We start from the raw sequence: 230,686 nt of genomic DNA, 5'->3' as shown, positions 1-230,686 counted from the left end.
GAGCGCGCCGTAGAATCGCCTCACCATGGCTTACCTCGACCACGCCGCGACCACCCCGATGCTCCCGGAGGCGGCAGAGGCACTGACCGCCGCCCTGAGCATCACCGGCAATGCCTCCTCCCTCCACGCATCCGGCCGCCAGGCCCGCCGCACGGTCGAGGAAGCACGCGAGACCCTCGCGGAAGCGCTCGGCGCCCGCCCCAGCGAGGTGGTCTTCACCTCCGGCGGCACCGAGGCCGACAACCTCGCCGTCAAGGGCCTGTACTGGTCCCGCCGCGACGCCGACCCCGCCCGCACCCGGGTCCTCGCCAGCCCCGTCGAGCACCACGCCGTCCTCGACGCCGTGCACTGGCTGGGCGAGCACGAGGGCGCGACCGTCGAGTACCTCCCCGTGGACGCGTACGGACGGGTCCACCCGGACGCGCTCCGCGAGGCGATCGCCCGTGACCCGGCCGACGTGGCCCTGGCCACGGTCATGTGGGCGAACAACGAGATCGGCACGGTCATGCCGGTCCGCGAACTCGCCGAGGCCGCCGCCGAGTTCGACGTCCCCCTGCACGCCGACGCCGTCCAGGCCTTCGGCCAGGTCCCCGTCGACTTCGCCGCCTCCGGCCTCGCCGCGATGACGGTCTCCGGCCACAAGATCGGCGGCCCCTACGGCATCGGCGCCCTCCTCCTGGGCCGCGAGTACACGCCCGTACCCGTCCTGCACGGCGGCGGTCAGGAGCGGCACGTCCGCTCCGGCACGCTCGACGTCCCCGCGATCGCCTCCTTCGCCGTCGCCGGACGCCTCGCCGCCGAGCGGCGCGAGCGGTTCGCCCAGGAGATCGGTGCCCTGCGCGACGCCCTGGTCACCGCGGTGCGCACGGCGGTCCCCGACGCGGTCCTGGGAGGCGACCCGGCACCGGGGGGCCGCCTCCCGGCCAACGCCCACTTCACCTTCCCGGGCTGCGAGGGCGACTCCCTGCTGCTGCTCCTGGACGCGCAGGGCATCGAGTGCTCCACCGGCTCCGCCTGCACCGCCGGCGTCGCCCAGCCCAGCCATGTCCTGCTCGCCACCGGCACCGATCCGGACCTGGCCCGCGGCACCCTGCGCTTCTCCCTCGGCCACACCTCCACCGAGGCCGACGTCCAGGCGGTCGCCCAGGCCATCGGCCCGGCGGTGGAACGGGCCCGCGCGGCGGGGCTGACCTGACCTGACCGTCCGGCCCCGCCCCGCTCAGGCGGCGGCCGTGTGCGCCTCCCGGACGAGCTTCAGGTAGCGGTCCCAGTCCCAGTGCTCGCCCGGGTCGGTGTGGTCCGTCCCCGGCACCTCGACGTGCCCGATGACGTGCTCACGGTCCACGGGTATGCCGTACCGCCGGCATATCCCGGCCGTCAGCCGCGCGGACGCCGTGTACATCGCGTCCGTGAAGTCCTGCGGCCGGTCCACGAAGCCCTCGTGCTCGATGCCGATGCTCCGCTCGTTGTACCCGCGGTTGCCCGCGTGGTACGCCACGTCCAGCTCGCGGATCATCTGGGTGACGCGCCCGTCCTTGCCGACGATGTAGTGGGCGGCCGCCTGGTGGTCCGGATCCTGGAAGACGTTCACCGCGCTGGCGAGATCGCCCTGCGTGACATGGATGACGACCATGTCGATCCCGTAGTCGTCCGGCCGGTCGGCCCAGCGGAAGTTCGCGTCGGAAGCCGCCACCCACCGCGCGCCCCGGTAGTCCACCGCGCCCTCCACGCGCGACTTCCGCACCCCCGGCAGCCGCCACCACAGGTTCGCCAGCTCGTCACGCGCCAGCACCGCCGACCCGACGGCCGCCGCCGCCCCGCCGACCAGCAGCGCACGCCGGCCGAGCCGCCGGTCCGCGTCCTTCTTCCGCACCCCCATGTGCCCGTCCTGCCCCTCGTCGTCCCTCATCCGCGCCCCTGTAGCCCGTCACACTCCGCCCTCGAGATCCACAACGGACACGCGCGAGCCGCGGTTCCCGGCGCCCCGTACCCTGAAAGGGTTATGACTGAGACCTCGCAGCGCTCCCGCCCCCTTCGCGTTCTCGCCGCCATGTCCGGCGGGGTCGACTCCGCCGTCGCCGCCGCCCGTGCCGCGGAAGCCGGCCATGACGTCACCGGCGTCCACCTCGCGCTCTCCGCGAACCCGCAGTCGTTCCGTACGGGCGCGCGGGGCTGTTGCACCATCGAGGACTCCCGCGACGCCCGTCGCGCCGCCGACGTCATCGGCATCCCCTTCTACGTCTGGGACCTCGCCGACCGCTTCCGTGAGGACGTCGTCGAGGACTTCGTCGCCGAGTACGAGGCCGGCCGCACCCCCAACCCCTGCCTGCGCTGCAACGAGAAGATCAAGTTCGCCGCCCTCCTCGACAAGGCGCTCGCGCTGGGCTTCGACGCCGTCTGCACCGGCCACTACGCGAAGGTGGTGCTCCGCGAGGACGGCAGCCGCGAGCTGCACCGCGCCTCCGACATGGCCAAGGACCAGTCGTACGTCCTCGGCGTCCTCGACGAGAGGCAGCTCGCCCACGCCCTCTTCCCCCTCGGCGACACGGTCACCACGAAGGACGAGATCCGCGCCGAGGCCGAGCGCAGGGGGCTCGCGGTCGCGAAGAAGCCCGACTCCCACGACATCTGCTTCATCGCCGACGGCGACACCCAGGGCTTCCTCGCGAAGCGGCTGGGCAAGGCCGAGGGCGACATCGTCGACGAGGCCGGCAACAAGCTCGGCACGCACGACGGCGCGTACGGCTTCACCATCGGCCAGCGCAAGGGCCTGCGCATCGGCACCCCGGCCGCGGACGGCAAGCCGCGCTACGTCCTCGACATCTCGCCGGTGGACAACACGGTCACGGTGGGCCCCGCCGCCGCCCTGGACGTGACCGGCCTGACCGCCGTCAAGCCCCGCTGGTGCGGAGCCGCCCCCACCGGCCCCGGCACCTACACCGCACAGCTCCGTGCCCACGGCGGCGAGACCGAGGTGACCGCCGAACTCGTCGACGGCCGCCTGGAGGTCACCTTCGCCGAGCCGGTCCGCGGCGTGGCCCCCGGCCAGGCGATCGTGCTCTACGACGGCACGCGCGTGGTGGGCTCGGCGACGATCGCCTCGACGGTGCGGGCGACGGCGGCGGTCTGACCGTCACCGGTGTCTCCCCGACGCCCGGCGACCCGGCCGGGCGGCAGCGGGCAGGTCTCTAGGGGCGGCCGGCCGTCCCGTCGAAGAACTCGGCCAGCACCGGCGCGAGCACGTTCGGGTCGACCATGTGGGTCTGTCCCTCGAGCGGCCGGTACGTCCCCTGCGGCGCCGCCTCCGCGACCGCCCGCGTGGCCTCCCGCAGCCACCGGGGACTGGCCTCGCCCGCCATGGCGAGCACCGGCACGCCGATCGACGCCAGCCGCTCCCGGGGGACGTGCCCGCCGCCCATGACGGCGTCGTCGTAGGCGAGGGTCGGGGCGATGGCCTCCATGCCGGCCCACATGGGCGACTGGCGGGCCCGCTGGATCATCTCCTCGGCCAGGCCCGTCAGCCGCAGGAACAGCTCCACGGCGTCCCCGCGACGCCCCTGACCCAGTGCCTCGGTGAGGTGCGCGGTGTACTCGGCGCGGCTCCGCGCCTCCTCCTCGTCGAGGGCGAACGGCGTCTCGTACACCGCCACCCGCCGCACCGGCAGCCCAGCGGCCGCCGCCTCCAGCGCCAGCGCGCCGCCCGACGAGATGCCGTACAGCGCCGCCTCGCCGCCGGCCGCGTCGATGAGCGCGGCCAGGTCCTCGACCTCGCGTTCCACCGCGTACGGCGCCGTGTCACCGCTCTCGCCGCGGCCCCGCCTGTCGTACCAGAGGACGGTGAAGCGGTTCGCGAGGAGCCTGCCCAGGGGCGCCACGGTGCCGCCCGTGGACATCGCCCCGCTCACCAGGATGACCGAGGGGCCCTGTCCGGCGCGTGCGTACGCGAGTTCGGTGCCGTCGCGCGAAATGGTCTTCTTGTCCATGCCTGAGCAGACTGCCCCACAGCGCGGCGGTCATCCGCCTACGACACCTCCACTTCGTAGAAGCACAGATGGTTCCTGATCGCGGCCACGTCCGGCTTCGGGTCCGGATACGCCCAGACCAGATCGGGCGCATCCGGCAGCGACCAGTAGGAGGCCGTGCCCTTGAACGGGCAGTGCGTGTGGGTGTCGGAAGGGGTGAGGAGGTCCAGGCGTACGTGCTCGGCGGGGATGTAGTACCGCACCGGACAGCCGGTCTCGCGCAGGACGAGGGGGCGGTCGGTCTCGGCCAGCACCTGGTCGCCGTGGACGACCCTGACGTGCTGGTCGCCCCGCTCGATGGTGATCGTGTGTCCTCGGGCCATACCGGGGAAGCGCTCGGGGGCCCCCGGTTCTTCCCGCGTACGGTGGCGCCATGCGTATCTGTGTCTTCCTCTCCGCCGCCGACCTCGACGACCGTTACACCCGCCCCGCCCGCGAGTTCGCCGAACTGCTCGGCAAGGGGGGCCACACGCTGGTGTGGGGAGGCTCCGACGTGGGGCTGATGAAGGTGGTCGCCGACGGCGTGCAGGAGGCCGGGGGCCGGCTGTGCGGGGTCTCCGTGGACTTCCTCGCGGCGAAGGCGCGGCCCGGTGCCGACGAGATGGTGATCGCGCGTGACCTCGCCGAGCGCAAGAGGCTGATGCTGGAGAGGGCCGACGCGGTGGTGATCATGGTCGGTGGGACGGGCACCCTCGACGAGGCGACCGAGATCCTCGAGCTGAAGAAGCACGGGCACACCGACAAGCCCGTCGTCCTGCTGAACACCGCCGGGTTCTACGACGGCCTGAAGGAGCAGTTCCGGCGGATGGAGGCCGAGGGGTTCCTGCCCCGGCCCCTGACCGACCTGGTGTTCTTCGCCGAGGAGCCGGTCGGGGCGCTGGCCTACCTCGAGGAGAGCCAGGGCATCGAGTGAGCGCCCGGTGATGCGAGCATGGCGGGCATGGCTACTCATGTGATCACCGGAGCGGGTTCCGGCATCGGCGCGGCCGTCGCCCGCCGCCTCCACGCGCGCGGGGACGACCTCGTGCTGCACGCGCGCGACGCGGGGCGTGCCAAGGAGCTGGCGGCGGAGTTCCCCGGGGCGAGGACCCTCGTCGGCGACCTGGCCGACCCCGACCGGCTGTCCTGGGCCTTCTCGCACCAGACGCTCCCCGACCGGGTGGACTCGCTGCTGCACATCGCCGGGGTGGTCGACCTCGGCCCGGTCGGCGACCTCACCCCCAAGACCTGGCGCCACCAGCTCGACGTCAACCTCGTCGCGCCCGCCGAGCTGACCCGGCACTTCCTGCCGCAGCTGCGCGCCACCCGGGGGCACGTGGTGTTCGTGAACTCGGGCGCCGGTCTGAACGCCCACGCGGACTGGTCGGCGTACGCGGCGTCCAAGCACGGCCTGAAGGCCCTGGCGGACTCCCTCCGTCACGAGGAGCACCGCAACGGGGTGCGCGTCACCTCCGTCTACCCCGGCCGCACGGCCAGCCCCATGCAGGCCAAGGTCCACCAGCAGGAGGGCAAGGAGTACGACCCCGCGCAGTGGATCGACCCCGAGTCGGTCGCCACGACCATCCTCATGGCGCTCGACCTGCCGAGGGACGCGGAGGTCAACGACCTGACGGTACGACCGGGGCGGTGAGGGGCGCGCCTCGGTCGCGCACCCGGTGCCGCGCCGCCCGGCCCGGCCGGTGCCCCCTCGGCGAGGGTCGGCCGGCCGGCCCGGTCGGCGTCCGAGGGCGGGGCCCGCCGTACTGGGCCGCATCGGGGTCCGGGGGCGGCGGCCCCGGGGAGGGGACAGCCGGGGCGGCGGGGGCCGGGGAAATCCGGGAACCGTACCCCCTCCGGCCCCGGGCCCGTGCCCGACCCCGAACCACCCTGGTGCTCCGGCCCGTACCCACCCCCGCCGCCCGGCGCCCACCCCGCCGAGACCTACGTAGGCTTCACCCGTGAACGACAACCTTCGCTTCGCCCCGGCCACAGGTATCGGCTCCCTGCCCGGCGGCGACGCCAGAGAGGCCGCCAAGACCGCCACCGGCTCCTTCGAGGACTTCCCGTTCCTCCCCGAGCTGCCCGCCCGCGGCCCCGGCGCGGACATGATCGGCCGGACGGCGGGGATGCTGGTCGAGCTGTACGCGCGCGTGGAGCCCAGCGGCTGGCGCATCGGGGACCGGCCGGGCCGGGACACCCGTCGGGCCCGGTCGTGGCTGGTGGAGGATCTCGACGCGCTGGAGGAGTTCACCCAGGGCTACGAGGGACAGCTGAAGGTCCAGGCGGTCGGCCCCTGGACGCTGGCCGCCGCGCTGGAGCTGCGGAACGGCGAGGCCGCCCTCTCCGACCCCGGCGCCTGCCGCGACCTGGCCGCCTCCCTCACGGAGGGCCTGCGCCTGCACCTCGCGGAGGTCCGGCGCCGCGTCCCGGGCGCCCAGCTCGTCCTCCAGCTCGACGAACCCTCCCTCACCGCCGTCCTGCGCGGCCAGGTGAGGACGGCCAGCGGCTACCGCACCCACCGCGCCGTCGACCGCCAGATCGTCGAGGCCACGCTCCGGGAGGTCGTCGGGGTGCACGACGCGGGCCCGGTCGTGGTCCACTCGTGCGCGCCCGACGTCCCGTTCGCCCTCCTGCGCCGCACCGGTGTGGCAGGCGTGTCGTTCGACTTCTCGCTTCTCACCGAGCGTGACGACGACGCGATCGGTGAGGCCGTGGAGGGGGGTACCCGGCTCTTCGCCGGTGTGGTGCCGGGGACGGACGGCCCGTTGTCGGACCCTGCCGGTAGCGTCATGGGTGTCAGGACGCTGTGGCGCAGGCTGGGGCTGCAACCGGGGCTTCTCGCGGAAGCGGTCACGATCACGCCGGCGTGCGGCCTCGCGGGGGCGTCCCCCGCGTACGCACGCCAGGCCCTCGCGCACTGCGTCCGGGCGGCGAGATCCCTCGCGGACAACCCAGAGTAACGGGAGGACAACACGGTGGCCGGCGACAAGCAAGCGGAGACGACGGTGCCCACCGAGGCACGGGAGCAGCACGCGCAGCTCGCTGAGCAGATCGAGGAGCACCGCTTCCGGTACTACGTGAAGGACGCTCCCGTCATCAGCGACGCGGAGTTCGACCGGCTCCTGCGCTCCCTGCAGGAGCTGGAGGAGCGGTACCCCGAGCTGCGCACGCCCGACTCGCCGACCCAGAAGGTCGCGGGCGCGTACGAGACGGACTTCACGGCGGTCCAGCACCGCGAGCGCATGCTCTCCCTGGACAACGCGTTCGACGACCTGGAGCTGGCCGCCTGGGCCGAGCGCGTCCACAAGGACGTGGGCGCCTCCGCCTACCACTTCCTGTGTGAGCTCAAGGTCGACGGCCTGGCCGTCAACCTCACCTATGAGAACGGCCGCCTCACCCGCGCGGCGACCCGTGGCGACGGCCGCACCGGCGAGGACATCACGCCCAACGTGCGCACGATCGCGGAGATCCCCGACCGGCTGTCCGGCGACGGCGTCCCCACGCTCGTGGAGATCCGCGGCGAGGTCTACTTCCCGATGGAGAAGTTCGAGGAGCTCAACGCCCGTCTGGTCGCCGCCGGCGACAAGCCCTTCGCCAACCCGCGCAACGCGGCGGCCGGTTCACTGCGGCAGAAGGACCCGCGGGTGACGGCCACCCGTCCCCTGCACATGGTCGTCCACGGCATCGGAGCCCTCGAGGGCTACGAGGGCCTCAACCGCCTCTCCGAGGCCTACGACCTTCTCAAGGCCTGGGGCCTGCCCACCTCCACGCACAACAGGGTCGTCGACGACCTCGACGGCGTACGGGAGTTCATCTCGTACTACGGCGAGCACCGGCACTCGGTGGAGCACGAGATCGACGGGGTGGTGGTCAAGCTCGACGAGATCCGGCTCCAGGGCCGGCTCGGCTCCACGGCCCGTGCCCCGCGCTGGGCGATCGCGTACAAGTACGCGCCGGAGGAGGTCAACACCAAGCTCATCGACATCAAGGTGGGCGTCGGCCGCACCGGCCGCGTCACTCCCTACGCCCAGGTGGAACCGGTCACGGTGGCCGGCTCCGAGGTCGAGTTCGCCACCCTGCACAACCAGGACGTCGTCAAGGCCAAGGGCGTCCTCATCGGCGACACCGTGGTGCTGCGCAAGGCCGGTGACGTCATCCCGGAGATCCTCGGCCCGGTGGCCGACCTGCGCGACGGCAGCGAGCGGGAGTTCGTGATGCCGGCCGAGTGCCCGGCGTGCGGTACCGCGCTCCGTCCGATGAAGGAGGGCGACGTGGACCTGCGTTGCCCCAACGCCCGGGCCTGCCCGGCCCAGTTGCGCGAGCGCCTCTTCTACCTGGCCGGCCGCAAGGCGCTGGACATCGAGCACTTCGGCTATGTCGCCGCGGCCGCCCTCACCAACCCGCTGGAGCCCGCCGACCCGCCGCTGCTGAACGAGGGCGACCTGTTCGACCTCACCATCGAGCAACTGCTGCCCATCAAGGCGTACGTCCTCGACCAGGACAGCGGTCTGCCCAAGCGTGACCCGAAGACCGGCGAGGAGAAGATCGTCACGGTCTTCGCCAACCAGCAGGGGGAACCGAAGAAGAACGCGGTCGCCATGCTGGAGAACATCGCGGCCGCCAAGGAGCGCCCGCTGGCCCGCGTCCTCACCGGTCTGTCGATCCGGCACGTCGGGCCGGTCGCGGCCGAGGCGCTCGCACGCGAGTTCCGCTCCATCGACCGCATCCAGCAGGCGAGCGAGGAGGAGCTCGCGGCCACCGACGGGGTGGGCTCGATCATCGCCGCCTCCCTGAAGGAGTGGTTCGCCGAGGAGTGGCACCAGGAGATCCTCCGCAAGTGGAAGGCCGCCGGCGTCCGGATGGAGGAGGAGGGGTCCGGCGAGGACGAGGGCCCGCGCCCCCTCGAAGGGCTGACGGTCGTCGTGACCGGCACGCTGGAACACTTCACCCGCGACGGCGCCAAGGACGCACTGCAGAGCCGCGGAGCGAAGGTGACCGGATCGGTGTCGAAGAAGACGTCATTCGTCGTTGTGGGTGACAGTCCGGGATCGAAATACGACAAGGCGATGCAGCTCAAGGTGCCGGTTCTGAACGAGGACGGCTTCAACGTCCTTCTCGAACAGGGGCCCGAGGCGGCGGCGGAGGCCGCGCTTCCGATGACGGAGTAGCGGGAAACGGCGGTTGAAGGCCACCCGATCGGCGCATATCAGATGCATACGGGTGGCCGGGGCGCATTCGGGCAACCGTCGACGACCGCTGCCCGTGGAAGCCTTCTGCGGCCTACTGTTGAGATGTGCGCCTGCCGTGCCCAGCTGCGGTCGGGGCATCCCCGTGCTCTTGATGAGCAGGGGGAAGAGTTTTCCAACGCGGCGCCGCCCGAAGGGTGTCGGGCAGTGGGCCGCGTGGCGTGGGCACCGCCGGCTGTGAGAGGGACGGGAATGGAACCGACCGAGAGCGCCGCCCCGGACTCGTGGCTGCGCCGGCGCCGGGGCACCGGCGTCCGGTGGGGGAGCCGGTGGGTGGCGTGGTCAGAGCGCGCCGAGGCGCGCGTCGGCACGTCGCACCCCTCCATGGACCCACGCGCCCCCGACCGGATCCCCGCCGGATCCGGCACGGCCGCGCTGCCCGGCAGTGAGGCCGAACGGCACCTGCCCTGGCCCGCGCTGCCCGCGGCGGTCGTCGCGGCGGCCGGGTTCGTCCTCGGCGCCGGCTTCTACCGCGCCTTCACCGGCCACCACGCGCTCTTCCCGGCCGGCACCGCCGGCTGGGCGCTGGCCGTGCTCACCGGCGTCATCGTCGGTCATCTGGTCCTGCTCGGCCGGGCCCGCTGGTGGGGCGGCACCGGCTCCGGCGCCGCCCTCACCCTCGCCGTCCTGCTGCTGTACGGCTGGGTGCCGGCCGGGCTGGTCAGCCTCACCGTCGTCGTCCTGGTCGGCATAGCCCGCCGCCACCGCTGGCGGCAGGGCGTCCTGCACGGCGCGGTGGACATCCTCGGCATCGGCGCCGGGGCGCTGCTGCTGGCGGCCTGCGGACCGGTGCCGTCCGTCGAGGAACCCTGGACCCCCGACACCTGGACGGTCTACACGGCCCCCCAGGTGGTGCTGGTCGCCGTCGCCTACCTGGCGGTCACCCGGGTCCTGCTCTGGTACCTGCACGCGCCCCGCACCGGCTCTCTGCCCACCGTCGCCCGCACCGCCCTGGTCAGACAGGGGCTGGTCGCGGTCGCCCTGCTCGGCATAGCCCCGCTGGTGTGCGTGGTGGCCGTGGCCAAGCCGATCCTGCTGCCCCTGTTCGCCATTCCGCTCATCGCCCTCGACTCCACGCTGTGGATAGCCCGCGCCCGGGCCGAGGAGCAGTTGCGCGACCCGCTGACCGGGCTGCCCAACCGCCAGTGGCTCGGAGAGCGCATCTGGACCGCCCTGGACGACGCCGAGCGCATCGGTGCCCGGGCCGCCCTCATGCTGATCGACCTCGACCGTTTCCGTTCGGTCAACGACACCCTCGGTCACCTCGCCGGTGACCGGCTCCTGCTCCAGATAGCCGACCGGCTCCGGCTCGCCCTCCCGCGCGGGGCCGAGGTCGCCCGGCTCGGCGGCGACGAGTTCGCCGTGTTACTGCCCGTCGCGGACTCCACCACCTCCGCGACCCGCGTCGCCCGCGGACTCGTCTCCGACCTCAGCTCGCCGCTCGACCTCGACGGGCTCACCCTCGTGCTGGAGGCCAGCGCCGGCGTCGCCGTCTTCCCCGACCACGCCCTCGACGCGGAGGGACTGCTGCGCCGCGCCGACGTGGCGATGTACCAGGCCAAACGGGACCGTACGGGCGTCGAGGTGTACGAGTCCAAGCGGGACTCCAACACCCCCGACCGGCTGGGCCTGCTGGGCGATCTGCGCCGCGCCCTCGACGCCCACGAGGTCCAGTTGCACTACCAGCCGAAGGTCCGCTTCGACGGACAGGTCGCCGGCCTGGAGGCGCTGGTCCGCTGGGTGCACCCCGAGCGGGGGAAGGTGCCGCCGGACGAGTTCATAGCGATCGCCGAGTCCTCCGGGCTGATGCCGCACCTCACCGAGTACGTGCTGGAGACGGCCCTCGGGCAGGTCGCCGCCTGGCGGGCGCAGGGCCTCTTCGTGCCGGTCGCGGTGAACGTCTCCCCGCGCGACGTCCACACCCCGGGCTTCGCCGGTTCCGTCGCGGCGCGCCTCGCCCGGCACGGTGTCCCCGCGGGAGCGCTGCAGCTCGAGATAACGGAACACGTCCTCCTGGAGGACCCGCAGCGCGCCGCCGACACCCTGAACGGGCTGACCGCCCACGGCGTGAAGATGTCCCTGGACGACTTCGGCACCGGCTACTCCTCGCTCGTCCATCTGCGCCGGCTGCCGGTGAGCGAGCTGAAGATCGACCGGTCCTTCGTGGCCCGGCTGGCGGTGGACACCGAGGACGCGGAGATCGTGCGCTGCACGGTCGACCTCGCGCACTCCCTCGGACTGCTCGTCGTCGCGGAGGGCGTCGAGGACGACGAGACCTGGGAGCGGCTGCGCGACCTCGGCTGCGACGCCGTACAGGGCTGGCTCGTCGCGGCGGCGATGCCCCCGGAGGAGACGACGGCGTGGCTCCGGGCACGGGGTTCACGGGGCTGGCAACGACCGGCGGCGGCACTCCCCGCGGCCGCGTCGGAGGAGTAGCCCCCACCTGCGCGCTCCCCCGCGGAAGGGTGTGCCCCCTTCCGTGGAACCCCCTGACGACACAGGCGATCAGCGGGCCCGTGTCTCCTCCGGCCCCGTGAGACCGTGCCGCCCGACGTCCGCCGGGGGCACTGAGGCGGCGGCGCGGGCGCTGTGGACGCCGGGCCGGGCCGAGGCCGCCGGGCCGACACCGCCCGGCCCCGGGCAGGCCGCAGCCCGGCCCCGGGCGGCGGCAGGCCTCTCCCCGGCCAGGCCGCCCCCGGACGGGGTCACGTCTCTCCCCGCGCCGCCGCGAAGTGCTCCGTCAGCAGTCGCAGGCGCTGGTCGTGGGCCTTCTCCGGCAGGCGGCGGCTTCGCATCAGGGTCACCAGGCCGTGCAGGCCCGCCCAGTAGGTCTCGGTGAGGAGGCCCGGATCGTCGTCGGCGGTCGCGATCGGGGTGACGGCCGCCACCAGCTCGCCGAAGGCCTCCCACAGGGCCGCCGGCGCCTCCGGTGTGGCGAACGGCAGGGGCACGGTGTGCGTGAACATGGCGTCGTAGAGCGCCGGCCGCCGCCGTGCGAAGGCGGTGTACGCCTCGCCGACCGCGGCCAGCGCCTCCCGGGCGCCCGCCACCGCCTCCCGCGCCTCCCGCATCTCCGTCGCCAGCTCGGCGAAGCCCTCGACCGCGACCGCCGCCATGATCGCGTCCTTGCCCTTGAAGTGGCTGTAGAGGACGGGCTGGCTGTACTCGATCTCGGCGGCCAGACGGCGGGTGGTGACCGCGTCCCAGCCTTCGCTCTCCGCCAGTTCCCTGGCCGCGGTGACGATCAGCCTCTCGCGCTCCACCCGTTCGCGCTCCCGGCGCGTCTGAATCGACATGACGGGATTCTAGCAGTGCTAGCCATTCTGTCGGCGCTCTGTTAGCTTCGCTCCAGAAGCTAGCGCTGCTAGCGCGGGGCGTCCGGACGTACGCCCGAAGCCAACTCGAGGGGATCCGTCATGACCGTCGCCGCCTATACCCTGGCCGTCGTCCTCGACCTCTTCATCCTGTTCATCGGCGCCCGCTTCCTGCTCCGGCCCCGCGCTTCCGCCGCCGGCTACGGCGTCCCCGCCGAGCCGAACGGGGACGCCGGCGCCTACCTCGCCGTCAAGGGCATGCGGGACGGCACCTTCGGGCTCCTCGGCCTCGCCCTGCTGGTCTTCGTGGGCGCCCGAGCCGAGGCCTGGTACATGCTCGTCGTCGCGATCGTGCCGCTCGTGGACACGCTGATCGTCCTGCGGCACGGCGGCAGCAAGGCCGTCGCCTTCGGAATCCACTTCGCCACCGCCGTCGTTGTCCTGATCAGTGCCGGACTGCTCTTCGCGGTCTGACCGCACTCACCACGAGCCAGGGGGAAGCCATGTCACTGTTCGTGCCGACGTTCGACGACTCCGTGATCGTCCGCGACGCCGACGCGGAGGTCGTCGGCGGCGATCCCGTCGCCGTCAAGCTGCTCGCCGACAGCAGCGCGTCCGGCGGCGCGCTCTCCACCGTGCGCGTCACGCTCGCGGAGGGTGCCGACGGCGCCCGCCCGCACCGGCACCACCACTCCGCCGAGATGTTCTTCCTGCTCGACGGGGAGGCCCAGGTCCTGTCCGGCGACGACATCGTCACCGCCGGGCGCGGTGACCTCGTCGTCGTCCCGCCGGGCAAGCCCCACGCCTTCGCCGCCGCCCCCGGCAGCACCGCCGACCTCCTGATCGTCATCACCCCGGGCGTCGAGCGCTTCGAGTACTTCCGTCACCTCCAGCGCATCCGGCTCGGGGAGGCCGGCCCGGAGAGCCTGCTCGAGGTGCAGGACCTCTACGACAACCACTTCCTGCGCAGTCAGACGTGGGACGGGCGCCGCTGACGCGCCCGGGCGTGCGCGGGCCGCGGCGAACCGTTTCACGGGCACGCACCCCCGCCCCCTAGGATTGGGCCCAAACCACACACACTCACCCCAGAGGAACGCTGCATGCCTGGCATCACGCGCGAGGAGGTCGCCCACCTCGCCCGGCTGGCGCGTCTGGAGCTGAAGCCCGAAGAGCTCGACCACTTCGCGGGACAGCTGGACGACATCATCGGCGCGGTCGCCCGCGTCAGTGAGGTCGCCGACCAAGACGTACCGCCGACCTCGCACCCGCTCCCGCTGACGAACGTCATGCGCGCGGACGAGGTCCGTCCGTCGCTCACCCCCGAGCAGGCGCTCTCCGGCGCCCCGGCCCAGGAGCAGCAGCGTTTCAAGGTGCCGCAGATCCTGGGGGAGGACTAACCGCCATGACGGACAACGTCAACATCATCAAGCTCACCGCCGCCGAGATCGCCGCGAAGATCGCCTCGGGCGAGCTCACGGCCGTCGAGGTCACCGAGGCCCACCTGGCCCGTATCGAGGCGGTCGACGAGAAGGTGCACGCCTTCCTGCACGTCGACCGTGAGGGCGCCCTGGCGCAGGCCCGGGCCGTCGACGAGAAGCGGGAGCGCGGCGAGAAGCTCGGTCCGCTGGCCGGCGTCCCCCTCGCGCTGAAGGACATCTTCACCACCGAGGGCATCCCGACGACCGTCGGTTCGAAGATCCTCGAGGGCTGGATCCCGCCGTACGACGCGACCCTCACCAAGAAGCTGAAGGCCGCCGACGTCGTCATCCTCGGCAAGACCAACATGGACGAGTTCGCCATGGGGTCGTCGACGGAGAACAGCGCCTTCGGCCCGACCGGCAACCCGTGGGACCTCACCCGCATCCCCGGCGGCTCCGGCGGCGGTTCCTCCGCCGCCCTCGCCTCCTTCGAGGCCCCGCTCGCCATCGGCACCGACACCGGCGGATCCATCCGCCAGCCGGCCGCCGTCACCGGCACGGTCGGCGTGAAGCCGACGTACGGCGCGGTCTCCCGCTACGGCATGGTCGCCTTCTCCTCCTCCCTCGACCAGGGCGGCCCCTGCGCCCGCACGGTCCTGGACGCGGCCCTGCTGCACGAGGTCATCGCCGGGCACGACCCGCTCGACTCGACCTCCATCGACGCCCCGGTCCCGCCGGTCGTCGAGGCCGCCCGCAACGGCAGCGTCGCCGGCATGCGCGTCGGCGTCGTCAAGCAGTTCCGCGGCGAGGGCTACCAGGCCGGCGTCATCCAGCGCTTCGACGAGTCCGTCGCGCTGCTGAAGGAACTGGGCGCCGAGATCGTCGAGCTGGACTGCCCGTCCTTCGACCTCGCGCTGTCGGCGTACTACCTGATCGCACCCTCCGAGTGTTCGTCCAACCTCGCCCGCTTCGACGGCCTGCGCTACGGCCTGCGGACCGGCGACGACGGCAACCACTCCGCCGAGGAGGTCACCTCCCTCACCCGTGAGGCGGGTTTCGGCCCCGAGGTGAAGCGCCGCATCATGCTCGGCACGTACGCCCTGTCCAGCGGCTACTACGACGCGTACTACGGCTCCGCGCAGAAGGTCCGCACCCTCATCACGCGCGACTTCGAGAAGGCCTTCGAGCAGGTCGACGTGATCGTCTCGCCGACCACGCCCACCACCGCCTTCCCGATCGGCGAGCGCGCCGACGACCCGATGGCGATGTACCTGGCCGACCTGTGCACCATCCCGACCAACCTGGCGGGCAACGCGGCCATGTCGCTCCCCTGCGGTCTGGCCCCCGAGGACAACCTCCCGGTCGGTCTGCAGATCATCGCCCCGGCACTGAAGGACGACAGGCTGTACAAGGTCGGCGCCGCCGTCGAGGCCGCCTTCGTGGAAAAGTGGGGGCACCCGCTGCTCGAGGAGGCTCCGTCGCTGTGAGTGCACTGACCAAGGCCAAGGGCTTCAAGAAGTCCAAGTCCGGTACGTACCTGTCCATCGCCGGTACCGCGTTCGGCGCGATCGGTGTCGCCAAGCGGCTCAAGAAGGCCCGCGCCGAGAAGGACACGCTGGTCCTGATCGACGCCACCGTGTCCGCCGTCGCCATCGTCACCGGCCTCGCCATCCTCTACCGCGAGCTGAAGCGGCTGGGCGACGACGACGTCCTGCTGGGCTGAGAGGGAAGTTTCACCGTGACCACCACGATCGACCTGGTGTCGTACGAGGACGCGCTGGCGTCGTACGACCCCGTCATGGGCCTTGAGGTCCATGTCGAACTCGGCACCAAGACGAAGATGTTCTGCGGCTGTTCGACCGCGCTCGGTGCCGAGCCGAACACCCAGACCTGCCCCACCTGCCTCGGCCTGCCCGGCTCGCTCCCGGTCGTCAACGCGACCGGCGTCGAGTCCGCCATCAAGATCGGTCTCGCGCTGAACTGCGAGATCGCCGAGTGGTGCCGCTTCGCCCGGAAGAACTACTTCTATCCGGACATGCCGAAGAACTTCCAGACCTCCCAGTACGACGAGCCGATCGCCTTCAACGGCTACCTCGACGTGCAGCTGGAGGACGGCGAGGTCTTCCGCGTGGAGATCGAGCGCGCCCACATGGAGGAGGACACCGGCAAGTCCACCCACGTGGGCGGCGCGACCGGCCGTATCCACGGCGCCTCGCACTCGCTGCTCGACTACAACCGCGCCGGCATCCCGCTCATCGAGATCGTCACCAAGCCGATCGTCGGCGCGGGCGAGCGGGCCCCCGAGGTGGCGCGGGCGTACGTGCGGGAACTGCGCGAGGTCATCCGGGCGCTCGGTGTCTCCGAGGCCCGCATGGAGATGGGCCAGATGCGCTGCGACGTGAACCTGTCGCTGATGCCGAAGGGCGCCGACAAGTTCGGCACCCGCTCCGAGACGAAGAACGTGAACTCGCTGCGGTCCGTGGAGCGCGCGGCCCGTTTCGAGATCCAGCGGCACGCCGCCGTGCTCAACAGCGGTGGCCTGATCGTCCAGGAGACCCGCCACTTCCACGAGGACACCGGGTCGACGACCTCGGGCCGGGTGAAGGAGGAGGCCGAGGACTACCGGTACTTCCCCGAGCCGGACCTGGTGCCGGTGGCCCCCACCCGCGAGTGGGTCGAGGAGATCCGCGCGGCTCTGCCCGAGCTGCCGCTGGTCCGCCGCAACCGGCTGCGCGAGGAGTGGGGGATCTCCGCCACCGACATGCAGGCGATCCTCAACGCCGGTGCCCTGGACCCGATCGTCGCCACGATCGACGCCGGTGCCGACGCGGCCTCCGCCCGCAAGTGGTGGATGGGTGAACTGGCCCGCAGCGCCAACGAGTCGGGCAAGGCGCTCGACGAGCTGGCGATCACGCCGGAGCAGGTCGCCCGCGTCACCGCGCTGGTGTCGTCCGGCGACCTGAACGACAAGCTGGCCCGCCAGGTCATCGAGGGCGTCCTCGCCGGCGAGGGCACCCCGGACGAGGTCGTCGAGAAGCGCGGCCTGAAGGTCGTCTCCGACGAGGGCGCGCTCACCGCCGCCGTCGAGGAGGCCATCGCCGGCAACCCGGCCATCGCGGACAAGATCCGCGGCGGCAAGGTGGCCGCGGCCGGCGCCCTGGTCGGCGCCGTCATGAAGGCCACCCGCGGCCAGGCGGACGCGGCCCGCGTCAAGGAGCTGATCCTGGAGAAGCTCGGCGTCGGCTGACCCCCGCGCACCCCCGAGGGGGACACGTCGGCACCGGCGCGTCCCCCTCGCCGTGTCATCCCGCGCTCCGCCCGCCCAGGGCGAGGCGCTACGCTCGCCCGCCATGAGTGGACGTACCGACTCCGACACCCAGGACGACATACGAGCCGACGTGATGGACGATCAGGAGACCGAGGGGCAAACGCCCCGGGACCCCATGACGGACGAACACCTCGAGACGGACGAGGAGCCGGAGACGGACGACGAGGACGGCATCGAGGACGCCCGGCGGGCCCGCTGGACGGCGACCGGCACCGGCGCCGTCCTCACCCTCGCCGGCCTCGCCGCGGCACTGCTGCGCCTCACCGGCTCCGCCCCGGCCCTCGTCCCGGCGGCCTACGCCCTCGGCGCCGCCGTCTGCGCCCTCGCCGCACTCCTCGGCTCCCGGGGCCGTACCCGGCGCGCGCTCTGGCTGCTGATCGGCGGGGTGATGATCATGGCGGTCGGTGACCAGGCCGACTGACCGCCCCCCTGAAGGCGCCGCGACGAACGTCGCCCCCGGCGCCGCTACCCTCCGCGTCCCGGCCCTGATGCCCCTGTTCGGCGGCGCCGACCGGTGGCTGCCGTGCCGGCTCGACAGACACCTGCCACGCATCGGCGTCGAACCGCCCGATCCCGTGCCGCCCGTGAGAGGCTCACCCACGTCGTGGAGGAACTCGAGAAGGAGCGGCGGCCGGATGTACGCGATATCGCTGGGTGACGACGGAGCCGAGCTGCGCCCGCTGGAACCCTGGCACGCCGAGGAGTTCCTCGCCCACCTGGACCGGGGCCGGGAGTTCATCGGGCAGTTCATCCCCTTCGGCACGAAGGAGACGGACGTGGCCTCCGCGCGGGCCCTGCTCCAGCGGTACGCCGACATGCGCGCCGCCGACACCGGCTCGCTGCACGGGCTGTGGCTCCAGGGCACCCTCGTGGGCGGGGTGCTCTTCCTCAACTTCGACGCCGAGCGGGGCAACTGCGAGGTCGGCTGCTGGCTGGAACCCGCCGCCACCGGACGCGGCCTGGTGACGCGGGCGATGCGCGTGCTCATCGACTTCGCCGTCGAGCAGCGCGGGATCCACCGCGTGGAGTGGGTCGCCGCCGCCGGGAACCGGCCCAGCCTGAACGTCGCCCGGCGGCTCGGCCTGACCCGGGATGGCGTCCGCCGGGAGGCGCACCCCTATGGTGGGGTGCGGCACGACCTGGAAGTGTGGTCCGTGCTGGCCCCCGAGTGGCGCTCCGCACGCGCGCGTGCCGCTCACGACGATCATTAAGAGACCTCTCAGAGAGCGTCCGTACGGTGCGAGGCATGGGAACCAAGACTGTTGACGAGGCCGGTGCCACGACGGGTGCCGAGGCCACCGAGGCGAAGCGCGACGAGGAGGCGGTCGACATCACCAAGGACGACGCGGCGGACGGCACCGACGAGGTGACGCGGTCCGCACACGAGACCGCCGGCACCGAGGACGGTGCCGAGTCCGCCGACGGGGGCGACGGCAAGGAGGACGGTCCCTCGGGCGTCGGCCAGGGCGCCGCCGCCGTGGTCTCCGCCGCGCTGGGAGCCGTCTCGCTGAGCGGCGGCTGGATCGGTACCGTCGCCTCCGCGCGCCAGTCGCTCGTCGGCCAGCTGGAGGCCTCGTCGAGCGGGTCGGGGAGCGTGGCCCAGCAGATCGAGGCGGTCTACGGCGACGCCTGGCAGGCCACCGCCCTGTGGGCCGGCCTCTTCGCGCTGGCCGCGCTGATCACCGGCGTCGCGGTGCTGGCCCGGCCCGCCTTCGGGGCGCCCGGCCGCCCCCAGGCGCCGTGGATCAAGTCGGTCGCCTGGGCGGGCGTCTCGCTCGGCGTCATCGGCCTGCTGCTGGCCGTCCTGAAGTACACCGACGTGCTGGTCGGACTGCCGTCCACCGGCTGAGTCACCGCAGGTCCCGAGGGGCCTCAGGGCGGACCGTAAGCACCCGGTCCGCCCTGAGGCCCCTCACGCGCGTCTGAGGCCCCGCCCGCCACCGATAAGGCCCCGCCCGCCGGCCGAAGATGCGGAACACTCCCGATGCGGCGCACCCCCCTCAAAGACGAAGGTCGAGGCATCGCCCCGAGCGATGCCGACCCGACCGAATCCTGCGAGGGACCCACCATGCACGCGTACGAGTTGCAACAGTTCCGTTCCGCCGAGCTGATCCGCCGCGCCGAGGACGAGCGGCTGGCCCGCGAGGTCGCCCGAGGCCGGCGCGCCGCCCGCCGCGAGGCCGCCGAACGCGCCCGTGAGGCCGCCGAAGGCGCCCGCGGCGCCGCCGGGAGCGATCCGCATACCCACCGCCACCGCCGGCCGCGGCCCGCCCGGACCACGTGAGCGCCGGGCCACCGCGGGGCGGCCGCACGGGGGGCGGCCGCCCCGCCGGAACCGGCGTCCCGCACGTGCGGGCCACCGCCCCGGCGAGGGGCCGGGCGGCGATAACGACTGGGGCGCGGCCGGACCCCTGTGCGATGCTCGCCCCCGTGGAGACCAGGTTCGTCAGCCCCGTCTTCGTCGGCCGCGCCGACGAGCTGGACACCCTGAACGCCGCGCTCTCCCGCGCCGCCGCGGGAGAGCCGCAGGCATTGCTGATCGGCGGCGAGGCCGGGGTCGGCAAGACCCGCCTCGTCGAGGAGTTCGCCACGGCCGCCTGCCGCCGGGGCACCGTCGTCGCGCTCGGTGGCTGCGTCGAGATCGGTGCCGACGGGCTGCCGTTCGCCCCGTTCTCCACCGCCCTGCGTGCCCTGCGCCGCGCGCTGCCGGACGAACTGGCCACCGCGGCCGCCGGCCAGGAGGAGGAGCTCGCCCGGCTGCTGCCCGAGCTGGGCGAGGCACGCGCGGGCCGGCACGACGAGGAGGGCATGGCCCGCCTGTTCGAACTCACCGCCCGCCTCCTGGAACGCGTCGCCGCCGACCGCACCGTCGTCGTCGCCCTGGAGGACCTCCACTGGGCCGACGCCTCCACCCGCCACCTCCTCTCCTACCTCGTGCGCACGCTGCGCACCGGCCGCCTCGTCGTCCTCGCCACCTACCGCTCCGACGACATCCACCGCCGCCACCCGCTGCGCCCCCTGCTCGCCGAACTCGACCGGCTGCGCACCGTCCACCGCCTCGAACTGGCCCGCTTCACCCGCGAGGAGGTCGGCCGTCAGATCGCCGGCATCCTCGCCCACGAACCCGACCCGGCGCAGGTCGACGCCATCTTCGAACGCTCCGACGGCAACGCCTTCTTCGTCGAGGAACTCGCCGTCGCCGCCCACGAGGGCTGCTGCACCGGCCTCACCGACTCCCTGCGCGACCTGCTGCTCGTCCGTGTCGAAGCGCTGCCGGAGAGCGCGCAGCAGGTCGCCCGGATCGTCGCCGAGGGCGGCTCCACCGTCGAGGACCGGCTGCTGGCCTCCGTCGCCCGGCTCACCGAGGACGACCTCATCGAGGCGCTGCGCGCCGCCGTCGGGGCCAACATCCTGCTCGCCGCACCCACCGGGGACGGCTACCGCTTCCGGCACTCCCTGGTCCGCGAGGCCGTGAGCGACGACCTGCTGCCCGGCGAACGCTCCCGCCTCAACCGCCGCTACGCCGAGGCTCTGGAGGCCGACCCGACGCTCGTCCCCGCCGACGAGCGCGTGATGCGCCTGGCCAGCTACTGGTACCACGCCCACGACGCCGCCAAGGCCCTCCCCGCCGTCCTGGACGCCTCCGTCACCGCCCGGTCCCGCCACGCCTACAGCGAACAACTGCGGCTTTTGGAGCGGGCGATGGAACTGTGGGAGGCCGCCCCCGACGACGTACGGGCCCGGCTGCGGCCCGTCGACTACACCGAGGTCTACCCTCCCCCGCAGCCCGAACGCCGTGCGGGGACCGCCGAAGGCCGCGACCCCGCCACCGCGCCCCTGCGCTACCTCGACCTCATGGCGGAGGCCGCGGTCGCCGGCCGGCTCTGCGGGGAACGCGAACGCGCTCTGAAGATCACCAAGCGGGCGCTGCGCCTCCTGGAGGAGGAGAACGACCCCCTGCGGACCGCCTGGTTCTGGGTGCAGCGCTCCCGGCTGACGCGTTCGCTCGGCCGGGGCAGCGGACGGGAGGAGCTGGCCACCGCGGAGAACCTGGTGCGCGGCCTGCCGCCCAGCGAGGTGCACGCCGAGGTGCTCACCCACGTCGCCAACTGGTTCATGGTCCACGCCCCCGGACCCGACGCCTACGCCGCCGCCGAACGCGCCGTGGACTACGCCCGCATGGTCGGCGCCCGCGAGACCGAGCTCAACGCCCGCCAGATCCTCGGTGTCCTCATGGTCGACTCCGGGCAGGTCGAGGCCGGCCTCACCGAGCTGCACGACGTCAAGGAACGGGCCCTCGCGGACAACATCTCCTCCGTCGCGCTGAACGCCTACGTCAATCTGCCCTCCGAACTCGAGGCGGTCGGCCGCTCCCGCGAGGCCCTGCCGATCCTGGAGGAGGGCACCGCCTTCGCCCGGCGGTACGGACTGCGCGAGACCGAGGCCTGGGTCCTGGGCAACCTGGCGGAATCCCTCCTGTCCCTGGGGCGCTGGGACGAGGCCGACCGCGTCTGCGCCGCCGCGGAACGGATCGGTCTGGGCGTGGCGATCAGGGGCGTGCACGCCGCCCTGCGCGCCGAGCTCGCCCTCGCCCGCGGTGACCTCACCGAGGCCGGCCGCCGGCTGACCGACGCGCAGGGTCACTTCGGGCCCCAGGGCCGCGCGCCCCAGCACGACCTCCCGCTGACCCGCCTCGCCGTCGGTGTCGCCGCGGGCGAGGGCCGCGTCCTGGACGCCCGGGCCCACCTGCAGCGCGCCCTCGACCGCGGTTTCCCGCCGGGAGCCCAGCGCTACGCGTGGCCCCTGCTGGTCGCCGCCGCCGCGGCCGAGGGCGATGCCCGCACCCTGCCCGTCGCCGAGCCGGGCCGGACCGGCGTCCTCGAACGCATCCGCGGGAGCGCCAAGGGGATCGCCGCGGTCGTCCCCGTCTGGCAGGCCCACGAACGCTGGCTGCGCGCCGAGCTCCTGCGCGCCGAGGGCCGTGACCACCCCGAGGACTGGTCCGAGGCGGTCACCGCCTTCGAGGCACTGGAGCGCCCCTACGACCTCGCCCGCACCCGCCACCGCCTGGCCGAGGCGCTGCTCACCGTCGGCGGCGACGACGAGCGGGACCGCGCCGCCGAGCTGCTCCGCCTCGCCCACGCCGTCGCCGCCCACCTCGGCGCCCGCCCGCTGGAGGGCGCGGTCGCCCGGCTCGCCCAGCGCGCCCGCCTGTCCCTCGGCCCCGCGTCCCGGCGGACGGCCACCGCCGCCGACCCCGCCGAGGCCCTCGGCCTCACCCACCGCGAACGCGACGTCCTCGGCCTGGTCTCCGCCGGCCGCACCAACCGCCAGATAGCCGAGGCACTGTTCATCTCCCCGAAGACGGCGAGCGTCCACGTCTCGAACATCCTGGGCAAGCTGGGCGTCTCGGGGCGGGGAGAGGCGGCGGCGGTGGCGCACCGGCTGGGACTGTTCCCGGCGGGGGCGGGGGACCGGCCGGGCACGGGATAATGACGGCAGGCGACCAGGGAGGAGCCGTGTTGTACCAGATCGAGTTCACCGAGCGTGCTGCGGCGCAGCGTGACGCTCTGTCAGAAGACCGACGCAAGCTCCTGGAGCGCGGCCTGCTGAAGCTGGCCGAGGATCCGTTCACCCCGGTGTCGCAGGCGGTCAGCGGCGAGGACATCCGGGTCGTCTCCGTGGCGCCCGGCCTGACCGTCGACTACATGATCCACCGAGCGTTCCTGATCCTCGTCTCCGTGGCGATCCTCGACCAGTCGCTCATAGAGGACGAGTAACCAGCGCCGTGACGCGGCCCGGAAAGGAAGAACCATGTTCAACGCCTTCGAGGAACTGTTCTCCCCGGGCCGCAAGCACACCCGCGACGAGCAGAAGCGACTGGAACTGACCCGGGAGGACGTCGGCGACGCGGACCGCGGGCGCGGTCCGATAGACCTCGCGTCGGGGAAGGTCGTCGTCCGCCCGCCCCGGCCGGCGACCGAGGAGGACGCCGGGGACGCCGGGAGCGCCGAGGACGCCGAGGACGCCGAAGAAGCGGTGAGTGGGGAACCCCGGCAGTGAGCGTGGGCCTCAGCTCACCTCCAGCTCCAGGATCCGGTCGTCCCCCTCCTTCGGCGCGCCCCGGCCGTCCGTGTTGCTGGTCGTCAGCCACAGCTTGTTGCCGCCCGCCGCGACCACCGTGCGCAGCCGGCCGTAGTCGCCCTCGAGGAACGCCTGCGGGTCCGCCGACGCCTCCGTGCCCTGGAGCGGGACGCGCCACAGGCGCTGCCCCCTCAGGCCGGCCATCCAGACCGAGCCCTCGGCGTAGGCGATGCCGCTCGGGGAGGCCTCGTCCGTGCCCCACTGGGCCAGCGGGTTGTGGTACCGGGCGTCGTCCGACCTGCCCTCGGCCTCCGGCCAGCCGTAGTTGTCACCCGGCTCGATCGCGTTCAGCTCGTCCCAGGTCTGCTGGCCGAACTCCGCGGCGAACAGCCGCTGCTTACCGTCCCAGGCCAGTCCCTGCACGTTGCGGTGGCCGTACGAGTACACCGGGGAGTCCGGGAACGGGTTGCCCGGAGCAGGTTCGCCCTCCGGGGTCAGGCGCAGGATCTTGCCGCCGAGGGACTCCTTGTCCTGGGACAGGCCCCGGTCACCGCTCTCGCCGGTGCCGACGTAGAGCATCCTGTCGGGGCCGAAGGCGATCCGGCCACCGTTGTGGATCATGCCCTTGGGGATGCCCTTGAAGACCGTGTCCGGGGCGCCCAACTGGTCGCCGGCGGGCCGCTCGGCGTCGTACAGCATGCGGACGACGCGGTTGTCCGAGGCCGAGGTGAAGTACGCGTAGACCATGTGGTCCGAGGCGTACTCGGGGGAGAGGGCGATCCCCAGCAGACCGCCCTCGCCGGCCGCCGAGACACCCGGCACCTCGCCGACCTCCGTCTTCTCTCCGGTCGTCTCGTCCACCCGGGTGATCGTCCCCTCGTCGCGGGAGGAGACCAGCAGACCGCCCTCGGGCAGCGGGGCGAGGCCCCACGGGCTGTTCAGGCCCTCGGCGACCGTGCGCACCACCTTGACCGTGCCCTTCGCGGGCGGGGTCTGCTCGGCCGCCTGCCCGGAGGGCGAGCCCTGCGCCGCGGTGGAGCCCGGGGACGGGCTCGCGGCCGAGCCCGGGGATCCTCCGTCGTCGGAGGAGCAGCCCGCCGCCAACAGGAGCGCACTCGCGGCCAGCGCGGCCGTCACTGCTCGACGTTGCACGATCTTGGTCCCTTCGACGCGGCGGTTCCGGCGGCGGATCTCCCGACGGGTCTCCGACGGCGGCCTCTCCTTGTCATACACCGCTCGCGGCCCAGGAGTTCCCGATCACCGCAACCCGATGCCCGCGCCGACCCGACGCCGTGCGGTCCCCACGGGCCTGTCCGGTCACCTCCGGTTCCCGCGACCCGATCCGCCGGACGGGTTCCTCAGTCCCACGACCCCTGCGCCGCGGGCAGCTCCGCCACCTCGAGCAGGTCCCGCTCCGTCAGCCGCAGCCCGGCCGCCCTGGCGTTCTCCGTCACCCACCGCTGCTGCTTGGTCCCCGGCACCGGCACCACGTGCCGCCCCTGCGCCAGCACCCACGCCAGCGCCACCTGCGCGGGCGTCACGTCCTCGCCGTGGCGGGCGGCCACCCGGCGCAGACCGGCGACGATCGGCTGGTTCGCGGCCATCATCTCGGCGGTGAACCGGGGGTGCCGGGCGCGCATGTCGTCCGGTTCGAAGCCCTCGCCCGGGGTGAGCGTGCCGGTCAGGAAGCCGTTGCCCAGCGGCATCGCCGCCAGGAGGCCGACGCCCCGCTGCTCGCACCACGGCAGCAGGGTCTCCAGCGCCTCCGGCGACCACACCGACAGCTCCGCCTCCACCGCGCTCACCGGGAAGACCTGCTGCACCCGCCGCAACTGCCGGATCGTCGCGTCGTACAGCCGCCCGCCCCCGCGCCGACCGCCCCGCGCGCCCACCGCGCACAGCCCCAGCGCCCTCACCTTGCCCGCCTGGACGAGCTCCGCCATCGCCCCCCAGGTCTCCTCGACCGGTACCTCGGGGTCGGCGCGGTGCAGCTGGTAGAGGTCGATGACGTCCGTCTGCAGGCGCCGGAGGGAGGCGTCGCAGGCCCGCTTCACGTACCCGGGACGGCCGTTGGCCACGATGTGCTGCTCACCCACCAGCAGGCCGACCTTCGTCGACACGAACGCGTCCTCGCGCCGCTCCTTCAACGCCCGCCCCACCAGCAGCTCGTTGGTGAACGGGCCGTACATGTCGGCCGTGTCCAGCAGGGACGTGCCCAGATCCAGCGCCCGGTGCAACGCCCTCAGCGACTCGTCGCCGCGCTGCCGCGACCCGCTGTACCCCCAGCTCATCGGCATGCACCCGAGTCCGACGGCCCCCACCGCGAGCGCCGCCGCGCCGATCGTCCTGCGCTCCACCTGCTCGTGACCCTCCCTTTTCCGGCCCCCCAACCTAACCTCTGCACGCGCGCGTGCCTGACATAGCCTCCGGACCATGACTGCTGCTGACCTGCCGAACGACGTATGGCTGCCCCTACCGCCCGACGGGATCGACGGTCTGCCCGAGGGGCCCCGCTACCTGTTCTGGGACGGCGGTGAGGACTTCCCCGCAGACCCGGCCCGCTGCGTGTTCTACGTGGTCCCCTACATGAAGCCCGTCGAGGTCGGCCTGCGGCCCCTGCCCCACCTCGGTTCCGTCCAGGTCGTGCAGACCCTCTCGGCCGGCGTCGACAACGTGCTGCCGGGCCTGGACGCGCTGCCCCCGGGGGTGCGGCTGTGCAACGCGCGCGGGGTGCACGAGGCCAGCACCGCCGAACTCACCCTCACCCTGATCCTCGCCTCGCTGCGCGGCGTCCCCGACTTCGTGCGCGCCCAGGACCGGGGGGAGTGGCTGGGCGGGTTCCGGCCCGCGCTGGCCGACAGGACCGTCCTCATCGTGGGGTACGGGTCGATCGGTTCGGCGATCGAGGACCGGCTCGTTCCGTTCGAGCTCGCGCGGGTGGCGCGCGTCGCGCGCTCCCAGCGCACCACGGCGCGCGGACCGGTGCACCCACTCTCCGAACTGCCCCACCTGCTCCCCGAGGCGGACGTGGTCGTCGTGGCCACGCCGCTCACCGAGACCACCCGCCACCTGGTGAACGCCGACTTCCTCGCCCGCATGAAGGACGGAGCGCTGCTGGTCAACATCGCCCGCGGCCAGGTCGTCGACACCAAGGCGCTCCTCGCCGAGCTGGGGAGCGGCCGCCTCACCGCCGCCCTGGACGTCACCGACCCCGAGCCCCTGCCCCCCGGCCACCCGCTGTGGCAGGCGCCGGGAGTGCTGATCAGCCCGCACGTCGGCGGCCCCACGTCCGCCTTCCTGCCGCGCGCCGAGCGGCTGCTGAGGGACCAGTTGCGGCGTTTCGTGAACCAGGAGCCCCTGCGCAACGTGATCCTTACGACGGGCGCCACAAGCGAGTCATGACGAGCAGGGCACGCGTGTCATCCGGTTCGGGCACACTCCGCAGTCCTCCGGACGCGGTCCGTACCACCGTCGCCGCTGGTCGTCACGGAGCGTAGAGGAACTATGTCCCTGAGTGACGAGACTGGTGTATCGTCCCGACAGGGGCTGCGCCGCGCACCGTTCGGCGCCGGGGATGGACATGCTGACTGTGAGGGGGGCGACGGGCGATGCACGGCCTATGGACGAACGATCCGACGCGGCGGAGCCGCCGCCGGCGACCCTGTTGCACGGCCACCACGAGCAGATGCGCCGGCCCCGGTCACCGCGGTCGGCCCAGCCGTCACCGGCGCGGGGCCGACGGTCGCGCAAGGCAGACCCCGTCGGCGCACCGGGACCGGCGGGGCTGGGGAGCGGCGCGGACCGGGGGGCCCCGGTGAGTTCGCCGTCGACCTCCACGACCCTCCTCGACGGAGCGCTGCGCACACAGCCTCCGACGGGGACGCCGCTGACCAAGCCGCCGTCCTGCGGCGGCCCGGGATCGAAGAACATGGTCCACCAACTGGTGCTGGCCGTGCTGTGCGCGGGCTACGCCGTCGGTTCCGCGTTCGGCTGGGGCTCCGGCGAACTCGCGCTCATCATGGGGGACTTCGGGCTCGCGGCAGCGGCGGGCGCCGCCGCCGTGTCCTGCTTCCTCTACGCGCGCGCCCGCCGGGTCCGCTTTCGGCCCGCCTGGCTGCTGTTCGCGCTCTCCTCGGCGATGGCGGCCATGGGCAACCTGGTCTGGGGGTGGTACGAGGTCGTCCTGGACCGCCCCGTTCCCAGCCCCAGCTACGCCGACCTGTTCTTCCTGTGCTTCGCGCCGCCCGCGATCGTGGGGCTGCTGGTGATCGCCGCCCGGCCCATGACCAAGGCCGGCTGGGTCTGCCTGGGGCTGGACGCCTGGCTGATCGCGGGTTCGCTGCTGACCCTGTCGTGGAGCCTCGCCCTCGCGCAGGCCGCGCAGCTCGACGGACCGAGCGTGGCCCACGCGGCGCTGACGCTGGCGTACCCGCTGCTCGACATCGCCCTGGTGAGCATGGTGCTCGTACTGCACTTCCGGCGCTCGTCGGTCAACCGCACCGCGGTCAACACCGCCGTCGGCGCCCTCGCGCTGACCGTGATGTGCGACGCCCTGTTCACCTCGCCGCTGGTGCACCACACCTACCGCTCGGGCCAGCTCCTCGACGCCGGCTGGTTCGCCGGCTCGCTGCTGCTCGCGTACGCCCCCTGGGCCGCCGGCCGGCACGGGCCGGGGGAGGACGGGCACACGCGCGTGGTCCACGAGCACCGGCCCGGACGGCGCCCCACCGGCCACCCGCACATGCGGCCACCCGCACCGGGCGGTGACCACGGCCGCTATCCGGTCACCCGGCCCATCACCGGCTCCCTCGCCGCCCTCACGCCCTACCTCGCCGCCGCCGTCTGCACCCTGGGGATCCTCTACAACGTCCTCAACGGCCGCAGCGTCGACCGCGTGGTCCTGCTGACCGGCGGCGCGGTCGTGCTCGCCCTCGTGGTGCGCCAGGGGATCATGCTGCTCGACAACATCACCCTCACCCAGGAACTGGCGCAGAAGGAGAACCACTTCCGTTCCCTGGTGCAGGGCTCCAGCGACGTCATCATGATCGCCGCCCCCACCGGCGTCCTGCGCTACGTCTCCCCGGCCGCCGCCGGTGTCTACGGACGGCCCGCGGAGGAGCTGGTGGGCACGGAGCTGGCCCAGCTGATCCACCCGGAGGACCTGGGCTGCGTGGTGCACGAGGTGCGCCGCTTCCTCGCCGCAAGCCCCCAGGAGGAACCGACCACGCGCATCGAGTGCCGGTTCCGCTCGGGCGACGGCGGCTGGCTCAACGTCGAGTCGACCGTCAACCGGCACCACGGCGGGCTCATCTTCAACAGCCGGGACGTGACCGAACGGGTCCGTCTGCAGGCGCAGCTCCAGCACAACGCCGAGCACGACCCGCTGACCGACCTGCCCAACCGCGCCCTGTTCACCCGGCGCGTCCAGCAGGCGCTGTCCGGTCGGCGCAGCTCCGACCGGGGCACCGCCCTGCGCAACACGGCCGTCCTCTTCATCGACCTCGACGGCTTCAAGGCCGTCAACGACACGATCGGCCACCAGGCCGGGGACGAACTGCTCGTCCAGGCCGCCCGCAGGCTCCAGGACGCGGTGCGGCAGGGGGACACCGCCTCCCGGCTGGGCGGTGACGAGTTCGCCGCGCTGATCGTCGGCGACACCACCCGCGACCGCAGCGCCCGGGAGCGGCACATCCTGGAGCTCGCCGACCGCCTCAGGGTCACGCTCTCCCAGCCCTACCTCATCGACGGCAACGAGGTGCGGGTCGCCGCCTCCATCGGCGTGGCCTTCGCCGAACCCGGCTTCGGGGCCGGAGAGCTGCTGCGCAACGCCGACCTCGCCATGTACCGCGCCAAGGCGGGCGGCAAGGGCCGGGTCGAGCTGTACAAGCCACAGATGCAGCAGGACGTCGTACGGAAGGCGGAGCTGGCCACGCGGCTGCGTGCCGCGCTGCACGACGGCGAGTTCGCGCTGCTGCACCAGCCCGTGGTGCGGCTGGAGGACGGCCGGATCTCGTCGGTCGCCGCCCATGCCCGCTGGCGGTCCTCCCAGGGAGTGCTCTTCACGCCCGCGGAGTTCCAGCGGGTGGCGGAGGACGGCGACCGGACGGCCGAACTGAGCCGCTGGACGCTGGAGAGAGCCGTCGAGCAGGCCGCCGACCGCGCCGTGAGCGGGCTGAACGTGCCGGTGGTGGTCCGGGTGGGCGCCCGGCGCCTGCTGGACCGTTCGATGCCGCTGGGGTCGATCGAGGCCCTGCTGACCCGGCACGGGCTGCCGTCCGGGTCGCTGGTCGTCGAGCTGTCGGACATAGAGCCGAACGTGTCGCTGGACGAACTGGAGCGTCGTCTGGGTGCCCTGCGCAGGCTGGGTGTCCGGATCGCCCTGGACGGCTTCGGCGGCGGTTGCGTGGCCATAACGGCACTGCGCCGGCTCCCCGTCGACGTACTGAAACTGGACCGCGGTCTGGTGGAGGGTGTCGTCGAGTCCGCGCGGCTGCACAAGATCACCAGTGGGCTGCTGCGGATCGCCGGCGACCTCGGGCTGCAGTCCGTGGCCGAGGGCGTGGACCTGCCCGAGCAGGTCGTCGCCCTGCGGGCGATGGGCTGCACGCACGGCCAGGGCATGGCGTTCTCGGGGCCGCTCGACGAGTACCGGCTGCGCCGGGCGCTCGGCCGGGGCCAGTACCCGGTGCCGCACGGGCCCGCCGAGCCCGCGTTCGCGGGCGGTGGCGCGGGGGTGTACACCGGTGGTGTCCCCGCGGTTCTGGGAGGCGGCACCCACGGTGGCGGCACGACCCTTCGCTCACATAATGAGACCCCTGTCCCACCCACTTGACACTGGGTGCGTGCCGGGGGGAGGGTCAGTGCCATGCGCACCCGAATTCTCGTACTTGGACAGCGCGTCGGCTGAGCTGGGACCCACCGGAGGACGATCCGGAAACCCCAGCGACCTCACCGGCGCGCTCCCCTCGCTTGCCTTTTGGCACGAGGGGTTTTTTGTTGCACAAGCACCTGCCGTACCGCAGCCGAACACCGCACGAACTTCGCAAAAACCCTCAGCATCGAGAAGAGAATGCCGATGACCGAGCAGGCCACCGGGGCCCATCACCCGCAGCCGCGGCCCCGATCCGGAGGACAGCACTCCGCGTCCGTCGAGCACGTCACGGGTGCGCAGTCCCTCATCCGCTCTCTCGAGGAGGTCGGCGCCGACACGGTATTCGGCATTCCCGGCGGTGCGATCCTTCCCGCCTACGACCCGCTGATGGACTCCACGCGGGTGCGCCACGTCCTCGTCCGCCACGAGCAGGGCGCGGGTCACGCGGCCGAGGGGTACGCCCAGGCCACCGGCAAGGTCGGCGTCTGCATGGCGACGTCCGGCCCCGGCGCGACCAACCTCGTCACGCCGATCGCCAACGCCCACATGGACTCCGTGCCGCTGGTCGCGATCACCGGCCAGGTCGCCTCCGCGTCGATCGGCACGGACGCCTTCCAGGAGGCGGACATCGTCGGCATCACGATGCCGATCACCAAGCACAACTTCCTGGTCACCAAGGCCGAGGACATCCCGCGGACCATCGCGCAGGCGTTCCACATCGCCTCCACCGGCCGCCCCGGCCCGGTCCTGGTCGACATCGCCAAGGACGCCCTCCAGGCGAGGACGACCTTCTCCTGGCCGCCCACCATGGACCTGCCCGGCTACCGCCCGGTGACCAAGCCGCACGCCAAGCAGATCCGCGAGGCGGCCAAGCTGATCACCGCCGCCAAGCGGCCGATCCTGTACGTGGGCGGCGGTGTCCTCAAGGCCGGCGCGACCGCGGAGCTGAAGGTCCTCGCCGAGCTGACCGGCGCCCCGGTCACCACCACCCTGATGGCGCTGGGCGCCTTCCCCGACAGCCACCCGCAGCACCTCGGCATGCCGGGCATGCACGGCTCGGTGGCCGCCGTCACCGGTCTGCAGAAGGCCGACCTGATCGTCGCCCTCGGCGCCCGCTTCGACGACCGCGTCACCGGCAAGCTGGACAGCTTCGCCCCGTACGCCAAGATCGTCCACGCGGACATCGACCCGGCGGAGATCGGCAAGAACCGTGCCGCCGACGTGCCGATCGTCGGGGACGCCCGCGAGGTCATCGCCGACCTGATCCAGGCCGTCCAGAAGGAGCACAGCGAGGGCAACCAGGGCGACTACAGCGCCTGGTGGAAGGACCTCGACCGCTGGCGCGAGACCTACCCGCTCGGCTACGACCAGCCCGAGGACGGCTCGCTCTCCCCCCAGCAGGTCATCGAGCGCATCGGACAGCTCGCCCCCGAGGGCTCGATCTTCGCGGCGGGCGTCGGCCAGCACCAGATGTGGGCCGCCCACTTCATCCAGTACGACAAGCCCGCCACCTGGCTGAACTCCGGCGGCGCCGGGACGATGGGCTACGCGGTCCCGGCCGCGATGGGCGCCAAGGCGGGAGCGCCGTCGAAGACGGTCTGGGCGATCGACGGCGACGGCTGCTTCCAGATGACCAACCAGGAACTCACCACCTGCGCCCTGAACAACATCCCGATCAAGGTCGCCATCATCAACAACGGCGCCCTCGGGATGGTCCGCCAGTGGCAGACCCTCTTCTACAACCAGCGCTACTCCAACACCGTGCTGCACAGCGGCCCCGAGGCCGACGGCAAGCAGAAGAGCGCCGGCACCCGCGTCCCCGACTTCGTGAAGCTGGCGGAGGCCATGGGCTGCTACGCCATCCGCTGCGAGGACCCGGCCGACCTCGACAAGGTCATCGAAGAGGCGAACTCGATCAACGACCGCCCGGTCGTCATCGACTTCATCGTCCACGAGGACGCCATGGTCTGGCCGATGGTCGCCGCCGGCACCTCCAACGACGAGATCATGGCCGCCCGGGACGTCCGCCCCGATTTCGGCGACAACGAAGACGACTGAGCGAGGAAGACCCAAGAGACATGTCCAAGCACACGCTCTCCGTCCTGGTGGAGAACACCCCGGGCATCCTCGCCCGGATCGCCGCCCTGTTCTCCCGCCGCGGCTTCAACATCGACTCGCTCGCGGTCGGCGTCACCGAGCACCCCGACATCTCCCGCATCACCATCGTCGTGGGGGTGGAGGACCTGCCGCTCGAGCAGGTCACCAAGCAGCTCAACAAGCTCGTCAACGTGCTGAAGATCGTCGAGCTGGAGCCGGCCCAGGCGGTCCAGCGCGAACTCGTTCTGGTGAAGGTGCGCGCCGACAACGAGACGCGCTCCCAGATCGTCGAAATCGTCCAGCTGTTCCGCGCCAAGACCGTCGACGTCTCCCCGGAGGCCGTCACCATCGAAGCCACCGGATCCAGCGAGAAGCTGTCCGCCATGCTCAAGATGCTGGAACCGTACGGCATCAAGGAGCTGGTCCAGTCCGGCACGATCGCGATCGGCCGCGGTGCCCGTTCGATCACGGACCGGTCGCTGCGCGCACTCGACCGGTCGGCGTAGGACGCGTACCGGACTCACCCGCGACCGGAAACGGGCGGTCGGCGCGCCGTCGGCCGCCCGCATTCCGAGACCCCCAGACTTCCCTTCCACCCGCCGTCATACGGTGGGACGCAACACCTGCACTCAAGGAGAGAACCCAAAGTGGCCGAGCTGTTCTACGACGCTGACGCCGACCTGTCCATCATCCAGGGCCGCAAGGTCGCGGTCATCGGCTACGGCAGCCAGGGCCACGCCCACGCCCTGTCGCTGCGTGACTCGGGTGTCGACGTGCGGGTCGGTCTGCACGAGGGCTCCAAGTCCAAGGCCAAGGCCGAGGAGCAGGGCCTGCGCGTGGTGACGCCGTCGGAGGCCGCCGCCGAGGCCGACGTCATCATGATCCTGGTGCCGGACCCGATCCAGGCCCAGGTCTACGAGGAGTCCATCAAGGACAACCTGAAGGACGGCGACGCGCTGTTCTTCGGTCACGGCCTGAACATCCGCTACGGCTTCATCAAGCCCCCGGCCGGCGTGGACGTCTGCATGGTCGCCCCGAAGGGCCCGGGCCACCTGGTCCGCCGCCAGTACGAGGAGGGTCGCGGCGTTCCGTGCATCGCCGCCGTCGAGCAGGACGCCTCCGGTGACGCCTTCGCGCTGGCCCTGTCGTACGCCAAGGGCATCGGCGGCACCCGCGCCGGTGTCATCAAGACCACCTTCACCGAGGAGACCGAGACCGACCTGTTCGGTGAGCAGGCCGTCCTGTGCGGTGGTACGGCCGCGCTGGTCAAGGCGGGCTTCGAGACCCTGACCGAGGCCGGCTACCAGCCGGAGATCGCCTACTTCGAGTGCCTGCACGAGCTGAAGCTGATCGTGGACCTCATGTACGAGGGCGGCCTGGAGAAGATGCGCTGGTCGATCTCCGAGACCGCCGAGTGGGGCGACTACGTCACCGGTCCGCGCATCATCACCGACGCCACCAAGGCCGAGATGAAGAAGGTCCTCGCGGAGATCCAGGACGGCACGTTCGCCAAGAACTGGATGGACGAGTACCACAGCGGTCTGAAGAAGTACAACGAGTACAAGTCGCAGGACTCCGAGCACCTGCTGGAGACCACCGGCAAGCAGCTGCGCAAGCTGATGAGCTGGGTCGACGAGGAGGCGTAAGCCTCGGGCCGGGGGCCGGAGCGTGCTGCTCCGGCCCCTTTGGCGAACTGCGGGTAACGTCGTAGGAAACGGTGTTGTCCACCCCGTCCAGCCCCGGACGGGTGATCCTTCCGCAGAGGCGCATGACGACCTTTGCCGCGGCACTAGACTGCTGCACTAATACGCGTCAGGCCCACAACGTCGTGCGTCTTCCACGCGGCTAGCCCCTCCTCCGCCTGCGGCCGTCGGGACGGCCGTCCGCACGCATTGGACCTGTGAGGACTCACGTGAGCTCGAAACCTGTCGTACTCATCGCTGAAGAGCTGTCGCCCGCGACCGTGGACGCGCTTGGCCCGGACTTCGAGATCCGGCACTGCAACGGAGCGGACCGAGCCGAACTGCTCCCGGCCATCGCCGACGTCGACGCGATCCTGATCCGCTCGGCCACCAAGGTCGACGCCGAGGCGATCGCGGCCGCGAACAAGCTGAAGGTCGTCGCACGAGCCGGCGTCGGCCTGGACAACGTCGACGTCTCCGCCGCCACCAAGGCCGGCGTGATGGTCGTGAACGCCCCCACCTCCAACATCGTGACCGCCGCCGAGCTGGCCTGTGGTCTGATCCTCGCCACCGCCCGCAACATCCCGCAGGCCAACGCCGCGCTGAAGAACGGCGAGTGGAAGCGGAGCAAGTACACGGGCGTGGAGCTCGCCGAGAAGACCCTCGGCGTCGTCGGCCTCGGCCGCATCGGCGCGCTCGTCGCCCAGCGCATGTCCGCCTTCGGCATGAAGGTCGTCGCCTACGACCCCTACGTGCAGCCGGCGCGGGCCGCGCAGATGGGCGTGAAGGTGCTGTCCCTGGACGAGCTGCTCGAGGTCTCCGACTTCATCACCGTCCACCTGCCCAAGACCCCCGAGACGGTCGGCCTCATCGGTGACGAGGCGCTGCGCAAGGTCAAGCCGAGCGTGCGGATCGTCAACGCGGCCCGGGGCGGCATCGTCGACGAGGAGGCGCTGTACTCGGCGCTGAAGGAGGGCCGGGTCGCCGGCGCCGGCCTCGACGTGTACGCCAAGGAGCCCTGCACCGACTCCCCGCTGTTCGAGTTCGACCAGGTGGTCGCCACCCCGCACCTCGGTGCCTCCACGGACGAGGCGCAGGAGAAGGCGGGCATCGCGGTCGCGAAGTCGGTGCGCCTCGCCCTCGCCGGTGAGCTCGTGCCGGACGCGGTGAACGTCCAGGGCGGTGTCATCGCCGAGGACGTCAAGCCGGGTCTGCCGCTCGCCGAGCGCCTCGGCCGTATCTTCACCGCGCTCGCCGGTGAGGTCGCGGTCCGCCTCGACGTCGAGGTCTACGGCGAGATCACCCAGCACGACGTGAAGGTGCTGGAGCTGTCCGCCCTCAAGGGCGTCTTCGAGGACGTCGTCGACGAGACGGTGTCCTACGTCAACGCGCCGCTGTTCGCCCAGGAGCGCGGTGTCGAGGTGCGGCTGACCACCAGCTCGGAGTCGGCCGACCACCGCAACGTCGTCACCGTGCGCGGCACGCTCGGCAGCGGCGAGGAGGTGTCGGTCTCCGGCACCCTGGCCGGTCCGAAGCACCTGCAGAAGATCGTCGCGGTCGGCGACTACGACGTCGACCTCGCGCTCGCCGACCACATGGTCGTGCTGCGTTACGAGGACCGTCCGGGCGTCGTCGGCACCGTGGGCCGCATCCTCGGCGAGGCCGGGATCAACATCGCCGGTATGCAGGTCGCCCGTGCGGCGGTGGGCGGTGAGGCGCTGGCCGTACTCACGGTCGACGACACGGTGTCCGCCGGGGTGCTGGCGGAGGTCGCCGAGGAGATCGGTGCCACGTCGGCCCGTGCGGTGAACCTGGTCTGATCACCCGGCCCCTGTCGACCGAAGAGAGTGCCGGACGGACTCGCGAGTCCGTCCGGCACTGTCTTTTGGAGCAAAAGGGGAGTCCGATCAGCTCGCGGCGTCCGGTGCGTGCGATCGCAAGGCGCCGGAAGGTCCTTTTAGCCGTGCTACCAGGGCCTTTTGGCAACGCGGCCCGCGTGCGTGCCAGGTGTCGCGAGCCGGGCGCCCCTTTTGTTCGGAGCTCTTGGTGCCCGGTCCCGCCCTCAGGCCGGCAGGAGCCGCCCCTCCCGCATCTCCACCACCCGGTCGGCGAAGTGCCGTACGACGGCCCGGTCGTGGCAGATGAACAGGTAGCCGAGGCCCAGCTCGTCCTGGAGGCCGGCGAGCAGGTTGAGCACGCCGGCCCGCACGGACGGGTCCAGCGCCGACACCGGCTCGTCGAGGACCAGCAGACGCGGCTCGGAGGCGAGTGCGCGGGCGATGCCGGCCCGCTGGCACTGACCGCCGGACAGCTCGTACGGGCGGCGGTCGCCGTACGCGGGGTCCAGGCCGACGCGGTCGAGGAGCCCGGCCACACGGGCGGGGCCGTCGGCGTCGGTCCAGCGGCCCTGCACCTTCAGGGGTTCCGCCACCGCGTCGCGGATGCGGTGGCGGGGGTTGAGCGAGCCGTACGGGTCCTGGAAGACCGGCTGCATACGGGGGCGGAGGGGGCGCAGCTCGCGTTCGCCGAGGGAGGTCAACTCCCGGCCCTCGAAACGGACTTCACCCGCGTCCGGGCGGCGCAGTTGCAGGACGGCGAGGGCCGTGGAGGACTTGCCGCAGCCGGACGGGCCGTCGAGGGCGAGGGTCTCGCCCGGCGCCAGTGTGAAGGAGACGCCGTCGACGGCGGCGACGCTCCCGTAGCGGACCACGAGGTCGCGTACGTCCAGCAGGTGCGTCATACCGCTCGCTCCTCGTCGAACAGGGCGGCCGCGTCGTCGGGGACCCGGTCCGTGTGGTGGCAGGCGACCAGGCGCCCGTCGGCCTCCCGGGGCTCCGGTTCCTCGGTACGGCACCGGTGTGTCGTCAGCGGGCAGCGCGGGGCGAAGGCGCAGCCCGGCGGGAGGGCGCCGGGGGCCGGGGGAGAGCCGGGGAGGGTGGGCAGGCGGCGGCGCCGGGGGCCGTCCTGGGGGAGGCAGGCGAGGAGACCGGCGGTGTAGGGAGCGCGCGGGCGGCTCAGCACGGTCCGCGCCGGGCCCAGTTCGCTCGTGCGGCCGGCGTACAGGACGAGCACCCGGTCCGCGTGGTCGCGGACGACGTCCAGGTCGTGGGTGACGAGGAGCAGCGCGGCGCCGACCGCCTCACGCTGCTCGCGGAGCACCCGCAGCACCTGCTCGCGGCGCTCGGCGTCCAGCGCGGTGGTGGGCTCGTCGGCGACGACCAGGTCGGGTTCGTTGACCGTGGCCATCGCGATGACCGCCCGCTGGCGCATCCCGCCGGAGTACTCGTGCGGGTGGGCCCGGGCCCGGCGGGCGGCGTCCGGGATGCCCACCCGCTCCAGCGCGGCGACGGCACGGGCGCGGGCCTCCCGGCGGGAGACGCGGTGCACCGACCGGACGGCGGCGGCGAGCTGGTCGCCGACCGGGTGCACGGGGGAGAGGGCGGACAGGGCGTCCTGGGGGACGAGCGCGATGCGGCGGCCGCGGAGGGCGGCGAGGTCCGCCGAGCCGTCCAGGCGGATCTCGCCGCTCACCGTGGCCCCCGGCGGGGCCATGCCGAGCAGGGCCCGCGCGGTGAGCGACTTGCCGGCGCCCGACTCGCCGACCAGGGCGAGGACCTCGCGGGGACGGACGTCGAAGGACACGCCGCGTACGGCCTCGGTGCCGTCGAAGGAAACGCGCAGGTCGCGCACGGACAGCAGGACGTCAGACACCAACGGGGGTCTCCTTCTTCACCGTGGGGGTGGCTCTGCGGCCCCGTGCGTACGCCGCTCCCGCCACCGCGAGCCCGGCCAGCAGGGCCAGGGCGACGGCCGGGGCCAGGGCCGCCCACGGGGCGCGTTCCACGTAGGCGCGGGACTCGTCGAGGAGCAGGCCCCACTCGGGCGCCGGTGGCCGGGCGCCCAGGCCGAGGAAGCCGAGGGAGGCGAGGGCGAGGGCGATGCCGGGGAGGCGGAGCAGGGCGTGGCGGGCGACGGGGGCGGCGACCGAGGGCAGGACGTGCCGGGTGAGGATCCAGGACGGCGGTGCGCCGATGGCCCGCTGGGCGGTCAGGAACGCCGACGCCCGCACCTCCTGGACCAGTGCCGCCGCGTGGGCGGCCAGCGGCGGCCAGGAGATCAGGGCGACCGCGAGGGCCGCGCCGCCGGTGCCGGGCCCGGCGGCCGCGGCGACGAGGATGCCGACGATCACCGGGGGCAGCGCGTTGGCGATGTCCGCCGCCCCGGCCGCGATCCGGGGCAGGAAGCCGAGCGCCAGTGACAGGACCAGGCTGAACAGGCACACGGCCGCCGCCGTGCCGACGGTCGCCGCGGCGCCGTGCCCGAGACGGGCCAGCACGTCACGGCCGAGGCCGTCGGTGCCCAGCGGGTGGGCCCAGGACGGGGAGGCCAGCCGGGCCGCCGTGTTCACGGTGTACGGGTCGCGCAGCAGGCCCCAGCCGATCGTGGTGAGCAGGACGGCCGCGAGGGTCAGAGCGATCGCCGGGTGGGCGCGGACCGGGCGGGCGGGCGGCAGGGCCAGCGAGGCGTCCCGCAGGGCGGGGCCCAGCAGCCGGCGCCGGGCCAGGGCCGCCAGCGCGCCGGTGACCAGGCCGAGCAGCAGCAGGGCCAGCACCGAGCCCTGGAGCAGCGGCAGGTCCTGCGACTTGGCCGCGCCCAGCGCCGTACGGCCGATGCCGGGCACCGCGAACACGGTCTCCACCGCGACCGCGCCACCGGTCAGGCCGACCGCGGCCATGCCGAACTGCGGGACGAGCGGCGGCAGGGCGCGGCGCAGGGCGGCGGCCGCGATCCGCGCCCGGCCCACCCCGGCGCCCCGCCACAGCTCCACCCACCGCTCCTCCAGCACGGCCGGCAACGCGTCCGCGACGAGCCGTCCGAGCAGCCCGCCCGCCGGTACCCCGAGGGCCACGGCGGGCAGCACCATGTACTGCGGGCCCTGCCAGCCGGACGTCGGCAGCCACCCCAGCCACACCCCGCACACCAGCAGCCCCACCGTCGCCAGCAGGAACTCCGGTACGGCGGCCAGCATCGCGGCCCCCGCCCCGGCCGACGCGCGCCCGCGCACCAGCACGGGTGCCACGAGGGCGACGGCGAGCAGCACCGCCACGGCGAGGGCCGCGCCCATCAGGGCCAGCGACACCTGGAGCCCGGCCAGCACGGAGGGCAGGACGTCCGTGCCCGACACCCAGGAGGTGCCGAGGTCGCCGTGGAGCAGGTCGCCGGCCCACCCGCCCAGCAGGGACAGGGGGCCCGCGTCCAGGCCGAGGTCGCGGCGTACGGCGTCCAGGGCCTCCTGGGTCGGCTCCTGTTCGGCGGAGCGGGCGCGCAGGACGGTCAGGGCGGGGTCGCGGCCGGAGAGCCAGGGCAGCAGGCCGACGGCGGCGACCACCGTGAGGAGACTCAGGGCCCGGGTGAACCCGGCGGCCGTGGGCCTCACTTGACGTACGTGGCGGCCGTGACCAGCTCCCGCTCACGCGGGTCGTGGGCGGCGCCGACGACCCCGGCGGCGTCGCCCTGGATCACCCGCTCGTGCAGCATCGGGACGGCCGCGTCGGTCGCCAGGACGGCGGCCTCGGCGGCGACGACGGCCCGGCGGCGGGCGTCACCGGTGGCCGTCTCGCCGGCCTTCCTCAGCGCCGCGTCCACGGTGGGGTCGCTCAGCTGGGCGATGTTGAAGGAGCCGTCGGAGGCGAAGTCGCTGTAGAGGTAGGCGGCCGGGTCGCCGGAGTCCAGGACGGTGGCCCGGGAGAGGATGAAGGCGTCGAAGGCGCCCGCGAGCGCGTCGGCTTCGATGTTGGCGTACTCGCGCACGTCCAGCTTCACCGTGAACCCGGCCTTCTGCAGCTGCTGTTGCAGCGCGGCGGCGACCTCGGGCAGCTCGGCGCGGTCGGTGAAGGTGCCGATGGTGACGGTCCGGCCGGCCGGGTCGCCCGCCTCGGCGCGGGTCACCGGCTCGCGCAGTCCGGCCGCCCATGGCAGCGCCGGCCCGAGCAGTCCCCGGGCGACGTCGGCGCGGCCCTCGTACACACCCTTCACGATCGACTCGGCGTCGATCGCCTCGCGGGCGGCGGCGCGCAGCGAGGCGTCCTTGAACACGCCCTTCTCGGTGTTGAGGTACAGGGTGTTGGTGCGCGGCATGGGCACCTCGGTGACGAGGTCCTCGTCCAGCAGCGCGGCCTGCGACACCGGCACCGCCTCGACGATGTCGGCCTCGCCGCTGCGCAGGGCGGCGGCGCGGGCGGTGCCGTCGGGCACGAACCGCACGTCGATGCCGGGGGCCTTGGCCTTGCCGCCCCAGTAGGCGTCGTAGCGGTCGAGGGTGGCGGAGGAGGTGCCGTCGACCTTCGTCAGCTCGAACGGGCCGGTGCCCGCGCCGACGGGGTCGACCGTCTTCCCGGTGTACGCCTTCGCGGCGAGGACGGACAGCTGCGGTGAGCTGAGGCGCTGGGGGACGAGCGGGTCCTCGGTGGCGGTGGTGACCGTCACGGTGTCGGCGTCGACGGCCTTCACGGTCAGGTCGACGCCGTCCAGGATGCGGGGCTTGGGGGAGGCGCCGGCGGCCCTGGTGAGGGAGCGGACGACGGCCTCGGCGTCGAGTTCCGTGCCGTCGTGGAAGGTGACGCCGTCGCGTATCTCGAAGCTCCAGGTGCGTCCGCTCTGCTGCCAGGAGGTGGCCAGAGCCGGCTGGGCGTCGCCCTCCGCGTCCAGCTTCACCAGGGTCTCGGCGGTGGACCAGCGGGAGAGCTTGAACGCGTCGTCGGAGAGCGGGGACAGGCCCGAGCGCGGGGGCTGCATCATCGCGACGCGCACGCGCTTGCCGTCGGTGCCCGCGGACGCGGACCCGTCGCCGGTGAAGCAGCCGGTGAGCAGCGTGGAGGCGGCCGTGAGGACCGTGACGGGGAGCAGACGGCGGGCGGGCAGGCGCACGGAACACTCCGTAAAGGGATGGTCAAGGGTGGGAGATGCGCCGACCGTAGCACGATGACAATCATTTTCAGTAATTGACCGGAAGTGATCGCGGAATGTCTCAGCGGAAGGTCTCAAGGGCACGCGGTGACGCGTGCCGGAGGCGATGTGGGTCAGATGTCGATGATGTGTCAGAGGTGATGGGGGTCGGGGGCGATGGGCGTCGGACGTGATGTGCGTCAGGCGTCACAGGTGATGGGGGTCGGACGCGATGCGCGTCGGACGTCGGACGAGACGGGGGGCGGAGGGGACGCGTTCGTCGGAACCAGCGGTGACGCCGCGTCAGACGTCAGAGGCGATGCGCCTTGAGCGTCATGTGCAGCAGCAGCCGGTCCTCGCCGTCGTCCAGGTCCAGGCCCGTCAGCTGTTCCACCCGCGACAGTCGGTAGTAGAGGGTCTGCCGGTGGATGCCCAGCACCGCCGCCGTGCGGCCCGCCTGGCCCGCGCAGTCGAGGTAGATCTCGGCGGTGCGGGCGAGTTCCTGGTGGGCGGGGGAGAGCAGGGGGCGGACGACCGGGTCGTGGGCGGTGGCCGGGGGAAGCGCCGTGAGCAGCCGGAAGGGGCCGATCGACGCCCACCGGGCGACCGGGCCGAGCCGGGGTTCCGCCAGGGCCGCCCGGGCCGAGGCCGCCGCCTCCTGCCACACCGTGCCCAGCTCGGCCAGCCCGACGCGCCCGGCGGCGATGCCCGCGGCGGCTCCGGTGGCCCGCTCCAGCAGCCGTGCCGCCACCGAGGTGGCCGGAGTCAGGACGTCCGTCGAGCGCAGCCGCACCAGCACCGCCAGGCACTGGCCCGCCACCCCCCAGGGCACCGTGCACAGCGCCGTCGCGCCCGGCAGCGTCCGCAGCGACGGGGCGTCGTCGGGGTCGGCGGACGGCCAGGGGGCCACGCACACCGCCGTGTGCGGACCGTCCGCGCGGGCGCCGAGCGCGGTGCGCAGCTCCGCCACCGCCATGTCCCGGGGCCAGCCGCGCTCGGCGGTCAGCACCGCCCGCAGCTCGCGGGTGAGGTCGGCGCCGTGCTGGGCCTCGTCGGCGAGGAGGGCGCCGATCCGGCCGGTCACCTCCATGGCCGCCGCCAGCTGGGCGTCCGAGGGCCCGGGATCGTCGTCCAGCAGCCAGACGTAACCGAGGACGACCCCCCGATGGCGTACGGGAAGACACACCCGGCCCCGGTACACCCCCGCCTCCGGGGCGGGCGGGATCCGGACCGGGGCGGTCGCGCGGGTGATGCCGAAGCCCTCGAACCAGGTGCGGACGGCCGCCGTCGACCGCCGGGTCAGGATCGAGCGGGCCCGCACGGGATCCAGCGCGGAGGCGTCCAGTTCGTCCTCGCTGTCGTACGCGCCGAACGCGATCAGCTCGAAGTCGCGGTTCTCCAGTGTCGCCGGGGCGCCGAGCAGCTCCGAGATCTCGTCGACCAGTTCCTGGTAGTCGCCCCTGTGTTCCGATGGCACCCGGGCATTCTCCCGCACACCGGGCCCGCTTCATACATCTGTCTGAGATCTGCGGCACGGATGCGTGACAGCTGTCGATGGCCGACGATCGGAGGGATCCTTAGGTTTCACGGTGGTTCTCCGTGCCGTTCCCGGATCGTCGGGCACGGCCTCGTTCGGGTTGGTATGTGGAGGTGCCCCGTGCTGGGTCCCGTGATTCTCGCCGCGTCGCGCAGCGACCGGATGCGACGCCTGATCTCGGCGGCCCCGGTGACCAAGCAGGTCGTGGACCGCTTCATCCCCGGTGAGACCGTCGACGACATCGTGCCGATCATCGAGGACCTCACCGCCCGGGGTCTGGAGCTGACGATGGACGTCGTCGGCGAGGACATCACCCGGCCCGAGCAGGCCGCCGCCGCCCGCGACGCCTACCTGACGCTCGTCGACCGCCTGAAGGAGCTGGAGCTCGGCCCCCGGGTCGAGATGTCCGTCAAGCTGTCGATGTTCGGCCAGGCGCTGGACGGCGGCCACGAGCTGGCCCTCGCCAACGTCCGCCCCGTCGTCGAGGCCGCCGCCGCCATCGGCACCACCGTCACCCTGGACGCCGAGGACCACACCACCCTCGACTCGATGTTCGCCATCCACGAGGAGCTGCGCAAGGACGTCCCGCAGACCGGCTGCGTCATCCAGGCCTACCTCTTCCGCACCGAGGCCGACGCCCGCCGCCTCGCCGCGAACGGCAGCCGCGTACGGCTCGTGAAGGGCGCCTACAAGGAGCCCGCCGAGGTCGCCTACCAGCAGAAACACGAGATCGACAAGGCGTACGTCCGCATCCTGCGGACGCTGATGGAGGGCGAGGGGTACCCGATGATCGGGTCGCACGACCCGCGCCTGATCTCCATCGCCCAGGAGCTGGCCCGGCGCGCCGGGCGCAAGCCCGACGAGTACGAGTTCCAGATGCTGTACGGCATCCGCGGCGAGGAGCACCTGCGGCTCGCCGCCGAGGGCCACCGCATGCGTGTCTACACCGCCTACGGCACCGACTGGTACGGCTACTTCATGAGGCGCCTCGCGGAGAAGCCGGCGAACCTGCGCTTCTTCCTGCGCTCGATGGTCAGCAAGGGCTGAGCCCGAACCACCCGCTCAACGCAAGGAGTTACGGAACCCATGGACGCTGTGACCCAGGTCCCCACCCCCGTCAACGAGCCGGTGCGCGGCTACGCCCCCGGCTCGCCCGAGCGCGCCCGGCTGGAGGCCAAGCTCAGGGAGCTGGCCGACAACCCGATCGACCTGCCCTGCACGATCGGCGGCGAGAGGCGGATGGGCGGCGGCGAGCGCTTCGACGTGGTGCAGCCGCACAACCACAAGGCCCGCCTCGGCACGTACGCCAACGCCACCCGCCAGGACGCCCAGGACGCCGTCGACGCGGCCCTCGCCGCCGCGCCCGCCTGGCGCGCCATGTCCTTCGACGACCGCGCCGCGATCATCCTGCGCGCCGCCGAGCTGCTGGCCGGCCCGTGGCGCGAGACGCTGGCCGCCTCCACCATGCTCGGCCAGTCGAAGACCGCCCAGCAGGCCGAGATCGACACCCCCTGCGAGCTGGTCGACTTCTGGCGCTTCAACGTCCACTACGCCCGCCAGATCCTGGCCGAGCAGCCCCCGGCCAACTCCCCGGGCGTGTGGAACCGCCTGGACCACCGCCCGCTGGAGGGCTTCGTCTACGCGATCACGCCGTTCAACTTCACGGCGATCGCGGGCAACCTGCCGACGGCCCCGGCCCTGATGGGCAACGTCGTCGTGTGGAAGCCGTCCCCGACGCAGACCCACGCCGCCGTGCTGCTCATGCAGCTGCTGGAGGAGGCGGGCCTGCCCAAGGGCGTCATCAACCTCGTCACCGGCGACGGCATCGAGGTCTCCGAGGTCGCCCTGAACCACCGCGACCTCGCCGGCATCCACTTCACCGGCTCGACCAAGACCTTCCAGTACCTGTGGAAGACGGTCGGCGCCAACATCGAGACGTACCGTTCCTACCCGCGTCTGGTCGGCGAGACCGGCGGCAAGGACTTCGTCGTCGCCCACCCGAGCGCCGACCGCGCCGTCCTGAGGACCGCCCTGACCCGCGGCGCCTTCGAGTACCAGGGCCAGAAGTGCTCGGCGACCTCCCGCGCCTACATCCCGGCGTCGATCTGGAACTCCGGCTTCAAGGAGGAGTTCGCCGCCGAGGTCGACGGCATCCCCATGGGTGACGTCACCGACCTGTCCCACTTCATCGGGGCCGTCATCGACGAGCGCGCCTTCGCCAAGAACAAGGCCGCCATCGACCGCGCCCAGTCGGACCCGTCCTGCACGATCGTCGCGGGCGGCTCCTACGACGACTCGGTCGGCTACTTCGTCCGCCCGACCGTCATCGAGTGCACCGACCCGGAGAACGAGGTCTTCACCACCGAGTACTTCGGCCCGATCCTCGCCGTGCACGTCTACGAGGACGACCGGTACGAGGAGATGCTGACGCAGATGGAGTCGGTGTCCGGCTACGCGCTGACCGGTTCGGTCATCGCGAACGACCGCGCCGCCGCCGCGTACACGATGGACAAGCTGCGCTACGCGGCCGGCAACTTCTACATCAACGACAAGTCGACCGGCGCCGTCGTCGGCCAGCAGCCCTTCGGCGGCGGCCGCGCCTCCGGCACCAACGACAAGGCCGGCGCGCCGCAGAACCTGACGCGCTGGACCCTGACCCGCTCCATCAAGGAGACGCTGGTCCCGCCGACCGACTACACCTACCCGCACATGGGCTGACCTCCGGTCACCGTTCGGGCCAGGTCTTCGCCGACCTGGCCCGTCCGCCGTTCTGGGCCCGTGCGGGCGGGCAGACCGGCCCCCACGACATGGACCGAGGCGGGAGCGGGCGGTGTTCCAGTGGTCGGCCCTGCCGAACGTGCGCCGGGTGATCCTGCCGGGGGCCGGTCACATGCCGGGACGGAGGACCCGGAGGGGGCCGGTCCGCGGTGGTGCCGGCGCTGCCGTGAACCGCTGTCACCGGCGCCCCGGACGGCACACCTAGCCGGGCATCTCCGTCCGCTCCCACCACTCGTACACCGGCAGCCTGCCCTCCGGCGTGTCCGAGTGGCGGTCCGTAAGCCTGAAGTGCTCGTAGCCGTTCCGGAGCTCGATCTTCACGTCGTCTCCCGGGGCCGGGACCGGGACGATCCGTTCGGGCAGGTCCTGCGGGCCGCCTTCGAGAAGTGCCTTGGCCGTGTCGCTCATGGCCTCACCGTTCCCTGCGCCGGAACCCGATGCCACAGGCCGCGTGGAGGATCAGTCGTGTGGACGATCACGGCGTGACCGGCCGCCGCCCCCTTCCCGGGGTTCCCGCCCGGTGCCCGGAGTGGCCGAGCGGGAAACCCTCGACGCGCACCCTTGTCCGGGAGGGGCGCACCTCTGTGAGACCGCAGCTCAGCACCGTGCGACCCAGTGCACCGTCTCAGATAGTAGGAAGTCCGAGTAATTGTGGAGACAGCCGCGTGCTCCTCCCTTAGCTTTGTAGGAGCCGAACGTCTCGCTCGACCCAGCGAATGGCGGTCGTGAGCCGGAGCCCCGTGCAGGCAACCCCTGCGGCACCGTCGCTCCCCGCCCCATCCGGCGTCTCGAAACCCGTTCCGCACTCCCTGCTTCGTCGAAGGAGTCGATTTCCCATGGCCGAGACGACCGTCCGCCGCCGAGTCCGCCACGTCTCCCGCACGAGCGAGTCCGACCGCAAGAACGCCGCCGCCGCTCTCCAGCGCGCCCTCGACCGCCGGGACAACGGCGGCGAGACCGGCCACTGAGACGCCCCTCCAGCCCGGGAGCCGCTCCCGTACGAGGTGCGGCGCGGGCCTGAGCGGGACCTCGGGCTCCGCGCCGCATCTCGGACCGGTCGATCCGCGTGCCGTACCGATCCGCGCGTCGTGCCAGGCGCGCGCCGACACCATCAGCCGTGCCGCCGGACCGCCGACCGCCTCCACCGTGAGGAACGGAAGGCTGGGTCGCGCACCCACGACGACCTCACTGTCCCCGCCGTGGACGCGTCCGCCCGGGCGACCTCCCGTTGTCCGTATCGCGGACGCTCCGTGTCATCACCTGGGACGAGGAGTAGGGTGCCGGGCATGTCTCGCAGCATCAATCTCGCAGTGATCCCCGGTGACGGCATCGGCCAGGAGGTCGTGGCCGAAGGTCTCAAGGTCCTCTCCGCCGTCCTTCCGCAGGATGTGAAGCTGGAGACCAAGGAGTACGACTTCGGCGCCAAGCGCTACCACGCCACCGGTGAGACCCTCACCGACGCCGACCTGGACGCGCTGAAGAAGCACGACGCCATCCTCCTCGGCGCGATCGGCGACCCGAGCGTCCCCTCCGGTGTCCTGGAGCGCGGCTTCCTGCTCAAGCTCCGCTTCGCCTTCGACCACCACGTCAACCTGCGTCCGTCGAAGCTGCTGCCGGGTGTCGCCACCCCGCTGGCCGGCGAGCCGCAGATCGACTTCGTCGTCGTCCGCGAGGGCACCGAGGGCCCGTACACCGGCAACGGCGGCACCATCCGCAAGGGCACCCCGCACGAGGTCGCCACCGAGGTCTCCGTCAACACGGCCTTCGGTGTCGAGCGCGTGGTCCGCGACGCCTTCGCCCGCGCCCAGGCCCGCCCGCGCAAGAAGCTCGCCCTGATCCACAAGAACAACGTGCTGACCTTCGCCGGTCACCTGTGGACCGACGTCTTCAACAAGGTGGCCGAGGAGTTCCCCGAGGTCACCACCGAGTACATGCACGTCGACGCGGCGACCATCTACCTGGTCACCCAGCCCGAGCGGTTCGACGTGATCGTCACCGACAACCTCTTCGGCGACATCATCACCGACCTCGCCGCGGCCGTCTCCGGCGGCATCGGCGTCGCCGCGAGCGGGAACATCAACCCGTCCGGCGAGTTCCCGTCCATGTTCGAGCCGGTCCACGGCTCGGCCCCGGACATCGCCGGCCAGGGCAAGGCCGACCCCACCGCCACGGTCCTGTCCGTCGCCCTCCTCCTGCGCCACCTCGGCCACGACGCCGAGGCGGCCCGCGTCGAGGACGCCGTCTCGGCCGATCTCGCCGAGCGCACCGGCAAGCCCGCCCGCTCCACCTCGGAGATCGGCGACGCGCTCGCCGTACGAGTAGCCGGCTGACCCGCCGCGCTGTTCGACGCTTGACGAAGCCGCCGGGTCGCATCCGCACCCGGCGGCTTTTCGTATGCGGTCGTCGGGTGCCACCATCAACCGTGGGCCGCATTCACCCCGTTTTCTTCCGCCCGACGCTCCGCGAGATAATCGAACGCGGAGCCGCGGTATGAGGGAATGCTCGGACGTCCTAGCACCGGCCACGTGCCGTGCGGGAGTGAGCGCGGCCCGTCACTACAACCGGTGAAGGACAACCACTCATGACGACGCCCACGATCGAGCTCAAGCCCTCCGCCAGCCCGCTCTCCGCCACCGAGCGGGAGGCGATCCTGGCCAACCCGGGGTTCGGCCGCCACTTCACCGACCACATGGTGACGATCAAGTGGACCGAAGGCCGCGGCTGGCACGACGGGCAGCTCGTCCCGTACGCGCCGATCCCCCTCGACCCGGCCACCAACGTCCTGCACTACGCGCAGGAGATCTTCGAGGGCCTGAAGGCCTACCGGCGCCCCGACGGCTCGGTCGCCACCTTCCGGCCGGACCAGAACGCCAAGCGGTTCCAGCGCTCCGCCCGCCGCCTCGCGATGCCCGAACTGCCGGTCGAGACGTTCATCGAGGCCTGTGACGTCCTGGTCCGGCAGGACAAGGAGTGGGTGCCGGCCCACGGTGGCGAGGAGTCCCTCTATCTGCGCCCCTTCATGATCGCGACGGAGGTCGGCCTGGGCGTGAAGCCCGCCAACGAGTACCTCTTCCTGGTGATCGCCTCCCCGGCCGGCGCCTACTTCGCGGGCGGCGTGAAGCCGGTCTCCATCTGGGTCTCGGAGGACCGCGTCCGCGCCGTCCCCGGTGGCATGGGCGACGCCAAGACGGGCGGCAACTACGCGGCCTCCCTGCTCGCCCAGGCCGAGGCCGCCGCCAAGGGCTGCGACCAGGTCTGCTACCTCGACGCGGTCGAGCACCAGTGGGTCGAGGAACTCGGCGGCATGAACCTCTACTTCGTCTACGGCGACAGGATCGTCACGCCGTCCCTCAGCGGGTCCATCCTGGAGGGCGTCACCCGCGACTCCCTCCTCGCCGTCGCCCGCGACCTCGGCTACCGGGCCGAGGAGGGCCGCGTCTCCGTCGACCAGTGGCAGCGCGACTCCGAGAACGGCGCCCTCACCGAGGTCTTCGCCTGCGGCACCGCCGCCGTCATCACCCCGGTCGGCACGGTCAAGCGCGCCGGCGCCGAGTGGAAGCAGTCGGGCGGCCAGCCCGGCGAGGTCACCCTGAAGCTGCGCGAGGCACTGCTGGACATCCAGCGGGGGACCGCGGAGGACAAGCACGGCTGGATGCACGAGCTGGGCTGACCTCCGGGCCGGTCCGACCGGCGTCCGGAGCCCTGGAGGAAGCCCGTCCCGTCCTCGGGGCGGGCTTCGGCATGCCCCGGGGGGCGGAGGGATCTGAGGGACCGGAACCTCAGGCCCCGGGGACCGGAACCGCGGGCCCCGAGGCACCGGAACCTCAGCCCTGCGGGAACCGGGAACTCATGCCCTGCCGGACCGGCACCCCTCGGATCCGCTACGAGACCGCCGGGGCCCGCTCGCTCTGCGACGTGGGCGACGCGACGTCCCGCCGAGGCGTCGAGCCCCGGCTCAGAGCGAGGTACACGGCGCCTGCGACCAGCCCCGACAGCAGGAAGCTGCAGTCCACCCCGCCGGTCAGGGGCAGCAGCGGTCCCTCGTACGACGGGAGGGAGACGGCGAGCACGCCGACGACCGCGCCCGCCGCCCACGCCACGGTGGCGGGGACGTTCCAGCCGCCCCGGTACCAGTAGATCCCGCCCCGGGCGCGGCGGTTGAAGACCTGGAGGGCCTCGGCGTCGTAGATGCCGCGGCAACGGGCGAAGCCGATGAGGGTGATGACCGCCCAGGGCGTCCCGATCGCCGTCAGCAGCAGCACGAACGAGGTCATCGCGTCCTGCGCGGTCGAGGCGTAGTGGCCGGTGAAGACGCAGACCGTGGCGACGACGGCGACCGCGCAGGTGGCCGTCGCGCGGGAGACGCGGGGCAGGATCGCGTCCAGGTCGAGGCCCATGGAGTACAGCATCAGACCAGCGTTGCCGACCGAGCCCGCGGAGGCGGCCAGCAGCAGGGGGACCAGATACCAGGTGGGGGCGGCGTCCACCAGCGGCCCCGCGTAGTCGAGGGCCGCGCCGGCCGCGTACGCGGTGAAGGTGCCGAAGAGCTGCGGGACCAGCAGCCCCAGGAGCAGCCCGAGCCAGGTGGCGTGCAGGACGCGCCGGTCGGTGTGCCGGGCCGGTGAGATGTACCGGGTGTAGTCGCCGAGGAGGGTGATGAAGGCGATGGGCCCGGACAGGCCGGCGGCCACCGTCGCCAGCAGCCAGGTCGGCCAGAACCCGCCCAACAGGTAGCCGCCGGCCTCGGGCAGCGCGTCCGTGGTGAAGTGCGGGGCGTAGGCGAGCACGCCCAGGACCAGCAGGGCCGTCATGCCGAGCGCCAGCACGCGGGACATCGCCAGCAGCACCCGGTAGCCGTACACCGCGCCCGCGACCGTCGCCGCGGCGAGCACCGCGTAGACGACGCCGTACGACAGCCCGTCGGCGTCGACGCCGAAGAGGCGGCTCAGGACGCCGACCACGACGTCACCGCCGATCCACACGGTCAGCGCGGTGTAGCCGAGGGCGAGGAGCAGGCCGACGACCGAGCCGACCAGCCGGCCGCGCACACCGAACTGGGCGCCCGAGGAGGTGGACAGGTTCGTCGCCGTGCGCAGGGAGATCAGGGCCAGCGGGGCGGTGAGGGCGGCGCCGGCCACGGTGCCCGCCACGATCGAGCTCACCGACGCCCACCAGTCCAGCCCGAAGGACGGGGGCAGCCAGCCGAAGACGATGACGCCCAGACAGAGGTTGGAGCCCAGCAGGATCGAGACGAGGTCGCGGGGGCCGCTGGTGCGTTCCTCGTCGGGGATGGTGTCGACTCCGCGCTGTTCCATCGGCATGGCTGGTCTCCTTCGACGGCCGCCTGGTGCCCGGGACGGGCCTTATGGTTTGAGCGGCGTTCAATGTGACGTAGCCGGATGCCCTCCGTCAACGTTCCGGTAGCGGCAATCTCCGGTTTAGAGTGGTGCTCTAAGTCGAGGGAAGGCAAGGAGGTGCCGCAAGGTGAGACTCACCCCCACCGAACGTGACCGGCTGCTGCTCTTCGGAGCCGCCGAGCTGGCCCGGGCGAGAAGGGCCCGGGGCCTGAGGCTGAACGTGCCGGAGGCGACCGCGCTGATCGCGGACACCGTCTGCGAGGCCGCCCGTGACGGAGCCCGGCTCGCCGAGGCCGTCGAGCGCGCGCGCTCGGTCCTCGGGCCGGACGACGTCCTTCCCGGCGTCGCCGACGTGGTCACCGAGGTGCACGTGGAGGCCGTCTTCGACGACGGCTCACGGCTCGCGGTCGTCAGCGATCCGATCGGCGGCGGGCTCGGCGCCGAGGCCCCCGGAGCGCTGCTGCCGGGGCCCGGCCACGCCGAGCCCGAGGCGGTCGTGCGGCTGACGGTCACCAACACCGCCACCGTGCCCGTCTCCGTGACCTCCCACTTCCACTTCTTCGAGGCCAACCCGCGGCTGGACTTCCTCCGAGAGCGGGCCTACGGCATGCGGCTCGCCGTCCCCGCCGGATCGTCGGTGCGCTTCGGGCCCGGGGAGACGAGCGAGGTCGGGCTCGTGCCGATCGGGGGCGACCGGATAGCGATCGGCTTCGCCGGACTGGTCGACGGGGCGCTGGACGCGCCGGGCGCGAAGGAAGAGGCCCTGCGCCGGGCCGCCGCCTGCGGATACCTGGGAGCACGGCTGTGAATCCGTACGAGTACGCCGCCACGCACGGCCCTCGCGCGGGTGACCGCGTCCGCCTCGGTGACTCGGGGCTGGTGATCCGCGTCGAGTCCGACGCCCAGCGGTACGGCGACGAGTTCCTCGCCGGCTTCGGCAAGACCGCCCGTGACGGACTGCACCTCAAGGCCGCCGCCGTGCGCGAGACCTGTGACGTCGTGATCAGCAACGTCGTCGTGATCGACGCCGTGCAGGGCATCCGGAAGGTGTCCGTCGGGATCCGCGAGGGGCGGATCTGCTCGATCGGGCGGGCCGGGAACCCGGACACCGTCGACGGGGTCGACGTCGTCGTCGGCACCGGCACGTCGATCGTCTCCGGCGAGGGGCTGATCGCCACCGCCGGCGCGGTGGACACCCACGTCCACCTGCTGTCGCCGCGCATCATGGAGGCCTCCCTGGCCTCCGGGGTGACGACGATCGTCGGGCAGGAGTTCGGGCCGGTGTGGGGCGTCGGGGTCAACTCGCCGTGGGCGCTGCGGCACGCGTTCAACGCCTTCGACGCCTGGCCGGTCAACATCGGCTTCCTGGGCCGGGGTTCGTCGTCCGACCCGGCACCCCTGGTCGAGGCGCTCGCCGAGGGCGGCGCGTCCGGCTTCAAGGTGCACGAGGACATGGGCGCCCACACCCGGGCGCTGGACACGGCATTGCGGGTCGCCGAGGAGCACGACGTCCAGGTCGCCCTGCACAGCGACGGGCTGAACGAGTGCCTGTCCGTCGAGGACACCCTGCGCGTGCTGGAGGGCCGCACCATCCACGCCTTCCACATCGAGGGCTGCGGCGGCGGACACGTGCCGAACGTCCTGAAGATGGCGGGCGTCCCGAACGTCATCGGCTCCTCCACCAACCCCACCCTGCCCTTCGGCCGGGACGCGGTCGCCGAGCACTACGGCATGATCGTCTCCGTCCACGACCTCAAGACCGACCTGCCCGGCGACGCGGCCATGGCCCGCGACCGCATCCGCGCCGGGACCATGGGCGCCGAGGACGTCCTGCACGACCTGGGCGCCATCGGCATCACCTCGTCGGACGCGCAGGGCATGGGACGGGCGGGCGAAACGGTCCGCCGGACCTTCGCCATGGCCGGGAAGATGAAGGCCGAGTTCGGCGCGCCGGACGACCACGACAACGAGCGCGTCCTGCGCTACATGGCCAAGCTGACCATCAACCCGGCCATCGCCCACGGCCTTTCGCACGAGGTCGGGTCGATCGAGGTCGGCAAGCTCGCCGACATCGTGCTGTGGCGGCCGGAGTACTTCGGCGCCAAGCCGCAGCTCGTCCTCAAGGCCGGCTTCCCGGCGTACGGCGTGGTCGGTGACCCCAACGCGGCGACGGACACCTGCGAACCCCTGGTCCTGGGACCGCAGTTCGGCGCCCACGGCGCCACGCCAGCCGACCTCTCCGTCGCCTTCGTCGCCCGGGCCGCCCTGGAGCAGGGCAACGACACGATGCCGACCCGCCGCCGCCGGGTCGCCGTACGCGGCACCCGCGGCATCGGCCCGGCCGACCTGCGCCTGAACTCCCGTACCGGAGCGGTCGACGTCGACCAGCACACCGGGCTGGTCACCCTCGACGGCGAGCCGCTGCGCTCCGAACCCGCCGAGTCCGTCTCCCTCAACCGCCTCTACTTCCTCTGAGGATCAACGATGTCCGCAGCCGCCGACGGCTTCCGCATGCCCGCCGAATGGGCCCCGCACGAGCGCACCTGGATGGCGTGGCCGTCCCCCAACCCCACCTTCGACGACCCCGAGGACCTCGCCGCCGCCCGCCGGGCCTGGGCGTCGGTCGCCCGCGCGGTACGCCGGTTCGAGCCGGTGACGGTGGTGTGCGGCCCCGGGCAGTCGGCCGAGGCCGCCGCCCTGCTCGGCGAGGGCGTCGACACCGTCGAACGCGACCTGGACGACGCCTGGATGCGGGACATCGGCCCCACCTTCCTGACGAACGGGCGTGAACTCGCCGCCGTGGACTGGACGTTCAACGGCTGGGGCGCCCAGGACTGGGCCCGCTGGGAACACGACGCGAAGATCGCCGCGTACGTCTCGGACCTGGCGGGAGCGCGGACGTACGCCTCGAAGCTCGTCAACGAGGGCGGCGCGATCCATGTCGACGGCGAGGGGACGGTGCTGCTGACGGAGACGGTCCAGCTCGGCCCCGAGCGCAATCCGCACTGGTCCCGGGAGGAGGTCGAGGCCGAGATCCACACCCACCTCGGCACCCGCAAGGCGATCTGGCTGCCGCGCGGCCTCACCGGCGACTATCCCCCGTACGGCTTCGGCACCCTCGGCCACGTCGACATCGTCGCCGCCTTCGCCCGCCCGGGCGTCGTGGTCGCCCACCACCAGCCGGACCCGGCGCACCCCGACCACGAGGTGACCCAGGAGGTCATCGGCCTGCTGCGGTCGCAGACGGACGCGCGGGGCCGCCGTCTCGAGGTCGTCGAGGTCCCCGCCCCGACCGTCCTGGAGGCCGACGGCCACTGGGCCGACTACTCCTACATCAACCACTACCTCTGCAACGGCGGCGTCGTGCTGTGCGGCTTCGACGACCCGCGCGACGAGATCGCCGCCGGCATCTTCCGCCGCCTGTTCCCGGAGCGGACGGTGACCCTGGTCGACGCGCGGACGGTCTTCGCGGGCGGCGGCGGCATCCACTGCATCACCCAGCAGCAGCCCAGGGTGACGGTCGGGTAGAACGTACGGGTGAACGTACTGCTCCGCACGGCCCGCGGCCGCCGCCCCACCGAGCCGCCGCGCCCGCTCCCCGGGGTGCCGCCCCGCCCGGAGCGCGGCGGGCCGGCCCCCGTCCTGCCCGGCGCCGTGCGGGCGGTCGCCGGATGAGCGGAACCCGTCGTACCCCGGCCCCGCCGCGCGAACAGGTCCTCGCCGCCGCCATGGCGATGATCGCCGAACGCGGCCTGGAGAAGCTCACCATGGCGGCGCTCGGCCGTGAGGTCGGGATGAGCAGTGGTCATCTCCTCTACTACTTCGGGTCCAAGGACGAGCTGCTGCTGCGGACCCTGGAGTGGAGCGAGGGGCGGCTCGGCGCCGAGCGCGGGCGGCTGCTCACCCGGTCCGCCCCCGCCCGCGTGCGTCTGGACGCGTACGTCGACCTGTACGTCCCCGACGGACACCGCGACCCGCACTGGACGCTGTGGCTGGAGGTCTGGAACCGCTCGCAGAACGCCGACGAGGACGCCCGCGACCGCCAGGCCGCCGTCGAGGGCGCCTGGCACCGCGACCTGGTGGCGCTCCTCGCCGAAGGGATCTCGCGCGGGGAGTTCCGGCCGGTCGACCCGGACCGGTTCGCGGCCCGGCTGCGGGCGCTGCTCGACGGCTTCTCCATCCACGTGGCGATCGGGCTGCGCGGCGCCGACCGGGAGCAGGTCCTCGTTCATGTGCGGGAGTTCCTGGACCAGACCCTCCTCGCGGACCCCGGCGGCGCGACGCCTCCGACGGCCGCCGCGGACACTCCGCCGCCCGCATCCTGAGACACCCCATGAGCACGGGGGCGGCTTGTGCCAGACTGCCCCCGTGCTCTCGTTCGCCACGATTATTGGCAGCAGGCGCGCCGGTCCGCAGTGACCGCCACGTACGACCAGGTACGGGCGGCCATCGTCGTCCTCGACCCGCGCGCAGACCTCTCGCACCCGCGAGAGGTTTTTCGTTTTCCTGGCCCACCTTCAGCCGGGAACGAGAGTGCGAGGGACCATGGGGGGATGGTGGAGCCGGTCATTCCGGTAAGACCGAAGATCCACAACAGGAGCCTTGAGACCATGACCGAGACGGCAACCAGCGAGCTCGACGACTCGTTCCACGTCTTCGACACGACCCTGCGCGACGGCGCGCAGCGCGAGGGCATCAACCTCACCGTCGCCGACAAGCTCGCGATCGCACGGCACCTGGACGACTTCGGCGTCGGCTTCATCGAGGGCGGCTGGCCCGGCGCCAACCCGCGGGACACCGAGTTCTTCGCCCGCGCCCGGGAGGAGATCGACTTCCGGCACGCCCAGCTGGTCGCCTTCGGCGCAACCCGCCGGGCGGGCGCCAAGGCCTCCGAGGACCCGCAGGTCAAGGCGCTGCTGGACTCGGGTGCCGAGGTCATCACCCTGGTGGCCAAGTCCCACGACCGGCACGTCGAACTGGCCCTGCGCACCACGCTCGACGAGAACCTGGAGATGGTCCGCGACACGGTCTCGTACCTGAAGGGCGAGGGCCGCCGCGTCTTCGTCGACTGCGAGCACTTCTTCGACGGCTACCGCGCCGACCCGGAGTACGCCAAGGCGGTCGTCCGTACGGCCTCGGAGGCCGGCGCCGACGTGGTCATCCTCTGCGACACCAACGGCGGCATGCTCCCGGCGCAGGTCCAGGCGGTCGTCTCGACCGTCCTCGCCGACACCGGCGCCCGCCTGGGCATCCACGCCCAGGACGACACCGGCTGCGCGGTGGCCAACACCCTCGCCGCCGTCGACGCGGGCGCGACGCACGTGCAGTGCACGGCGAACGGCTACGGCGAGCGGGTCGGCAACGCCAACCTCTTCCCGGTCGTCGCGGCCCTGGAGCTGAAGTACGGCAAGAAGGTGCTGCCCGACGGCCGTCTGCGCGAGATGACGCGCATCTCGCACGCCATCGCGGAGGTCGTCAACCTGACGCCGTCGACGCACCAGCCGTACGTGGGCGTCTCGGCCTTCGCGCACAAGGCGGGCCTGCACGCGTCCGCGATCAAGGTCGACCCCGACCTGTACCAGCACATCGACCCCGAACTGGTCGGCAACACCATGCGGATGCTCGTCTCCGACATGGCGGGCCGCGCCTCCGTCGAGCTCAAGGGCAAGGAGCTGGGCATCGACCTGGGCGGCGACCGCGAGCTGGTCGGCCGGGTGGTGGAGCGCGTCAAGGAGCGCGAACTCAAGGGCTACACGTACGAGGCGGCGGACGCGAGCTTCGAACTCCTGCTCCGCACCGAGGTCGAGGGCACGCCGCTGCGCTACTTCGAGGTCGAGTCCTGGCGCGCGATCGTCGAGGACCGCCCCGACGGCACCCACGCCAACGAGGCCACCGTCAAGCTGTGGGCCAAGGGCGAGCGCATCGTCGCCACGGCCGAGGGCAACGGCCCGGTCAACGCCCTCGACCGCGCCCTGCGCGTCGCCCTGGAGAAGATCTACCCCCAGCTGGCCAAGCTCGACCTCGTCGACTACAAGGTCCGCATCCTGGAGGGCGTCCACGGCACCCAGTCCACGACCCGCGTCCTCATCTCCACGACCGACGGGGCGGGCGAGTGGTCGACGGTGGGCGTCGCGGAGAACGTGATCGCCGCGTCCTGGCAGGCACTGGAGGACGCCTACACGTACGGCCTGCTGCGGGCCGGGGTGGATCCCGCGGAGTAACCGCCCCCGGACGTGCCCCCGGCGCGCGGGCGACCGACGAACGCGGTCCACGCGCCGGGGCGCCGGCGGCGACGGCGCCGGGTGTCTTGACCACACAGGCGACGCCCCGTTAACTCACGGAGTGAACTAAGTGCTGAGAGAGTTGTCCGAGTTGGCAGAGACAAGCTGAGACCAGAGAGTCGAGGGAAGGTCCATGCGACGAACCGCCCTGCTCCTCTCCACCGCCTTGCTCACCGCTTTGCTGCCCTGGGCCTCCGCGGGAGCCGCCACGGAGCCCGCGGCCGACGACCCCCCGTCCGTGCCCGTCGACCGCTTCGAGGGTGAGGTCCCCTTCGCGGGTCAGCCCGCCGAAGGCATCTTCACCTGGGGCGGCGACGCCGACGACCCGCCCACCATCCGGCTGACCGCGCGCCCCGACGCCCCCGAGGGCGAGAAGGTCCTCACGGGCGACTACGACATCAGTGGCTGGGGCGGCTTCACCCACGACTACGCCGCCGCCGAGCCCGCCCACGACTGGTCCGCCCACCAGGGCCTGCGGCTGTGGTGGGAGGGCCGCGGCAACGGCCGCAGGATCACCGTCGAGCTCAAGGACGGCGGCGCCCACGGCGAGGCCTCCGAACTCTGGACGGCCTCCTTCACCGACGACTTCACCGGCTGGAAGCGGATCGAACTCCCCTTCACCGACTTCACCTACCGCACCGACTACCAGCCCGTCGGCGGCATCGACCAGGTCCTCGGCCTCACCGGGATGTGGGGGTACGCCGTCACCCTCCCGGCCGGCACACGCGGCGACTTCGCCATGGACGGTGTCGAGCTGTACGGCCGCGCCGACCAGTCCCGCACCGCCTCCGTGACGACCGACTCCGCCGTGTACCCGGTGAAGGAGGGCGGCACGGCCACCGTGAAGGTCACCCTCGCCACCACCGGCGCGGCACCCGTCGACGCCCCGGTGACCGTCTCCTACGAGACCACCGGCGGCACCGCGACGGACAGCGACCACCCGCCGGTCAGGGGCGAGTTGACGTTCCCCGCCGGCACCGCCTCCGGCACCACCCGCACCCTCAGGATCCCCACTCTCGTGGACGACACGGCCGAGGCGGCGGAGACCATCCCGCTCAGGCTGACCGTCACCGGCGCCAAAGCCCCGGCCGAGACGCCGCAGATCGTCGTCGACGCGCACGGACTGCCGTACCTCGACAGCAAACTGCCGGTGAGAAAGCGGGTCGCCGACCTCCTCTCCCGGCTCTCCCTGGAGGAGAAGGCCGGCCAGATGACCCAGGCCGAGCGCGGCGCGCTCACCGCGCCGGGAGACATCGCCGCGTACGACCTCGGCTCCCTCCTCTCCGGCGGCGGCTCGACCCCGACGCCCAACACCCCCGAGGCGTGGGCGCGGATGATCGACGCGTTCCAGCTCCGGACGCGGGCCACCCGGTTCCAGATCCCGCTGATCTACGGCGTCGACGCGGTCCACGGCCACAACAATCTGGTCGGCGCGACGGTGATGCCGCACAACATCGGCCTCGGGGCCACCCGCGACCCCCGGCTCGCCGAGCGGACCGCCGAGGTGACCGCCGCCGAGGTCCGCGCCACCGGCGTCCCCTGGGACTTCGCGCCCTGCCTGTGCGTCACCCGCGACGAACGCTGGGGCCGCTCCTACGAGGCCTTCGGTGAGGACCCGGCCCTCGTCGAGTCGATGGAGACCGTCATCCAGGGCCTCCAGGGCCGCGCCGACGGCAGGGACCTCGCCCGCAACGACAAGGTCCTGGCCACCGCCAAGCACTTCGTCGGCGACGGCGGCACCGCGTACGGCTCCTCCACCACCGGCAGCTACACCATCGACCAGGGCGTCACCACGGTCACCCGGCAGCAGTTGGAGGCCGTCCACCTCGCCCCCTACCAGGACGCCGTCGACCGGGGCGTCGGCACGGTCATGCCGTCGTTCTCCTCCCTCGACGTCGTCGGAGACGGCCGGGGCCCGGTCAAGATGCACGGCCGCGCCGACATGATCAACGGCGTCCTCAAGGGCCGTATGGGCTTCGACGGCTTCGTCATCAGCGACTGGGCGGCGATCGACCAGCTCCCGGGCGACTACGCGAGCGACGTCCGGACGTCCGTCAACGCGGGCCTCGACATGATCATGGTCCCGTACGCGTACCGGGACTTCCACACCACGCTCGTCGACGAGGTGAAGGCCGGCCGGATCAGCGAGCGGCGCGTCGACGACGCCGTCTCCCGCATCCTCACCCAGAAGTTCCGGCTGGGCCTCTTCGAACGCCCCTACGCCGACACGGCCCACGCGGAGCGGATCGGCTCCGCCGCGCACCGGGCCGTCGCCCGCCGGGCCGCCGCCGAGTCGCAGGTCCTGCTGAAGAACTCAGGCGGTCTGCTGCCCCTGAGGAAGACGCAGAAGGTCTACGTCGCCGGCTCCAACGCCGACGACATCGGCAACCAGACCGGCGGCTGGACGATCACCTGGCAGGGCTCGTCCGGCGCCATCACGCCGGGGACCACGATCCTGGAGGGCCTGCGGAAGGCGGGCGGTTCCGTCACCCACTCCCAGGACGCCTCCGCACCCACCGCCGGCCACGACGTCGGCGTGGTCGTCGTCGGCGAGACCCCGTACGCCGAGGGCGCCGGCGACGTCGGCAACGGCCACGACCTCCGGCTGTCCGACGCCGACCGGGCCGCCGTCGACACGGTGTGCGCGGCCATGAAGTGCGTGGTGCTGATCGTCTCCGGGCGCCCGCAGCTCGTCGGCGACCGGCTCGGCGCGATCGACGCCCTGGTGGCGTCCTGGCTGCCGGGCACCGAGGGCGACGGCGTCGCCGACGTCCTGTACGGCAGGCGGCCCTTCACCGGGCAGCTCCCCGTCACCTGGCCGAAGTCCGAGGCACAGCTGCCGATCAACGTCGGCGACACGTCGTACGACCCGCAGTTCCCGTACGGCTGGGGCCTGACCACGCTGACGAAGGTCCCCTCGGGCGGCGCGGGCACGCTGCACGCCCTCGGTGTCGCGGCGACGGCGGCCGAGCGGGCGGGCGCGGACGAGAGCGGCCGGGCGCTGGTGACCCGGGCCCGGCTGATCGTGCAGCAGAAGGTCGGCCAGAACATCACCGCGGCCGTCGCGCGCCCCTTCGCCGACGCCGACCACCTGCTGCTGACCGGACGGTACGGAGAGGCGGTGCGGAAGCTGACGGAGGCGTACCGGAAGGCCTAGGGACGGACGGCACCCCCTGTCCTCCCCCGGGGCGTCCCCTGACCTCTCCTGGGCGTCCTCGGGATGGGCAGGGGGTGCCCTATTTCGTGCATATTCGGGTAGCTTCGAAGTATGAAGGTCGCACTATCGGCCCGAGCTTTCGCCGGACTGCTCATCGCCCTGGCGCTCGCGACTCTGAGCCTGCTCGCGGCCGGCCCCCGCGCCGCCGCGGACAGCAGCGTCTCGACGATCGCCGCGCACCTGCGCGAGAGTGCCGTCTACGTCGATCCGGAGGCCTCGAACCTCCTCTCCCAGGCCGACGCCAACGCGTTGCAGAAGAAGATCGAGGGTGCCGACAAGCCCGTCTTCGTCGCGGTCCTCCCGGCCGACTACCCCACGGAGAACCTCTTCACCGACCTGCGCACCGCCACCGGCGTGACCGGCCTGTACGCCGTCCGTCTCGGCGAGCGCTTCGACGCCCGCGCCGATCCGGCGGTCCTGCCGAGCGCGGCCGTCCGCAACCTCGTCACCAGCGTCCAGGGCGAGAGCGACGTCGCGACCCAGCTCGACGACTTCACCGACCGCGCCCTGGCCAACATGGGCGGCTCCGCCCCCGCGGGCTGGAGCGGCTCGGACGGCGACGGGATCTCGTCCACCGCCCTGATCACCGCGGGCGCGGTCCTGGTGGCAGGCGGCGCCGGCGCCTACACCCTCGTACGCGTCAACCGCCGTCGGCACGTACAGGAGCAGCGGGCCGCCCTCGAACGGCTCCGGGTCGTCGTCGACGAGGACATCACCGCCTTCGGCGAGGAACTCGACCGCCTGGACTTCCATCCGGCGGAACCGGGCGCCGACGACCCCATGCGCGCCGACTACGAGCACGCCCTCGACGCCTACGAGAAGGCCAAGTCGTTCATGGCGGCCGCGATGCGGCCGGAGGACGTGCGCGCCGTCACCGAGGCCCTGGAGGACGGCCGGTTCTCCCTGGCCCGGCTCGCCGCGCGCCGGGCGGGAGACCCGCTGCCCGAGCGGCGGCCGCCCTGCTTCTTCGACCCGCGCCACGGGCCCTCCGTCGCCGACGCCACCTGGACCCCGTCCGGTGGGGCGCCGCGCGAGGTCCCGGTCTGCGCGGCCGACCGGACCCGTCTGGCCGACGGCCGCGACCCGGTGATCCGCGAGGTCGACACGGACTACGGCCGCCGCCCGTACTGGGAGGCGGGCCCGGCCTACGGCCCCTGGGCGGGCGGCTACTTCGGCGGCGGCATCCTGCCCGGCCTCCTGATCGGCACGATGCTCGGCAGCATGATGGCGGCCCCGGCCTACGCGTCCGACTACGGCGCCGGTTACGGCGACTTCGGCGGCGGTTACGAGGGCGGTGACATGTCCGGCGCCGACTTCGACACCGGGAGCTTCGGCGACTTCGGCGGCGGTGGCGGGGGAGGGGACTTCGGCGGCGGGGACTTCGGCGGAGGGTTCTGACCCCTCACCCCGGTCAGGGACACGGGCCCGGCGCAGCGCGCGCCGGGCCCGTGGACGTCGTACTCCGCTTAGGTGGGCCGTGCGTCAGAGGGATGCCGCAGCCGAGGCGATGGCCGAGGCGAACGTGGAGACCTCGGTGTAGACGCCGGGCGCGTTGGGCCGGGCGCAGCCGATGCCCCAGCTGACGATGCCGACCTGGATCCAGGCGTTGCTGGCGTCACGGCGGAACATCGGGCCGCCGGAGTCGCCCTGGCAGGTGTCGACACCGCCGGCCGTGTAGCCGGCGCAGATCTCCTCGCTCGCGATCAGACCGCTGTATCCGCTGTACGAACGGCAGGTCGCGTCACTCACGAACGGCACGGTGGCCTTGAGCAGGTAGCGCTGCTGGGCCCCGCCCTCGGTGGCCGCGCCCCAGCCGGCGACGGTGAAGGTGCCGGTGTTGTACTGCGTCGTGGTGGCGATCTTCAGCGTCGCCAGGTTGATGGGCGACGCGAGCTTGATGAGCGCCCAGTCCTTGCCGTTGCCGTTGTAGCCGGGAGCGCGGTAGACGTACGTGGAGCGGACCTGGACGCGGCCGGAGGTGGACTGGAGGTCCGCGACGCCGGCGGTGGCGGTGATGCTGGTGTTGGGTCCGGTGGCGCCCACGCAGTGGGCCGCCGTGAGCACGATCTGCTGGGTGTAGAGCGCGCCGCCACAGCCCATCGAGAGCCGGACCATGAACGGGAACTCGCCCTGCGCGGCGCGGGTTCCGCCGACGACGGGCGAGGGGGCGGCCTGCGCGGACGAGACGGGCTGAAGGCTGACGATCGCGAGGGCGGCGGCGCCGACGACCGCGCATCTCTTGAGCGCCGTGAGGAGTCTCTTCAACGTGATGCCTTCCGTGGGGGGTTGACCTGGGGTGTGGGACCGGTGGAACCGGAACACGGAATTGACGCGCGCATGACAACAGCGGCAACAAAGAAAGGCCCATTGCTGGCATGGGCAGGTCAAATCTGTTGCTGGATTATGAGAACGCCGCAAGCCTTCACACAAGGGGTGCGAATCAGCCAGGCTCACCCGGCCCGCGCGGCGAGGTCCTCGAGCGGCCCGCCACTGAGCCGGCACACCCTCCACTCGTCCAGGAACTCCGCCCCGAGGGACTTGTAGAACTCGATCGTCGGCTGGTTCCAGGCCAGCACCCACCACTCGAACCGCTCCCAGCCGTTGCGCGTACAGATCGCGGCGAGCTCGGCCAGCAATGCCCTGCCGTGCCCCGCGCGTGCGGCCGGACGTACAGGTCCTCCAGATGCATGCCCCGCGTGCCGGTCCAGGTCGAGAACCGCGGGAACCACAGTGCGAACCCCACGCCGGCGCCGGTCTCGTCGTCCTCGGCGATCAGCACGTACGCCGCGGGACGCTCCCCGAACAGCGCCTCCCGGAGCTGCTCCTCGGTGGCCCGGGCCTGTTCCACGGCCCGTTCGTACTCGGCGAGTTCGCGGATCAGCGCACGGATGTCGGGGATGTCGCCCGGGGTTGCGGCTCGGATCATGCGGTGATCATGGGCCGGGGCACGCGGCGGTGTCCAACCCTTTCCACCCACCGGGACGCCCGCGTTCGGCGGTCGGGTCCACGGCGCGGACCGGAGCCGGAGACGATCCGGGTCGTCACCGGGGGCGCGGGCCGGCGGCGGAGGCCGGCCCGCGCCCTCAGCCCCTCGCCAGCTCCATCAGCCTCTCGAAGTCGATCGCCCCAGGATCCCCGTGCGTGTTCTCCGGTACGTGCATGTGCCCGCACACGCCCCGGAAGTCGTTCCACCGGGCTCCGCTCATCCGCTGCCCGCCTCCGTTGCCCGCGGACCGGGGGTAGGCCGGCCACAGGGCCGGACCGCGCAGGGGCACGCCGTGGTGGGTGTGGATCCAGGCCAGGAAGCGGGCGACACCGATCAGGGCCCAGTCGGGGGCCTTCGGCCAGTAGACGTGGGGCCGGCCGTTGGTCCGCCACTTGGTGTGGAGCTCGGGGTCGCAGGTGCCGACCAGTTCGACCTGGCAGACGTTCAGGGTGTTCGTCTCGACGCCGCCGGGCCTGTTGAGCAGGGCGCGCGAGGAGATGTCGATGTCGAAGTGCTGGTACCACTTCAGCTTCTTGGCGGCGAGGTCCGGCACCGCCGTCAGGTTCGGCGCGGAGGAACCGCCCCCGTAACCGGGGAGCGAGCGGCCCTCGGTGGTGTGCAGGACGACGACGTTGACCTCCATGCGGGCTCCGCCGAAGTCGTCCTGGTACCAGTGGTCGCGGTTCGCGCCCGGGTAGTGCTGTGGTCCTGTCCTGGTGCTCATGGCTCCTCCTGGCTCGGCGGTCGCCCAGCCGGGTCGGCGGGGGTGACCTGATGAACGAGTGACGCCGACGACCGTGTCGGCACGGGGGAGGGGCGCGGGAAGCACGGCCCGGACATGCCGAGCGCCCGCCCTCCCGGGGGGAGTGGAGGGCGGGCGTGCTCAGGGGCGGGGCGTCGGTGCTCCCCGGGCGTCAGGCGTTCCTGATCGCCGAGATGTCGAAGTTCAGCTTGATCTTGTCGGAGACCAGGACGCCGCCGGTCTCCAGCGCCGCGTTCCAGGTCAGACCCCACTCGGAGCGCAGGATCTCGGCCTTGCCCTCGAAACCGACGCGCTCGTTGCCGAACGGGTCCTTCGCGGAGCCGTTGAACTCCAGGTCGATGGTGAGCGGCTTGGTGACGCCGAGGATGGTCAGGTCGCCGGTGATGCGGTAGTCGTCGCCGCCGAGGGCCTGCGCGCCGGTCGAGCGGAACGTCATCGTCGGGAACTCCTCGGTCCTGAAGAAGTCGGCGCTCTTCAGATGGCCGTCACGGTCGGCGGACCCGGTGTCGATGCTGTCCATGGTGACGTCGAGGGTGGCGGTGGACCGCGACGGGTCGGTGCCGTCCAGGTGCAGCGCGCCGGTGAAGTCGTTGAACTTGCCCTTGACGTTGGTGACCATCGCGTGCCGGGCGACGAAGCCGATCGTCGAGTGTGCCGGGTCGATCGTGTAGTCACCGGTCAGCGCGGCGAGGTCCGGGTTCACGGTGGCGACGGCGACGGCCGTGGCGGACTCGGACTCGCTGTTCCTGCGGCCGAAGATGCCCATGACGTGCTCCTTGGGGACGGTGCCGGCGACGCTGTGGCTGACGTCGTCGACGAAAGGACTGATGAAGTTGAACGTTCAACTTGTCCAACGGGAACGACCGTAGACCTATTCCGTTCAACTTTCAACAGCCAGCGCTCCGTGTCGTCGGCGCTGCGCGGGGTCACTGGCCGCACGCTCCCCGGTGGGGGCTAGGCTCGTCGCGTCACCCGTCTGGAGGGCGCGCCACGCCGGTGGGTGTGAAGTGGATCTCACGCACTGTCTTTGTGTGACCTCTACAACCGCGACGCCCTCTGAGCAGTCGGAACGCCTGCATGCCCCCCTGGTTCTGTTCAGTGGTACCAGGAAAACGGGTCGGAGACTGTACGGAGTCGACGTCTCGCTTTCCTTGGCGGGCTTCGTAAGGTCACTACATGACCGTTTTGGAAGAGACGACGGGTGAGCCGACCGCGGAGCCTGCCGAGCCCACCGACGCGCGCGGGCGCGTCGCCGAGCTGCACGAGATCCGTGCGCAGGCGCTGGCGGGCCCGAGTGAGAAGGCGACCCAGGCGCAGCACGCCAAGGGCAAGCTGACCGCCCGGGAGCGCATCGAGCTGCTCCTGGACCCGGGGTCCTTCCAGGAGGTCGAGCAGCTGCGCCGGCACCGGGCGACCGGGTTCGGCCTGGAGGCCAAGAAGCCGTACACCGACGGTGTCGTCACCGGCTGGGGCACGGTGGAGGGCCGTACGGTCTTCGTCTACGCCCACGACTTCCGCATCTTCGGCGGCGCGCTGGGCGAGGCCCACGCCACGAAGATCCACAAGATCATGGACATGGCCATCGCGGCGGGTGCCCCGCTGGTCTCCCTCAACGACGGCGCAGGCGCCCGGATCCAGGAGGGCGTCTCCGCCCTCGCCGGCTACGGCGGCATCTTCCAGCGCAACACCAGGGCCTCGGGCGTCATCCCCCAGATCTCCGTGATGCTCGGCCCGTGCGCGGGCGGCGCGGCCTACAGCCCCGCCCTGACCGACTTCGTCTTCATGGTCCGCGAGACCTCGCAGATGTTCATCACCGGCCCCGACGTGGTCAAGGCCGTCACCGGTGAGGAGATCACCCAGAACGGGCTGGGCGGCGCCGACGTGCACGCCGAGACCTCCGGCGTCTGTCACTTCGCGTACGACGACGAGGAGACCTGCATCGCCGAGGTCCGCTACCTGCTCTCCCTCCTCCCGCAGAACAACCGCGAGAACCCGCCGCGCGTCGAGTGCGCCGACCCGGCCGACCGCCGCGGCGACGTCCTGCTCGACCTGGTCCCGGCGGACGGCAACCGTCCGTACGACATGGCCAAGGTGATCGAGGAGCTCGTCGACGACGGCGAGTACCTGGAGGTCCACGAGCGCTGGGCGCGCAACATCATCTGCGCGCTGGCCCGCCTCGACGGCCAGGTCGTCGGCATCGTCGCCAACCAGCCGCAGACGCTCGCCGGTGTCCTGGACATCGAGGCCAGCGAGAAGGCCGCGCGCTTCGTGCAGATGTGCGACGCCTTCAACATCCCGATCATCACCCTTCTGGACGTCCCCGGCTTCCTGCCCGGCGTCGACCAGGAGCACGGTGGGATCATCCGCCACGGCGCGAAGCTCCTCTACGCCTACTGCAACGCGACCGTGCCCCGGATCTCCCTGATCCTGCGCAAGGCGTACGGAGGTGCCTACATCGTCATGGACAGCCAGTCCATCGGTGCGGACCTCACCTACGCCTGGCCGACGAACGAGATCGCCGTCATGGGCGCCGAAGGCGCCGCCAACGTCATCTTCCGCCGACAGATCGCCGAGGCCGAGGACCCCGAGGCCATGCGGGCCCGCATGGTCAAGGAGTACAAGTCCGAGCTGATGCACCCGTACTACGCGGCCGAGCGCGGCCTGGTCGACGACGTCATCGACCCGGCCGAGACCCGCGAGGTCCTCATCAGGTCCCTGGCGATGCTGCAGAGCAAGCACGCCGACCTGCCCTCGCGCAAGCACGGCAACCCCCCGCAGTAACCCAGCGGACTTTCCGCGTCACCCCCGCGGAAACCTCTCTCACGGAGACTGACACCCATGGACACAGCTGACATCCGCGTCGAGAAGGGCCACGCCGAGCCCGAGGAAGTCGCCGCCATCACGGCGATCCTCCTGGCCCGCGCCGCCGCCCGGTCCTCCGAGCCCACTGCGGCCCACCGCGGCCGTGCCAGGGCCGGCTGGCGCCGCCTGGAGCGCGAGTCCGGCTTCCGGGCGCCCCACAGCTGGCGCTGAGCGCCCACCCCGTACACCGAAGGCCCCGACGCCCACCAGGGCGGCCGGGGCCTTCCGGCTTCCGCCCGGCTTTTCAGCTTCCGCCCGCCCCTTCCGGCTTCCGCCGGCCGGGGCGGGCGGCCGCACGGCGGGCGTACGGCCCCCCGCGCGCCCCCGGCCGGCGTGCCGGGCGGCCCGTCCCCGCGCCCGCCCGGCGCGTGTCCGAGCGGGACCGAGACGCCGGCGGACCGGTCACCGTCACCGCTCCCGGCGGACGACGGCCCTCCCCGCCCCGCCGGGGCGCCTGCCCAGGCGATTTGCGGCCACCCACAGCCACAGCCGTCACGTCGTCCGCCTCGCCCGGCAGGACCTCTCGGGCACGTCCGCCCACGTCAAGGGGGCGCCCTCTCCGACCGGAGAGGGCGCCCCCTTGACGTGCCGTCGCGCGGCAGCGTTACCGCAGGCGTGCCATCAGCGCGTGCTCCACCAGGGTGATCAGCGCGCTCTTCGCGTCCGCGCGGTGGCGGGCGTCGGTGGTGATGATCGGGGTGTCCGGGCCGATCTGCAGGGCCTCACGGACCTCGTCCGGCGAGTACGGCTGGTTGCCGTCGAAGCCGTTCAGGGCGATCACGAAGGGGAGACCGGAGTTCTCGAAGTAGTCGACCGCGGGGAAGCAGTCGGCGAGTCGGCGGGTGTCCACCAGGACGATCGCGCCGATCGCGCCGCGCACCAGGTCGTCCCACATGAACCAGAAGCGGTCCTGGCCGGGCGTACCGAAGAGGTACAGGATCAGGTCCTGGTCCAGCGTGATGCGGCCGAAGTCCATGGCGACCGTGGTGGTCGTCTTGTCTCCGGTGTGGGTGAGGTCGTCGATGCCCGCCGAAGCGGAAGTCATCACGGCCTCTGTGCGCAGCGGGTTGATCTCCGAAACGGCCCCGACGAACGTGGTCTTGCCCACGCCGAAGCCACCCGCCACCACGATCTTCGCCGAGGTGGTGGAGCGGGAAGGACCGCCGCTAGAGCTTGCGAAGTCCACTGAGCACCCTTTCGAGCAGTGTCACGTCTGGCTGGCCGCCGGCGTTCTCGTCGCCGCCGGGCTGATGGATGGCGACCAGTCCCGCCTCCGCCAAGTCGGCGACGAGGATCCTGGCCACGCCGAGAGGGATTGTCAGGAGGGCCGAGATCTCGGCTACCGACTTGATCTCACGGCAGAGGTTGCAGATCCGCTGATGCTCGGGCAGCTGCCCCTGCATCTGGTGCGGAGCCGCGGTGGTGTGCACCAGCGCCTCGATGGCGAGCTGGTACCGCGGGCGGGTCCGGCCGCCGGTCATGGCGTACGGACGCACCAAGGGGTTGTTCGACGCCCCGGCGGGCGCCGGCTCGGGGGCGCGCCGCTGCGGCTGCACGGGCTGGATGCGCGGCGCCTGCGGCTGGTCGTACGGCGACGGCCCCGGGCCCTGCGGGCTCTGCGGCGCGTACGGCTGACGCTGGCTCGGAGCGGAGGGGAAGTTGTAACGGTTCGGGTTCTGGGTCCCGTCGCCGTGACCCTGGGCAGGGCCGTACGGCCAGTGACCCGAATGGGAACCGCCTGGGGGTGTTGCCACTTTCTCTCCTCCTCCGACTGTGCCTGGCATCCACCACGTGGAAGCCGCGTCCCGAAACCCTACGGCCTCGGGACGCCAATACGCACCGTCCCGCTGTTAGTTGAGAAGGCTCCCTTGGAGCTCCGCACGAAGGTCGGGCGTCAGGACCGTACCGGCTCGGTCCACCAGAAGGGCCATCTCGTACCCAATGAGGCCGATGTCCGCCTCGGGGTGGGCGAGAACCGCGAGCGAGGAACCGTCGGAGATGGACATGATGAAGAGGAATCCCCGCTCCATCTCCACAACCGTCTGGTTCACGCTGCCGCCCTCGAAGATCCGGGAGGCGCCTGCCGTCAGTGACGTCAGACCGGAGGCGACGGCCGCGAGCTGGTCGGCGCGGTCGCGGGGGAAGCCTTCGGACATCGCCAGAAGGAGTCCGTCGGCGGAGACCACCACCGTGTGGGACACCCCCGGGGTGTTGTCCACGAAGTTGGTGATCAACCAGTTCAGGTTCTGTGCCGCCTGGCTCATCGGGCTCACACTAACGCTCCTGGTCGTAGGTGCTGTCAGGACCGAAGCCCTGGCCGTTCGTTTCACTGCCTGCGTTGCGTCCGCGCTGGACACCCCGACGCAGGTTGCTCAGCCTGCCTCGGACGTCCTCCGGGGCGCGGGAGACCTGTGGGCCTCCCTGGGGGGTGCTTTCGGCGGCACCCTCGACCAGATTGGCCTTGGGCACCCGCCGCGGCAGGCCGGAGGAGGTGACCCCGCCCGCCTTCGGCTTCCGGAGCTGCGCGGCCTGCTGCCAGCGCGCGTCGTTCGCCGAACGCCAGTCGCTGTTGCCGTTGCTCTCCGAAGAGGGAGCCGGCGCTTCCTGGTTCACGGGCCGCGAGCCGTTCGATCCGCTCGCCGCGGTGGATCCGCGACGGGGAAGCCCGGCTTCGGTCATGTCGTGGACGCCGGAGTGGGCCGGTCCCGGCCGGTCGAAGCCTACGCGGTCCTGCTCACTCGCGTCAGCGGCCTGCGCGGATTCCGCTTCCGGAGCGTACTGGTCCGGGTAGCCGTTCTGGTAGCCGCTCTGCTGCGGCCAGTCGTCCTGGTAGGACTGCTCCTCGTACGAGGGGAAGCCCTCCGGCGCGGACGCCTGGGCAGGGGCGCGCTCCTCCTGGGCCGGCTCCGCATACGCCGGGTCGGGGTAGCCGCCGTTCGACGTGAAGCCGCCGTTCTGCGCGGTGCCGTTCGACGTGAAGCCGCCGTTCTGCGCGGTGCCGTTCGACGCGGGGTACGGGTCCTCGTAGGCCGGGCGCTGCGGCTCCTCGTAGGCCGGGCGCTGCGGCTCCTCGTACGGCGTCCGCTGGTCGTACGCCGAGGGCTGCTCGGCATACCCGTTCGCGCCGCCGTCGTAGCCGTTCTGCGCGCCCGCGTAGCCGTTCTGGGAGGCGTCGTACGCCGACTGCTGCCGGGTCTGGTCGAAGCTCTCGCCGTACCCGGACGTCTCGGGGGACTCGTGCTGCGGCTGGTCGGGGGACTGGCCCTCCAGGGCCGCCCGGCGCTCCTCGCGCATCAGGGAGCGGCCCACGGGGTCCAGGTCGCGGAGGTCGTCGGGGACCTCGGTGTAGCGGCTGTCGTCGAAGCCGAGTTCGGCCGCCGTGCGCATCGGCTGCTGGTTGAAGTCCTCACCCTGGAACCGCTGCTCCGGGATGATCTGCGAGACGGTGAACTCGTCCCCGGCGGAGGCCTGTTCGCCGCCACCGCCGTGCGTGATCGCGTCCGGCAGCATGACCAGCGAGGTGGTGCCGGCCTGCTCGCCCGAGGGGCGCAGCTGGACGCGGATGCCGTGCCGGTCGGAGAGGCGGCCGACCACGAAGAGGCCCATGCGCTGGGAGATCGCGGCGTCCACGGTCGGCGGGTTGGCCAGCTTGTGGTTGATGTCCGCGAAGTCCTCGGCCGTCAGACCGATGCCCTTGTCGTGGATCTCGATCATCACGCGGCCGTCGGGGAGACGGGTCGCGGTGACGCGGACCTTGGTCTGCGGCGAGGAGAACGTGGTGGCGTTCTCCAGGAGCTCGGCGAGCAGGTGCACGAGGTCGGTCACGGCACGGCCGTGGATCTCGGCCTCCGGGACGCCCGACAGCTCGATGCGCTCGTACTGCTCCACCTCGGAGGAGGCGGCGCGCAGCACGTCCACCAGCGGGACCGGCTGGTCCCAGCGGCGGCCGGGCTCCTCGCCGGCGAGAACGAGGAGGTTCTCGCCGTTGCGGCGCATACGGGTCGCGAGGTGGTCCAGGCGGAAGAGGTTCTCCAGCTGGTCCGGGTCGGCCTCGTTGTTCTCCAGGTCGGTGATGAGGGTCAGCTGGCCCTCGATCAGCGACTGGTTGCGACGCGACAGGTTCGTGAAGATCGCGTTGATGTTGCCCCGCAGCAGGGCCTGCTCGGCGGCGAGCCGGACGGCCTCGCGGTGGACCTGGTCGAAGGCGCGGGCGACCTCGCCGATCTCGTCGGTGGTGTTGATCGGGATCGGGGCGACCCGGGTGTCGACGCGGCCGGGGTCGGTGCGCGAGAGCTGGTCGACCAGCATCGGCAGCCGCTGCTCGGCGATGCCGAAGGCGGCGTTGCGCAGCTGGCGCATGGACTGGCTCATCTGGCGCGCCATGAGGGAGGCGATGATGAAGGCGGTGAGCAGGGCGATGACGACGATGCCACCGTTGATGACGGCGTCGCGCTGGGCGTCGGAGGCGATCTGCCCGGCGTCGGTCACCGCCCGGTCGATCAGTTCCTTCTCGATCTGGCTGTAGCCCTCGAACTTCAGGGTCGCGGCCGTCATCCACGTGGAGGCGGTGATGCCCTGCTGGGCGAGGTCGGCGGGCGCCTGGCCGCTGCCGATCGCCTGGATCATCTTCTCCATCGTGGGCGGCGCGACGTACTCCTCGTCCGCGGCCTCCGCCTTCTCCTTGGCGTCGGCGGCGAGCTTGGCGCCCTCCTCGGTCTTCTGCTTCATGACCTCGGTGAGCCGCGCGGCGTCGTCGGTGGTGCCACCGGAGATGTACTCCTGGATGGCCACGTTCTCGAGGTAGGCGTAGGACGTGAAGGCGGTGAGCTGCTGCCGGTAGACCGCCTCGTCGGGGCTGGGCCGCACCAGCAGGTGCATGCCGATCGCGCGCTGCAGGGACTCGGCGCCCTTGGCGAGGGCGATGGCGTACACCGTGCGGCCGTACGCCGTGATGTTGCCGGTGCCCAGGCCGAGTTCGTTGGAGAACTCCATCAGCAGGTGCTCGACCGCGACGTAGCCCTCTTCGGTCTTCACCGGGTCCATGGCCTTGGTGTAGGCGGCCGCGCGGATCTGGGTGAGGGTCGGCTCGGCCTCCTCCACCAGGTTCAGCCGGCGCTCCAGGCCCTCCTTGTCGGGCATCCCGACGACTTCCTTGTGGAAGGCGGCGGCCTTCTCGTCGGTGAAGGCGCGGGCGTCCTTGACGGCCTCGTCGTCCTTCTTGTTCTGCAGCAGGGGCTGGGCGGAGACGTCACGCTCGTTGAGGAGGGCCTCGGCGTACTCGCCGGCGGCGGCCACGATCTTCGCGACCTTCTCGGCGTCGCGGGCCTCCTGCCAGGTGTCGATCGAGCTCTTCACCTGGAAGCCGCCCATGACCAGGCCGACCAGCACGGGTATGAGCAGGATCGCGTTCAGTCGGGTGGGCACGCGCCAGTTGCGCGGGGAGAGTCGGCCGCCGCTCTTGGCGGGTACGGCCGGCGGCTCCGAACCGGGCACAGGGGCGGGCGCCGCTCCGCGCGGCGGCGGGGTGAAGTTGCCCCGCGCCGCCGGCTCGGGACTTTTCTTGCTTCGCCTCACTCGACCAACAACCTCTCGGCGGTCGGCACCTACGTCGTGCCGCTGTGTCTCAGAGCCCACTCAGCCGTCGACCATGAGTACGTCATTGACTATTGGGCAGTTCAGGCATTCCAGCACGACGACCTGCGCTCTTCAAAACAGTGAGAAGCGCCGATTCCTCGTGATGTAAGCCCCAGATAAATCGGTCATAAAGAGCGAGCCCCGTCAAAAGACGGGGCCTTCGTGCGCGCAGCGAGACCAAGTGACCGCGACGCGTGGTGGTACCACCCGATTCCTCTGCCGAAACGTTATGAACACCGGAGCCGGCCGTGTCAAAGGCCACAGCCGGCTCCGGTACGCCTACGACCAACGCCGTAGGGCACGGGGTGCTCGAAAGTTACCGCAGACGTGCCATCAGCGCGTGCTCAACCAGCGTGATCAGCGCACTCTTGGCATCCGCCCGGTGCCGGGCGTCGGTCGTGATGATCGGGGTGTCCGGTCCGATCTGCAGTGCCTCGCGCACCTCTTCCGGCTGGTACGGCTGCTGTCCGTCGAAGCCGTTGAGGGCGACGACGAACGGCAGACCGCTGTTCTCGAAGTAGTCCACGGCCGGAAAGCAGTCGGCCAGGCGGCGGGTGTCCACCAGCACCACCGCGCCGATCGCGCCGCGCACCAGGTCGTCCCACATGAACCAGAACCGGTCCTGGCCGGGCGTACCGAACAGGTACAGGATCAGGTCCTGGTCCAGCGTGATGCGGCCGAAGTCCATGGCCACCGTGGTGGTGGTCTTGTCCCCGGTGTGGGTGAGGTCGTCGATGCCCGCGCTCGCGGACGTCATCACGGCCTCCGTGCGCAGCGGGTTGATCTCGGAGACGGCGCCCACGAACGTGGTCTTGCCCACGCCGAAGCCCCCCGCCACCACGATCTTCGCGGAGGTGGTGGCCCGCCCCCCGTCAGAGCTTGCGAAGTCCACTGAGCACCCTTTCGAGCAGCGTCACGTCCGGTGCGCCGCCGTTGTTCTCGTCGCCGCCCGGCTGGTGGATGGCCACCAGGCCGGCCTCGGCGAGGTCCGCGACGAGGATCCGCGCCACGCCCAGCGGCATGGCCAGGAGAGCCGATACCTCCGCCACCGACTTCACCTCGCGGCACAGGTGGCAGATGCGCTGGTGCTCGGGAAGGAGCCCCATGAGCGCTGCCGGGTCGGCCGTCGTGCTGATCAGTGCCTCGATGGCGAGCTGGTAGCGCGGCCGGGTCCGGCCGCCGGTCATCGCGTACGGACGCACCAGCGGCTGGTCGCCCTCATCCCCGTACGGCTCCGCGTACGGATCATGAGAGGCGGTGGGCGGGGTCATGGATCCTCCGGGCGGGACAGCATGTCTCGGTCAGTCGTGCCGTCCGTCGTGGCCGGTGGGGGGATTGTGTCGGCCGGACGGTGATTTCGTGAGGTGAGTGGTACCGAAGACGGTCAGTGGAGCAGACTGCCTTGGAGCTCGGCGCGCAGGTCGGGTGTGAGCACCGCGCCCGCGCGGTCGACCAGCAGCGCCATCTCGTAGCCGACCAGGCCGATGTCGCACTCGGGGTGCGCGAGAACGGCCAGGGAAGAGCCGTCCGAGACGGACATGAGGAAGAGAAAACCTCGCTCCATCTCGACGACCGTCTGGGCCACGTGGCCGCCCTCGAAGATCCGTGAGGCGCCGGCCGTCAGCGAGGTGAGCCCCGACGCGACGGCTGCCAACTGGTCGGCACGGTCACGCGGGAAGCCCTCGGACATCGCGAGCAGAAGCCCGTCGGCGGACACGACGACGGTGTGGGACACCCCGGGGGTGTTGTCCACGAAGTTGGTGATCAACCAGTTCAGATTCTGGGCGGCCTGGCTCATCTGGCTCAACTAACGCTCCTGCTGGTGAGTGGGGCTCGGGAAACTGCCGGTCTGGCCGTTGCCGGCCTGGCGACCCTGCGCGATGCCCCGACGAAGATTGGTCAGCCGTCCGCGTACGTCGTCAGGCGCACGCGAGACCTGCGGACCGCTTTGGTGCTGTTGCTGCTGAGCCGTGCCCGGGACGAGGTTCGCCCGGGGCACCCGGCGCGGCAGGCCGGACGTGGTGACGCCGCCCGCGGCCGGCTGACGGACGCGCTCGGCCTGCCGGACGAGCTCGTCGTTGGGCGAGGTGCGCCAGGCACCGCCCGCAGGACGCTGGGGAGCCGGGGCCTGCGGCTGCTGTTGCTGCGGCGCCGGAGCGGAGCTCTCGCCGTTTCCGCCGCCCTGCCCGTGGAACCAGTTCGTCTCCAGGGTGTCGTACAGAGGAGTACGGCCGTCACCCGGACCCGGGGCCGGCGGCAGGGCCCATCCGTCGCCCGGTCCCAGGGCGTCGTCGGGCCGCTGCGGGCCCCTGGTGTCGGGCTGGGGGCGCGGCGGGACCGGCTGCTGCGGGAGGCCGTAACCGTTGCCGCCGTTGGCCTGGGGGCGCTCGAACTGCCCCGTGGACTGCGGGTCCTGGTGGCCGGGCAGGGAATGCTGCCCGGTGGAGGAACCGTCGTAGCCGGGGGTGGAGAACTGACCGGTGGAGCCGTTGTCGTACGCCTGCGGAGCGGCGAACCGGCCCGGACCCGCCGGGTTGTTCTGGCCGCCCGGGGCGCCGAAGACGTCGGGGCGGACGTAACCGTCCTGCTGGCCGTTGCCGCCGGATGCCGGGAACTGGCCCGTGTCCTGGTTGCCGCCCACCGCCGGGAACCGGCCGGTGCCCTGGGCGCCGTCGAGACCGGGGCGCGTGAAGTCACCGGGGCCCTGGTGCTCCTCGATCCGGGGTATCTCCGCGGTCGAGCCGGGACCCTGCCGGTCGTCGATGCGAGGCATGCGGGAGGTCTGGGCGGCGTCCGGCTCCTCGTGGCCGCGCGGGGCGTCCATCGCGGCGCGGCCCACCGGCGGCTGGGCGTTGTCGCCGGCCCAGCTCGCGCCGCGCTGCTGCGGGGTGCCGCCGGGCAGTTCGGGGCGCGGGCCGCCGCGCGGCGGCAGCTGCGGCTGGCGGCCGCGGCCGCGGCCGCGGCCGCCCTGCTCGGACCGGTTGTCGTTCGGGCGCTGCGGCGCCTGTCGTCCGCCGCCGAACATGTCCTGACCCTGGCCCGGCGCACCGGGACCGGCCGTCTGCAGACCCTGCGGCGCGCCCGGCGCCTGCCCGCCGAAGCCGGCGCCCGCGCCGGCCGGAGCCGGGCGGCCCTGCTGCGGTGAGCCCGGACCCTGCGGTCCGCCGGGACGGCCACCGCCGTCACGGCCGGGCAGTGCGGCCCGCGGACCCTGGCCCGCGCCGAGCCGGCCGCCTCCGCCGGGGCCGGAGCCCAGGGCACCGCCGGCCGCCGGCGCACCGGCGCCGAGGGCACCGCCCTGCTGGCCGCTCTGACGACGGGCCGCGGCGGCACCGGCGGCGGCCTGCGCGGCGGCGGGACCGCCGGACGCGCCGCCCTGGCCGGGCTTGGGCTGCGGCTTCTTGCCGCCCTGGGCGACATCGACGGGCAGCATGACCAGCGCGGTCGTGCCACCGGAGTCGGACGGGCGCAGCTGGATGCGGATGCCGTGCCGCTGCGACAGACGACCGACCACGAAGAGGCCCATGCGGCGGGAGACGGAGACGTCCACGGTGGGCGGCGAGGCGAGCCGCTCGTTGATGGCGGCCAGGTCCTCGGGGGAGAGGCCGATGCCGGTGTCGTGGATCTCGATCAGGACGCGGCCGTCGGGCAGCGCGTGACCGGTGACCTTGACCTTGGTCTGCGGCGAGGAGAACGAGGTGGCGTTCTCCAGCAGCTCGGCGAGCAGGTGCACGAGGTCGTTGACGACCCGGCCGGCCACTTCGGTGGTCGGCACGGAGGCCAGCTCGATGCGCTCGTACTGCTCCACCTCGGACGCGGCGGCGCGGAGCACGTCGACCAGCGGGACCGGACGGGTCCAGCGGCGGCCGGGCTCCTCACCCGCGAGGACGAGGAGGTTCTCACCGTTACGGCGCATACGGGTCGCGAGGTGGTCGAGCTTGAACAGCGAGGACAGCTGGTCGGGGTCGGCCTCGCGGGACTCCAGTTCGGAGATCAGCGACAGCTGGCGCTGGATCAGACCCTGGGAGCGGCGCGAGAGGTTGGTGAACATCGCGTTGACGTTGCCCCGCAGCAGGGCCTGCTCGGCGGCGAGGCGGACCGCCTCGCGGTGCACGTCGTCGAAGGCCGCGGCCACCTGGCCGATCTCGTCCCGGGAGTGCACACCGACCGACTCCACGGACGTGTCGACGTCCTGCGGGTCGGACTCGGACAGCTGCTTGACCAGCTCGGGCAGCCGGTCCTGGGCGACCTTGGTGGCGGTCTCCTGCAGCCGGCGCAGCGAGCGGATCATGGACCGGGCGACGACGAACGCGCCGACCAGCGAGACACCGAGCACGAGCAGGATGAGCGCACCGGAGATGATCGCCTCGCGCTCCGACTCGGCGCGCAACTCACGGGCCTTCTGCTCCATGTCCTCGAGCAGCGTGGTCTCGATGTTGGTCATCTGCCGGATCTTGGTCGTACTGGCATCGAACCAGTCCTGGTACGACCGCTTGTCCAGCGAGGTGAGGCCGGTCGCCGAGCTCAGCGCACGGGTGGCGTAGGTGTCGGCGTCCTCGATGGTCGGGCTGCCCTGCTCGATGGGCTGCAGCAGCTCCTCGGCGCCCTCGTCGCCGTAGATGCTGCGGAAGCTGGCGAGCTCGGAGTCCTGGTTCTCCAGCGCGGCCTCGGCGTACTGCCGGTCGTTCTCGTAGAGCTTGCCGTAGGTGTCGTCGTTGACCGGCAGCGCGGCCGCGAGGGTCGCGCGCTGGACGGAGGCGTACTCCTTGGCGGCGGAGAAGGCGGCCAGCGCGCGGGTGCGCTGGATCATCTCCGGGTTGCTCGTGGCCTGCGCCATGTCCTGCGACAGGTCGAGCAGGTGGGTGATGAGGCGGTGGTAGGCCTCCACCGTCTGGGTGGAGTTGTCCTTCTCCGCGTAGGCCGTCTTGCGGATCTTGGCGAGGTTGCCGAGGTCGCTGAGGAGGCCGACGAGGCTGTCGCGGACGCCCTGGAGGTTGCCGTCCGTGCTGGAGGCGTCGATCTCCTCGGAGGCGTCGCTGAACGCGGACAGCGTCCGGTCGGTCTTCTCGCGGGCGCCCTTGACCGTGAAGTCCGTCGCCTTCGCGCCGTGCGCCAGCGGACCGGCGGACTTGTCGCGCTCGTCCTGGAGCGCGGCGGCCAGCTCGGTGGCCTGCTTGGTCATGTCCGTCAGCAGCTTCATGTTGTCGAGCTGCTGGATGTCGTCCATCGACTGGTTGATGCGCAGCGTGCCCAGGGTGGTGGCCGCGACCACGGGGAGCGTCAGCAGCGCGACCAGACGCGTGGAGATGCGCCAGTTGCGCAGGGCCACACGCGAGCCGGGGCCGGGGGGACCGGCCGGGGGCTTGACCGCCGGGGTGGAGGGCGGGGCGCTCGCCGAGGCGGACGTGCCGGGGCGCCCGGGGCGCTCACCGCCGTCGCCGGACGGGGTCGAACCCGGGTTCTGGGCGTGCTGGGGCGAGGAACCACGGTCGGTCCCGCCGTGCGGCTCCGGCTCGGCCGAAGCACTGCCATCCCTCTTGAAACGTCCCTGCACTAGCGTCGCAACCTCTGGACCAGGCGTCCTTCCGGGTGAACGGAAGGACGGTGTCGGCGTCTTGAGGGGCGTCCTGAATACGCCCTTCGAGTCGTGAGTGACCGGCGCTGGTTCCCCCTATCTCGCCGCCACTCGGCGCTGCTGTGCGCCCCCTGCGCGCCGGCTCGATCCTGCGGCGGTCCGTGGAATTCCAGCACAGTGCAGGATCTCCAACAAGGTGTGTTGGCCGGGCTGTGACATCCGTGACACCGCGTGAGGGGTGGATTACCGGTCGTACAAAGTGATCTAGAGCAAAGCGGACATACCGGGGTGAAGCCCTAGGGGGTGTCGGGTGTCCCAGTCGCCATGATCAGGAGCGGAATGAGGGCTTCAGGTGGCCAATGTCCGTTTCATGGCGGTCGGATCAGGGCCTGAATTGACCGGTTTGGGCGTGGATTCGTGAGCAAACTCACATGCCGATCATGAGACCTTCACGCGTTCACCGGGAATCGCGTGTTTAGCCTGACGCTTTACAGGAATGGCAAATCCGACAAGCCGCGCCTGAGCGGCGGGCCGTCCCGGCTCGCCCGGCGCCCGGACAGGACAGGGCTCAGTACAACAGTGAAGACGACGATGACGATGTTCCACAAGATCGCCAACCCGCGACGCACGACGCTGGCCCACCTCAAGGGCGCCGACGAAGTGCAGCTCCCGGAACAGCAGGAGCACTCCGTCGACCTGCCGGCCCAGACCGCCAACCCCAAGCGCACCATCCTCACCGAGATCCCCGTGGCGGCCTCCGCCGCCGCCTCCTCCGCGGAGTAGTACGGGTACCGGCCGCCGCATGCTCAAGGCGGCCACCACGGATGTCAAGGGCGTCCCCGGCCGGGGACGCCCTTCCGCGTTAGCCTGGAGCGTCAGACTCCCGCCAGCTCAGCAAGGGGCCAACCAACCCGTGCGCATCGCCAGGTTCTCCATCGACGGGAACGTCGCCTTCGGCGCGGTCGAGGGCGACAAGCCGGACGAGCTCGTCCTCGACATCATCAAGGGCATCCCGTTCGCGGAACACGAGCTCTCCGGCACGAAGGTGCCGCTGAGCAAGGTCCGGCTGCTCCCGCCCGTGCTCCCCAACAAGGTCGTGGCCTTCGGGCGCAACTACGCCGAGCACGCGCGCGAACTCGGCAACGAGGTGCCCGACGCCCCGTTCGCCTTCTTCAAGCCGTCGACCTCCGTGATCGGCCCCGGGGACGACATCCAGTACCCGTCCTTCTCCGAGGAACTCCACCACGAGGCCGAGCTCGCCGTGGTCATCGGCCGCATGTGCCGCGAGGTCCCGCGCGAGCGCGTCAAGGACGTGATCCTCGGCTACACCTGCGCCAACGACATCACCGCGCGGGACGTCCAGCGGCGCGAGAAGCAGTGGGCGAGGGCCAAGGGCTTCGACTCGTCCTGCCCGCTCGGGCCCTGGGTGGAGACCGACCTCGACCCCGGCGACCTCACCATCCAGCTGACGGTCAACGGGCAGCAGCGGCAGCTCGGCCGCACCAGCGAGATGATCCACTCCATCGAGGATCTGATCGTCAACATCACCGAGGCCATGACGCTGCTCCCCGGCGACGTCATCCTCACGGGCACCCCGGCAGGGGTCGGCCCCCTCGCTGTCGGCGACGAGGTCTCCGTCAGCATCGAAGGCATCGGCACTCTCACCAACAAGGTTGTCAAGCGTGGCTAGCGCACCCGGCTCCCCCGTACGCGTCCGTTTCTGCCCCTCGCCCACCGGTAACCCCCATGTGGGCCTGGTCCGCACCGCCCTGTTCAACTGGGCGTTCGCCCGGCACCACGGCGGCACCCTGGTCTTCCGCATCGAGGACACCGACGCGGCCCGCGACTCCGAGGAGTCCTACGAGCAGCTCCTGGACTCGATGCGCTGGCTGGGCTTCGACTGGGACGAGGGCCCCGAGATCGGCGGCCCGCACGCGCCGTACCGCCAGTCGCAGCGCATGGACCTCTACAAGGACGTCGCGCAGAAGCTGCTGGACGCCGGTCACGCGTACCACTGCTACTGCTCCCAGGAGGAGCTGGACACCCGCCGCGAGGCCGCCCGCGCCGCCGGCAAGCCCTCCGGCTACGACGGTCACTGCCGCGACCTGAGCGCCGAGCAGGTCGAGGAGTACACGGCCCAGGGCCGCACCCCGATCGTCCGCTTCCGGATGCCCGACGAGACGATCACCTTCACCGACCTGGTCCGCGGCGAGCTGACCTTCACCCCGGAGAACGTCCCGGACTACGGCATCGTCCGCGCCAACGGCGCCCCCCTCTACACGCTCGTCAACCCGGTCGACGACGCCCTGATGGAGATCACCCACGTCCTGCGCGGCGAGGACCTGCTCTCCTCCACGCCCCGCCAGATCGCCCTGTACAAGGCGCTGATCGAGCTGGGCGTCGCGAAGGGGATCCCGTCCTTCGGCCACCTGCCGTACGTGATGGGCGAGGGAAACAAGAAGCTCTCCAAGCGCGACCCGCAGTCCTCACTCAACCTCTACCGCGAGCGCGGCTTCCTGCCCGAGGGCCTGCTCAACTACCTCTCCCTCCTGGGCTGGTCGCTCTCCGCCGACCAGGACATCTTCACCACGGACGAGATGGTCGCGGCCTTCGACATCAAGGACGTCAACCCCAACCCGGCCCGCTTCGACCTGAAGAAGTGCGAGGCCATCAACGGCGACCACATCCGCCTGCTGGACGTGAAGGACTTCACGGAGCGCTGCCGCCCGTGGCTGAAGGCCCCGTTCGCCCCCTGGGCGCCGGAGGACTTCGACGAGGCCAGGTGGCAGGCGATCGCCCCGCACGCCCAGACCCGCCTGAAGGTCCTGTCGGAGATCACCGACAACGTCGACTTCCTGTTCCTGCCCGAGCCGGTCTTCGACGAGCCGAGCTGGACGAAGGCGATGAAGGAGGGCAGCGACGCCCTGCTGCGCACGGCCCGCGAGAAGCTGGAGGCGGCCGACTGGACGTCCCCCGAGTCCCTCAAGGAGGCCGTCCTGGCCGCCGGCGAGGCCCACGGCCTCAAGCTCGGCAAGGCCCAGGCCCCGGTCCGCGTCGCCGTCACCGGCCGCACGGTCGGGCTGCCCCTCTTCGAGTCCCTGGAGATCCTGGGCAAGGAGAAGGCGCTGACCCGCGTCGACGCGGCCCTGACCAGGCTGGCGGCGTAGGAGCGGCGTACGCGCGAGGGGCGGCAACCGGGTCACCGGCTGCCGCCCCTCGGCGTTCGTGCAGAGCGCGTCGCGGGACACCGCCCCCGGTCAGGGCGGTCGGCGCGCCGGTTCCCGCCGCGCCGCTCCCAGCCGTCGCGAACGCCGGACGCGCTCCCCGTTCGGGCGTTACCGTCGGATCATGAGCATTCGCGCCGTGGTCTGGGACGTGGACGACACCCTCTTCGACTACACGACCGCGGACCGCGAGGGCATGCGCTGCCATCTCGCGGCCGAGGGCCTCCTCGACGAGTACTCCACGCCGGAGCAGGCCCTCGTCCGGTGGCGGGAGGTCACCGACCAGCAGTGGGCGCGCTTCGCCGCCGGCGAGACCACCTTCCAGGGCCAGCGCCGCGACCGCGTACGGGTCTTCCTGGGCCGGGAGATGACCGACGCGGAGGCCGACGACTGGTTCCGGCGCTACATCGGCCACTACGAGGCCGCCTGGGCCCTCTTCCCCGATGTCCTGCCCGTCCTCGACGCCCTCGCCGCCAGCCACCGGCACGCGGTGCTCTCCAACTCCAGCATCGAGGTCCAGGACCGCAAGCTGCGCGTCCTCGGCGTGCACGACCGCTTCGAGGTCATCCTGTGCGCCGCCGAGCTCGGCGTCTCCAAACCGGCGGCCGCCGCCTTCCTCGCGGCCTGCGAGGCACTCTCCCTGCCCCCGCACCAGGTGGCGTACGTCGGCGACCACCCGGAGATCGACGGACAGGGCGCCGCGGACGCCGGGCTGCTCTCCGTCTGGATCGACCGCTGCGGCGGCACGGCCACCGTGGAGCTGCCCTCCGGGCGGCACCGGATCGCCACCCTCGCCGAACTGCCCGCGATCCTCGGCGCGGATACCCGTTTTGGAGCGCAGTCCACCTTCGGGTAATGTTCTTCCTGCGCCGCCGGGGAGCGGGCCGAGAGGCCGGAACCCGGAGGAGCAAGCTAGAACAAAATCCCCTCCGGGGCTTGCGTTCCAGTGGCCTATGGTGTAATTGGCAGCACGACTGATTCTGGTTCAGTTAGTCTTGGTTCGAGTCCAGGTAGGCCAGCTCGCAGAGCTCATCTGCACCCGCGGATCACATCCGCAAGCCCCCGTTGTGTAGCGGCCTAGCACGCTGCCCTCTCAAGGCAGTAGCGCCGGTTCGAATCCGGTCGGGGGTACTGGTTCCGATCATCTCGGAATCGCTAGGGCCCCCGTTGTGTAGCGGCCTAGCACGCCGCCCTCTCAAGGCGGTAGCGCCGGTTCGAATCCGGTCGGGGGTACTGACTGGTCTAAACCACATTGGTCTATGGTGTAATTGGCAGCACGACTGATTCTGGTTCAGTTAGTCTTGGTTCGAGTCCAGGTAGACCAGCTCGGACCTGCGGAAACGCAGAGTCCACGCCCCCGTTGTGTAGCGGCCTAGCACGCCGCCCTCTCAAGGCGGTAGCGCCGGTTCGAATCCGGTCGGGGGTACGCAGTCCGAAGGGGCTTCCACTCAGGTGGGAGCCCCTTCGGCGTCTTCGCCGCCGCTCGTCCGACGGCCCCGCTCACACGATGCCGTACCGGCGTGCCGACTCCTCCTCCTGCGCCAGCCGGTGCAGCGCCTTCAGGACCGGCTCGAACAGCACCGCCGCCGCGACCGCCGTCTCGACCCTTTCCTCCTCCGAGGCGTGCGTCTCCAGGAAGTCGAGATCGCGGACGGCGACCTGGTGCATCAACTCCGCGTAGGGAGCGAGCAGTTGGGCGTCCCACGGGTAACCGAGCCGGATCAGCGTGGCCACCGCCACCACCAGCGAACGGTGCACCGGGGACAGGGGCGCGAGCTCCCGCGCCGTCTCCCAGCCCAGCCGCTCCAGCAGGGTGTCCACCTCGCGCCGGGCGGCGAGCACCGCCGGATCCTCCTCGTCGGGCTCCGCGTCCTGCGGCAGCGCCCACAGGGCCGCGCCCAGCCGGATCGTGCGGCCCAGCGACTCGTCGTCGACGTGCCCCAGCACCTCCCGGGCGGTCGCCACCGGCACCCGCCCCACCTGGATCAGGGCCCGCACCAGCCGCAGCCGGCGCAGATGTCCCTCGTCGTACTCGGCGGTCGTGGCGTTGACCTGGCGGCCGGGGCGCAACAGGCCCTCGCGCAGGTAGTACTTGATCGTCGCGGTGGACACACCGCTGCGCTTGCTCAGTTCGGCCAGCCGCATCTCTTGCGCCCTTTCTTGGACAACGGCACTATCCAAATATGGCAGCGAAACGCATCGGCGCGCGTCGCACCACCGCCGACGCCCAGGGTGACGTGGTCGTCCTGCTGATCGGCATGCGGATCAACCGCTTCCGGGCGGTGCACCAGTGGCTGCCGGTCATGCTGGCGATGTTGCGCATGCTGGCCGAGCTGAAGAAGCAGCCGGAGCGCGGACTGCTCTCCCGGGTCCTGCTGACGGCTTCCCCGCGGACGTACTACGTCGTCCAGTACTGGGAGTCGAAGGAGAAGCTGTACGCGTACGCGAGCGCGCCGGACGCCGTCCACCACGCGGTGTGGGCGCGGATCAACCGCATGGAGCGGGACGGGAAGGTGCGCGGACACGTGGGGATCTGGCACGAGGCGTACGTCGTGCCCGAGGGGTCCTACGAGGCGATCTACGGGGACATGCCGGCCTTCGGGCTCGCCGCCGGGCACGGACAGGTGCCGTTGGAGGAGCGGGGCCGCCGTGCCGGGGACCGTTTCTCCTGGCGCTCCTGACGGAGATCGCGTCCCCGCCGTCCAGGACCTGCCGCGGCGTTGAGGCCGGTCCTTTCCCGACGGGGTACGACGTCCTGCGGGCGTCAGCCGGTGCGGCGCAGGGCCTCCGAGAGGCGGGCCGCCGCGTCGATGACCGCCTGGGCGTGCATACGGCCCGGGTGGCGGGTCAGGCGCTCGATGGGACCGGAGACCGAGACGGCGGCCACCACGCGGTTCGAGGGGCCGCGCACGGGCGCGGAGACGGACGCGACGCCCGGCTCGCGCTCGCCGATGGACTGGGCCCATCCCCGGCGCCGCACGCCCGACAGGGCCGTCGCCGTGAAACGGGCGCCCTGGAGGCCGCGGTGGAGGCGCTCGGGCTCCTCCCAGGCCATGAGGATCTGGGCCGACGAACCGGCCTTCATCGTGAGCGTCGAGCCGACCGGGACCGTGTCCCGAAGGCCGGACAGCCGCTCCGCCGCGGCGACGCAGATGCGCATGTCGCCCTGGCGGCGGTAGAGCTGCGCGCTCTCGCCCGTGACGTCCCGGAGGTGGGTGAGCACCGGGCCGGCGGTCGCGAGGAGGCGGTCCTCGCCCGCCGCCGCGGCCAGTTCCGCCAGACGCGGGCCGAGGATGAAACGGCCCTGCATGTCGCGCGCCACCATACGGTGGTGTTCCAGAGCCACGGCCAGCCGGTGAGCCGTGGGTCGTGCCAGTCCGGTCGCCGCGACCAAGCCCGCGAGGGTGGCCGGACCGGACTCCAGAGCGCTCAGGACAAGGGCTGCCTTGTCCAGAACGCCGACGCCGCTACTGTTGTCCATGAAACGATATTCCCGTCTCACTCTGTGAAACGCAAGTTCATTTTTCCGTGAGACGCGCAACCCTTGGATGCACACGGCCCGAAGACCAACGGGCTTGGCGGCGGGTGCCCGGGACCAGGGGCGAGGGCGCCGCTCCACAAGATCTCTAGTTGGGCCGGAGCGTTTTCACCGGCCGGAGGGAAAGCGATGGGTAGGACACTCGCGGAGAAGGTCTGGGACGACCACGTCGTCCGGCGCGCCGAGGGCGAGCCCGACCTCCTCTTCATCGATCTGCACCTGCTGCACGAGGTGACCAGCCCGCAGGCCTTCGACGGCCTCCGCAAGAGCGGCCGCCAGGTGCGCCGACTCGACCTCACCATCGCGACCGAGGACCACAACACCCCGACCCTCGACATCGACAAGCCCATCGCGGACCCGGTCTCCCGAGTCCAGCTGGAGACGCTGCGCAAGAACTGCGCCGAGTTCGGCGTGCGCCTGCACCCGCTCGGCGACGTCGAGCAGGGCGTGGTGCACGTCGTGGGCCCGCAGCTGGGTCTGACCCAGCCGGGCATGACCGTCGTCTGCGGTGACTCGCACACCTCCACGCACGGCGCCTTCGGCGGCCTGGCCTTCGGCATCGGCACCTCGCAGGTCGAGCACGTGCTGGCCACCCAGACCCTGCCGATGACCCGCCCCAAGACCATGGCGATCACGGTCGACGGTGAACTGCCCGAGGGCGTCACCGCCAAGGACCTGATCCTGGCGATCATCGCCCGGATCGGCACCGGCGGCGGCCAGGGCTACGTCCTGGAGTACCGCGGCTCCGCCATCGAGCAGCTCTCGATGGAGGCCCGGATGACCATCTGCAACATGTCGATCGAAGCGGGCGCCCGCGCGGGCATGATCGCCCCCGACGAGACGACCTTCGAGTACCTCAAGGGCCGCCCGCACGCCCCGAAGGGCGAGGACTGGGACGCGGCCGTCGCGTACTGGAAGACGTTGAAGACGGACGAGGACGCCGAGTTCGACGCCGAGGTCGTCATCGAGGCCGCCGAACTGTCGCCGTTCGTCACCTGGGGCACCAACCCGGGCCAGGGCGCGCCGCTTTCGGCGAACGTCCCCGACCCTGCTTCGTACGAAGACGCTTCGGAGCGCCTCGCCGCCGAAAAGGCCCTGGAGTACATGGGGTTGGAGGCCGGACAGCCGCTGCGCTCCATCAAGGTGGACACCGTCTTCGTAGGCTCCTGCACCAACGGCCGCATCGAGGACCTGCGCGCCGCCGCCGAGCTGATCAAGGGCCGCAAAGTCGCCGACGGCGTACGGATGCTGGTCGTCCCGGGCTCCGCGCGCGTCGGTCTGCAGGCCGTCTCCGAGGGTCTGGACGTCGTCTTCAAGGAGGCCGGCGCCGAGTGGCGGCACGCGGGCTGCTCGATGTGCCTGGGCATGAACCCCGACCAGCTGGCGCCCGGTGAGCGCTCCGCGTCCACCTCCAACCGCAACTTCGAGGGCCGGCAGGGCAAGGGCGGTCGTACGCACCTGGTGTCGCCGCAGGTCGCGGCGGCCACCGCGGTCCTGGGCCACCTGGCCTCCCCGGCCGACCTGTCCGACGCCGAGACCCGTACGCCCGCTGGAGTCTGATCAGCCATGGAAGCATTCACCACGCACACCGGCCGGGCCGTCCCGCTGCGCCGCTCCAACGTCGACACCGACCAGATCATCCCTGCTCACTGGCTCAAGAAGGTGACGCGGGACGGCTTCGAGGACGGGCTGTTCGAGGCCTGGCGCAAGGACCCGGAGTTCGTCCTCAACCGTCCCGAGCGGCAGGGTGCGACCGTGCTGGTCGCGGGCCCCGACTTCGGCACCGGTTCCTCCCGGGAGCACGCCGTCTGGGCGCTGCAGAACTACGGCTTCAAGGCCGTGATCTCCTCCCGCTTCGCCGACATCTTCCGCGGCAACTCGCTGAAGAACGGCCTGCTCACGGTGGTCCTCGAGCAGAAGATCGTGGACGCGCTCTGGGAGCTCGTCGAGAAGGACGCGACTGCTGAGGTCACTGTGGACCTGGAGGCGCGTGAGGTGCGCGCCGAGGGGATCACCGCCCCCTTCGAGCTGGACGAGAACTCCCGCTGGCGGCTGCTGAACGGGCTGGACGACATCTCCATCACACTCCAGAACGAGGCCGACATCGCCGCCTACGAGGCCAAGCGCCCGTCCTACAAGCCGCGGACGCTCCAGAGCTGATCCCTGGCTGAGCAGGTCGAGTTTCGGCCACCGCGACACCCCCTCCGTACCCCCGATCGGACCGATCGGGGGTACGGCCGTTTCTGCACCCGTTCGGCCCCCCCGGTCCTCACTCTTCCTCCCAACTTCCCACGTTAGGGCGGTGGTTGCCGGGGTACGCGCCCTCCGTGGACACGGCTTCCGGCAGTGTCCAAACGGCCGTTTGAGGCGGCAGTTGCCCCCTGGGCGGGCGACAACTCGCCCCAGATGGCACAATCTGTGCATGGAACACGACGGCCAACTCGAGCTCTATACGGCGGTCGCGAACCAGCTCAAGGAAGCGCACGCAAGGGTGCGCGCACTGCAAGTCCCGGAGGGCGTACGGATGGCGCTGACCCGGAAGCTGCTGGTCATTACGGCCGCGGCCAAGCACGATCCCGCCGGTGCGACAAGGCGGCTGGAGCGGTTCATGGCGGACCTCGACAAGGGGCGAATGCCCGAAGAGGAGCGCTGATCGCCTCCTGAGCAGCCGAGTTCGTTGCGGCACAAGGGTGATTAGCCCGTTTCGTGTTTGATTTGCGGTATATATCTGCCTAACGTGCGAAAAAGCTTGAACACTTTCGTTCTGGCGATGTCTCCGAAGGGGAAGACGTGAACAAGGCGCAGCTCGTAGAAGCGATTGCCGACAAGCTGGGCGGCCGCCAGCAGGCCGCCGACGCGGTCGACGCGGTCCTGGACGCCATCGTCCGCGCGACCGTCGCGGGGGAGAGGGTCTCGGTCACCGGCTTCGGTTCGTTCGAGAAGGTCGACCGTCCGGCGCGTTACGCCCGTAACCCCCAGACGGGCGAGCGGGTTCGGGTCAAGAAGACGTCCGTGCCGCGCTTCCGCGCAGGTCAGGGCTTCAAGGACCTGGTCAGCGGCTCGAAGAAGCTGCCGCGCGGCGGCGAGGTCGCCGTCAAGAAGGCCCCCAAGGGCAGCCTGACCGGTGGTGCCACCGCGACGGTCAAGAAGGCCGCCGCGAAGAAGGCCACCACCAAGACCGCCGCCGCGAAGAAGACCACCCCGGCGAAGAAGACGACGGCCGCCGCGAAGAAGACCACGGCCACCGCCAAGAAGACGACCGCCAAGAAGTCGACCACCAAGACGGCGGCGGCCGCCAAGAAGACCACCACCGCGAAGACGGCCGCGGCCAAGAAGACCACGGCCAAGAAGGCCCCGGCGAAGAAGGCGACGGCCAAGAAGGCCCCCGCCAAGAAGTCGACCGCGCGCAAGACCACCGCCAAGAAGACCACCGCCCGCTAGGCGTCAGGGGTCAGGGGCACTCACGCGCCGGGCCGGACTCCCTCTCGGAGTCCGGCCCGCGGCGTGTCCGGGGCCGGTTTCCCGGCCCTGTTCCGGGCCTCTTCGAGCTGTTTCCCGGGCCTGCCGCCCGGTCCCGGTCCGGGATGCGCGCCTCAGAAGGTGTGCAGGGTCACCAGGGTGATGCGCCGCGCGTCCCCCTCGCCCTCGACCTCGATCCGCACCCGCTGCCCGGGCCGCAGCAGCCGCAGCCCGCCCGCGTCGAAGGCCGGCGCGTCGAAGGGCACCGGGGTGCCGTCGTCCAGCAGCACCTGTCCGCTGCGGGTGTCGGGGTCGTACGTGTACGCGGTGGCCTGCATGCCCGGCAGCCTACTGCCCCGCGATCAGCAGGCGCGCGGCCGCCGCGGCCGTCCGGGGCCCCACGCCCAGTGCCAGAGCCGCCCGCAGGTCCTCGCCGGTGTCCACGTCCTGTCGTACGGAATCCACCGCGGCGAGGCGGAGTTCCGCCGCTCCGGAGGCCCGGTGGCGGGCGCGGGAATCGGTGCCGAATGCGGGAAGCAATTCATGGCCGGGAGCCACCGCGAGAAGGGTCGTGCCGATTCCGGCCGCGTCGGGAAGAAAAGCCCGCGTGAATTCCGCGGCCGCGTCCAGGACGCGGGCCAATTCCGGGGGACGCAGCGCCGGGAGATCGGCGTTCAGGGCGGCGAGCGCGCCGTCGGGGCGGGTGGAGCGCACGACGGCCTCCGCGTGCGCGAGAGCGGAGTTCAGGCCGGAGCCCGGCTCGTCGGGGACGATGCGGGCGCCCAGCGCCGCGAGCTCCCGACCGGCCAGGACGTCGTCCGTGACCACCGCCACATCCCGCACCGCGGGGCAGGCCAGGGCGGCGGCGACCGTGTCCTGGGCGAAGGCGAGGGCGAGTCCGGGCCGCAGCCCGTCGGCCGCGGTGTCCGCGAGCCTGCTCTTGGCCAGCGCCAAGGGCTTCACGGGGATGACCAAGCTCCACTGCACCGGTGTACCGTCCCTCTCTTGTCGCGGCCATTGTCACCCGGCTCCTCCGGCGGTCCCTCGATCGGGGCGTACGGTGTTCTCGACAGACCGGCGGCCCGGGGCGACACTTGTGCGGCCCCAGGCCCCGGAAGGAAGTCAGGGAAGTCCTAGAGGAAGGTGTCCGCGTGCCCCGCCGCAGAATCGGCTTCTGGTACCGCTTCGCTGCGGTCCTCTGCAAACCGCCGCTGGTGGTTCTGATCAAGCGGGACTGGCGAGGAATGGAGCACATTCCGGCCGAGGGCGGATTTATCACCGCGGTGAACCACAATTCGCACATCGACCCCTTCGCTTACGCGCACTATCAGTACAACACGGGGCGAGTGCCACGATTCCTGGCGAAGAGCGCACTTTTCAACAAGGGATTCGTCGGCGCCGCGATGCGCGGCACCGGGCAGATCCCCGTCTACCGCGAGAGCACCGACGCGCTCAGCGCCTTCCGGGCCGCGATCGACGCCGTGGAGCGCGGCGAGTGCGTCGCGTTCTACCCCGAGGGCACCCTCACCCGCGACCCGGACGGCTGGCCGATGACCGCCAAGACCGGTGCCGCACGCGTCGCCCTGCAGACCAAGTGCCCGGTGATCCCGATCGCGCAGTGGGGCGCCAACGAGGTGCTGCCGCCGTACGCGAAGAAGCCGCACCTCTTCCCGCGCAAGACCCACCGCGTGCTCGCCGGTCCGCCCGTGGACCTCACGCGGTTCTACGACAAGGAGATGACTCCCGAGCTGCTGAAGGAGGCGACGGAGGTCATCATGGCCGCCATCACCCGCCAGCTGGAGGAGATCCGCGGGCAGAAGGCGCCGGTGACGCCGTACGACCCGCGCCTGGAGCGGATCGAGCAGCGGCGCCGGACCGAGGCGCAGACACGGACGCGGTCCCAGGCGCGGACCCAGGGGAAGCAGGCAGAAGGGCAGGGCACGTGAGCAAGCCGGTCAAGGCGGCGGTCCTCAGCGCCGGTTCGTGGGGCACGGCCTTCGCGATGGTGCTCGCCGACGCCGGGTGCGAGGTCACCCTGTGGGCCCGCCGGGCCGAGGTCGCGGAAGCGATCAACTCCACTCGGACGAACCCCGACTACCTGCCCGGTGTCGAGCTGCCGGAGAACGCGCGGGCCACCACGGACGCGGCCGAGGCCGCCGAGGGCGCCGACTTCACGGTCCTGTCCGTGCCCTCCCAGACCCTGCGGGCCAACCTCGCCGCGTGGGCCCCGCTGCTGGCGCCCCACACGGTCCTCGTCTCCCTGATGAAGGGCGTCGAACTCGGTACGACCATGCGGATGAGCGAGGTCATCGAGGACGTGGCCAAGGTCCGTGCGGACCGCGTCGCCGTGGTCACCGGGCCCAACCTGGCCCGGGAGATCGCCGCCCGGATGCCGGCCGCCGCCGTGGTCGCCTGCACCGACGAGCGGGTCGCCCAGCGACTGCAGACCGCCTGCCACACGCCGTACTTCCGCCCGTACACCAACACCGACGTGGTGGGATGCGAGCTGGGCGGCGCCGTGAAGAACGTCATCGGGCTCGCCGTCGGCATCGCGGACGGCATGGGCCTCGGGGACAACGCCAAGGGCTCGCTGATCACCCGCGGCCTCGCCGAGACCACCCGCCTCGGCCTGGCCATGGGCGCCGACCCGCTCACCTTCTCCGGACTCGCGGGCCTGGGCGACCTGGTGGCCACCTGCTCCTCGCCCCTGTCCCGCAACCACACCTTCGGCACGAACCTGGGCAAGGGCATGACCCTGCAGGAGACCATCGCGGTCACCAGGCAGACCGCCGAAGGAGTCAAGTCCTGTGAGTCGGTGCTGGATCTGGCCCGCCGGCACGGCGTCGACATGCCCATCACCGAGACGGTCGTCGGCATCGTGCACGAAGGCAAGCCGCCGGTGGTGGCGTTGAAGGAGCTGATGTCGCGCAGCGCGAAGCCCGAGCGACGCTGAGCGACGCCCCGAGCCGACGCTGTATCCGGGCCCTACCACCGGGTACTCTCAAGCCGATATGAGCACCGAGAACCTCCCCCAGAGCCCTGAGCAGCCGTCTCGCAAGCCGCGTGTGGCCGTCGTGTTCGGCGGCCGCAGCTCCGAACACGGGATCTCCGTGGTCACCGCCGGCGCCGTCCTCAAGGCCATCGACCGGACGAAGTACGAGGTCCTGCCGATCGGCATCAACCGGGAAGGCCGTTGGTTCCTCACCGCGGACGCGCCGGAGCGCATGGCGATCACCGACCGCCGTACGCCCGACGTCGAGGAGCTCGCCGAGTCGCGGGAGGGCGGCGTGGTGCTCCCCGTCGACCCCGCGAACCGCGAAGTCGTCTACAGCGAGCCGGGGTCGGTGCCCAAGGCGCTCGGCGAGGTCGACGTCGTCTTCCCGGTGCTGCACGGCCCCTACGGCGAGGACGGCACCCTTCAGGGTCTGCTGGAGCTCTCCGGTGTGCCGTACGTGGGTTCGGGTGTGCTCGCCTCGGCCGTCGGCCAGGACAAGGAGTACATGAAGCGGGTGTTCACCTCCTTCGGGCTGAAGGTGGGCCCGTACGTGGTGGTCCGGCCGCGCGAGTGGGAGCGGGACGAGTCCGCCGCCCGCAAGAAGATCGTCGACTTCGCCGGCGAGCACGGCTGGCCGCTCTTCGTGAAGCCCGCGCGCGCGGGTTCCTCGATCGGCATCACCAAGGTCGACGACCTGTCGGGGCTCGACGAGGCGATCGCCGAGGCGCAGCGCCACGACCCGAAGATCCTCGTCGAGGCGGCGCTGCGGGGCCGCGAGATCGAGTGCGGGGTGCTGGAGTTCGAGGACGGCCCGCGGGCCTCCGCCCCGGCCGAGATCCCGCCGCCGCAGGCGCACGCGTACTACGACTTCGAGGCCAAGTACATCGACTCGACCCCCGGGATCGTGCCGGCCCCGCTCACGCCCGAGGAGACCGCCGAGGTGCAGCGGCTCGCGGTGGACGCCTTCGAGGCGGCCTCCTGCGAGGGCCTGGTGCGGGCGGACTTCTTCCTCACGGAGGACGGGGAGTTCGTGATCAACGAGATCAACACGATGCCGGGCTTCACGCCGATCTCCATGTACCCGCAGATGTGGCAGGCGAGCGGGATCAGCTATCCGGAGCTCGTCGACCGCCTCGTGCAGGCGGCGCTGCGCCGGTCGACCGGGCTCAGGTAGGTCCGGCCCGGCCGAGTGGCACCCCCACCGAAGCCGACCTGATGGACGGGGCGCTCCCTGTCCATCGGGGCCGACGGACACCCGCTAGGCGATCCCTTCGGGGATCGTCTTCTTGACGGCGGACGCCAGGTCGACGAGCGGTGCCATGCCGTCCGCCGCGCGCTCCTCGGGGATCGTCACCTCGACGTACGCCTTGCGCAGCGCGGTGGTGAAGCGGAACGACCCGTCCTCCTGCTTCTCCAGCAGCCACCCCACCCCGTTCACCTCGACCCCGTCGGCCTCCTGATCGCTCATCTTCGCGGGCCGTTCGACACCGCAGCGCAGTATGATCGCCGGGTTCCCCCAGCCCGCGGTCAGCGTGGAGGCGGGTGAGGGATCCCGGCGGCCGAGGTCGTCGACCGTGGACGGCAGCGCCTCGTCCAGGTTCCGGCACAGTTCGGTGACCGTTGCCGAGGGGCTGGGAACCGCCGTCGACGCGTCACCGTCTGCTGAGGAGCAGCCCACCGCAGCGAGCAGGAGGGCGAGCGGCGGCAGAACAATTGGCCGGTGACGAAAAAGGTTCACCGGCCAAGGGTAGACGGGGGCTACAGATGCACGACCGGGCAGGTCAGGGTACGGGTGATCCCGTCCACCTGCTGGACCTTGGCGACCACCATGCGGCCGAGGTCGTCGACCGTGTCGGCCTGGGCCCGCACGATCACGTCGTAGGGACCCGTCACGTCCTCGGCCTGGACGACCCCGGGGATCTTGCTGATCGTCTCGGCGACGGTCGACGCCTTGCCGACCTCCGTCTGGATCAGGATGTACGCCTGTACCACGGAACCTCCAGGGCGGCCACGAGGATCATGTGGGGAAAAGGAACGCCACGGTATCGCGTCGCCGCTCGCCGCGGGGAGACCTGCGGAAACCACGACTCGCGCGCCGGGGTGCAGGCACGACAGAAGTTGACGGTCATCTCGACCGTATCGAGGACACTGGTGACGCGCGACCGGGCACGGACAGGGACAGGGACAGAAGGGGAGCAAGGGCGATGAAGGGCACTGTTGGTGAGCTCGGGGAGTTCGGGCTCATCAGGGAGCTCACCTCCCGTCTCACCACCACCCCGGCGGTCCGCGTCGGCCCCGGCGACGACGCCGCCGTGGTCGCCGCGCCCGACCGGCGGGTCGTGGCCAGCACCGACATCCTGGTGGAAGGCCGGCACTTCCGCCGCGACTGGTCCACCGCCTACGACGTCGGCCGCAAGGCCGCCGCCCAGAACCTCGCCGACATCGCCGCTATGGGCGCCGTGCCGACCGCCCTGCTGCTCGGCCTGGTCGTGCCCGCCGAACTGCCGGTGACCTGGCCGACCGAGCTGATGGACGGCCTGCGCGACGAGTGCCAGGTGGCCGGCGCCGCGGTCGTCGGCGGTGATGTCGTACGCGGCGACACGATCATGGTGTCGATCACCGCGCTGGGCGACCTGCGCAACCAGGAGCCGATCACCCGGGGCGGCGCCCAGCCCGGCGACCTGGTCGCGGTGACCGGCTGGCTGGGCTGGTCCGCCGCCGGGTACGCGGTCCTCTCCCGCGGCTTCCGCTCGCCGCGCGCCTTCGTCGAGGCCCACCGCCGCCCCGAGCCGCCGTACCACGCGGGCCCGGCGGCCGCCGCGCTGGGCGCGACCGCCATGTGCGACGTGAGCGACGGGCTGATCGCCGACCTCGGGCACATCGCGGAGGCCAGCAAGGTCCGTATCGACATCCGTTCCGGCGCGATCGACATCCCGTCGCAGATGAACGACATCGGGCAGGCCGTCGGCGTCGACCCCATCCAGTGGGTGCTGACCGGGGGAGAGGACCACGCGATCGTGGCGACCTTCCCTCCGGACGTGAAGCTGCCGGCCCGCTGGAAGGTGATCGGCGAGGTCCTCAACCCCTCCGCCCTGCCCCAGGTGACGGTCGACGGAGCGCCCTGGACCACCAAGGGCGGCTGGGACCACTTCGGGGACATCGAGTCATGAGCGCGCCTGTCCGGGTGCTGACGGTGGCCGGCTCCGACTCCGGTGGGGGCGCGGGCATCCAGGCCGACCTGAAGACGATGCTCGCGCTCGGCGTGCACGGCATGAGCGTCCTCACCGCGGTCACCGCCCAGAACTCCCTTGGCGTGCAAGGAGCTTGGGAGCTCCCTGTGGAGGCGGTGCGGGCCCAGTACCGCAGCGTCGTCGACGACATCGGCGTACAGGCCGTGAAGACCGGGATGCTGGCCTCCGCGGAACTCGTCGAGACGGTGGCGGAGTTGATCGCCGGCACGGACGCGCCGGTGGTCGTCGACCCGGTGGGCGTCTCCAAGCACGGGGACCCGCTGCTGGCCGCCTCGGCACTGGACTCCGTGCGGACGAAACTGCTGCCGGCCGCCACCGTCGCCACCCCGAACCTCGACGAGGTGGCCCAACTCACCGGCGTCCGCGTCGAGTCGGAGGACCAGCTGCGGGAGGCGGCGGCCGCCGTGCTGTCGTTCGGACCCCGGTGGGTGCTCGTGAAGGGCGGTCATCTCCCCGGCGACGCCGTCGACCTGCTCACCGACGGCACCGCCGAGCACTGGCTGCGCGCGCCCAGGCACGACAACCGGCACACGCACGGCACCGGCTGCACCCTCGCGTCGGCCATCGCCTCGCAGCTCGCGAAGGGGCAGGCCGTACCGGAGGCGGTGGCGGCGGCCAAGAAGTACGTCACCGGGGCGATCGCGGCCGGGTTCGCGCTGGGCGGCGGCATCGGCCCGGTGGACCACGGCTGGGGCCTCACGCGGCCGGGTACGCCCGCAGTGTGATGTCGGTCGCCGCCTTCTCGGTGAGCCTCTTGAAGAAGCTCGCCAGCAGCGGTGAGCTGAGCAGCCGGTACATCCGGTCCCGGCTGCGGATGCGCCGCTCGGTCGGCGGGGCGAAGAACGGGCCCGCGTTGCCGGAAACCTTCTGGCAGCCCTTGGCGAAGCCCCTGATCCGCGTCTCGTACTCGGCGAACGCGGTGCGGTGGTCGCCGCCCGCGAGGGCCAGCTCACCCGCCAGCACGTGGGCGCCGACGATCGCCGCGCCCGTTCCCATGCCGCCCATGATCGCGCCGTACCCGGCGTCGCCGAGCAGCGCCACGCGGCCCCGGGCGAGACGGTCGACGTGGACCTGGGCGATCGCGTCGAAGTACAGGTCCTCGGCCTGTTCCAGGGCCCTGAGGACCGCGGGGGTCTCCCAGCCCATTCCCGCGAACCGCTCCGCGATGATCCGCTTCTGCGCGGCGACGTCCCGGCGGTCGTACGACAGCTGCCCGGACCGGAAGACCAGCAGGGCGCCCGCGCGGTCGGGGTCGCCGTCGTAGTTGCCGATCGCCACCGCGCGGCCGGGCTCGCTGTAGAGGCGGCCGGCGCGGTCCAGCCCCAGGTCGTTGGGGACCGCGAAGCCCGCCACGTAGTGGTCGGAGAAACGCAGGTGGCGGGGGTCGTAGCCGAAGACGAGACGGCGGGTGCTCGAGTGCAGGCCGTCGGCGCCGATCACGAGGGCGAAGCGGCGGGGGGCGCCGCTGTCGAAGGTGACCTCGACGCCGTCGGAGGTTTCCGTGAGGCCGGCGATCGAGTCGCCGAAGACGTACTCGACGCCGTCCCGCGTGCGCTCGTACATCATCCGGGCGAGCTCGCCGCGGAAGATCTCGACATCGCCGCTCATCATCGCGGACGGCAGGTCCACCCGCGGGTTCCCGTCGGCGTCGACGACGGTCTGGCGGCCCATGTGGGTCTGGCGGGCGTGGATCTCGTCCCAGATGCCCATGGCGGTGAGGACCTCGCGGTGGACATGACCGCGGAAGTCGACGGCGAAGCCGCCCGCACGCAGGTCCGAGGCCTTCTCCACGACGGTGACCCGGGCGCCGTGGCGGAGGAGGCCGAGGGCGAGGGCCGGGCCGGCGACGCTCGCGCCGGAGATCAGGACGTTCAGGTGGGCGACGCGCTGTGTCTTTGTCATGGGCAGGAGCTTCGGGGGAGGCGCTGACCGTCTCCCTACCGTTCGCTGACCGCCGCCGACCGCAGGCTCCGGCCCCGTGCGAAGGCCCGCGCGTACGCCCCGGTGGACAGCCGCGCGCGGGCGGCGCGCTCCGTGCCGACGACGTCGGGATCGGTGTGCGGGCCGGAGCCGCGCAGGCCCGCCGCCGCACCGAGCAGCTCGGCCGCCCGCTCGGGATCCTCGGCGACCGACGCCAGCGCCTCGGCCACGGCGGCGAGGGGCTTGGGGCCGGGCGGTTCGTCGGCGAGGGCCCGGGCCCGCGCGAACCAGTCGCGGGCTTGGCCGAGGTCCCCGTCGGCCGCGGCCGCGCGGCCCAGTCCGACGAGGATGAGGACGGTCTCGCCGAGGCTGAACCAGTTCGCCGCGCACGCCTGGAGGGCGGTCTCGTACTGCACGCGCGCGTGCGCGGCGTCCCCGGCCAGCCGGGCCGCGTCGCCGAGCCCGCGCCGGGCGGCCGCCACCTTGTCGGGGGCGCCCGCCGTGCGCGCGAGGGCCATGGAGGGCGTGAGGTGCGCGACGGCCTCCTCGGTGTCGCCCCGGTGCAGCAGCACCGTCCCGCGCGAGCGCAGCAGATCCGCGGTCTCCTCCGGTGCCCGCAGCTCCCGTACGTACCTCAGGCCCTCGTCGAGGAGCTCCACCGCGCGCGCGTACTCCCCGCGCCGGCCGGCGAACAGGCCCAGCGGGTCGAGGCAGTTCGCCATGCCCCAGCGGTCCCCGGTCTCGCGGAAGCCGGCCAGGGCGCGGGTGAAGGAGGCCTCGGAGGCGACCGCGTCGCCCGCGAACTGCGCCTGGTAGGCACCGCCGAGGTCCAGCAGCGCGCCCCCCCCGCGCCGTCGCCGATCCGCACCCGGACGAAGTCGTTGACGGAGGCGGCCAGCGGGCCGCCGGCCAGCGACCACAGGACCATCGTGAACGGCAGCCGCAGCGGACCCGTCAGCGACGTGACGACGTCGGTCACGCGCGTGACGCGGTCGGCCTCCTCCGGGTCGTCACCGCGCCCGGTGACGGTGCTCATCAGGCACAGCGCGTACTCCTCGGCCAGCCCCTCGGGCGGCTCGTCACCGACGGCCGCGAGCAGCGCGCGGGCCTGCGCCGACTGCTCGCCGTGCGGCGGGCCCGCGCAGCCGCCGGAACCAGGTCAGCGCCGCCATCAGCCGCAGCGCGGCGGCCGGATCGGTGGCGGTCAGGTGTGCCACGGCCGCGTCCAGGTTGTCGCGCTCGGCCTCCAGCCGCGCCAGCCACGGCAGCTGCCCCCCGCCGCGCAAACACGGCTCCGCCCGCTCGGCCAGCCGCAGGAAGTACCCGGCGCGCGCGTCCCGCAGAGCCCGCTCACCGACGCGCTGCCCGGCGGCGAACGCCCGGATCGTCTCCAGCATGCGATAACTGCTCACGGCCGCTTCCGGGAGACCTCGGTCATCGATCGTCCCCGGCCCGCCGTCGGTCAGCCCCGGCCCGCCGTCGGTCAGCCCCGGCCCGTCGGTCGTCCCCGGCCCGCCGTCGGTCAGCTCCGGCCCGCCGTCGGTCAGCTCCGGCCCGCCGTCGGTCGTCCCCGGCCCGCCGTCGGTCAGCCCCGGCCCGTCGGTCGTCCCCGGCCCGCCGTCGGTCAGCCCCGGCCCGTCGGTCGTCCCCGGCCCGCCGTCGATCAGCTCCGGCCCGCCGGCCGTCGCCGGTCCGTCGGCGGCTTCTCGGTCACCGGCCGCACGCGGGCCCTCGGCCACCTCCACGAAGGACTTCTCGACCAGGGAGGCCAGCAGGTCCTCGGGGTGCGGCAGGCCGCAGACCGCCTCGACGGCGTCGCGCGGCCCGGGTGGCCGCGCTGCTGCTCGCGACCTGTCCGGGCGTGCGCGTCCTCGCGACGAGCCGGGGGTCCCTCGGCATCACCGTCCGGCAGGTCGGGCAGCGCCGGGCCGCGCCACAGGGCGAGGGCCTCGCGCAGCCGGACGGCGGCCCGCCGGTGATCGCCGGCGGCGAGGGCGGTACGGCCCTCCGCGGCCAGCCGCTCGAAGCGGTGCGCGTCGTCGGCGTCCGGGGCGACGCCGATCCGGTACCCGCCGGGCCCCGCCTCGATCTCGGTGTGCGGGTCGAGACGGCGCCGTAGCCGGGAGACCTGGGACTGCAGCGCGTTGGCGGCCCCCGGCGGGCGGCTCGGCGCCGTACACGCCTTCGGGCAGGCGTTCCACGGAGACGCCGCGGCCCGCGTCGAGCAGGAGGAGGGTGAGCAGGGCGTGGGGGCGCGGGCCGCCGGGGTCGAGGGGAGTGCCGTCGTCGGTGCGGAGGTCGAGGTGGCCCAGGATGCCGAAACGCATGGCCGGAGTGGGGCAGGTCGCCCGGTTGCCGGGTCCCGGTTGCAGGTCCCGGTCGCCGGGTCCCCGTCGCCGGTTTCAGGGAACAGCAGAAAGCCGGCCCACCGAGGTGGACCGGCTTTCTGCAGCAACCAGCAGTGGCCGCGCGCTTAGCTGTGCGTCAGCGCGAGACCTTGCCGGCCTTGATGCACGAGGTGCAAGCGTTCACGCGCTTCGGCGTCCCGCCCACCACGGTACGCACACGCTGGATGTTCGGGTTCCAGCGGCGGGACGTACGGCGGTGCGAGTGCGAGATGTTGTTGCCGAAGCCCGGCCCCTTGCCGCAGACGTCGCAGTTGGCAGCCACGGGTCACTCCAAAGACTTCAGATGCACTTACGGTTGATCCCGGCATGCCGGGATCGCGATCGTAGGATCAGAGATCTGAGTGGCGCTGCCAGGGGGGATAGCCCGATCGGGATCGGGCAACCGGAGCAGCATACAACGACTGCGCCAGCACAACGAAACTACCACGGCTGCTCAGGCCCCGGTCCCGGCCCTCTTCCGGTGGACACCCGCCCAAGGTCTACGCTGCGTCCCAGTCCAGCAGCTCAAGGAGGCGCAGGTGCCGCAGGTGCCGCAGACATTCCTCGATGCTCTCGCGGTGCGCACCTGGTGCGGCCTCGCGCTGCGCGCGCTCGGACGGGCACGTGAGGAGATCGACGCGATCAACGTCTTTCCGGTCGCGGACGGGGACACCGGCACCAACCTCTATCTGACCGTCGAGTCGGCGGCGACCGCGGTCGAGGCCGTCTTCGCCGGGTACGAGGCCGGCTCCGCGCCCGCCGGAGGCCCCTCCCTCGCGGACGCAGGAGGCCCCTCCCTCCCGGACGCAGGAGGCCCCTCCCTCGCGGACGCCGCGCGCGCGATGGCGCACGGCGCGCTCATCGGCGCGCGCGGGAACTCCGGGACGATCCTCGCCCAGCTGCTGCGCGGCATGGCCCAGGTGCTCGCCGACGGAGACCCCCCTCACACCGACGCGGAGGGGCTGCGTCTGGCCCTGCGGCACGCGGCCGACTCCGCCCGGCAGGCCGTGGCCCACCCGGTCGAGGGCACGGTCCTGACGGTCGCCTCGGCCGCCGCCGACGCGGCGGGAGGGGCCGAGGGCGACTGCGGGACGGTCGCCCGGGAGGCCTACCGGGGCGCGTGCGCGGCGCTGGCCGCGACCCCGGGCCAGCTGGCCGTCCTGGAGCGCGCGGGGGTGGTCGACGCGGGTGGGCGGGGGCTGGTGGCGGTGCTCGCCGCGCTGGTCGAGACGTTCACGGGGGAGCGGCCCGGCGACTCCGCCGCCCCCGCCCCGGGCGCGCACGCGCGCCTGGCGTCCGTCCAGGCGCAGGCCGTCGAGGCGGAGGCCGGGGCAGGGGCGGCCGTCGAGGCGGAGGCCGGTGCCGCGGGAACCAGCGAGGGCGACCGTTGCGCCGACGCCGCCGAGGGCGGTGGCCCCGCCTTCGAGGTCATCTATCTCCTGGAGGCCGAGGACGCGGCCGTGGACAGGTTGCGGGAGCGGCTCGACACGCTCGGGGACTCGCTCGTGGTGGTCGGCGGCGACGGGCTGTGGAACGTGCACGTGCACGTCGACGACGCGGGCGCCGCCGTGGAGGCGGGCGTCGAGGCCGGCCGGCCGTACCGGATCCGCATCACGCACTTCGGCGCCGACGACGTGCACGCGCGCGGTGGCGAACGTCCACCTCGGGAGCGGGCCCAGCGGGCCGTCGTCGCCGTCGTGCCCGGCGAGGGCCTGGCCGGGCTGTACACCGAGGCCGGCGCGACCACGGTCCTCGCGCGCCCCGGGGAACCGCCCGCGAGCGGCGAACTCGTCGAGGCCGTGCGGTGCGCCCACGCGCGCGAGGTCGTGCTGCTGCCCAACGACGCCGACCTGCGCCACACGGCGGCCGCGGCTGCCGAGCAGGCCCGCTCCGAGGGCGTCCGGGTGGCCCTGATCCCGACGCGGTCGGCGGTCCAGGGGATCGCCGCGCTCGCCGTGCACGAACCGGACCGCCGCTTCGACGAGGACGTCGTCTCGATGACCTCGGCGGCCGGCGCCACCCGTTACGCCGAGGTCGCCGTCGCCGAGCGCCAGTCCTGGACCATGGCCGGCATCTGCCAGGCCGGCGACGTCCTCGGGCTCATCGACGGCGACGTCGCCGTCATCGGCGCCGACGTCACCGCCACCGCGGAGACCGTCCTGGACCGCATGCTGGCGGCGGGCGGGGAACTCGTCACCCTGGTGCTCGGCGACGAGGCTCCCGACGGCGTCGCCGAGCGACTCGAGGCGCGGGTGCGGGAGGCCTACCTCGCGGTCGACACGGTGGTGTACCGGGGCGGTCGGCAGGGGGCGCTGTTGTTGATCGGGGTGGAGTAGGGGGAGGGGCGGACCGGGGGCGGCGCGTCGGTGGGTCGGCGGGGATCGTTCAACGATCCCCGTGGCTGGGGTGAACTCGTTCAACGATCCCCTTGCCGCTAGGGGCTTGTTCAACGATCCCCGCACCTGCGGCAGTCTCGTTCAACGTTCCCGTGCCCCCTTGCGTGTTCGTTCAGCAATTCCCAGACTCCCAAGGATTCGTTCAACGATCCCGCGCGTACGGCAGCAGTCTCGTTGAACGATCCCCGCACCTTAGTGGGTTTCGTTCAACGATCCTCACGCTCACAGGGATTCGTTCAATGATTCCTGCGCATACGGCAGTTTCGTTGAACGATCCCCGAACCCCAGCGGGGTCCGTTCAACGATCCCCCGCTGCCGGGAGCTTCGTTCAACAATCCCCGCACCCGCAAAAGGGCCGTTCAACGATCGCCGCTCAACGATCGCCGTTCAACGATCCTCCTGCTCCTCCACCACCTGCAGCAACTGCTCCGCCTCCGCCCGCCGCGCCCGTACGGTCTCGTCACCCCCGCCACCGTCCTCGGCGTCGAGGTCGGCGTCGGCCTCCACGTGCGCGTACGCCCGCAGCACCGCACGCGCGCGTGCCGCCGCCTGTGTGGGGCGTCCCAGGTCGGTCTCGAGCCAGCCGGCGGCGAGTTCGGCGCCGGTGCGGGCGTGCAGGGCGTCGTCCCCCAGGGAGGCGAACACCGCGACCGCGTCCGCCATCTGGCACAGGGCCTCCTCCAGCGCGGACCGGATGGAGTCGTCGTCGGCGTCCTCGGCGGCCGAGCGGGCGAGCAGGTCACCGAACTGACGGTGGGTGTGGCCGAGTTCGACGACGAGCCGTACGCGCGCCTCCTCGTCCTCGGCGGCGCCCAACACGTTCGCGCACTCCTCGACGGCGCTCGTCATCAAATCCCGGGCCGCGTCAGTGCCGTCGTCCGTGCGCAACGCCAGCCACGCGCGGGCGCGCAGGGAGCGGACCAGCCCGTGGACGTTGCCGAGGGAGCGCCACAGTTCGCCGGCGCGCGCGTAGGCCCGGTCCGCCTCGGCGGACAGCCCCGCCTGGCCGAGGGACTCGGCAGCCAGGTGCGCCAGGGTGGCGTGGTCGTGCTGCTCGGGCCAGTGCCGGGCGATCTCGGCGGCCTGCAACCGGTGTTCGGCGGCCGCCCGGTGCTCCCCGAGCTCGCTCAGGCAGTCGCCGAGCCACCACTGCGTCTGGACGACCACCCCGTCGCCGTGCGTCTCGGCGCTCAGGTCCGTCAGCGCCGACTCCAGCACCTCCGCGCCCTCGGCCCAGCGGCCCTGCCGCACCAGGAACCCGCCCAGCTGGTGCCGTGCCCACGCGCCGAACGTCGGACCCTCGCCCGCCTCGTCGGCCCAGTGCGCCGCCTCCAGGGCGTGCTCGGCGGCCTCCGCCGCCTGTCCCCGGCCCCCGACTACCTCGGCGAGCTGGAGGTGCAGCTGCGCCCGCCCGACCGGTTCCAGGTGGGCGCCGCCGTGCTCCAGGGCGGCCCGCAGTGCCCGTTCCGCCTCCACCAGGTCGCCCAGGTGGTGCGCGAGTCCGGCCAGCCGGGCCTCGTACTCCACGGCGAACCACGGCAGGCCCGCCGCGACGAACTCTCCCGCCGCCCGCGCGAACAGCTCCGCGCCCGCCTCCGGGTCTCCCGCGCGCGCCGCCAGCTCCGCGAGCATCGCGTGCCCCTCGGCGACCCGCGCGGCGAGCCGTACGTCGTCCCCGGCCCGCCCCTCGACGAGCGCCAGCAGCTCCCGTACGGCCGCCTCTGCCTCCGTCAGGACCGCCTCCGCCACGGGCCCGTCGGCCTCGTGGACGCGCCGCATCAGGATCCGCGCCCGGCCCATCAGGACGCCCGCCGCCTGCGACACCTGCGTACCGCCCTCGGCGTACAGCGCGAGGACCTGGTCGTAGGGGCCGGCGACCGCGGCGAGCGCCTCCTCGACGTCCCCGGCGAGCGCGCGGACGTACGCGGCACGCGCGCGTGCCGCCAGCGCCTCTCCGGGGTCACCCGCCTGCGCGTACAGCTCGGCGGCCCGCTCGAACGTTTCGGCGCCCTCCGGGCCGAGCCCCATCGCCTCGTGGTCGAGGATCTCCGCGCGGTCCCGGGCGTCCAGGTCAGCGCCCTCGGCCGCCCGCGCCACCGCCGCCCACGCCTCGACGGCGTGCGGCCGCAGCGTGTCCGACAACCGCCGCGCCTCGGCGAGCAGGTCGGACAGCTCCGGCTCGACGGCCGGCGCGACCGGAGCCGGAGGCACGGTCACCGAGGCCGCCGGCCGCACCGCCCGCACCCCGAGCGGCAGCCGTTCCACCAGCGGCCGCTGCGCCATACGCGCGCGTGCCCGCTCGCTCACGTGCGACGTGCCGTTGCGCTCGTCGAAACGCGCGGCCAGCGCGAGGGCCTCCCCGCGCGCGTGGGCGGCGAGATCGTCCGCGGTCCACGGCCGTCCGGCCGGCCCGGGCACCCGCTGACCGCCGAGGCCCAGTGCGGACAGCCGCTCCATGAGCAGCACCACCACGCTGAGGAACGCCAGCTTGCTGCGCGGCTGCCCCTCGTCCGTGAAGTACGCCGGCCGCTCCGCGAGCAGTTCCAGGCCCCGCGCCTCGTTGCCGGTCAGGGCGCAGAACTCCACGTGGTCGGCGTACGCGCCGCGCATGCTCTCCATGGCCCGCACCAGCCGGAAGCCCCGCAGATGGTGGGCGCGCGCCTCCTCCAGGCGCCCGAGGCGCAGCAGCGGCAGCAGGGACGAGGCGAGCACGGTGTGCGGCTCGTGCGCGCACGTGTACGCGCCCTCCAGGACGGGCGCCCACACGTCCAGGGCCTCGGCGTCCCGGCCCCGCTCCGCCTGCCACCAGCCCTGCCCGTGCAGCTCGCACGCGTGGCAGTCGGCCATGGTGTCGCGGTCCGCGGCCAGCCAGGCGGCGAACGCCCGCTCGGCCCGCGCCACGTCCCCGATGTGCGCGGCCACGCTGAACTCGGCGCTGCGCACCGCCCGCTCGGAGTGCCCGGCGAGCCGGTAGCGGTGCTCCATCTCGCCCAGCCACTTCTCCACCGACGCCAGCGGAATGTGCGGCTGGTCGAGCATGCCGGCCGACATCCACTTGAAGACCCAGTGCAGCGAGTGCGTCTCGTACTCGTCGAAGTCCTCGGGCCGTTCGTCCCACATGCGCAGCAGCCGCGCGAACGGGACGAACATCTTGTCCTTCTCGGAGCTGTAGTTGTAGACCTTCAGCTGGTGTCCGAGGGCCTCGATCACGGCGAGCGGGACGTTCAGCCTCTCGGCCTCCACGAGCAGTTGCTCCGCGCGCGCGTTGCGGGCCGGGCCCTCGGGCTGTTCGGAGTTCTCCGCCATCGCCCGGCGGAGGGAGTCGAAGTCCGTGATACCGGTCATCGGCGACCGTCCTCCCCGTGTGCGGACTCCCCGTGTGTGGCCCATTCGAGGAGGCCGATGAACGACCGGTTCAACAGTGCGGAGTCCGCGGGCCGCAGGGGCCGCTGCGCCATCAGCAGCGCCTGCCCGTAGAGCGACTCCGAGGCGGTGCCGATCAGCTCCGGATCCTTCAGCGAACCGATCCTGCGGATCAGCGGATTGAGGTGGTTGAGCACCAGACGCGCGCGCGGGGCGCTGCCGCGCAGCGAGCCCAGGATGCCCGCCCACAGATCGTCCGCCTGCGCCTCGGCCTCCGCCCGCGCCTGCTCGTGCCGGGCCGCCCGGTCGTCCAGGTGCAGCGCGGGCACGGACAGGGGATGGAAGGCGCGCAGGACGACGTCACAGCCCAGCGGGTCGAGCTTGGCCCGCGCGGCCGCGAGGAAACCCGACAGCGCCAGTTCCTCGGCCGGATCGACCGCGTCCAGGTGCGCGGTCACGGTGTCCGCGTCGAGCTCGGCGACCACCGTCCCCGGCCGTACGTCCGGCAGCGCCTCGATCAGCTCGCTGTCGTACGTGTAACCGCCGTTGATCACCCCCACGCCCTGCGCGGACGCGATCGGCGCGACCTGGCGGTACTCCTCCACGGTCCGCGTGAAGTGCACCACCGGGTGCCGCTGCGCGAACTCCTCCAGCGACAGCCGCCCGTCGGTCGTCTCGAACGGCAGCCACGGCAGCATCGTGCGCAGCATCTCCCTGTCGTGCCGCGCCAGGGACTTCACCCCCAGGTGGTGCACGGCCAGGAAGGCCCCGAGCCGCTCCGGGTCGCCGGCGGCGAGACCCGTCAGCCACGACCGGATCCGCTCGCCCAGCGCCTCCCGCACGGCCGCCAGCGTCTCGTCCTCGTACAGCGACTCGCGCGAGGCCGTGGGCCGCAGGCTGTCGGTGTCCAGGACGCAGCGGACGAAGAACGCCCAGTCGGGCAGCAGATGCTCGGCCCGCTCGGTCAGCAACATGCCCTTCAGGTGCACGCGATGACCCGCCCGCTGGGCCGGACTGACCGCCGCCGGCAGCACGTACGCCACTCCGCGGATCCCCGCCAGCGGCACGTTCAGCTCGATCGAGTCGAGCGGTGTGAAACCGAACAGCTCATGGCAGTGCCGGGCCAGCGCCACCCGCCGGTTGGCGGGGGAGGGGTACGCCCGGTCCCAGGGCGCCGGCAGATCGGTGACCGCCTCGCCGCCCACCCGCACGTCGTACGGCAGCAGCGAGCCGAAGTCCCGGGCCAGCTGCAGCACCCGCTGCTCGGTGAGCCACTCCGCGGCCCCCGCCCGCGCCACCAGGTGCACGGTGGTGCCCGGCTCGGGGCGCTCCGCGTCGGGCAGCGTCCGCACGGTGTACGAACCGTCGTCACGGGCCGTCCACTCCACGGGCGGCGCGCCGGGTGTACGGGCGCTGCGGCTGACCACCCGTATCCGCTCGGCCACCAAGAAACAGGCCAGCAGCCCGATGCCGAACTGCCCGAGGAAGTCGGACCGGGCCTCCCGCAGCCCGTCCGCCCGCTTGGAACTGCGTCCGATGGTGGCCAGCAGGCTGTGCACGTCGGCCTCGGTGAGACCGACGCCCGAGTCCTCCACCCGCAGTGCCCCGCCCGACGCGGACAGCCGCACCCGCGCCGGGGCGTCGGGCTCCTCGGCCCGCCGGGCGGTGATGGCGTCCACGGCGTTCTGCAGCAGCTCGCGCAGGTAGACCTTGGGACTGGAGTAGAGGTGATGGGACAGCAGGTCCACCAGACCGCGCAGGTCGACCTGGAACGTATGAGGTGAGGGTGATGCCTGGGATGACTGTGAGGTCTGGGAGTCCATCGCTGCAGCGCCGCGGACGGGGGGAGGGTCGGCGGCGCGGGGTCGGGCGGTCCCGGTGGGGCGGTGACCGCGGGGATGGCCGGAGCGCGCCATCCTAGAGCTCGAACGAGCCGTCTGACCAGGGGTTTCACAACACGTATACGGCATTGTCAGTGGCGTGGTGTGCAATGGATCTCGTGCCCGCACTCGACGAACCACTGAAAAAGGTGCTCGGCCCACCGACCGCGAAGGTGATGGCCGAGTACCTCGGCCTGCACACCGTCGGCGATCTCCTGCACCACTACCCGCGCAGATACGAGGAGCGCGGCCAGCTCACCCACCTCGCCGACCTCCCCATGGACGAGCACGTCACGGTGGTCGCGATGGTCGCCGACGCCCGCCTGCACACCTTCGCCTCCGCCAAGGCGCCCCGGGGCAAGGGCCAGCGCCTGGAGGTCACCATCACGGACGGCAGCGGCCGCCTCCAGCTGGTCTTCTTCGGAAACGGCGTCCACAAGCCCCACAAGGAGCTCCTGCCGGGCACCCGAGCGATGTTCGCGGGCAAGGTCTCCGTCTTCAACCGCCGTCTGCAACTGGCCCACCCGGCCTACGAACTGCTCCGCGGCGACTCCGACGACCCCGGCGACGCCGTCGAGACATGGGCGGGCGCCCTCATCCCGATCTACCCCGCCACCTCCAAGCTGGAGTCCTGGAAGATCGGCAAGGCGATCCAGACGGTCCTGCCCAGCGCCCAGGAAGCCATCGAGCCCCTCCCCGACGGCCTCCGCGAGGGCCGTGGCCTGGTCTCCCTCCCCGAGGCCCTCCTCAAGATCCACCGCCCGCACACCAAGGCCGACATCGCCGACGCCCGCGCCCGCCTGAAGTGGGACGAGGCCTTCGTCCTCCAGGTGGCCCTCGCCCGCCGCCGTCACGCCGACGCCCAACTCCCCGCGGTCCCCCGCAGACCCCGTCCCGACGGCCTCCTCGCCGCCTTCGACGACCGTCTCCCCTTCACCCTCACGGAGGGCCAGCGCAAGGTGTCGAAGGAGATCTTCGACGACCTGGCGACGGAGCATCCGATGCACCGCCTGCTGCAGGGAGAGGTCGGATCAGGAAAGACCATGGTGGCGCTGCGCGCCATGCTCGCCGTGGTCGACGCCGGGGGTCAGGCCGCCATGCTCGCGCCCACCGAGGTGCTCGCCCAGCAGCATCACCGTTCCATCGTGGAGATGATGGGCGAGCTGGCCGAGGGAGGCATGCTCGGCGGCGCCGAGGACGCCACCAAGGTCGTGCTGCTCACCGGGTCGATGGGGGCGGCCGCGCGACGGCAGGCCCTGCTCGACCTCGTCACCGGAGAGGCCGGCCTCGTCATCGGCACCCACGCGCTGATCGAGGACAAGGTCCAGTTCCACGACCTGGGTCTCGTCGTCGTCGACGAACAGCACCGCTTCGGCGTCGAGCAGCGCGACGCCCTGCGTGGCAAGGGAAAACAGCCTCCGCACCTGCTCGTCATGACCGCCACGCCCATCCCGCGCACCGTCGCCATGACCGTCTTCGGCGACCTGGAGACCTCCGTCCTGGACCAGCTCCCGGCCGGCCGCTCACCCATCGCCAGCCATGTCGTCCCCGCCGCCGACAAGCCCCACTTCCTGGCCCGCGCCTGGGAGCGGGTCCGCGAGGAGGTGGCGAAGGGCCACCAGGCGTACGTGGTCTGCCCCCGGATCGGCGACGAGGAGGACGACCCGAAGAAGGCCGGCAAGGGGAAAGCCCCCGAGGACGAGGCCGACAAGCGCCCCCCGCTCGCCGTGCTGGAGGTTGCCGACCAGCTCGCCAAGGGGCCGCTCCACGGCCTCGGCGTCGAGGTCCTGCACGGCAGGATGCCCCCCGACGACAAGGACGCGGTCATGCGCCGCTTCGCCGCCGGTGACACCGACGTCCTGGTCGCCACGACCGTCATCGAGGTCGGCGTGAACGTGCCGAACGCCACCGTGATGGTGATCATGGACGCCGACCGCTTCGGCGTCTCCCAGCTCCACCAGCTGCGCGGGCGGGTCGGCCGTGGCTCGGCTCCCGGGCTCTGCCTCCTGGTCACCGAGATGCCGGAGGCGAGCGCGGCACGCCAGCGTCTCAATGCCGTCGCCTCCACCCTCGACGGCTTCGAGCTCTCCCGCATCGACCTCGAACAGCGACGCGAGGGCGACGTCCTGGGCCAGGCGCAGTCCGGCGCCCGTTCCAGCCTGCGCGTGCTCGCCGTCATCGAGGACGAGGAGGTCATCGCCGAGGCCAGGGAGGAGGCCACCGCGGTCGTCGCCGCCGACCCGGAGCTGGCCCGTCTCCCGGGCCTGCGCACGGCCCTGGACGCCCTGCTGGACGAGGAGAGGGAGCAGTACCTGGAGAAGGGCTGACAGACTGGGACGGTCACCGGTCGGGCACCGCGCCCGAGCCACCCGAGCACACCGACAAGGACCCAGGACATGACCCGCGTGATCGCCGGCGTGGCCGGCGGACGTCGCCTGGCCGTCCCGCCAGGGACCGGCACCCGCCCGACCTCCGACCGCGCACGCGAAGGTCTCTTCTCCACCTGGCAGTCCCTGCTCGGCGGCCCCCTCGACGGCGAACGCGTCCTCGACCTGTACGCCGGCTCCGGCGCCGTGGGCCTGGAGGCCCTCTCCCGGGGCGCCGGTCACGTCCTGCTCGTCGAGGCGGACGCCCGCGCCGTCCGCACCGTCCGGGAGAACGTGCGCACCCTCGGCCTGCCCGGCGCCGAGGTCCGGGCGGGCAAGGCCCGCCCGATCATCCAGACGCCCCCGGACGAGCCGTACGACCTGGTCTTCCTCGACCCGCCGTACGCCGTCTCGGACGACGATCTTCGGGAGATTCTGCTCACACTCCGCACGGAAGGCTGGCTCGCGCCCGAAGCGCTCGTCACCGTGGAGCGCAGCACCAGAGGCGGCACCTTCCACTGGCCGGACGGCTTCGACGCGATTCGGTCCCGTCGCTACGGCGAGGGAACGTTTTGGTACGGTCGCGCCGCCTCTACGTGCGAAGACGCACGATGACCGGACCGGAGAGCGAGGGATCACAAGTGCGCCGCGCCGTCTGTCCCGGGTCGTTCGACCCGATCACCAACGGACACCTCGACATCATCTCCCGCGCCTCCCGCCTCTACGACGAGGTCTATGTCGCGGTGATGATCAACAAGTCCAAGAAGGGCCTGTTCGGGATCGACGAGCGGATCGACCTGATCCGCGAGGTCACCTCGGAGTACGAGAACGTCCGGGTCGAGGCCTTCCACGGCCTCCTCGTCGACTTCTGCAAGGAACGTGACATCCCGGCCATCGTCAAGGGCCTGCGCGCGGTCAGCGACTTCGACTACGAGCTGCAGATGGCCCAGATGAACAACGGCCTCTCGGGCGTCGAGACGCTCTTCGTCCCGACCAACCCCACCTACAGCTTCCTCTCCTCCTCCCTCGTCAAGGAGGTCGCCACCTGGGGCGGGGACGTCTCCCACCTGGTGCCGCCGATCGTGCTGGAAGCGCTCACCGAGCGCCTGCGGAGCGACTGACCTCCTGACGGCCCGTCACCCGGTGTCCGGCGGACACCTCATGGCCGTACAGTCGTCCCGTCCGTCTCCAAAACAGCTGTAGAGAGTGGCGAGCAACCGGTGGACGTGCAGAAGAAGCTCGACGAGATCGTCTCAGCGGTCTCCAGCGCCCGATCCATGCCGATGTCGGCCTCGTGCGTGATCAACCGCGCGGAACTGCTCGCCCTGCTCGAAGAGGTGCGCGCGGCCCTGCCCGACTCCCTGGCGCAGGCCCAGGAGCTGATCGGCGGCCGCCAGCAGATGGTCGAGCAGGCCCGCCAGGAGGCCGAGCGGATCATCGAGACCGCACACGCCGAGCGCGGCTCCCTGATCTCCGACACCGAGATCGCCCGCCGCTCGCAGGCCGAGGCCGACCGCATCCTCGCCGAGGCCCGCAAGGAGGCGGAGGAGATCCGCGCCGAGGCCGACGACTACGTCGACTCCAAGCTCGCCAACTTCGAGGTCGTCCTCACCAAGACCCTCGGCTCCGTCGGCCGCGGCCGCGAGAAGCTCCTCGGCACCGGACCCGGCCTGGACGAGCAGGGCTACGAGGACGAGGACGCCCCCGAGCGCAGCCACGACCCCGAGACCCTGCGCCGCGACGCCGACGCCTACGTGGACGCCAAGCTGGGCGCCTTCGAGGCGGTCCTGGCCAAGACCCTGCAGGCCGTCGGCCGCGGCCGGCAGAAGCTGCACGGCCGTATCGCCACCGACGACCTCGGCGCCCTCGCCGACGACACCACGACCTTCCAGCACTCCTCCGACGCCGACTACCTCGCCGACCTCGCCGCCCTCGCGGACCAGGACACCTCGGCCGAGCAGCCCGCGCAGCACCAGCAGCAGTACGACCAGCAGCCCGCCTACGGCTACCAGCAGGACCCCTACCCGGGCGGCTACCAGCAGCAGACCTACGGCGGCGGGCAGGACTCGTACGGGTACCAGCAGGCCGACCCGTACTCCCCCGCTTTCGGCTCGGCCCAGGCGGGAGGGGCCCCCGTCCAGGACTACGGCACCCAGCAGGCCCCGTACGACCCGAACCAGGGCGCCCAGCAGCCGCCGCAGCCCCAGCAGGACCCCCGGACGTACGCCCTCGACGAGACCAGTCTCTTCGACACGAGCATGATCAGCGCCGAGCAGCTACGCGCCTACGAACAGGGCCGCGGCCTGTAACGGCAGGGGCGGGGGCACCGGATTGGGCTGTGAGCGAATGCTCCAGTATCCTGGCTCTTCGGTCGCGTGTGCGCTTAGCCGACTCCGTATACGCCCGCGATCACCGCTGCCCGGAACACCGAAGGGCAGCGTCCCCAGAGCTCGGAAGATCGAAAGCAGGAATGGCCCTGAACGCCCGCCTCGACCACCGCAACCCTCTCGTGTTCGACACGCACGAGCTGGGGCGGCGTCCTGGCGCGCTGCAGCGCCTGACCCGCACGATCGACGCCCCCAAGGACCTCGGCATCCAAAGGGTCATCGGAGTGCCGGAAGGCGCCCCGGTGGAGCTGGATCTCCGCCTCGAGTCGGTCATGGAAGGTGTGCTCGTCACAGGCACCGCCCGTGCACGGGCCGAGGGGGAGTGCGTAAGGTGTCTGGAGCCGGTCGAGCTGGAGCTCGAAGCGGACTTCCAGGAGATGTTCTCGTACCCTGACGCCGATGACCGTGGCCGCCCCAAGGCGGAACCGGTCGACGACGCCGAGGAAGACGAGGACAGACTCTTTCTCGAGGACGGCCTGTTCGACCTCGAACCCGTGCTGCGCGATGCGGTGGTGCTCGCACTGCCGATGCAGCCGGTGTGCCAGGACGACTGTCCCGGCCTGTGCTCCGAGTGCGGAGAGCGGCTGGCGGACGACCCGGACCACCACCACGACGCCGTCGACATCCGTTGGGCGGCATTGCAGGGACTCGCCGGTTCACTCGAAGACGGCGAGAAGGACGAGATGAGCGGCGCCGAAGCGGGCGTCGACGAGAAGCAGGAGAAGTAGCCGTGGCTGTTCCGAAGCGGAAGATGTCGCGCAGCAACACGCGCCACCGCCGGTCGCAGTGGAAGGCTGCGGTCCCCACCCTGGTTGCGTGCGAGCGCTGCCACGAGCCCAAGCAGCAGCACATCGCGTGCCCGTCTTGCGGCACCTACAACAAGCGCCAGGTCCTCGAGGTCTGAGCGGCTGGTGAGAGGCTTCATGTCTGACGCCAAGGCGGAATCAGTCGCCAGGAAAAAGGCGGACAACACGGCCTCGTCCCACACGCTTCTGGAAGGGCGGCTCGGCTACCAGGTCGAGTCCGCCCTTCTGGTGCGCGCGCTGACCCACCGTTCCTTCGCGTACGAGAACGGCGGTCTGCCGACGAACGAGCGGCTGGAGTTCCTCGGGGACTCCGTGCTCGGCCTCGTCGTCACGGACACGCTGTACCGCACCCACCCCGACCTGCCCGAAGGCCAGCTGGCCAAGTTGCGGGCCGCGGTGGTCAACTCGCGCGCGTTGGCGGAGGTCGGTCGCGGCCTCGACCTGGGCTCCTTCATCCGGCTGGGCCGCGGTGAAGAGGGCACGGGCGGCCGGGACAAGGCGTCCATCCTCGCCGACACCCTCGAAGCGGTGATCGGCGCGGTCTATCTCGACCAGGGCCTCGACGCGGCCTCCGAACTGGTGCACCGCCTGTTCGACCCGCTGATCGAGAAGTCCTCGAACCTCGGAGCCGGCCTGGACTGGAAGACGTCCCTCCAGGAGCTCACCGCGACCGAAGGGCTCGGCGTTCCCGAGTACCTGGTCACGGAGACCGGCCCCGACCACGAGAAGACCTTCACTGCTGCCGCCCGCGTCGGAGGCGTCTCGTACGGCACCGGCACCGGCCGCAGCAAGAAGGAGGCGGAGCAGCAGGCCGCCGAGTCCGCGTGGCGGTCCATCCGCGCCGCGGCGGACGAGCGGGCCAAGGCGGCGAAGGCGGCCGCGGCCGTCCAGTCCGTCGACGGCAGCGCGGACCCCGAGTCCGCCTCCGCCTAGTCGGTCAGGCATCCGGGCCCGCCCCGAGTGCACTGACGTACAGCGCGACCGAGCGCCCGCCCCGCCGCAGGGGTGGGCGCTCGGCTCGTCAGGAGAGAATCGCCCTGCGGATCGCCGTACAGGGGAGTGACGGGGGAGCCATGCCCGAGTTGCCCGAGGTCGAGGTCGTCCGGCGCGGCCTGGAGCGGTGGGTCGCCCATCGCACGGTCGCCGAGGCCGAGGTGCTGCATCCACGTGCCGTACGCCGTCATGTGGCCGGCGCCGACGACTTCGCGCACCGTCTGAAGGGCCACCGCGTCGGCGTTCCGAGCCGCCGCGGCAAGTACCTCTGGCTGCCCCTGGAGGACACGGCCCAGGCGATCCTGGCCCATCTCGGTATGAGCGGCCAGCTCCTGGTGCAGCCGCAGGGGTCGCCCGACGAGAAGCACCTGCGTATCCGTGTCCGCTTCGCCGACGCCCTCGCCACCGAACTCCGCTTCGTCGACCAGCGGACCTTCGGTGGTCTGTCGCTGCACGACACCACCCCCGACGGACTGCCCGACGTCATCGCGCACATCGCCCGCGACCCCCTCGACCCGCTCTTCGACGACGAGGCCTTCCACCGGGCGCTGCGCCGCAAGCGGACCACGATCAAACGGGCCCTGCTCGACCAGTCGCTGATCAGCGGCGTCGGCAACATCTACGCGGACGAGGCCCTGTGGCGCGCCCGCATCCACTACGACCGCCCGACCGCGACCCTCACCCGTCCCCGCACGGCCGAACTCCTCGGCCACGTCCGGGACGTGATGAACGCGGCCCTCGCCGTGGGCGGCACCAGCTTCGACAGCCTGTACGTCAACGTCAACGGCGAGTCGGGCTATTTCGACCGGTCCCTGGACGCCTACGGGCGCGAGGGACTGCCCTGCAAGCGCTGCGGCACGCCGATGCGCCGGCGCCCGTGGATGAACCGGTCCAGCTACTTCTGCCCGAAGTGTCAGAGGCCGCCGCGCGTCTCGTCGTAGAGCTCGCGGGCCGCGAGGACGTCGTCCATCCGGCCCTCCACCAGGTGGATCAGGCCCAGGAGCCGCTCGGCCACCTCATGGCCCAGGGGGGTCAGCTCGTAGTCGACGCGGGGCGGGTTGGTCGGCTGGGCCTCGCGGTGCACCAGCCCGTCGCGTTCCAGCGCGTGCAGCGTCTGGGACAGCATCTTCTCGCTCACGCCGTCGACACGGCGGCGCAGCTCGTTGAAGCGCAGCGAGCCCTCCTTGAGCGCCCCGAGCGTGAGAGAGCCCCAGCGTCCCGTCACGTGCTCCAGCGTGCCGCGCGAGGGGCAGGCCTTGGCGAACACGTTGTACGGGAGGTCCTGCTCCGGGGTGCGCTCGTGAGTGCCGTCCATGTCCCCAGCGTACGCGACGGCAGCGCTAACCAACAGGTTGCACTAACTAGAAGTTAGTGCTTTCCTTTCGTCATCGCCGATGAGCTGCTTCTCCCGCTCACGGTGGCCCGTTCTCATCGTGTCCAAGGAGTACGCACGTGACGACCCCCGTTATCTCCATCGCCTACCACTCCGGCTACGGCCACACCGCCGTTCTCGCGGAGGCCGTTCGCGCCGGCGCCGTCGAGGCGGGTGCCCAGGCCCACCTGATCAAGGTCGACGGGATCACCGAGGAGCAGTGGGCGCTGCTCGACGGCTCCGATGCGATCGTGTTCGGTTCGCCGACCTACATGGGCACCGCCTCCGGTGCCTTCCACGCCTTCGCCGAGGCGACCTCCCAGCGCTGGGCCACCCAGGCGTGGAAGGACAAGCTGGCCGCCGGTTTCACCAACTCCGGCTCCAAGAGCGGCGACAAGCTGCACACGCTGCAGTTCTTCCAGATCCTCGCGGCGCAGCTCGGCATGCACTGGATCAACCTCGGCCTGCTCCCCGGCTGGAACAGCAGCACGGCCTCCGAGACCGACCTCAACCGCCTCGGCGTCTTCCTGGGCGCGGCCGCCCAGACCAACGTCGACGAGGGCCCCGACGCCGTCCACAAGGCGGACCTGGCGACGGCGGAGCACCTGGGACGCCGGGTCGCGGAGACGGCGAAGCAGTTCGCGGCGGGGCGGGCGCTCGCGGCCTGAGCCGCGCCGTCCGGACCGGCCGGAAGGACCGGCTGGACGGACCGCCGTGCGGACCGGCCGGGCGGGTCTAGTAGCCGAAGTCCTGCGTCCACCAGGGGCCGCCGGAGCCGAGGTGGACTCCCACGCCCAGGGTCTTGAAGTCGCAGTTGAGGATGTTGGCGCGGTGGCCGGGGCTGTTCATCCAGGCCTCCATCACCGCCGCCGCGTCGGTCTGGCCCCGGGCTATGTTCTCGCCGCCGAGGTCGGATATGCCGGCCCGGGTGGCCCGGTCCCACGGGGTCGCCCCGTCCGGGTCGGTGTGGTCGAAGAAGGCGCGCGCGGCCATGTCCTGGCTGAACCTCTGGGCCAGCTCGGTCAGCGCGCTGTTGGCGGAGAGGGCGCTGCAGCCGACCTTGGCCCGCTCCTCGTTGACCAGCTTCAGGACCTCGGCCGCGGCCTGGACCTCCGCCGAGACCGTCACCGGGGCGCTGGTCCTCTCCGGCGTCTTCGGGGCCGTCCTGGACGGAGCCTTCGAAGGAGTCTTGGAGGGAGTCTTCGACGGGGTCCTCGGAGGGGTCTTCTCCCGCTCCTTCGTCGGCGTGGCCTTCGGCTTCTCGGTGGTCGGCGAGGCACTCGGCGACGTGGTGGAGGCCGACGGGGAGGGGGACGCCGAAGTCGGGGCGGAGGTGGACCCGCCGGCGTTTCCGCTGGCCGGCGTTCCGACGCCGGCGGTCTCGGCGGAGCCGGAGGTGCCGCCCTGCTCGGCGGCCGAGTTGGTAGGCGAGTCGGCGGCCTGCACCCGGTCGGCGGAGCCGCCGCCGTCGCCGAGCCGGTAGTTGTCGAGGCCGGGCACCACGCCCGTGGCCACCGCGACCGTGCCGAGGGCGACCGCCGCGGACATCCCGAGCAGCCCCGTCTTCACCGGGGTCACGGCCTTCTTCTTGCGGCGGCGTCCCGAGCCGCCCCGCCCGGGGCCGGACCGCCGCGGACCGCCGTCCGGGGAGAAGCCCCCGGCCGGGAGGACCGCGGTGTCGGCCGACGCCCGTGGGTACGCGTCGTCCGGCGCGAACAGGTACTCCTGGCTCCGGGCCACGGAGTCGGCGTACGCCTCGGGGTTCAGGTACGGAGCGATGCCCATCGTGGGGGTCTCGCCGGCGTACGAGTCCTGCCGGGCGTGCCCCTGCGGGTGCGAGCCGTCGGTGTGGGTGGCCCCCGTGGCGCGGCCCGTGGCGGCGCGGCCGGCGGCGGAGCGTCGGTGGCGTCCCATGTCCTGGCCTTCCTCGTCCAACTGGTCTGGGCGGAGAGTCCCTCTGTCCGAGCGGAGTCCCTCTGCGTGAGCGGAGTCCCTCTGGTCCGAGCGGAGCCCCCTGCGCTGCGGTCGACCCGCGCCCCCGTGGCGCATGACTCCTGCTGGTCGACCCGACTCACTCGATCGAGTGAGTTTCATATGAGATGCATTGGGTCGGGACGGTACCGCATGCCGCCGGGGGAGGAAGTGTCCCAAGTGACATTGCCTGGTTAGGTGGCACCCATGAGCGAGGATGTACGGCTGGTCGTCTGGGTGCGCGGACACGTGCAGGGCGTGGGTTTCCGCTGGTTCACGCGGGCCAAGGCGTTGGAGATCGGCGGTCTGAGTGGTTTTGCTCTCAATTTGGCCGACGGGCGGGTCCAGGTGGTCGCCGAGGGGTCCCCGAGGAGCTGTGAGGGCCTGCTGGAGTGGCTCCAGAGTGACGACACGCCCGGGCGCGTGGACGGAGTCACAGAGATATGGGACACACCGCGCGGCGGCTATGACGGCTTCGCCATCCGCTGACGATCGGGTGCCCGAACCCCGCCCGGAAGCGGAGGAGCATGCCACCGGCACGTGCCCCCAGCAGAAAGAAGCAGGTGGTTGCCAAGAACCGCTTGCGGTGGCAGGCTCCGCACGTAAGGATGATCGCCACGCCCTGAGGGCCCCGCAGGAGTCGCAGCGCCGCCGTTTCCGGCCGCGCGCCCCAGGGTTGCCCGCCAATACGGGGCGTGATCGTGTTGACCGTCAAACTTTTTGGTGAGACGCTGAAAGCACCCCGCGCACCCAGCTGTTTGGCATGGATGAACGGCAGCAGGAACACGATCCTGCCAAGCATCGCGGGTGCGAATCCCTCACGACCCACACCGCTTCGGTCGGTCACTCAGTGTGGAGGACCATCCATCATGGCAAAGGCGCTTCTCGGTTACGTCGGCGGCTCCGACCCGCGACTCCTCGCCGAGATGCGACGGCTCCAGCAGCGCGTCCAGGACCTGGAATCCGAGCTCGTACGGATCCAGGCCGAGAACGACGCCCTGACGGCTGCCGCTTCTCACGACAGGATCATGGAGAGCATCGACGCACACCAGGCGGAGCCTGCGCTCACCTGATCGCTGCACTGCTCCACAACAGCAGTGGTTGGGCGACTCTTTTCAACCGCGTCGGACCGCTTAGTTGTCAGAAGTTGCAAGGGACGCTTCGGCGTCCCTTCTTTCTTTCCCCGCGCATCCTTTCAGTCTCTTCAACGAGTGGTGTGCCCTGCGCGTTCAGGGGTGAAACCGCGGGTTCATGGAGTGAGACATACCTGAGAGGTAGAGTCCAGCGCCGTGCACCTCAAGGCCCTGACCCTCCGTGGGTTCAAGTCGTTCGCCTCGGCCACCACACTCCGGTTCGAGCCGGGCATCACCTGTGTCGTCGGGCCGAACGGATCGGGCAAGTCCAATGTCGTGGACGCGCTCAGCTGGGTCATGGGCGAGCAGGGCGCCAAGTCGCTGCGCGGCGGCAAGATGGAGGACGTCATCTTCGCCGGCACCACCGGCCGCCCCCCGCTGGGCCGCGCCGAGGTGTCCCTGACCATCGACAACTCCGACGGCGCCCTGCCCATCGAGTACGCCGAGGTCACCATCACGCGGATCATGTTCCGCAACGGCGGCAGCGAGTACCAGATCAACGGCGACACCTGCCGTCTGCTGGACATCCAGGACCTGCTGAGCGACTCCGGCATCGGCCGCGAGATGCACGTCATCGTCGGCCAGGGCCAGCTCGACTCCGTCTTGCACGCCGACCCGATGGGCCGCCGCGCCTTCATCGAGGAGGCCGCGGGCGTCCTCAAGCACCGCAAGCGCAAGGAGAAGGCGCTCAGGAAACTGGACGCGATGCAGGCCAACCTCGCGCGCGTGCAGGACCTGACGGACGAGCTGCGCCGCCAGCTGAAGCCGCTGGGCCGGCAGGCGGCGGTCGCGCGACGGGCCGCGGTCATCCAGGCCGACCTGCGCGACGCCCGCCTGAGACTCCTGGCCGACGATCTCGTACGGCTGCGGGAGGCCCTCCAGGCCGAGGTCGCCGACGAGGCCGCGCTGAAGGAGCGCAAGGAGGCGGCCGAGCAGGAGCTGAGGAAGGCCCTCCAGCGGGAGACGCTCCTGGAGGACGAGGTCCGGCAGCTCACGCCCCGGCTCCAGCGCGCCCAGCAGACCTGGTACGAGCTGTCCCAGCTCGCCGAGCGCGTCCGCGGCACGATCTCGCTGGCCGACGCGCGCGTGAAGAGCGCCACCTCCGCGCCCCCCGAGGAGCGGCGCGGCCGCGACCCCGAGGACATGGAGGGCGAGGCCGCCCGCGTCCGTGAGCAGGAGGCCGAACTGGAGGCCGCTCTGGAGGCGGCTCAGCGGGCCCTCGACGACACCGTCGCCCACCGTGCCGACCTCGAACGGGAGCTGGCCGTCGAGGAACGGCGCCTGAAGGACGTCGCCCGCGCCATCGCCGACCGCCGCGAGGGTCTCGCCCGGCTCCACGGTCAGGTCAACGCGGCCCGCTCGCGCGCCGCCTCCGCCCAGGCCGAGATCGACCGGCTGGCCGCCGCCCGGGACGAGGCCCAGGAACGGGCCGTCGCCGCGCAGGAGGAGTACGGGGCCCTGAAGGCGGAGGTCGACGGCCTCGACGCGGGCGACGCGGAACTGGCAGAGCGGCACGAGGCGGCGAAGCGGCAGCTCACCGAGGCGGAGGCCGCGCTGACCGCGGCCCGCGAGGCGGCCACCGCCGCCGAACGCAGGCGCGCCGCGACCCAGGCCCGCCACGAGGCCCTCGCGACGGGCCTGCGGCGCAAGGACGGAACGGGCGCCCTGCTCGGCGCGCGGGATCGTCTCACCGGCCTGCTCGGCCCGGCCGCGGAGCTCCTCACCCTCACCCCCGGCTACGAGGTCCCCCTCGCCGCCGCTTTCGGCGCCGCCGCCGACGCCCTCGCCGTGACCACGCCGTCCGCGGCCGCCGACGCCATCCGCCTGCTGCGCAAGCAGGACGCGGGCCGGGCGTCCCTGCTGCTGGCCGGGGCTCCGGAGGAACCGGTCCCCGCCGGAGCGCACGACGGCCGGACACCGGGCGGGGGCACGACAGGGGACGATCACGCCGTCGCCCACCGGTCCCTGCCCGCGGATGCGCCGGACGGCGCCGTCGCCCACCGCCCCGCCGGCCGTGCCCTCTTCGCCGCCGACCTCGTCCGTGCGCCCGCCGAGCTCATGCCGTCCGTGCGGCGGCTGCTGCGCGGGATCGTCGTCGTCGGGACCCTGGAGGACGCCGAGGATCTCGTCCGCGCCCGGCCCGATCTCACCGCCGTGACCGCCGAGGGCGACCTGCTGGGGGCGCACTTCGCGCACGGCGGGTCCGCCGGGGCGCCCAGTCTGCTCGAGGTGCAGGCGTCCGTCGACGAGGCCGCCGCCGAGCTGGAGGAGCTGGCGGTGCGGTGCGAGGAGCTGGCCGAGGAGCAGCGGGCGGCGGGGGAGCGGCGCGGGGAGTGCGCCGGGCTCGTCGAGGAGCTGGGGGAGCGGCGGCGGGCCGCCGAGCGGGAGAAGTCGGCCGTCGCGCAGCAGCTCGGACGGCTCGCCGGACAGGCCCGCGGCGCCGCCGGGGAGGCCGAGCGGTCCGCCGCCGCGGCCGCCCGGGCGCAGGAGGCGCTCGACAAGGCCGTCCAGGAGGCCGAGGAGCTGGCCGAGCGGCTGGCCGTCGCCGAGGAGATGCCGGTCGAGGAGGAGCCCGACACCTCCGTGCGCGACCGGCTCGCCGCCGACGGCGCCAACGCGCGGCAGACCGAGATGGAGGCGCGGCTGCAGGTCCGTACGCACGAGGAGCGGGTCAAGGGACTGGCCGGGCGGGCCGACTCGCTGGACCGGGCCGCGCGGGCGGAACGCGAGGCACGCGCGCGTGCCGAGCAGCGACGGGCCCGGCTGCGGCACGAGGCGGCCGTCGCGGGGGCCGTCGCCTCCGGCGCGCGTCAGCTGCTCGCGCACGTCGAGGTGTCGTTGCGGCGGGCCGACGCCGAACGCGTCGCCGCCGAGGCCGCGAAGGCCCGGCGCGAGCAGGAGCTGGCCGCCGCCCGCACCGCCGGGCGCGATCTCAAGGCCGAACTCGACAAGTTGACGGATTCAGTCCACCGGGGCGAGGTACTCGGCGCCGAGAAACGGCTGCGGATCGAGCAGCTGGAGACCAAGGCGCTGGAGGAACTGGGTGTCGAACCGGCGGGGCTGGTGTCCGAGTACGGACCGCACCAACTGGTGCCCCCCTCGCCCCCCGCCGAGGGCGAACAGCTGCCGGAGGACCCCGAGCATCCGCGCAACCAGCCCAGGCCCTTCGCAAGGGCCGAGCAGGAGAAGCGACTCAAGGCGGCGGAACGCGCCTACCAGCAGCTCGGCAAGGTGAACCCGCTCGCTCTGGAGGAGTTCGCCGCGCTGGAGGAGCGCCACAAGTTCCTCAGCGAGCAGCTGGAGGACCTGAAGAAGACCCGCGCCGACCTGCTCCAGGTGGTGAAGGAGGTCGACGAGCGCGTCGAGCAGGTCTTCACCGAGGCGTTCCGGGACACCGCCCGTGAGTTCGAGGGCGTGTTCAGCCGGCTGTTCCCCGGAGGGGAGGGACGGCTGATCCTGACCGACCCCGACAACATGCTCACCACGGGTGTCGACGTCGAGGCCCGGCCGCCCGGCAAGAAGGTCAAGCGGCTGTCGCTGCTCTCCGGTGGCGAGCGGTCGCTGACCGCCGTCGCGATGCTGGTCTCGATCTTCAAGGCGCGGCCCAGCCCGTTCTACGTCATGGACGAGGTCGAGGCCGCTCTCGACGACACCAACCTGCAGCGGCTGATCCGCATCATGCAGGAGCTGCAGGAGTCATCGCAGCTGATCGTGATCACGCACCAGAAGCGCACGATGGAGGTCGCCGACGCGCTCTACGGCGTCTCCATGCAGGGCGACGGGGTGTCGAAGGTGATCTCGCAGCGGCTCCGCTAGTCGGCTTCGCTCCTTCAAAGCTTGAACACACGCCCCTTACGTGTGCCTCTTTTCTCACACACGATGACCTATTGACTTCGAAACTTGAAGGCATAGTCTCGGCAACGTTGTTTTTACCTTCAGGTATCGCCTACCTCGAAGGGCAGATCCACGTCGGCGGCGTTGCCGATGGCCCGAGGAGAACACGTGACCAGCACAGCGCAGGCACCCAAGTCAGGAGCCAGGACGGCTCATCCCGATCATCTCGGGCACGTCATCTTCATCGCAGCGGCGGCCGCGATGGGCGGCTTCCTCTTCGGCTACGACAGCTCCGTGATCAACGGCGCCGTCGAGGCCATCCGCGACCGCTACGACATCGGCTCGGCGGCCCTCGCCCAGGTCATCGCCATCGCCCTGATCGGCTGTGCCGTCGGCGCCGCGACCGCCGGCCGCATAGCCGACCGCATCGGCCGCATCCGGTGCATGCAGATCGCCGCCGTCCTCTTCACGGTCAGCGCCGTCGGCTCGGCGCTCCCCTTCTCGCTGTGGGACCTCGCCTTCTGGCGTGTCGTCGGCGGCTTCGCCATCGGCATGGCCTCGGTCATCGGCCCCGCCTACATCGCCGAGGTCGCCCCGCCCGCCTACCGCGGCCGCCTGGGCTCCTTCCAGCAGGCCGCGATCGTCGTCGGCATCGCGGTGTCGCAGCTGGTCAACTGGGGTCTGCTGAACGCCGCCGACGGCGACCAGCGCGGTGAGCTGATGGGCCTGGAGGCCTGGCAGGTCATGCTCGGCGTCATGGTGATCCCGGCCGTCCTCTACGGGCTGCTCTCCTTCGCGATCCCCGAGTCCCCGCGCTTCCTGATCTCCGTCGGCAAGCACGAGCGGGCCCGTGAGATCCTCGCCGAGGTCGAGGGCAAGGACATCGACCTCGACGCCCGGGTCGCCGAGATCGAGCTCGGCATGAAGAGCGAGCACAAGTCGACCTTCAAGGACCTGCTCGGCGGCTCCTTCTTCTTCAAGCCGATCGTCTGGGTCGGCATCGGCCTGTCGGTCTTCCAGCAGTTCGTCGGCATCAACGTCGCGTTCTACTACTCCTCGACGCTGTGGCAGTCCGTCGGCGTGGACCCGGCCGACTCGTTCTTCTACTCGTTCACGACGTCGATCATCAACATCGTCGGCACCGTCATCGCGATGATCTTCGTGGACCGCATCGGCCGCCGGCCGCTCGCGATCATCGGCTCGGTCGGCATGGTGATCGGCCTCGCGCTGGAGGCCTGGGCGTTCTCCTTCGACCTGGTCGACGGCAAGCTCCCGGAGACCCAGGGCTGGATCGCCCTGATCGCCGCCCACGTGTTCGTCCTGTTCTTCGCCCTGTCGTGGGGTGTGGTCGTCTGGGTCATGCTCGGCGAGATGTTCCCGAACCGGATCCGTGCCGCCGCCCTCGGCGTGGCCGCCTCCGCGCAGTGGATCGCCAACTGGGCCATCACCGCGAGCTTCCCGTCGCTGGCCGACTGGAACCTCTCCGTGACCTACGTGATCTACACGGTCTTCGCGGCGCTCTCCATCCCGTTCGTCCTCAAGTACGTCAAGGAGACGAAGGGCAAGGCGCTGGAGGAGATGGGGTAACCCGTCGCCCGAGACTCGGGGGGAAGGGCCAAGTCCCCGCTGCCCCTCTCCCCGTATCCGTGAGGCGTACTGCCCCGGCTCACTCGTCGAGCCGGGGCAGTACGCCTTCGCAGAACAGCCGCAGACTCCGCCACCCCTCCTCCACCGGCATCCCGCCGGCCAGCGGATGCAGGACGAGGGTGTCGAGGCCCTGCGCCAGGCACTCCCGCGGCGTGACGATCCGGTACACGCCCTCGGCGCGCAGCTCCGCCACGGTCGCCGCCGCCGAGCGCACCGCCGAGCGGACGCCGGCCGCCTGCCAGGAGGCGTAGGTGCGGGCCTCGTGCAGGAAATGGTGGCCGTACTCGGCCCACGCCCGGTCCGGGTCCTCGGCGAGGTGCAGCAGCGGGGTCTCGGCGGGCGGCATCAGGACCCAGCCCTCGGTGCCGTACTCCACCAGCCGCTCCTTGTAGTGGGCCTCCAGTTCCGGCAGGTGCGCGCTGGGGAAGAAGGGCAGGCCGAGCCGGGCGGCCCGGCGGGCGGCGGCCCGGGAGGAACCGCCCACCAGCAGCAGCGGGTGCGGCTCGGTGCACGGGCGCGGCGTGACCCGTACCGTACGGCCCCGGTACGCGAACTCCTCGCCGGTCCAGGCCTTCAGCAGGGTCTCCAGGAGTTCGTCCTGGAGCCGGCCGCGCCGCTCCCAGGCCACGCCCGCCCGGGCGTACTCCTCCGGCCGGTAGCCGATTCCGGCGACGGTGACCAGGCGTCCGCCGCCGAGCAGGTCGAGCACGGCGATGTCCTCGGCCAGCCGCAGGGGGTCGTGCAGCGGGCCGATCACCGCCGAGACCGTGACCGTCAGGCGCCGGGTGGCCCCCAGGACGGCGCCCGCGAAGGCGAACGGCGAGGGCAGCCAGTTGTTCTCGGCGCCGTGGTGTTCCTCCGTCTGGACGGTGGAGATCCCCTGCTCGTCGGCGTACGCGGCCATCTCCAGGGCGGCCCGGTAGCGGATGCCGAGCTCGGCGGGGGAGGCGCCGGGGGCGACGAGGTTGAAGCGGACGACGGTGACGGGCACGTCAGGCCCCCCTTCCGGTGTGGGCGGGGGAGAGTAGCTGACGGATCATCAGATAACCAGGGGTGGGGCACGCCCCCGTTCGGACGCGCGGGCACCCGCTCCGGCGGGGAGGGGTCACGCATACTGGACGCGTTATGGAAACCGTCATCCTTGCTGTAGTCATCGCCGTGGTCGTGCTCGCGGCGCTCGGCGGGCTCGTCGTCGGCAGCCGGCGGAAGAAGTCGCTGCCCCCGCCGCCCCCCACCGCGCCCGACATCACCGCGCCTCCGACCGAGCCGCACGTCGGCGACGAGGCCGAGACGCCGCGCGACGAACCGCGCCGCACGATCGAGGAGGTGGACCTCCCGGGCGGTGGCGCTCCCACCGCCGTCGAGGAACCTCCCGTTGTCGAGGCTCCCGGGATCGAGATCCCGGAGCCCACCGCGGGGCGGCTCGTCCGCCTGCGCGCCCGTCTCTCCCGCTCCCAGAACGCCCTCGGCAAGGGGCTGCTCACGCTGCTCTCGCGCGAGCACCTCGACGAGGACACCTGGGAGGAGATCGAGGACACCCTCCTCACCGCCGACGTCGGTGTCCAGCCCACCCAGGAGCTGGTCGAACGGCTGCGTGAGCGCGTGAAGGTGCTCGGCACCCGCACCCCCGAGGAGCTGCGCGGCCTGCTGCGCGAGGAGCTGCTCAAGCTGGTCGGCACCGAGTTCGACCGCACCGTGAAGACCGAGCCCGCGGACCGCAAGCCCGGCATCGTGATGGTCGTCGGCGTCAACGGCACCGGCAAGACCACCACCACCGGCAAGCTCGCCCGCGTGCTCGTGGCCGACGGGCGGACCGTCGTCCTCGGCGCGGCCGACACCTTCCGCGCCGCCGCCGCCGACCAGCTCCAGACCTGGGGCGAGCGCGTCGGCGCCCACACCGTGCGCGGGCCGGAGGCCGGCGACCCCGCCTCCGTGGCCTTCGACGCGGTCAAGGAGGGCAAGGAGATGGGGATCGACGTGGTCCTCATCGACACCGCCGGCCGGCTGCACACCAAGACCGGTCTCATGGACGAGCTCGGCAAGGTCAAGCGGGTCGTCGAGAAGCACGCCCCGCTCGACGAGGTGCTGCTCGTCCTCGACGCCACCACCGGGCAGAACGGCCTCGTCCAGGCCCGGGTCTTCGCCGAGGTCGTCGACATCACCGGCATCGTGCTGACCAAGCTCGACGGCACGGCCAAGGGCGGCATCGTCGTCGCGGTCCAGCGCGAGCTGGGCGTACCGGTCAAGCTGATCGGTCTGGGCGAGGGCGCGGACGACCTGGCGCCGTTCGAGCCGGAGGCGTTCGTTGACGCCCTCATCGGGGAGTGACCCCCACTTACCCACGACGGTAGGCGACGAGAAGCGCCCGCCCCCAGGCGCAGTCGGGGGCGGGCGCTTCGCCCTGGGGGTGGGTCCGTACGGCGTGCGGGGGCCGTACGGCGCCGTGCGGACGGGTGTGCAGGCCGTGCGGCGGTCTGTCCGGCGTCGGTCGCGGTCGCGCGGGTGGGTGCGTACGTCGCGCGGCGGTCCGTGCGGGAGGGCGTACGCGGCGGTCCGTGCGGAACGGTCGTGCGGCGGGTGCGTACGTCGGCCGCCGTCTGACTGGCGCGTCTGCGGCGGAGCGTACGGATCAGTACGACGCGCGCGACCGGTGGGCCACGTACGCCAGCGTGCCGAGCACGAGCCGGGCCTCCGGCGGCTGCGTCGCCGAGTCCAGGGCGGGTGGGCGCAGCCAGCGCACCGGGCCGAGGCCGCCCCGGTCGGAGGGCGGCGCCGTGATGGCCGTACCGGCGCCGAGGCCGCGCAGATCGAGGGAGGCCGGGTCGTCCCAGCCCATGCGGTAGAGCAGGTCGTCGAGGTCGGCGGCGGCTCCTGGGGCGACGAGGAACTGGGCGCGGCCCTCGGGGGTGGCGGTCACCGGACCGAGCGGGAGCCCCATGCGTTCCAGCCGGACCAGGGCGCGGCGTCCGGCCGGCTCGGCCACCTCGATCACGTCGAAGGCGCGCCCCACCGGCAGCATCACCGCCGCCCCCGGGAACTCCGTCCAGGTCCTGGTCACGTCGTCGAGCGTGGCGCCGGCCGGGATCCGCGGCGCGAACTCCAGGGGATGCGCGCCCGGCGCGTGGCAGTCGCCGCGGCCGCACGAGCAGGCGCCCGCCGCCGCCCGCGCGCCCGGTACCACGTCCCAGCCCCACAGGCCGGTGAACTCGGCGACGGCGGTGCACTCGGAGGAGCGACCTCGCCTGCGCGCGCCGGAGCGGATCTCGCGAATGCCGCCGATCGTGAAGCCCATGCCCCCTCCAACGGGTCCGACGCACCGATGGTTACGTAGCGGACGCAAGTCGTGACTCTCCGTACTGTCGCCTTCCCTGTGCCACGGGATTCAGGCGGCGCCTGGAAGCGACGCGGGTGGTGTGGCCGGCCGTGCGCGCCCCTGGGTGCAACGCTCCGCCCACTCCCCGCCGTCCTGTGTCAAGTGAATCGCGTGCGGGTCATCGTGAGTTCATTCGAAGGGGTGGCGAATGGTGGCGATTCCGCAAACGCCGTGGCCGGACGCGTGACGGAAGGATTACTTTGAGTGTGCGAGGCCCGGGGCACATGCACCTGTGGGTATGCCGGAGGCAAGTCGGCTTTCCGTTCGAAGGGTGACAACCCTCGGACGGCGGGCGGTATTTACCGGCATTCTGATAAGGCTTGGCGCACTCAAGCGACAAGTGGTCTCAGGGATGGGGGCGTTCCAGTGAGCGGCAACGACGGAAGCGGGACGGGTGCCGGGAGCGCCGCGCACGCCGACAAGCGCCCCAACGAGCTGCTCACCTCCTGGTTCGTGCGCAGCGGCTGGTCCAAGGGGGAGCTGGCCCGCCAGGTCAACCGCCGCGCCCGCCAGCTGGGCGCCAACCACATCTCCACGGACACCTCGCGCGTGCGCCGCTGGCTGGACGGCGAGAACCCCCGCGAACCCATCCCCAGGATCCTGTCCGAGCTGTTCTCCGAGCGGTTCGGCTGTGTCGTCTCCGTCGAGGACCTCGGTCTGCGCACCGCGCGGCAGACGCCCGCCGCGACCGGCGTGGACCTGCCCTGGACGGGCCCGCAGACAGTGGCTCTGCTCAGCGAGTTCTCGCGCAGCGACCTCATGCTGGCGCGGCGCGGCTTCCTCGGAACCTCGCTGGCCCTGTCCGCGGGCCCGTCCCTCATCGAGCCCATGCAGCGCTGGCTCGTCCCCTCGCCGCCGTCCCCGCAGGAGGACGCGGCGTCCGTCCCGACCAGCCGCGCCCGCGGCCGTCTCTCCCGGCCCGAGCTGGAGCTGCTGGAGTCCACCACCGTGATGTTCCGGCAGTGGGACGCCCAGTGCGGCGGCGGTCTGCGCCGCAAGGCGGTCGTCGGCCAGCTGCACGAGGTGACGGACCTCCTCCAGGAGCCCCAGCCCGAGGCCACCGCGCGCAAGCTCTTCAAGGTCGCCGCCGAGCTGGCCGAGCTGGCCGGCTGGATGTCGTACGACGTGGGGCTCCAGCCGACCGCGCAGAAGTACTTCGTCCTCGCCCTGCACGCCGCCAAGGAGGCCGGGGACCGGCCGCTGGGCTCGTACATCCTCTCCAGCATGAGCCGCCAGATGATCCACCTCGGACGGCCCGAGGACGCCCTGGAGCTGATCCACCTCGCGCAGTACGGCAGCCGCGACTGCGCGAGCCCGCGCACCCAGTCCATGCTGTATGCGATGGAGGCCCGCGCCTACGCCAACATGGGCCAGCCCGGCCGGTGCAAGCGGGCGGTCCGGATGGCCGAGGACACCTTCGCCGACGCGCAGGAGTGGGACGAGCCCGACCCCGACTGGATCCGCTTCTTCTCCGAGGCCGAGCTCTACGGCGAGAACTCCCACTCCTACCGCGACCTGGCCTACGTGGCCGGCCGCAGCCCCACGTACGCCTCCCTGGCCGAGCCGCTGATGCAGAAGGCGGTGGACCTGTTCGCCGAGGACTGCGACCACCAGCGGTCGTACGTGCTGAACCTGATCGGCATGGCCACCGTCCACCTGCTGCGCCGTGAGCCCGAGCAGAGCGCGGTCCTCGCCGCGCAGGCCATGAAGGAAGCGAAGAAGGTCCGCTCCGAACGCGTCAACACTCGTATCCGAAAGACCGTCGACACCGCCGTACGCGATTTCGGGGACCTCAGCGAGGTCGTCGACCTCACCGACCGGCTCGCCATCGAGCTGCCGGAGACCGCGGAAGCGGTCTGATCCCCGGCGGAGATCCCCTGAGCCCCGGCCGCGGCCGGCCCTCCCGAACTGCCCGACTCGGCTCCCCCAGCCAGGTCATCGGAAGGCCGACCGCGGCCGGTTTCCTTCCCCCAGGTGAAGGTTGCGCCACGATAACGATCGAGGCGGGCGGTATCCGCCAGTTCATCGACGCGTAACACGCACAGCGCCTTCGTCACGGCCGCGAAACAACGAGGGGCCTCCACCGAAACCGCGCTGCGCCAATCTCATGGCGCATAACCGGCCCACCCCTCAATCCGCTCTGGCTTCGCCCGCACGGGGCCGTACTCATGACGAGGAGACGCCGATGGCATCAGCCGCCATCACGCTTGCGGCGGACGCACCCACGCTGTCGTCCGCCAACACAGGCTTCATGCTCATTTGCTCTGCCCTGGTGATGCTCATGACCCCGGGCCTGGCCTTCTTCTACGGAGGCATGGTCCGCGTCAAGAGCACCCTCAACATGCTGATGATGAGCTTCATCAGCCTCGGGATCGTCACCATCCTGTGGGTGTTGTACGGCTTCTCCCTCGCCTTCGGTACGGACTCCGGCAGCCTCATCGGGTGGAACTCCGACTGGGTCGGCCTCAGCAACATCGGCCTGACCGAGCTGTGGGACGGCTACACCATCCCGATCTTCGTGTTCCTGGTCTTCCAGCTGATGTTCGCGATCATCACGCCCGCCCTGATCAGCGGTGCTCTCGCGGACCGCGTGAAGTTCAGCGCCTGGGCGCTGTTCATCACCCTGTGGGCCACGGTCGTCTACTTCCCGGTCGCGCACTGGGTCTGGGGCGCCGGCGGCTGGGCCTTCGAACTCGGCGTGATCGACTTCGCCGGTGGTACGGCGGTGCACATCAACGCCGGCGCCGCGGCCCTCGGTGTGATCCTGGTCATCGGCAAGCGCGTCGGCTTCAAGAAGGACCCGATGCGCCCGCACAGCCTGCCGCTGGTCATGCTCGGCGCGGGTCTGCTCTGGTTCGGCTGGTTCGGCTTCAACGCCGGCTCGTGGCTCGGCAACGACGACGGCGTCGGCGCGCTGATGTTCGTCAACACGCAGGTCGCCACCGCCGCCGCCATGCTGGCCTGGCTCGTCTACGAGAAGCTCCGCCACGGCGCGTTCACCACGCTGGGCGCCGCATCCGGCGCGGTCGCCGGTCTGGTCGCCATCACCCCCGCGGGTGGCGCGGTCTCCCCGCTCGGCGCGATCGCCGTCGGCGCCATCGCCGGTCTGCTGTGCGCCATGGCCGTCGGCCTGAAGTACAAGCTCGGCTACGACGACTCCCTCGACGTGATCGGTGTTCACCTGGTCGGCGGTGTCGTCGGCTCCCTGCTCATCGGCTTTTTCGCCACCGGCAAGGGCCAGTCCGAGGTCGCGGGCCTCTTCTACGGCGGCGGCCTGACCCAGTTCTGGAAGCAGTGCGCCGGTGTCTTCGCGGTCCTCGCCTACTCGCTGATCGTCTCCGCGATCCTCGCCTTCATCCTCGACAAGACCATCGGTATGCGGGTCTCCGAGGACGAGGAGGTGGCCGGCATCGACCAGGCCGAGCACGCCGAGACCGCGTACGACTTCAGTGGTGCCGGCGGCGGTGCCGCCCGCACCACCGCCCTCCCGGCCCCGGTCGCCGACACTGCGAGCAAGAAGGTGGACGCATGAAGCTCATCACCGCCGTCGTGAAGCCGCACCGGCTCGACGAGATCAAGGAAGCCCTCCAGGCATTCGGCGTCCACGGCCTGACGGTCACCGAGGCCAGCGGTTACGGTCGTCAGCGGGGACACACCGAGGTCTACCGCGGTGCCGAGTACACCGTCGACCTGGTCCCCAAGATCCGCATCGAGGTGCTGGCCGAGGACGACGACGCCGAGCAGTTGATCGACGTCATCGTCAAGGCGGCCCGCACCGGCAAGATCGGTGACGGCAAGGTCTGGTCCCTCCCGGTCGAGACCGCCGTACGGGTCCGCACCGGCGAGCGCGGCCCGGACGCGCTCTGACCGCAGAACAGAACAGGAGTCGCTGGGTGACGAGTACGGACGTGCGCAAGGATGCAGAGGACTCGGGACCCAGCGGCTACGCGGCGGCCCGGCTGCGCCTCCTCACCGAGGGGGCGCGGTCCGGGCCGCCGCGCCGTGCCGCCCTCGCCGAGCTGACCGACGACTGGCTGTCCGGCCTGTTCGCCGCGGGCGCCGGGGAAGTGCGGGGCGTGTCCCTGGTCGCCGTCGGCGGCTACGGCCGCGGCGAACTCTCCCCGCGCAGCGACCTCGACCTGCTCCTGCTGCACGACGGCGACGACCCCAAGGCGGTCGCCGCCCTCGCCGACCGCCTCTGGTACCCGGTGTGGGACCTCGGCCTGGCCCTCGACCACTCCGTGCGCACCCCGGCGGAGGCCCGCAAGACGGCCGGGGAGGATCTCAAGGTCCAGCTCGGCCTGCTGGACGCCCGCCATATCGCGGGCGACCTGGGGCTGACGGCGGGACTGCGGACGGCGGTGCTGGCCGACTGGCGCAACCAGGCACCCAAGCGCCTTCCCGAACTCCAGGAACTGTGCGCCGAGCGCGCCGAACGCCAGGGGGAGCTGCAGTACCTGCTGGAGCCCGACCTCAAGGAGGCCCGCGGCGGTCTGCGCGACGCCACCGCCCTGCGCGCCGTCGCCGCATCCTGGCTCGCCGACGCCCCGCGCGAGGGCCTCGACGACGCCCGCCGCCGGCTCCTCGACGTCCGCGACGCCCTGCACCTGACGACCGGCCGCGCGACCGACCGCCTCGCCCTCCAGGAGCAGGACCAGGTCGCGGCCGAGCTGGGCCTGCTGGACGCGGACACCCTCCTGCGCCAGGTCTACGAGGCCGCCCGGGTCATCTCGTACGCCAGTGACGTCACCTGGCGTGAAGTGGGGCGGGTGCTCAGGTCGCGCGCCGTACGCCCGCGGCTGCGCGCCATGCTCGGCGGCGGGAAGCCCGTCGCCGAGCGCTCCCCGCTGGCGGAAGGGGTGGTGGAGCAGGACGGCGAGGTGGTGCTCGCCCGCGCCGCGCGCCCCGACCGCGACCCCGTGCTGCCGCTGCGCGCCGCGGCCGCCGCCGCGCAGGCCGGCCTCCCGCTCTCCCTGCACGCCGTACGGCGCCTCGCGGCCACCGTGCGCCCCCTGCCCACGCCCTGGCCCGCCGAGGCCCGCGAACAGCTGGTCACCCTGCTGGGCTCGGGCCAGCCCACCATCGAGGTCTGGGAGGCGCTGGAGGCCGAAGGGCTGATCACCCGGCTGCTGCCCGACTGGGAACGGGTGCGCTGCCGGCCGCAGCGCAACGCCGTGCACATCTGGACCGTCGACCGGCACCTCATCGAGACCGCGGTGCGCGCCTCCGAGTTCACCCGCCGCGTCAGCCGTCCCGACCTCCTCCTGGTCGCCGCGCTGCTGCACGACATCGGCAAGGGCTGGCCCGGCGACCACTCCGTGGCCGGCGAGATCATCGCCAAGGACGTGGCCGCCCGCATCGGCTTCGACCGCGCGGACGTCGCCGTCCTGTCCACCCTCGTCCGCCACCACCTGCTGCTCATCGAGACGGCCACCCGGCGTGACCTGGAGGACCCGGCCACCGTCCGGTCGGTCGCCGAGGCGGTCGGCTCGCAGGGCACTCTGGAGCTGCTGCACGCCCTGACCGAGGCGGACGCCCTGGCCACCGGCCCGGCCGCCTGGTCGTCCTGGCGCGGCTCGCTCGTCGCCGACCTGGTCAAGCGGGTCTCGGCGGTGCTCGCCGGGGATGCCCCCGAGGAGCCCGAGGAGGCCGCGGCCACCGCCGAGCAGGAGCGGCTCGCGATCGAGGCGGTCGCCACGGGCAGCCCGGTGCTGGCGCTGCGCGCGCAGACCGAACCGCCGGCCGACCCGGCCGCGGTGCAGCCGTCCGGCGACCCGGAGCCGCTCGGTGTGGAACTCCTCATCGCCGTGAGCGACCAGGCGGGCGTGCTGCCCGCGGTCGCCGGCGTCCTCGCCCTGCACCGGCTGACCGTCCGCACCGCCGAGCTGCGGGCCCTGGACCTGCCCTCCGGCGTCGAGGGCTCCGTGCTGCTCCTGGACTGGCGGGTCGCGGCGGAGTACGGCTCGCTGCCCCAGGCCGCCCGGCTCCGCGCCGACCTCGTCCGCGCCCTGGAGGGCTCCCTGGACATCGCGGGCCGGCTCGCGGAACGCGACGCGGCCTACCCCCGCCGCCGGGGTGTGGTCGCGCCCCCGCCGCGCGTCACGGTGGCCTCGGCGGCCTCCCGCCTGGCCACGGTGATCGAGGTCCGCGCCCAGGACGCGCCGGGACTGCTGTTCCGGATCGGCCGGGCGCTGGAGGACGCCGGGGTGCGGGTGCGCAGCGCACATGTCAGCACGCTGGGCGCCAACGCCGTCGACGCCTTCTACGTCACCGGAACGGAGGGCACGCCCCTGCCGGCCGACGAGGCCGCTTCGGTGGCGCAGAAGCTGGAGGAGACGCTGCGGGGGTGACCTCGCGGTCATGTCACGCCTCGACCCGGGTTTCCCCGCGCTCGCGGGGATGGCCCGCCGGTGGCGACGGGGGGGGGTCCGGCGAGGCCGCGTGCTCGCGCCGACGCGGGGTTTCGTCGTGGCCCGCCCGCTGAATCCAGCAGGCGGGGACGAATGTCTTGCTCGGCCGGATACCCTGGAAGACGCTCATACCGCCCCCGACCCCGAGGACCGACGCCGCCGTGTTCGATACTCTCTCCGACCGCCTCTCAGCGACCTTCAAGAATCTGCGCGGCAAGGGGCGTTTGAGCGAGGCGGACATCGACGCCACCGCGCGCGAGATCCGCATCGCCCTCCTCGAGGCGGACGTCGCCCTGCCGGTCGTGCGGACCTTCATCAAGAACGTCAAGGAGCGCGCCCTCGGCGCCGAGGTCTCCAAGGCGCTGAACCCGGCCCAGCAGGTCCTGAAGATCGTCAACGACGAACTCGTCACGATCCTGGGCGGCGAGACCCGGCGCCTGCGTTTCGCCAAGCAGCCGCCGACCGTGATCATGCTGGCCGGTCTGCAGGGTGCCGGTAAGACCACCCTCGCGGGCAAGCTCGGCCGCTGGCTGAAGGAGCAGGGCCACTCGCCGCTGCTCGTCGCCGCCGACCTCCAGCGCCCCAACGCCGTCAACCAGCTCAGCGTCGTCGCCGAGCGCGCCGGCGTGGCCGTCTACGCGCCGCAGCCGGGCAACGGCGTCGGTGACCCGGTCCAGGTCGCCAAGGACTCCATCGACTTCGCGAAGTCCAAGGTCCACGACATCGTCATCGTGGACACCGCCGGCCGTCTCGGCATCGACGCCGAGCTGATGCAGCAGGCCGCGGACATCCGCGACGCCGTCTCGCCCGACGAGATCCTCTTCGTCGTCGACGCGATGATCGGTCAGGACGCGGTCAACACCGCCGAGGCCTTCCGGGACGGCGTCGGCTTCGACGGCGTGGTGCTGTCCAAGCTCGACGGTGACGCCCGCGGTGGTGCGGCCCTGTCGATCCGCCAGATCACCGGCAAGCCGATCATGTTCGCGTCGAACGGCGAGAAGCTCGACGACTTCGACGCCTTCCACCCTGACCGGATGGCCTCCCGCATCCTCGACATGGGTGACCTGCTCACCCTGATCGAGCAGGCGGAGAAGACGTTCAGCCAGGAAGAGGCCGAGAAGATGGCCTCCAAGCTGGCGTCCAAGAAGGGCCAGGACTTCACCCTGGACGACTTCCTGTCCCAGATGGAACAGGTCAGGAAGATGGGGTCGATCTCCAAGCTGCTCGGCATGCTGCCGGGCATGGGCCAGATCAAGGACCAGATCAACAACCTCGACGAGCGCGACGTCGACCGCACGGCCGCCATCATCAAGTCGATGACCCCGGCCGAGCGCCAGGACCCGACCATCATCAACGGCTCGCGCCGCGCCCGTATCGCCAAGGGTTCCGGTGTCGAGGTCAGCGCGGTGAAGGGCCTGGTCGAGCGGTTCTTCGAGGCCCGCAAGATGATGTCCCGCATGGCCCAGGGCGGCGGCATGCCGGGCATGCCGGGGATGCCGGGCATGGGCGGCGGTCCCGGCCGCGCCAAGAAGCAGCCGAAGAAGGCCAAGGGCAAGCAGCGCTCCGGCAACCCGATGAAGCGCAAGCAGCAGGAGCAGGAGGAGGCCGCCCGCCGCGCGGCCGCCGCCCAGGGCGGTGCTCCCGGCGGCGCCTTCGGCCTGCCGGGCCAGCAGCCCGGCCAGGACTTCGAGCTGCCCGACGAGTTCAAGAAGTTCATGGGCTGACCGCGCCGCGGTCACGGTCCGTCGAGGGCGCCTTTCCACCGGGAAGGCGCCCTCAGCGCGTGCCGGTGACCGGTATGTGTCGTAACGTCCAGATATGAGCAATGCGGCGCCACCACGCAAGGCCCCTGAGCAGCCGTGGCGCACCGAAGGAACCCCGGACGAGGCGCCACGACGGTCCGGCGGCAGGAGGATACGCGGCCGCTGGTGGGGCCTGATCGTCACCGCGGTGATCGTCTTCCTCCTCGCCTACCTGGGCCTGCACTACTTCGGCGGGGGCGACGAGCCGACGATCTCGTACACCGAGTTCAGCAGACAGGTCGACGACGGCAACGTCGCGAAGATCTACTCCAAGGGCGACGCCATCCAGGGTGAGCTCAAGGACGCCCGGGCCGCACCGGACGGCGATGGTGAGTACACCAAGTTCACGACGCAGCGCCCCGCCTTCGCGGACGACGACCTCTGGCAGAGCCTCAGCAGCCGGAACGTGACGGTGACCGCCGAGCCGGTCGTCCAGCAGCGCGGCCTGCTGTCCAACCTGCTGATCTCCCTGATCCCGATCGTGGTCCTGGTCGCCGTGTGGATCTTCTTCGTCCGCCGGGCCGGCACGGGCCTCGGTGGCGCGGGCGGCGTCCTCGGCCGCAAGGCGCCGCCCAGGCCGGTCGAGCTCCAGCCGGGCAGACAGCGCACGACCTTCGCCGACGTCGCCGGCATCGACGAGGTCAAGGGCGAGCTGGACGACGTCGTCGACTTCCTCGAACACCCCGACGCCTACCGCAGGATGGGCGCCAAGATGCCCCGCGGAGTGCTGCTCGCCGGATCGCCCGGCACCGGCAAGACGCTGCTGGCGCGCGCGGTGGCCGGCGAGGCGGGCGTGCCCTTCTTCTCCGCCTCCGCGTCCGAGTTCATCGAGATGATCGTGGGCGTCGGCGCGTCCCGCGTCCGGGAGCTGTTCGCCGAGGCACGCAAGGTGGCGCCGTCGATCATCTTCATCGACGAGATCGACACCATCGGACGCGTCCGCGGCGGCGGCGCCTCGGTCAGCGGCCACGACGAGCGCGAGCAGACCCTGAACCAGATCCTCACGGAGATGGACGGCTTCTCCGGGACGGAGGGCGTGATCGTCATAGCGGCCACGAACCGCGCCGACATCCTGGACCCCGCGCTGACCCGGCCCGGCCGCTTCGACCGGGTGGTCAACGTCTCCCCGCCGGACCGGGGCGGACGCGAGGCGATCCTGCGGATCCACACCCGGCAGATACCGCTCGCCCCGGACGTGGACCTGGCCCATCTGGCCCGGGTGACGCCGGGCATGACGGGTGCGGATCTGGCCAATCTCGCCAACGAGGCCGCTCTGTTCGCCGTCAAACGCAAACAGAACCAGGTCACTCGGGCCGACCTGTCCGAAGCGCTGGAGAAGGTGCAGCTGGGCGCCGAACGCACCCTCGTCATGCCGGAGGACGACCGCCGCCGGACCGCCTACCACGAGAGCGGACACGCCCTTCTCGGCATGCTCCAGCCCGGCGCCGACCCCGTCCGCAAGATCACCATCGTGCCGCGCGGCCGGGCGCTGGGGGTCACCATGTCGACCCCCGAGGTGGAGCGGTACGCGCACTCGGAGGAGTACCTGCGCGGCCGCATCATCGGAGCCCTCGGCGGCATGGCGGCGGAGCAGGTGGTCTACGGGGTCGTCACCACGGGCGCGGAGAGCGACCTCGAACAGGTCACCGCCATCGCGCGCGGCATGGTGGCCCGCTGGGGCATGAGCGAGCGCATCGGTCGCCTCTCCGCCCTCCCGAGCGACGCCCAGCAGGCGTACGGGCTCGCGGCCGCCCCGCAGACCCTCGACGCCATCGACAGCGAGATGCGCCGCATCGTCGACGAGTGCTACGAGGAGGCCTCCCGCAAACTCCACGACCACCGCGCCCAGCTGGACGCCCTCGCCCAGGCCCTGCTGGAGAACGAGACGCTGGAGGAGGCGGACGCGTACCGCATCGCGGGCATCGCGCGCCTGACCAAGGACGACGCCTAGGCCGTGCACGCGATGAGGGTGCCAGGACCGTCCAGGCGACGGGGGTGTCCGGACCGTACGGGGGAGGAGGGTGCCCGGACCGTCCAGCGAGCAGGGTGCCCGGACCGTACGGGCGAGCAGGGTGCCCGGACCGTCCGGGCACGGCCTCGTCCGGTGGGTCAGGACCGCTAGACCGTGCGCGCGATCAGGTACCGGAACACGTTCGGCATCCAGACCGTGCCGTCCTCGCGCCGGTACGGGTGCAGTGCCTCGGTCACCTCCTTGTCCACCTGCGCCTGGTCCGTCGCGGAGATCGCCGCGTCGAACAGGCCCGTGGACAGCAGGCCCTTGAGGGCACTGTCCACGCCCGCGTACCCGAACGGGCAGGCCACGCGCCCGGATCCGTCCGGCTTCAGACCGGCCCGCTGGGCGACCTCCTCCAGGTCGTCGCGCAGGGCCGGGCGCCAACTCCCGCCGGCGCGCAGGGGATCGGCCAGCTTGGTGGCGACCCGCAGCACGGAGGACGTGGCGCAGCGCTCCGGCGGACCCCAGCCGACGAGCACCACGGGCGTGCCCCGCTCGGCCAGCGGCGTGGCGGCCGCCAGCAGCTCGCCGAGGCCTTCCGCGTCGCCCGCGAGGCAGCCGATCGGCTCGAAGGCGGTCACCAGGTTGTACGCGGGGATCCTCGCGTCGGCCGCGTCCTCGGGCGAGCCCTCGACGAGCCGGGTGTCCGCACGCGCGTGTGCGCCCGAGCCCTCAGGCATCAGCCGCTGGCGGGCGAGGGCCAGCCGCTCGGCGGAGGAGGCCTCGACCCCCGTCAGGGCGGCGCCTCTGGAAGCCGCCATCAGCAGAGCCAGCCCGGAGCCGCAGCCGAGGCCCAACAGCCTTGTGCCCGGGCCCACTTCCAGTCGCTCGTAGACGGCCTCATAGAGCGGGACCAGCATCCGCTCCTGGATTTCGGACCAGTCACGCGCGCGTGCACCCAGATCCGCGCGGGCCGTCGCCGGCCCGGCCTGAGGCGGGTGCTGCCGCACGAGCGTAGGTGTCATGAAAAAGCGCCCCAATCCGCCGAGAGTTGCCGCTGTGCTCGTTCAGGTGGCCCCCGTCAGTGCGCCCGCACTCCCCCGTATGTCAGGTAACTCCCCACTCGACCCCGCGTCCAGGGGTTGAGAAGCCCTGCTTGAGGACAACCTGCGCGTGTGGCGAGATTTCACATCCCGGCAACCTGGGGCCGTACCATCGCGCCATGGCTAAGGCACCCGTTCTCACGCCGCGGGCGGACGACTTCCCGCGCTGGTACCAGGATCTGATCACCAAGGCCGAGCTGGCCGACAACGGTCCGGTGCGCGGCACCATGGTGATCCGGCCGTACGGGTACGGGCTGTGGGAGCGGATGCAGGCGGAGATGGACGCCCGCATCAAGGAGACGGGCACCCAGAACGCGTACTTCCCCCTGCTGATCCCGCAGTCGTACCTCACGCGCGAGGCCGACCACGTCGAGGGCTTCGCGCCCGAGCTGGCGGTGGTCACGCACGGCGGCGGCAAGGAGCTGGAGGAGCCGGCGGTCGTCCGCCCCACCTCCGAGATGATCATCAACGACTACTTCTCGAAGTGGGTGCAGAGCTACCGCGACCTGCCCCTGCTGATCAACCAGTGGGCGAACGTGGTCCGTTGGGAACTGCGACCCCGCCTCTTCCTGCGTACGACCGAGTTCCTGTGGCAGGAGGGCCACACCGCTCACGCCACGTACGAGGACGCCCGCGCCTTCGCGTCGCACATCCACCGCCAGGTCTACGAGGACTTCATGGTGAACGTGCTCGCGATGGACGTGGTCCCCGGCCGCAAGACCGTCAAGGAGCGGTTCGCGGGTGCCATCAACACCCTCACGCTCGAAGGCATGATGGGCGACGGCAAGGCCCTGCAGATGGCCACCAGCCAAGAGCTGGGACAGAACTTCGCCAAGGCCTTCAACACCTCCTACCTGTCGGAGGACGGCACGCAGGAGCTGGTCTGGCAGACCTCCTGGGGATCGACCACCCGCATGATCGGCGCCCTGGTGATGATGCACGGCGACGACCACGGGTTGCGCGTCCCGCCGCGTCTGGCGCAGACCCAGGCCGTCGTCCTCGCGATCAAGGGCGACGAAGCGGTTCTGGCCAAGGTCCGCGAGATCGGCGACCGGCTGAGGGCGGCCGGTGTCCGTGTCCATGTCGACGACCGCACGGACACGCCCTTCGGGCGCCGGGCCGTCGACTGGGAGCTCAAGGGCGTGCCCGTACGGATCGAGGTCGGGCCCCGGGACCTGGAGAACGGCACCGCGATGCTGGCCCGGCGGATCCCGGGCGGCAAGGAGCCGGTGGCCCTGGAGTCCCTGGTCTCGCTGCTCCCCACGGTCCTCGAGCAGGACCAGGCGCTGCTGCTGCGGCAGTCCCGCGAGCGCCGCGAGTCCCGTACGACGGACGTGTCCACGATCGAGGAGGCCGTGGAGGCGGCCACCGCCGGCGGCTGGGCGCGCATCCCCTGGGCGACCCTCGGCGAGGAGGGCGAGGCCAAGCTGGCCGACCACGCGGTGACCGTACGGTGTCTGGTCGCCGAGGACGGGTCGGTGCCGGAGGACGGCGAGGCGCCCGGTAACGTCGCGATCGTCGCGCGCGCTTACTGAGACGGCGCCCTCCGCCACAAGAGCGACCGAAACGCCTCTTGCGCCCCTGCGGAACATGCGTACCCCGGCGCGCGGACACCGTCTACGCGCCGGGCCGTACGGCGAACTACGCACCACCTTGGGATGAGCTGTGAGGCTTCTCCGCAGATCAGCGCACCCGCCCTCGTCAGGACGCATCAGCGGCAACTGACGGGTACGTGCAAATTATTTGGGATGCCCCGGAATAGGAACACAGGGGCACCCCCGCTCGTTGTCATTACGTGAGCACGACACAGACACCACCTGTTCTCGCCGCAGAGCTGGCACAGGCGTGGGCCGACATTCAGCGGTACCACCCCGAGCTGCCGGACCTTGCCGCGCCAGAGTCCCTGATCGGGGAGTCGTCGTCCGCCTGCGGTCACGAGCTCTCCTTCGAGCGACTGCTCCATGAGGCAGTCCACGGGATCGCCGCAGCCCGCGGCGTCCGCGACACCTCCCGCGCCGGCCGCTACCACAACCGCAGATTCCTCGCGATCGCCGAGGAGCTGGGCCTGGACCACCCCGAGGAACCGCATCCCAGCAGCGGTTTCTCGCTGGTCACGCTCAACCCCGAGGCCAAGCGCCGCTACCGTCCCACGATCGAGCGGCTCCAGCGGGCCCTCAAGGCCCACATGGCCGCCACCTCCTCCGACACCACCCGCGCCTTCCGCGGCCCGGCCGCCCGCCACGGCTCCTCCGGCGGCGGCGTCCGCGTCAAGGCGGTCTGCGACTGCGGACGCAACGTCCGGGTCGTGCCGTCGGTCCTGGCCCAGGCCCCGATCGTGTGCGGGGGCTGCGGCAAGCCGTTCCGGATCCCGGACGTCATGGGCGCGGCGTAAGGACCACCCGGCACGGCCGCCCGGCACCACCACCCGACACGGCCATCCGACTGTGCACCGGCATCTCGTGGCTGCCGGTTCAGCACCGGGTACGGCCCGCCGGGACGCCGCGCGTGACGGGCGCGGGGAACCCGCGCCCGTCACGCGCGCGTGCGGGGGCGCTGAGGCAGGTGACGGGCAGCATGCCGCGGGTGGGGGCGTGGTGCCGGATGACGGGCGAGGGGCGTTGTGCTGCGCCATGGCCGCGGGGCTGTGGACCTTGCTGTGCCGCGGCCGCCGCCGAGAGCGCGGGTGTTCGGGCCCCGCGGTGCGGCGCCACCGCCGAGGGCGCTCGGGGCCCCGCGGTGCGGCGCCGCGGCGGTCCGCCCGGGGACGCTTCGTGGTGCCCCGCGGGTGTCGCCGTCGTGCCCTGTGTCCGGCCGGGCACGTCCGCGCGCACCCTCGGCCGGAGGGGCCCTCAGGGTGTGGCAGAATGGCTAGCTGTACTCGACAGCCGCACAGGACCCCTCTCTCCTCCGGCTGACGCGTCCATCGGGCACTCGGGTACCGCAACCCCACGCGGCATGCTCGCCGTGCCCAACCACGTCAAATCCAGGAGAACCCACTCCCGTGGCAGTCAAGATCAAGCTGAAGCGTCTGGGCAAGATCCGTTCGCCTCACTACCGCATCGTCGTCGCCGACTCCCGCACCCGCCGTGACGGCCGTGCGATCGAGGAGATCGGCAAGTACCACCCGACGTACAACCCGTCGGTCATCGAGGTCGACGCCGAGCGTGTGGCGTACTGGCTCGGTGTCGGCGCCCAGCCGACCGAGCCCGTGCTCGCCATCCTGAAGAAGACCGGCGACTGGCAGAAGTTCAAGGGCGAGCCCGCCCCGGCTCCGCTGCTCGTCGCCGAGCCGAAGAAGGCGCGCCCGTCGTTCGAGGCCCTCGGTGGCGACGACGAGGGCAAGGGTGAGGCGATCACCCAGAAGAAGAAGGCTGAGAAGAAGGACGAGGCCGCGGCTGAGTCCGAGTCGACCGAGGCCTGAGCAGCATGCTCGAGGAGGCGCTTGAGCACCTCGTGAAGGGCATCGTCGACAACCCTGACGATGTGCAGGTCGCCTCGCGCAACCTGCGTCGCGGGCGTGTGCTCGAGGTCCGGGTCCACCCGGACGACCTCGGCAAGGTGATCGGCCGCAACGGCCGCACCGCACGTGCCCTGCGCACCGTCGTGGGCGCCATCGGCGGCCGCGGTGTCCGCGTCGACCTGGTCGACGTCGACCACGTCCGCTGACGCTTATCGCAACCGGCTCGGGCCGGGGAGGGCCACTGGGCCGTCCCCGGCCCGTAGTCGTTGGGCGAGTCCGAGAGCCGTGCCGACAGGTACAGGTACGACAGGTACGACAGGAGATCTTCGAACAGTGCAGCTCGTAGTCGCACGGATCGGCCGCGCCCACGGCGTCAAGGGCGAGGTCACCGTCGAGGTCCGCACCGACGAGCCGGAACTGAGGCTCGGCCCCGGCGCCGTACTGGCCACGGACCCCGCCTCCGCGGGTCCGCTCACCATCGAGACCGGCCGGGTGCACAGCGGCCGTCTCCTCCTGCGCTTCGAGGGCGTCACCGACCGCACCGCGGCCGAGGCCCTGCGCAACACCCTCCTCATCGCCGACGTGGACCCCGAGGAACTCCCCGAGGGCGAGGACGAGTACTACGACCACCAGCTGATCGACCTCGACGTGGTGACCGAGGACGGTGTGGCGGTCGGCCGGATCACCGAGATCTCGCACCTGCCCTCCCAGGACCTCTTCATCGTCGAGCGGCCCGACGGGAGCGAGGTGCTGATCCCCTTCGTCGAGGAGATCGTCACCGACATCGACCTGGAGGAGCAGCGGGCCGTCATCGACCCGCCGCCCGGCCTCATCGACGACCGCGCGGAGATCGCCTCGTCCCGCGACGTCGCCGGGGAAGAGGCGTGATGCGGCTCGACGTCGTCACGATCTTCCCCGAGTACCTCGACCCGCTGAACGTCTCCCTGGTCGGCAAGGCACGCGCGCGTGGACAGCTGAACGTCCACGTCCACGACCTGCGACAGTGGACCTACGACCGTCACAACACCGTCGACGACACCCCGTACGGCGGCGGTCCCGGCATGGTCATGAAGACCGAGCCCTGGGGTGACGCCCTGGACTCCGTCCTCGCCGACGGCTACGAGACCGGCGCGCACGCCCCCGCGCTCGTCGTCCCGACCCCCAGCGGCCGCCCCTTCACCCAGGAACTCGCCGTCGAGCTCTCCGAGCGCCCCTGGCTCGTCTTCACGCCGGCCCGCTACGAGGGCATCGACCGGCGCGTCGTCGACGAGTACGCCACCCGGATACCGGTCTACGAGGTCTCCATCGGCGACTACGTCCTGGCCGGCGGCGAGGCGGCCGTCCTGGTCATCACGGAGGCCGTGGCGCGGCTGCTGCCCGGAGTGCTGGGCAACGCCGAGTCCCACCGAGACGACTCCTTCGCGCCCGGCGCCATGGCCAACCTCCTGGAAGGCCCCGTCTACACCAAGCCCCCGGCCTGGCGCGGCCGGGAGATCCCCGACGTGCTGCTCAGCGGCCACCACGGGAAGATCGCCCGCTGGCGCCGCGACGAGGCCCTCAGGCGCACCACGGCCCACCGCCCCGACCTGATCGAGCGCTGCGACCCCAAGGCCTTCGACAAGAAGGACCGCGAAATGCTCTCCCTCCTGGGCTGGGCGCCGGACCCCGAAGGGGAGCCGTACGGCCGATTTTGGCGCAGGACCGAGGGCGTGGAAGAATAGGTCGCTGTTGTGCGCCGTCCGGCGTGCGCCCCTGCCACAGGGGGACACGACGCCCGCCCCGACGCGCACGACTTTCATCCAGAACTCCTAGTTTCCGTTGATGACCTGTGGCATCAGCGAGGAAAGCAGACGAAATGTCTCACCTGCTCGACTCCGTCGACGCCGCGTCGCTGCGCAGCGACGTCCCGGCCTTCCGCCCGGGTGACACCGTCAACGTCCACGTCCGCGTCATCGAGGGCAACCGCTCCCGTGTGCAGCAGTTCAAGGGCGTAGTGATCCGTCGCCAGGGCGCCGGTGTCCGCGAGACCTTCACGGTCCGCAAGGTCTCGTTCTCCGTCGGCGTCGAGCGCACCTTCCCGGTGCACACCCCGATCGTCGAGAAGATCGAGCTCGTGACCCGCGGTGACGTGCGTCGCGCCAAGCTGTACTACCTGCGCGAGCTGCGCGGCAAGGCCGCGAAGATCAAGGAGAAGCGCGACAACTGAGCGCTCTCCGGGGTTCACGGCGGAGCCGGATAGCATCTGGCTCCGATGGACACCGCAGCACAGCCGACGGAGCGCGACCGCTCCTCCCGCCCTTCCGTCCCCGAGGACACCTCGGAGGCGGAGCGCCGGGAGGAACGGTCGCGTTTCGCGTTGGTGGCGCGGATCTCGGACTGGCTCCCGGGCGGCCGGATCAGCCTCGTTCTGCTGATCTGCCCGCTGTTCCTGCTCCTCCTCAACGTTCTCGTGGCCCAGCCCTTCCAGATTCCCAGCGGATCCATGGAGAACGGATTGAGGATCGGCGACCGCGTCCTCGTAAATAAGTTGGCATACCGTTTCGGCGCCGAGCCGCGACGCGGCGACGTGGTTGTGTTCGACGGCACCGGGTATTTCGGGGACGCCGACTACATCAAACGCGTTGTGGGTGTAGGGGGAGACCATGTGGTCTGCTGCGACAAGGAAGGGAGGATCCAGGTGAACGGCCGGCCGGTCGACGAGTCGACGTTCCTGTATCCGGGCGACAGCCCGTCCACGGTGCCCTTCGACGTGGAGGTGCCCGAGGGAACCCTCTTCGTCCTCGGCGACCACCGCAGCGCCTCCAGCGACTCGCGCGACCACCTGGGCTCACCGGGCGGCGGCATGATCCCCGTCGACGACGTGATCGGCCGCGCCGACTGGATCGTCTGGCCCTACGCCCACCTCACCCGCCTGCACCGCCCGGACGCCTACGCGCGCGTGCCCTCGGCGAGCACCCTGCCGGACGCGGAGCGTGCCCCGCAGAACGCGGCGGGCGCCCATGGGTAACCGCGGCAAGCCCCGCGGTGTGCCCAGCAGCCCCGCGGACAACCTCCTGCCCACCGGCGCCCGGCGCGCCGCCGCCCCCGCCGGCGGCCGCACCCGCGCCGAGCGGCGCAAGCTCCAGCGCAAGGTCAAGCGCAAGCGCAGGCGCGGCGCCGTCCGGGAGATCCCGCTCCTCGTCGGTGTCGCCGTCCTCATAGCCCTGGTCCTGAAGACCTTCCTCGTGCAGGCCTTTGTGATCCCGTCCGGCTCCATGGAGCAGACGATCCAGATCGGCGACCGTGTCCTGGTGGACAAGTTCACGCCCTGGTTCGGCTCCAAGCCCGAGCGCGGGGACGTCGTCGTCTTCAAGGACCCCGGCGGCTGGCTCCAGGACGAGCAGACCACCATCAAGAAGGACGACCCCATCGTCGTCAAGCAGGTCAAGGAAGCGCTCACCTTCATCGGCCTGCTGCCGTCCGACGACGAGAAGGACCTGATCAAGCGGGTCGTCGGCGTCGGCGGGGACCGTGTCAAGTGCTGCGACACGCAAGGGCGAGTCACCGTCAACGGCGTTCCCCTGAACGAGGGGGACTACCTCTATCCCGGAAACGCCCCCTCCAGCACCCCGTTCGACATCACCGTCCCCGAGGGGCGGCTGTGGGTGATGGGCGACCACCGGGACAACTCCGCCGACTCCCGAGCCCACCAGGACACCGACTACGGGGGCACCGTCTCGGAGGACGAGGTGGTGGGACGGGCCATGGTCATCGCCTGGCCCCTGGGCCACTGGAACACCCTCAAGGAACCGCAAACCTTTTCTTCCGTGACCGACTCGGTCGCCGGGACGACCGCGTCGTCCGAGACGTCGCATAGGGTTGCTCCCGACGATCCGAACGGAACGATCCGACTCCCGAGTCCTGCGGAACTCCCGCTCGTTATGGGAGTGGTGGGCCTGCGCCGTACCTGGGGCAGGCAGCGGCACAGAGTAAGGAGTTGGCGTGGGGGATGTGGCGGTTGGCGCACGGTCCGGGCACGACGGCGAGGAACACCGTGGACGCCCCGGCGAAGCGGCCGACCCGGCTGCGGACGACGCCGTGACCTCAGGGAGTGACGTCCCGGCGGCCGGAGGCGACGGGCCCGGTGACGGACAGCCCCCCACGACGGGGCCGGGGTCCGGCGACGGGACCCCCAGGCCGAGGACGCAGCGCTCCTTCTGGAAGGAACTGCCGATCCTGATCGGCATCGCGCTCGTTCTCGCGCTGCTGATCAAGACGTTCCTGGTGCAGGCGTTCTCGATCCCCTCCGACTCGATGCAGAACACCCTGCAGGAGGGCGACCGCGTCCTCGTCGACAAGCTGACCCCGTGGTTCGGCTCCGAACCCGAGCGGGGCGAGGTCGTCGTCTTCCACGACCCGGACAACTGGCTGGCGGGCGAGCCCACCATCGACCCGAACGCCGTGCAGACCTTCCTCAGCTGGATCGGCCTGATGCCGTCCGCGGAGGAGAAGGACCTGATCAAGCGGGTGATCGGCGTCGGCGGCGACACCGTCTCCTGCAACAAGACCGGCCCCCTGACGGTCAACGGCAAGGCACTGAACGAGCCGTACGTGTACCCGGGCAACACCCCGTGCAGCATGGACGACTCGGGCGGCCAGTTCACGGTGAAGATCCCCAAGGGCTACATCTGGGTCATGGGCGACCACCGCCAGAACTCGCGCGACTCCCGCTACAACCAGTCCGACAAGAACCACGGCATGGTCCCCGTCGACCAGGTCGTCGGCCGCGCCATCGTCAAGGCCTGGCCCATCAACCGCTGGGGCACGCTGCCGGTGCCGGACACCTTCGACCAGGACGGCCTGAACGCCCGGTCGGCGGCCTCCGCCGCCCTCACGGTCGCCCCGGAGGGCCTCGCCCTCGCCGGTGTCGTCCCGGTGGTCCTGTGGCGCCGTCGGCGCGTGCGGGCGGCCGAGACCCGCTGACCCGGGTTCCGCTCGGCAAACCCTTTCCCAAGGTTGTCGGCCCGCCTCCCGAGGAAGGGCTGACCCGGCTCGGTACCGCCGGGTAGGGTGCGGGTCCATGAGCGGCGAGAGCACGACACGTACGGCCCCGCGAAGCGGCGGTGGCACCAGCAGCGGCCCGGTGGGCGGCCGGACCGGACAGCGACTGTCCGGTGTGGCCGTCGCGCTGGGCCTCGTGCTGTTCCTCGGCGGATTCGGCTGGGCGGCGCTCACCTACCGGCCGTACACCGTCCCCACCAGCTCCATGTCCCCCACGATCCATGCCGGTGACCGGGTGCTGGCCCAGGTGGTGGACGGCGGCGAGGTGCGCCGCGGCGACGTCGTGGTCTTCACCGACAAGACCTGGGCGAGCAACGCGCCCGTGGTCAAGCGGGTCGTCGCGGTCGGCGGCGACACCGTCTCCTGCTGCACGGACGGCAGGCTGACCGTCAACGGCAAGCAGATCGAGGAACCGTATCTGCCCGAGGGCAGCCTCGCCGAGATCAAGAACTTCCCCACCGTGAAGGTTCCCGAGGGCCGGCTGTTCCTGCTCGGCGACGAACGCCAGGGCTCCCTGGACTCCACCGCCCACCTCACGGACGCGGCCAGTGGCACGGTCGCGCGCGGTGCCGTCAAGGCCCGCGTCGACGCCGTCGTCTGGCCGATGAACGGCATGCTCGGGCGGCCCACCGGCTTCGAGACGCTCGGCACCCTCTCCCAGCCGGGCCCGCTGCCCACGATCGGCTGGATGATCGTGGCCGGCACGGTCCTCGTCCTCGGCGGCGGCGCGTACGGCCCGATCGCCAAGCGGGTCTCCCGCCGGCCCCGCCCGGAGCCCGCCGGTGCCCGCTGAGACGACGGACCCGGGCGTCGACTCGTACCAGGGCGGACTGCGCAAGGTCGCCCGGGTGGTCCTCCTCGACCCCGAGGACCGCATCCTGCTGCTGCACGGCCACGAGCCGGACGATCCGGCCGACGACTGGTGGTTCACGCCCGGCGGCGGTGTGGAGGGCGACGAGACCCGTGAACAGGCCGCGCTGAGGGAACTCGCCGAGGAGACGGGCATCACCGATGTCGAACTCGGCCCGGTGGTGTGGCGACGCACATGCTCCTTCCCGTTCGCGGGCCGCCGCTGGGACCAGGACGAGTGGTACTACCTGGCCCGTACGACCGTGACGGCGACCGGGGCCACCGCCCTGACCGAGCTGGAGCGGCGCAGTGTCGCGGGAGCGCGCTGGTGGACGTGTCAGGAACTCACCCGGGCACATGAGACGGTGTATCCGACCAGACTCGCCGAGCTGCTGAGCAGGCTGCTCGACGAAGGTCCCCCGGCCGGCCCCGTAACCCTTGACACGGAAATCGTCTAGCGGCTCACGGGACTGGCGCACAATGGGGGGATCGCACGGCTGAAGGGGAACATGCCATGAGCGCCGAGGACCTCGAGAAGTACGAGACCGAGATGGAGCTGAAGCTCTACCGGGAGTACCGCGATGTCGTCGGTCTGTTCAAATACGTGATCGAGACCGAGCGGCGTTTCTACCTCACCAACGACTACGAGATGCAGGTGCACTCGGTCCAGGGGGAGGTGTTCTTCGAGGTGTCGATGGCGGACGCCTGGGTGTGGGACATGTACCGGCCGGCGCGGTTCGTGAAGCAGGTGCGGGTACTCACGTTCAAGGACGTGAACATCGAGGAGCTGAACAAGAGCGACCTGGAGCTTCCGGGCGGATGACGCTCACCCCCGTGGGTGACGCGGTTGTCCACAGCCGCTGAGTTCTCCACCAAGATCAACACCGTGGAGCCGGATGCGTGACGGTTGGCGCCGGAGGTGGTGCCGACATGAACGCACGCAGTGCACTCGGCAGGTACGGCGAGACACTGGCCGCTCGGCGGCTGGTGGAAGCCGGGATGACGGTCCTGGAGCGCAACTGGCGCTGCGGCAGGACCGGAGAGATCGACATCGTCGCCCGACACGGCGACACGCTGATCGTCTGCGAGGTGAAGACCCGCCGACGCGGCGACTTCGAACACCCCCTCGCCGCCCTCACGCCCCGGAAGGCGGCACGGCTGCGAGGCCTGGCCGACCGCTGGATCCAGGCCCACGGAGGAGCGCCACCGGGCGGCGTACGCATCGACCTCGTCGGCGTCGTGCTGCCACGGCGCGGCGCGCCCGTCGTCGAACACGTACGGGGGGTGGCCTGAGATGGGATTCGCACGGACCTGCTCGGTTGCGCTGGTGGGCGTCGAGGGAGTCCTGGTCGAGGTCCAGGCCGACCTGGAACCCGGAGTCGCGGCCTTCACCCTGGTCGGCCTGCCGGACAAGAGCCTGAGCGAAAGCCGCGACCGGGTGCGGGCCGCCGTGGTCAACTCGGGCGGCGTGTGGCCGCAGAAGAAGCTCACGGTCGGACTCAGTCCCGCGTCGGTGCCCAAGGCCGGCAGCGGATTCGACCTCGCCGTCGCGTGCGCCGTACTGGGCGCGGCCGAGCGGATCGACCCACGCGTGCTCGCCGACATCGTGATGATCGGAGAGCTGGGACTCGACGGACGGGTGCGGCCGGTCCGCGGCATCCTGCCCGCGGTGCTCGCCGCGGCGGACGCCGGCTACGAACAGGTCGTGGTGCCCGAGTGCGCCGCCGCCGAGGCCTCACTCGTCCCGGGCGTCTCCGTGCTCGGGGTGCGCAGCCTGCGACAGCTGATCGCCGTCCTCGCCGACGAACCCGTACCCGAGGAGGAGCCGGACGAGCTGGGCCGCCCGGACCCCCTCCTCTCCGGCCCGCGCATGCCCGGGACGGGCACCGCCACCGGCATGCACGGCGGCGGCGCCGCCCACCAGGACCAAGGACACGACCTCGCGGACGTCGTCGGCCAGCGCTCGGCACGGACGGCCGTCGAGGTGGCCGCGGCGGGCGGACACCACCTGTTCCTGGAAGGTCCACCAGGAGCCGGCAAGACCATGCTCGCCGAGCGGCTTCCCGCCGTCCTGCCCCGGCTGAGCCGGGAAGAGTCCCTCGAGGTCACGGCGGTCCACTCGGTGGCCGGACTCCTGCCACCGGGCAAACCCCTGATCGACGTCCCCCCGTACTGCGCCCCGCACCACTCCGCCACGATGCAGGCACTCGTCGGAGGCGGCCCCCACATCGCCCGTCCCGGAGCCGTGTCCATGGCTCACCGCGGAGTCCTCTTCCTCGACGAGACCCCCGAGTTCAGCAGCCGCGTCCTGGACGCCCTACGGCAGCCCCTGGAGGCCGGACACGTCGTGATCGCGCGCAGCGCGGGCGTGGTGCGGTTCCCCGCACGCTTCCTGATGGTGCTCGCCGCCAACCCCTGCCCCTGCGGTCGCTTCTCCCAGCGCGACACGCTCTGCGAATGCCCGCCCTCCGCGATCCGCCGCTACCAGGCCCGGCTCTCCGGACCCCTGCTCGACCGCGTCGACCTGCGCGTCGAGGTGGACCCCGTCAGCCGCGCCGAACTCACCCACCGCGGGCCCGGAGGCGAGTCCACGGCGACCGTCGCCGACCGCGTCAGGGCCGCCCGGGAACGTGCCGCGGCCCGGCTGGCCGGCACTCCGTGGCGGACCAACAGCGAAGTACCGGGACGCGAGCTGCGCAACCGCTGGCACCCCGCGATCGGCGCGATGGACGAGGCCGAACGGAACCTGGAACGAGGCGTCCTCACGGTCCGGGGCCTGGACCGGGTCCTGCGCGTCGCCTGGACCGTCGCCGACCTCCTGGGCCATGACCGGCCCGACGCGTCCGACGTCGCCCTGGCACTGCAACTGCGCACCGGTGTGCCGCGCGGGGTACCGATGGCACTCGGGGCCCCGGCATGACCGGCACCGGCGCACCGGACGAGGAACGGCTCGCCCGGGTCTTCCTCGCCCGCGTCATCGAGCCCGGCGACGAGGTCGGCGGACAGTGGGTACGACAGCGCGGGGCCGTTCAGGTGGCGCGGCGACTGCGGGACGGCGGGGAGCCCCTGCCCTGGGTGACCGCGCGACGGTGGGCCGGGCTGCGGGCACGGGCCGCGCAGGCGGCACCGGAGCGGGACCTGTCCGACGCGCGGGAGGCGGGAGCGCGGTTCGTCTGCCCGGGGGACGCCGAGTGGCCAGGACCGCTGGACGACCTCGGCGACGCCCGCCCCCTCGGCCTGTGGGTCCGGGGCCGCCCCAGCCTGAGGATGTGGGCACTGCGCTCGGTGGCGGTCGTCGGCGCCCGCGCCTGCACCGAGTACGGCGCCCACATGGCCGCCACCCTCGCAGCCGGCCTCGCGGAACGCGGCTGGGTGGTGGTCTCCGGCGGCGCCTACGGCGTCGACGGGGCCGCTCACCGGGGCGCTCTCGGCGCGGGCGGCGCCACCGTCGCCGTCCTCGCCTGCGGAGTCGACCGGCCCTACCCGCGCGGCCACACCGCACTGATCAACAGGATCGCGGAACAGGGGCTGGTCGTGGGGGAACTGCCACCGGGCGACCACCCGACGCAGAGCAGATTCGTCCTGCGCAACCGGGTGATCGCGGCGCTCACCCGGGGCACGGTGGTCGTGGAGGCCGCCCACCGCAGCGGCTCGCTGGCCACCGCGCGGGCGGCACAACGGCTGGGCCGGCACACGATGGGGGTGCCCGGGCCGGCCACCAGCGGCCTGTCGGCGGGTGTGCACGAGCTCCTGCGCGGGGAGGGCGTGCTGGTCACCGACGCGGCGGAGGTCGTGGAGCTGGTCGGTGACATGGGGGAACTCGCCCCCGAGCGCCGCGGGCCGGTACTGCCGCGCGACCTGCTTCAACCGGGCGCCCGACGGGTCCTGGCCGCCCTCCCCGGCCACCGGCCGGCGGAGGTGGACGAGATCGCCCGCGAGGCAAGGACCACCCAGGACGACGCGATCGCGAGACTGTACGAACTCAGGGCACTCGGTCACGTCGAACGACACGGCGACGGCTGGAAGTTGACACGCCAGGCGATGGTCTCCGTTCGAGGGGATCGGCGCCCGTGTTGACCGACGGGGTTCGGCCGTCCGGGGGAACGCCGAACCCCTTGCAAATCACCCGTAGTTGACGCCTTCCACCGGCCGCACCGGGGGAGCGCCCCAGCCCGGCGGGCGGGCCGGCGGAACGCGTCCGCGCCCACGTCCGACCACGCCGTTCGCGCACCGCGACACGTCAGTCACGCTACGCTCACGAGGATTCCGGCACAGACCGGCAGCTCCTGCACCACCCGGTACCACACCGGCACGACACGGCATCAGACGGCACGAGACGGCACGACACGGAACCAGACGGCACGACACGGCACGGCACCAGACGGCACGGCACGACGCCGGACGGCACCGGTACGACACCTCACCCAGACGCCCTCGACTCACGTACTTCACGGCAGAACGGCACAAGGCGACGAATGCCCCAGCACACCTCCGGGTCCGACCGGGCGGCGATCCCCCCAGCCGCCCGTGACGGTGGCAGCGTGCGGCCGCCCGCTCCCTCGACGCTCGACGAGCTGTGGCGGTCGTACAAGGCGACGGGGGACGAGCGGCTGCGCGAGCAGCTGATCCTGCACTACTCACCGCTGGTGAAGTACGTGGCGGGCCGGGTCAGCGTCGGGCTGCCGCCCAACGTGGAGCAGGCCGACTTCGTGTCGTCGGGGGTGTTCGGGCTGATCGACGCGATCGAGAAGTTCGACATCGACCGGGAGATCAAGTTCGAGACCTACGCGATCACCCGCATCCGGGGCGCGATGATCGACGAGCTGCGGGCGCTGGACTGGATCCCCCGGTCCGTGCGGCAGAAGGCACGGAACGTGGAGCGGGCGTACGCGACGCTGGAGGCGCGGCTGCGGCGGACACCGACGGAGTGCGAGGTCGCCGCCGAGATGGGCATCGCGGTCGACGAGCTGCACGCCGTGTTCAGTCAGCTGTCACTGGCCAACGTGGTGGCGCTGGAGGAGCTGCTGCACGTCGGGGGTGAGGGCGGGGACGGGCTCAGCGTCATGGACACGCTGGAGGACACGGCCGCGGACAACCCCGTGGAGGTGGCCGAGGACCGGGAACTGCGGCGATTCCTGGCGCGGGCGATCAACACACTGCCCGACCGGGAGAAGACGGTCGTGACCCTCTACTACTACGAAGGCCTGACGCTGGCGGAGATCGGCAACGTACTTGGTGTGACCGAGAGCCGGGTCAGTCAGATCCACACCAAATCCGTGCTGCAGCTGCGAGCGAAACTGGCGAGCTTCGGTCGGTGATCCGGACGGACGCCGGCCGAGCGGGCGGAGTCACTCCCGTCGGCGGTGCTGCATCCGTAAAGTGGTTGACGTGCCAAGGATTCGAGCGGCCTCCGTGGCCGAGCACCGGTCGATGCAGCGAGCCGCCCTGCTGGACGCGGCTCGGTCTTTGCTGTCCGAGGGCGGGACGGAGGCGCTGACCTTCCCCGCCCTCGCCGAGCGGACGGGGCTCGCACGCTCGTCCGTGTACGAGTACTTCCGGTCGCGGGCGGCCGTGGTCGAGGAACTGTGCGCGGTCGACTTCCCCGTGTGGGCGGCGGAGATCGAGGCGGCGATGGCCGCGGCGCAGGCCCCGGAAGCCAAGGTCGAGGCGTATGTGCGGCGGCAGCTCGCGCTGGTGGGGGACCGGCGGCACCGGGCCGTCGTGGCGATCTCGGCGAGCGAGCTGGACGCGGGGGCGCGGGAGAAGATCCGGGCCGCGCACGGAGGGCTCGTGGCGATGATCGTCGAGGCGTTGGGGGAGATGGGGCACACGGAACCCCGGCTGGCGGCGATGCTGCTCCAGGGGGTCGTGGACGCGGCCGTGCGGCGGATCGAACTGGGGGCCGCGGAGGATCCTGCGGTGATCACGGACGCGGCGGTGGGGATGGCGCTGCGGGGGGTTCTCGGCTGACACCGCCGGGGCCCCACCCCTCCCCACCCCCCTCCTCCCTCCCCTCCCCCCCGGTTCCCCTCAGCTCACACAACCCCGGCCCCAACCCGCTCGGCATGCCGCCGCTCTTACGGAAGCGGCACTCCCAGTACCGGCAGCAGCCTCGGCGGGGTCCTTCTCAGGAGCCATGGCGGCAGCAGGGTGAGTGGGTCGAGGTAGGTGCGGTCCCTGAGCAGCCCCCAGTGGACGCAGGGCGCTGTGCAGTGGGAGCCGGTGGGTTCCACGGTGCCGACGACCTCGCCGGCGGTGACCTGGTCGCCCTTGGTCACTGTTGCCCGTACCGGCTCGTAGGTGGTGCGCAGGTCGGTGCCTGCCAGGTGTACGGAGACCACTCCTCGCCCCGCGACTCGGCCCGCGTACGACACTCGGCCTGCCGCGGCCGCGTGCACGGGTGCGCCGGGTGTGGCCGCGAGGTCCACGCCTCGGTGACCGCGGGTGTACGTGGTCGCGGGGGGCTCCCAGCCGCGCAGTACGGCCGGGCGCGTGCCCACGGGCCAGGATCGGCCGATCGGCGGGGCGGGGACGGGTGGGGGAGGGGCGGCGCGGGGTGTCGGGGGCGGAGTCGCCCAGGCCACCGAGGCCGCCATGGTGGTCAGGAGCCCCAGCAGGAGGGCCGTGTATCGCTTCAGGCGCATGCGGAAAGCTTCGCGTGGGGCCGCCGGTCAGGGTCCCAACCTGTGGACAACCCTCCGCTTGTGGACAGCCGCGTCACCCGGTGCTCGCCGGGTCCCGTACACTTTCTCTGGCGATCCGGGTCACCGGGTCGACTTCGCACGCCCCGGTACCGGGGCCGACAACGGTCGGTCTCCGGTATCTGCGCCCCTCGGTCCTTCGTGGCTCGGCGCACGCGGGCGTCAGGCGCGGGAGCCGTCCGGCTCCCGCGGCACAACCGAGAAACCCAAGGAGAACGGCCATGGCCGTCGTCACGATGCGGGAGCTGCTGGAGAGCGGCGTCCACTTCGGTCACCAGACCCGTCGCTGGAACCCGAAGATGAAGCGCTTCATCTTCACCGAGCGCAACGGCATCTACATCATCGACCTGCTCCAGTCGCTGTCGTACATCGACCGCGCCTACGAGTTCGTCAAGGAGACCGTCGCCCACGGCGGCACGGTCATGTTCGTCGGCACGAAGAAGCAGGCGCAGGAGGCCATCGCCGAGCAGGCCACCCGCGTCGGCATGCCCTACGTGAACCAGCGCTGGCTGGGCGGCATGCTCACCAACTTCTCGACCGTCTACAAGCGTCTGCAGCGCCTCAAGGAGCTCGAGCAGATCGACTTCGAGGACGTCGCCGCGTCGGGTCTGACCAAGAAGGAGCTCCTGGTCCTCTCGCGTGAGAAGGCCAAGCTCGAGAAGACCCTCGGCGGTATCCGCGAGATGTCCAAGGTCCCCAGCGCCGTCTGGATCGTGGACACCAAGAAGGAGCACATCGCGGTCGGCGAGGCCCGGAAGCTCAACATCCCGGTCGTCGCCATCCTCGACACCAACTGCGACCCCGACGAGGTCGACTACAAGATCCCGGGCAACGACGACGCGATCCGCTCCGTCACCCTGCTCACCCGTGTGATCGCCGACGCCGTGGCCGAGGGCCTCATCGCCCGCTCCGGTGTCGCCACCGAGGGCAAGGGCGAGAAGGCCGCGGGCGAGCCGCTGGCCGAGTGGGAGCGCGACCTGCTCGAGGGCGAGAAGAAGGCCGAGGAGACCCCGGCTGCTGAGGCCCCCGCCGCCGAGGCCGCCGCTGAGGCGCCCGCCGCCGAGGCTCCCGCTGCCGAGGCGCCGGCCGCCGAGGCCCCGGCCGCCGAGGGCGAGCAGGCCTGACCGTCAGCGTGCGTGGTTGACGGCGGGAGCGGCGACATGAAGTCCGCTCCCGCCGTTCACCCGTAGGTCAGCGGCGAGTCGGAGATCTACATCTTCATGTGGATCACTGACCCGCAGATCTCCGTTCTTCCAGACTTCGAGAAAGACTCACAGACTCATGGCGAACTACACCGCCGCCGACGTCAAGAAGCTCCGCGAGCTCACCGGCGCCGGCATGATGGACTGCAAGAAGGCGCTGGACGAGGCCGAGGGCAACGTCGAGAAGGCCGTCGAGGCGCTCCGCATCAAGGGCCAGAAGGGCGTCGCCAAGCGCGAGGGTCGCTCCGCCGAGAACGGCGCCGTGGTCTCGATCATCGCCGACGACAACTCCTCCGGTGTCCTCGTCGAGCTGAAGTGCGAGACGGACTTCGTCGCCAAGGGCGAGAAGTTCCAGAGCGTCGCCACGGCCATCGCCGAGCACGTCGCCAAGACCTCCCCGGCCGACATCGAGGCCCTGCTCGGCTCGGAGATCGAGCCCGGCAAGACCGTCCAGGCGTTCGTGGACGAGGCCAACGCCAACCTCGGCGAGAAGATCGTCCTGGACCGCTTCGCGCAGTTCACCGACGGCTTCGTCATCGCGTACATGCACCGCACGATGCCCGACCTGCCGCCGCAGATCGGTGTCCTCGTCGAGCTGGACAAGCCGAACGCCGAGGTCGCCAAGGGCGTCGCCCAGCACATCGCCGCCTTCGCGCCGAAGTACCTCTCCAAGGAGGACGTGCCGGCCGAGGTCGTCGAGTCCGAGCGCCGCATCGCCGAGGAGACCACCCGCGCCGAGGGCAAGCCCGAGGCCGCGATCGCCAAGATCGTCGAGGGTCGCCTGAACGGCTTCTTCAAGGACGCCACGCTGCTCGGCCAGCCGTACGCGCTCGACAACAAGAAGTCCGTCCAGAAGGTCCTGGACGAGGCCGGTGTCACCCTGAAGCGCTTCACGCGCATCAAGGTCGGCATCTGAGTCCGTACCGCGACGGACGCCCGGCCCCGATAGGGTCGGCAGCAGTCGTCCGGGTACGTCGTCACTGGACGTGTGACGGACGACAGCAGATCTGACGAGGAGGCCATTGCCGCGCACGGGTTGCGAACGACACCCCACCGGCAGTGGCCTTCTTCGTATGTGCACCACGTGAAAGAGGCGGGATCTCCCATGACCACCAAGGCCCAGAAGAGCGACGACGGCAAAGTACGCGGCCGGTTCCTGCTGAAGCTGTCCGGAGAGGCATTCTCCGGCGGTGGCGGCCTGGGCGTGGACCCCGACGTGGTGCACAAGATCGCCCGCGAGATCGCGGCCGTCGTGCGCGACGGCGCGCAGATCGCGGTCGTCATCGGCGGCGGCAACTTCTTCCGCGGCGCCGAACTCCAGGTGCGTGGCATGGACCGGGCCCGCTCGGACTACATGGGCATGCTCGGCACCGTGATGAACTGCCTCGCCCTCCAGGACTTCCTGGAGAAGGAGGGCATCGACAGCCGCGTGCAGACCGCCATCACGATGGGTCAGGTCGCCGAGCCGTACATCCCGCTGCGCGCGGTGCGTCACCTGGAGAAGGGCCGCGTGGTGATCTTCGGCGCCGGTATGGGCATGCCGTACTTCTCCACCGACACCACCGCCGCGCAGCGCGCCCTGGAGATCGACGCCGAGGCGCTGCTGATGGGCAAGAACGGCGTGGACGGCGTCTACGACTCCGACCCGAAGACCAACCCGGAGGCGGTCAAGTTCGACTCCCTCGGTTACGGCGAGGTCATCACGCGCGAGCTGAAGGTCGCCGACGCCACCGCGATCACGCTCTGCCGCGACAACAAGCTCCCGATCCTCGTCTTCGAGCTTCTGGCCGAGGGCAATATCGCGCGGGCCGTCAAGGGTGAGAAGATCGGCACGCTCGTGGGTGACCAGGGCAGCCAAGCCTGAGCAGTGAACCCCCGGTCCGACCGGTGAAACCCCCGGTGCGCACGACAACACCGGACCGGGGGACGGACCCTGGTCGGGGGATGGACAATGTCCTGCCGGTCGGGAACCGTGCAGGAAGAAGACGCGACGCAGCCGGCCGCCGCCCCCGCAAGGAACCGCAGCCGGGCCTACTCAAGACACGCAGGAGCAAGTGGTGATCGAAGAGACCCTCCTCGAGGCCGAGGAGAAGATGGAGAAGGCCGTCGTGGTCGCCAAGGAGGACTTCGCCGCGATCCGCACCGGCCGTGCGCACCCGGCGATGTTCAACAAGATCGTGGCCGACTACTACGGCGCGCCGACGCCGATCAACCAGCTGGCTTCGTTCTCCGTGCCGGAGCCGCGCATGGCGGTCGTGACCCCGTTCGACAAGAGCGCTCTGCGCAACATCGAGCAGGCGATCCGCGACTCCGACCTCGGCGTCAACCCGAGCAACGACGGCAACATCATCCGTGTGGTGTTCCCGGAGCTCACCGAGGAACGCCGCCGTGAGTACATCAAGGTCGCCAAGGGCAAGGGCGAGGACGCCAAGGTGTCCATCCGCTCCGTCCGCCGCAAGGCCAAGGACGCCATCGACAAGCTCGTCAAGGACGGCGAGGTCGGCGAGGACGAGGGCCGCCGTGCGGAGAAGGAGCTCGACGACACCACCGCGAAGTACGTCGCCCAGGTGGACGAGCTCCTGAAGCACAAGGAAGCGGAGCTGCTCGAGGTCTGATGAACGACTCTTCCTGGGGCGCTCCGCCGCACGCCGGTTCACAGACCGGGTACTGGGGGCCCACCGACCGGGGATCTGTCCAGGGGGCCGCCCCGGCGGGTCCCGCGTACGATGCGCCTGAGGCGCAGCAGACTCGCCCCATGCCCATCGTCCCCGACGTACCCGCTCACGGCGGAAACCAGGATGACGACCGGGGGGCCGCCCGGCTGGGCGGCCCCTTGTTCCGAGACGAGACGTTCCACGGCGGGACGTCCCCGCACGAGACGTTCCGCGACGAGACCCCGTCGGCTCAGCCCCATGCGGCGGTGCCGCAGAATCCGGATCCCATGCCCGACTCCCCGCAGCCGGCGCCCGCACCGCAGAAGAAGAGCGCGGGCCGAGACCTGGGTGCTGCCATAGGTGTCGGCGTCGGGCTGGGCGCGGTGATCGTCGCCTCGCTGTTCGTCGTCAAGGCCGTGTTCGTCGGCGTGATAGCGGTCGCCGTCGTCGTGGGCCTGTGGGAGCTGACCAGCCGGCTGCAGGAGCGCAGGGGCATCAAGGCGCCGCTGGTGCCGCTCGCGCTCGGCGGTGCGGCGATGGTCGTCGCCGGGTACGTCCGGGGCGCCGAGGGCGCGTGGGTCGCCATGGCCCTGACCGCGCTGGCGGTCCTGGTCTGGCGTATGACGGAACCGCCGGAGGGTTACCTCAAGGACGTCACGGCCGGCCTCTTCGCGGCCTTCTACGTCCCGTTCCTGGCCACCTTCGTCGCCCTGATGCTCACGGCCGACGACGGGGCCCAGCGCGTGCTGACGTTCCTGCTCCTGACGGTCGTCAGCGACACCGGCGCGTACGCCGTCGGATGGCGCTTCGGAAAGCACAAGCTCGCTCCGCGCATCAGCCCCGGCAAGACCCGTGAGGGCCTGCTCGGGGCGGTGTCGTTCGCGATGGTCGCGGGCGCGCTGTGCATGCAGTTCATCATCGAGGACGGCACCTGGTGGCAGGGCCTGCTGCTGGGCCTCGCCGTCGCGGCCAGCGCCACCCTCGGCGACCTGGGCGAGTCCATGATCAAGCGGGACCTGGGCATCAAGGACATGGGCACGCTGCTCCCGGGTCACGGAGGCATCATGGACCGGCTGGACTCCCTGCTGCCCACGGCGCCGGTGGTGTGGCTGCTGCTGGTGCTGTTCGTGGGAGCCGGCTGACGGTTCCGTCCGCGGCCGAGCGGGCCGTGGTCGAGCGGGCCTCCGTCCAGGGCAGGGCGGGGGCCCGCTGTCGTGTCCACGAGTGGTCTCTCCCGGGGACGGGTGGGACGATTCTGCTGGAACCGCTCACAGGGGGGATCCTCCGGAAGGGGGCGGGCACCCATGTCCGACTTCCGCGAAACGATCGACATCGACTGCACCCCCGACGAGGTCTGGACGTACGTCGTCGACTCATCCCACCTGCCCGAATGGCAGGCGAGCGCGGTCGCGGCCGAGTCACTCGACGAGGGCCCGACGGGTGTCGGCTCCCGGGTCCGGGTCACCCGGCACGTCGGCAGCCGCGAGATCCCCATGACGATGCGGTACACGGAGTACGACCCGCCGCACGCCTGGGGCATGCAGGGCATCGACGGGCCCATCCGCCCGCACGTCCACGGCGAGATCACCCCGCTCGACGACGGCCGCCGCTCGCGCGTGACGCTGGAGGTCGACGTCGAGGGCAAGGGCATGGGCAAGGTCCTGCTGCCCCTGGTCGTACGCCCCCAGATGCGCAAGGAGCTGCCGGACAACGAGCGGAGGCTGAAGGAACGGCTGGAGCGCGGCGGCGGGATCGGGGCACCGTAGCGGGATCGGTGCACCGTAAAGGATCTGCGACACGGAGGGCTGTCTTGTGCCCGCTGGGCCGTCTCTGGGCGGTCAGGGCTCCTGGGCCGGGCCGAAGACACCGTCCAGGGCCCGGCGGGCGCGCTCGCTGCCGCTGAGAGGCCACCGGGGAGCTCACGGTGCCGCCCAGCACGCCGCCACCCGGGGGCGTTCCTTCCAACCGCAATGGAAGGGAACCACCATCAGGGCCGCGTTCATGAGGAGCGGCACCGTGAGCTCCCCGACGGGGCAGACGCCGACCGAGGCGGCCACCGGGAGGAACGGGCCGCCGCAGGGCAGCGGCTGGTGTAGTGCGGCGGTGAGTTTTCCGGACCGCCTTCTGCTCCCAGTGCCATGGCGCTCGCCCGTGGGGGCCGGGCGTCCCCGCCGGGTTGGATGGGATCCACGGCTTTGTTCCGGACAGTCCTCCGGCCCTTTGACTGCTTCGACGAATCCGTGGCTCCACGCCGGGCCGGGCCCCGAGGCTCTTCCGACGCGGTTGAGGGGCGCCGTCCGAGCAGGAGCCGGAGACCACTGCTGAAGGCTGCCCCGGGCCGCCCCCGGGCCGTGCGAAACCGACCAGCGCTGACAGACGCCGCCCACGGGTGATCACCCCCACCCCGCTCCGGCCCGGGACACCCGAGTCGATCTGCGACACTGGACGTGTTATGCCGAAGCCCGGAGAACTCACTTTCGTCGCCCCCCGCGGAGCCAAGAAGCCGCCGCGGCATCTCGCCGACCTCTCGCCCGCCGAGCGGAAGGAGGCGGTGGCGGAGATCGGTGAGAAGCCGTTCCGGGCGAAGCAGTTGTCGCAGCACTACTTCGCGCGGTACGCGCACGACCCGGCGGAGTGGACCGACATCCCCGCCGGGGCACGCGAGAAGCTGCGCGAGGCGCTGCTGCCCGACCTGATGACCGTGGTCCGGCACCTGTCGACCGACGAGGGCACCACCCGCAAGACGCTGTGGCGGCTGTTCGACGGGACGCTGGTCGAGTCGGTGCTCATGCGGTATCCCGACCGGGTCACCATGTGCATCAGCTCGCAGGCGGGGTGCGGGATGAACTGCCCGTTCTGCGCGACGGGGCAGGCGGGTCTCGACCGGAACCTGTCGACCGCGGAGATCGTCCACCAGATCGTGGACGGCATGCGGGCGCTCAGGGACGGGGAGGTCCCGGGCGGACCGGCGCGGCTGTCCAACATCGTCTTCATGGGCATGGGCGAGCCCCTCGCCAACTACAAGCGGGTCGTCGGCGCGATCCGTGCCCTCACCGACCCGGCGCCGGACGGGCTCGGGCTGTCGCAGCGCGGGATCACCGTGTCGACCGTGGGGCTGGTTCCGGCCATCCACCGCTTCTCCGACGAGGGCTTCAAGTGCCGGCTCGCGATCTCGCTGCACGCGCCGGACGACGAGCTGCGCGACACCCTCGTCCCGGTGAACACCCGGTGGAAGGTGCGCGAGGTGCTCGACGCCGGCTTCGAGTACGCCGAGAAGTCCGGGCGGCGGCTGTCCATCGAGTACGCCCTGATCCGTGACATCAACGACCAGGCCTGGCGGGGCGACCGTCTCGGGCGGCTGCTCAAGGGCCGTCCGGTGCACGTCAACCTGATCCCGCTGAACCCGACCCCGGGCTCGAAGTGGACCGCTTCCCGGCCGGAGGACGAGAAGGCGTTCGTCGAGGCCATCGCGGCGCACGGGGTGCCCGTCACCATCCGGGACACCCGTGGCCAGGAGATCGACGGGGCGTGTGGTCAGCTCGCCGCCACCGAACGGTAGTCTGACCGGCGTCAGCACCACCATCGGTATTCGGCACCTTCACAGTCAGACACCTTCATATTCCGACAGGGGAGCGCCACAGCGCTGAGAGTGCGGCAACCGGCCGCAGACCCTCTGAACCTCGCCCAGGTCATTCTGGGTAGGAAGTTCGGTCATCACTCGAGCTGTTGCGCCCTGCCCGGGACCGGCGGATCTTCGCGGGTCCCGGGCAGGGCCGCGTCTCTTCCTGGCCCACCCCAGGAGGAAAACCAGTGCACACCAAGACGTTCCTGGCCGCGGCGGTCGGCCTCGGTCTCGTCACGCTGTCCGCGTGCGGTTCGACCGGGTCCGGCGGTGACGGCTCCGGCTCCAAGACCGTCACCCTCGTCAGCCACGACTCGTGGGCCGTCTCCAAGACCGTGCTCGCGGACTTCGAGAAGCAGTCCGGCTACACGGTCAAGGTCCTCAAGGACGGCGACGCCGGGCAGGCCGTCAACAAGGCCATCCTCACCAAGGACAACCCGCAGGGCGACGTCTTCTTCGGCGTCGACAACACACTCCTGTCGCGGGCCCTGGACAACGGGCTGTTCCAGTCGTACGAGGCCAAGGGGCTCGACCAGGTCGACGCCCGGTACCAGCTCGACGCGGACAAGAACCGGGTCACGCCCGTCGACCACGGTGACATCTGCGTCAACTACGACAAGAAGTACTTCGCCGACCACAAGCTGGCCCCGCCGGCCTCCTTCGACGACCTGACCAAGCCCGCCTACAAGAACCTGCTGGTCACCGAGAACGCCTCCACCTCCTCGCCGGGCCTCGGCTTCCTGCTCGGCACCGTCGCGAAGTACGGCGACGACGGCTGGGAGGGGTACTGGTTGAAGCTCAAGGCCAACGGCGTGAAGGTGGTCGACGGCTGGGACCAGGCCTACAACGAGGAGTTCTCCGGTTCGGCCGGCGGGAAGAAGGCCGGCGCCGACCGGCCGCTCGTCGTCTCCTACGCCTCCTCGCCGCCCGCCGAGGTGATCTACGGCGACCCGAAGCCGACGACCGCCCCGACCGGTGTCGCCGCCGGCACCTGCTTCCGGCAGATCGAGTTCGCGGGGCTGCTGAGCAACGCGAAGAACAGCGCGGGCGGCAAGGCCCTGATCGACTTCCTGATCGGCAAGGAGTTCCAGGAGGACATGCCGCTCAACATGTTCGTCTACCCGGTGGTGAAGGGCGCCGCCGTGCCCGCCGAGTTCACGCGGTACGGCCCGGCCGCCGAAAACCCCGAGACCATGGAACCGGCGAAGATCGCCGCCGAGCGCGACGGCTGGGTCAAGTCGTGGACCTCGCTCGTCCTGAAGTGACCGACGCGCGCACCACCCGGCGCGGGAACGCGGCGCGGCTCGGACTGATGGCCCTGCCCGTCGCGTTCTTCGGCGTCTTCTTCGCCTACCCCGTCGCCGCGATCGTCTCGCGCGGGCTGGGCGGCGACGGGGGCCCGCACCTCGGGCGGCTGTGGGACGTGCTCGGGCAGTCCGACATCCGGCACGTGCTGTGGTTCACCACCTGGCAGGCGCTCGCCTCCACCGCGCTCACCCTCCTGCTCGCCCTGCCCGCCGCGTACGTCTTCGCCCGCTTCACCTTCCCCGGCCGGCAGATCCTGCGGGCCGTGGTGACCGTCCCGTTCGTGCTGCCGACGGTCGTCGTGGGTACGGCGTTCCTGGCGCTCCTCGGACGGGGCGGGCCGCTCGACGAGCTGTGGGGCGTACGGCTGGACACCACGGTGTGGGCCATCCTGCTCGCGCACGTCTTCTTCAACTACGCGGTCGTCGTGCGGACCGTGGGCGGGCTGTGGGCGCAGCTCGACCCGCGGCAGGAGGAGGCGGCACGGATGCTGGGCGCGTCGCCGTCGCGGGCCTGGCGTCAGGTCACGCTCCCGGCGCTCGCGCCCGCCGTGGCGGCGGCCGCGCTCATGGTCTTCCTCTTCACCTTCACCTCCTTCGGCGTGGTCCAGATCCTCGGCGGGCCGACCTTCTCGACCCTGGAGGTCGAGATCTACCGGCAGACCTCGGAGATCTTCGACCTGTCCACGGCGGCCGTCCTCACGATCGTGCAGTTCGCTTCCGTCGGCGCGATCCTCGCCGTGCACGCCTGGACCGTACGGCGGCGGGAGACCGCGCTGCGGCTGGTGGACGCCTCCGTGACGGCGCGGCGGCCGCGCGGGGCCGGGCAGTGGGTGCTGCTCGCCGGGGTCCTCGCCACCGTGGTCGTGCTGGTCCTGCTACCGCTGGCGGTGCTGGTGCAGCGCTCGCTGGACGCCCCCGACTTCGCCTACTACCGGGCGCTGACCAGGAACGACGGCAACGTCTTCCTCGTCCCGCCGATCGACGCGATCGGCAACTCACTGCAGTATGCCCTCGTCGCCACCGTCATCGCCGTGCTGGTCGGCGGGCTGGCGGCCGCGGCCCTGACCCGGCTGCCCCCTTCCCGGCCCCGCGCGCACGGGGGCGCCTTGGTCGCCGCCCGCTTCGTCCGCGGGTTCGACGCGCTGCTGATGCTGCCGCTCGGCGTCTCCGCCGTCACCGTCGGCTTCGGTTTCCTGATCGCGCTCGACGAACCCCCGCTGAACCTGCGCGGCGCCTGGATCCTGGTGCCGCTCGCGCAGGCGCTGGTCGGCGTCCCCTTCGTCGTGCGGACCATGCTGCCCGTGCTGCGGGCGGTGGACGAACGGCTGCGGGAGGCGGCGGCGGTGCTGGGAGCGTCGCCCTGGCGGGTGTGGCGGGAGGTGGACCTGCCGATGGTGCGGCGGGCGCTGCTCGTCGCGGCCGGGTTCGCCTTCGCGGTGTCGCTCGGCGAGTTCGGCGCGACGGTGTTCATCGCCCGGCCCGACAACCCGACGCTGCCCGTCGCGGTGGCGCGGCTCCTCGGGCGGGCCGGTGAACTCAACTACGGGCAGGCGATGGCCCTTTCCACGATTCTGATGCTGGTGTGCGCGGTGGCCCTGTTGGTGCTGGAGCGGCTGCGGACCGACCGGACGGGAGAGTTCTGATGCTGCTGCGGCTCGAGGGTGCGACCGTGCGGTTCGGCGGGCGGGCGGTGCTCGACGCCGTCGATCTGGCCGTCGCCGAGCACGAGGTGGTGTGTGTGCTCGGGCCGAGCGGCAGCGGCAAGTCGACCCTGTTGCGGGCGGTGGCCGGGCTGCAGCCCCTGGACGCCGGACGGGTGGTGCTCGACGGGCGCGACCAGTCGGGGGTCCCCGCGCACCGGCGGGAGCTCGGCCTGATGTTCCAGGACCACCAGTTGTTCCCGCAGCGGGACGTGGGCGGCAACGTGGCCTTCGGCATGCGGATGCACGGAGCGCCGAAACGCCAACAGCAGGAGCGGGTGGGGGAGCTGCTGGAGCTGGTCGGGTTGCCGGGCGCCGCCCGCCGGGCCGTCGCCGCGCTCTCCGGCGGTGAGCAGCAGCGGGTCGCGCTGGCCCGTGCGCTCGCGCCCCGGCCCCGGCTGCTGATGCTGGACGAGCCGCTCGGGCAGCTCGACCGGTCGCTGCGGGAGCGGCTGGTCGTCGAACTGCGGGAGTTGTTCGGCCGGTTGGGCACCACCGTGCTCGCGGTCACCCACGACCAGGGCGAGGCGTTCGCGCTCGCCGACCGGGTCGTGGTGATGCGGGACGGGCGGATCGCCCAGTCCGGTACGCCCCTCGAGGTGTGGCAGCGGCCGGCGGACGCGTTCGTGGCCCGCTTCCTCGGCTTCGACAACGTGGTGGAGGCGAGCGTCGCCGGGGAGGCCGCGGACACGCCGTGGGGCAAGGTGCCGGTGCCGGCCGGTTCCGCGCAGGGGACCCGCACGCTGCTGGTGCGGCCGGCCGGGGTGCGGCTGGCCGGCGCGGACGAGGGCCTGCGCTGCACGGTCGCCGCCCGCACCTTCAAGGGCACCCACGTCGCCGTGCACCTCCAGCCGGCGGACGCGCCCCGTCTGGAGGCGGCGTGCGCGCTGCGGCTTGCGCCGGAGGTCGGGGACACGGTCGGGGTGGCGTTCGACTCGGCCGAGATCGTCGTGCTCGAAGGACCGGCCCCGCCCTAGTGCCGCACCGCAGACGTTCCGCCGATGGCTCTCGGGCGGTGCGGTGTTTGTTGATGGCGTCGATGTCGAGGCGGTCATGCGTGGTGCGGGTGCCCCACGGTTGCCAGCACCATGAGCGACGCGGAATTGCCGAGGCCGGGTGTTCGCGGTTTGTGTATCAGCAGGGTCGTTGCCCACCTGACCCAGCCGCCCGCCGGCCTCACTGCTGACCTGGCCCGGCCGCTGGAGGGTCAGTGACCGGCGCCAGCCTTGACCGCTTTCGTGGCGAAGTAGCCGGGGAGCCAGCCGGCGGTGGCCTCCGAGTGGTGCGGCGCCTCGGCGAAGCCGGTGATGGCGAAGCCCGCCGCGATCTGCCCGCCGAGCTGCTCGGTGAGCGTGTGGCTGTACTCCACCGGCGCGTCGAGGCCCCACAGCCGTTCCCGCTCGGCGGGCTCCAGGTGGGTGAGGTCGCTGTAGGGCAGGCGGTGGCGCACCACCAGCTCGCCGCGCGCCTCCAAGGACTCGGCGTCGAAGAGGTAGACGTCCGGGTTGAGGAAGCCGGACAGCAGCGTCCCGCCGGGGCGCAGCACGCGGTGACACTCGCGCCAGACCGGCGCCAGCTCCGGGATGAACAGGTTGGAGACCGGGTGGACGACAAGGTCGAACGAGGCGTCCGGGAACGGGCTCAAATCGCGCGCGTCGCCGAGCACGGTGCGTAGGTCGAGCCCCTCCCGCGCCGCGACCATCTCGTCCTGCGCCAGCTGGCGGGGCGAGTTATCGAAGACGGTCACCCGCGCGCCCGCCGCGGCCAGCACCGGACCCTGCTGCCCGCCGCCGGAGGCGAGGCAGAGCACGTCGCGACCGGCGATCTCCGGCGGGAACCAGGTCGGGTCGACCGGCTCGTACCCGATCAGGACGATGGACCACTGGCCGGCCCGCGCCTTCGCGATCACCTCGGGGCCGACCGGGCGTGACCACTCGTTGCCCTCCTCCACCTCGCGGTCCCAGGCGAGGCGGTTGTGCGCGACGGGGTCGACGGGAGTCTGGCTCATACGCCGTACCCTAGTTGCTCCACCGCACAGGTTCCGCCGATGGCTCTCGAGCGGTGAGGTGCCTGTTGATGGCATCGATGTCGAGGTGGTCGGGATCGAAGGTGCCGCCGATCCAGTCGAGGAGTTCCTCGTGCTGCTCGTGCTGGGGGCCGGTGATCGCGGCGATGAAGTCCGCGTAGCCCCAAGGGCCGCCGTCAGTCCTCGGGTGGCCAGGCTCGACGGCCGGTCAGGCAGCGCGGGTAGGTGGCAGGGCGTCGTCTGTCGCCGCGCACACGAGAAGGCGACGGTGGCGCTGCGCGGCCCGCTCACCGAGGTCCTGCTCGCGTTCTACCGCCGACGGCCGCTGGACGGCCCCGGGCTGGAGGTCCTCGGCGAGCGGGAGCTGCTGGAGTTCTGGCTGGAGAAGACGACGTTCGGGTGAGACGCCGACGGCCCGCCCCCAGGGGGCGGGCCGTAGGGGATCAGCGGTTGCCCGGCCCCCGGCGCCGCATGCCGAAGAACACCGCGCCGCCGCCCACGACGACCAGCACGGCCGCGATGCCGACGATGAGGCCGGTGTGGGAGTTGGCGCCGGTCTCGGCGAGGTTGGACTCACCGACCGCGGGCGACGGGGCGCTGCTCACGGTGGTGTCCGCGGGTGCGGTGCTGTCGCTCGCCGAGGGGGACGAGGCCGACGGGGCCGGTGTCCCGGAGGCGCTCTCGGCCGGTGCGGAGGCGGAGTCCGACGGCGACGCTGAGGCCGACGGGCCGGCGGGCGTGGTGGGCGTGGTGGGCGTCTCGGCGGCCGCGCAGGCCTTGGCCGGGGCGGTCAGGTAGGGCTCGATGTCGCCCTCGGCGTTGCCGGTCCTGACGTGGATCCGGTACTTGGCGTTGGGCTCCCAGTCCTCGGTGAAGGTGATGGTGACGCCCTCGGCCGAGCCCTTGACCTGCGTGGGCCTGCCGACCTGCCGGAGGTCGGCGTTGTTGTTCTGGAGGAAGACCGTGACGACGGCCGGGGTCGCCGCCGGGTCCTTGTCGGTGACGGTGATGACGCCCTTCGTGCCGTCGCAGGCGGCCTCCGCGGAGAAGTACGTGATGTTGTCGGCCAGCGCCGAGCCGGAGACCCCGAGGACGAGGGCGGCCGAGGCGGCGGTGACACCGAGCATGCGCACCGAACGAGCGGCGGTACGGCGGGATGGGGACACGTTTGTCCTTTACGTGATGCACAACTGCGGGGGGCTGAGGGGGAGCTGACGCCCCCTGTGCGGCGGGCGGACAGCAACCCCGGGAGGCTCACAGGTCTATAAGCGTTCCATAAGTACTGTCAATGTGTGGACACTTCGCGCCCCCCGGCTTTGCCCGCGCTTTAACCGCCGAGACGTTTCAACGCCTCCGGGGCCTCCTCGATCCGATCGACGAGGGCGATCCGGTGCGCCATCGCGCGCTCCTCGGCGAGCGCCCGCAGCAGCGGCCACGTGGGCAGCCGCTCCGTCCAGTGCGCCCGGTCCACGAGCACCATCGGCGTGGGCTCCCCGCGCGACTCGTAGTAGTTGGGCGTCGCGCTGTCGAAGATCTCCTGTACGGTCCCGGCGGCGCCCGGCAGGAACACCACCCCCGCGGTGCAGCGGGCCAGCAGGCCGTCCTCGCGGGTGGCGTTGGAGAAGTACTTGGCGATGTGCGCGGCGAACGGGTTCGGCGGCTCGTGGCCGTAGAACCAGGTGGGGATGCCGACCGAGGGGCCGCCGCGCGGCCAGCGGGTGCGGACCTCGAAGGCCGCCGACGCCCAGTCGGTGACCGAGGGCGTGAACCTCGGCGCGCGGGCGAGGATCCCGAGGGCCTCGGTGAGCATGCCGTCGGCGAAGGGCGCCGCGTAGGCGCCCAGGTTGGCCGCCTCCATCGCGCCCGGGCCGCCACCGGTCGCCACGGTCAGGCCGGCGCGGGCGAGCCGACGGCCGAGGCGCGCGGCACCCGCGTACGCCTCCGTGCCGCGGGCCATGGCGTGACCGCCCATGACGCCCACCACCCGGGCGCCGACGAGGAGTTCGTCGAGGGCGTCCGAGACGGCGTCGTCGTGGAGCGAGCGGAGCATGGAGGCGAAGACGTCGCCGTCGGACTTCGTCCGCTGGAACCAGGCGTAGGTGACCGCGTCGGGTGTCGCCTCGTAACCGCCCTCGTCCAGCGACTCGAACAGTTCCTCGGGGGTGTAGACGAAGGCGCGGTAGGGGTCGAAGGAGAGACCGGGTATCGGCGGGAAGACCAGGGCGCCCGAGGCACGGGCCTTCGCCGCCGCCTCCGGGTCCATCGGGCAGCCGAGGAAGACGGTGCCCGTGGTGTCCAGGGTCAGCAGCACCGCCGTACGGTCCGTCAGATCGACGGCCTGGACGCGGTAGTGGGACAGGGCGCCCCGTGCGGCGACCACCTCGTCGAACTCGGCGAGGGACTCGATCTCACGGTCGTGGGAGCCGTCGAACGGCTGGGCGGGTGTCGGATGCACCCGCCCATGCTAGGGAGTGTCCTGTGGAACCTGTCGGGGGCGCGGGCTCAGGACGCGCCCCGCGACGGACGGTCAGCCCTCGATCGCCGACGGGTCCATCCAGACGACCTCCCAGGTGTGGCCGTCGAGGTCGTCGAAGGAACGGCCGTACATGAAGCCGTGGTCCTGGGTCTCGCCGCTGGGCGTGCCGCCCGACGCCAGGGCGCGGTCGACCAGTTCGTCGACCTTCTCGCGGCTCTCGGCGCTCAGCGCGATCAGGACCTCGCTGGTCTTGGTGGAGTCCGCGATCTCCTTCTTGGTGAAGGTCGAGTAGAACGGCTTGGTGAGCAGCATCGCGACGATGGTGTCGCTGATCACCACGGAGGCCGCGTTGTCGTCGCTGAACTGGGGGTTGATGGAGTAGCCCAGCTCCGTGAAGAACTTCTTCGAGGCCTCGAGGTCGTTCACGGGGAGGTTGACGAAGATCATCTGCTGGTAGGCGGGGGCGGTCATCGGGGTCTCTCCCATCGGTGCGTGCGGTTGGTCCGCGCGGCGTCTTCGTGGTGTTCGGTGGGGTAGACCGAGGGGTCGAGCGGAACTCATCGGTGTACCGGGATTTTTTTCGCGCGATGTTCCGGGCGGTCCCGGCGCCGGTTCGCGTGCCTGGTCCCGTACGGGTGCCTGGTCCCGTACGGGGTCAGCCGGTCAGGGGGAGGGCCGCGAGCTCGGCCACGAGGAGGGTGAGCGGGAGGAAGAGCGCCGCGAGCGCGCCGGCGCGCAGTGCGGCCGCGCTGCGCAGCACCGTGGCCGGCGCGCCGAGACGGAGCAGGGCGGCCGTGGTGTCGGCGCGGGCCTGCCGGGCCTCCACGGCAGCGGTGAGGAGGGTGGCGAGGGCGCAGCCGGCGACCAGGAGGGCGCCGAGGGTGGTGAGCGGCCCGGCGGACGGGGCGGACGGGCCGGACAGGGTGGCCATGCCGTACGCGCCGGAGGCCACCGCGCACAGGATGCCCAGGGGGCGGCCGATGCGCGACGCCTCCTGCATCAGGCCGCGGCCGGCCAGGAGCCGGACCGCGCCGGGGCGGACGGCCTGCAGGAGCCGGCCGCAGAGGTGGGTGAGGCCGGGGCCGGCGAGGGCGAGGCCGAGGGCGGTGAGGGCCCAGCCGAGGAGGACCGCGGCGGGGCCGGTGGGGCCGCCGGGGAGGGTGAGGGTGGTCGTGTCGGTCGCGGTGTGGGTGGCGTAGGCCTCCACGGCGAGGCCGGCGGCGAGGAGCGCCGCGCCCCAGGGAAGGGCGGTGGGGTCGGGTGCCGGAGGCTCGGGCGGCAGGGAATCGTGCGGGGGGCCGGGCACCTGGTCCGGTGACTGCGGCGCGCCGTTGGCCGCGGGGCGGGTCGCGCTGCCCGGTGCCTGCGGGGTGCCGTCCGCGCCCGCCCTCGCCCGGTCCCGGCCTCGCTCGAGCGGGAGGACGCCCCTCGCGCCGGCGGCACGACCGCCCGCGGTCCCGACGGCCCGGCTGCCGAACCTGCCGTACGCCCCGAAGGTCTCCCGTGCTCCCGTCGGCGGCGGTCCGAACCGCCTCAGGGACACCCCGGTGCCCCGGGACCTCCGCGCCGGCCGGGTGTCGCGGGGGCGCAGGGACAGGGCCACCGCCACGGAGGCCGTCGCCGGGACCAGGGACAGGAGGGTCAGGGCCGCGGGGAGCGGGAGGGGGACCTCCGACGCCAGGAAGCCCGCGGCCGCTCCGTCGAAGGGCAGGCCCGTGAGGTCGCCGCGGAGGTGGAGGAAGACCAGGAGGGCCAGCAGGGAGCCGAGGGTGGTGGACAGGGCCGTCGTGGTGGCCGAGACGGCCATCAGGCGGGCGGGACCCAGGCCGATGGCGGCCAGGCCGGGGCGGGGGCGGGTGCCGGGGTCCGTGCGGGCCACCGCCAGGGCGAAGTGGACCGTCGCCGCCAGCGGGACCGCGCACCAGGCCAGGCGGAGCGCGGAGGCGCCCGGGGTGCCGGGGTGGGTGAGGGCGTGGCCGAGGGTGCCCAGGAGGAGGAAGCCCGTGCCCGCCGAGGCCGTCGCCACCAGCAGGCGGCGCAGCTGGACGGCGGGGTGGGCGCTGCGGGTCAGGCGGAGAGCGAGCACGCCGCCCGGCCTTCCGCCTCGTGCTCCCCGACCGGGGGCAGGTGGACCGTCTTCACCCGGCGTCCGTCCAGCAGGGGCACCGTGCGGTCGGCCAGGGCCGCCGTCTCCGCGTCGTGGGTGGCCAGGACGACCGTGATGCCGTGGGAGCGGGCCGCCGTCGTGAGCGTGCGCAGGACGTGGGCCCGGTCCGCGCGGTGCAGGGGGGCCGTCGGCTCGTCGGCGAAGAGGACCGACGGGGCGGGGGCCAGGGCGCGGGTGATGCACACGCGCTGGCGCTCCGCCTGGGTCAGCTCGTGCGGCCGGCAGCGCGACCTGTCGCCCACGTCGAGGCGCTCCAGCCACTCCAGGGCGGCGACCTTGGCACGGCGGCGGCTGGTGCCGCGCAGCATCAGGGGCAGGGCCGCGTTCTCCCAGACGTTGAGCTCGGGGACGAGGACCGGGACCGGGTCGATCCAGCCGAAGCGGTCGCGGCGCAGCCGTTCGCGGGCCAGCGGGCCCATCGTGTGCACGGGGACGCTGTTGAACCAGACCTCGCCGCGCTGGGTGGGCGCGAGGCCGGACAGGCAGTGCAGCAGGGTCGTCTTGCCGCTGCCGCGCGGGCCGGTGACGGCGAGGATCTCGCCCTCCCGCACGCCGAGCGACACGCCGCCGAGAGCGGGGGAGCCGTCGTGGTGCGTGAAGTGCAGGGACCGTGCCCACAGCACGTCGTTGTCCGGCGGGGCCTCCATGGGCGTACACCTCGGTTCAGATCCGTAGTTCCCGTGCCGTTCCCCCGTCCGGGGGAACGAAGGCAGGGGCCGATCGGTCACTGGCACGCTAGGCAGCTCATGACGGGCATCCGGACAGCACACGGCCCCGGGTCGCCGTGTCTCACTCGAACGGACGGCACCGGGGCCGGTGTTGATCACCTCAGAGGAAGATCACCCGAAGGATCTCCCGGAGCGGTCACAGCTTCGTCCACGCCTCCGTCAGCGTCGCGCGCAGGATCTGCTCGATCTCGTCGAACGTCTCCTGGTTGGAGATCAGCGGCGGGGCGAGCTGGACGACCGGGTCGCCGCGGTCGTCGGCACGGCAGTACAGGCCGTTGTCGAAGAGCGCCTTGGACAGGAAGCCGTACAGGACGCGCTCGGTCTCGTCGTCGGTGAAGGTCTCCTTCGTCGCCTTGTCCTTGACGAGCTCGATGCCGTAGAAGAAGCCGTTGCCGCGGACGTCGCCGACGATCGGCAGGTCGTGCAGCTTCTGGAGGGTCTGCAGGAAGGCGCCCTCGTTGTCCAGGACGTGCTGGGTGAGGTTCTCGCGCTCGAACAGGTCGAGGTTGGCGAGGCCCACGGCCGCGGAGACCGGGTGGCCGCCGAAGGTGTAGCCGTGCAGGAAGGTGTTGTCGCCCTTGTAGAACGGCTCGGCGACGCGGTCGGAGACGATGCACGCGCCGATCGGGGAGTAGCCCGAGGTCATGCCCTTGGCGCAGGTGATCATGTCCGGGACGTAGCCGAACTTGTCGCAGGCGAACATCGTGCCCAGGCGGCCGAAGGCGCAGATGACCTCGTCCGACACGAGCAGCACGTCGTACTGGTCGCAGATCTCGCGCACCCGCTGGAAGTAGCCGGGCGGGGGCGGGAAGCAGCCGCCGGCGTTCTGCACGGGCTCCAGGAAGACCGCGGCGACCGTGTCCGGGCCCTCGAAGAGGATCTGCTGCTCGATCTGGTCGGCGGCCCAGCGGCCGAAGGCCTCGGGGTCGTCGCCGTGGATCGGCGCGCGGTAGATGTTGGTGTTCGGCACCTTGTGCGCGCCCGGCACGAGCGGCTCGAAGGGGGCCTTCAGGGCGGGCAGGCCGGTGATGGACAGGGCGCCCTGCGGGGTGCCGTGGTAGGCGACCGCGCGGGAGATGACCTTGTACTTGGTCGGCTTGCCCTGGAGCTTGAAGTACTGCTTGGCGAGCTTCCAGGCGGTCTCGACCGCCTCGCCGCCGCCGGTGGTGAAGAAGACCTTGTTCAGGTCGCCCGGCGCGTGGTGGGCGAGGCGTTCCGCCAGCTCCACGGCCTTCGGGTGGGCGTAGGACCAGACCGGGAAGAACGCCAGCTCCTGCGCCTGCTTGAACGCGGTCTCCGCCAGTTCGGTGCGGCCGTGACCGGCCTGGACCACGAACAGGCCGGCGAGACCGTCGAGGTAGCGCTTGCCCTTGTCGTCGTAGATGTAGGTGCCCTCGCCCCGGACGATGGTGGGGACCGGGGAGTTCTCGTACGAGGACATGCGGGTGAAGTGCATCCACAGGTGGTCGTACGCGGTGCGGCTGAGGTCCTTGGTGCTCACGGTTATCGGGTCCTCACGGTTATCGGGTTCCCCACATGTAGGTCTGCTTCTTCAGCTTCAGGTAGACGAAGCTCTCGGTGGAGCGCACGCCGGGCAGGGCACGCATGCGTTTGTTGATGACGTCCAGCAGGTGGTCGTCGTCCTCGCAGACGATCTCGGCGAGGATGTCGAACGAGCCCGCGGTCATCACCACGTACTCGACCTCCGGCATGTCGGTGAGCGCGTCGGCGACCGCCTCGACGTCGCCCTCGACGTGGAGTCCGACCATCGCCTGTCGGCGGAAGCCCACGGTGAGCGGGTCCGTGACGGCGACGATCTGCATCACGCCCTGGTCGAGCAGCTTCTGGACGCGCTGGCGCACGGCCGCCTCGGACAGGCCGACGGCCTTGCCGATCGCGGCGTACGGCCGACGGCCGTCCTCCTGGAGCTGCTCGATGATGGCGAGGCTGACGGCATCCAGATGAGGGGTGCCGTTCTTGGACTCGCGGGAGTCCCGGTGCTCTGCGCTTCGACTGGCCACGACCTCACTCTGCACGACGTCTCGACAGTTCCGCAAGGCCGGGGCGATGAAATTCGTTGTTTACGAGACTGAGATCTGCGGATTCCGCAGTCCTGGCGGGATCGGGGGTGTTGAAAACGTGGGGGCAGCGATTAGTGTGGGTGTCTCAGTGATTGGACACCGAACTTGGAGGGCCGGCAGTGAGCACCGAGCTGCGTCGTCTGCGCAACTACATCGACGGTGAGTTCCGGGACGCCGCCGACGGACGGACCACCGAGGTGGTCAACCCCGCGACCGGCGAGGCGTACGCGACCGCGCCGCTGTCCGGCCCGGCGGACGTCGACGCCGCGATGCGGGCCGCCGCGGCGGCCTTCCCGGGCTGGCGCGACACCACCCCGGCCGAGCGCCAGAAGGCCCTGCTGAAGATCGCCGACGCGTTCGAGGAGCGCGCCGAGGAGCTCATCGCGGCCGAGGTGGAGAACACGGGCAAGCCGATCGGACTCACGCGGTCCGAGGAGATCCCGCCGATGGTCGACCAGATCCGCTTCTTCGCGGGCGCCGCCCGGATGCTGGAGGGGCGCAGCGCCGGCGAGTACATGGAAGGGCTGACCTCGATCGTCCGCCGTGAGCCGGTCGGCGTCTGCGCGCAGGTCGCGCCGTGGAACTACCCGATGATGATGGCCGTCTGGAAGTTCGCCCCGGCGATCGCGGCCGGCAACACCGTCGTGCTGAAGCCCTCGGACACCACCCCCGCGTCCACGGTCCTGATCGCCGAGATCATCGGCTCCATCCTCCCCAAGGGCGTCTTCAACGTCATCACCGGCGACCGCGACACCGGCCGCCTGATGGTCGAGCACCCGATCCCGGCGATGGCGTCCATCACCGGGTCCGTCCGGGCCGGCATGTCCGTCGCCGAGTCCGCCTCCAAGGACCTCAAGCGGGTCCACCTGGAGCTCGGCGGCAAGGCCCCGGTCGTCGTCTTCGACGACACCGACATCGCCAAGGCCGTCGAGGACATCTCGGTCGCGGGCTTCTTCAACGCCGGCCAGGACTGCACGGCCGCCACCCGCGTCCTCGTCCAGGAGGCCATCCACGACGAGTTCGTGGCCGCGCTCGCGAAGGCCGCCGCCGAGACCAAGACCGGCCGGCCGGACGACGAGGACGTGCTCTTCGGCCCGCTCAACAACCCCAACCAGCTGAAGCAGGTCTCCGGCTTCATCGAGCGGCTGCCCGCCCATGCCAAGGTCGAGGCGGGCGGCCACCGGGTCGGCGAGGAGGGCTACTTCTACGCGCCGACCGTCGTCTCCGGCCTCAAGCAGGACGACGAGATCATCCAGAACGAGGTCTTCGGACCGGTCATCACCGTGCAGTCCTTCACCGACGAGGACCAGGCCGTGGAGTGGGCCAACGGCGTCGAGTACGCCCTCGCCTCCTCGGTGTGGACCAAGGACCACGGCCGCGCGATGCGCATGTCCAAGAAGCTCGACTTCGGCTGCGTGTGGATCAACACCCACATCCCGCTGGTCGCCGAGATGCCCCACGGCGGCTTCAAGAAGTCCGGCTACGGCAAGGACCTGTCGGCGTACGGCTTCGACGACTACACGCGCATCAAGCACGTGATGACCTCGCTCGACGCGTAGCGCCCAGCCGCGTGCCGCGCCCCCGGACGGGAAGCCCCGTCCGGGGGCGCGGCGTCGTCAGGGCCCCGCGTCGGAAGCGTGTGCTCCTCGCCGGTGACCGGGCCGTCGACGGCGGGGAACTCAGCCCCCGGGGGTCGCGCGGATGACGGCGATGTCGAACTGGAGGCGCACCTTCTCGCTCACCATGGCGCCGCCCTCGGCCAGTCTCGCGTTGTACGTCAGGCCCCAGTCCGAGCGGTTGATGGTGGTGGTGCCGTCGAAACCGACCCGCTCGTAGCCGAACGGGTCGGTGACGTGTCCGATGTACGTCAGCTCCAGGTCGACGGGACGTGTGGCGTTCCGTATGGTGAGGTCGCCGGTCATGCGGTACACGTCGCTGCCCGCGAGGGACACCGCCGTACTGACGAAACGCATCCGGGGATAGGTCGCGGCGTCCAGGAAGTCACGGCCGACCAGGTGGGCGTCGCGTTGTTCCACACCGGTGTCGACCGACGCGGTGGACAGGACGATCTCGGCCCGTGAGCGAGCCGGATCGCGGCCGTCGAAGTAGAGCCGGCTCTGGTATTCCGTGAAAGCCCCGCGCACGGTGGTCACCATGGCATGGCGCACGGAGAAACCGATACGACTGTGCGCCGGGTCGATCATCCATTCTCCGGTCAGCGCCGCGAGGGCGGGATCCGGCAGTCCGGCGGCCGTGGACGCCCGCCGCTCGTGGGGGAGTTGCGGGGCGGTGGGGGGAACCGGGCGGCGCTGGGACGCAGCACGGGTGAACAGTTTCATGACCCACGTGATTACGGCACGGCGGATAGTGCCGCAAGCCTCCTTCAAGAGCCGCGCACACGGTCGTCACGTATTCCCCCAGTAATGCGCCGGAGGATCGGACGGGCCGCGAGAAAGGGGGAGGAATCGTTTTCTCGTATCGTTGGCCGGTGTCCGTGACGAAACCCGGTCCACATGCCGACCGTCCGGAGGGCCTTCCCTGGCTGGGCCGGCCGATCGACGCCCGGCCGCTGTCCGGGCCCGAAGTGGCCGCCTTCCTCGACCTGTTGCGCGCTCTGCGGCCCGGTGAGTGGGACAGGGCCGCCGTCCCGGGGTGGACCGTGCGTGACCTCGCCGCCCACGTCCTCGGCGACTTCCACGGCCGTCTCGGCCGCCGACCGGACGGCTTCCGGCCCGTCGTCGCGCCCGGGGAGACGCTGGAGGCGTTCGTCCACCGCGTCAACCAGGACTGGGTCGACCTGCACGCCGGTGTCGGCCCGGCCGGCCTCGTCGAGGCCCTGGCGGCGGCCGGGCCGCAGGTCGTCCGCCGGTTCGAGGGCGCCGACCTCGACGCGATCGGGCTGGGGGTGTCCTGGGCGGGGTGGCCGCCTGCCGGATCGTGTCCGTCGTCTACTGACGCCCCTGCTCCGCCCGCTCCACGCCCTCCTGGTTGACGACCCCGAAGGGGATGTGGACGCTCGGAGTCGTCCGTGAGGTGCCCTCGAGGTGGCTCTCCTGGTCGTCGAAGAAGATGTGCGGCTTCAGCCCGTCCATGATCGCGCTCTTGTCGACCCCGCCGAGGAAGAAGGCGTCGTTGACGGTCACTCCCCAGTTGTTCAGGCTCAGCACGGCCCGCTCGTGCGCGGGGGCGTTGCGCGCGGTGACGATGGAGACGCGCACGCGGATCGCGTAGCTCGCGTCCGCCCTGCGCCGCTCCTCCTCCCGGCGTTGCAGTGTGTTGATCTCGCGCAGGAAGTCCCGCAGCGGGCCCGCGTCATGGGGCGTGGTGACGTTCAGCGCCTCGTGGGCGCGGAAGCCCTCCAGGCCGTCCTGCCGGAACACACGCTCCGACGCGTCGTCGGCGAGGACCCCGTCGAAGTCGAAGGCGATACGCAGCTCGGGGTCGTCGGGGTCGTCGGCCACGGCGGAGCCGAGCACCCGGCCCGCGGGCAGCCCCGACGCCACGGCCTCCCGGACGTCGTCCTCGTCCGCCGACAGGAACAGCGACATGTTCAGGGCGGGCATGAACCGGTACGGCGCCCGGCCCTGCATGAAGACGGCGCGGCTTATGGGGAGCCGGTGCGTCCTGATGGACCGCATGACCCGCAGCCCCGTGTCGGGGTCGTTGCGGGACAGGATGATCACCTCGACCAGGGGGTCGCCCTCGGGGGCCAGGTCGTTCAGGGACAGGATGCGGCGGATGAAGGGGAAGGCGACTCCGGGCCGAAGGGGCTCGTCCAGGTGCTCCCGCTGGTAGGTGCGGTACACCTCCTCGCCGTCCCGCCGGAAGACGGCGTCGGACTCCTCCAGGTCGAACAGTGCACTGGAGGCGATCCCGATGACCAGGCGGTTGTCGAGGCTGTACGGCGGCATGGCGGCTCCCCTCCGGCGTCGCCGCCGGCCGGCGTCGCCCGCGGGGGGCGACGGTGACCCCCCCAACGCATACTTTCCCTTCCCGGCGGCGTCGGGTACGCGCCGTCGAGGCCGATTCACGCACCGTGGATCCCGCCGGGGGGTTGCTCCTACCCTGGAAGTCGCCGTCGGGGGAGGGTGGACGTGAGGCGTACTACACCGCAGCAGCCGTCCGGGCGCCGCCTGGAGGACTCGATCGCGTGGGCGGTCAGGAACGCGGACGGGGTCGTCGCCATCGCGCTGGCGCTGGTGGTCGGCCTGATGGACATCCTGGACAAGGACTTCGACGACGACATCGTCACCGGCTCGATCCTGCTGGTGCTGGCGGCCCTGGTCTACGGCTCACTGGCCGAGCGCAGGCGGCGGCTGGCCGACATCCGGGCCGCGACCGCGGGCACGAGCCGGGCGATCGAGGACCTGTCCATGGTGCGCACGCTGGCCGGGTCGGAGGTGGCGCTCGCCCACGAGCGGGCCCGGCGCAGCACCGCCCGCTGGGTGTTCAAGGGCGGCACCGGCACCTATCTGCGGGCCGTCACCCTGCCGGAGTGCGTCGTGGAGGCCCAGCGGCAGCGGCGCTCCCTCAGCATGAAGATCGACGTCGTCAATCCCGCCGACGACCAGGTCTGCGCCGCCTACGCCCGTTTCCGGCGCACCTTCGGCCATCGGCAGGAGGGCGGCGCGTTCACGGAGTGGACCACCGAGCGCACCCGCAAGGAGTCCTACGCCACCGTGGTCGCCGCCGCCTGGCACCGGCAGCGGCTGGACACGCTCGAGATCGACGTGCACCTGTCGTCGGTGGCGCCGACCCTGCGCTTCGACCTCTCCGACAGCTGCCTGATCATCACCCAGGACGACCCGCGCCGCGTCAGCCTCTGCGTGGAGCGGGGGCGGCCGCTGTACGACTACTACGTCACCGAGCTGCACCAGAGCCGGGAGCAGGCGGTCAAGCTCGATCTGCGCGAGGCCTCCCCGCTGAGCGACGAGCCGACCGTCGACGAGGTCAGACGCCTGCTCGACCGGCTCGGACTGCCGCTGCCGGCGAGTTTCACCGACCGTGACGTCGGCGACATCATCGACAGGGCGCTGCGGGCGGAGGACCCGTACCGCAGGTGACCACCTTGTGCCGAGGGGGAGACGATGGACTACCCGGCCCTGGAACGGGCCGCCCGGCGGGGGGCCGCCGGCGAGGTGATGCGGCAGGCCGCATCGGAGTTGGAACAGGTGGCCGCGGGCCGCCGGGCGCTGCGCGCGGTGCGCCATCCACTGGGGTTCGTCTGCCTGCCCGTGCTGCGGGACGGCGCGGACGGCGTGTGCGTGCACGTCTTCGGGCCGGCCGACCCCGTCCTGACGGGTCACCAGGTGCACTCGCACAGCTGGGACCTGACCAGCACGGTGCTGTACGGACGGCTGGGCAACCGGCGCATGGGCGTCCGCGAGGAGACCGAACACCCCACCCACCGGGTGTTCGAGGTGCACAGCGATCCCTCGGGCGTGGACGAACTGCGGCCCACCGACCGGCTGGTGCGCTGTCTGCCGGGCACCGAGCAGACCAGCGCGCGCGGCCAGACCTACGAGCTTCCGGCGGGCGAGTTCCACACCACCGTGGTGCCGGACGGCCGTCCGGCCGCCACCCTGGTGCTGGGGCGGACGCTGCCCGGCCGGGCGGACCTCTCCCTGGGCCCGCCCGGTGCCCCGGGCCGCCGGGTGGTCCGCGGGATGTGCGACGCGGCCCAGACCGTCCGGATCGCCCGGGCCGCCCTCAGGAGGATCCATGAGCCCGAACCCGACCCACCCGTCTGAACCCACGGCCCGCTACACCTACGAGTGCCGTACGGCGGTGGCCGCCGCCGAGGAGGCCGGGGCGCTGCTCCGGTCCCGCTTCCCGGACCGTCTCACCGCCCGTCCCAAGGGTGAGCGCGGCGACGTCGTCACCGACCTGGACCTGCTGGCCGAGCGGATCGTGGTGGACCGGATCCGGGAGCGGTTCCCGCACGACGCGATCCTCGCCGAGGAGTCCGGGGAACTGGGCGGCGACGGGGGCGGCCGCACCTGGCTGGTGGACCCCCTCGACGGCAGCAACAACGTGGTGATCGGCCTGCCCGTCTACGTGGTGGGCGTCGCCCTGTGCGTCGACGGCGCGCCGGTGGTGGGCGTGGTGCACGAGCCGGTGAGCGGGCGGACCTGGTCGGCACGGTCGGGCGGCGGCGCGTTCGGGCCGGGCGGCAGGCTCCCGGCGGCCGTCGCGGACCGCCCGCCGTCGCCCGCCGGGCCGGTGCTGGCCTGGACCCAGGGCCACGCGGTGCGCCGCGACGATCCCGCCGTCCGCGCGCTGCGGCACACCCTGGAGCTCGGCTCCCGGCGGCTGCTGCAGTTGTGGGCGCCCCTGCTGGCCTGGGCCATGCTGGCCCGGGGGGACATCGACGGCTTCGTCGGCTACCGCGCCGAGGCGATCGACCTGCCGGCCGGGGCGCTGCTGGCCCGCGAGGCGGGAGTGGCCGTACGGCACCTGGACGGCCGGGAGTTCGGCGGGGGCTTCCGGGGGCCGGACACGGAGCGGTCGTTCGTCGCGGGGCGGCCCGAGGTGCTGCCCCGTCTGCTGGAGCTGGCGGCGGGGGCCGGGGGGACCGTCCCGGTCCTCAGCCCGTCACCGCCAGCACCGCCACCGACGCCGTGACCGCGGCCGCCGCCAGGACCGCTCCGGTCCTCATCAGCCGGGCCAGCGGCACCCGTACCCCGTGGGCCTGGCAGCGCTCGTACCACAGCAGGGTCGCCAGGGAGGCCCACGGGGTGATCACCGGGCCCGCGTTGGTGCCGACGAGCAGGGCGAGCAGCTGGTCGTGGTTGCCCACCGGGACGGCCGCCTCGCCGGCCAGGTAGACGGGCAGGTTGTTCAGGACGTTCGAGAGACCGCCGCCGACCGCCGCCGCGCGGAACATGCCCCCGATGCCGTCGCCGTGGCCGACCGCGGAGGCCAGCAGGTCGTGCAGGCCGTTGGCGTTGACCGTCTCGACCACCAGGAACATGCCGGGCACCATGACCAACAGCCGCCACGGCACGAGGGAGGGGCGCAGCGCGGAGCGGTCGCGGACCGCGAAGGCTGCGACGGCGACGGCCGCGGCCGTGGCGGACGCCACCCACAGCTCGACGTCCGCGACCAGGATCGCCACCAGGAACCCGCCGCAGGCCAGGGCGCAGGCCCGGAAGAGCACCGGGTCGGCGGGGCGGTGCGGGCCGGGGGGCACATAGCGGTCGGCCCCGGCCGTCCGCGCCCCGTCCCCCACGGAGGCGTCCTCGTCCCGCGCCCCCACGTCCTCCCGCGCCCCCACGTCCTCCCGCGCCCGCACGTCCTCCGCGCGGGCCGCTCCGGGGCCGCCGCCCGGGCGGCTCCTGCCCGGCTCGGCCGGTCGCGGGGCACCCCGCCGTCCCCGGCGCCAGTAGAAGCCCCACAGGCACGCCATGGTCACCGCGATCGCCGCCAGCTGCGGTGCCCACATCCGGCCCGCCAGTCCCAGCGGGGAGAGGGCCACCCGGTCCGCCGCGAGCAGGTTCGTCAGGTTGGAGACCGGCAGCAGCAGGCTCGCCGTGTTGGCCAGCCAGACCGTCGTCATCGCCAGCGGGACGGCCGCGATGCCGACGCGGGAGGCGAGGGCGAGCATCACCGGCGTCAGGAGGACCGCCGTGGTGTCCAGGTTCAGGGCGATCGTGGTGACCGAGGCGAAGGCCACGCAGAGCAGGAAGAGGAGCGGGTAGCTGCCCCGGCCGGCGCGGGCGACGCGGGCCGCCACCACGTCGAACACCTCGGCCCTGCTGGTGAGTTCGGCCAGCACGATCACGGTGGCGAGGAACGCCAGCAGCGGGGCGATCCGGGTCATCGCGTCGCCGGCCTGGGCCGAGGGCAGCAACCCCGAGCCCCAGCACACCAGTCCGGTCGCGAGCAGACCGATCGCCACCCGGTCCAGTACATGCAGACGCAGGAGGGCACGCACGCAAGGAAGGGTCGCACATCTGTGCGCCGCTGTAACGGGGGCCCTCCCGCCGACGGGTCCGCCGGCGGTGCCTTCCCGCCAGGATCCTGGCTGTGAAACCGGTGCATATCGACGCTCGCTCATCCATCATGACTATATGGGGGAGCGTCGGATGACCGATGAGACAGGGCCGTTGGACTTCTTCGTCAGCTACTCACCGGCCGACGAACGCTGGGCGTCATGGATCGCCTGGACCCTGGAGGAGGCGGGCTACCGCACGGTCCTCCAGGCGTGGGACTTCGTGCCCGGCACCAACTTCGTGGACTTCATGGACCGGGGCGTGAGCGAGTCGGCCGCCGTCATCGCCGTCCTCTCCCGCAATTACGAGCGGTCCCGTTACGGCCGGATGGAATGGCAGGCGGCCCTGCGCGCCGACCCCGACGCCCCGGAGCGCCGCCTGCTCACCGTACGGGTCGAGGACATCCCGGTGGAGGGGCTGCTCGCCACCATCACCTACGTCGACCTGGTCCCCGTCACCGATCCGGCCGCCGCCCGCGACCTGCTCCTGACCCGGGTCCGCCAGGCCCTCGACGGCCGGGCCCGGCCCAGCCTGCGGCCCTCCTACCCGGGCGGGGACGGGCCGTCGACCCCGCCCGCCCCCGCACCGCCCCCCGCGCCGCCGTCGGGACGGCCCCTCGGGCGGCCCGGCTGGGCCGGGCGGCGCAGACCCGCGGCGCCGCCGGCGTATCCACCGGCGTCCGCGGGCGGGCGGGGGCGTGAGGCGGTCACCGTCCTGCACCTGGCCGGGCCCACCTTCGGGCGGGGCCAGGACCCGGCCGAACTGCAGGCGGCGATCTGGGGCGACCTCGTCGAGCTGACCGACGTCGGCGCCCCCGCCCCCGACCTGCTGGTGGTCACCGGCGACCTGACCGCCTCCGGCAGCCCCCGCGAGGTCGACCAGGCGCTCGCCTTCCTCACCGGCCTGCGCGCGCTCCTCGGTCTCGAACCCCACCGGGTCGCCCTCGTCCCCGGCGGCCGGGACGTCAACCAGGCCGCCTGCCGGGCCTACTTCAGCACCTGCGAGGCCGACGAGATGCCGCCCCGGCCGCCGTACTGGCCCAAGTGGCGGCACTTCACCCGGCTCTTCAAGGAGCTCTACCAGGGCCTCGACGTCGTCTTCGACAGTGACCAGCCGTGGACCCTCTTCCCGGTGCCCGAACTGCACACGGTGGTCGCCGGACTGAACTCCTCGATGGCCTACAGCCACCGGCTCGACGACCAGTACGGGCAGGTCGGGCCCGAGCAGGCCGCCTGGTTCGCCCAGGCGCTGCGCCCGTACGAGGAGGAGGGGTGGCTGCGGATCGGGGCGCTGCGGCATCCGCCCGGCAGCGGGCGGGGCGGCGCCTCCGACGGGGGCGGTCCGCTGCGCGACACCGACGTCCTCGCCCGGCTCACCGCGCCCCGGCTGCACCTGCTCCTGCACGGCCCGGCGGGCCCCGGTACCCGCCCCGGCCTGGCCACCGCCGCCGGTGAGCCGCCGCTGCTGGGCGCCGCCGCCCCCGGCCGGCACCGGCTGCTGCGCGTCACCGGTGACGGGCTCACCCTCTGGGACGGGCCCGGGGAACCCGAGCGGCGGGAGGCGCAGTGGCGGCGGGCCCGCCGCGTCTTCGGTCCCGGCCCGGACGGGCCGCGGGCCGAGGAGCCCTCCGCCGGCCCGGACGTTCCGGCGGAGCCCGAGCCGCGCGCGGTCGTGTCCCCGGTCGAGGTGCTGCTCGCCCGTGTCGCCGAGGTCTGCCGCACCCGGCACGAGGGCGCCCAGCTCCGGCGGGTCGACGGATCGGTGCCGCAACTGCTCGTCACCTGGGAGGAGTCGGGCTTCGTCCGCCAGCAACGGGTCGCCGTGCACATCGGCACCCCGACCGCCGAGGACATCGACCAGGTCGTGGCCGACGTGCACGCGGCCGACTCCGAGACCGAGGCCGAACTCGTCCACGACGGCCCGCCGCCCGCCCGCGAGCTGCGCGACCAGGCCCGCCGCAGAGGCGTCCGGGTGCGCAGCTTCACCGAGTTCCAGGGCCTGCTCGACCTGCGCGCATACGTCGCCGCCCAGAGCGAGCGGCTGCGCACCGACTCCCGCTACCCCCCGGGCATGTACCTGCCGCAGCGGTACCGGGAGGTGGAGCGCCTCGGCTCGGAGGACCGCGACGGCCTGGTGGACGACATGCTCCGCCTCCTCGACTCCGACCAGGGCCGCTTCCTGCTGCTCCTCGGCGACTTCGGACACGGAAAGACCTTCGCGCTGCGCGAGCTGGCCCGCCGTATCCCGGCCGAACTGCCGCACCTGGTCCCACTGCTGGTGGAGCTGAACGCCCTGGACCGGGCCTACTCCTTCGAGGGGCTGGTCGCCGCCCACCTGGCCGCCCACGGCGTCGACACCATCGACCTGCGCGCCTTCCGCTACATGCTCCAGCAGGGCCGGATCGTGCTGCTCTTCGACGGCTTCGACGAACTGGTCACCCAGGTCACCTACGACCGCGCCGCCGAGCGGCTCCAGGTGCTCCTGGACTCGGCCGTCGACAGCGCCAAGATCGTCGTCAGCAGCCGCACCCAGCACTTCCGCTCCCAGGGCCAGGTGCTCACCGCCCTCGGCGAACGCGTCGGCCTCCTCCCGCACCGCAGGGTGCTGGCCGTGCAGGAGTTCACCCCGCAGCAGATCCACGCCTACCTGGTCAACCGCTACGACGGTGACGGACGCGCCGCCGACCGCCGCGTCCGCCTCCTCGACGCCATCCCCGACCTGCTCGCCCTGTGCCGCAACCCCCGGCTGCTCGGTTTCGTCGCCGACCTCGACGACGACCAGCTGCGCGCGGTCGCCGGCGCCGGCCGCGCGCTCAGCCCGGCCGGCCTCTACGAGGAGGTCCTCACCGCCTGGCTGCGCTTCGAGGCGGAACGCGCCGGAGACGGGCCCGGCCGGCCCCCCGGGCTCACCCTGGACCAGCTGTGGAGCGCGGTCACCGCGCTCGCTCTCAGGCTGTGGGAGAGCGGCCAGGACTCGCTGCGCCTCGACGAGCTCACCGACGTCGCCGAGACCCTGACCGGGCTCGCCGACAGCCGGCTGTCGGTGCCGCAGGCCGCGCACGCGGTCGGCTCCGGCAGCCTGCTGGTGCGCAGCGACGACGGTGTGTTCCGGTTCATCCACGGCTCGGTGGTGGAGTGGCTCGTCGCCCGCGCCTGCGCCGTGCGGCTGACGTCCGGGGACACCGCGCTGCTGGCCCGGCGCCAGCTCAGCCGGCTCGCCGTGGAGTTCCTGTGCGACCTCGCCGACCACCGTGCCTGCCAGGAGTGGGCCGAGCGCGCCCTGGGCGACGACGGCACGGGCGAGGAGACCGCCCGCGCCAACGCCGTGAGGATCCTCTCCCGGCTGAGGGTGCCCGCCCACACCGACCTGCGCGGAGCCGCCCTCGCCGGGGAGGACCTGTCGTACCGCGACTTCTCCGGTGTCGACCTCACCCGCGCCGATCTGACCGACGCCCGGCTGATCGGCGCCAACCTCTCCGGGGCCGTGCTGCGCGACGCCCGGCTGACCGGCGCACGGCTCGACGGCGCCGATCTGACCGGCGCGGATCTGCGCGGGGCCGATCTGCGGCGGGCCCGGCTGATCCGCTCGGACCTGACCGGCGCCCGCGTCGAGGGCGGGACGTGGCGGCGGGCGGCACTCGTCTCGGCGACCGCCGGCCCCGAGCTGACCGCGACGCCCGAACTGGCCTCCGCCGCCGTCGCCCCCGGCATGGCCGTCGACGCCGGCTTCCGGCCCTCCGCGGTCGGTGTGCCGTACGGCTTCGACATGCGCACCAGCCGGCTGCCCGAGCCCATCTCCTACAGCCCGGACGGCGAACTCCTCGCGGTGGGCGGCGAGGACGGCGGGGTGCTGGTCTGCGACGCCGTCACCGGCACCGCCCTGCGCACCCTGCGGGGCCACATCGACCGCGTCTACGCCGTGAAGTTCCGGGAGCGGGTACTGGCCACCGGCAGCGCCGACGGGACCGTACGGCTGTGGGACCCGGTCTCCGGCGCCTGCCGGCACCGCCTGGAGATCCACCCGTCGGGCGTCTGGCCGGTCGCCCTCGACGCCGAGGGGGCGCTGCTGGCGACCGGGGACGCGGACGGCGTGGTCACCCTGTGGGACACGGCCACCGGAACCCCGCTGCACCGGCTGCCCGGCCACCGCGCGCCCGTCTACACCGTCGCCTTCGGGCCGGGCAACGCCACCCTGGTCACCGGGGACGCCTCCGCCACCGTACGGCTGTGGGACCTCGCCGACGGGCGGCTGATCGGGGAGCTGCCGGGACACCGGGGCGCGGTGTTCCGGGCCCGCTTCAGCCCGGACGGGACGCTGCTCGCCACCGGCGACATGGGCGCCGGGCGGTCCGGGACGGTACGGGTGTGGGACGTGGCCGGACGGCGGGTGCTGCACACGTTCACCGGTCACACGGGGCGCGTCTACACACTCGACTTCCACCCCGGGGGCCGGTTCCTGGTGAGCGGCGACACCGAGGGCGAAGTACGGCTGTGGGACCTGGCCACCGGGTCCGCCGCCGGCCTCCTCGGCGGCTGCCGGGGCGCGGTGTACCAGGTGCTGTTCGATCCCGACGGGACGCTGCTCGCGGCCGGGGACAGCCAGGGCGTCGTCCGGCTGTGGCAGGTCACGCCGAACGCCGACCCGGTGGCCGTGCCCCTCAGCCGGCAGCCGGCGGACCACCGCGGTTCGGTCTGGGTGTGCACGTTCCGCCCGCACGGCGACGCACCCGCCCCGGATGCCGGGTCCCTGCTGGTGACCGGCGCCAACGACGGCGTCGTACGGCTGTGGGACCCCGCCACCGGACAGGGCCGGCGCATCCTGCGCGGCCACGGGCGGCGGATCGGCACGCTGTCCTTCAGCACCGACGGCTCGCTGCTGGCGGCCGGCGGCAACGACGGTGTGATCCGGCTGTGGCACACCGCCTCCGGGCGACGGCTGCGGGAGCTGACCGGGCAGAGCGACCGGCTGGTCTCGGCGGTGTTCAGCCCCGCCGACCCCACCCTGCTGGCCACCGCCAGCAGCGACGGCGACCTGTACCTGTGGAACGCCGGGACCGGCGAGTACCAGCGCGAGATGGACGTCGAGACGGACCACGTCTGGGCCGAGGCGTTCAGCGCCGACGGAGACCTGCTGGCCACCGCCAACGACGACGACACCGTACGGCTGTGGTACCGGGCCACCGGCGCCCACGTCGTCACCATCACCGAGCACTACGGCCGGGTCCGCTCCATCGCCTTCCGGTCCGACGGGGCGGTCCTGGCCACCGGCTGCGACGACGGCAAGGTGCGCCTCTGGGACCTGGCCGCCCGCCGGATCACCGCCGTCCTCGACGGGCACACCGACCGGGTGTACGCCGTGGCGTTCGCCCCCGACGGCTCCTGGCTGGCCAGCGCCTCCTGGGACGGGCAGGCGGTGATCCGGCGGGACGGCGCCGTGGTGCACCGGCTGACCGGGCACAGCGGCAAACTGTGGACGGCCGCCGCGCATCCCCTGCGGCCGTTGCTGGCGACCGCCGGCGACGACCGGACGGTCCGCCTGTGGGATCCGCGCACCGGCCGCCCGACCGCCGTCCTGACCGGCCACACCGGCCGGGTCCTGGCGGTCGCGTTCAGTCCCGACGGCTCGCTGCTGGCCAGCGGCGCCGAGGACGGCACGGTCCGCCTGTGGAACGTCCCCGGCGGCGCCCCGGCCACCCTGCGCGCCACCCTCGTCGGACTGCCGGGCGGCTGGGCGGCGCTGTCACCGTCCGGCGGTTACAAGTTCGAGGGCGACGTCACGGGCGAGTTCTGGCACGCGGTGGGGATGTGCCGGTTCGAGCCGGGGGAGCTGGACGGGCACCTGCCGGGGGTACGGCACGTGCCGCTGGACGAGACGCTGGAGTGAGGGGCGCGGCCGGTCAGTGGCCGTGGGACGCCCCCTCACCGGGCTCGGAGGAGTGCCCGGAGGGATCGGCGGCCGGGGCCTGGGCTCCGGTGCGCACGGTGAACGCCGCCGTGCGCACCGTCCCGTCGACCTTGAAGTCCAGGAACAGGCGGTAGGTGCCGGGGCTGGGCGCGGTGGCGGCGAAGGACACCTCGGGACCGGACGTGGCCTCGCCCTCGGCCTCCTCGTGCGGATGGACGTGCAGGTAGGCGAGGTCGCCGGAGCGCAGGGCGACCAGGTGGCCGTAGGCGCCGAGGTAGGGCTCGAGGTCGGTGACCGGACGGCCGGCGCGGCGGACGGTGAAGGTCAGGCCGCTCTCGCCGCCGGACCTCAGCGTGCCGTCCAGGGTGACGGTGTAGCCGTCGACGGTCGTGGTGGCCGCGGGCGCGGGCGGCCGGGTCGCCCGGTACGGCCCGGTGACCGACAGGTCGGAGCCGAGGGTGAGGCCCTCGGCCGCGCCGGCCGGGACGAAGTCCGCGAAGACGCGGTAGCCGCCGGCCGCGGGGAGGTCGACCGGGGCGCTCCAGGTGCCGTCGGCGGCGCGGGTGGGATGCAGGTGGCGGTAGGTCGTCAGCTCGCGGGAGGCGAGGATCAGGTGCAGCTGCTTGCCGTGGGCGGTCTCGTACCGGGTCACCGGGTCACCGTCGGCGTCACGGATCACGAAGCGCAGGGCGGTCCGCTCGCCGGCCGGGACGGACGTGGTCCGCAGGTCGAGGGTGTAGCCGTCCTGGGAGACCTGGAGGCCGGCCGGGGTGTGGTTCCCGGGCGCCGCCGAGGCGGGGGCCTCCTCGCCGTGCTCGTCGGATGCCGTGTGCGCGGCCGGCTTCGTGCCGGGGCCGGTCGGACCGAACGCGGTGCCGACGCCGTAGGCGACACCGAAGGTCGTGGCGAGGGCCGCGCCGAAGGCGCCGATCTTCTGGAGGGGGTTCATGACGGGCTCCTGTCCTGATACCGCCCAGGGGTATGTTTGACGACAGTCTATACCCCTAGGGGGTATGAAAGAAGCGGAGGGTGGGCCCGGACGTGGCGCGCCTGCGGCGGGCGTCTGCCCGAAAGGGTTTTTGAACATGTTCAATACCGGCGTAGGCTGCGCCCATGAGCGATGCGTCCATGAGCGACAGGGCCGCCCTTCTCAAGGGCATCCGGGCCTGGCTGGTCTTCTTCGTCGTCTGCCTGGTGCTCAGCGGCGCCACGGCCTTCCCCCTGGTGCACGAACTGCGCTGGACCGAGGACCTCCTGCGCGCCCTGTCCGCGCCGGAGCGCCTGCCCGCCCTGATGGGCTGGGTCGAGCGGGTGCGGCAGGGACTCGACACCGTCGACGCCGCCTACCCCTTCGTCCTGTACGGCACCGACTGGCTGGCCTTCGCCCACCTCGTCATCGCCGTCGCCTTCTACGGCCCCTACCGCGACCCCGTCCGCAACGTCTGGGTCGTCGAGTTCGGCATGATCGCCTGCGCCGGGATCATCCCGCTCGCCCTGATCTGCGGTCCGATCCGGGGCATCCCCTTCTGGTGGACCGTGATCGACATGTCGTTCGGGGTGTTCGGGGTGATCCCGCTGTACGTCGTCAGGCGGAGGATCAGGCGACTGGAGGCGCTCACCGCCCCGCACGCCCGGGCGGCGGCGGCCGCTCGAGGGTGACCGCCTCGGAAAAGTGTTATCCCCGGGCTCTCCACCCCGTCTCCGCACGGTGATCCCCGGCATGGCCACCACCCCGGGCCCCTGAGAGGGTGCGGGGACGCACGGGGGGCGGACGAGGTGCGGGGACGGACGGGGAGGACGACGTGGACGGGCAGCAGTGGGGCTCCACCGTCGCCGCCGCGCAGGCCGGTGACCGGCACGCGCTGGACGAGCTGGTCGCGGGCTGGCTGCCGCTGGTCTACAACATCGTCGGCCGCGCCCTGAACGGCCACGCCGACGTCGACGACGTCGTGCAGGAGACCATGCTGCGTGCCGTCGGCAACCTCGGCTCGCTGCGTGACCCCGACAGCTTCCGCTCCTGGCTGGTGGCGATCGCCATGCGCCAGATCCGGGACCGCGCACGCCGCCGCACCGCCCAGCGGCTGGACGAGACCGCCCCGCGGGAGGGCGCCGCCGACTTCGCCGAACTCACCGTCCTCCGGCTCCAGCTGGAGGGCCAGCGGCGCGAGGTCGCGGAGGCCGTGCGCTGGCTCGACGACGAGGACCGGCACCTGCTGTCGCTGTGGTGGCTGGAGGTCGCGGGCGACCTCACCCGTCGCGAACTGGCGCAGGCCGTCGGCATCAGCCGGCAGCACGCCGCCGTGCGCGTCCAGCGGATGAAGGAACGCCTGGAGGTCTCCCGGGGCATCGTCCGCGCCCTCGGCGGCGCCTGCCCCGGCCTGCGCGACCTGACCGCCCGCTGGAACGGCCACCCCGACTCCGTGTGGCGCAAACGGCTCGCCCGGCACATCCGGGGCTGCGGGGACTGCGGCGACACCCGTGACTCGGTGGTGCCGGCGGAGCGTCTGCTCGTCGGGATCGCGCTGGTGCCGGTGCCCGTCGGCTTCACTCTGTCCCTGGCCCTCGGCGGCAGGACCGCCGTGGCCGCGGGCTCCGCCGGCTGGTCGGCGAAGGTGCTGACCGCGCTGACCAAGCCCGCCGTCGCGGTCACCGCGGGCGCGACGCTCGCGGCGGGCGGCGCCTACGTCGTCGTCCGGCCCCCGGACGGGCCGCCGCCCCGCGTGGCCGTCGTGCCCACGGCGACGGCCACGCCCGGCACACCGCTGCCCACGCCCCCGGTGTCCGCCCCGCCCTCGCCGTCCCCCTCCGTGACCGAGAAGAGGACCGCCCGGTACGGCAGCGTCGTCGACGCCGTCGACAGCGCGCCCGAGCCCGGCCGGCGGCCCGCCGCCCTGCCCCACCGGCCCGAGTCGCGGATCACCAGCACCGGCGGGCCGAAGGCCGTCATGCAGCACCGCGGCGACAGCGTGACCCTCAGCGGGCAGGGCTACGTCCTCGTCCGCTGGCAGATCTCCCCCAAGAGCCGGCCCGGCGCGCTGGTCATGCCGTCCTGGACCGGGCTGGAGGGCAGGCTGTTCCACGTCGCCTCCGGCGGCGGCCGCCGGATGGACGACCCCTTCGGCGGCGAAGCCGACGGGTACGCGACCGGCATGGGAGGCCCCGGCATCGGCTACGCCGTCCTGCCGTCCGGCACCCAGCAGATGTGGCAGAACGAGTACTTCTACCTCGACGGCAGCGTCACCCTCACCCAGAACGAACGCGGCGCCGACTACGGCCTCACCGTCTTCCCCTCCACCTGGGAGGCGGTCCACGAGGACGTCCTGTACGGCCCCGGCCAGGGCGCCGTCCGCTACGGCCTGGTCCGCGACACCGGCGACGACGCCACCCCCGTCCCGCAGTACGTCACCCGCGAGAGCCCGGACGACCCGGCGACCGTGCCCCAGCGCTCCCGGGTGCAGCCGTCCCGCGTCACCCCGCGGGCCACCCGGCGGGCCGGACCTCGCGCAGCGCGCACAGGACGTCGACGCGGTTCGTGGTGATCGAGTCGACGCCCACCTCCAGCAGGCGGCGCATGGAGCGGCGGGTGTCGGGGGTCCACACCGAGAGCAGATAGCCGTCGCGGTGCACCCGGGCGGCCAGGTCCCGGTCGACCAGGGAGAAGCGGTAGTTGAGCCAGCGCGGCCGCACCGCCGCCAGCAGCGCGGGGCGCGCGGGCGCCAGACTCGTACGGGTCAGGGCGATCTCGGCCGCCGGGTCGGCGGCGCGTACGGCCAGCATCGCGGCGGCGTCCGCGCAGTAGTACACGCGGTCCGCCGCCCCCGCCTCCCGTACGACGTCCACGACCCGGCGGGCCGTCCGCACGTCCCGGGTGCCGGGCAGGTCGAGCATCACCCTGCTGCCCTCGGTCGCCGCCAGCGCCTCCGCCAGGGTCGGCACCCCACCCCCCGTCAGCCCGCGCACCTCGGCGGCCGACAGCGACAGCAACGGCCGCTCCAGCTCCCACAGCCGCTTCAGGGTGTCGTCGTGCAGCAGCACGGGCACGCCGTCCCTGGTCAGGCGTACGTCGACCTCGACCGCGTCCGCGCCCAGGTCGAGGGCGGAGCGCAGCGAGTCGAGGGTGTTCTCGCGGAAGCGGTAGGGGGCGCCGCGGTGGGCCACGGCAGTCACGGTCTGCATGGGGTCATTGTGGCGTCAGCCCACGAGCCGGCCCGAGGTGTAGGCGTCGATCTCGGCCCTGAGGCCGGCCTTGGCGGGCTCGTCGAGGAACGAGGCCTCCACCGCGTTCTTCGCCAGTTCGGCCAGGCCCCGTTCGTCGAGGTCGAGGAGGCGTGCCGCGACCGCGTACTCGGTGTTGAGGTCCGTGCCGAACATCGGCGGGTCGTCGGAGTTGATGGTGACCAGGACGCCCGCCTCGGTGAACTTCCTGAGCGGGTGCTCGTCCAGGGTGCGCACCGCGCGGGTGGCGATGTTGGAGGTCGGGCACACCTCCAGGGCGATGCGGTGCTCGGCCAGGTGGGCGAGGAGCTTCTCGTCCCGCGCCGAGCTGGTGCCGTGCCCGATGCGTTCCGCGCGCAGGTGGACGAGCGCGTCCCAGACGGTCTGCGGGCCGGTCGTCTCGCCCGCGTGCGGCACCGAGCGCAGGCCCGCCGCGATCGCCCGGTCGAAGTACGGCTTGAACTGCGGGCGCGGTACGCCGATCTCCGGTCCGCCGAGACCGAAGGAGACCAGCCCCTCGGGGCGCAGCCGGTCGTCGGTCGCGAGGCGGGTCGTCACCTCGGCGGCCTCCAGGCCGGCCTCGCCGGGGATGTCGAAGCACCAGCGCAGGACGGTGCCGAACTCCGCCTCGGCCGCCTTGCGGGCGTCCTCGATCGCGTCCATGAAGGCGCGTGCGTCGATGCCGCGGCGGGTGGAGGAGAAGGGGGTGATCGTGAGTTCGGCGTACCTGACCTGCTGGCGGGCCAGGTCACGGGCCACCTCGTAGGTGAGGAGCCGGACGTCCTCCGGGGTGCGGATGAGGTCCACGACGGACAGGTACACCTCGATGAAGTGCGCGAAGTCCGTGAAGGTGAAGTAGTCGACCAGGGCCTCGGGGTCGGTGGGGACCCTGGAGTCGGGGTGGCGGGCGGCCAGCTCGGAGACGATCCGCGGGGAGGCGGAGCCGACGTGGTGGACGTGGAGTTCGGCCTTCGGCAGGTCGGCGATGAAGGAGTCGAGCGGGTGGGTCAAGGGGGCCTCCCCGTGATCGGCTGATCGGTGGGTCGGGGTCATCGTAGGCGGACGGGCGGTGGTCGCGGGCCGTTCCGCGGGAGCCGGGCCGGGCCCCGCCCCTGGGGGCTCGGGCCTTAGCATTGCGGAACGCACGACAGAGGGGGGCCGCGCATGTCCGACGACGCGTCGACGCCGGCAGTGCCGGAGAACACGGCCGCGAACGCCGGCCACAACCCGTGGTCCGCGCCCGGATCCGTCCCGGAGGGGGCCGAAGGGCCGCAGTACGCGCGCCCGGAGGGGCAGACGGAGCCGCGGGACACGAGCCCGGAGGGGCACACGGAGCCGCACGACGCGGAGCCCGTGGTGACGTTGGACAAGGGCGCGGCCGCCGCCGATCAGGCCGGGGCGCCACACCCGGCACCCCTGTCCGTGCACGACCAGCAGACGGTCACCTCGCTGCCCGGCGTGACGCCCGCGGCCGGGGCCGGAGCCCCGCAGGGGTGGGCGAGCCCCGCCGCCCCGCCGGCGCACGGCTCCCTGGCCTCCTTCCCGCCGCCGAGCCCGGCCACCGCGGCCGGCGGCGCCCATCCCTTCGCGCCTCCCGTCGTCCAGGACGGGGCCGTCCCCCCGCCGCCGATCGCTCCGGACGGGCCGGGGCAGATGCCGTACGGCTATCCCGGTGGGCACGGATACGCGGCCCCGGCCGGGTATCCGGCCCCGGCCGGTCACGGTGGCGCGCCGGGCTACTACGGGTGGCCCGGGACGCGGCCGATGGAGAACGGCATGGGCATCACCGCGATGGTGCTCGGGATCATCGCGGCCGGTGGGTTCTGCATGTGGCCCGCGGCCATCGTCACGGGCGTCCTCGCGGTGATCTTCGGCCTGATCGGCCGGGCGAAGGCGGCGCGGGGCGAGGCCTCGAACCCGGGGCAGGCCCTGGCCGGCATCATCTGCGGCGCGGCGGGGTTCGTCCTGGGGATCGCGCTGGTGGTCCTGGTGGTCGTGGCCGACTGAGCCGGCCGGGCTCACCCGCCGCGCAGGCGCTCCCGGGCCTCCATCAGAGCGAAGCCCAGCAGATTCAGCCCTTGCCACCGCAGGGGATCCGACGCGGCCTCGTCGTCCGCGGCGAGGCCGATGCCCCACACCCGGTCGACGGGGCTCGCCTCCACCAGGACCCGCTCGCCCGTGTTCACCAGGAACCGCCGCAGCTCGGGGTGGGCGGTGAACTTGTGGACGCTGCCCTCGACCACGAGCCGGAACCGCTCCTGCTCCCAGGTCGCCTCGTCGAAGCCGCGGACCAGGCGCCCGGCCTTCTTCGTCTGGGAGGGGTGCCCGGCGGCCAGCGCCTTCTCCTCCGCCTCCGCGTCGCCGAAGAGCCGCGCCTTGCCGGCCATCATCCAGTGCTCGGCCGTCGCGTAGGTGACGCCGTCCACCGTGAAGGGGGAGGGCCACCACTGGCTCAGGCAGCTCGCGCCCACCCGGCCGTCGGGGAGCGGCCGGTGTCCCCAGAAGTGCAGGTACCTGATCCTCGCCCCCGCCCGGACCTCCCCGACCAGGGCGTCCCGGGAATCGATCGTCTTCATGCACGCCACTGTGGCACGCGCCACGGACAGGGCGTCTCCCCTTTTCCCGGACGACTCGACACCTGGTCGACAGATTCCGTCGCGTAACCAAAAGGCAACAACGGAATCCCTTGTTGGAGTGCCATAGCTCTGTCAGGATCGGCACTCAAATCGAGCTGGAGCTACGCCACCCGGCCCCGTTGACAGCGGGGCGAAGGCGGAGGAGAGCGACATGCAGAACCCGGGCACCGCCATCCCGGACCGATCCGACCGGTTCCCCGCACGCGAACGTCTCGCGGACGGCGCGCAGTACATCGCGGGGCGTCCGAGGAAGGGCACGTCCGGGCGGACCCACGCCGTGGTCGATCCGGCCGGCGGCGAGGAGGTGTACACCTACGAGCTCGCCTCCACGGACGACGTCGACGCGGCCGTCGCGGCGGCCCGGGCCGCCTTCCCGGCGTGGGCGGGTGCCACGCCCGGCGAGCGCTCCGACGCCCTGCACCGCTTCGCCGCCGTTCTCGCCGAACGCGCGGAGGACTTCGCCCGGGCCGAGTCGCTGCAGTGCGGCAAGCCGCTGAAGCTGACCCGCGAGTTCGACGTTCCCGGGACCATCGACAACACCGCCTTCTTCGCGGGTGCCGCCCGGCAGCTCGCGGGACAGTCGGCGGGGGAGTACTCCGGGGACCACACCTCGTACGTGCGCCGCGAGCCCATCGGCGTCGTCGGCTCGATCGCGCCCTGGAACTACCCGCTCCAGATGGCCGCCTGGAAGATCCTCCCGGCCATCGCCGCGGGCAACACCATCGTGCTCAAGCCGGCCGAACTCACGCCGCTGACCTCGCTGTTGTTCGCGCAGGCCGCCACCGACGCCGGCATTCCCGACGGGGTCGTCAACATCGTCACCGGAACCGGGAGGGAGGCCGGTGAGCATCTCGTCGGGCACCCCGACGTGGCCATGACCTCCTTCACCGGTTCCACCGCCGTCGGCCGGCGCGTCGCCGAGATCGCCACCGCCACGGTCAAGCGGCTGCACCTGGAGCTCGGCGGGAAGGCCCCCTTCGTCGTCTTCGGCGACGCCGATCCGGAGGCCGCGGCCCAGGGCGCCGTCGCGGGCGCCCTCATCAACACCGGGCAGGACTGCACGGCCGCCACGCGCGCGTACGTGCAGCGGCCCCTCTACGAGGCGTTCGTCGAGCGGACCGCCGCGCTCATGGAGACCGTCCGGCTGGGGGATCCGTTCGCCCCGGGCACCGACCTCGGGCCGCTGATCTCGCACGTCCAGCGCGACCGGGTCGCCGCCTTCGTCGACCGCGCGCGTGCCTACGCGCGCGTGGTGACCGGCGGCGAGGCCCCGCGGGGAGAGCTCGAGAACGGCGCGTACTATCTCCCCACCCTGATCGCGGACGCGGCCCGGGACAGCGAGATCGTCCAGTCCGAGATCTTCGGGCCGGTCCTGGTCGTGCTGCCCTTCGACACCGACGACGAGGGCATCCGGCTGGCCAACGACACGCCGTACGGACTGGCCGCCTCCGCCTGGACCCGGGACGTCTACCGGGCGAACCGGGCGACACGCGAGATCAAGGCCGGATGCGTGTGGGTCAACGACCACATCCCCATCATCAGCGAGATGCCCCACGGCGGGTACAAGGCGTCCGGCTTCGGCAAGGACATGTCCGTGTACTCGTTCGAGGAGTACACGCAGATCAAGCACGTTATGTTCGACAACACGGCGGTTGCTCGGAAGCCCTGGCACCGCACCGTCTTCGGGGACTGTTAGCCACGACCGGCCGCCGACCACGGCCAGACCTCCCGAAAGGGCACCACGCGCATGGAGCAGTACGAGCCCGACCGCCTGACCCCGGCCCAAGTGGCCGCCATGCGGCGCAGTCTCCGCAACGGCAGGGCAGCCATGACCCGCCGGTCGCTGCTGCGCGCCTCGGCGGGCGGCGCCCTGACGATGGGCGGTCTCGGGGCGCTGAGCGCCTGCGGCATCCCCGCGGCCGGCAAGAGCGAGGGCGGCACGTCCGCCGAGGACCACTCGGCGCAGGAGAAGACCGTCAGCTTCTCCAACTGGACCGAGTACATGGACGTCGACGACTCGGGCAAGCACCACCCGACCCTCGAGGCGTTCACGAAGCGGACCGGTATCAAGGTCAGGTACACCGAGGACATCAACGACAACAACGAGTTCTTCGGCAAGATCAAGCCGCAGCTCGCCGCGGGCCAGGACACCGGCCGCGACATCATCGTCCTCACCGACTGGCTGGCCGCCCGCCTCATCCGCCTGGGGTGGGTCCAGAAACTGGACCCGTCCAACCTGCCGCACGCCTACGCCAACCTGTCGAGCCAGTTCCGCAGCCCCGACTGGGACCCGGGACGGGCGTACTCGTACCCGTGGCAGGGCATCTCGACCGTCATCGCCTACAACAAGAAGGCGCTCGACGGCATCGAGGTGAAGTCGGTCTCCGACATGCTGGACAACCCCAAACTGAAGGGGCGCGTCGGCTTCCTCACCGAGATGCGCGACAGCGTCGGCATGACGCTGCTCGACATGGGCAAGGACCCGGGCAACTTCACCGACGACGACTACGACGCGGCGATCGCCCGCCTGCAGAAGGCCGTGGACAGCGGCCAGATCCGCCGCTTCACCGGCAACGACTACACCTCCGACATCACCAGCGGGGACTTCGCGGCCTGCATCGCCTGGGCCGGTGACGTGGTACAGCTCAAGGCGGACAGCCCCGACGTCGACTTCGTCATCCCGGACAGCGGCTACATGACGTCCAGCGACAACATGCTGATCCCCAACAAGGCGCGTCACAAGACCAACGCCGAGCGGCTCATCGACTACTACTACGAGCCGCAGCCGGCCGCCGAGCTCGCCGCCTACATCAACTACGTCTGTCCCGTCGACGGCGTCCAGGCGGAGCTCGCGAAGATCGACGAGGACGCGGCGAACAACCCGCTGATCCTCCCCGACAAGGCCATGCAGGCCAAGTCCCGTGCCTTCCGCTCCCTGAGCTCGAAGGAAGAGACGGCCTACGAAGCACAGTTCGCGAAGCTCACTGGGGCGTGACGACGATGAAGACGACAGACAGCGGCGGCGACGTCCGCCTCTCCGGGATCAGCAAGACCTACGGCTCCTTCACCGCCGTCCACCCGCTCGACCTGACCGTGCCCCAGGGTTCCTTCTTCGCCCTGCTCGGCGCCTCCGGCTGCGGCAAGACCACCACCCTGCGGATGATCGCCGGGCTGGAGGAGCCCACCAGCGGCACCGTCCACCTCGGCGACCAGGACGTGACGGCCCTCCCGCCGTACAAGCGGCCGGTGAACACGGTCTTCCAGTCCTACGCCCTCTTCCCGCACCTCGACATCTTCGAGAACGTCGCCTTCGGCCTGCGCCGGCGCGGCATCAGGTCGGTGAAGAAGCAGGTCGAGGAGATGCTGGACCTCGTCCAGCTCGGCGAGCAGGCGCGCAAGAAGCCGCACCAGCTCTCCGGCGGCCAGCAGCAGCGGGTCGCCGTGGCCCGTGCCCTGATCAACCACCCCAAGGTGCTCCTCCTCGACGAGCCCCTCGGCGCCCTCGACCTCAAGCTGCGCCGCCAGATGCAGCTGGAGCTCAAGCGCATCCAGACCGAGGTCGGCATCACCTTCGTCCACGTCACGCACGACCAGGAGGAGGCCATGACCATGGCCGACACGGTCGCCGTGATGAACGCGGGCCGCGTCGAGCAGCTCGGCTCGCCCGCCGACCTCTACGAGAACCCGAGGACGACGTTCGTCGCGAACTTCCTCGGCACCTCCAACCTCATCGAGGCCGAGGTCGACTCCACCAGCGGCGACGACATCGTGCTCACGGCGGGCGACGGCAAGCTGGTGCTGCCCCGGGCGCGCTCCGCCGCGCCGGCCAGGGCGGGCGGCAAGGTCCTCGTCGGCGTCCGGCCCGAGAAGATCTGCCTCACCCACGCCGACGACGCGGGCGGGATCCCCGTGGGCCGCAACCGCGTCACCGGCCGGATCACCACCACGTCCTTCATCGGCGTCTCCACGCAGTACATCGTCGACAGCGCGGCCTGCCCCGAGTTCGAGGTCTACGTCCAGAACGTCGACCGTGACGCCCGGCTGGCCCCCGGCGCCGAGGTCGTCCTGCACTGGAGCCCGGCGCACACCTTCGGGCTCGACGCCGCCCAGGACATCGACGCGGGCACCGAGGAAGAGGCGGCCGCCTGATGTCGACGCTCACCGAGGCGCCCCCGCCTCTCTCCCCGCCGGCGCCGGAGAAGAGGCCCCCGCGCAAACGGGGCCGCTGGACGCCGTACTGGCTGCTGCTGCCGGGGCTGCTCTGGCTGCTGGTCTTCTTCGCGCTGCCGATGATCTACCAGGCCTCCACGTCCGTGCAGACGGGCTCGCTGGAGGAGGGCTACAAGGTCACCTGGCACATCGCGACCTACTGGGACGCGCTCGGCGAGTACTGGCCGCAGTTCCTGCGCTCGGTCGCCTACGCGGCCGCCGCGACCGTGCTGTGCCTGGTGCTCGGCTATCCGCTGGCGTACCTGATCGCCTTCCGGGCTGGCCGCTGGCGGAACCTGATCATGATCCTGGTGATCGCGCCGTTCTTCACCAGCTTCCTGATCCGCACCCTCGCCTGGAAGACCATCCTCGCGGACGGCGGGCCGGTCGTCGGCGCGCTCAACACGCTGCACGTCCTCGACGTCACCAGCTGGCTCGGCTGGACGTCCGGCGACCGGGTGCTGGCCACGCCGCTGGCGGTGGTGTGCGGTCTGACGTACAACTTCCTGCCGTTCATGATCCTGCCGCTCTACACCTCGCTGGAGCGCATCGACGGGCGGCTGCACGAGGCGGCCGGCGACCTGTACGCCAAGCCGGTCACCACCTTCCGCAAGGTCACCTTCCCGCTGTCGATGCCGGGCGTGGTCTCCGGCACGCTGCTCACCTTCATCCCGGCGGCCGGCGACTACGTCAACGCCGAACTCCTCGGCTCCACCGACACCCGCATGATCGGGAACGTCATCCAGACGCAGTTCCTGCGGGTCCTGGACTATCCGACCGCGGCTGCCCTCTCCTTCATCCTCATGGCCGCGATCCTCTTCATGGTCACCTTCTACATCCGCAGGTCCGGGACGGAGGATCTGGTCTGATGCCCTTCGTCAACTGGCTCAAGAGAAACCTCGTCGTCATCGCGGGACTGCTGACCCTCGCGTATCTCCTGCTGCCGAACGTCGTCGTCACGGTGTTCTCCTTCAACCAGCCGAAGGGGCGCTTCAACTACGCGTGGCGGCAGTTCTCCACGGACGCCTGGAAGGATCCGTGCGGGGTCGCCGGGATGTGCGACTCGCTGTCGCTCAGCCTCCAGATCGCGTTCTGGGCGACGCTCGGCGCCACCGTCCTCGGCACGATGATCGCCTTCGCGCTCGTCCGCTACCGCTTCCGCGCGCGGGGCACCGTGAACTCGCTGATCTTCCTGCCCATGGCGATGCCCGAGGTCGTCATGGCGGCCTCGCTGCTCACCCTGTTCCTCAACATGGGCGCCCAGCTGGGCTTCTGGACGATCCTCATCGCGCACATCATGTTCTGCCTCAGCTTCGTCGTGACGGCCGTCAAGGCGCGCGTCATGTCGATGGACCCGAGGCTGGAGCAGGCGGCCCAGGACCTGTACGCCGGACCCTTCCAGACGTTCGTCCGGGTCACCCTGCCCATCGCGGCACCGGGAATCGCCGCGGGCGCGATGCTCGCCTTCGCGCTCTCCTTCGACGACTTCATCATCACCAACTTCAACGCGGGCTCCACCGTCACCTTCCCCATGTTCGTCTGGGGTTCGGCACAGCGCGGCACGCCCGTGCAGATCAACGTCATCGGTACGGCCATGTTCCTCGTCGCCGTACTCCTCGTCCTGACCTCGATGGTCGTCGGCAGCCGCCGCAAGAAGAACCAGGCGTAAGCACCCGTAGGGAGTTGGAATCATGGCCCCGAGCGCCATGAGCCGTGGCAGAGACACCCACTGGACGAAGTCCCTCTCCGAAGCCCAGCCGGTCCCGTACTGGCTGGAAGACCCCGGCAGGCCCCGCCCCGAGCCCGCGCTCACCGGCGCCGAGACCTGCGACCTGCTGGTCGTCGGCGGCGGCTACAGCGGACTGTGGACCGCGCTGATCGCCAAGGAGCGCGAGCCGCAGCGGGACGTGGTGCTGCTGGAGGGCCGCGAGGTGGGCTGGGCCGCCTCGGGCCGCAACGGAGGCTTCTGCGCGGCCTCCCTCACGCACGGTCTGGCCAACGGGCTCGCCCGCTGGCCGGACGAGATCCACACGCTCCAGGAGCTGGGCGAGCGCAACCTCGACGAGATCGAGGCGGCGATCGCCCGGCACGGCATCGACTGCGACTTCGAGCGCACCGGCGAGATCGACGTCGCGACCGAGACGTACCAGGCGTGGGAACTGCGCGACTGGTACCAGGAGATCGAACGCAAGGGCCTCGCCGACGGCATCGAACTCCTCGACGCCGACGCGGTCCGCGCGCAGGTGAACTCGCCCACCTTCGAGGCGGGTCTGTACGACCGCCGGGGCGTGGCCATGCTGCACCCGGCGAAGCTCGCGTGGGGCCTGAAGCGGGCCTGCCTGAGGCTCGGCGTCCGCGTCCACGAGCACACGCCCGCGCTGACGCTGAAGCCGTACGGCCCCGGGATGGCCGTCCGCACCCCGTACGGGCAGGTGCGCGCCCGGCAGGTCGCGCTCGGCACGAACATCTTTCCGAACCTGGTCAGGCGGGTGCGCGCCTACACCGTCCCGGTCTACGACTACGCGCTGATGACGGAGCCGCTGACGGCCGGGCAGCTGGCCTCCATCGGCTGGCGGAACCGGCAGGGGCTGGGCGACTCGGCGAACCAGTTCCACTACTTCCGCCTCTCCGCCGACAACCGGATCCTGTGGGGCGGCTACGACGCGATCTACCCGTACGGCGGCCGCGTCCGCGCCGAGTACGACGACCGGCCGGAGACGTACGCCAAGCTCGCCGGGCACTTCTTCACCTGCTTCCCGCAGCTGGAGGGCGTCCGCTTCACGCACGCGTGGGGCGGCGCGATCGACACCTGCTCGCGCTTCTCGGCGTTCTTCGGCACGGCGCACCAGCAGAAGGTCGCCTACGCGGCCGGCTACACCGGGCTCGGTGTGGGCGCGACCCGGTTCGGCGCCGAGGTGATGCTGGACCTGCTGGCCGGGGAGAGCACCGAGCGCACGTCGCTGGAGATGGTGCGCAGGAAGCCGCTGCCCTTCCCGCCGGAGCCCTTCGCCTGGACGGGCATCGCCCTCACCAAGTGGTCGCTGGCGCGGGCGGACGCGCACGCCGGGCGGCGCAACCTGTGGTTGCGGACGATGGACCGGCTGGGCCTCGGCTTCGACAGCTGACGGCCGCTTCCGACGCGACCCGGTTCACCCCGACGGGTGAGTGGAACCCGCGTAATGCCCGCCGGGGAACTGCCTCTCCCTTCCTGACGCGCACGCGTCGCGAGAGAGAGGGAGGCTCCCATGGCTGGGGCGAAGACGGCCGTCGCATGGCTGGCATCCGTCGCACCGGACCCCGGGGCCTGCCGCTGGGAGTGGGAGCGCAACCCCCTCGGGGTCGCCCTGCTGCCCGCCGGCAAGGCCTGGGACGTGCTCATCCTGCCGGGCGGGCTCGGCTCTGCCACGCTCGACGTCCTCACCCGCGTCCTCGACCGGCCGGGGCCCGTCCTGGTCGACTTCGGCGACCACCGCATCGGCTTCCTGGTGCCGCCGGGCACGGCCGCCCACTGGATCGGCACCGGCATCCGCACGGCCGGGGCCGGCTCCTGGATCGTCGTGCCCCATCCCGGCCGCTCGACCGGAACGGTCCGCTGGCTGGTTCCGCCGGACGGCTCGGGCACCCTGACCGACGCGTCCCTCCTCGAACTGGCCATGCACGAGGCGGCGGCGGGCCCGCCCGGGGAGCGACCGGCTGACCCGGGCGGCCGCCTCCCGCCGGGGCTACTCCGGTGACGTCGCCTTCAGCGCCAGCCACAGCTCCATCCGCACGTCCGGATCGTCCAGCGAGCGTCCCAGGATCTCCTCCACGCGGCGCATGCGGTAGCGCAGGGTGTGCCGGTGGACGCCCAGGTCGGCCGCCGCGGCGTCCCACTGGCCGTGGCGGGAGAGCCAGGCGCGCAGGGAGGCCACCAGGTCGCCCCGGCCGGTCGCGTCGTGGTCGCGGAGGGCGCGCAGCAGGCCGTCCGCGAAGGCCTTCACCGCGTCGTCCGCGAGGAGGGGGAGGACCGAGCCCGTGGCGAGCTGTTCGTGTTCCACGAGGACACGGCCCCGGCGGCGGGCCACGGACAGCGCCTGTTCGGCCTGCTTGTACGCCGTGGCCGCCGTGATCGGGCCGGACGGCGCGGACAGGCCGACGACCAGGTCGTCCTCCTCGCCGCCCTCGCGGACGGTCCCGGTCGTCCGGGTCTGCTCCAGCGCCGTGGCGTGCTGCCCGCACGCCCGCACGGCCTGGCCCCCGTCCGCGCCCAGCACCACCAGCCGTTGGCCCTCGGGCACCACCAGCACCGCCTCGCCGGCGCGGGCGGCCGCCGACTCCACGACCTCGGCGAGGCCCCCGAGCGGGTCTCCGCCCTCGTGCGTCGCCTCGGCGACGAGCACCCGGAAGGGAGCGTCGAGCAGACCGCCGTACAGGTCCCCGGCGACGGCCCGGGCGTGGTCCGGTTCCCCGGCGAGCAGCATGCGCAGCACCGCCGCGCCGATGCGCTGCTCGGCCGCGTGCAGGGAGCGGGAGCGTTCCGTGGTGAGGGTGAGCAGGGCGATGGCCGAGTGGACGGCGTAGCGCTCCGCCGTGCCGAGGACCGAGGCCGTACCGACGGCGAGGGCCGCGCGGGGGCGGCGGCCGGTGCCCAGGGAGTGCAGCTCGACCCGGTCGTCGTGGTCGGAGTGCTCCGGTCCGCCGACCACCGCCGAGGCCGGCGCCGGCCGGTCCCGCAGCCGTTCGAGGTCCGCCGTGAGCCGCGCCGCCCGCCGTCCCGCCCACTCGGGCGCGGCCGCGACGACGGCGCCCGAGGCGTCGTACAGCGCCGCCCATCCGTCGACCTGGGCGGAGAGAGCGGCCAGCAGGCCCTCCGGGCCGGCGGTCAGCGCCTGCCTGGTCAGCTCCCGCTGGGCCGCGAAACCCGCCGTGACCGCCCGGTACTGGTCGGCCGCGATCGCCGCCGACACCGCCTTGCTGATGGCCAGGAAGGGCGTGCGGCGCGGCACCTCCAGCAGTGGCAGGCCCGCCTCCTGCGCCGCGTCCACGAGAGCCTTCGGGATCTCCTCGTAGTTGACGCCGACCGCGAAACCGAGCCCCACCACCCCCGCCCCGGCCAGGCGCTTCACATAGCGCCGCATGGCCTCGGGGTCCTCCGCGTCCAGCTTCAGCGCGGTGATGAGCAGCAGCTCGCCGCCCTCCATGTACGGCACGGGATCGGCGAGCTCGCTGACGTGCGCCCAGCGCACCGGCACGTCGAGGCGGTCCTCGCCCGCCCGCACGGTCAGCTTCAGCGCGGAGTGGTGGACGAGCGAAGCGAGCGTCGGGGGCATGGGGCCTTCAGGTCTGAGGGGCGGTCGTCGACGAGGATCGTGTGCGTCCGAAGACGATCATGTGTGCCGTCTTCTGGATGATCTTTTGGCCGCTTCGTACGAGGGACCTGTGTCGATTCTGCCTCACTGGCGGAGTCCCGCGCGCCGGTTCACCCCCGCAGGTCCACCAGCAGCGGCGGGGCGTGCTCGCCCTCGACGGTCGTCAGGGACAGCACCGCGTGCCCGGGCGGCAGCTCGTGCGCCAGCTGCGACGCCGACCACCGCTCCCGTTCGACCTGGCGCACCGTCACCGCGTCCGTGGTCACGGCCTTGCCGGTGACCAGCTTGCGCAGGGCGTGGATCGCGCGGGTCATCGGCTGGTCCGCGAAGACCGTGTGCTTGGCGACCTCCGTCGTCTCCACCCACTCGGTGCCCCAGGTCTGCGCGAACCGGCTGCCGTCCCAGGTGGTGATCCCGGAGAACGCCATCCGGCAGCCGACCGCCCCGTACAGCGGCCCGTGCAGCGCCTCGGGCACGTCGCCGATGGTCCGCAGGGCGAGCACCACACCCGCGTTCCGCGAGCGCAGCCGCTGGATCCGGCGCACCGACTCCGCGGTGACCGTCCCCGTCGCGTCGTCCAGGACCAGACAGGCGAAGTGCGTGCGCCGGCCCTCCCGTACGACCGCCTGGAACTGGGCGAGGACCAGCCGGGTGATCACCCGGGCCGCCTCCTCGTGACCGCGCTCGGGCAGGTCGACGCGCACGCGCAGGGGATGGTGGGCGACGGCCCGCAGCGAGAACGCCCGGTGCGGGCCGCCCCGTGCCCCGCCCGGCCGGCCGCCCCCGCCGAAGAAGTCGGCGAACGCCGGCCGGTTCAGCAGCGCGAGCCGGTCGGCGAGCGCGCGGCCCGCGTCGCCGGGCGTGCCCGTCTGGCGGATCCGCGCGTCCAGCTCACGGCGCATGACCTCGTCCCCGGCCACGGCCTCCCGCAGCGCCGACAGCGCCGCCGGCTCGCCCTCCAGGAGCTCCCGCAGCGCGGGCAGGTCCGGGAACCGCCCGTGCGCGGCCCGGTAGGGGCCCAGCAGCTGGGCGAGCGCGGTGGCCGCCCCCTGCCCGTTCACGGTGTCGAGGTCGCCCACCAGCGCCTCGGCGAGGACGGCGGCCGCCTCGTCGGGGTCGTCGGACTCCGCGTACGGGTCCAGGTCGTGGGCGGACGACGGGTCCCCGATCCGTACGATCACGTCGAACGCGGAGTCGGTGCCGAGCGGGCTTCCCGGGGCGGAGACCGCGACCAGCGCGCAGCCCCCGGTCAGCGCCTGCAGGGCCAGCGCCTCGGTCAGCGGTTCGACGAGGGTGCGCGTCTTGCCCGAGCCGGACGGCCCGACCGCCAGCAGCGAGGTGCCCAGCACGTCCGGGCCTAGCGCGGCGCCCGCGTCGCGGTAGGGGAGCGGGGCACGCTCGGCGGCCACCCAGCGGCCGATGCGCACCTGGCCCGCGAGCAGGTCGTGGCGGGCGCCGCGCCGGGGCAGGTCGCGGTCGCCGGAGGGGTGCGTCCAGGCGGCGCCCGCCTCCCGCAGCACCGTCTCCCGGAAGTCCGGGACCCGGGCCGCCCACGCGCGCGTGACGCGCGCGCAGTCCACGTCGTTCATCCGCCCGGCCGCGACCTCGGCGGTCAGCACGTCCGCCGCCTCGTACTGTCCCGCGTCGCGCAGCTCGGGCCACTGGGCGCGCGGCCGCTCCACGCTCACCGGCCCGGGGTGGCCGGGCGTCGCGCGCCGGGCGGCGAGCCGTTCCCTCAGGTACGGCCACCAGCCGCCGAGCAGCGCGAACGGCCACACCACCAGCAGCGTGATCACCGCGTACAGCGAGTCCGTGAACACGGGGGAGGCGAACAGCTCGTAGCTGCCGGAGATCAGCACGATGAGCGAGAAGAGCGGGTCGACGACCGGCAGGGCGTCCCAGCCGACCCCCGGGAACGCGCCGGGGAACACGAAGCTCAGCGCGGCCAGGGCGCACAGCAGGGCGAGCAGGGCCCGCGCGGGCTGCGGCCGGCGCCCGACGAAGTGGCGCGCGGCGTCGAGCCAGCCGCCCAGCCGGCCCATCGCGTAGACCAGGACGGCGAAGAAGACGCCGTCGTAGACCACCCGGGCCTCGGCGCCCTGCGTGGTCCGCGGGGAGGCGATCGTGCCGCCCCACCACCAGTCGTCCGGTGTGAACAGCCGCAACGGCGCGAACTGGTAGGGCAGGCCGCCGCGCCGCCACATCGACCACAGCACCAGCGCGGCCACCAGCGGGATCAGCATGCCGACGACCGTGACGGGCGCCAGCCGCTCCGCCGCCCGCGCGGCCTTCGACGGCCGGTGGCCGAACCGCCAGATGCCCGGCTCGGCGGACGGCCGGGTCTCGTTCAGCCAGGCGGCCACGGCGGACGAGGGCGGCGGCGCGGCCTGTCCGGACGCCTGCGGCACTCCCGGTGCGCGGGCCGGCCGCGGCGGCACCGCGGGGGGCGCCGGCGGTACGGCGGGCCGCTGTGGCGGCCCCGCCGGGCGCGGCACAGGATTCGCATGCGTACCCCGCGTGTCCTGCGTCCCGTCGCTGTCCATCGCCGTTGCCCCCTGACCAGCCGTTCCGTCCGTCGTCGCCGAGTCAATCTAACGCTCTCCCCAAGGGAGTTCACCGCTTACGCGGCCGGGCCCGTGCCGGGGACCGGCCGCCCGGCTATGTCCACGGCGGACAACCGTCGTCGCCGACAACGCCCACATGGAGCATGCCGACCCCTGCCTCCCCGCCCTAGCCTGCGAGAAAAGAAACAATGCGTCCGAAAAACGCACCCCCCGGAACACCCGGACCGCGCACATCCCGGACCGCGAACATCCCGGACCGCCCGGTATGCAAGATCATCAGGGAGCCCCCATGACCGCACTTCCGCAGGAGCGCCGCGTCGTCACCGCCATCCCCGGCCCGAAGTCGCAGGAGCTGCAGGCCCGCCGCGTCGCCGCGGTCGCGCAGGGCGTGGGTTCCGTGCTGCCGGTGTTCACCGCGCGCGCGGGCGGCGGCATCATCGAGGACGTCGACGGCAACCGCCTCATCGACTTCGGCTCCGGCATCGCGGTGACCAGCGTCGGCGCCTCCGCCGAGGCCGTCGTACGCCGGGCCTCCGCGCAGCTCGCCGACTTCACCCACACCTGTTTCATGGTCACCCCCTACGAGGGCTACGTGGAGGTCGCCGAGGCCCTCGCCGAGCTCACCCCGGGTGACCACGCCAAGAAGTCCGCGCTGTTCAACAGCGGCGCCGAGGCCGTCGAGAACGCCGTCAAGATCGCGCGTGCGTACACCAAGCGCCAGGCGGTCGTCGTCTTCGACCACGGCTACCACGGCCGGACCAACCTGACCATGGCGCTGACGGCCAAGAACATGCCGTACAAGCAGGGCTTCGGCCCGTTCGCGCCCGAGGTCTACCGCGTGCCGGTCGCCTACGGCTACCGCTGGCCGACCGGTCCGGAGAACGCCGGTCCCGAGGCCGCCGCCCAGGCCATCGACCAGATCACCAAGCAGGTCGGCCCGGAGAACGTGGCCGCGATCATCATCGAGCCGGTGCTCGGCGAGGGCGGCTTCATCGAGCCGGCGAAGGGCTTTCTGCCCGCCGTCCGCCAGTTCGCCGCCGACCACGGCATCGTCTTCGTCGCCGACGAGATCCAGTCCGGCTTCTGCCGCACCGGCCAGTGGTTCGCGTGTGAGGACGAGGGCATCGTCCCGGACCTGATCACCACCGCGAAGGGCATCGCGGGCGGTCTGCCGCTCGCCGCGGTCACCGGCCGCGCCGAGATCATGGACGCCGCGCACGCGGGCGGCCTCGGCGGCACCTACGGCGGCAACCCGGTCGCCTGCGCCGGCGCGCTGGGCTCCATCGAGACGATGAAGGAGCTCGACCTCAACGCCCGGGCGAAGAACATCGAGGCCGTCATGAAGGCCCGGCTGGGCGCCATGGCCGAGAAGTTCGACGTGATCGGCGACGTGCGCGGGCGCGGCGCGATGATCGCCATCGAGCTGGTCAAGGACCGCGCGACCAAGGAGCCGAACCCCGAGGCGACCGCCGCGCTGGCCAAGGCCTGCCACCAGGAGGGTCTGCTCGTCCTGACCTGCGGCACCTACGGCAACGTGCTGCGCTTCCTGCCGCCGCTGGTCATCGGCGACGACCTGCTCAACGAGGGCCTCGACATCATCGAACAGGCCTTCGCCCGCATCTGAGGCGGGCCCCGGACGCCCGGTCCGGAAGCCACGGAATTCCGGGCCGGGCAGAGCGTGTGAAGAAGGTGTGCGAGGTGGATGGCGGGACGCGGATCCGTCTGTCGTCCCGCCAGTCACTGTCGTAGGTTCTCAGCAGATGAGAGATACACCCCGCCCACAGGGGACTGTGGGCGAACCCAGGCCGGGGCCTCCCCAGCTTCGACCTGGTCGTGCCTCGCGCACACAACCGGAGTCCTCGACTTCGGATCTCCTCACCGATCGGACGGTCGCCCGCCCCAAACCCCCCGGGGCGCGCGGCACCCCGATCCGGACGGCCGCCCCGGAACCACCCCCCCCCTGTTCCGGGGCGGCCGACCTCCTTCTCACGCGCGGACCACGCACCACGGACCCCGGACTCGCTCCGGGGTCTCTTTTTCCGCCGTTCTACGATACGATACGTCTCGTCTCGCCTCAAGGTTCTCCGTCCGCCGTGCGCCGCCCCCAGGAGGAACGATGCACCAGTACGTCGACGCCGCCCCCGGCATCCGCCTCTGGGCCGAGGAGCGCGGCCCCGCCGACGCACCCCCGCTCCTGCTCGTCATGGGCGCCCAGGCCTGCGGACTCGGCTGGCCCGACGAGTTCGTCGACCTGCTCGCCGCCCACCACCGCGTCATCCGCTACGACCACCGCGACACCGGCCGCTCCACCTGGGCCTACGACGAGCGGCCCTACCCGCTCACCGCGCTCGCCGAGGACGCCGTCGCCGTCCTGGACGCCTTCGGCGCCGACCGGGCCCACGTCGTCGGCATGTCACTCGGCGGGATGCTCGCCCAGCTGCTCCTCGCCGACCGTCCCGGCCGGCTGCTCGGCGCCACCCTGATCGGCACCCAGGCACTGAGCTCCGTCCCCTACCGACGCCCCGACGGAACCGCCGTCCCCGTGGAGGACCTGCCCGGCATCGACCCCCGGATACTGGAGCTGTGGGCCCGCCCGGTCCCGGACGACCTGGACCCGGAGGCCGAGCTGGACCGGCGGGTCGCGCACTGGCGACTGCTCGCGGGGGACCGGCTGCCCTTCGACGCCGCCTACCTGACGGAGCTGGAACGCCGGATCGTCGCGCACACCGGGCACCACCGCACCTCCACCGCGCACGCCCGCGCCGACACCTGCGGCATGGACCGCACCGAGCGGCTCGCCCGCACCGACGTGCCCACCCTCGTCGTCTGCGCACCGGCCGAGCCGGTCTTCCCCCCACCGCACCCGCAGCACCTGGCCCAGGCCATCCGGGGTGCGCGGCTCGTCGAGATCCCCGGCATGGGCCACGCCCTGCCCCGGGCCGTGCACGCACCGCTGGCCACGGCGATCCTGGAGCACACCGGCGCCCTGCCCGCGCCGGCAACCGCACCCGGCCGCACCTGACAAGCTGGGATCCATGTCGACCCGCCCCCACCAGCGGACCGAGGGCGCGCCCGTGCCGCCGGGCCCCGCGCACCCGGCTCCGGCCACCCTTGTCCTGACCCTCCTGCTGGGTGTGCCCGCCCTGCTCTTCGCGCTGCTCACCTGGCAGGTCGCCGCCGACGGCCCCCTCCTGCGGGTCGACGAGCGCCTGAGCCGGGCCCTCGTCCGCCCCGACCGGGCCTCCGAGCTGCTGTCGGACCTGGGGAACGTGCAGGTCGCGGTGCCGGTCCTGGTGCTCGTGGCCGCCTACGCGGCCTGGCGGGGGAGCGCGGTGGGCCGGGGGCGCTGGTGGCTTCCGCCCGTCGCCGCGTTCCTCCTGATGACGCTGGTGCCGCTGATCGTCGTACCCCTGAAGGAGTGGACGGACCGGCCGGGGACGCCCGTCGTGCCGCCGGCCACCGGCTACTACCCCTCCGGGCACACGGCGACCGCGGCCGTCGCGTACGGATCCGCGGTGATCGTCCTGCTGCCCTGGCTGGTCACGACGGCCGCCCGGCGCGCGGCGGTGGCCGGGGCCGTCGTCCTCGTCCTGGCCGTCTCCTTCGGGCTGGTCCGGCGCGGCTACCACTGGCCGCTGGACGTGGTGGCCAGCTGGTGTCTGTGCGCGGTGCTGCTGGGAGCGCTGTGGCTACTGCTCCGGCGCGGGAGGCGGTAGTCCCGATCGCGCCAAAGCGGCGCACGCCCGCGCTCCACCACTACGACTCGGACAAGCGACCCTCCGCCTCCCCGCCCCTACCGTGGACCAGGAAAAGCCAGCACACCCCCAACGCGGAAGGGCCGGGACTCGCAATGACTTCCACCCACGCCTTCTGGCTCGCCGGCCGCCAGGCCACCGGCGAGGACAGCTTCGACGTCACCTCCCCGTGGGACGGCCGTCTCGTCGGCAAGGTCAGCGTGCCCACGGACGCGCAGGTCGAGGAGGCCGTGGCCGCCGCGTACGCCGTGCGGGACGAGTTCGCCGCCACCCCGGCCCACGTCCGGGCCGCCGCCCTCGACCACGTCAGCAAGCGGCTCGTCGAGCGCACCGAGGAGATCGCCCGGCTGATCTCGGCCGAGAACGGCAAACCGATCAAGTGGGCGCGCGGTGAGGTCGGCCGCGCCGTCTCCGTGTTCCGGTTCGCCGCCGAGGAAGCCCGCCGGTTCAACGGCGGCGAGGCCCAGCGCCTCGACACCGACCTCGGCGGTCAGGGGCGCCTCGCGCTCACCCGGCGCTTCCCCAAGGGCGTCGTGCTCGGCATCGCGCCGTTCAACTTCCCGCTGAACCTGTGCGCCCACAAGGTCGCCCCGGCGATCGCGGCCGGCGCGCCCATCATCCTCAAGCCGGCCCCGGCCACCCCGCTCTCCGGTCTGGTCATCGGCGAGCTGCTCGCCGAGACCGAGCTGCCCGCCGGCTCCTGGAGCATCCTGCCGGTCGCCAACGAGCGCATGCCCGCCCTCGTCCAGGACGAGCGGCTGCCGGTCATCTCCTTCACCGGCTCCGAGAAGGTCGGCTACGCGATCATGGACTCGGTGCCGCGCAAGCACTGCACCCTGGAGCTCGGCGGCAACGGCGCGGCCGTCGTCCTCGGCGACTGGGCGAGCGACGCCGACCTCGACTGGGCCGCCACGCGCATCGCGACCTTCTCCAACTACCAGGGCGGCCAGTCCTGCATCTCCGTGCAGCGGGTGATCGCCGACGCGTCGGTGTACGACCGGCTGCTGCCGCGCATCGTCGCCGCCGTCGAGGCCCAGGCCACCGGCGACCCCTCCGACGACACGACCGACGTCGGCCCGCTGGTCAGCGAGGACGCGGCCAAGCGCGTCGAGACGTGGGTGGACGAGGCCGTCGCCGCCGGCGCCTCGCTCCTGACCGGTGGCAAGCGCGACGGCGCCTCCTACGCGCCGACCGTCCTCACCGACGTACCGGCCGACGTGACGATCTCCTGCGAGGAGGTCTTCGGGCCGGTCCTCACCGTGCAGAAGGTGGACGGCGAGGCCGAGGCCTTCGCCGCCGTCAACGACTCCAAGTACGGCCTGCAGGCGGGCGTCTTCACCCACGACCTCCAGGTCGCCTTCCGCGCCCACCGGGCGCTGGAGGTCGGCGGTGTCGTCATCGGCGACGTGCCCTCCTACCGCGCCGACCAGATGCCGTACGGCGGCGCCAAGCAGTCCGGGGTGGGCCGTGAGGGCGTGCGGTTCGCGATGGACGACTACACGTACGAGCGGGTGCTGGTCCTCACCGGGCTCGCCCTCTGAGCCGAATCCCCGGCCACCCCTGGCTAATGGGAACCATTTTCAGGTAATCTCGTCCCCGACGCGAGATCGCCGTCCCTGAAGGGGCCCGGCACCGATGCCTTCCGGTGCCGGGCCCCTTCTTCGCGTCGGCCCGGTCCGGCCCCTCAACCGGAGAAGCCGACGAGCGCGAGCCGCAGGCGGCCGCGCAGCCGGAGCCGCAGGTCGTGCACACCGCCCGCGGCGAACGGGGACTCGAGGGTGGTGTAGTCGTACGGTCCCGGCGTGGGCGTGCCGAGCATCAGCACGGCCAGGGCCGGGCCGCCGTCGAGGGAGACCTCCACCGTGCCCTCACCGGCCACCTCCACCGTGACCCCGGTGGTGCCGGCCCCGAAGTCGCAGGACCGGTAGAGCAGTTCGCCCGTGCCGCCCCCCACCGGCGTCACCGCGTCCCCCGACACCTTCGTCCGGTCCACGATCTCGGTGCCGCTCTGCTCGTCGAAGTCGACGGCGGCCAGCCCCCGGCGCAGAACGGGACGCGGGGCGGCCGCATCGCCGTCGAGCGTCACCGTCGCCCGCAGCCGGATGTCCTCGCTGGACGCGCCGACCAGCACGTCGTACGGCCCCGGCTCGCGGCGCCAGTCGCCCCGGGCCACGTCCCAGAAGGCGAAGGCGCAGAGCGGGACCTCGAAGGACAGCTCGCGCCTCTCGCCCGGGGCGAGCGTGAAGCGGCGGTGGGCCAGCAGCTCGCGGCGCGGCCGGGTGACCGAGGGGTCCACCGCGCGCGTGTAGAGCTGGGCGACCTCGTCGGCGGTCCTGGTCCCGGTGTTGGTGACGGTGAAGGAGACGCGCGCCGACCCGTCCTCGACGCCCACCACCAGGTCGGCGTAGGAGAACGAGGAGTAGGACAGGCCGTGCCCGAACGGGAACAGCGGGGTGCCCTCGAAGTACAGGTACGTCTGGCGGGCGCCGATCACGTCGTAGTCGAGCAGGTCGGGCAGGTCCGCGTCGTCGGCGTACCAGGTCTGCGGCAGCCGGCCCGCGGGGGAGACATCACCGGCGAGGACCCGCGCCAGGGCGGTCCCCGCGGCCTGCCCGCCGTGCGCGGTCCACAGCACCGCGGACAGATGGCCCGGCTCGATCGCGTACGGGTACGCCGACACCAGGGCCAGCACCGTGCGCGGGTTCGAGGTACGGGCCGCCTCGAGGAGCCGCCCCTGCTGGGCCGGCAGCCGCAGGGTCGTCCGGTCCTCGGTCTCGCGGCCGTTGATGTGCGGGTCGTTGCCCGCCACCACGACGACCACGTCCGCCCCGGCCGCCGCCCGGGCCACCGCCTCGGCGCCGTGCTCGACCACGACCAGCTCGAAGACCTCGGGGTCCTCCTCGGCAACCCGCACGCCGTCGGCGGCGACACAGACGTGGCGACCCGTCCCCAGGTGCTTCAGGAGGTGACCGTTTCCATGGGGTTCGAGACGGAACGTCTCCTGGACGACCCAGCCGCCGGGCTGGTCGGCCGCGGCGCGCACGCGGCCGTCCCCGGCTACCGAGAGGTAGCGGCCGTCGGGGGCGCGCAGGGTCAGGACGCCCTCGCCCCAGTCCACCAGGGCGAGTTCGGTGCCGGTGGCGTCGGTGGTGAGGGGCGGCAGGTCGGTGCGGCCGACGAGCAGCGCCGGGTCCAGGGCGCCCTCGGCGCCGCGCGCCTCGTCGGTGGCCTCCGGGGCGGGCGGCACCTTCAGGAACGTTCCCGCGGAGGTCTTCAGCAGGACGCGGTCCACGCCCTCGGTGAACGTGACCCGCTCGGCCCCGAACCGCTCGCGCAGGCCCTCCAGGGGCGTGGAGCGGTGGAGCAGGGTGCCGCTGTACCAGTCGAGCTTGCACTCGTCGGCGAGCAGGCCGACCACCGCGATCCGGGTGTCCGCGGCCAGCGGCAGCACACCGTCGTTGCGCAGCAGCACCACGGCCTGCTCGGCGGCCTCCTGGGCGAGGGCGCGGTGGGCCGGGGTGTCGAACGCGCCGGTGCCCGCGTGCGGGTCGTGGTGCGGGTCGAACTCGCCGAGCCGGAAGCGCACCGAGAGCTGACGGCGGACCGCGGCGTCGACGTCGGCCTCGGTCAGCAGGCCCTGCTCCAGGGCGCCCCGCACGCGCGCGGTGATCGTCGAGCCGTCCGTGCCGTGGTCGGTGAAGCTGTCCACGCCGGCCACCAGCGAGGCCGCCGTCGCCTCCTCGTGGGTGTCGAAGTAGTGCTCGGAATCGACCAGGTTGGAGGGCGCGCCCGCGTCCGAGCAGACCAGCAGCTCCTCGTCCGTCCAGGCGCGCAGCTGCTCGCGCAGGTACGGGGAGACGTGGTTGGGGCGACCGTTGACCAGGTTGTACGCGGGCATCACGCCGGCCACCGCGCCCGCCTCCACCGTCTCCCGGAAGGCGCGCAGGTCGTACTCGTGCAGCACGCGGGGGCGGACCGAGGAGGAGGTGACGTCCCGGCCGGTCTCGTTGTTGTGGGCCAGCCAGTGCTTGAGGACCGGGGCGGTGCGCCAGTAAACCGGGTGGTCGCCGCGCAGGCCCCGGGTGTAGGCGGTGGCGATGGCCGAGGTCAGTTTCGGGTCCTCGGAGTAGCCCTCCTCGTTGCGGCCCCACAGGGGGTGGCGCAGCAGGTTGACCGTGGGGGCCCAGACGTTGAGGCCGACGCGCTCGTCGCGGGCGCGCATCGCCCGGACCTCCTGGGAGACCGCCTCGCCGACCCGGCGCACCAGCTCCGGGTTCCAGGTCGCGCCCAGTCCCACGGCCTGCGGGAACACCGTCGCCGGCCCCATCCACGCCACACCGTGCAGCGCCTCCTGTCCGGTGCGGAACGCGGCGACGCCGAGCCGCTCCACGGCGGGCGCGAACTGGTGCAGGAAGGAGACCTTCTCCTCCAGGGTCAGTCGCGACAGCAGGTCGTCGATGCGCTTCGCGAACGGCAGATGCGGATCGCGGAACGGCGGCGTGGGCGGCGTGTGTGCGGTCACGTGGTGATCCCTTTGCAATGGAGCGGGAAGGCTCTTTCGAAGCGCTTCGATGCTCATTCGGTGTCGGGGTGGGTGTCAAGACATCCCCCGGCACCAACTCCTCCTTCCCGGCCTCATTTCAAGTCGCACATGAGCGCGGACGAAACCTGAACACCTCGGAGGAATCTTGGGATCGACCCTTGTGCGCCCCCATGCCTTCACTTAACCTCACAGCAACATCGAAGCGCTTCGACGATCCTTCGCCAGTCCGGAGTCGCCGCCGCCAGGCACGCAACCCTCCGACGCTCGAGGACCGGGGACCGCTTCAGCTCAGCCAGTTCCACTCGAGACACCGCAGCCGACGGCCACCGCCGGGTGTCCTGGTGCGCCATGAAGGGTTGACGCAATGACGCCGAACGCCGCTTCCGCCTCCTCCGGGCCCAGCCGGAGAAGCTTCCTCGCCTCCACGGCGGTCGCCACCGCAGCGGTGGCGGGAGGGATGCCCCTGCTGGCCGCCTGCGGCGGCACGGACAGCGGCTCGCGCGAGGGCACCACGTCGGGCAAGGACGCCAAGAGGATCCTGCCCGCCTTCGTCGCCAGCAACGTGGTGACCCCCGACATCCCGGCCAAGAACGGCTCCGCGATCGGCTTCACCAGCAAGCTCGACCTGGCCACCCTGAAGACCTCGGTGCCGAAGAAGCTCGGCGGGGGCGGCGAGATCACCGTCATGTCGCCGTTCTGGGGCTCCCCGCCGAAGTCGGACAACGCCTACTACAAGGCGATGAACGACCTGATCGGCGTCGACGTGAAGTGGCAGAACCAGGACGGCAACACCTACGAGCAGAAGCTCGGCGCGGTCCTCGCCTCCAGCGACGTGCCGGACGTGGTGGTCGTCCCCGGCTGGAACATGAACGGCAAGATACCCAGCGCGATCATGAGCAAGTTCGCCGACCTGGGCCCCTACCTCTCCGGCGACGCCGTCAAGGAGTACCCGAACCTCGCGGCGATCCCCACCGACGCCTGGCAGCGCTCCATCTTCGGCGGCAAGCTGCGCGGCCTGCCGCAGCCGGCCCCGTACGTCCCCGGCATCGTGCCCCTCTACCGCAAGGACATCTTCGACAAGGAGGGGTACGAGGTCCCCCGCTCGGCGGACGAGTTCATGGCCCTCGCCAAGGAGATCACCAACGCCAAGGCCAAGCGGTGGGCCTGTCTCGACATGAAGTGGACCGCGTTCCAGGCCTTCGGCGTGTTGTCCGGCAGCGAGAAGCCGCTCGGCTGGAACGTCGTCGACGGCAAGCTGGTCTACCGCATCGAGACCGAGGAGTACCTCGAGGCGCTGGAGTGGACCCGCAAGCTCTTCGCCGCCGGGGTCGTCCACCCCGACGCCAAGCTGGGCAAGAGCCAGGCCACCGACCCCGGCCCCAAGTTCGCGGCGGGCGAGTTCCTCATCTACGCCAACAACATCTCGCAGTGGTGGAGCCGCACCGCCGAACAGGCCGTCCAGAACCCGGAGTTCAAGATCTGGGGCATGGACGTCTTCGGGCACGACGGCGGCGACCCGACCCTCTGGGCCGAACAGCCCGCCGGCATCTTCGCCTTCGTCAACAAGAAGGCGTCCGAGTCGGTCATCCGTGACGTGCTGGCCGTCGCCAACGTCACCGCCGCGCCGTACGGCACCAAGGAATACATGATGACCAACTACGGCGTCGAAGGCACCCACTACACCGTCAAGGACGGCGTCCCGATCAAGACCGACCAGGGCAACATCGACGTGATGAACGCCTACGTCATGGTCGCGAGCCCCGCCGCCACCCTCGCCCACCCCGACTTCCCCGAGGTGGCCAAGGCGCAGGTCGAGTGGCAGCAGCGGATGGGCGCCTTCACCAAGAAGTCCTCCTTCTACGGCATGCAGATCACCGAGCCCGCCCGCTACACCAACCTCTCCAACGACTTCGAGCAGCTCGAGGACGACATCACCCGCGGCCGCAAGAAGATCAGCGACATGCAGCAGGCCGTCTCCGACTGGAAGAAGAAGGGCGGCGACCAGTTGCGGGACTGGTACCAGAAGCTGCTCGACGACAACGGCTCGGCCGCGAGCTGACCCGGTACCGAGGCAAGGAGAACGGCCGTGTCGAACAGCACGGTGCCTCGGAACGGAACCGAGGCCGCTACGCCGGAGAAGACGGGTGAGACCCCGGTGGCGCCCGGCGGCGCCACCGGCTCGGGACGGAAACGGGAGCAGGGCAAGCTGAGCCTGCGGCTCAGGTTCAGACGCGACCGTGTCCTGCTCCTGATGACCCTGCCGGCCGTCCTCCTGGTCCTGCTCTTCAACTACGTGCCGATCCTGGGCAACGTCGTCGCCTTCCAGGAGTACGACCCCTACATCAGTGACAACGGCGTCGTCTCCATCCTGAACAGCCCTTGGGTGGGACTGGAGAACTTCCAGCGGATCTTCGAGGACTCCGCCTTCTGGCAGGCCGTGCAGAACACGCTGGTGCTGTTCTTCCTGCAACTGGTGGTGTTCTTCCCGGTCACGATCCTGCTCGCGCTGCTCATCAACAGCGTGGTCAGGCCCCGGGTGCGGGCGGTCGCGCAGGCGGTCCTCTACCTGCCGCACTTCTTCTCCTGGGTGCTGGTGATCGCCGTCTTCCAGCAGATGTTCGGCGGCGCGGGGATCTTCTCGCAGCTGTTGCGCGAGCACGGGTACGACGGCCTCGAGATCATGACCGACCCGAGCACCTTCCCCCTCCTGGTCACCTCGCAGGGCGTGTGGAAGGACGCGGGCTGGGGGATCATCGTCTTCCTCGCCGCGCTCGCCTCGGTCCCCCAGGACCTGTACGAGGCCGCCGCGATGGACGGCGCGAGCCGCTGGCGCCGCATGTGGCACGTCACCCTGCCCGCGCTGCGCCCGGTGATCGCCCTGCTGCTCGTGCTGCGGGTCGGGGACGCCCTGACCGTCGGCTTCGAACAGATCCTGCTGCAACGCGACGCCGTCGGACCCGGGGCGGCCGAGGTCCTCGACACCTTCGTGTGGTGGAACGGCGTGCGCAACCAGGACTTCGGCTACGCGGCCGCCGCCGGTCTCGTCAAGGGCGTGGTCAGCATCGGCCTGGTCCTCGCCGCGAACAAGGTGGCCCATCTCATGGGCGAGCAGGGGGTGTACAAGAAGTGACCGCCGTCATCGACAAGCCGGTGCGCGCACCCCGCTGGTGGGAGGCGCCGACGCGGCCGGCCTGGGAGGAGAAGCCCTCCCGGGCGGGCCTCGCGGGCAAGGGGATCGCCCTGTCGTTCGCCTGCCTGGCCATCCTCTTCCCGCTGTGGATCGTGGTCGTCACCAGCCTCTCCTCACGCAAGACCATCGACGAGGCCGGCGGCCTGGTCATGGTGCCGAAGGACATCACCTTCATCGCCTACAAGGAGCTGCTCAGCGGCGGCCAGGTCACCCGGGCCGCGATCATCAGCATCCTGGTCACCCTGGTCGGCACGCTGTTCTCGATGACGGTGTCCGTCCTGTGCGCCTACGGCCTCTCCCGCAGCGGCTCGCTCGGCCACCGCTGGATCCTGATGACGCTGCTGGCGACGATGTTCTTCAGCGCCGGCCTCATCCCGACCTACCTGCTGGTGCAGACCCTCGGCCTGACCGACTCCTACCTCGCGCTGATCCTCCCCAGCGCGCTCAGCGTCTTCAACGTCCTCGTCCTGCGGGGCTTCTTCATGGGGATCTCGCAGGAGCTCATCGACAGCGCCCGCATCGACGGCGCCGGGGACTTCCGCATCCTGTGGCAGATCGTCATGCCGCTGTCCCGCGCGGTCCTCGCGGTGATCACCCTGTTCTACGCGGTCGGCTACTGGAGCGCCTGGTTCAACGCGTCCCTGTACCTCAACGACCAGGACATGATGCCGCTGCAGAACGTCATGATCCAGCTCGTCCAGAAGCAGGAGGCGCCGGTCGGCCTGGGCCAGGCCATCAAGACCGGTCAGCTGTCCGGGCTGGCCGTGCAGATGGCGGTCATGGTGATGGCCCTGCTGCCGGTGGCGGTGCTGTCGCCGTTCGTCCAGAAGCACTTCAAGAAGGGCATGCTGACGGGCGCGGTGAAGGGCTGACGCCCGAGCGGGCGGGGCGCCCTCGTGGGGCCGGCCGTGTGTGGCCCGCCGGTGGTACGTGGCTGGTCGCGCAGCTCCCCGTGCCGGTGGGGAAGCCGCGGTCACCCCCTGTCGTCACGCTGCGGGCAGTGGTGCCGCTCGGGTGGCTCCCGGCCCGCGGAAGGCGGCACCCGCCCCTGCCGGGCCGCGCTCTCCCGCCGTGTCCCACGGCATCACCAAACCCCAGGTCCACGAACCAGAACCCCACCCTGCGAGGTACCCATGCACGCCTCCTCCCCCAACCGCCGCACCGTCCTCGCCGGGACGGCCGCCGCCGCGGCCCTGACCGCTCTCCCCGGCGTCCAGGGCCGGGCGCTGGCCGCAGGACGGGCCGAGCCCACCGCCGCCCCCGCCTACCGCTGGCGCAACGTCGTCATCGGCGGCACCGGATTCGTCACCGGCATCCTCTTCCACCCCGCCGTCCGAGGTCTCGCCTACGCCCGCACCGACATCGGCGGCGCGTACCGATGGGACGACCGGACGGCCCGCTGGACGCCGCTCACCGACCACCTCGGCTGGGACGACTGGAACCTGCTCGGCGTCGAGGCCGTCGCGATCGACCCCGCGCACCCGAACCGCCTCTACCTCGCCCTCGGCACCTACGCCCAGCCCTGGGCCGGCAACGGCGCCATCCTGCGCTCGGAGGACCGCGGTGCCACCTGGACCCGCACCGACCTCCCCGTGAAGCTCGGCGCCAACGAGGACGGCCGGGGCACGGGCGAGCGGCTCCTGGTCGACCCGCGGGACGGGAACACCCTGTGGCTGGGCACCCGGCACGACGGTCTGTGGAAGTCGACGGACCGGGGGGCCACCTGGGCCGCCGTCAGCGGCTTCCCGGCCACCCCGAGCGCGAACGGCCAGGGCGTCACCCTCCTCGTCGCCGCCGGGCGCACCCTCTACGCCGGCTGGGGCGACGGCGACGGCACGCCGGGGACGAAGAACCTGTACCGCACCAGCGACGGCACCACCTGGGAAGCGGTGCCCGGCCAGCCCTCCGGCACCGCCGCCAAGGTCCCGGTCCGCGCCGCCCACGACCGGGGCACCGGCCACCTGTACGTGACGTACGCCGACGCGCCGGGGCCCAACGGCCAGTCCGACGGCAGCGTGCACAAGCTGTGCACCGCGGACGGCAGGTGGACCGAGGTCACGCCCGTGAAGCCGGGCGGCACCACCACCGACGGCTCCACCGACAGCTTCGCCTACGGCGGCGTCGCCGTCGACGCCCGCCGCCCGGGCACCGTCGTCGTGTCCACCAACAACCGCTGGGCCGCGGTCGACACCCTCTACCGCACCACCGACGGCGGACGGACCTGGACCTCCCTGAAGGACACCGCCGTCCTCGACGTCTCCGAGACCCCCTACCTCACGTGGGGCCAGGCGCAGCCCAAGTTCGGCTGGTGGATCCAGGCGCTCGCCCTCGACCCCTACGACTCCCGGCACGTCCTCTACGGCACCGGCGCGACCATCTACGGCACCCGGGACCTGAGGAACTGGGCCCCGCGGATCCGCGGCCTGGAGGAGACGTCCGTCCGCCAGCTCATCTCGCCGCCGGTCGGAACGGCGCACCTGATCAGCGGCAACGGGGACATCGGCGTGATGTACCACGAGTCGCTCACCACGTCCCCGTCGCGCGGCATGGCCGCCGACCCCGTGTTCGGGTCGGCCACCGGACTCGCCCAGGCCGCGGCCAGACCGGCGTACGTCGTCCGGGCGGGCTGGGGCGACCACGGCAACGGCGCCTACTCGAACGACGGCGGGCAGACCTGGGCGCCCTTCGCGGCCCAGCCCGGCATCGCCAGGAACGCACCGGGGCCGATCGCCACCAACGCCGACGGCAGCGTGCTGCTCTGGGCCTTCGTGCACTGGGACGGCACGAAGTACCCGGCCCACCGCTCCGCGGACAACGGCGCCACCTGGTCCGAGGTCGCCTCCTTCCCCAAGGGCGCCACGCCGGTCGCCGACCCGGCCGACCCGACGCTCTTCTACGCGTACGACACCGACACGGGAACGCTGCTCGCCAGCACCGACAGCGGCCGGACCTTCACCGCGCGGGCGACCGGACTGCCCTCGGGAGACAGCCAGTTCAAGCTGGTCGCGGCCCCCGGCCGGTCCGGTGACCTGTGGCTGTCGGCCAAGGGGAACGGCCTGTACCGCTCCACCGACGGCGGCGCCACCTTCGCCCGGGTCGACAGCTGCCGGGCCTCGTACACCCTCGGCTTCGGCAAGGCCGCCGAGGGGGCCGACTACCCGGCGGTCTACCAGGTCGGCTCGACGGAGACCATCACCGCCGTGTACCGCTCCGACGACGGCGCGAAGACCTGGGCGCGGATCAACGACGACGCCCACCAGTGGGGCTGGACCGGCGAGGTCATCACCGGTGACCCGCGCGTGTACGGCCGTGTCTACCTCGCCACCAACGGGCGCGGCATCCAGTACGGGGAGCCCGTCTGATGCCCACCGGAAACCGGCCGACGCTGAGCGACGCCACCCGAGGCCGCATCCTCTTCGGCGGCGACTACAACCCCGAGCAGTGGCCCGAGGAGACCTGGCACGAGGACGTCCGCCTCATGAAGGACGCCGGCGTCAACTCCGTCACCCTCGGCGTCTTCTCCTGGTCGAAGCTGGAACCGTACCCCGGGGCGCGGGAGTTCGGCTGGCTGGACCGGCTCATGGACCTGATGCACGACCACGGCATCGGCGTCGTCCTCGCCACCCCCACCTCCTCCCCGCCCCCGTGGCTGGGCCGGCTCCACCCGGACACCCTGCCCCGCACGGAGGACGGCCGCACCGAATGGTGGGGCGGCCGCCAGCACTTCTCGCACTCCAGCGCCACCTACCGCCGTCACGCCGCCGCCATCACCGAGGACCTGGCCGCCCGCTACGCCGGCCATCCCGCCCTCACGATGTGGCACATCAACAACGAGTACTGCACCTACGACCACGGCGACGAGGCCGCCGCCGCCTTCCGCCGCTGGCTGCGCGAGAAGTACGGCACCCTCGACGCCCTCAACACCGCCTGGGGCACCGCCTTCTGGAGCCAGGGTTACGACAGCTGGGACGGCGTCCTGCCCCCGCGCACCCCGCACTACCTGAAGAACCCCACCCAGGTGCTGGACTTCCGGCGCTTCACCTCCGACATGCTGCTGGAGTGCTACACCGCCGAGCGCGACATCGTCACCCGGCACACCCCGCACCTCCCGGTCACCACCAACTTCATGCCGCTGTTCCTCGGCCAGGACGCCTGGCGCTGGGCCGAGGAGGAGGACGTCGTCTCCGTCGACCTCTACCCCGACCCCCGCGACCCGCTCGCGGCACAGCACGCGGCGCTGGTGCAGGACCTGACCCGCTCGCAGGCCCGCGGCCCGTGGATGCTGATGGAACAGGCGGCCGGTCCGGTCAACTGGCGCGGGGTGAACCACCCCAAGCCGCGCGGCCTCAACCGCCTCTGGTCCCTCCAGGCCGTGGCCCGCGGCGCCGACGCCGTCTGCTACTTCCAGTGGCGCCAGTCCCGGCAGGGAGCGGAGAAGTTCCACTCCGGGATGGTCAGCCACGCGGGGGAGCGGGGCCGCACCTACCAGGAGGTCAGACGACTCGGCGCCGACCTCGCCCGCATCGGCGCCGAGGTCACGGACGGCCGCATCCACGCGGACGTCGCCGTCCTGCACGACTGGCACGCCTGGTGGGCGAGCGCCCAGGACGGCCGCCCCTCCACCCACGTCGACCACCCGGCCGTCCTGCACGCCTGGCACCGCGCCCTGTGGGAGTCCCACCTCACCACCGACTTCGCCCACCCCGAGCACGACCTCTCCGGCTACCGGCTGGTCGTCGTCCCGCAGCTCTACCTCCTCACCGACGCGGCGATCGACAACCTCCTCGCCTACGTCCGCGGCGGCGGCACCCTGGTCAGCGGTTTCCTGACCGGGATCGCCGACGCGGACGACCGGATCCGCGACGGCGGCATGGACGCCCGGCTGCGCGAGCTGTTCGGCATCCGCGTCCTGCACGAGTGGTGGCCGCTGGAGCCGGGGGAGACCGTCGACTGCGACGGCTTCCGCGGCACGCTGTGGTCGGAGGAGCTGGACGCCGCGGACGCCTCGGTGGAAACCGCCTACAAGGGCGGCGAACTCGACGGCCTGCCCGCCGTCCTGCGCCGCGACCGCGCCTGGTACGTGTCGACGCTCCCCGAGCCCGACGCCCTGCGCGCCCTCCTCGCCCGTGCCGCCGACGACGCCGGCGTCCGGCCCGTGCTGGAAGGCCTCCCGCCGGGTGTCGAGGCCGTACGCCGGGGCGAGCTGCTGTTCCTCCTCAACCACGGGCGCGAGTCGGTGACCGTCGGGACGCCGGGCACCCACCGCGACCTGCTGACGGGGGCGGCTGTCACGGACGAGGTGACGCTCGAGCGGTACGGAGTGGCGGTGCTGACCTCATGACCGCCACGACGGGCGGCCCCGTGCACGGGACCTGGGAGCCGCACCCCGCCGCCCGCTGGGAGGACGGTTTCCTCAGCGGCAACGGCCACCACGGCGCCCTCGTGTTCGGTGATCCGGACGACGACCGGGTCGTCGTCACCCACCACACCCTCGTCCGCCCGAACGGCGCCCAGCACGCCAGACCGCCCGAGCTGGCCGCCGAACTCCCCGCCCTCCAGGACCGCCTGCTCGCCGGGGACCTCACGGCCGCCGAGGGTTTCACCGACGGACGGCCGCTGCAGTGGGTGCAGCCCTTCCACCCCGCCTTCCAGACCCGTCTGCGCCGCCCGTCCGCCGGACGGCCCCGCTACCGCCGCGCCGTCGACTTCGCCACCGGCGAGACCACCGCCACGTGCGCCGGCTGGACCAGCCGCGTCTTCGTCTCCCGCGCGGACGACGTCGTCGTCCAGTACGTCACCGGCGCCGGCCTCACCCTCGACCTGTCCCTGGACCACCGGCTCCCCGGCGCCCCGGCCGGCCTGGGCGTCGGCCACGGCACGCTCCTCATCCCCGAGGGCGCCGTCCTCACCCTCCGCGCCCGCTACCCGGACGGCGACCGCGCGTACACCGGCGTCACCGTCCTCGCGGTCACCGGCGGCCGGGTGTCCCTCGCCGCGCCCGGCGCCCGCGTCGAGGGCGCCGACTCCGTCCTCCTCCTGACCCGCGTCCGCCGGCACACCGGCGAACTCGACGTCACCGACGAGACCCGCGCCCTGCGCGCCCTGCTGACGGAGCAGTCGTACGAGGACCTCCTCGACCGGCACACCGCGCTGCACCGCACCGCCTACGAACGGGTCACCCTGGACCTCGCCGCCGACCCCGGCGAACGCGCCCTGCCCGGCTCACAGCTGCTGAAGCGGCCGGGCAGCCCGGCCCTCCTGGAGCGGCTCTTCGCGGCCGGCCGCTACCACCTGCTCAGCGCCAGCGGCCTCTTCCCGCCCCGGCTCACCGGCCTGTGGACCGGCGAATGGGACACGGCGTGGGCCGGCGCGTTCACCACGGACGCCAACCTCAACCTCCAGACGGCGTCGGCCGCGGTCGCCGCCCTGCCCGAAGTCACCGCCGCCCTGGGCGCCCTGATCGACCGTCAGCTGCCGGACTGGCGGGAGAACGCCCGCGCGATCTTCGGCGCCCGGGGCGTCGTCGCGCCGCCCCACACCGACGGCGAGTCCGGGCTGACGTACCACTTCAGCCGTGAATACCCCCTCCACCTGTGGACCGCCGGCGCCGACTGGCTGCTCAAACCGCTCGTCGACCACGACGAGACACGCGGTGAGCGCGATCCGCGCACCGCCGCGGCGCTCGCCGAGGTCGCCCGCTTCTACGAGGACTTCCTCACCCGCACCGACGGGGACGGACAGCTCGTCGTCGTCCCCTCCTACTCACCGGAGAACCGGCCGACGGGCGGCAGCTGGGGCGCCCTCAACGCGGCCATGGACCTCTCGGCGGCACGGCACGCGCTCCTCACCGCCGCCGCCTACCACCCGGAACACGCCGAGCGGTGGCGCGCCCTCGCCGACCGGCTCCCGCCGCACCGGACCAACGCCGACGGCGCCCTCGCCGAATGGGCCTGGCCCGGTCTGGAGGACACCTACGACCACCGCCACCTCAGCCACCTCTACGCCGTCTGGCCGCTCGACGAGATCAACCCCTACGACACCCCGCACCTCGCGGCCGCCGCCCACCGGGCCCTGGAGCTGCGCGGCGCCGAGAACGACTCCGCCCACGGCCACCTCCACCACGCGCTCGTCGCGGCCCGCCTGCGCGACGGCCACCGGGTCGCCCACGCCCTCGCCCAGGTCCTGGAGGGCGACTTCTTCCACACCTCCCTGATGAGCGCCCACTACCCCCGCCGCGACGTCTACAACGCGGACGCCGCGCACACCCTGCCCGCCGTCCTCGTCGAGATGCTCGTCCAGTCGGCCCCCGACCGGCTGGTCCTGCTGCCCGCGCTCACCCCCGCACTCCCGGCGGGCGAACTCCGGGGCGTCCGCACCCGGTTCGGCGCCGAGCTCGATCTCACCTGGGGACCCGACGGCGCCCGCGCCGTCCTGAGGCCGCACCGCACCCACCGCATCGAAGTCCGGACTTCCTCCGGCGCCGAATGGCTCGACCTCGTCGCCGGAGAAGACCACGTCCTGTGTCTGGGGGCGTGGTGACTCCCCCGCAATTCCCCCCACCCATGGAAGGGACACCATGGCAACACGCACTCTGAGCAGGCTCGCCAAGGTCCTGCTCGCCCCCGCCCTCGCGCTCGGCGCCACCGTCGGCCTCGCCTCCGCCCCCGCCTCGGCCGCCGTCTGGAACTCCTGCGACCAGTGGGGCAACACCAGCCTGAACGGCTACACGCTCTACAACAACATCTGGGGCTCCGGCGCCGGCAGCCAGTGCGTCTGGGCCAACTCCGGCACCAACTGGGGTGTCTGGGCCGACCACCCCAACACCGGCGGCATCAAGTCGTACCCCAACTCCAAGAAGGTGATCAACAAGACGATCACCTCCCTCTCCTCACTGACCAGCAGCTACAACGTCACCGTTCCGTCGGCCGGCGCGTACAACACGTCGTACGACATCTGGGACACCGACTACGACTACGAGATCATGCTCTGGGTCAACTACAACGGCGCCGTCGGACCGCTCGGCACCTCCCAGGGCAACGTGACCCTCGGCGGCCACACCTGGGCCGTCTACAAGGGCAACAACGGCGCCAACGAGGTCTTCTCGTTCCTGCGGACCTCCGACTCGAACTCCGGCACGGTGAACATCCTCCCGATCCTGAAGTGGATCAAGGACACCAAGGGCTGGTTCGGCAACGAGACCATCGGTGACGTCCAGTTCGGCTACGAGATCACCTCGTCCTCGGGCGGGCTCGACTTCCGGACGAACAACCTGACCGTCAGCAGCAGTTGACCGGCGCGGGGTGGGGTTCCATGGGAACCATGCGCATCCCCACCCCGTCCGCGGCACACTGATCGCCGCCGCCGTGACGGCCCTCCCTGCTCACCGCACCGGGCACCGCGGCGGCGGCACCCCCGGCCCTGTACGCCGCCGCCTCCCTCTCCGCCGAACGCCTCGCCACCGCCGACCTGGTGGCCGCCGCCACGTGGGGCACCGACAACCCCATCGACGATCCCGCCCGCGAACAGCAGGTCCTCGACGCGGTGGCCGCGCAGGCCGAGCGGGCCGGCGCCGACCCGGAGGAGGTCCGGCGGATCTTCCGCGACCGGATCGAGGCGAACAAGATCGTCCAGCGCGGCCTGTAGACGCCGGACGGCCCGGCCCGACGAGGCCCCGACCGGCAGAGCGGACCTGAACGCCGTACGGCAGACGATCAACCGCGTCAACACCGGGCTCGTGACGGCCCTCGCCGACTCGACCCCGGTGCGCGCCGAGCCGTCGTGCCGGCCGGAGCCGGCCCTGGCCGTCGCCCGGATCCACCACGAACGGCACCCGGACGCCCCGCACACCCGCGCCCGCGTCCGCTCCCTGCCCTCGGTCTGCCGCTGCCGCGGCTTCCCCCGCACGGCAGTGCGGCCGGTCCCTCCCCTACGGGACCGGCCGCACCCTCCTCACCGACGCGACTGCTCCGCTACGGGCAGCCGCGCCCCGTCCCGCAGGAACAGCGGGATCCGGTCCAGCGGGGCGTCGACCGTCACGGCCGCACCGCCCTCGTACGTCTCACCCGTCCACGCGTCCGTCCAGCTCGCGCCCGCCGGGAGGTACGCCGTGCGGGTCGTGGCGCCCGCCGTCAGCACCGGGGCGACCAGCAGGTCCCGGCCGAAGAGGTAGGAGTCGTCCACCGACCAGGTCGCCCGGTCCTCGGGGAACTCCAGGAACAGCGGCCGCATCACCGGCAGCCCCTCCTCGTGCGCCTCCCGCATGACGTCCAGCACGTACGGCTTCAGCCGCTCGCGCAGCCGCAGGTACCGCTCCAGGATGGCCCCGGCCTCCTCGCCGTACGACCACACCTCGTTCGGGCCGCCGGTCATCTCCGGGCCCAGCGGCATGCCCGGGTCGCGGAAACCGTGCAGACGCATCAGCGGGGAGAGCGCGCCGAACTGGAACCAGCGGACCATCACCTCGCGGTAGGCCGGGTCGTCCGGGTCGCCCCCGTGGAAGCCGCCGATGTCCGTGTTCCACCACGGGATCCCGGACAGCGCGGTGTTGAGGCCGGCCGCGATCTGGCGGCGCAGGGTCGCGAAGTCGGTGCCGATGTCACCGGACCACAGGGCGGCGCCGTAGCGCTGACTGCCCGCCCAGGCCGAGCGGTTGAGGGTGATGACCTCGTCCTCGCCGGACGCGCGCAGGCCCTCGTAGAAGGTGCGGGCGTTCTCCGCCGGGTAGAGGTTGCCGACCTCCAGGCCGGGCCCCGCCCAGTAGCGCAGGTTCTCCGGGAAGCCCGGCTTCAGCTCGGGCTCGCAGGCGTCCAGCCAGAAGGCCTTGATGCCGTAGGGCGTCAGGTAGTTGTCACGGACGCGTGACCACACGAAGTCACGGGCCTCGGGGTTGGTCGCGTCGTAGAAGGCCACCTGGACCGTCGACGCGACCTCCTTGTCCGGCCAGTCGGCGTGCGCCATCGGGCCGTACTGGGTGCCGATGAAGTAGCCGCGCTGCTCCATCACCGGGTGGTTCTCGCTCAGCGGTGACACCGACGGCCAGACGCTGACCACCAGCTTGACGCCCAGCTCGTCCAGTTCGCGGACCATCGCGGCCGGGTCCGGCCACTCCTTCGGGTCGAACTTCCACTCGCCCAGGTGCGTCCAGTGGAAGAAGTCGCAGACGATCACGTCCAGGGGCAGGCCCCGCCGCTTGTACTCGCGTGCCACGGCGAGCAGTTCATCCTGGGTGCGGTAGCGCAACTTGCACTGCCAGAAGCCCGCCGCCCACTCCGGCAGCATCGGGGTGCGGCCGGTCACCGTGCTGTAGCGGCGCTGGGCGTCGGCCGGGGCGCCCGCGGTGATCCAGTAGTCGATCTGGCGGGCCGAGTCCGCGACCCAGCGCGTGCCGTTGCCGGCCAGCTCCACGCGGCCTATCGCCGGGTTGTTCCACAGCAGGGTGTAGCCGCGGCTGGAGGTGAGCACCGGAATGCCCACCTCGGCGTTGCGCTGGACCAGGTCCAGCACCAGGCCCTTCTGGTCCAGCCGGCCGTGCTGGTGCTGGCCCAGGCCGTACAGCCGCTCGTCCTCGTAGGCCGCGAACCGCTGCTCCAGACGGTGGTGGCCGTTGCCGACGGCCGTGTAGAGGCGCGGGCCGGGCCACCAGAAGTGGGCGCGCTCCTCGGCCAGCAGCTCCTCCTCGTCGGAGGTGCGCAGGAAGCGGATCAGACCCTCGGCGGCGACGTCGACGGTCAGCGCGCCGACGGTCAGCCGCCCCCGCCCGTCCTCGATCTTGACGGTGGAGGAAGCGGGCGGGGCCTCGTCGAGCAGCGCGCCGGGCAGACCGTCGAGGACGGGACCGCCGAGCCGGGCCCGGACCCGGACCGCGTCCGGGCCCCACGGCTCGATGCGGACGGTCTCCTGGCGGCCGCTCCACTCCAGCGCGCCGTCGCGCTCGCGGAAGGTACCGACAGTGGGGGAGGACTGCGCCAGGCTGACCGCGGGGTGACCGGTCTGGATTTCGGCGGGCTGATTCACGTGGGGTGCTCCTGTGCTCCTGGAGGAGTGAGACATGGAGGAGAAAGGCATGAGGGGTGCGGCAGGGAGGGGTACGGCACGGAGGGGTACGGACAGGGGCCCCGGCCGCGCGGGGGACCGGTGGGCCGAGAGGGGGCGGACGGGGTCAGGACGGTGAGGAGGGGTGGTCAGGACGCCGCGGGCGCCGGTCCCGAGCTGGCGCGGACCGTCAACTCGGGCGCGAGCAGCACGACGTCGTCGCTGCCCCGTCCGTCGAGCTTGGCCACCAGGCGCTCCACGGCGTGCCGGCCCATCTCCTGCGCGGGGATGGCGACCGACGTCAGCCGCACCGAGGCCTGGACCGCGACCTGGTCGGGGCAGATCGCGACCACCGACACGTCCTCGGGCACGGCCCGGCCCTGCTGGCGCAGCAGCGCGAGCAGCGGCTCGACCGCCGACTCGTTCTGCACCACGAACCCCGTGGTCCCCGGGCGTTCGTCGAGGACCCGGGCCAGGGTCACGGCCATCGCGTCGTACCCGCCCTCACACGGGCGGTGCAGGATCCGCAGTCCCAGCTCCCGCGCCCGGGACCGCAGTCCGTCGAGGGTGAGTTCGGCGAAGCCGGTGTGCCGCTCGTAGACGGCGGGGGCCTCGCCGATGACAGCGATGTCGCGGTGGCCGAGCATCGCCAGGTGCTCCACGCACAGCGCGCCCGTCGCGCTCCAGTCCAGGTCGACGCAGGTCAGGCCCGAGGTGTCGGCGGGCAGTCCGATGAGGACCGACGGCTGGTCGGTGCCGCGCAGCAGCGGCAGCCGTTCGTCGTCCAGTTGGACGTCCATCAGGATCATCGCGTCCGCGAGTCCGCTGCCGGTGACCCGGCGGACGGCGTCGGGACCCTCCTCGCCGGTGAGCAGCAGGACGTCGTAGCCGTGCGTGCGGGCCGTGGTGGCGACCGCGATGGCGATCTCCATCATCACCGGTACGTACATGTCGGTGCGCAGCGGGATCATCAGCGCGATGATGTTGGACCTGCTGCTGGCCAGGGCACGCGCGCCGGCGTTCGGGTGGTAGCCGAGTTCGCGGATGCTCTGCTCGACCCGCTGCCGGGTGGTCGCGGAGATGGACCGCTTGCCGCTGAGGACATAGCTCACCGTGCTCGCCGAGACTCCGGCGTGCTGGGCGACCTCGGCGAGGGTGACCATCCAGCTCTCCAAGCTTTGTGAAGCGCTTCGACAGTGCGCGCTGCGAACAGGGGCGGGTGAGGGTGGTTCGACAGTAGCTCTAGCGAGGGTGGGTGTCCATAGGTTGTCGAAGCGCTTCGACAACGACTTCCAGGAGAGAGGCCGGAACAGGGGGAGGACCCCTGCCTACCACGCGCGGACGCCCGCCGGGAGGGATCCGCGACGGACGGCAACCTCCCGCGCCCCGGCGGCCACTGGAAGGCGTCAGCGCGACTCCCCCGGAAGGACCCCCATGCAGCACCGCCGCCCCCGCCTCTCCACGACGGCGAAGACCCTCACCGCCGGAGCGGTCGCCCTCGCGGCCGCCGCCGGCGTCACCGTCGCCCAGGCGGGCGAGTCGAGCAAGAAGTGCGCGGCGTTCGACACCGTCACGCTCGGCAAGTACTACGTGAACAACAACCTCTGGGGTCAGGACAGGGGCACCGGCAGCCAGTGCGTGTGGGGCAACTCCGCGAACGGCTCCACGATCTCCTGGGGCACGAACTACACCTGGGCCAACAACAGCAAGGGCACCGACGCGGACGTGAAGTCGTACGCGAGCA

The 230,686-nt window shown here is 72.1% G+C and carries 197 protein-coding genes, 5 tRNA genes, 2 pseudogenes and 1 riboswitch (1 of these 205 running past the window's edge); of the genes and pseudogenes, 139 read left to right on the top strand and 65 right to left on the bottom strand.

From position 1 onward, the window contains the following. Positions 1 to 25 precede the first annotated feature (25 nt). On the top strand, positions 26 to 1,195 hold the full coding sequence (locus ACIBBD_RS19645; protein ID WP_399420699.1) for a cysteine desulfurase family protein: 1,170 nt from the start codon (positions 26 to 28) through the stop codon (positions 1,193 to 1,195). 24 nt (positions 1,196 to 1,219) lie between these two features. On the opposite strand, the gene ACIBBD_RS19640 is transcribed toward ACIBBD_RS19645, so the two are convergent. Next, positions 1,220 to 1,879, bottom strand: coding sequence for an N-acetylmuramoyl-L-alanine amidase (locus ACIBBD_RS19640; protein ID WP_399420754.1), 660 nt, complete (start codon positions 1,877 to 1,879; stop codon positions 1,220 to 1,222). 123 nt (positions 1,880 to 2,002) lie between these two features. On the opposite strand from ACIBBD_RS19640, the gene mnmA reads away from it, so the two are divergent. Then, entirely contained in the window at positions 2,003 to 3,130 is a 1,128-nt protein-coding gene (mnmA, locus tag ACIBBD_RS19635) for a tRNA 2-thiouridine(34) synthase MnmA (RefSeq protein WP_399420698.1), read from the top strand. 58 nt (positions 3,131 to 3,188) lie between these two features. Here mnmA and ACIBBD_RS19630 read toward each other — a convergent pair whose 3' ends face one another. After that, positions 3,189 to 3,983 carry an alpha/beta fold hydrolase gene (locus ACIBBD_RS19630; RefSeq protein WP_399420697.1) on the bottom strand — a complete coding sequence of 265 codons (795 nt, stop codon included), beginning with the start codon at positions 3,981 to 3,983 and terminating at the stop codon, positions 3,189 to 3,191. A 38-nt stretch (positions 3,984 to 4,021) separates the two neighbouring features. Next, positions 4,022 to 4,345 (bottom strand): DUF427 domain-containing protein, encoded by a 324-nt coding sequence (locus ACIBBD_RS19625; RefSeq protein WP_399420696.1) that lies wholly within the window; start codon positions 4,343 to 4,345, stop codon positions 4,022 to 4,024. Positions 4,346 to 4,395: 50 nt separating this feature from the next. On the opposite strand from ACIBBD_RS19625, the gene ACIBBD_RS19620 reads away from it, so the two are divergent. The 5 genes from ACIBBD_RS19620 to ACIBBD_RS19600 all read left to right on the top strand — a co-directional run bounded on the left by ACIBBD_RS19620 (position 4,396) and on the right by ACIBBD_RS19600 (position 11,683). Next, positions 4,396 to 4,935 carry a TIGR00730 family Rossman fold protein gene (locus tag ACIBBD_RS19620; RefSeq protein ID WP_399420695.1) on the top strand — a complete coding sequence of 180 codons (540 nt, stop codon included), beginning with the start codon at positions 4,396 to 4,398 and terminating at the stop codon, positions 4,933 to 4,935. Positions 4,936 to 4,953: 18 nt separating this feature from the next. After that, positions 4,954 to 5,652, top strand: coding sequence for an SDR family oxidoreductase (locus ACIBBD_RS19615; RefSeq protein WP_399420694.1), 699 nt, complete (start codon positions 4,954 to 4,956; stop codon positions 5,650 to 5,652). Between the two features lie 307 nt (positions 5,653 to 5,959). Continuing rightward, on the top strand, positions 5,960 to 6,961 hold the full coding sequence (locus ACIBBD_RS19610; RefSeq protein WP_399420693.1) for a methionine synthase: 1,002 nt from the start codon (positions 5,960 to 5,962) through the stop codon (positions 6,959 to 6,961). Positions 6,962 to 6,976: 15 nt separating this feature from the next. Beyond that, the gene (ligA, locus tag ACIBBD_RS19605) at positions 6,977 to 9,169 is read left to right on the top strand and encodes an NAD-dependent DNA ligase LigA (protein WP_399420692.1); all 2,193 of its coding nucleotides are present in this window, start codon (positions 6,977 to 6,979) and stop codon (positions 9,167 to 9,169) included. 270 nt (positions 9,170 to 9,439) lie between these two features. Continuing rightward, complete coding sequence (locus ACIBBD_RS19600; protein ID WP_399420691.1) at positions 9,440 to 11,683, top strand: putative bifunctional diguanylate cyclase/phosphodiesterase; 2,244 nt, start codon at positions 9,440 to 9,442, stop codon at positions 11,681 to 11,683. 269 nt (positions 11,684 to 11,952) lie between these two features. On the opposite strand, the gene ACIBBD_RS19595 is transcribed toward ACIBBD_RS19600, so the two are convergent. Then, a complete protein-coding gene (locus ACIBBD_RS19595; protein ID WP_399420690.1) occupies positions 11,953 to 12,543 on the bottom strand; it encodes a TetR/AcrR family transcriptional regulator in 591 nt (196 codons plus the stop codon). Between the two features lie 120 nt (positions 12,544 to 12,663). Here ACIBBD_RS19595 and ACIBBD_RS19590 point away from each other — a divergent pair, with 120 nt between their 5' ends. The 13 genes from ACIBBD_RS19590 (at position 12,664) to ACIBBD_RS19530 (ending at position 23,370) form a co-directional block, all read left to right on the top strand. Continuing rightward, positions 12,664 to 13,035 carry a DUF4267 domain-containing protein gene (locus ACIBBD_RS19590; RefSeq protein ID WP_399420689.1) on the top strand — a complete coding sequence of 124 codons (372 nt, stop codon included), beginning with the start codon at positions 12,664 to 12,666 and terminating at the stop codon, positions 13,033 to 13,035. A gap of 29 nt (positions 13,036 to 13,064) precedes the next feature. Then, positions 13,065 to 13,556, top strand: a complete 492-nt coding sequence (locus ACIBBD_RS19585) for a cupin domain-containing protein (protein WP_399420688.1) — start codon at positions 13,065 to 13,067, stop codon at positions 13,554 to 13,556. A 105-nt stretch (positions 13,557 to 13,661) separates the two neighbouring features. Continuing rightward, positions 13,662 to 13,958, top strand: coding sequence for an Asp-tRNA(Asn)/Glu-tRNA(Gln) amidotransferase subunit GatC (gatC, locus tag ACIBBD_RS19580; protein ID WP_018531282.1), 297 nt, complete (start codon positions 13,662 to 13,664; stop codon positions 13,956 to 13,958). Between the two features lie 5 nt (positions 13,959 to 13,963). Beyond that, positions 13,964 to 15,466: an Asp-tRNA(Asn)/Glu-tRNA(Gln) amidotransferase subunit GatA gene (gatA, locus tag ACIBBD_RS19575; RefSeq protein ID WP_399420687.1), complete on the top strand. Its 1,503-nt coding sequence runs from the start codon at positions 13,964 to 13,966 to the stop codon at positions 15,464 to 15,466. Then, a complete protein-coding gene (locus tag ACIBBD_RS19570; RefSeq protein WP_124439028.1) occupies positions 15,463 to 15,702 on the top strand; it encodes a hypothetical protein in 240 nt (79 codons plus the stop codon). The genes gatA and ACIBBD_RS19570 overlap by 4 nt, the downstream gene beginning before the upstream one ends. A gap of 15 nt (positions 15,703 to 15,717) precedes the next feature. Further along, positions 15,718 to 17,226: an Asp-tRNA(Asn)/Glu-tRNA(Gln) amidotransferase subunit GatB gene (gene gatB, locus ACIBBD_RS19565; protein ID WP_399420686.1), complete on the top strand. Its 1,509-nt coding sequence runs from the start codon at positions 15,718 to 15,720 to the stop codon at positions 17,224 to 17,226. Positions 17,227 to 17,329: 103 nt separating this feature from the next. Then, a complete protein-coding gene (locus ACIBBD_RS19560) occupies positions 17,330 to 17,728 on the top strand; it encodes a hypothetical protein (protein ID WP_399420684.1) in 399 nt (132 codons plus the stop codon). A 214-nt stretch (positions 17,729 to 17,942) separates the two neighbouring features. Next, a complete protein-coding gene (locus tag ACIBBD_RS19555; protein WP_399420683.1) occupies positions 17,943 to 18,518 on the top strand; it encodes a GNAT family N-acetyltransferase in 576 nt (191 codons plus the stop codon). 35 nt (positions 18,519 to 18,553) lie between these two features. Further along, a complete protein-coding gene (locus tag ACIBBD_RS19550) occupies positions 18,554 to 19,156 on the top strand; it encodes a hypothetical protein (protein WP_399420682.1) in 603 nt (200 codons plus the stop codon). Between the two features lie 219 nt (positions 19,157 to 19,375). Continuing rightward, positions 19,376 to 19,591 (top strand): hypothetical protein, encoded by a 216-nt coding sequence (locus ACIBBD_RS19545; RefSeq protein ID WP_399420681.1) that lies wholly within the window; start codon positions 19,376 to 19,378, stop codon positions 19,589 to 19,591. A gap of 134 nt (positions 19,592 to 19,725) precedes the next feature. Continuing rightward, positions 19,726 to 22,800: an AAA family ATPase gene (locus ACIBBD_RS19540; protein WP_399420680.1), complete on the top strand. Its 3,075-nt coding sequence runs from the start codon at positions 19,726 to 19,728 to the stop codon at positions 22,798 to 22,800. A gap of 26 nt (positions 22,801 to 22,826) precedes the next feature. Further along, positions 22,827 to 23,087, top strand: a complete 261-nt coding sequence (locus ACIBBD_RS19535; protein ID WP_399420679.1) for a type II toxin-antitoxin system RelE/ParE family toxin — start codon at positions 22,827 to 22,829, stop codon at positions 23,085 to 23,087. Between the two features lie 34 nt (positions 23,088 to 23,121). Further along, the gene (locus ACIBBD_RS19530) at positions 23,122 to 23,370 is read left to right on the top strand and encodes a DUF6191 domain-containing protein (protein WP_399420678.1); all 249 of its coding nucleotides are present in this window, start codon (positions 23,122 to 23,124) and stop codon (positions 23,368 to 23,370) included. A gap of 9 nt (positions 23,371 to 23,379) precedes the next feature. On the opposite strand, the gene ACIBBD_RS19525 is transcribed toward ACIBBD_RS19530, so the two are convergent. Together ACIBBD_RS19525 and ACIBBD_RS19520 are read right to left on the bottom strand one after the other, a co-directional pair. After that, on the bottom strand, positions 23,380 to 24,543 hold the full coding sequence (locus tag ACIBBD_RS19525; RefSeq protein ID WP_399420677.1) for a PQQ-dependent sugar dehydrogenase: 1,164 nt from the start codon (positions 24,541 to 24,543) through the stop codon (positions 23,380 to 23,382). A gap of 206 nt (positions 24,544 to 24,749) precedes the next feature. Then, positions 24,750 to 25,748: an aldo/keto reductase gene (locus tag ACIBBD_RS19520; RefSeq protein WP_399420676.1), complete on the bottom strand. Its 999-nt coding sequence runs from the start codon at positions 25,746 to 25,748 to the stop codon at positions 24,750 to 24,752. A 76-nt stretch (positions 25,749 to 25,824) separates the two neighbouring features. Here ACIBBD_RS19520 and ACIBBD_RS19515 point away from each other — a divergent pair, with 76 nt between their 5' ends. The 6 genes from ACIBBD_RS19515 to serA all read left to right on the top strand — a co-directional run bounded on the left by ACIBBD_RS19515 (position 25,825) and on the right by serA (position 35,861). Continuing rightward, a complete protein-coding gene (locus ACIBBD_RS19515; RefSeq protein WP_399420675.1) occupies positions 25,825 to 26,793 on the top strand; it encodes a 2-hydroxyacid dehydrogenase in 969 nt (322 codons plus the stop codon). 412 nt (positions 26,794 to 27,205) lie between these two features. Beyond that, complete coding sequence (locus ACIBBD_RS19510; protein WP_399420674.1) at positions 27,206 to 30,223, top strand: putative bifunctional diguanylate cyclase/phosphodiesterase; 3,018 nt, start codon at positions 27,206 to 27,208, stop codon at positions 30,221 to 30,223. Positions 30,224 to 30,466: 243 nt separating this feature from the next. Continuing rightward, positions 30,467 to 32,320 (top strand): acetolactate synthase large subunit, encoded by a 1,854-nt coding sequence (locus ACIBBD_RS19505; protein ID WP_399420673.1) that lies wholly within the window; start codon positions 30,467 to 30,469, stop codon positions 32,318 to 32,320. 20 nt (positions 32,321 to 32,340) lie between these two features. Then, positions 32,341 to 32,865 carry an acetolactate synthase small subunit gene (ilvN, locus tag ACIBBD_RS19500; protein ID WP_399420672.1) on the top strand — a complete coding sequence of 175 codons (525 nt, stop codon included), beginning with the start codon at positions 32,341 to 32,343 and terminating at the stop codon, positions 32,863 to 32,865. A gap of 141 nt (positions 32,866 to 33,006) precedes the next feature. Further along, positions 33,007 to 34,005: a ketol-acid reductoisomerase gene (gene ilvC / locus ACIBBD_RS19495; protein ID WP_399420671.1), complete on the top strand. Its 999-nt coding sequence runs from the start codon at positions 33,007 to 33,009 to the stop codon at positions 34,003 to 34,005. Between the two features lie 266 nt (positions 34,006 to 34,271). Further along, positions 34,272 to 35,861: a phosphoglycerate dehydrogenase gene (gene serA, locus ACIBBD_RS19490; RefSeq protein WP_399420670.1), complete on the top strand. Its 1,590-nt coding sequence runs from the start codon at positions 34,272 to 34,274 to the stop codon at positions 35,859 to 35,861. A gap of 242 nt (positions 35,862 to 36,103) precedes the next feature. Here the strand turns inward: serA and ACIBBD_RS19485 are convergent, their stop codons facing one another. The 5 genes from ACIBBD_RS19485 to ACIBBD_RS19465 form a co-directional block, all read right to left on the bottom strand. After that, positions 36,104 to 36,781 carry an ATP-binding cassette domain-containing protein gene (locus tag ACIBBD_RS19485; RefSeq protein WP_399420669.1) on the bottom strand — a complete coding sequence of 226 codons (678 nt, stop codon included), beginning with the start codon at positions 36,779 to 36,781 and terminating at the stop codon, positions 36,104 to 36,106. Continuing rightward, positions 36,778 to 37,752 carry an ABC transporter ATP-binding protein gene (locus ACIBBD_RS19480; protein ID WP_399420668.1) on the bottom strand — a complete coding sequence of 325 codons (975 nt, stop codon included), beginning with the start codon at positions 37,750 to 37,752 and terminating at the stop codon, positions 36,778 to 36,780. Before ACIBBD_RS19480 ends, ACIBBD_RS19485 begins: the two co-directional genes overlap by 4 nt. Continuing rightward, on the bottom strand, positions 37,745 to 39,478 hold the full coding sequence (locus ACIBBD_RS19475) for an ABC transporter permease subunit (RefSeq protein ID WP_399420667.1): 1,734 nt from the start codon (positions 39,476 to 39,478) through the stop codon (positions 37,745 to 37,747). Before ACIBBD_RS19475 ends, ACIBBD_RS19480 begins: the two co-directional genes overlap by 8 nt. Then, positions 39,475 to 40,968, bottom strand: a complete 1,494-nt coding sequence (locus ACIBBD_RS19470) for an ABC transporter substrate-binding protein (protein ID WP_399420666.1) — start codon at positions 40,966 to 40,968, stop codon at positions 39,475 to 39,477. Before ACIBBD_RS19470 ends, ACIBBD_RS19475 begins: the two co-directional genes overlap by 4 nt. 328 nt (positions 40,969 to 41,296) lie before the next feature. Continuing rightward, positions 41,297 to 42,463 (bottom strand): PucR family transcriptional regulator, encoded by a 1,167-nt coding sequence (locus ACIBBD_RS19465; RefSeq protein WP_399420665.1) that lies wholly within the window; start codon positions 42,461 to 42,463, stop codon positions 41,297 to 41,299. A 180-nt stretch (positions 42,464 to 42,643) separates the two neighbouring features. Between ACIBBD_RS19465 and ACIBBD_RS19460 the strand changes: the two genes are divergently transcribed. Both ACIBBD_RS19460 and pruA read left to right on the top strand, forming a co-directional pair. Further along, positions 42,644 to 43,570 carry a proline dehydrogenase family protein gene (locus tag ACIBBD_RS19460; RefSeq protein ID WP_399420664.1) on the top strand — a complete coding sequence of 309 codons (927 nt, stop codon included), beginning with the start codon at positions 42,644 to 42,646 and terminating at the stop codon, positions 43,568 to 43,570. A gap of 39 nt (positions 43,571 to 43,609) precedes the next feature. Continuing rightward, the gene (gene pruA / locus ACIBBD_RS19455) at positions 43,610 to 45,241 is read left to right on the top strand and encodes an L-glutamate gamma-semialdehyde dehydrogenase (protein ID WP_399420663.1); all 1,632 of its coding nucleotides are present in this window, start codon (positions 43,610 to 43,612) and stop codon (positions 45,239 to 45,241) included. A gap of 261 nt (positions 45,242 to 45,502) precedes the next feature. On the opposite strand, the gene ACIBBD_RS19450 is transcribed toward pruA, so the two are convergent. Continuing rightward, entirely contained in the window at positions 45,503 to 45,709 is a 207-nt protein-coding gene (locus ACIBBD_RS19450) for a DUF5988 family protein (RefSeq protein ID WP_399420662.1), read from the bottom strand. A 428-nt stretch (positions 45,710 to 46,137) separates the two neighbouring features. Between ACIBBD_RS19450 and ACIBBD_RS19445 the strand changes: the two genes are divergently transcribed. The 3 genes from ACIBBD_RS19445 (at position 46,138) to ACIBBD_RS19435 (ending at position 48,971) form a co-directional block, all read left to right on the top strand. Next, positions 46,138 to 46,269 (top strand): hypothetical protein, encoded by a 132-nt coding sequence (locus ACIBBD_RS19445; RefSeq protein WP_015493350.1) that lies wholly within the window; start codon positions 46,138 to 46,140, stop codon positions 46,267 to 46,269. A gap of 318 nt (positions 46,270 to 46,587) precedes the next feature. After that, positions 46,588 to 47,631, top strand: a complete 1,044-nt coding sequence (locus ACIBBD_RS19440) for a 3-isopropylmalate dehydrogenase (protein ID WP_399420661.1) — start codon at positions 46,588 to 46,590, stop codon at positions 47,629 to 47,631. A 251-nt stretch (positions 47,632 to 47,882) separates the two neighbouring features. Then, entirely contained in the window at positions 47,883 to 48,971 is a 1,089-nt protein-coding gene (locus ACIBBD_RS19435; RefSeq protein WP_399420660.1) for a branched-chain amino acid aminotransferase, read from the top strand. A 211-nt stretch (positions 48,972 to 49,182) separates the two neighbouring features. On the opposite strand, the gene ACIBBD_RS19430 is transcribed toward ACIBBD_RS19435, so the two are convergent. Then, positions 49,183 to 50,622, bottom strand: a complete 1,440-nt coding sequence (locus tag ACIBBD_RS19430) for a cytosine permease (protein ID WP_399420659.1) — start codon at positions 50,620 to 50,622, stop codon at positions 49,183 to 49,185. 163 nt (positions 50,623 to 50,785) lie between these two features. Here ACIBBD_RS19430 and ureA point away from each other — a divergent pair, with 163 nt between their 5' ends. The 8 genes from ureA (at position 50,786) to ACIBBD_RS19390 (ending at position 61,554) form a co-directional block, all read left to right on the top strand. Continuing rightward, complete coding sequence (ureA, locus tag ACIBBD_RS19425; RefSeq protein WP_399420658.1) at positions 50,786 to 51,466, top strand: urease subunit gamma; 681 nt, start codon at positions 50,786 to 50,788, stop codon at positions 51,464 to 51,466. Further along, positions 51,463 to 53,133, top strand: coding sequence for an urease subunit alpha (locus ACIBBD_RS19420; RefSeq protein WP_399420657.1), 1,671 nt, complete (start codon positions 51,463 to 51,465; stop codon positions 53,131 to 53,133). The genes ureA and ACIBBD_RS19420 overlap by 4 nt, the downstream gene beginning before the upstream one ends. Positions 53,134 to 53,142: 9 nt before the next feature. Continuing rightward, a complete protein-coding gene (locus ACIBBD_RS19415; RefSeq protein ID WP_399420656.1) occupies positions 53,143 to 54,186 on the top strand; it encodes an agmatine/peptidylarginine deiminase in 1,044 nt (347 codons plus the stop codon). Between the two features lie 9 nt (positions 54,187 to 54,195). Continuing rightward, positions 54,196 to 54,333 carry a hypothetical protein gene (locus ACIBBD_RS19410; protein ID WP_399420655.1) on the top strand — a complete coding sequence of 46 codons (138 nt, stop codon included), beginning with the start codon at positions 54,196 to 54,198 and terminating at the stop codon, positions 54,331 to 54,333. Continuing rightward, positions 54,330 to 54,983, top strand: coding sequence for a TetR/AcrR family transcriptional regulator (locus ACIBBD_RS19405; protein ID WP_399420654.1), 654 nt, complete (start codon positions 54,330 to 54,332; stop codon positions 54,981 to 54,983). Before ACIBBD_RS19410 ends, ACIBBD_RS19405 begins: the two co-directional genes overlap by 4 nt. A gap of 285 nt (positions 54,984 to 55,268) precedes the next feature. Next, the gene (gene cimA / locus ACIBBD_RS19400) at positions 55,269 to 56,879 is read left to right on the top strand and encodes a citramalate synthase (protein ID WP_399420653.1); all 1,611 of its coding nucleotides are present in this window, start codon (positions 55,269 to 55,271) and stop codon (positions 56,877 to 56,879) included. A gap of 193 nt (positions 56,880 to 57,072) precedes the next feature. Next, positions 57,073 to 60,096, top strand: coding sequence for a glycoside hydrolase family 3 protein (locus ACIBBD_RS19395; protein WP_399420652.1), 3,024 nt, complete (start codon positions 57,073 to 57,075; stop codon positions 60,094 to 60,096). A 111-nt stretch (positions 60,097 to 60,207) separates the two neighbouring features. Continuing rightward, positions 60,208 to 61,554 carry a hypothetical protein gene (locus tag ACIBBD_RS19390; protein ID WP_399420651.1) on the top strand — a complete coding sequence of 449 codons (1,347 nt, stop codon included), beginning with the start codon at positions 60,208 to 60,210 and terminating at the stop codon, positions 61,552 to 61,554. 84 nt (positions 61,555 to 61,638) lie between these two features. Here the strand turns inward: ACIBBD_RS19390 and ACIBBD_RS19385 are convergent, their stop codons facing one another. The 4 genes and pseudogenes from ACIBBD_RS19385 to ACIBBD_RS19370 form a co-directional block, all read right to left on the bottom strand. After that, complete coding sequence (locus tag ACIBBD_RS19385; protein WP_399420650.1) at positions 61,639 to 62,421, bottom strand: serine protease; 783 nt, start codon at positions 62,419 to 62,421, stop codon at positions 61,639 to 61,641. 185 nt (positions 62,422 to 62,606) lie between these two features. Further along, a pseudogene (locus ACIBBD_RS19380) lies at positions 62,607 to 63,082 on the bottom strand (GNAT family N-acetyltransferase). A 157-nt stretch (positions 63,083 to 63,239) separates the two neighbouring features. Further along, positions 63,240 to 63,866, bottom strand: a complete 627-nt coding sequence (locus ACIBBD_RS19375) for a hypothetical protein (protein ID WP_399420649.1) — start codon at positions 63,864 to 63,866, stop codon at positions 63,240 to 63,242. Between the two features lie 190 nt (positions 63,867 to 64,056). After that, the gene (locus ACIBBD_RS19370) at positions 64,057 to 64,671 is read right to left on the bottom strand and encodes a YceI family protein (RefSeq protein ID WP_399420648.1); all 615 of its coding nucleotides are present in this window, start codon (positions 64,669 to 64,671) and stop codon (positions 64,057 to 64,059) included. Positions 64,672 to 65,081: 410 nt separating this feature from the next. On the opposite strand from ACIBBD_RS19370, the gene ACIBBD_RS19365 reads away from it, so the two are divergent. Together ACIBBD_RS19365 and ACIBBD_RS19360 are read left to right on the top strand one after the other, a co-directional pair. Next, positions 65,082 to 66,686: an acyl-CoA carboxylase subunit beta gene (locus ACIBBD_RS19365; RefSeq protein WP_399420647.1), complete on the top strand. Its 1,605-nt coding sequence runs from the start codon at positions 65,082 to 65,084 to the stop codon at positions 66,684 to 66,686. Positions 66,687 to 66,743: 57 nt separating this feature from the next. Further along, complete coding sequence (locus tag ACIBBD_RS19360) at positions 66,744 to 66,938, top strand: acyl-CoA carboxylase subunit epsilon (protein WP_399420646.1); 195 nt, start codon at positions 66,744 to 66,746, stop codon at positions 66,936 to 66,938. Positions 66,939 to 67,371: 433 nt separating this feature from the next. On the opposite strand, the gene ACIBBD_RS19355 is transcribed toward ACIBBD_RS19360, so the two are convergent. From ACIBBD_RS19355 to ACIBBD_RS19320, 8 genes are all read right to left on the bottom strand, one after another. Then, positions 67,372 to 67,953 carry an ATP/GTP-binding protein gene (locus ACIBBD_RS19355; protein ID WP_029183992.1) on the bottom strand — a complete coding sequence of 194 codons (582 nt, stop codon included), beginning with the start codon at positions 67,951 to 67,953 and terminating at the stop codon, positions 67,372 to 67,374. Continuing rightward, a complete protein-coding gene (locus ACIBBD_RS19350; protein WP_399420645.1) occupies positions 67,934 to 68,521 on the bottom strand; it encodes a DUF742 domain-containing protein in 588 nt (195 codons plus the stop codon). Before ACIBBD_RS19350 ends, ACIBBD_RS19355 begins: the two co-directional genes overlap by 20 nt. 96 nt (positions 68,522 to 68,617) lie before the next feature. Next, positions 68,618 to 69,031: a roadblock/LC7 domain-containing protein gene (locus tag ACIBBD_RS19345; protein WP_004983065.1), complete on the bottom strand. Its 414-nt coding sequence runs from the start codon at positions 69,029 to 69,031 to the stop codon at positions 68,618 to 68,620. Between the two features lie 10 nt (positions 69,032 to 69,041). Beyond that, entirely contained in the window at positions 69,042 to 72,341 is a 3,300-nt protein-coding gene (locus tag ACIBBD_RS19340; protein WP_399420644.1) for a nitrate- and nitrite sensing domain-containing protein, read from the bottom strand. Positions 72,342 to 72,717: 376 nt separating this feature from the next. Further along, entirely contained in the window at positions 72,718 to 73,293 is a 576-nt protein-coding gene (locus tag ACIBBD_RS19335; protein ID WP_132855910.1) for an ATP/GTP-binding protein, read from the bottom strand. Next, positions 73,274 to 73,672 (bottom strand): DUF742 domain-containing protein, encoded by a 399-nt coding sequence (locus ACIBBD_RS19330; protein WP_019058642.1) that lies wholly within the window; start codon positions 73,670 to 73,672, stop codon positions 73,274 to 73,276. The genes ACIBBD_RS19335 and ACIBBD_RS19330 overlap by 20 nt, the downstream gene beginning before the upstream one ends. A gap of 113 nt (positions 73,673 to 73,785) precedes the next feature. Next, a complete protein-coding gene (locus ACIBBD_RS19325; protein ID WP_189937672.1) occupies positions 73,786 to 74,199 on the bottom strand; it encodes a roadblock/LC7 domain-containing protein in 414 nt (137 codons plus the stop codon). A gap of 9 nt (positions 74,200 to 74,208) precedes the next feature. Beyond that, a complete protein-coding gene (locus tag ACIBBD_RS19320) occupies positions 74,209 to 77,955 on the bottom strand; it encodes a nitrate- and nitrite sensing domain-containing protein (RefSeq protein WP_399420643.1) in 3,747 nt (1,248 codons plus the stop codon). 618 nt (positions 77,956 to 78,573) lie between these two features. Here ACIBBD_RS19320 and ACIBBD_RS19315 point away from each other — a divergent pair. From ACIBBD_RS19315 to ACIBBD_RS19275, 9 genes are all read left to right on the top strand, one after another. Next, entirely contained in the window at positions 78,574 to 78,759 is a 186-nt protein-coding gene (locus tag ACIBBD_RS19315) for a hypothetical protein (protein ID WP_399420753.1), read from the top strand. A gap of 130 nt (positions 78,760 to 78,889) precedes the next feature. Continuing rightward, the gene (locus tag ACIBBD_RS19310) at positions 78,890 to 79,666 is read left to right on the top strand and encodes a fumarylacetoacetate hydrolase family protein (RefSeq protein ID WP_399420642.1); all 777 of its coding nucleotides are present in this window, start codon (positions 78,890 to 78,892) and stop codon (positions 79,664 to 79,666) included. Then, positions 79,659 to 81,143 (top strand): glutamate--tRNA ligase, encoded by a 1,485-nt coding sequence (gene gltX, locus ACIBBD_RS19305; protein ID WP_399420641.1) that lies wholly within the window; start codon positions 79,659 to 79,661, stop codon positions 81,141 to 81,143. Before ACIBBD_RS19310 ends, gltX begins: the two co-directional genes overlap by 8 nt. Before the next feature lie 181 nt (positions 81,144 to 81,324). Further along, complete coding sequence (locus ACIBBD_RS19300; protein ID WP_399420640.1) at positions 81,325 to 82,056, top strand: HAD family hydrolase; 732 nt, start codon at positions 81,325 to 81,327, stop codon at positions 82,054 to 82,056. Between the two features lie 91 nt (positions 82,057 to 82,147). Further along, positions 82,148 to 82,219 (top strand) — tRNA-Gln (locus tag ACIBBD_RS19295). 39 nt (positions 82,220 to 82,258) lie between these two features. Beyond that, positions 82,259 to 82,331: transfer RNA gene (locus tag ACIBBD_RS19290), tRNA-Glu, on the top strand. A gap of 29 nt (positions 82,332 to 82,360) precedes the next feature. Continuing rightward, positions 82,361 to 82,433: transfer RNA gene (locus tag ACIBBD_RS19285), tRNA-Glu, on the top strand. A 20-nt stretch (positions 82,434 to 82,453) separates the two neighbouring features. Further along, positions 82,454 to 82,525, top strand: a tRNA-Gln gene (locus ACIBBD_RS19280). Between the two features lie 28 nt (positions 82,526 to 82,553). After that, positions 82,554 to 82,626, top strand: a tRNA-Glu gene (locus tag ACIBBD_RS19275). A gap of 74 nt (positions 82,627 to 82,700) precedes the next feature. Here ACIBBD_RS19275 and ACIBBD_RS19270 read toward each other — a convergent pair. Next, complete coding sequence (locus ACIBBD_RS19270) at positions 82,701 to 83,345, bottom strand: MerR family transcriptional regulator (RefSeq protein WP_399420639.1); 645 nt, start codon at positions 83,343 to 83,345, stop codon at positions 82,701 to 82,703. A 38-nt stretch (positions 83,346 to 83,383) separates the two neighbouring features. On the opposite strand from ACIBBD_RS19270, the gene ACIBBD_RS19265 reads away from it, so the two are divergent. Further along, positions 83,384 to 83,881 (top strand): DUF4188 domain-containing protein, encoded by a 498-nt coding sequence (locus tag ACIBBD_RS19265; protein ID WP_399420638.1) that lies wholly within the window; start codon positions 83,384 to 83,386, stop codon positions 83,879 to 83,881. An 83-nt stretch (positions 83,882 to 83,964) separates the two neighbouring features. Here the strand turns inward: ACIBBD_RS19265 and ndgR are convergent, their stop codons facing one another. Beyond that, on the bottom strand, positions 83,965 to 84,681 hold the full coding sequence (gene ndgR / locus ACIBBD_RS19260) for an IclR family transcriptional regulator NdgR (protein ID WP_015036427.1): 717 nt from the start codon (positions 84,679 to 84,681) through the stop codon (positions 83,965 to 83,967). A gap of 186 nt (positions 84,682 to 84,867) precedes the next feature. On the opposite strand from ndgR, the gene leuC reads away from it, so the two are divergent. From leuC to ACIBBD_RS19240, 4 genes are all read left to right on the top strand, one after another. Next, positions 84,868 to 86,298 (top strand): 3-isopropylmalate dehydratase large subunit, encoded by a 1,431-nt coding sequence (leuC, locus tag ACIBBD_RS19255; protein ID WP_399420637.1) that lies wholly within the window; start codon positions 84,868 to 84,870, stop codon positions 86,296 to 86,298. 6 nt (positions 86,299 to 86,304) lie between these two features. Next, positions 86,305 to 86,898, top strand: coding sequence for a 3-isopropylmalate dehydratase small subunit (leuD, locus tag ACIBBD_RS19250; RefSeq protein WP_399420635.1), 594 nt, complete (start codon positions 86,305 to 86,307; stop codon positions 86,896 to 86,898). 262 nt (positions 86,899 to 87,160) lie between these two features. Continuing rightward, positions 87,161 to 87,391 carry a hypothetical protein gene (locus ACIBBD_RS19245; protein ID WP_399420634.1) on the top strand — a complete coding sequence of 77 codons (231 nt, stop codon included), beginning with the start codon at positions 87,161 to 87,163 and terminating at the stop codon, positions 87,389 to 87,391. A 137-nt stretch (positions 87,392 to 87,528) separates the two neighbouring features. Continuing rightward, on the top strand, positions 87,529 to 88,179 hold the full coding sequence (locus ACIBBD_RS19240) for an HU family DNA-binding protein (RefSeq protein ID WP_399420633.1): 651 nt from the start codon (positions 87,529 to 87,531) through the stop codon (positions 88,177 to 88,179). A 152-nt stretch (positions 88,180 to 88,331) separates the two neighbouring features. On the opposite strand, the gene ACIBBD_RS19235 is transcribed toward ACIBBD_RS19240, so the two are convergent. Together ACIBBD_RS19235 and cofC are read right to left on the bottom strand one after the other, a co-directional pair. Continuing rightward, positions 88,332 to 88,535 carry a hypothetical protein gene (locus ACIBBD_RS19235; protein WP_399420632.1) on the bottom strand — a complete coding sequence of 68 codons (204 nt, stop codon included), beginning with the start codon at positions 88,533 to 88,535 and terminating at the stop codon, positions 88,332 to 88,334. Between the two features lie 10 nt (positions 88,536 to 88,545). After that, entirely contained in the window at positions 88,546 to 89,184 is a 639-nt protein-coding gene (gene cofC, locus ACIBBD_RS19230; protein WP_399420630.1) for a 2-phospho-L-lactate guanylyltransferase, read from the bottom strand. 164 nt (positions 89,185 to 89,348) lie between these two features. Between cofC and ACIBBD_RS19225 the strand changes: the two genes are divergently transcribed. Genes ACIBBD_RS19225 through ACIBBD_RS19215 form a run of 3 tightly spaced genes read left to right on the top strand, consistent with a single transcriptional unit; the run spans position 89,349 to position 92,366 of the window. Next, positions 89,349 to 90,143 (top strand): lysophospholipid acyltransferase family protein, encoded by a 795-nt coding sequence (locus ACIBBD_RS19225; RefSeq protein ID WP_399420629.1) that lies wholly within the window; start codon positions 89,349 to 89,351, stop codon positions 90,141 to 90,143. Continuing rightward, positions 90,140 to 91,150: an NAD(P)H-dependent glycerol-3-phosphate dehydrogenase gene (locus tag ACIBBD_RS19220; protein ID WP_399420628.1), complete on the top strand. Its 1,011-nt coding sequence runs from the start codon at positions 90,140 to 90,142 to the stop codon at positions 91,148 to 91,150. Before ACIBBD_RS19225 ends, ACIBBD_RS19220 begins: the two co-directional genes overlap by 4 nt. 58 nt (positions 91,151 to 91,208) lie before the next feature. After that, positions 91,209 to 92,366 (top strand): D-alanine--D-alanine ligase family protein, encoded by a 1,158-nt coding sequence (locus ACIBBD_RS19215; RefSeq protein WP_399420627.1) that lies wholly within the window; start codon positions 91,209 to 91,211, stop codon positions 92,364 to 92,366. 84 nt (positions 92,367 to 92,450) lie between these two features. Here ACIBBD_RS19215 and ACIBBD_RS19210 read toward each other — a convergent pair whose 3' ends face one another. Together ACIBBD_RS19210 and ACIBBD_RS19205 are read right to left on the bottom strand one after the other, a co-directional pair. After that, positions 92,451 to 92,930, bottom strand: a complete 480-nt coding sequence (locus tag ACIBBD_RS19210) for a DUF3515 domain-containing protein (protein WP_399420626.1) — start codon at positions 92,928 to 92,930, stop codon at positions 92,451 to 92,453. Positions 92,931 to 92,950: 20 nt separating this feature from the next. Continuing rightward, the gene (locus ACIBBD_RS19205) at positions 92,951 to 93,184 is read right to left on the bottom strand and encodes an Lrp/AsnC family transcriptional regulator (protein WP_037677600.1); all 234 of its coding nucleotides are present in this window, start codon (positions 93,182 to 93,184) and stop codon (positions 92,951 to 92,953) included. Between the two features lie 212 nt (positions 93,185 to 93,396). On the opposite strand from ACIBBD_RS19205, the gene ACIBBD_RS19200 reads away from it, so the two are divergent. Together ACIBBD_RS19200 and thiD are read left to right on the top strand one after the other, a co-directional pair. Continuing rightward, a complete protein-coding gene (locus ACIBBD_RS19200; protein WP_399420625.1) occupies positions 93,397 to 94,362 on the top strand; it encodes a thiamine-phosphate kinase in 966 nt (321 codons plus the stop codon). Continuing rightward, positions 94,359 to 95,168 carry a bifunctional hydroxymethylpyrimidine kinase/phosphomethylpyrimidine kinase gene (gene thiD, locus ACIBBD_RS19195; protein ID WP_399420624.1) on the top strand — a complete coding sequence of 270 codons (810 nt, stop codon included), beginning with the start codon at positions 94,359 to 94,361 and terminating at the stop codon, positions 95,166 to 95,168. Before ACIBBD_RS19200 ends, thiD begins: the two co-directional genes overlap by 4 nt. Here the strand turns inward: thiD and ACIBBD_RS19190 are convergent. The 5 genes from ACIBBD_RS19190 to rpmB form a co-directional block, all read right to left on the bottom strand. Beyond that, complete coding sequence (locus ACIBBD_RS19190) at positions 95,140 to 96,345, bottom strand: FAD-dependent monooxygenase (RefSeq protein ID WP_399420623.1); 1,206 nt, start codon at positions 96,343 to 96,345, stop codon at positions 95,140 to 95,142. The two genes, thiD and ACIBBD_RS19190, sit on opposite strands and share 29 nt — an antisense overlap. A 35-nt stretch (positions 96,346 to 96,380) precedes the next feature. Further along, positions 96,381 to 97,283, bottom strand: a complete 903-nt coding sequence (locus ACIBBD_RS19185; protein WP_399420622.1) for a tetratricopeptide repeat protein — start codon at positions 97,281 to 97,283, stop codon at positions 96,381 to 96,383. 159 nt (positions 97,284 to 97,442) lie between these two features. After that, complete coding sequence (locus tag ACIBBD_RS19180) at positions 97,443 to 98,108, bottom strand: hypothetical protein (protein WP_399420621.1); 666 nt, start codon at positions 98,106 to 98,108, stop codon at positions 97,443 to 97,445. After that, on the bottom strand, positions 98,027 to 98,818 hold the full coding sequence (locus ACIBBD_RS19175) for a BTAD domain-containing putative transcriptional regulator (protein ID WP_399420620.1): 792 nt from the start codon (positions 98,816 to 98,818) through the stop codon (positions 98,027 to 98,029). The genes ACIBBD_RS19180 and ACIBBD_RS19175 overlap by 82 nt, the downstream gene beginning before the upstream one ends. Before the next feature lie 29 nt (positions 98,819 to 98,847). Then, entirely contained in the window at positions 98,848 to 99,033 is a 186-nt protein-coding gene (rpmB, locus tag ACIBBD_RS19170) for a 50S ribosomal protein L28 (RefSeq protein WP_003993230.1), read from the bottom strand. Between the two features lie 256 nt (positions 99,034 to 99,289). Between rpmB and ACIBBD_RS19165 the strand changes: the two genes are divergently transcribed. Further along, positions 99,290 to 101,086 (top strand): DAK2 domain-containing protein, encoded by a 1,797-nt coding sequence (locus ACIBBD_RS19165; RefSeq protein WP_399420619.1) that lies wholly within the window; start codon positions 99,290 to 99,292, stop codon positions 101,084 to 101,086. A gap of 447 nt (positions 101,087 to 101,533) precedes the next feature. On the opposite strand, the gene ACIBBD_RS19160 is transcribed toward ACIBBD_RS19165, so the two are convergent. Both ACIBBD_RS19160 and ACIBBD_RS19155 read right to left on the bottom strand, forming a co-directional pair. Next, positions 101,534 to 104,491, bottom strand: coding sequence for a tetratricopeptide repeat protein (locus tag ACIBBD_RS19160; RefSeq protein WP_399420618.1), 2,958 nt, complete (start codon positions 104,489 to 104,491; stop codon positions 101,534 to 101,536). Continuing rightward, the gene (locus ACIBBD_RS19155; protein ID WP_399420617.1) at positions 104,488 to 106,332 is read right to left on the bottom strand and encodes an HSP90 family protein; all 1,845 of its coding nucleotides are present in this window, start codon (positions 106,330 to 106,332) and stop codon (positions 104,488 to 104,490) included. The genes ACIBBD_RS19160 and ACIBBD_RS19155 overlap by 4 nt, the downstream gene beginning before the upstream one ends. Positions 106,333 to 106,499: 167 nt before the next feature. Here ACIBBD_RS19155 and recG point away from each other — a divergent pair, with 167 nt between their 5' ends. The 8 genes from recG (at position 106,500) to mutM (ending at position 113,882) form a co-directional block, all read left to right on the top strand. Beyond that, positions 106,500 to 108,716 carry an ATP-dependent DNA helicase RecG gene (gene recG / locus ACIBBD_RS19150; protein WP_399420615.1) on the top strand — a complete coding sequence of 739 codons (2,217 nt, stop codon included), beginning with the start codon at positions 106,500 to 106,502 and terminating at the stop codon, positions 108,714 to 108,716. Positions 108,717 to 108,785: 69 nt separating this feature from the next. Further along, a complete protein-coding gene (gene rsmD, locus ACIBBD_RS19145) occupies positions 108,786 to 109,370 on the top strand; it encodes a 16S rRNA (guanine(966)-N(2))-methyltransferase RsmD (protein ID WP_399420613.1) in 585 nt (194 codons plus the stop codon). Between the two features lie 26 nt (positions 109,371 to 109,396). Further along, a complete protein-coding gene (coaD, locus tag ACIBBD_RS19140) occupies positions 109,397 to 109,876 on the top strand; it encodes a pantetheine-phosphate adenylyltransferase (protein ID WP_399420752.1) in 480 nt (159 codons plus the stop codon). A 99-nt stretch (positions 109,877 to 109,975) separates the two neighbouring features. Beyond that, complete coding sequence (locus ACIBBD_RS19135; RefSeq protein WP_399420612.1) at positions 109,976 to 111,064, top strand: ATP synthase F0 subunit B; 1,089 nt, start codon at positions 109,976 to 109,978, stop codon at positions 111,062 to 111,064. Between the two features lie 161 nt (positions 111,065 to 111,225). Then, positions 111,226 to 111,870, top strand: coding sequence for a YceD family protein (locus ACIBBD_RS19130; protein WP_399420611.1), 645 nt, complete (start codon positions 111,226 to 111,228; stop codon positions 111,868 to 111,870). A gap of 2 nt (positions 111,871 to 111,872) precedes the next feature. After that, positions 111,873 to 112,046: a 50S ribosomal protein L32 gene (rpmF, locus tag ACIBBD_RS19125; RefSeq protein ID WP_003951102.1), complete on the top strand. Its 174-nt coding sequence runs from the start codon at positions 111,873 to 111,875 to the stop codon at positions 112,044 to 112,046. A 7-nt stretch (positions 112,047 to 112,053) separates the two neighbouring features. Continuing rightward, the gene (gene rnc / locus ACIBBD_RS19120; RefSeq protein ID WP_399420610.1) at positions 112,054 to 112,881 is read left to right on the top strand and encodes a ribonuclease III; all 828 of its coding nucleotides are present in this window, start codon (positions 112,054 to 112,056) and stop codon (positions 112,879 to 112,881) included. 140 nt (positions 112,882 to 113,021) lie between these two features. After that, on the top strand, positions 113,022 to 113,882 hold the full coding sequence (gene mutM / locus ACIBBD_RS19115) for a bifunctional DNA-formamidopyrimidine glycosylase/DNA-(apurinic or apyrimidinic site) lyase (protein WP_399420609.1): 861 nt from the start codon (positions 113,022 to 113,024) through the stop codon (positions 113,880 to 113,882). Here mutM and ACIBBD_RS19110 read toward each other — a convergent pair. Then, a complete protein-coding gene (locus tag ACIBBD_RS19110) occupies positions 113,855 to 114,256 on the bottom strand; it encodes a winged helix-turn-helix transcriptional regulator (protein ID WP_399420608.1) in 402 nt (133 codons plus the stop codon). The genes mutM and ACIBBD_RS19110 overlap by 28 nt on opposite strands. 137 nt (positions 114,257 to 114,393) lie before the next feature. Between ACIBBD_RS19110 and ACIBBD_RS19105 the strand changes: the two genes are divergently transcribed. Then, on the top strand, positions 114,394 to 114,981 hold the full coding sequence (locus ACIBBD_RS19105; protein ID WP_399420607.1) for a flavodoxin family protein: 588 nt from the start codon (positions 114,394 to 114,396) through the stop codon (positions 114,979 to 114,981). 67 nt (positions 114,982 to 115,048) lie between these two features. Here the strand turns inward: ACIBBD_RS19105 and ACIBBD_RS19100 are convergent, their stop codons facing one another. Continuing rightward, the gene (locus tag ACIBBD_RS19100) at positions 115,049 to 116,227 is read right to left on the bottom strand and encodes a CAP domain-containing protein (protein WP_399420606.1); all 1,179 of its coding nucleotides are present in this window, start codon (positions 116,225 to 116,227) and stop codon (positions 115,049 to 115,051) included. Between the two features lie 264 nt (positions 116,228 to 116,491). On the opposite strand from ACIBBD_RS19100, the gene ACIBBD_RS19095 reads away from it, so the two are divergent. The 4 genes from ACIBBD_RS19095 (at position 116,492) to ACIBBD_RS19080 (ending at position 122,838) form a co-directional block, all read left to right on the top strand. After that, on the top strand, positions 116,492 to 116,773 hold the full coding sequence (locus tag ACIBBD_RS19095) for an acylphosphatase (protein WP_399420605.1): 282 nt from the start codon (positions 116,492 to 116,494) through the stop codon (positions 116,771 to 116,773). A 380-nt stretch (positions 116,774 to 117,153) separates the two neighbouring features. Further along, entirely contained in the window at positions 117,154 to 117,357 is a 204-nt protein-coding gene (locus ACIBBD_RS19090) for a hypothetical protein (RefSeq protein WP_058922942.1), read from the top strand. Positions 117,358 to 117,573: 216 nt separating this feature from the next. Beyond that, positions 117,574 to 121,233, top strand: coding sequence for an AAA family ATPase (locus ACIBBD_RS19085; RefSeq protein ID WP_399420604.1), 3,660 nt, complete (start codon positions 117,574 to 117,576; stop codon positions 121,231 to 121,233). A 186-nt stretch (positions 121,234 to 121,419) separates the two neighbouring features. Further along, complete coding sequence (locus ACIBBD_RS19080) at positions 121,420 to 122,838, top strand: sugar porter family MFS transporter (protein ID WP_399420603.1); 1,419 nt, start codon at positions 121,420 to 121,422, stop codon at positions 122,836 to 122,838. 79 nt (positions 122,839 to 122,917) lie between these two features. Here the strand turns inward: ACIBBD_RS19080 and ACIBBD_RS19075 are convergent, their stop codons facing one another. Beyond that, positions 122,918 to 123,889, bottom strand: a complete 972-nt coding sequence (locus ACIBBD_RS19075; protein ID WP_399420602.1) for an LLM class flavin-dependent oxidoreductase — start codon at positions 123,887 to 123,889, stop codon at positions 122,918 to 122,920. Positions 123,890 to 124,023: 134 nt separating this feature from the next. Between ACIBBD_RS19075 and ftsY the strand changes: the two genes are divergently transcribed. Continuing rightward, entirely contained in the window at positions 124,024 to 125,226 is a 1,203-nt protein-coding gene (ftsY, locus tag ACIBBD_RS19070; RefSeq protein ID WP_399420601.1) for a signal recognition particle-docking protein FtsY, read from the top strand. 301 nt (positions 125,227 to 125,527) lie between these two features. Here ftsY and ACIBBD_RS19065 read toward each other — a convergent pair whose 3' ends face one another. Beyond that, positions 125,528 to 126,190 carry a bifunctional DNA primase/polymerase gene (locus ACIBBD_RS19065; RefSeq protein WP_399420600.1) on the bottom strand — a complete coding sequence of 221 codons (663 nt, stop codon included), beginning with the start codon at positions 126,188 to 126,190 and terminating at the stop codon, positions 125,528 to 125,530. Between the two features lie 447 nt (positions 126,191 to 126,637). Here ACIBBD_RS19065 and ACIBBD_RS19060 point away from each other — a divergent pair, with 447 nt between their 5' ends. From ACIBBD_RS19060 to ftsH, 6 genes are all read left to right on the top strand, one after another. Continuing rightward, positions 126,638 to 128,131: a hypothetical protein gene (locus ACIBBD_RS19060; RefSeq protein ID WP_399420599.1), complete on the top strand. Its 1,494-nt coding sequence runs from the start codon at positions 126,638 to 126,640 to the stop codon at positions 128,129 to 128,131. A gap of 325 nt (positions 128,132 to 128,456) precedes the next feature. Continuing rightward, the gene (locus ACIBBD_RS19055; protein WP_399420598.1) at positions 128,457 to 129,803 is read left to right on the top strand and encodes an ammonium transporter; all 1,347 of its coding nucleotides are present in this window, start codon (positions 128,457 to 128,459) and stop codon (positions 129,801 to 129,803) included. Further along, the gene (locus ACIBBD_RS19050) at positions 129,800 to 130,138 is read left to right on the top strand and encodes a P-II family nitrogen regulator (protein WP_003997576.1); all 339 of its coding nucleotides are present in this window, start codon (positions 129,800 to 129,802) and stop codon (positions 130,136 to 130,138) included. The genes ACIBBD_RS19055 and ACIBBD_RS19050 overlap by 4 nt, the downstream gene beginning before the upstream one ends. A 26-nt stretch (positions 130,139 to 130,164) precedes the next feature. Further along, complete coding sequence (locus ACIBBD_RS19045) at positions 130,165 to 132,621, top strand: [protein-PII] uridylyltransferase (protein ID WP_399420597.1); 2,457 nt, start codon at positions 130,165 to 130,167, stop codon at positions 132,619 to 132,621. A gap of 221 nt (positions 132,622 to 132,842) precedes the next feature. Then, positions 132,843 to 134,405 carry a signal recognition particle protein gene (gene ffh, locus ACIBBD_RS19040; protein WP_399420596.1) on the top strand — a complete coding sequence of 521 codons (1,563 nt, stop codon included), beginning with the start codon at positions 132,843 to 132,845 and terminating at the stop codon, positions 134,403 to 134,405. Between the two features lie 94 nt (positions 134,406 to 134,499). Continuing rightward, on the top strand, positions 134,500 to 136,434 hold the full coding sequence (gene ftsH, locus ACIBBD_RS19035; RefSeq protein ID WP_399420595.1) for an ATP-dependent zinc metalloprotease FtsH: 1,935 nt from the start codon (positions 134,500 to 134,502) through the stop codon (positions 136,432 to 136,434). A 167-nt stretch (positions 136,435 to 136,601) separates the two neighbouring features. Here ftsH and ACIBBD_RS19030 read toward each other — a convergent pair whose 3' ends face one another. After that, the gene (locus ACIBBD_RS19030) at positions 136,602 to 137,462 is read right to left on the bottom strand and encodes an SAM-dependent methyltransferase (protein WP_399420594.1); all 861 of its coding nucleotides are present in this window, start codon (positions 137,460 to 137,462) and stop codon (positions 136,602 to 136,604) included. 197 nt (positions 137,463 to 137,659) lie between these two features. On the opposite strand from ACIBBD_RS19030, the gene proS reads away from it, so the two are divergent. The 18 genes from proS (at position 137,660) to ACIBBD_RS18940 (ending at position 152,859) form a co-directional block, all read left to right on the top strand. Next, a complete protein-coding gene (gene proS, locus ACIBBD_RS19025) occupies positions 137,660 to 139,075 on the top strand; it encodes a proline--tRNA ligase (protein ID WP_399420593.1) in 1,416 nt (471 codons plus the stop codon). Between the two features lie 260 nt (positions 139,076 to 139,335). Further along, positions 139,336 to 139,932, top strand: a complete 597-nt coding sequence (locus ACIBBD_RS19020) for a hypothetical protein (RefSeq protein ID WP_399420592.1) — start codon at positions 139,336 to 139,338, stop codon at positions 139,930 to 139,932. A gap of 609 nt (positions 139,933 to 140,541) precedes the next feature. Beyond that, a complete protein-coding gene (gene rpsP, locus ACIBBD_RS19015; protein ID WP_189937321.1) occupies positions 140,542 to 140,961 on the top strand; it encodes a 30S ribosomal protein S16 in 420 nt (139 codons plus the stop codon). A gap of 5 nt (positions 140,962 to 140,966) precedes the next feature. Further along, complete coding sequence (locus ACIBBD_RS19010; RefSeq protein ID WP_003973401.1) at positions 140,967 to 141,206, top strand: RNA-binding protein; 240 nt, start codon at positions 140,967 to 140,969, stop codon at positions 141,204 to 141,206. A 127-nt stretch (positions 141,207 to 141,333) separates the two neighbouring features. Beyond that, positions 141,334 to 141,888, top strand: a complete 555-nt coding sequence (gene rimM / locus ACIBBD_RS19005; protein WP_399420590.1) for a ribosome maturation factor RimM — start codon at positions 141,334 to 141,336, stop codon at positions 141,886 to 141,888. Further along, complete coding sequence (gene trmD / locus ACIBBD_RS19000) at positions 141,888 to 142,721, top strand: tRNA (guanosine(37)-N1)-methyltransferase TrmD (protein ID WP_399420589.1); 834 nt, start codon at positions 141,888 to 141,890, stop codon at positions 142,719 to 142,721. Before rimM ends, trmD begins: the two co-directional genes overlap by 1 nt. 134 nt (positions 142,722 to 142,855) lie before the next feature. Next, a complete protein-coding gene (gene rplS, locus ACIBBD_RS18995; RefSeq protein WP_020128707.1) occupies positions 142,856 to 143,206 on the top strand; it encodes a 50S ribosomal protein L19 in 351 nt (116 codons plus the stop codon). Between the two features lie 45 nt (positions 143,207 to 143,251). Further along, on the top strand, positions 143,252 to 144,007 hold the full coding sequence (gene lepB, locus ACIBBD_RS18990; protein ID WP_399420587.1) for a signal peptidase I: 756 nt from the start codon (positions 143,252 to 143,254) through the stop codon (positions 144,005 to 144,007). Further along, positions 144,000 to 145,094: a signal peptidase I gene (gene lepB / locus ACIBBD_RS18985; protein ID WP_399420585.1), complete on the top strand. Its 1,095-nt coding sequence runs from the start codon at positions 144,000 to 144,002 to the stop codon at positions 145,092 to 145,094. The genes lepB (ACIBBD_RS18990) and lepB (ACIBBD_RS18985) overlap by 8 nt, the downstream gene beginning before the upstream one ends. Continuing rightward, the gene (lepB, locus tag ACIBBD_RS18980) at positions 144,982 to 145,962 is read left to right on the top strand and encodes a signal peptidase I (protein ID WP_399420584.1); all 981 of its coding nucleotides are present in this window, start codon (positions 144,982 to 144,984) and stop codon (positions 145,960 to 145,962) included. The genes lepB (ACIBBD_RS18985) and lepB (ACIBBD_RS18980) overlap by 113 nt, the downstream gene beginning before the upstream one ends. A gap of 97 nt (positions 145,963 to 146,059) precedes the next feature. Then, entirely contained in the window at positions 146,060 to 146,833 is a 774-nt protein-coding gene (gene lepB / locus ACIBBD_RS18975; RefSeq protein ID WP_399420583.1) for a signal peptidase I, read from the top strand. Next, positions 146,823 to 147,347 carry an NUDIX hydrolase gene (locus ACIBBD_RS18970; RefSeq protein ID WP_399420582.1) on the top strand — a complete coding sequence of 175 codons (525 nt, stop codon included), beginning with the start codon at positions 146,823 to 146,825 and terminating at the stop codon, positions 147,345 to 147,347. The genes lepB (ACIBBD_RS18975) and ACIBBD_RS18970 overlap by 11 nt, the downstream gene beginning before the upstream one ends. Positions 147,348 to 147,403: 56 nt before the next feature. Beyond that, positions 147,404 to 147,712, top strand: coding sequence for a DUF2469 domain-containing protein (locus tag ACIBBD_RS18965; protein WP_003965949.1), 309 nt, complete (start codon positions 147,404 to 147,406; stop codon positions 147,710 to 147,712). A 107-nt stretch (positions 147,713 to 147,819) separates the two neighbouring features. Continuing rightward, positions 147,820 to 148,182 (top strand): YraN family protein, encoded by a 363-nt coding sequence (locus ACIBBD_RS18960; protein ID WP_399420581.1) that lies wholly within the window; start codon positions 147,820 to 147,822, stop codon positions 148,180 to 148,182. 1 nt (position 148,183) lies between these two features. Then, a complete protein-coding gene (locus tag ACIBBD_RS18955; protein ID WP_399420580.1) occupies positions 148,184 to 149,809 on the top strand; it encodes a YifB family Mg chelatase-like AAA ATPase in 1,626 nt (541 codons plus the stop codon). Then, on the top strand, positions 149,806 to 150,966 hold the full coding sequence (gene dprA / locus ACIBBD_RS18950; RefSeq protein WP_399420579.1) for a DNA-processing protein DprA: 1,161 nt from the start codon (positions 149,806 to 149,808) through the stop codon (positions 150,964 to 150,966). The genes ACIBBD_RS18955 and dprA overlap by 4 nt, the downstream gene beginning before the upstream one ends. A 398-nt stretch (positions 150,967 to 151,364) precedes the next feature. Then, positions 151,365 to 152,207 (top strand): RNA polymerase sigma factor WhiG, encoded by an 843-nt coding sequence (gene whiG, locus ACIBBD_RS18945; RefSeq protein WP_399420578.1) that lies wholly within the window; start codon positions 151,365 to 151,367, stop codon positions 152,205 to 152,207. Positions 152,208 to 152,301: 94 nt separating this feature from the next. After that, entirely contained in the window at positions 152,302 to 152,859 is a 558-nt protein-coding gene (locus ACIBBD_RS18940; protein ID WP_399420750.1) for a TetR/AcrR family transcriptional regulator, read from the top strand. Between the two features lie 107 nt (positions 152,860 to 152,966). On the opposite strand, the gene ACIBBD_RS18935 is transcribed toward ACIBBD_RS18940, so the two are convergent. Continuing rightward, a complete protein-coding gene (locus tag ACIBBD_RS18935; RefSeq protein WP_399420577.1) occupies positions 152,967 to 153,533 on the bottom strand; it encodes a murein hydrolase activator EnvC family protein in 567 nt (188 codons plus the stop codon). Between the two features lie 278 nt (positions 153,534 to 153,811). Between ACIBBD_RS18935 and rpsB the strand changes: the two genes are divergently transcribed. From rpsB to ACIBBD_RS18885, 10 genes are all read left to right on the top strand, one after another. After that, a complete protein-coding gene (rpsB, locus tag ACIBBD_RS18930) occupies positions 153,812 to 154,714 on the top strand; it encodes a 30S ribosomal protein S2 (RefSeq protein WP_399420576.1) in 903 nt (300 codons plus the stop codon). Between the two features lie 157 nt (positions 154,715 to 154,871). Beyond that, entirely contained in the window at positions 154,872 to 155,708 is an 837-nt protein-coding gene (gene tsf, locus ACIBBD_RS18925) for a translation elongation factor Ts (RefSeq protein ID WP_399420575.1), read from the top strand. 189 nt (positions 155,709 to 155,897) lie between these two features. After that, positions 155,898 to 156,656: a UMP kinase gene (gene pyrH, locus ACIBBD_RS18920; RefSeq protein WP_399420573.1), complete on the top strand. Its 759-nt coding sequence runs from the start codon at positions 155,898 to 155,900 to the stop codon at positions 156,654 to 156,656. A 193-nt stretch (positions 156,657 to 156,849) separates the two neighbouring features. Beyond that, a complete protein-coding gene (gene frr, locus ACIBBD_RS18915; protein ID WP_044388432.1) occupies positions 156,850 to 157,407 on the top strand; it encodes a ribosome recycling factor in 558 nt (185 codons plus the stop codon). Next, a complete protein-coding gene (locus tag ACIBBD_RS18910) occupies positions 157,407 to 158,588 on the top strand; it encodes a phosphatidate cytidylyltransferase (RefSeq protein ID WP_399420572.1) in 1,182 nt (393 codons plus the stop codon). The genes frr and ACIBBD_RS18910 overlap by 1 nt, the downstream gene beginning before the upstream one ends. Positions 158,589 to 158,750: 162 nt before the next feature. Next, on the top strand, positions 158,751 to 159,212 hold the full coding sequence (locus tag ACIBBD_RS18905; protein ID WP_399420571.1) for an SRPBCC family protein: 462 nt from the start codon (positions 158,751 to 158,753) through the stop codon (positions 159,210 to 159,212). A 686-nt stretch (positions 159,213 to 159,898) separates the two neighbouring features. Further along, complete coding sequence (gene rlmN, locus ACIBBD_RS18900) at positions 159,899 to 161,005, top strand: 23S rRNA (adenine(2503)-C(2))-methyltransferase RlmN (RefSeq protein ID WP_399420570.1); 1,107 nt, start codon at positions 159,899 to 159,901, stop codon at positions 161,003 to 161,005. Between the two features lie 57 nt (positions 161,006 to 161,062). Beyond that, positions 161,063 to 161,169, top strand: a riboswitch (TPP riboswitch). Between the two features lie 87 nt (positions 161,170 to 161,256). After that, positions 161,257 to 162,333 carry a thiamine ABC transporter substrate binding subunit gene (locus ACIBBD_RS18895; RefSeq protein WP_399420569.1) on the top strand — a complete coding sequence of 359 codons (1,077 nt, stop codon included), beginning with the start codon at positions 161,257 to 161,259 and terminating at the stop codon, positions 162,331 to 162,333. Next, entirely contained in the window at positions 162,309 to 164,018 is a 1,710-nt protein-coding gene (locus ACIBBD_RS18890) for an ABC transporter permease (RefSeq protein WP_399420568.1), read from the top strand. The genes ACIBBD_RS18895 and ACIBBD_RS18890 overlap by 25 nt, the downstream gene beginning before the upstream one ends. Continuing rightward, positions 164,018 to 165,052, top strand: a complete 1,035-nt coding sequence (locus tag ACIBBD_RS18885; RefSeq protein ID WP_399420567.1) for an ABC transporter ATP-binding protein — start codon at positions 164,018 to 164,020, stop codon at positions 165,050 to 165,052. The genes ACIBBD_RS18890 and ACIBBD_RS18885 overlap by 1 nt, the downstream gene beginning before the upstream one ends. A gap of 230 nt (positions 165,053 to 165,282) precedes the next feature. On the opposite strand, the gene ACIBBD_RS18880 is transcribed toward ACIBBD_RS18885, so the two are convergent. Together ACIBBD_RS18880 and ACIBBD_RS18875 are read right to left on the bottom strand one after the other, a co-directional pair. Then, positions 165,283 to 166,083 carry a class I SAM-dependent methyltransferase gene (locus ACIBBD_RS18880; protein WP_367528513.1) on the bottom strand — a complete coding sequence of 267 codons (801 nt, stop codon included), beginning with the start codon at positions 166,081 to 166,083 and terminating at the stop codon, positions 165,283 to 165,285. Between the two features lie 10 nt (positions 166,084 to 166,093). Next, a pseudogene (locus tag ACIBBD_RS18875) lies at positions 166,094 to 166,264 on the bottom strand (hypothetical protein); the annotation flags it as partial. Positions 166,265 to 166,288: 24 nt separating this feature from the next. Here ACIBBD_RS18875 and ACIBBD_RS18870 point away from each other — a divergent pair. Next, on the top strand, positions 166,289 to 166,504 hold the full coding sequence (locus tag ACIBBD_RS18870; RefSeq protein WP_399420566.1) for a hypothetical protein: 216 nt from the start codon (positions 166,289 to 166,291) through the stop codon (positions 166,502 to 166,504). A gap of 40 nt (positions 166,505 to 166,544) precedes the next feature. On the opposite strand, the gene ACIBBD_RS18865 is transcribed toward ACIBBD_RS18870, so the two are convergent. The 7 genes from ACIBBD_RS18865 to ACIBBD_RS18835 all read right to left on the bottom strand — a co-directional run bounded on the left by ACIBBD_RS18865 (position 166,545) and on the right by ACIBBD_RS18835 (position 173,508). Beyond that, positions 166,545 to 167,267, bottom strand: coding sequence for an LAETG motif-containing sortase-dependent surface protein (locus ACIBBD_RS18865; protein WP_399420565.1), 723 nt, complete (start codon positions 167,265 to 167,267; stop codon positions 166,545 to 166,547). Between the two features lie 161 nt (positions 167,268 to 167,428). After that, positions 167,429 to 168,556 (bottom strand): LOG family protein, encoded by a 1,128-nt coding sequence (locus ACIBBD_RS18860; RefSeq protein ID WP_399420564.1) that lies wholly within the window; start codon positions 168,554 to 168,556, stop codon positions 167,429 to 167,431. A gap of 72 nt (positions 168,557 to 168,628) precedes the next feature. Further along, the gene (locus tag ACIBBD_RS18855; RefSeq protein WP_399420563.1) at positions 168,629 to 169,048 is read right to left on the bottom strand and encodes a VOC family protein; all 420 of its coding nucleotides are present in this window, start codon (positions 169,046 to 169,048) and stop codon (positions 168,629 to 168,631) included. A 184-nt stretch (positions 169,049 to 169,232) separates the two neighbouring features. Continuing rightward, positions 169,233 to 170,663, bottom strand: coding sequence for a hypothetical protein (locus ACIBBD_RS18850; RefSeq protein WP_399420562.1), 1,431 nt, complete (start codon positions 170,661 to 170,663; stop codon positions 169,233 to 169,235). Then, the gene (locus ACIBBD_RS18845) at positions 170,645 to 171,391 is read right to left on the bottom strand and encodes an ABC transporter ATP-binding protein (RefSeq protein ID WP_399420561.1); all 747 of its coding nucleotides are present in this window, start codon (positions 171,389 to 171,391) and stop codon (positions 170,645 to 170,647) included. The genes ACIBBD_RS18850 and ACIBBD_RS18845 overlap by 19 nt, the downstream gene beginning before the upstream one ends. A gap of 217 nt (positions 171,392 to 171,608) precedes the next feature. Further along, positions 171,609 to 172,973: an aspartate aminotransferase family protein gene (locus ACIBBD_RS18840; protein WP_399420560.1), complete on the bottom strand. Its 1,365-nt coding sequence runs from the start codon at positions 172,971 to 172,973 to the stop codon at positions 171,609 to 171,611. 19 nt (positions 172,974 to 172,992) lie between these two features. After that, positions 172,993 to 173,508, bottom strand: coding sequence for an Lrp/AsnC family transcriptional regulator (locus ACIBBD_RS18835; protein ID WP_399420559.1), 516 nt, complete (start codon positions 173,506 to 173,508; stop codon positions 172,993 to 172,995). Positions 173,509 to 173,672: 164 nt separating this feature from the next. On the opposite strand from ACIBBD_RS18835, the gene ACIBBD_RS18830 reads away from it, so the two are divergent. Further along, positions 173,673 to 175,112, top strand: coding sequence for a gamma-aminobutyraldehyde dehydrogenase (locus tag ACIBBD_RS18830; RefSeq protein ID WP_399420558.1), 1,440 nt, complete (start codon positions 173,673 to 173,675; stop codon positions 175,110 to 175,112). Between the two features lie 120 nt (positions 175,113 to 175,232). On the opposite strand, the gene ACIBBD_RS18825 is transcribed toward ACIBBD_RS18830, so the two are convergent. Beyond that, positions 175,233 to 175,892 (bottom strand): YceI family protein, encoded by a 660-nt coding sequence (locus ACIBBD_RS18825; RefSeq protein WP_399420557.1) that lies wholly within the window; start codon positions 175,890 to 175,892, stop codon positions 175,233 to 175,235. Between the two features lie 149 nt (positions 175,893 to 176,041). On the opposite strand from ACIBBD_RS18825, the gene ACIBBD_RS18820 reads away from it, so the two are divergent. After that, positions 176,042 to 176,545, top strand: a complete 504-nt coding sequence (locus ACIBBD_RS18820) for a maleylpyruvate isomerase family mycothiol-dependent enzyme (protein ID WP_399420556.1) — start codon at positions 176,042 to 176,044, stop codon at positions 176,543 to 176,545. Here ACIBBD_RS18820 and ACIBBD_RS18815 read toward each other — a convergent pair. Next, positions 176,502 to 177,464 carry a 5'-nucleotidase gene (locus tag ACIBBD_RS18815; RefSeq protein ID WP_399420555.1) on the bottom strand — a complete coding sequence of 321 codons (963 nt, stop codon included), beginning with the start codon at positions 177,462 to 177,464 and terminating at the stop codon, positions 176,502 to 176,504. The two genes, ACIBBD_RS18820 and ACIBBD_RS18815, sit on opposite strands and share 44 nt — an antisense overlap. 183 nt (positions 177,465 to 177,647) lie before the next feature. Between ACIBBD_RS18815 and ACIBBD_RS18810 the strand changes: the two genes are divergently transcribed. The 3 genes from ACIBBD_RS18810 to ACIBBD_RS18800 are packed head-to-tail and all read left to right on the top strand — an operon-like array spanning position 177,648 to position 180,177. After that, positions 177,648 to 178,616, top strand: coding sequence for a hypothetical protein (locus ACIBBD_RS18810; RefSeq protein ID WP_399420554.1), 969 nt, complete (start codon positions 177,648 to 177,650; stop codon positions 178,614 to 178,616). A gap of 24 nt (positions 178,617 to 178,640) precedes the next feature. Next, a complete protein-coding gene (locus ACIBBD_RS18805) occupies positions 178,641 to 179,303 on the top strand; it encodes a hypothetical protein (protein ID WP_399420553.1) in 663 nt (220 codons plus the stop codon). Continuing rightward, complete coding sequence (locus tag ACIBBD_RS18800) at positions 179,275 to 180,177, top strand: inositol monophosphatase family protein (protein ID WP_399420552.1); 903 nt, start codon at positions 179,275 to 179,277, stop codon at positions 180,175 to 180,177. Before ACIBBD_RS18805 ends, ACIBBD_RS18800 begins: the two co-directional genes overlap by 29 nt. Here ACIBBD_RS18800 and ACIBBD_RS18795 read toward each other — a convergent pair. After that, entirely contained in the window at positions 180,140 to 181,489 is a 1,350-nt protein-coding gene (locus ACIBBD_RS18795) for an SLC13 family permease (protein ID WP_399420551.1), read from the bottom strand. The two genes, ACIBBD_RS18800 and ACIBBD_RS18795, sit on opposite strands and share 38 nt — an antisense overlap. Before the next feature lie 151 nt (positions 181,490 to 181,640). Between ACIBBD_RS18795 and ACIBBD_RS18790 the strand changes: the two genes are divergently transcribed. Continuing rightward, on the top strand, positions 181,641 to 187,430 hold the full coding sequence (locus tag ACIBBD_RS18790; protein ID WP_399420550.1) for a TIR domain-containing protein: 5,790 nt from the start codon (positions 181,641 to 181,643) through the stop codon (positions 187,428 to 187,430). A gap of 13 nt (positions 187,431 to 187,443) precedes the next feature. On the opposite strand, the gene ACIBBD_RS18785 is transcribed toward ACIBBD_RS18790, so the two are convergent. Further along, positions 187,444 to 188,400, bottom strand: a complete 957-nt coding sequence (locus ACIBBD_RS18785) for a hypothetical protein (RefSeq protein ID WP_399420549.1) — start codon at positions 188,398 to 188,400, stop codon at positions 187,444 to 187,446. Between the two features lie 179 nt (positions 188,401 to 188,579). On the opposite strand from ACIBBD_RS18785, the gene ACIBBD_RS18780 reads away from it, so the two are divergent. After that, complete coding sequence (locus ACIBBD_RS18780) at positions 188,580 to 189,110, top strand: hypothetical protein (RefSeq protein ID WP_399420749.1); 531 nt, start codon at positions 188,580 to 188,582, stop codon at positions 189,108 to 189,110. A gap of 143 nt (positions 189,111 to 189,253) precedes the next feature. Further along, complete coding sequence (locus ACIBBD_RS18775; RefSeq protein ID WP_399420548.1) at positions 189,254 to 190,990, top strand: RNA polymerase sigma factor; 1,737 nt, start codon at positions 189,254 to 189,256, stop codon at positions 190,988 to 190,990. On the opposite strand, the gene ACIBBD_RS18770 is transcribed toward ACIBBD_RS18775, so the two are convergent. Next, on the bottom strand, positions 190,920 to 191,627 hold the full coding sequence (locus ACIBBD_RS18770; RefSeq protein WP_399420547.1) for a glycerophosphodiester phosphodiesterase: 708 nt from the start codon (positions 191,625 to 191,627) through the stop codon (positions 190,920 to 190,922). The two genes, ACIBBD_RS18775 and ACIBBD_RS18770, sit on opposite strands and share 71 nt — an antisense overlap. Before the next feature lie 15 nt (positions 191,628 to 191,642). Next, complete coding sequence (locus tag ACIBBD_RS18765; protein ID WP_399420546.1) at positions 191,643 to 192,719, bottom strand: adenosine deaminase; 1,077 nt, start codon at positions 192,717 to 192,719, stop codon at positions 191,643 to 191,645. Between the two features lie 111 nt (positions 192,720 to 192,830). Between ACIBBD_RS18765 and ACIBBD_RS18760 the strand changes: the two genes are divergently transcribed. Further along, positions 192,831 to 193,673, top strand: coding sequence for a hypothetical protein (locus ACIBBD_RS18760; protein ID WP_399420545.1), 843 nt, complete (start codon positions 192,831 to 192,833; stop codon positions 193,671 to 193,673). 11 nt (positions 193,674 to 193,684) lie between these two features. Here ACIBBD_RS18760 and ACIBBD_RS18755 read toward each other — a convergent pair whose 3' ends face one another. Further along, the gene (locus ACIBBD_RS18755; protein WP_399420544.1) at positions 193,685 to 194,242 is read right to left on the bottom strand and encodes an NADAR family protein; all 558 of its coding nucleotides are present in this window, start codon (positions 194,240 to 194,242) and stop codon (positions 193,685 to 193,687) included. Between the two features lie 211 nt (positions 194,243 to 194,453). Between ACIBBD_RS18755 and ACIBBD_RS18750 the strand changes: the two genes are divergently transcribed. The 7 genes from ACIBBD_RS18750 (at position 194,454) to ACIBBD_RS18720 (ending at position 202,245) form a co-directional block, all read left to right on the top strand. After that, positions 194,454 to 195,998, top strand: a complete 1,545-nt coding sequence (locus ACIBBD_RS18750; RefSeq protein WP_399420543.1) for a gamma-aminobutyraldehyde dehydrogenase — start codon at positions 194,454 to 194,456, stop codon at positions 195,996 to 195,998. 51 nt (positions 195,999 to 196,049) lie between these two features. Next, on the top strand, positions 196,050 to 197,297 hold the full coding sequence (locus tag ACIBBD_RS18745) for a PotD/PotF family extracellular solute-binding protein (RefSeq protein ID WP_399420542.1): 1,248 nt from the start codon (positions 196,050 to 196,052) through the stop codon (positions 197,295 to 197,297). A 5-nt stretch (positions 197,298 to 197,302) separates the two neighbouring features. Beyond that, on the top strand, positions 197,303 to 198,451 hold the full coding sequence (locus ACIBBD_RS18740) for an ABC transporter ATP-binding protein (RefSeq protein ID WP_399420541.1): 1,149 nt from the start codon (positions 197,303 to 197,305) through the stop codon (positions 198,449 to 198,451). Next, positions 198,451 to 199,380, top strand: a complete 930-nt coding sequence (locus ACIBBD_RS18735; RefSeq protein WP_399420540.1) for an ABC transporter permease — start codon at positions 198,451 to 198,453, stop codon at positions 199,378 to 199,380. Before ACIBBD_RS18740 ends, ACIBBD_RS18735 begins: the two co-directional genes overlap by 1 nt. After that, on the top strand, positions 199,380 to 200,180 hold the full coding sequence (locus ACIBBD_RS18730) for an ABC transporter permease (protein WP_399420539.1): 801 nt from the start codon (positions 199,380 to 199,382) through the stop codon (positions 200,178 to 200,180). Before ACIBBD_RS18735 ends, ACIBBD_RS18730 begins: the two co-directional genes overlap by 1 nt. Positions 200,181 to 200,202: 22 nt before the next feature. Beyond that, positions 200,203 to 201,636 (top strand): NAD(P)/FAD-dependent oxidoreductase, encoded by a 1,434-nt coding sequence (locus tag ACIBBD_RS18725; RefSeq protein ID WP_399420537.1) that lies wholly within the window; start codon positions 200,203 to 200,205, stop codon positions 201,634 to 201,636. A gap of 120 nt (positions 201,637 to 201,756) precedes the next feature. Beyond that, entirely contained in the window at positions 201,757 to 202,245 is a 489-nt protein-coding gene (locus ACIBBD_RS18720) for a hypothetical protein (protein WP_399420536.1), read from the top strand. Here ACIBBD_RS18720 and ACIBBD_RS18715 read toward each other — a convergent pair. Together ACIBBD_RS18715 and ACIBBD_RS18710 are read right to left on the bottom strand one after the other, a co-directional pair. Next, positions 202,234 to 203,820 (bottom strand): PucR family transcriptional regulator, encoded by a 1,587-nt coding sequence (locus tag ACIBBD_RS18715; protein WP_399420535.1) that lies wholly within the window; start codon positions 203,818 to 203,820, stop codon positions 202,234 to 202,236. The genes ACIBBD_RS18720 and ACIBBD_RS18715 overlap by 12 nt on opposite strands. A gap of 149 nt (positions 203,821 to 203,969) precedes the next feature. Continuing rightward, positions 203,970 to 206,402, bottom strand: coding sequence for an ATP/GTP-binding protein (locus ACIBBD_RS18710; protein ID WP_399420534.1), 2,433 nt, complete (start codon positions 206,400 to 206,402; stop codon positions 203,970 to 203,972). A 310-nt stretch (positions 206,403 to 206,712) separates the two neighbouring features. On the opposite strand from ACIBBD_RS18710, the gene gabT reads away from it, so the two are divergent. The 4 genes from gabT (at position 206,713) to ACIBBD_RS18690 (ending at position 211,719) form a co-directional block, all read left to right on the top strand. Continuing rightward, on the top strand, positions 206,713 to 208,047 hold the full coding sequence (gene gabT, locus ACIBBD_RS18705) for a 4-aminobutyrate--2-oxoglutarate transaminase (protein WP_399420533.1): 1,335 nt from the start codon (positions 206,713 to 206,715) through the stop codon (positions 208,045 to 208,047). 492 nt (positions 208,048 to 208,539) lie between these two features. Then, a complete protein-coding gene (locus ACIBBD_RS18700) occupies positions 208,540 to 209,445 on the top strand; it encodes an alpha/beta fold hydrolase (RefSeq protein ID WP_399420532.1) in 906 nt (301 codons plus the stop codon). 13 nt (positions 209,446 to 209,458) lie between these two features. Further along, a complete protein-coding gene (locus ACIBBD_RS18695) occupies positions 209,459 to 210,139 on the top strand; it encodes a phosphatase PAP2 family protein (RefSeq protein WP_399420531.1) in 681 nt (226 codons plus the stop codon). Between the two features lie 134 nt (positions 210,140 to 210,273). Further along, on the top strand, positions 210,274 to 211,719 hold the full coding sequence (locus ACIBBD_RS18690) for an aldehyde dehydrogenase family protein (protein WP_399420529.1): 1,446 nt from the start codon (positions 210,274 to 210,276) through the stop codon (positions 211,717 to 211,719). 143 nt (positions 211,720 to 211,862) lie between these two features. Here the strand turns inward: ACIBBD_RS18690 and ACIBBD_RS18685 are convergent, their stop codons facing one another. Further along, a complete protein-coding gene (locus tag ACIBBD_RS18685) occupies positions 211,863 to 214,700 on the bottom strand; it encodes a glycoside hydrolase family 3 C-terminal domain-containing protein (protein ID WP_399420528.1) in 2,838 nt (945 codons plus the stop codon). A gap of 385 nt (positions 214,701 to 215,085) precedes the next feature. Here ACIBBD_RS18685 and ACIBBD_RS18680 point away from each other — a divergent pair, with 385 nt between their 5' ends. The 8 genes from ACIBBD_RS18680 to ACIBBD_RS18645 all read left to right on the top strand — a co-directional run bounded on the left by ACIBBD_RS18680 (position 215,086) and on the right by ACIBBD_RS18645 (position 226,554). Continuing rightward, complete coding sequence (locus ACIBBD_RS18680; protein WP_399420527.1) at positions 215,086 to 216,780, top strand: extracellular solute-binding protein; 1,695 nt, start codon at positions 215,086 to 215,088, stop codon at positions 216,778 to 216,780. A 27-nt stretch (positions 216,781 to 216,807) separates the two neighbouring features. Next, complete coding sequence (locus ACIBBD_RS18675) at positions 216,808 to 217,851, top strand: ABC transporter permease (RefSeq protein WP_399420526.1); 1,044 nt, start codon at positions 216,808 to 216,810, stop codon at positions 217,849 to 217,851. Continuing rightward, complete coding sequence (locus tag ACIBBD_RS18670) at positions 217,848 to 218,783, top strand: carbohydrate ABC transporter permease (RefSeq protein WP_399420525.1); 936 nt, start codon at positions 217,848 to 217,850, stop codon at positions 218,781 to 218,783. The genes ACIBBD_RS18675 and ACIBBD_RS18670 overlap by 4 nt, the downstream gene beginning before the upstream one ends. Positions 218,784 to 219,044: 261 nt before the next feature. Then, positions 219,045 to 221,273, top strand: coding sequence for a 1,4-beta-glucanase (locus ACIBBD_RS18665; protein ID WP_399420524.1), 2,229 nt, complete (start codon positions 219,045 to 219,047; stop codon positions 221,271 to 221,273). Beyond that, entirely contained in the window at positions 221,273 to 223,252 is a 1,980-nt protein-coding gene (locus ACIBBD_RS18660) for a beta-galactosidase (protein WP_399420522.1), read from the top strand. The genes ACIBBD_RS18665 and ACIBBD_RS18660 overlap by 1 nt, the downstream gene beginning before the upstream one ends. Then, complete coding sequence (locus tag ACIBBD_RS18655) at positions 223,249 to 225,450, top strand: glycosyl hydrolase family 95 catalytic domain-containing protein (RefSeq protein ID WP_399420521.1); 2,202 nt, start codon at positions 223,249 to 223,251, stop codon at positions 225,448 to 225,450. Before ACIBBD_RS18660 ends, ACIBBD_RS18655 begins: the two co-directional genes overlap by 4 nt. Positions 225,451 to 225,487: 37 nt before the next feature. Next, on the top strand, positions 225,488 to 226,201 hold the full coding sequence (locus tag ACIBBD_RS18650) for a hypothetical protein (protein WP_399420520.1): 714 nt from the start codon (positions 225,488 to 225,490) through the stop codon (positions 226,199 to 226,201). 179 nt (positions 226,202 to 226,380) lie between these two features. Continuing rightward, on the top strand, positions 226,381 to 226,554 hold the full coding sequence (locus tag ACIBBD_RS18645; RefSeq protein ID WP_399420519.1) for a chorismate mutase: 174 nt from the start codon (positions 226,381 to 226,383) through the stop codon (positions 226,552 to 226,554). Positions 226,555 to 226,860: 306 nt separating this feature from the next. Here the strand turns inward: ACIBBD_RS18645 and ACIBBD_RS18640 are convergent, their stop codons facing one another. Both ACIBBD_RS18640 and ACIBBD_RS18635 read right to left on the bottom strand, forming a co-directional pair. Further along, positions 226,861 to 228,924, bottom strand: a complete 2,064-nt coding sequence (locus ACIBBD_RS18640; RefSeq protein ID WP_399420518.1) for a TIM-barrel domain-containing protein — start codon at positions 228,922 to 228,924, stop codon at positions 226,861 to 226,863. 167 nt (positions 228,925 to 229,091) lie between these two features. Beyond that, a complete protein-coding gene (locus ACIBBD_RS18635; RefSeq protein ID WP_399420516.1) occupies positions 229,092 to 230,105 on the bottom strand; it encodes a LacI family DNA-binding transcriptional regulator in 1,014 nt (337 codons plus the stop codon). Positions 230,106 to 230,376: 271 nt separating this feature from the next. On the opposite strand from ACIBBD_RS18635, the gene ACIBBD_RS18630 reads away from it, so the two are divergent. Then, positions 230,377 to 230,686: the beginning of an endo-1,4-beta-glucanase gene (locus ACIBBD_RS18630; RefSeq protein ID WP_399420515.1), read on the top strand. Its footprint extends 500 nt past the window's final position; 310 of the gene's 810 nt are visible here — the first part of the coding sequence; the start codon lies at positions 230,377 to 230,379; its stop codon lies off the right edge, out of view.

Source organism: Streptomyces sp. NPDC051315 (genome assembly GCF_044455165.1).
Lineage (GTDB): Bacteria > Actinomycetota > Actinomycetes > Streptomycetales > Streptomycetaceae > Streptomyces.
The sequence above is the reverse complement of the archived record's forward strand: the minus strand, read 5'-3'. Positions and strand labels throughout refer to the sequence as shown.

Bases quoted from the DNA above. Each gene is read 5' to 3' on its own strand.
- ACIBBD_RS19625 (WP_399420696.1), bottom strand. From the start codon at position 4,345: ATGGCCCGAGGACACACGATCACCATCGAGCGGGGCGACCAGCACGTC.
- ACIBBD_RS19585 (WP_399420688.1), top strand. From the start codon at position 13,065: ATGTCACTGTTCGTGCCGACGTTCGACGACTCCGTGATCGTCCGCGAC.
- ACIBBD_RS19485 (WP_399420669.1), bottom strand. From the start codon at position 36,781: ATGACGCACCTGCTGGACGTACGCGACCTCGTGGTCCGCTACGGGAGC.
- lepB (WP_399420583.1), top strand. From the start codon at position 146,060: ATGAGCGGCGAGAGCACGACACGTACGGCCCCGCGAAGCGGCGGTGGC.
- ACIBBD_RS19365 (WP_399420647.1), top strand. From the start codon at position 65,082: ATGACCGTTTTGGAAGAGACGACGGGTGAGCCGACCGCGGAGCCTGCC.
- ACIBBD_RS18660 (WP_399420522.1), top strand. From the start codon at position 221,273: ATGCCCACCGGAAACCGGCCGACGCTGAGCGACGCCACCCGAGGCCGC.
- lepB (WP_399420587.1), top strand. From the start codon at position 143,252: ATGGACACCGCAGCACAGCCGACGGAGCGCGACCGCTCCTCCCGCCCT.
- trmD (WP_399420589.1), top strand. From the start codon at position 141,888: ATGCGGCTCGACGTCGTCACGATCTTCCCCGAGTACCTCGACCCGCTG.
- ACIBBD_RS19360 (WP_399420646.1), top strand. From the start codon at position 66,744: ATGGACACAGCTGACATCCGCGTCGAGAAGGGCCACGCCGAGCCCGAG.
- ACIBBD_RS19315 (WP_399420753.1), top strand. From the start codon at position 78,574: ATGTTCCACAAGATCGCCAACCCGCGACGCACGACGCTGGCCCACCTC.
- ACIBBD_RS19095 (WP_399420605.1), top strand. From the start codon at position 116,492: ATGAGCGAGGATGTACGGCTGGTCGTCTGGGTGCGCGGACACGTGCAG.
- ACIBBD_RS19630 (WP_399420697.1), bottom strand. From the start codon at position 3,983: ATGGACAAGAAGACCATTTCGCGCGACGGCACCGAACTCGCGTACGCA.
- ftsY (WP_399420601.1), top strand. From the start codon at position 124,024: ATGGAAACCGTCATCCTTGCTGTAGTCATCGCCGTGGTCGTGCTCGCG.
- ACIBBD_RS19600 (WP_399420691.1), top strand. From the start codon at position 9,440: ATGGAACCGACCGAGAGCGCCGCCCCGGACTCGTGGCTGCGCCGGCGC.
- ACIBBD_RS18825 (WP_399420557.1), bottom strand. From the start codon at position 175,892: ATGAAACTGTTCACCCGTGCTGCGTCCCAGCGCCGCCCGGTTCCCCCC.
- whiG (WP_399420578.1), top strand. From the start codon at position 151,365: ATGCCCCAGCACACCTCCGGGTCCGACCGGGCGGCGATCCCCCCAGCC.
- ACIBBD_RS18745 (WP_399420542.1), top strand. From the start codon at position 196,050: ATGGAGCAGTACGAGCCCGACCGCCTGACCCCGGCCCAAGTGGCCGCC.
- ACIBBD_RS18780 (WP_399420749.1), top strand. From the start codon at position 188,580: ATGAGCGACAGGGCCGCCCTTCTCAAGGGCATCCGGGCCTGGCTGGTC.
- ACIBBD_RS18760 (WP_399420545.1), top strand. From the start codon at position 192,831: ATGTCCGACGACGCGTCGACGCCGGCAGTGCCGGAGAACACGGCCGCG.
- tsf (WP_399420575.1), top strand. From the start codon at position 154,872: ATGGCGAACTACACCGCCGCCGACGTCAAGAAGCTCCGCGAGCTCACC.
- mnmA (WP_399420698.1), top strand. From the start codon at position 2,003: ATGACTGAGACCTCGCAGCGCTCCCGCCCCCTTCGCGTTCTCGCCGCC.
- ACIBBD_RS19370 (WP_399420648.1), bottom strand. From the start codon at position 64,671: ATGGGCATCTTCGGCCGCAGGAACAGCGAGTCCGAGTCCGCCACGGCC.
- ACIBBD_RS18680 (WP_399420527.1), top strand. From the start codon at position 215,086: ATGACGCCGAACGCCGCTTCCGCCTCCTCCGGGCCCAGCCGGAGAAGC.
- ACIBBD_RS19190 (WP_399420623.1), bottom strand. From the start codon at position 96,345: ATGACAAAGACACAGCGCGTCGCCCACCTGAACGTCCTGATCTCCGGC.
- ACIBBD_RS18910 (WP_399420572.1), top strand. From the start codon at position 157,407: ATGAACGACTCTTCCTGGGGCGCTCCGCCGCACGCCGGTTCACAGACC.
- ACIBBD_RS19235 (WP_399420632.1), bottom strand. From the start codon at position 88,535: ATGCAGGCCACCGCGTACACGTACGACCCCGACACCCGCAGCGGACAG.
- ACIBBD_RS19550 (WP_399420682.1), top strand. From the start codon at position 18,554: ATGGGAACCAAGACTGTTGACGAGGCCGGTGCCACGACGGGTGCCGAG.
- gatC (WP_018531282.1), top strand. From the start codon at position 13,662: ATGCCTGGCATCACGCGCGAGGAGGTCGCCCACCTCGCCCGGCTGGCG.
- ACIBBD_RS18720 (WP_399420536.1), top strand. From the start codon at position 201,757: ATGGCTGGGGCGAAGACGGCCGTCGCATGGCTGGCATCCGTCGCACCG.
- pyrH (WP_399420573.1), top strand. From the start codon at position 155,898: ATGACCACCAAGGCCCAGAAGAGCGACGACGGCAAAGTACGCGGCCGG.
- ACIBBD_RS18730 (WP_399420539.1), top strand. From the start codon at position 199,380: ATGCCCTTCGTCAACTGGCTCAAGAGAAACCTCGTCGTCATCGCGGGA.
- dprA (WP_399420579.1), top strand. From the start codon at position 149,806: ATGACCGGCACCGGCGCACCGGACGAGGAACGGCTCGCCCGGGTCTTC.
- ACIBBD_RS19430 (WP_399420659.1), bottom strand. From the start codon at position 50,622: ATGCCGATGGAACAGCGCGGAGTCGACACCATCCCCGACGAGGAACGC.
- ACIBBD_RS19065 (WP_399420600.1), bottom strand. From the start codon at position 126,190: ATGGGCTTCACGATCGGCGGCATTCGCGAGATCCGCTCCGGCGCGCGC.
- ACIBBD_RS19050 (WP_003997576.1), top strand. From the start codon at position 129,800: ATGAAGCTCATCACCGCCGTCGTGAAGCCGCACCGGCTCGACGAGATC.
- rsmD (WP_399420613.1), top strand. From the start codon at position 108,786: ATGACCCGCGTGATCGCCGGCGTGGCCGGCGGACGTCGCCTGGCCGTC.
- ACIBBD_RS19560 (WP_399420684.1), top strand. From the start codon at position 17,330: ATGAGTGGACGTACCGACTCCGACACCCAGGACGACATACGAGCCGAC.
- ACIBBD_RS19395 (WP_399420652.1), top strand. From the start codon at position 57,073: ATGCGACGAACCGCCCTGCTCCTCTCCACCGCCTTGCTCACCGCTTTG.
- ACIBBD_RS19090 (WP_058922942.1), top strand. From the start codon at position 117,154: ATGGCAAAGGCGCTTCTCGGTTACGTCGGCGGCTCCGACCCGCGACTC.
- ACIBBD_RS18880 (WP_367528513.1), bottom strand. From the start codon at position 166,083: ATGAGCCAGACTCCCGTCGACCCCGTCGCGCACAACCGCCTCGCCTGG.
- ftsH (WP_399420595.1), top strand. From the start codon at position 134,500: ATGAGCAATGCGGCGCCACCACGCAAGGCCCCTGAGCAGCCGTGGCGC.
- ACIBBD_RS18960 (WP_399420581.1), top strand. From the start codon at position 147,820: ATGAACGCACGCAGTGCACTCGGCAGGTACGGCGAGACACTGGCCGCT.
- ACIBBD_RS18965 (WP_003965949.1), top strand. From the start codon at position 147,404: ATGAGCGCCGAGGACCTCGAGAAGTACGAGACCGAGATGGAGCTGAAG.
- lepB (WP_399420585.1), top strand. From the start codon at position 144,000: ATGGGTAACCGCGGCAAGCCCCGCGGTGTGCCCAGCAGCCCCGCGGAC.
- ACIBBD_RS18935 (WP_399420577.1), bottom strand. From the start codon at position 153,533: ATGCGCCTGAAGCGATACACGGCCCTCCTGCTGGGGCTCCTGACCACC.
- ACIBBD_RS19405 (WP_399420654.1), top strand. From the start codon at position 54,330: ATGAGCGGAACCCGTCGTACCCCGGCCCCGCCGCGCGAACAGGTCCTC.
- ACIBBD_RS18765 (WP_399420546.1), bottom strand. From the start codon at position 192,719: ATGACCCCGACCCACCGATCAGCCGATCACGGGGAGGCCCCCTTGACC.
- ACIBBD_RS18665 (WP_399420524.1), top strand. From the start codon at position 219,045: ATGCACGCCTCCTCCCCCAACCGCCGCACCGTCCTCGCCGGGACGGCC.
- rlmN (WP_399420570.1), top strand. From the start codon at position 159,899: ATGCCGAAGCCCGGAGAACTCACTTTCGTCGCCCCCCGCGGAGCCAAG.
- ACIBBD_RS19265 (WP_399420638.1), top strand. From the start codon at position 83,384: ATGGCAGCGAAACGCATCGGCGCGCGTCGCACCACCGCCGACGCCCAG.
- ACIBBD_RS19245 (WP_399420634.1), top strand. From the start codon at position 87,161: ATGGAACACGACGGCCAACTCGAGCTCTATACGGCGGTCGCGAACCAG.
- ACIBBD_RS18885 (WP_399420567.1), top strand. From the start codon at position 164,018: ATGCTGCTGCGGCTCGAGGGTGCGACCGTGCGGTTCGGCGGGCGGGCG.
- ACIBBD_RS19640 (WP_399420754.1), bottom strand. From the start codon at position 1,879: ATGGGGGTGCGGAAGAAGGACGCGGACCGGCGGCTCGGCCGGCGTGCG.
- ACIBBD_RS19415 (WP_399420656.1), top strand. From the start codon at position 53,143: ATGTCCGCAGCCGCCGACGGCTTCCGCATGCCCGCCGAATGGGCCCCG.
- ACIBBD_RS18790 (WP_399420550.1), top strand. From the start codon at position 181,641: ATGACCGATGAGACAGGGCCGTTGGACTTCTTCGTCAGCTACTCACCG.
- ACIBBD_RS18700 (WP_399420532.1), top strand. From the start codon at position 208,540: ATGCACCAGTACGTCGACGCCGCCCCCGGCATCCGCCTCTGGGCCGAG.
- ACIBBD_RS19615 (WP_399420694.1), top strand. From the start codon at position 4,954: ATGGCGGGCATGGCTACTCATGTGATCACCGGAGCGGGTTCCGGCATC.
- ACIBBD_RS19545 (WP_399420681.1), top strand. From the start codon at position 19,376: ATGCACGCGTACGAGTTGCAACAGTTCCGTTCCGCCGAGCTGATCCGC.
- ACIBBD_RS19030 (WP_399420594.1), bottom strand. From the start codon at position 137,462: ATGACACCTACGCTCGTGCGGCAGCACCCGCCTCAGGCCGGGCCGGCG.
- ilvN (WP_399420672.1), top strand. From the start codon at position 32,341: ATGTCCAAGCACACGCTCTCCGTCCTGGTGGAGAACACCCCGGGCATC.
- ACIBBD_RS19595 (WP_399420690.1), bottom strand. From the start codon at position 12,543: ATGTCGATTCAGACGCGCCGGGAGCGCGAACGGGTGGAGCGCGAGAGG.
- ACIBBD_RS18710 (WP_399420534.1), bottom strand. From the start codon at position 206,402: ATGGACAGCGACGGGACGCAGGACACGCGGGGTACGCATGCGAATCCT.
- ACIBBD_RS18740 (WP_399420541.1), top strand. From the start codon at position 197,303: ATGAAGACGACAGACAGCGGCGGCGACGTCCGCCTCTCCGGGATCAGC.
- ACIBBD_RS18755 (WP_399420544.1), bottom strand. From the start codon at position 194,242: ATGAAGACGATCGATTCCCGGGACGCCCTGGTCGGGGAGGTCCGGGCG.
- recG (WP_399420615.1), top strand. From the start codon at position 106,500: ATGGATCTCGTGCCCGCACTCGACGAACCACTGAAAAAGGTGCTCGGC.
- ACIBBD_RS19100 (WP_399420606.1), bottom strand. From the start codon at position 116,227: ATGGGACGCCACCGACGCTCCGCCGCCGGCCGCGCCGCCACGGGCCGC.
- ACIBBD_RS19390 (WP_399420651.1), top strand. From the start codon at position 60,208: ATGAAGGTCGCACTATCGGCCCGAGCTTTCGCCGGACTGCTCATCGCC.
- ACIBBD_RS19055 (WP_399420598.1), top strand. From the start codon at position 128,457: ATGGCATCAGCCGCCATCACGCTTGCGGCGGACGCACCCACGCTGTCG.
- ACIBBD_RS19325 (WP_189937672.1), bottom strand. From the start codon at position 74,199: ATGAGCCAGGCCGCCCAGAATCTGAACTGGTTGATCACCAACTTCGTG.
- ACIBBD_RS19505 (WP_399420673.1), top strand. From the start codon at position 30,467: ATGACCGAGCAGGCCACCGGGGCCCATCACCCGCAGCCGCGGCCCCGA.
- mutM (WP_399420609.1), top strand. From the start codon at position 113,022: ATGCCCGAGTTGCCCGAGGTCGAGGTCGTCCGGCGCGGCCTGGAGCGG.
- ACIBBD_RS18800 (WP_399420552.1), top strand. From the start codon at position 179,275: ATGAGCCCGAACCCGACCCACCCGTCTGAACCCACGGCCCGCTACACC.
- ACIBBD_RS19540 (WP_399420680.1), top strand. From the start codon at position 19,726: ATGCTCGCCCCCGTGGAGACCAGGTTCGTCAGCCCCGTCTTCGTCGGC.
- ACIBBD_RS18735 (WP_399420540.1), top strand. From the start codon at position 198,451: ATGTCGACGCTCACCGAGGCGCCCCCGCCTCTCTCCCCGCCGGCGCCG.
- ACIBBD_RS19215 (WP_399420627.1), top strand. From the start codon at position 91,209: ATGAGCACCGAGAACCTCCCCCAGAGCCCTGAGCAGCCGTCTCGCAAG.
- ACIBBD_RS18695 (WP_399420531.1), top strand. From the start codon at position 209,459: ATGTCGACCCGCCCCCACCAGCGGACCGAGGGCGCGCCCGTGCCGCCG.
- ACIBBD_RS19375 (WP_399420649.1), bottom strand. From the start codon at position 63,866: ATGAGCACCAGGACAGGACCACAGCACTACCCGGGCGCGAACCGCGAC.
- cimA (WP_399420653.1), top strand. From the start codon at position 55,269: ATGACCGAGACGGCAACCAGCGAGCTCGACGACTCGTTCCACGTCTTC.
- pruA (WP_399420663.1), top strand. From the start codon at position 43,610: ATGGACGCTGTGACCCAGGTCCCCACCCCCGTCAACGAGCCGGTGCGC.
- ACIBBD_RS18725 (WP_399420537.1), top strand. From the start codon at position 200,203: ATGGCCCCGAGCGCCATGAGCCGTGGCAGAGACACCCACTGGACGAAG.
- ACIBBD_RS19200 (WP_399420625.1), top strand. From the start codon at position 93,397: ATGAAGGGCACTGTTGGTGAGCTCGGGGAGTTCGGGCTCATCAGGGAG.
- ACIBBD_RS18855 (WP_399420563.1), bottom strand. From the start codon at position 169,048: ATGACCGCCCCCGCCTACCAGCAGATGATCTTCGTCAACCTCCCCGTG.
- gabT (WP_399420533.1), top strand. From the start codon at position 206,713: ATGACCGCACTTCCGCAGGAGCGCCGCGTCGTCACCGCCATCCCCGGC.
- ACIBBD_RS19010 (WP_003973401.1), top strand. From the start codon at position 140,967: ATGCTCGAGGAGGCGCTTGAGCACCTCGTGAAGGGCATCGTCGACAAC.
- ACIBBD_RS19645 (WP_399420699.1), top strand. From the start codon at position 26: ATGGCTTACCTCGACCACGCCGCGACCACCCCGATGCTCCCGGAGGCG.
- ACIBBD_RS18690 (WP_399420529.1), top strand. From the start codon at position 210,274: ATGACTTCCACCCACGCCTTCTGGCTCGCCGGCCGCCAGGCCACCGGC.
- ACIBBD_RS18650 (WP_399420520.1), top strand. From the start codon at position 225,488: ATGGCAACACGCACTCTGAGCAGGCTCGCCAAGGTCCTGCTCGCCCCC.
- rpsB (WP_399420576.1), top strand. From the start codon at position 153,812: ATGGCCGTCGTCACGATGCGGGAGCTGCTGGAGAGCGGCGTCCACTTC.
- ACIBBD_RS19530 (WP_399420678.1), top strand. From the start codon at position 23,122: ATGTTCAACGCCTTCGAGGAACTGTTCTCCCCGGGCCGCAAGCACACC.
- ACIBBD_RS18715 (WP_399420535.1), bottom strand. From the start codon at position 203,820: ATGCCCCCGACGCTCGCTTCGCTCGTCCACCACTCCGCGCTGAAGCTG.
- ACIBBD_RS19345 (WP_004983065.1), bottom strand. From the start codon at position 69,031: ATGAGCCAGGCGGCACAGAACCTGAACTGGTTGATCACCAACTTCGTG.
- ACIBBD_RS19270 (WP_399420639.1), bottom strand. From the start codon at position 83,345: ATGCGGCTGGCCGAACTGAGCAAGCGCAGCGGTGTGTCCACCGCGACG.
- ACIBBD_RS19450 (WP_399420662.1), bottom strand. From the start codon at position 45,709: ATGAGCGACACGGCCAAGGCACTTCTCGAAGGCGGCCCGCAGGACCTG.
- ACIBBD_RS19555 (WP_399420683.1), top strand. From the start codon at position 17,943: ATGTACGCGATATCGCTGGGTGACGACGGAGCCGAGCTGCGCCCGCTG.
- leuC (WP_399420637.1), top strand. From the start codon at position 84,868: ATGGGTAGGACACTCGCGGAGAAGGTCTGGGACGACCACGTCGTCCGG.
- ACIBBD_RS19155 (WP_399420617.1), bottom strand. From the start codon at position 106,332: ATGGACTCCCAGACCTCACAGTCATCCCAGGCATCACCCTCACCTCAT.
- ACIBBD_RS18905 (WP_399420571.1), top strand. From the start codon at position 158,751: ATGTCCGACTTCCGCGAAACGATCGACATCGACTGCACCCCCGACGAG.
- ACIBBD_RS18955 (WP_399420580.1), top strand. From the start codon at position 148,184: ATGGGATTCGCACGGACCTGCTCGGTTGCGCTGGTGGGCGTCGAGGGA.
- ACIBBD_RS19590 (WP_399420689.1), top strand. From the start codon at position 12,664: ATGACCGTCGCCGCCTATACCCTGGCCGTCGTCCTCGACCTCTTCATC.
- ACIBBD_RS18815 (WP_399420555.1), bottom strand. From the start codon at position 177,464: ATGCCGCCGTACAGCCTCGACAACCGCCTGGTCATCGGGATCGCCTCC.
- ndgR (WP_015036427.1), bottom strand. From the start codon at position 84,681: ATGGACAACAGTAGCGGCGTCGGCGTTCTGGACAAGGCAGCCCTTGTC.
- ACIBBD_RS19445 (WP_015493350.1), top strand. From the start codon at position 46,138: ATGGCCGAGACGACCGTCCGCCGCCGAGTCCGCCACGTCTCCCGCACG.
- ACIBBD_RS19160 (WP_399420618.1), bottom strand. From the start codon at position 104,491: ATGACCGGTATCACGGACTTCGACTCCCTCCGCCGGGCGATGGCGGAG.
- ACIBBD_RS18785 (WP_399420549.1), bottom strand. From the start codon at position 188,400: ATGAACCCCCTCCAGAAGATCGGCGCCTTCGGCGCGGCCCTCGCCACG.
- ACIBBD_RS19620 (WP_399420695.1), top strand. From the start codon at position 4,396: ATGCGTATCTGTGTCTTCCTCTCCGCCGCCGACCTCGACGACCGTTAC.
- ACIBBD_RS18770 (WP_399420547.1), bottom strand. From the start codon at position 191,627: ATGCAGACCGTGACTGCCGTGGCCCACCGCGGCGCCCCCTACCGCTTC.
- thiD (WP_399420624.1), top strand. From the start codon at position 94,359: ATGAGCGCGCCTGTCCGGGTGCTGACGGTGGCCGGCTCCGACTCCGGT.
- ACIBBD_RS19330 (WP_019058642.1), bottom strand. From the start codon at position 73,672: ATGACCCCGCCCACCGCCTCTCATGATCCGTACGCGGAGCCGTACGGG.
- ACIBBD_RS19515 (WP_399420675.1), top strand. From the start codon at position 25,825: ATGACTGCTGCTGACCTGCCGAACGACGTATGGCTGCCCCTACCGCCC.
- ACIBBD_RS19110 (WP_399420608.1), bottom strand. From the start codon at position 114,256: ATGGACGGCACTCACGAGCGCACCCCGGAGCAGGACCTCCCGTACAAC.
- ACIBBD_RS19440 (WP_399420661.1), top strand. From the start codon at position 46,588: ATGTCTCGCAGCATCAATCTCGCAGTGATCCCCGGTGACGGCATCGGC.
- ACIBBD_RS18635 (WP_399420516.1), bottom strand. From the start codon at position 230,105: ATGGTCACCCTCGCCGAGGTCGCCCAGCACGCCGGAGTCTCGGCGAGC.
- ACIBBD_RS18805 (WP_399420553.1), top strand. From the start codon at position 178,641: ATGGACTACCCGGCCCTGGAACGGGCCGCCCGGCGGGGGGCCGCCGGC.
- ACIBBD_RS19435 (WP_399420660.1), top strand. From the start codon at position 47,883: ATGACGACGCCCACGATCGAGCTCAAGCCCTCCGCCAGCCCGCTCTCC.
- gatA (WP_399420687.1), top strand. From the start codon at position 13,964: ATGACGGACAACGTCAACATCATCAAGCTCACCGCCGCCGAGATCGCC.
- ACIBBD_RS18845 (WP_399420561.1), bottom strand. From the start codon at position 171,391: ATGGAGGCCCCGCCGGACAACGACGTGCTGTGGGCACGGTCCCTGCAC.
- ACIBBD_RS18655 (WP_399420521.1), top strand. From the start codon at position 223,249: ATGACCGCCACGACGGGCGGCCCCGTGCACGGGACCTGGGAGCCGCAC.
- ACIBBD_RS19300 (WP_399420640.1), top strand. From the start codon at position 81,325: ATGAGCATTCGCGCCGTGGTCTGGGACGTGGACGACACCCTCTTCGAC.
- ACIBBD_RS19130 (WP_399420611.1), top strand. From the start codon at position 111,226: ATGGCCCTGAACGCCCGCCTCGACCACCGCAACCCTCTCGTGTTCGAC.
- proS (WP_399420593.1), top strand. From the start codon at position 137,660: ATGGCTAAGGCACCCGTTCTCACGCCGCGGGCGGACGACTTCCCGCGC.
- leuD (WP_399420635.1), top strand. From the start codon at position 86,305: ATGGAAGCATTCACCACGCACACCGGCCGGGCCGTCCCGCTGCGCCGC.
- rplS (WP_020128707.1), top strand. From the start codon at position 142,856: ATGTCTCACCTGCTCGACTCCGTCGACGCCGCGTCGCTGCGCAGCGAC.
- ACIBBD_RS18750 (WP_399420543.1), top strand. From the start codon at position 194,454: ATGCAGAACCCGGGCACCGCCATCCCGGACCGATCCGACCGGTTCCCC.